The following is a 230,686-nucleotide window of genomic DNA, read 5'->3' as shown; positions in this document are numbered from 1 at the left end:
CGGCAATTATTGTATTATCTCCTATATATGTATCCATTAATATCAATGATGATGATCCAATAAAGACATTATCCCCGATTTCTATCTTACCAAAAATAGACTTTTTTCCATAAATATTATCAATATCTTCACCTGTTTTTATAAAAGGGACTTGGATCCCACCATCATGGTTTATAAATCTAACTCCATCGGTAATTAAACATTGATTACCAATTTTGATAAGATAAGGTTCTGAGCCAAAATCTTGTATTCCAATAAATTTAGAATTCTTTCCAACATTCATTCCATTAATTAAAGCTAATCTTAATTTATTTTTTCTATATAGAAAAAAAATAGTTTTGAATATAAAATTCAATATCTTATGTAGAAATACCATATTGTTCTCCATATAATTAAGGTTGGGTGGCTATTTTTTGAATTTTGACGTATAGGCTATTAATTTTTTCGCATCTATTATAATAATTGGAATGAAATGCGTATAATTCTCTAGTTTTCAGGGGACATATCTTAGAAATAGCACTTTTAGTATTAACACGATATTCACTCGACTTTGTTGTTTTAACAAACTCTTCGATATATTACGTTACAGACTTTATTCCGAGAGTCGACCTTTTATAAAATAATATTTTCTAAGCATTCTATAATGTATTTTTCTTGATTATAAGTGACAATGTATACAGAAAATAATGGATCATTCATTTTTAAAAGTTTTTAAGATTATTTTATTAATCATAAGGCAAGTGCCACCCAGTAATATGAGCAAAATAAACCAAATAACGCGACTATCAGGGATAACTGCTTCTATATTTTTCTGGAAAAAAATGAATAATAAAGGGAATAACATAAATGGCATAATATCGAGGAACAACCACTTAATATGTGAATTTGGTAGAAATCGTTTATGGACAATACCAGCCCAAATTATTAGGTAAATTAGATTTTGAAAAAACCAAGTTTTAGCGACTCCAGTTGCGCCATAATTTATTCCGGTGAAATAGATTGTTGGAATAAATGTAATAAGAAATATAATATTTCCTATCACATGTAGTCGAATATTTCCATGCGCGTATTGTAAGTAGTAGGGGAATGCAGATATTGCCAAAATACCATTACCTAATGCATACCAACATAGTATTGGCGTGACTTCTTTGGCTACTTGATGGCTTCCCGTCCATATATAAATTGCATGGTAAGCATATCCACTTAATAATATGCTTACAGGTAATATTATTAATGCCATTATACGGCTTGAGTTTCTATAAACAAAAATAAGCTCTTTATTTTTTTGCTCAACGTGTAGAGAAGTTAATCTGGGGAGAATGGCTTGTGCTATAGGTTGACTTAGTATCATTAGTCCAGATGCAGCAATTACACCCATTGAATAAAATCCAAATTCATTTAGTGGAAGTAGATAGCTTAATAATAATTTATCTGTTTGAGTAATTAATACCCATACACCTGATGTAAATGCAATGCTTAATGCAAATTTTAATATTGGGATCGACTCACGAATAAATTTTTTATCTATTCTTGGTGATTTATCTTTATAAGGGGTGTGATATATAGCTGAAAGATAGAAGATAATTAATTCTATAAATGCTATAATAATTTGATATATGAAATAAGAATATAGTGAATTATGGGTTAATATTAATATAATAACAGAAACAGGAAACCTTAATGTGGCGATAATTATATTTATAATATTAAGTTGAATTTGTTTCTCTAATCCAATTAGTGTACTTCTCCAAGGACCGCAAAGCCATCGAAAAGCTATTGTAACAAACATTGATGAAACTGAGAAAGTGACAAGACTAACTGATAGAGATGTAGTCAGCCAATTTTTAGTGATCCATTCTGCACTCATTATTCCTGATAGGAATATCATCATGGCTATGAGGAGAAAAAAATATGTTATGGCTTTTTGTAATCCCTTAAAAAATATGGCTTTTTGTTGATTATTCTTAGCTATTGTTGCTTCTCGTGCTATTGTTGTTGATATGCCCATATCTAACAATTGCATCCATCCTTGGAGCATTGTAAAAAAGCCTATCAATCCGTAGCCTTCTGAACCTAATTTTTCAAGATAGAAGGGGATTACCACCAATCCAATAATAGCCAGATAGAACTGACCAATATAATTAGCAATTATATTTCTTTTGATCATGATGATTGTATTAATTTCTTATATATTAATAAACTTTCTTTAGATAATAGGTCGAGATTAGTATTTTCATTTTCATTTTCATTTTCATTTTCATTTTCAGGTCTTAAAATATTAAGAGTAATATTGTTTTTTAAATTTTTAAGGACTTCATTTAAAGATGCTACCTGTTGTGAAAAAACAATGTGCCTTAATTTATCTTTACATTCATTTTTGAGGTAATATCTGAGTTCAATAATTTTCTTACCAGTATCCATTCCTTCATCAATAAAATGGACTGTACTGCCAATAAATTTTTTCTGATTTCTTATCGCCTTTTCGAATCCATTCATTCCAGGAAAATCAGGTAATAGTGCAGGATGAAAATTAATTAGTTTATTATTATAATTATTTAAGATATTACCTTGAAGTAGACGGGAGAAGAAAACTACAACATAATCTATATCATTTGAAATAAGTATTTCTAGTAATTTGTCCGAAAATTTAATATTAGATTTTTCATCTATTCTTACATGGGGGATTGAAAATTCATCTGAAAGATTTTCAGCTGGACATTTTCTGTCTGTAATAATTAAATCGAGGTTAATATCAGGGTTATTTCTGAGCAAAGTTTTTACAACAGAGCCTCCGGTAGAGCTTAATAGTGCAATTCTACTATTCAAGAGTTCCTCCTGATAACATTTTTCTTATAGTGTTTTTATCACAATTCATTAAAATATCTATAATTGATAATCCTGGAATAAAAATATTATTATTTTGTGAATAAAATGGTAAATCAGGATTTAAAAATTTAATTTTTATATTTTTTTTACTAAAAAGTTCTTTATCATAAAGCGCTTTGCCACCAATAGCATTTATATATGTATTAGCTTGCAGTAAATGGCAAATATCAATAATGCGTTTAACTCCCTTTTTGTCTTTTGGTATATTAAAATCTGAAGCTTTACTGAATTTCTTTTCTATTTCCAAATACTTGAATACACTTTCTATTGAAGATTTGTTGATTATTGATACATTTTTATCACTTGATGAAACGACAAACTCTATTATTGGAAATATTTCTTTAAAGAACGGAGATGAGCTATAGGATGAGTTAATCTGATTAAGAAACGGTTGAAAATTTCCAGTATAAAAATGTTCGTTTATTTTTCTATTTTGACTGATTTTTTCCACGGGAACTGTAAATAAAGAAGCTTTATTGTTATTTAGTATATTATTTCTGTTTATAAAGCCCTTTTTTATGAAATTTACATTATCAAAGAAAATGAAATTATCTACACTACTTACTAATTGATAATACCCTAAATATGGAAAAAAATAAGGTTGCATGATAGCAATTTTCATTAGATATCCTTAATTAAGGATATAATGATATCCTGCTGACTTTTTTCTAAAGATGTAAATATTGGTAAGCATAAAACTTTCTCTGAGGCTTCTTTTGCATTGCTGAGATTGGATGATGATGAATGTAAACCACGATACATTGGCATATCACTAATTAGAGGGTAGAAGTATCTTCTTGATAAAATATTATTATCTTTTAATTTTTGATATAGTTCATCACGAGTTAATGGATAATCTTTTTCAACTAGAATAGGAAAATATGAATGATTACTAGTTGCAGAATCAGATAGCTTAGGAATAGTGATTCCTTGTATGTTTTGTAGTTTTTCTCTATAACGTAAATCGATATTGCTTCTTTGAGAAATTGAATTATCTATATGTTTTAATTGTAATAAACCAAATGCAGCATTGACTTCACTCATTTTTCCATTAATACCAGGTGCGGTGACGGTGATTTCATCTGCAAAACCAAAATTTTTCAAGTAATCGATTCTTTGTTTGGTTTTTGCATCAGGACAAATAATCGCACCACCCTCAAATGTATTAAATACTTTTGTGGCATGAAAACTTAATATGGATAAATCACCATATTTCAATAGGCTTTGATCTTTGTATTGAACACCAAATGCGTGAGCTGCATCATAAATAACACGTAAACCGTATGTATCAGCAATTTTTTGAATTGCTTCAACATCGCATGGATTAGAGTAACAATGAACGGGCATTATTGCTGTTGTACGAGGTGTAATTGCTTCTTCGATTTTTTTTGGATCAAGATTAAAAGTTTTTTGATCTATATCTACAAAAACAGGTGTGAGATTATTCCAGAGGATTGAGTGTGCTGTAGCAACAAACGAATAAGGTGTTGTAATAACTTCCCCGCTAATTCGTAATGCCTGTAATGCTGTCACTAGTGCAATAGTTGCGTTAGTAAATAAAGAAATATGCTCAACGTTAAGATATTTGCAAAGTTCTTTTTCTAACTCTTGATGAAATGGACCATTATTAGTTAACCATTTGTTGTTCCAAATCTTTTGTAAGTATGGTATGAATTCTTCTAGAGGGGGTAAATATGGTTGTGTTACAGGTATACTTTTGTTATCCATAATAACTTCTTTAGTTGAGAATTATTGCTGTTCCACCTATTTAGGATCTATTAGAGATAATAGATGGAGTCGTAATTATTATTGAACGAATAAAATTGAAATTAAGTCTTTTACAAATCTATTAAAATTGTGATTGTCATAATTATTACAATAAAGAGTATAAATATTTTCCATAATTATTTTTTGAAATTAATTTGGCTTTCTCTTTGACCTCTTCTTTTGTTAGCCAGTTATTTTTGTATGCAATCTCTTCTAAGCAAGCAATTTTAAACCCTTGGCGTTTTTCAATAGTTTCAACAAAGGTGGCGGCTTCTAGTAAGCTCTCATGGGTGCCGGTATCCAGCCATGCAAAACCACGGCCAAGAAGTTCTACATTTAGAGAATCATCATCAAGATACATCTGGTTAATTGATGTGATTTCTAATTCACCACGATCTGATGGCGTGACTTTCTTTGCGAAATCAACGATTCGATTGTCATAGAAGTAAAGACCGGTGACAGCATAATCAGATTTGGGTTTTTTAGGTTTTTCTTCAATAGAAATTGCTTTCATCTGATCATCGAATTCAACAATTCCAAAACGTTCAGGGTCTTTTACTTGATAACCGAAGATGGTAGCTCCAGTCTTTTGGGAAGATGCTTTTTGTAGTTTTGGTGAGAAAGCTTGCCCCCAGAAGATGTTATCTCCTAGAACTAAACAAACTGAATCATCACCAATGAAATCTTCACCGATAATGAATGCTTGGGCCAGTCCTTCAGGTTTATCCTGAGTTGCGTAACTAATCTTTATTCCTAAGCTATTTCCGTGGTTCAAAAGGCGTTTGAAGCTTATTTGATCTTCAGGAGTCGTAATAATAAGAATGTCTTTGATCCCTGCTAGCATCAGTACTGATAATGGATAATAGATCATTGGCTTATCATATACTGGAAGGAGCTGTTTAGATATACCCATTGTTATAGGGTATAATCTGGTGCCGGAGCCACCGGCTAAGATAATGCCTTTCATATTAATTTTAATTTGACCAAATAATTCATATTGTTTCTGAATCTAAATTAATTTTACGATAATCATTAAATGAATTTATTTAATGATTTTTTCTTAAAATATAGGGAATTTGTATATATGGAAAATCTGAACTAATGCTTAAATACCATTAAACAAAGCTACCGCACTAGGTTATTGGCTCCCAGAACGCCTGCAAAATTCGGTAATCTTACCTACTGTATTGATTTTCCAATACTTTTGTCTGCTTTAACAAAAAGTAATGGGGGATAAGATTTTGTAACTCATTGGGGGGAGACTAAACTGTAAATTCTGTCTGGTCAAGCTTAACAAACCACTTGTTTAACTAATTGGTAGAATACGGTTAGCTGAAATCTGTATTATCGCCCATGAAGTGGTAGCTAGATTCGTTAATAACATACTATGATGTCTTACTTTTCAAAGAGTTTTATTCTATTCCATTCGTTTAGTAGGGAGTATTTCAGCTTTACATTTGTTTTTTTAGATTGGTAACTTTTTTCTTGTATCCATCCGATAACAAAGGATTGATATTGATTAGAAAAATAAATATTTCTAATTCTACAATCCATCATCTTTGGAGGTATCGGTAAATCTGTCAGTGATTGTTATCTAAATGTTAGAAAATGGGAGCGGGATTGGGGTAGGTTATGTTATTGATAGACAGTAAGTTTAGTGGTTTTCTTTAGTTGTAGTATTAAAATGTACTTAAACTGTTGCAATATAGAGTCGCATTCATTTAAGTGTCAAAATTAATTTTTTGATGTTAAGTGGATTTACAGTAGTTAGGAATGAGCCGGTAGAAACTCCTATACATAGGAGTAATAGCTTGATAGAGATGGATTCATCTACCAGTAAACAAGCGAAGATGACAGCCCAGATAGCATAAGTGATATTTAAACTCATAGCACGGATAGGCTGAAGCATGCTGATTGCTTTGTAGTAGAAGAGGTACGATAGTGTGGCGATCAGGGAAGTGAAGAATAATAAGGAGTATAATTCTATGTTTGAGAAAATATGTACGACACCAGGAAAAGAATGAACGAATAATATGATAATGATTAAATAGCCCACAGAGGATGATAGTTGCCTTATGAAATAAGCAATGTCAGCCGGTATATCTTTATTCATCCCGTAAGAGCTGATAACAACTTCGGAACTCCAGCCTAGTGCACATATAAAAGCGAAAAGAAAGCCTGTCCAACCAGATATTGTCTGAGTTGATGCTGAGTAACCGAGTATCATAGTGCATACAACGGCTAATATTAGTCCTAATATTCCAATAAGGTGAATGCGATCTTTAAGTAGGAAAAAAGAAGTTAAGGCCCCAATAGCAGGATAAGTGGCTGAAATAGTTGCTGTGTAGCTAATGCCAATGTATTGAATAGCTAAAATATAGCAAGACATGCCTATTGGGCCACCAAATATAGCCGCTAGTACAATTATTCTATTTTTCTTGTTCTTGGGGATAAGGCGTATTGCTTGGTATTTTCCTTTGACTATAAGATATATAAACATATATCCACATGAGATCGTGTCATTCAGAAAAGCAAGTACAATGGGAATAAGAAGGTAGGAGGAGAGAACGGTATCTTCTAATAATAATGCTAAAAGTACGCCGCTTAGCCCCCAGAAGATACCAGAGGACAGTCCATAGGCATTGGCTGTTATTTTACGATCGATGAATATAGCCATTATTGGTACTGTTCCGTTGATTTGTTGGTTTGTGCTAAGAGGTTAAATACAATAATTTATACCCGTTATCTTTCAAGTTGCCTCTTTGTTGGCTGCACTCACTCACCCCGGTCATATGCTCCCGGGGATTTGCTCCCTGGCCGTCGCGATGCATCTTGAAATCCATAGGGTATATATATTTCACCATTTTTTATTTTCTTTCTTTTCTAAAGAATAATATTTTCTTTAATATATTCCGAGTTACGTTGCTTCAAAAATAAATTTTTTATGAAAACTACCATCTATTCTTCTGAAATCAATAGGGAGCCGTTTAAGGCGTAGTGGTAGGATTACTTATTTGGAAAATTTAGATGTTATTTTAAAAGGTCGTAAATGTAGTCTTTAGGATGAAAATCAATAGGAGCATTAATAAGGATCTTCCTAATATTCTCAAAATCATAATTTTCACACGATGCTTTTAGGTTATTTAATAACGGATTTAATTTATCCCAAGTCAGAAAGACTTCATTGGCGGTCATGATTCTCGGATGACTTGTGCCAGAAACGTTATCACCAATTAATAATTCTTCATAAAGCTTTTCACCGGGCCTTAATCCGGTAATTTTGATTTCGATATCACCGTGAGGGTTGATTTCATCTTTAACTGTCAGTCCGGAAAGGTTGATCATTTTCCGGGCAAGATCGTATATTTTTACTGATTCTCCCATATCGAGAACAAAAACATCGCCATTATTGCCGAGTGCACCTGCTTGGATAACTAACTGGGCAGCTTCTGGGATCGTCATGAAGTAACGGGTAATATCTTTGTGAGTTAGGGTTATTGGCCCGCCATTTTCTATTTGTTTTTCGAATAGGGGTACCACGGAACCGGATGAACCCAGAACGTTGCCAAAACGAACCATTGAGAATTTTGTATCGCTGTTTTCTTTAGCAAAAGCTTGTAGTATCAGTTCAGCAAATCTTTTTGTCGCTCCCATGGTATTGGTTGGGCGGACAGCTTTATCGGTAGAAATTAATACGAATTTATCAACTTTTTGATTAATTGCTGCTTTGGCAAGTGAAAGTGTGCCAAAGATATTATTATTCACCCCCTCTATGGTATTCATTTCTACCAGAGGGACGTGTTTATATGCGGCAGCATGGTATATTGTATTAATGTTGAATTTATTTATTATTTTGTTTATCTTATCTAAATCTTTTATATCACCTAAAATTGGAATAATAGTGATATTCAAATCGTTTTCTGAATTTATCTTTTGTAACTCTTTTTCTATTGCATAAAGGCAGTACTCGGTTAATTCAAATAATATCAGCTGCGTGGGAGACTGAGTGATGATTTGCCTACATAACTCTGATCCAATTGAACCACCGGCACCTGTAACGAGGATGTTTTTATTCTTAATATTTTTACTGAGTAAATTTTGTAATGGGTTAACTTGTTCTCTGCCGAGTAGATCGTTAATAGAAACGCGTTTGAGTGAGCTTATTTGGGCTTTTCCTTCAACCAGATCATTGAAGCTTGGGATAGTGAGTATTTCACAATGCTCTTTTTGTAATCGATCAAGTATTTTTTTTCTATTGGATATTGATACGCTAGGTATTGCTAATAATATTTTCTTGATGTTGTATTTCTCTACTAAAAGTGTTATTTTTTCTGGAGAATAGACATAAACCCCATGAATAGATAAATCGTGTAATTTCGTATTATCATCAACAAAAGCAATAGGATTGAATTCTCGATGCTCTCTTAATATGGGTAAAAGTTGCCGACCGGATTCTCCTGCTCCGTATATAATAACGGGAGCTCCTTTATATCTTAATAGATTACGTAGTGTTCTATATAAAAATCGGGTACCGCAGAGTGATATCACCAGAAAAGAGAAATAAATAATTGGTACGGTTCTTGGCAGAAATGCCTGTTGATATAAGGAGATTGCGGTCAATAGTAGAGTAGATAGAAATGAGCCAATAATGGCCCATTTCAATATACTCATGTTAACGTATTTTAATATAGATCTATAAAAGCCGATTCTTAAGAAAATAAATAGGGTGAGAGGTATGGTTAATATAATCGTTAACCAATGTTGTAAGCTATAGATGGGTACTTCTCTATCAAGGCGTAGCCACATGCTTAGCCAGTATGAAATACTGATGATAAATATATCTACGATGAGGAGAACGATGGTCTTGATTAATCTATCTTGATTGAAAAACATTCTCTTGTTCATAATGGTTAATTACCTAAAAACTACTTTGTAAATTGTTTTGAAAATAATCTTCAGGTCATAGAAAAATGACTTTTTATCTATATATTCTAGGTAATACTTGGCTTTTATCGGCATAATAATGTCGATATAAGCTTGATGAGGATCTTGATATTGGCTTAATATTTGGTTTTCATCGATCATTTCTATGGAAGCTAAATCGGTTATGCCGGGTTTTACTGATAATATTTTGTTTCTAACGTTATCTGGGTATTTGTCCATAAATTGTGGCACTTCAGGTCTTGGCCCGACTAAACTCATTTTTCCCTGTATAACATCAATGAGTTGAGCTAATTCATCAATTTTATATTTGCGTATAAATTTTCCAGAGTTGGTAATACGCAGATCATGACCGATAGTGAGTTGTCCTTTTTGCTCTGATCCGGTAGTCATGCTCCTAAATTTATGAATATAGAAATTTTGATTATATCGTCCTACGCGTTTTTGTCGGAAAAAAATAGGTCCTTTTGAGTCTATTTTTATCCAAGTAGCGATTACAATTAAAAGAGGTGAAAGGATGATTAACCCAATCGAAGATGAGATTAGATCAAAAATTCTTTTTATAATTGAATAAGTTGTTTTCATTTATTCAAGAATCTCTTTAATTGTGTTAATGACATAAATCTGATCATCTTTTGTCATCTTTGTATATAAAGGAATGGATACAATTCTTTTAAAGTTTTCTTCTGCTATAGGAAAATTGTTTTTGTCCAGAGAATAGGTATCTTTCCATATTGGCTGTTTATGTAGTGGGATAAAATGGACAGAACAGCCGATATTTTTCTCTGCCATTTTTATTATAAAGTCATCTCTTGATATTTTGACTCCGTCATTGAGTCTAATGGTGTATAAATGCCAGGCGTGCTGACTATTAGGTTCTTTAGGTTTAGTGGGTAAGGTAATTGGTAGATCTTTTAATTCATTATCGTAAAATTTGGCCATGGCTTCTCTTTTCTTCTGAAAAGCGTCTATTTTCTGTAATTGATGAATACCAATGGCGGCACAAATATCTGGCATATTATATTTATAACCCGGTTCAATGACTTCATAATACCAGGCCGGTGTTTTAGATTGGTATCGATCAAAAGCATCTTTACTGATACCGTGAAGGCGCATGATTTTGGCTCTTTTTATAATGTCTGGATTTCTGGATACGAGTATTCCCCCTTCCGCTGTCGTCATGGTCTTGTTGGCGTAGAAGCTGAATACCGTTGCATCGGTGTCAAGTGTGCCAATTTTCTTTCCCTTATATAGGGTTGGGAATGAATGGGCGGCATCTTCAATGATTCGTAAATTAAATTTCTTGGCGATAGCAATGATTGCATCCATATCGCAGGATAAACCAGCAAAATGTACCGGCATAATCGCTTTAGTTTTGGCGGTTATTGCTTTTTCTATTGCTGTTGGATCAATATTTAGGCTGTCAGGTAAAGAATCAACAAAAATAGGATGCGCGCCTAGATAACGGACAACTTCGGCGGTTGCCGTGAAGGTATAAGTAGGCACAATAACTTCATCACCCGGTTGAATACCAATAGCTTCCAGCGCTAAATGTAATCCAGCTGTGGCTGAGTTTACCGCAATGGCTTCAACATCAGAACCCAAGTATTGCGCAAAATCGTGTTCAAATTTTCTGGCTTTAGGGCCGGTCGTTATCCAGCCGGTTTTAAGTGAGTCAATGACTTCGTCAATTTCAGATTGTCCAATTTCAGGTAATGCAAAAGGAAGGAATTTATTATTCATGATTTATTATTGCCTTTATGAAATTGTCTGCTAATACGGAATAAGCGTGATTTTCTAAAGCGTAAATTTTACCTCTTTGCCCTATTTGGCTTAATTCGTTAGTTGATAATTCACAGAGTTTTAATAGGCTCTGTGCAATATCTTCGGGCTTGCCTGATTTAATTGTAATGCCGCAATTAGCGTCAGAAACCGGATCATTACCTGCATCAATCGCACATAAAATAGGTTTACCCGCCATCATATAATCAATCAGTTTATTGGGGCTGATGCCAAATCTGAATAATGATTGCTTTTGTAAGCCTATATAGGCAATGTCAATTTTATTGAGTAGTGTTGGAATTTGGAATTTTGGAATGGGATCAAAGAATATAATGTTATTTATGCCCAGTGATTCAGATTCTTTAATTAAATTGTCCTTTTCAAAGCCAGTGCCAACCAATAAAAAAGTAATGGGTTTATTATGAAGCAGTGAAGCTGTTTTGAGTAGTTTTTCTAACGCATTTGGTCGTCCGTGAGCGCCGCAATAACATACAATTTTGTGCCCTTTATTTTTTTCAGCTGTGATTAACGTTTCCAGTAAGCTGTTTAATGGCGTGCGTTGATTCATCCAATCATCTACAACCACTCCATTAGGAATAATATGTAATTTATTAAGCTCTAATCCATGAGCTTGCATATGCTCTTTTACGTTAGGGAGCATGGAAATAACGATATCGGCATGTTTGTAAGCCATGTTTTCAGCAAGTTGACATAATTGGATAAATGGATGTCTAGGTGACATTCCACCTAATTCTATGGGGGAAAGAGGCCATAAATCATGCAGTTCAAAGACCAGTTTGGCATTAGCTTTTTGAGCAATACGTTTTGCTACCCATATATCCATAGGATATGTGCTTGATGCAATGACCACGTCAGGCTGATATTTTTTGACCAGGTTATTACTGTCGAGCCAAATTTGTCGTAAAAAAGAGAAGATATTTTTGACTCTGGCTAATCCATTTCCGTTGTAGCTTGGGGTTGGGTACCAGATAAATTCTAACCCGTTAATATTTTCGGTGGTTTTTTTATTGTCTGTCAGTTTAGGTTGTTTTGTCCGGACATGAGAATAAGAGGCTGCGAGTAGGGTAATTTTGTGTCCAGATTTAATCCATTCTTGGCCTAAATGATATGGACGAAACTCCATACCAAGATCCGGTGAACCCGCATAATGGTTTATATAGACTATATTCATAGTAATTTTTCTAATTCGTCAGCAATTCTTGTCGCAGCGATACCGCCGCCGTACATAGATTGAACTTCGCCTATGTTGATATTCATCATGTTGTGAACTGATTGGATTATTTTTTTACTTTCAGCGGCTGAAAGTCTGTTCACGCCGGCTTCGATTAATTCTACCCATTCAGTTTGATCCCTGACGGTTACACAAGGTTTTCTGAAGAAGAAAGCCTCTTTTTGTAGACCGCCGCTGTCTGTAATAATCAGGGAGGTGTTTTTGAGGAGCCAGATCATTTCTAAATATCCCACTGGCTCAATTAAATGAACATCTAAATGCAAGTTGTATTGTTCTAACATTTTTTTAGTTCTTGGGTGAATCGGTATTAAAACAGTAGCAATCCTTTTATGAATGTCATTCAATGCATTGACTATTTCAGCTAAACGCTGAGGATTATCGGTATTTTCAGCACGATGGAGGGTTGTTAATATAAAATGTTGGATAGAATCTAGACCATCAGGTTTTTTTGCCATTTGGCTAAAATATAAAGCTGCATCTTCCATTACATCGCCGACTTTTTTTATAGTAACTGGCTTTGAACCAAATCCTTCTCTTTGTAGATTATTGATGGCGGTGTCTGTTGGACAGAAAAGAACTGAACTCACATTATCTGTTAATATTCTGTTTATTTCTTCTGGCATTTTGATATTAAAACTACGTAAACCGGCTTCAATATGGATAACTGGAATATGTAATTTAGATGCGGCTAATGCACCCGCTAATGTTGAGTTAGTATCTCCATATACCATGACTGCATCGGGTTTTTCTGTGATAAGGACTTTTTCAACCTCGATTAGCATTTTACCGGTCATTTCACCGTGCGAGCCACCATGAATATTGAGTGTGTAATCCGGTTTGGGAATGGCTAATTCATTAAAAAATATATCAGACATATTCGTATCAAAATGTTGGCCGGTATGAATGATAATCTCTTTAAATTTATGGTGATTTTTTAAAGCGTGAGATACTGGACTTGCTTTAATGAATTGTGGTCTGGCACCTAATACAGTAATGATTTTTTTCATATCGATTAACGTCCAATTTGTTGGTAAAATTCGTTAAGTTTATTTTGTTCAATATCCCAATTGTATTTTTCATTTACTGCCAGAAGCCCATTGTTACCCATTTCTTCTGCTATATCAGTGTTATTTGATAAGTAATCTATCGCATTCGCTATTTCCTTAGGGTTTAATGGATCGATACAAATGCCACAATGGTTTTTTACAACAATATCTTTCCATAATGTGAAATTTGAAGCGATGACAGGAATACCTGCACTCATATATTCGAATATTTTATTGGGTTGGGCATCGATATGATTGGGTAGTGGATGATATAGAACGATACCCGCAATAGATTTAGATAAAAGTTCTTTGGTTTCTCCTCGATTTAAAAATCCCAGTTCATCTATTTTGTGCCAATTTTTCATGTTTTTTATTTTATTCTCTAAATCTTTGTCAGAAAAATTACCCGCTAATTTCATTTTTGTATTTGTTGTGAGGTGAGAGATGGATTTAACCATCTCGGCTATACCTCTGATATCAGAAATACCGCCGACATAGCAGACTTGTTTTTCTTTTTCATGCCAGTTGGCGTTCTTATTATATAATTCACCCAATATGGGGTAATTATTGATATCTATGGTGTTTTTATTGAATTTTAAGAATTTATTTCTTATTGATGGGGTAGCCGTAATAATTCCGTCAAATTTAGCAGCAGCATATTTTTCGTAGAGGGCGAATAATTTAGAGATAATAATTTTGTTAAATTTATTTAAATAAGGTTTGCTAAAAATTTGTTTAGGGACATCTTCATGGGCATCAAAAATAACTATTTTACCTTTCTTTTTGAGTTTTAATCCGATAGGTATGAGTTCCGGATCATGGAAATGATATAAGTCAGCATCTAATTCTAATGCTTTTTTATAAACTTTATTGGTTGTTTTAAATATTCTATTTAGTCGGCCTGTTAATATACCGACATCAATGATAGCAATGTTATTCTTTATTTCATTACCTTTACCATCTGCAACAATAAGGGAGACTTCATGTTTTTTTTGTAAGGCAGAACATTCTTTCAGGAAAATACGGATGTCGAAGCGTGAATGTACCGAAGTCATATGTGTGATTTTCATAAGGGTATTTTGTTAGTTTTTGTAGGAAATAAAAATAATAATATGCTTAATGCTAGCAGCCCATATGTCAGTAGCAGCGCTGTAATCGCTGAATTTGATATCGTATATACGAAGGGTAGATATAATGTGGTTGAAAACTCAAATGGAACTTTTTTTGAACTCAGGTTCATTGCGAAGATTAATATGTTAAATATGAAAAAGTTTATTAATAAACCAAATGTGCCATATCGGGCGATACCGTCTCCGATAAAGCCTGTATTGGCCGATCCTGATGTGCCATAATATATTTGAGAAATTATTTGAGGAGCTTCTTTTGTAAATTCACTATTGTTGTTGTAGATATAATCATAGAAGTAATAGGTATTTAATGTGGGTGTGAAGAATACTCTACGTAGCCAATGTATAAGTGGATCATAAAAATCAAAAATAAAATATAATATCCCGGCGGTAAGGAATAAATAGAGAATGATGTTTATCACTGAATTACTTATCGATCTTGTTCCTTTTATATAGAAGAATAGAATGATAACGGCAAGGTTCATGAATGCTATGCTTTTTAATCCAGAAGAGCTATAGATTAAATAGGAAATCGCAATGCTTATCGTAATGAGGATATATTTAATAGAACCTCTTACATAAAGTGAAGCCAGTAATAGCAATGGTGAGATAACATATCCCCCATTTGTGATGATGTACATGGTGAGTAGCGGGGTATTTTCTTTAAAGTGTTCTCTTACAGCATAAACTCTAAATATATTTGGTGGTATTAGACTGAATCCAGGATTGCTAATAACGAATAACAGCACAATAATACCACATCCTATTATAATTATTTTATATAAATCCCATGGAATTTTCAGTTTCGGCATCGTTATTCTATCTATTATGCGGAAAAACAATATAGATAAGAAAAATAATATGTTTATTGTGAGTATGAAAATTGTTGAATTGAGGGAGGCTGAATTAATTAATGGGAATATAATTGATACTGGTATGATGTAAGTTATATATATTAACCATAGAAAAACCATAACTGGATTTTTTTTGTTATTAAGTAAAATGAGAGGTAGGAATGATATCCAACAGAGAAAAATACTTAAGTAACCTTGTGGAGTAATATTATAGCCTCTTACCTCATGGAATGTGTCTAATATAAGCACCGAATTCAGGTAAATAATAACCTGATATAGAAATATTTTCAGGGTTATTTTAATTTTATTTTGCATTTTTTCTGATAAAGAAATAAATGGATGATAATAATAAGATAGATAGGAAGTACATTGTAATAAATTGATAGTATGCCCAACTAATAGGGCCATGTTTTATGTAATAATAGCCAATATTAGAGATGGATTTATTCCAACTATTATATAAATCCATTATTTCTTTATTTTTAAAATTTTGATTTCTCTCTATCAGATCTTTTAGGAGTAGAGTATGTATTCTATGATATTTGATATTACTTGGATTTCCAATTAAATCATAGCTGGACCATTCATTTCTTATGTCGAACTTAAATATATTATGACTGATTGATTGATATAAACTTTCGGACACCCTTTTGCTTTCATCTATATTTAGATAGTTTTCAAAGGATTCAATGCCATAAGTAGAGTAGATCATGCCGTTTAATACAAAAGCCAATTTATCTGAATTAGCTTGGGGATCAACATATTCTTCAATCCAGGGCAGATCATCTAATGTTGTTAAACTGCCGCCTTTATGGATAGGTGTTAGTGATGATTGGTATAGTAGCTTCGAGGTTGACAGATATTTATCATCACCAAAATGGTCATAAGCCCTTAATAGGAGAATAATGGCATAGGCATCTGTTAGTCCAGACCACCAAGGGGCAGAGAGTTTATTGTTTTTATATCCTTTATATGACCAGTCAAAATCATATAAGTAATGGTTTTCACCATGAAATAATTTTGTATTACTTGATAACCAATCAGCAGAAAATTTAAAATTAGAAAGCAATTGGTCTTTATTGAATTTAGGCGGTGGTACGTTCCACCCGGATAAGGATGAATCCGTCCGCCATAATATATTGGTATTATCTTTATTTAAGGCTAAAGAAGAGTATATCATTCCATAGTGTACAACATAAAATGGGGATAAGAATGGCTCGGGAATATGAGGTGAATGTGATAGGGGAAAACCATTATTATTAAATTCGCGTTGAGCAAATTTTCCTTTCATGACTAAGCTTCTTACATTACCATTGAATTCATCTAATTCATAAGCGTATTTATTGAATGTATAACTTACAATCATCACGATAATAATGTAGGGGATTATTTTTATTATATTTTTGGTTCTCTTCATTTTAACCTTCTTTGCGCATGAAAGATAATTTTAAAATATAAGCCGTACTCATTAGATAAAGAATAAAGCTTGTGAGTGAAAATAATAAAAGGGTCAGGTAAATATCTCCTAGCATATATCCGGTGAAGAGGGATATAAATCTTAATGTAATAGATGTTGTTTGAATAAATAAATTGCTTTTCTGGTGTTCATAAATGGATAGATATATTGATAAAGATGAATATATTATTTGTCCGCAGAAATGAGGTATTAAACATAATAGATATTTACCTGATTCACGCCATTCTTCACCGAAAATAAAGGTTATTATGGGTATACCCGTTAAATATGTCACTATAGCAAATAAAATAGCAATCAGCGTTAGGCAATAAAATGTTTTTTTGATCTTTAAGAAAGGTGATGTAGTCGGGTCTTTTAAGTATCCTTGTAATATAGACGAAACGGTTTGGCTTAATAGTGTAATTGGGGAGCCTGATATTCTAGATGCAATCAAATAAAATCCTGCTGATTTTAGCCCATATGTGGACATGATAAATAGTTGAGGTAGTTCATTACTAAATGTATTAATTGAAGCTGCCGGGAAATCATAAACTGGGAATTTATAATATTTTTTAGCCAGTAGTTTTATTTTTTTGAATTCATTTTTGCTTGTAATAAAGCGATATTGAGATTTTTTACCTAAAAATAGAACACCTAATGATTGACCTAATATCTGGCCTAATATAAGGCTGCTTGCTCCTAAACTAGCGATACCACCAATGATTTGAATGCTAATCATAGCAATTGTCTGAGCTATTTTGGTGATAGAGAATTCACGGTATTGTTTTTCTCTTATACTATTGAAACTGACAGCTCGGTAAAATCCATAAGTTATAATACCCAGCGGGATATAGTATATATAGTTTCCTATGGCTATTTTTTCTGATGGATTATATATTGCAAAGATAGCGATAATTATCAAACTAATGGTTATTGGAATGATGCAAGATAATGTGACTAATGAATTAATCTCACGATTCTTTTCTGATGAACTTATTGAAAATTCATAACGAAGACAGGCGCCTACGGCAAAAACACTTAATAGTGATGAAAATGAAGCGTAAGTACCCAATTCTTCAGGTGAAAATAATCGTGTTAATACCGGCGTTGATAGTAATAATAATATCTGGCTGACTAATGATGAGAGTAATAAGCCAGATATATTCCGCAATAATTTATAATTCATAGATTTTAAATGGAGCTGGTAATTTTATTAATTAAATCTATGGATAAATATGGATGCATCGGTAAACTAATTACTTCCTGAGCGATTTCGTCTCCTACAGGTAGAGCAATATTGCTGGCTACCGCAGGTTGTTTATTCAAGGGAATGGGGTAATGCACGGCGGTGGGAATGCCTTGTGCTTTTAATTTGTGTTGCAATTTATCACGATTTTTAACCCGGATAGTATATTGCGCATAAGCAGAGAGATTGTGTGGCTCGATATAGGGCGTGGTCAGGATGCCAATGTCATTCAACGCCTGATTGTAGTTTGTGGCAACTGTCTGACGTAATGCCATTTCTTCATCAAATATGTCCAGTTTAGGTAGTAAAATGGCGGCTTGCAGGGTATCTAAACGGCTATTCACTCCGACTCTGACATGGTGGTATCGTCTGTCTTGTCCATGACGGGCAATTTGACGAATAATTTTCGCCAGTTCTTCATCATGGGTAAAAATAGCCCCGCCATCACCGTAACAACCCAACGGTTTACTGGGGAAGAAACTGGTACAGGAAATGGTGGTCAGGTTGCAGGAGCGTTTCCCTTTATAGGTGGCGCCAAAACTTTGGGCTGCGTCTTCTATTACGGGAATGTTGTGTTTTGCGGCGATAGCGTTAATTTCGTCAAAATCAGCACATTGACCAAATAAGGAGACCGGAATGATCGCTTTGGTTTTCGGCGTAATGGCGGCTTCAAGTCGTGCAGGGTCTAGATTATATGTCGTGGGTTTGACATCAATATAAACCGGGATACCGCCCAGCAATGCGACGGTTTCAGCGGTGGCAATGTAGGTAAATCCGGGGATAATGACTTCATCGCCGGGTTTGATGCCAATTGCCATCAAGGCAATTTGTAACGCATCGGTGCCATTGGCGCAGGTAATACAGTATGGCGCCCCGGTGTATGCAATCAGCTTTTCTTCTAATTCGGCCACTTCCGGCCCTAAAATATATTTGCCGTGGGTGAGGACTTTTTGGATATTTGCGTCAATTTTATCTTTAATTCTGTGTTGTTGTGCTGCTAAGTCGGTAAATTTCATGCCTTTATCCTTGCTTATTGAATTCGCACGACGGTATGGTCATTGAGTTGATAAATATGGTGAGTGTGTGGACAAATGGTGGTGGCTTGTCCGTGCAGGGGTAAATCTAATTGTTCACCAAATTCACTCATCCAGCCAATCTGTTTGGCCGGCACGCCCACCATCAGGGCATAATCAGGAACATCTTTATTGACCACCGCGCCGGCACCAATAAAAGCGTAAGTGCCAATGGTGGTGCCACAAACAATGGTACAGTTGGCGCCTAAGGTCGCTCCTTTCTTGACGAGCGTATTCTGATATTCACTTTTTCTTTCAATCAATGAGCGGGGATTATAAACATTGGTGAAAACCATGCTGGGGCCACAAAATACGCCGTCTTCTAGATGAACATTGTCATAAACAGAGACGTTGTTTTGTATTTTGCAGTGATTACCGATGGTGACTTTATTGCCGATAAAGACATTTTGTCCTAAAGAACAGCCTTCACCAATTTGAGCGCCAGAACAGATATGGGTGAAATGCCAGATACGGCTGTTTTTCCCGATTTGTGCTCCTTCATCAACAATGGCACTGGGATGTATCATTAATTGTTCTGCTGACATGAGACCAGTTCCATGGGTTTAATAGGTTAAAGGCAAGGAGATGGTTTTATTATCTCTGGCTGACAGGTAGGCGGCGATAAGCAGCTCTAAGGATTTTAAGCCTTCCCGGCCATCAGTGATGGGTTGGGCTTTGCCTTTCATGACATCAATGACATTTTTATAATAGAGGGGATGACCAAATCCATAAACGGAGGTGGTTTCATAGCTCGCGGTTTTGACGTGTTGGTCATACTCTTGTTCGTCAGCGAAATGCCATTCCTGGATTTCATTGACGGCCATGCCCCCCACCCGAACTGTGCCTTTTTCCCCGAGAATGGTGATGGAGCCTTCAAGGTTTTTCGGATAGGTACACATGGTGACAGCCATCGAGCCTAAGGTGCCATCCCGCCAGCGGATATTGAGTACCCCGGTATCTTCCGTTTCGATATCCAAGTGGGTAGACGTCATGGCTTGAACATCTTTGACCGGACCGATTAACCATTCAATTAAATCAACATAGTGGCTGGCCTGATTCATGAAGGCACCCCCATCAAATTCCCAGGTGCCCCGCCAAGCGGCCTGGTCATAATAGGCTTGAGGTCGGGTCCAGAAAACATTGAGGTGAACCATATGGATTTTGCCAAAACGTTTTTCACTGACGGCCCGTTTCAGTAATTGTAAGGTGGCATTTAAGCGATTTTGTTTGACAACAAAGAGGTGTTTGCCGGCTTTATCGGCGGCTTTAACCATATTTTCACCATCAGCCAGCCGGGTGGCCATCGGTTTCTCGGTGACGACATGAAAGCCTTTATCAAAGCAGGTCATCGCCTGCTCTGGATGGAGGCCGGAGGGCGTGGTCAGGATAATGATATCGGCGGTGATATTATCCAGCATCGCGTTTAAGTCGCTGAAACCCGGAACGCCGGTTTTTTCTACCGCTGCGTTTAATGCATTTTGCTCGTTATCACAGACGGCAACTAATTCGACCTCTGCTTGATGGACTTCCAGTGCATGGAAGTGATTTTTTGCGATCCGCCCACATCCCACTAAAGCAAATCTTATCTTTCTGTCTTTAATGATGTTCAGCATGTCTTATCCTAAGTTAAGCTTTTATGATGTTTTTATGATTGGGAGAATACTTGCCACGGGTATCGACGACTAATTTGGCGTTATTGATGATCAGCTCATAATCAAATTTATCGTGATCGGTAGCTAAAATAACGCAGTCGAAAGTGTTGAGGTTATTTTCAGTGATAGGTTGGCTGGTTAAATTAAAATGATGTTCCCGCATTTTAGGAAAAGCTGAGACGTGTGGATCTGAATATTCGATATTAGCACCGAGCTCTCGGAGTTTTTCCATAATATGTACCGAGGGGCTTTCTCGCATATCATCCACATTCTTTTTATAGGCGATGCCGAGTATTAAGATGTGGCTGCCATTAATGGATTTATTCGCCTTGTTGAGGGCTAATACCGTTTTGGTGACCACGTAATCTGGCATGGAGGAATTAACTTCACCGGAGAGTTCAATAAAGCGGGTATTAATACCGTATTCTCGGGCTTTCCAGGTTAAATAGAAGGGATCAATCGGAATACAGTGACCGCCTAATCCGGGACCGGGGTAATAAGGGACAAAGCCGAAGGGTTTGGTTGCCGCAGCCCGAATGACTTCATGGATATCAATCCCCATTTTATCGGCAACGAGTTTCATCTCGTTGACTAAGCCAATATTGACCGCCCGGTGTATATTCTCAAGCAGTTTTGTCATTTCAGCGGCTTTGGTTGAACTCACCGGGACAACCTGGTCAATGGCCGGCTGATAAACAGCGATACCGGCTTTTAAACAGTTTTCCGTGTGGCCGCCAATGACTTTAGGGATGGTGCGGGTTTCGAAATCAGGGTTACCGGGGTCTTCCCGTTCGGGGGAATAGACCAGGAAAATATCTTCACCGACGGTTAACCCACTTTCTTCAACCCGGGGTAATAACTCTTCTTCCGTGGTGCCTGGATAAGTGGTGCTTTCTAAGGAGAGGACTTGCCCGGTTCTTAAATACGGTTTTACCCGGTCGGTGGTGTTAATGACAAAGCTGATATCGGGTTCACGGTATTTGTTTAACGGTGTGGGAACGCAAAGAATAATGGCATCGCATTCAGTGATTTTGGTGAAATCCGTTGTGGCTTCAAAACCGGTATTGATGGCTTTAGTGATGTTGGATGAGGGAATATGTTCGATATAACTTTGACCTCGATTTAATTTATCTGTTTTTTCTTTGTCAATATCAAAACCAATAACTTTGAAACCGACATCGTTATATCGGAGCATTAAAGGTAAACCCACATAACCAAGACCCACAATGGCAATGATGGCGGTTTTATTATCAAATTTCTCGGTAAGAATGCTGAGTGAGGACATATTTCGCCTTTTAAGATGATGACTTAAAAATGAAATTGTGAAAATAAATTACATTTGGTTTTTAATAGAATGCTATCTATTTTTACAAGTTTTATTTGGCAAGTGAAACTTTAACAATCTATTTTAAATAGGTTGTTTAAGATATATTATTGGAATAATAAATAATGTAATAACAAAGCTACCGCACTAGGTTATTGGCTCCCAGAATTCCGTGGAATTTTATGATTTTACCTATTGTTTTGATTTTCCAATGTTTTTGTCGGCTGTAATTAAAAAGCAAAAAATATAAGTGTTTTTAATGAATAACAGGGGAGGTTAAACCGTCAGACTCTCCGGGTCAAGCATAATAAAAATTTATCTGTTTAATTAATTTGTAGAATAAGGTTGGAAGGAATCTGTATTACCGACCATGAAGTGGTAGCCAAATAACCAAGCGTAAGCCGCCTAGTGGGCTGTCTTCAGCACGTACCCAGCCACGATGCTGACTAACTGCGGTTTCAACGATGGCTAAGCCAAGGCCAGTGCCGCCAGATTCTCGGTCACGGGCTTCGTCTGTACGGTAGAAGGGGCGGAATATATGTTCGCGGTCTTCCGGGTTGACGCCAGGCCCGTCATCGTCAACGGTGATGGTAATCCCTTGATTATCGGCGTGGAAACCCACCGCAATGTGGTGGTGAGAGTAGCGTAAGGCATTGCGTACAATATTTTCAAAAGCACTGCCAAGTGCTGATGGGTTGCAGTAAATGGTCCAGGGACCCGGTGGTGAGGTTGTCTCGAGGGTTTTATCCATTTGTTCAGCTTCAAAGCTGGCGTTATCGAGAATATCGTTCCATAAATCTGTCATTTTAATATTTTCTCTCAGCAACTCATTTTTATGCTGGCTGCGGGAGAGTACTAACAGATCGTTAATCATGCTGTCTAGCCGTTGGGCTTCTGTCTCAATTCTTTCCAATTCTTTACTTTCACCATGACGGCGGCGAAGTAATGCTGTTGCAAGTTGTAGGCGGGTGAGGGGCGTGCGTAGTTCATGGGAGATGTCGGAGATGAGTCGTTGCTGTGCGGTGACCATTCGCTCCAATACACTGATCATCTGATTGAAGCTGTTACCTGCGGCCAGAAATTCTTGTGGGCCAGCTTCTAACTCTGGATGTTGGCGTAGATTGCCTTTAGCAACATCGTCTGCGGCATTTTTTAATTTACGGGCGGGTTTAGCCAAACTCCAGGCTAGCCATAATAGGAGCGGCGCACTGATTAACATAGTGGCAATTAATAGCAATAGTGGTCGGTCGAACATGAGGTTAATAAAGTCCGACTGAGGGCTATTTGCTGGACGAACTAAGTAAAGTTGGTAATGATCTTCTCCATCCTGAATAGAAAATGGCCCTAGCATTTCAGAACGGCCATATTTTTTCTTCTTAGGGTGGTCGGCATTATCTGATTGTCCGATAAAGTTGCGAACAACTTGCATTTCATTTCTCTGGGCGCCAATAATCCGTCCTTCACTGGTCACCAATATGAGGCGTTGTCCTGGTGGAGCCCATTTTTCAATCGCACGAAATAAACGGCGCCACCAAAGTAAATCATTTGCAGGGTCTTGCGCTAATTCTGCTTCAATATGTTGTTCTAGCATAACGCCCTGCCGATATTCGTTTTCTAGCAGAGAGGTTAATTGCCTGGAATCCAGTTTCGGTACCATCAATACCAGCATCAGGACTAATGCCAGAGTGAACCAGAAAATGGCGAAGATGCGGGCCGTTAAGCTGTTTATCATGTTGCGGAAACCATTAAGTAGCCGCGACCGCGTAAAGTTTTAAACCAGGGCTGGCCATCTTCTCGTTCAGGTAATTTACGGCGTAGGTTAGAGATATGCATATCAATTGCCCGATCAAATGGGGTCAGTCGTTTGCCTAAGACTTCCTGGCTTAGATGTTCGCGGGAGACAACTTGCCCCAAATGTTGAGCTAATAAATAGAGCAATGTGAATTCAGTTCCTGTTAAATCTAATATTTGATTAGCGAAGCTGGCTTCCTGGCGGCCAGGGTTTAATTGTAGATTATCGACCTGAAGTGTGGCAGGACTGTTGTCCGTTTGTTGCTGTTCACTCCAATTTGAGCGGCGCAGAATAGCACGGATACGGGCCACGAGTTCACGATCATTAAATGGTTTGGCAAGATAGTCATCGGCACCTAATTCCAGCCCCAGAACACGATCCAAATCACTTCCACGTGCTGTCAGCATAATTACTGGCGTTTGATGATGTAGCCGTAGTTCTTTTAATGTTGCAATGCCATTCTTACGCGGCATCATAATGTCAAGTAATAGTAAGTCAATCGATTCGTCAAGGAGTTTTAATGCTTGCTCTCCGTCATGAGCGATAACAACGTTAAGTCCTTCCATTTCAAGTAATTCTTTTAATAGTGATGTCAGCTCGCGGTCATCATCAACTAATAGGATTTTATGCATTGATTATTTCCTCCAGGAACAAAAATACGATAACAAACTTTGCCATTCCACGACTTTACGTTCTTTTACAAGCTCTGACGCTAGTTTGCAGCCGCGTAGGTATAGTTGTCTACATTGAATCGAATATCGTTTGGGGACGAGGAGTTGTTTAATGCGTAACATAGCAGCGTTGGTTTTTGCGTCAATGTTTGTTGTTGGTTCGACAACATCTTTAGCTGAAACAACAAATACAACTCATGCTGCTACAACCCCCGGTATTTGTGCATCGTGTGGTTATAAGAGCTCCGAAGGTCATCATTATCATAATAATGAAGCTGGTGATAATGATCATTTGTTTAATGGCATTACTTTAACCGAGCGCCAGCGCCAGCAAATGCGTGATTTGATGGCGCAGAAACATCAGCAGCGTTCATCAATGTTGATGAATCGTGCAGAACGAGAAGAAATGCGTAAGCTGGTGACCGCGAAAGATTTTGATGAAGCGGCAGTCAAAGCTCAGGCTGAAAAGATGGCTAAATATGATATTGAGCGTCAGGTAGAAATGGCTCGTATTCATCACCAAATGTATCAACTGTTGACTCCTGAGCAGCAAGTGCAATTGGAGCAGCAGCATCGGCAATACATGTCTCAGTTGTCGAACTGATTTTGTTGTATTCATAGCAGTAAATTAGTAGTAAACGAAAATTTTTCCTTGCCATAGACACCATCCCTGTCTTTTCCCCCGCCGATTTGGCGGGTTTTTTTTCAGTCACTTACAATACATTTCTTTATAAAACAACAATATAAAAAAGTATTAAAGGGTTAGAAAGTATACGAAAGTTTTTGAGTGTGGACGCTCGCCACACTCTCTAGCTTTATTCTACGTCTATCCCACCCTTAAGAGGGTTTAATGTAATAGCATGTTGCAGATAGTCCGGGGCAAGGTGTGCATAGACCATTGTTTGGATTATGCTGGCGTGCCCTAATATCTGTTGTAATGCAATTATATTCCCTCCATTTCATCATGAAGTGGCTGGCAAAAGTGTGTCTGAGGACATGAGTTGCTTGTCCTTTAGGTAAGTCGGGCTTTACTACATGTAAGATCTTACAGAAATTTATGTAGTCAACATTGAACAGCTTGCCCATTTTCTTTTTACCACGGATTTCTTTCTCTAATTTGTCAGAAATGGGAACGATGCGTTGATCTCCATTTTTGGTATTTAGAAAAATTACACGGCCTTTTAATACCTGTTGAGCTGCCAGACTTTCCGCTTCCCCCCAGAGAGCGCCAGTGCTAAGGCAAAGTAAAGCCAGCTTTTTTTCCTCTTTATTTAGAGAATTAAGCAGTAGTTCTATCTCTGGTGTTGTGAGATAGGTCATAGCAACATTTTTCTCGCTTAATGGTTCTAATCCTTGTAGAGGATTTGTGTCAGTAAATTCCTCAATTTTTATTAAAGTCGAGAACATACCGGATAGTCTGTACATATCTCGATTTACAGTTTTCGCGCTTATTCCATCAGCCAGCCGTTTTCCCCTATGTTCCATGATGACTCTCTTTGTGAGGTGACCTATTATGGGGTTGTTAAGCTGCCTCATTGTTTTGGTGAGATGTCGCTTCTCTATTGCTCCATTGTCTGTGTTTTGTCCGTAATATAGCCACCAAATATTGATGAAATCACTAAATTGTGTCTTATCATTCGTGGTGGATGGTTCACTATTGCTAGCCTGTGTGAGCGTGTAACGTTCAAAGGCAACTGCTTCACTTTTTCTTATTAAATTTCCTACGGAGTCTTGTTCCTGTGCTGCCGTAGGGTCTTACATCCACTTCGTAGCGTCCATCATTGAGCTTCTTAATTGCCATAAGTAAGCCCTTCGATGAAACTGACAGATTGTGACCACAACTCGTCAGCATACGCATAACAAATATCTAGCCAATTTTCTGGCTTGAGTGGAATGAGGTTTCGTTCTCTGGCCCATTGTGCGAGATAGCCGGCGAGACTTGACCAGCTTCCGGTGCTGTAGTGTCAGTCATTAGCCACAGAGTATATTTTTTGAACTTAGGGTGTTGAGTTAATTTAGAAAGTGTGTTCCAGCCGGGTTCGTTATGTCCTCCCTCTAATTTTTTTAATGTGCTAAGGGGGAGCTGCATGATTTCACAGAATTGTGATTGACTCAGGTTCTCTGCATTACGCATGGCCTTTATTTTTTCTCCTATGTTCATTGACTTAGTTCCGAGTATTGATCTAGTATTCGCTTGGTGGTGTAAAAGTCGGAACCATCAAGCACGAGCAAAACACCTTGTAAACAGTGTTAGAACGGGTTTAAAGGTGTTTGATCTAACGAGGTTAACAAATGAGTGAAGAAGCGTACAAGGTTGAATATCCAGTTGATGCAGTACCGTATCCAAAATTTGCGGCGTTGATCGGTAAAAAAGAAGCAGCTGTTCAAGAAATGGTAAAGCAGAACAAGTTGCCACTTATTGAATGGCGTGATCCGAGTAAACCAAAAGCTAGGGTAGGGGAGAAGTGGATTTATGTTCCTGAGTTTAATCGTGCTATGCGCGAGGCATTCTACAACCGGCCAAAAGAATAGTGTGATGCGTGGCTATTGTGGATTGGGCTATAAGGTGCGTGTTATGACTCAGATCCTAACACCAGAGGAATACAAAAAGGGGCGGGTAAAATTTGGAAAATTACTTATTCGGCCTTTACGCAAGAACGTCGTAGTTCACATTACCCAATATCAGGTCAGTGATGGTGAATACTCAATATGATGTGTATTTAATTCTGACGATGTAAAATATAAATCACAGATATGGCACGCATCGGTATTTTTGTTTCTAAACCGGCATTGTTTTAATGGCCTGTGCCGTTATAACTCAAGAGGTGAATTCAATGTACCTTTTGGGAACTATAAAAAAACTTACTTTCCTGCAACGAAAATATTGGAGTTTGCTAAGAAATCCAAGATTACCTCTATCCATTGTGCCGATTGGCGCGAAATACTGAAAATAGTTGATTTTGGGGATGTGGTTTATTGCGATCCTCCCTATTTCACCAAAGGCGTTAATTTCACGCAGTATTGCAAAAATGGCTTTTCTCATAATGACCATCAGGAGCTTGCTACTTCTCTGAAACAGCTCAATGAATTATTGTGTGTTCCTGTCACCGTTTCCAATTCCATTGAAGCTAAAGAACTTTATGCTGATCTGGGGTTCACTATCCATAAAATAGAAGCACCGAGCACCATTGCCGTTAATGGTGACCGTCAGCCAGCAATAGAGATTATTGCGATGTTAGAGGCGAGTGCATGAGTGAATTAATCGATTTGTTGCAGGAACACAACAGCGATTACCAGAAGTCAAAACGCCTGCAATATGAGATGTTCAAACCCGGTTTGCCCCGCGAATCAACGTTAGCTGAACAGATTATGTGGCAGGTGAATCCTGACGATCATGGCTGGCGCCATAATATTGTCGGCAATCTGCCCGATTTTTTGGCGCTCTATTTTGCTACTCGGTACAAAAAAATATTTACCCAGTCAGGGTGTAATGGTCGCCGCTGTGCTAATACGTTTTTGCGTCAGTTTGGCGAGAATGTATTACCACGGCTAAATAAAGTCACTGAACGTTATCAGTTCAAGAATCGGGTATCCGGCGTTACTCCGTTCCCCTTTATTGAGCAATTAGAGCGATTGGTTACGCTGGAGCGTAAGGATATCAGACAGCTTGCCTGGGGAATTTCCCATTTTATAGCCGAGAACTACGAAAATGCATCGGCTCAGTATGTCAATCAACAACCTGCGAGCGAACAAGATGCCAGAGAACGTTTGATCCGTATCTATAGTTATTAGCAAAACTGACTCAACAAGTCGGCACTACAGCCCCTTACTGGCAGCAGTTCACCAAAGGCAGGGAAGGCGCCACAGTCGATCAGTTGTGTGCCGGTCTCCTGCGCATGATGTCGGATAAATGGTGGTATGCCCGTTTGAAAAGAATGCGTGACATTCGCGCCGAGCATATGGCTATTGCGGTAGGTCAAGTACAGAAATCAGCCTCTCCCTATGTTTCCCGTAGTACGCTGCGTGAGTGGTTAGAACAGAAGCGCCGTAATTGGGATTTTATCAAACAGTTTGATGTTGAGAATGAACAGGGCGACAGGGTGCCGCTGGAAGATATGGTACTCGGTAGTGTGGTTAATCCCGCTGTCCGCCGTAGTGAATTGATGGTAAGAATACGCGGTTTTGAAAATCTGGCTGATGAGCTTGGTTATGTCGGTGAATTTTATACTATTACGGCTCCATCAAAATATCATGCTGTCCATAGTGTCGGTGGCTTTGTTTCAAATTGGAACGGGGCCAGTCCCCGCGATACGCAAAAATATTTGTGCAACGTCTGGGCGAAAATCAGGGCGGCTTATTCCCGTGCAGGGATCAGCGCCTTTGGTTTTCGTGTAGTTGAACCTCACCATGATGGCACGCCGCATTGGCACATGTTGCTGTTTATGCGTCCTGAACATGTCGATGAAATGCGTGACATCATATGTTATTACGCCCGGTTGGAAGATTCAGAAGAGTTACAAGGGCAAAAGGCACTTAAAGCACGATTCCATGTGAAGCCTATCGATAAGACAAAAGGCTCGGCCACGGGCTATATCGCCAAGTACATCTCTAAGAATATCGACGGTTATGCACTGGACGGTGAAAAGGATGGGGAAACAGGTCAACTTCTTAAGGATATGTCACGGTCTGTTTCTGCCTGGGCGAGTCGCTGGCGTATCCGGTAGTTTCAGCAGATCGGCGGTGCGCCGGTTTCCGTCTGGCGAGAATTGCGTCGTTTGAGTGGTGATGAGCAAATCTTGTCTGATGCAGATATGGATAATGTCCGATTTGCTGCGGATGTGGGAGATTGGTTCGCTTACACCGAATTTCAGGGTGGGCCATTGGTGGCACGGAAAGATTTAACCGTGCGGTTGTCCTATGAAATCACTGAACAGGGCAATGACTACGGTGAGGATGTACAACGTATTTCAGGTGTCTACTCACCCCGTATCGGGGAATCTTCTTCTTATCTTACTCGTGAGGTCAAATGGCAAATTGTGCCGAAAGTTAACGCTGATGTTAAAGGGAGGGGGTTGGGGGTTTCTGCCCCTTGGAGTTCTGTCAATAACTGTACGGGGAGTTACGGTACGGTCAGCGGGGGTGAGCGGTTAGTCGAAAAAATTATCGATTATGCGGATTCAATCGGGATGGATTTTTGCCGGGCTATGGCGAAATCATTAATCATTGGGGGAAAAATTAACATTGGTGAACAGTCGTTCAGGTTACGGGCGGATGGCAGCTTTATTCCGATAGAGACGGAACGGCAGAAGGAGGAACGCTGCGATGTGTTGCGGCGGCGGATTAAGAATATTGGTGAAATGAGGAAAAACCTATCGTGAATATGCGTTTCGGCTCGGTTTGTTCCGGTATTGAAGCTGTCAGTGTGGCATGGGAACCGCTGGGTATGTCTCCGGCATGGTTCAGTGAAACCGAAAAATTCCCCAGCGCGGTACTGCAATATCACTGGCCTTATGTCCGAAATCTGGGGGATATGGCAGAAATCCCCGCCATGATTACCGAAAATCTAGCCGATGCGCTGGATATTCTGGTTGGTGGTACACCCTGTCAGGCGTTTAGCATTGCAGGTTTGCGTAATGGGTTGGACGATGAACGGGGAAAACTAACATTATCATTCGTGGAGTTGGCAAATGTCATTGATTCAGTCAGAGCAGCAAACGGCGAACAGCCTTCAATTATCGTCTGGGAAAATGTCCCCGGAGTTCTATCCAGTAAAGATAATGCCTTTGGTTGTTTTCTTGCGGGACTTGCCGGAGAAGATGAACCATTGCAGCCGTCAGGGAAAAAATGGACGAACTCAGGTTATGTGTCTGGACCATAAAGAGTTGTTGCATGGCGAGTGCTGGACGCTCAATATTTTGGAGTGGCCCAACGACGTCGCCGTGTGTTTGTTGTCGCAAGTGCTAGAACAGACATCTGTCCCGCAAAAATACTTTTTGAGCCGGACAGCGTGCGCCGGCATTTTGAACCGCGCGAAACGGCGGAGAAAGCAATTACCGGAAATGCTGGAAACCGTGTTGTTATCGGCAGCCACTGGGAGTCAGGACTAAACCCGCATCCGACATTAAACCAGAGCCACGACGTTAGCGATATTGGAATGAGCAATCAGGAGCTGTTTTCTCAGCGTGGCAGTGGGCTGATATCAACATACCGTCTGCTCTCGTTTGGTGAGTACCGAACGGATGATATTTCTTCAACCCTGAGAGCTAGGGACGATAAAAGCGCCACTGACCTGATCGCAACGCGGGGTGTCGTGCGCCGTTTAACGACTATTGAGTGCGAGTGGTTGCAGGGTTTTCCCGATAATCACACCCAAATTCCGTGGAATGGCAAGGCTTCGGCTGATTGTCCTGATGGTCACCGTTACCGGGCAATCGGAAATTCAATGGCTGTGCCTGTAATAGCATGGATTGGGAAACGAATTTTAATGCAAGCGAGGAATAAATAATGATGCGCTACAACGGAGTATCACTCTAGGAAATGACGAATTATCTCGTTAAATCGAAATTGTTCACTGAAACGACCGGGGCACGATCCCTATGAGGTGGTTGAATATCTGGCGTTGCTGATCCGCATCCGGTGACGGAATGCTGCTTCTTTGGCGAGGTTAGAGATTATTAGCGCAAGGGCTAAGTTAGCCCTTGCGCTAATTTGGCTAAAAGACTATTATTTAGGCATGAATAGGGGATTGCCGAATGTTTGAAATTAAGTTTCATGATGCTTTTAAGGAAGAATTAAAATCACTGCCTGACTCGCTGGAATTGCGCATGGTCGCGTTAATTAAGCGTTTGAGGGAAAACCCAACCAGCCTGAGAGAGCCGCATTCAAAACCGATAGAGGGATATAAAGGGCTGTTTGAGCTGAGAGCAAAAGCCAAAGACGGAATAGCCAGAAGTTTTTTTTGTTATGCCACAGGGAAGAAAATCTATCTGTTACGATGCTTTGTGAAAAAAACTAATGCTACTCCCCTGAATGAACTCAGGATAGCGATTGCGCGGAAAAATGAACTGACAGAACCATCAAGAGATTAAGAGGAAATATGATGCGTGATGACTTAGACCTCTACATTGAGGAAAGAACCAAAGAAAACCCCCGATTTAAAGCCACGTTAGCGGAAGAGGAGAAAGAGCTTGAGTTAGCGATTGAGATGCAGAATATGCTGACTGAATGGCGGAAACATGCTGGGCTGACCAGCGCTCAGGTTGCTGAAAAAATGGGTATCAAACCACCGACTGTATCAAAAATAGAAAGAAATATCGTTAAGGCATCCATTGATACACTCAGTCGCTATGCGCGTGCCTGTGGTGTTAACGATATCAAAATATCCTTATCATTAACAAAGTGATCGTTTTTTATTCTTTTGTTGCGGGTGCGCAAAGGGTGCACAATCCCCCCATTCCCCGCACCAATCCGCAAGATCAAACAAGGATCTCATGCTCCGCCAAGCACCAGTACTGCTGCGCTTTTAACGATTCCTTACAGGTGCATAAAAAGCACTATATTTAGTAGGCAGGCGCGGCGGGGTCACGACTGTGCGCGGTGGCGTCTGGTAGCTGTGCTGGTCTCAAATTTCATAATGTAATAATTATTTATTGAAACTATATTTCTTCCAGACAAAAAAAGACTGCTCAGTAGGCGGCCTCACAATCAATAACGCGGGCTATTCGTCTTCATCCAGATCCAACGAATACCGTTCAAACCGGATCACGTCTTCCCCTATCCAATCATTTAATTGTTTCATCTTACTTTGCAATGGCATTAGTTCATTACGCACGAACACCTTGGCCGCCTTCTCAACATAGCCAAAGCCACCGGTATTCTGTGGAATAATCCCCATCATCTGCGGTGGTACGCGGTGCGCGGCCAGTATGTCGTCGCGGCTGGCATTCTTGATATTTAAAAATTCATCCTTAGCTGCTGCTTCAGACAGTGGAATAGTTTGGATACCGTCTTTTTTGCCACAGGGGGCATACAGAAACAGATTACGGAAATTACCTGGCCCTTTGGAATTTTTCAGCGCATCGCGGATATTGTCGATATCGGACAGGTTTTGCGACGCGTCGCTGATATACAGGATATAACCTGCATGGGAACCGTTCAGGTAATACTTGCGGCGAAAAAGCGTAGCCGATTCATTCAGTAATGCCGACGGCAGTGCGGCTAGATATTCCGGCAGGCCGTAGAGTTCCTGATTAATATCGGGTTCAATCAAATGAAAAACCTGCCCCGTTGGGAACGGGTATGGCTGGCTGTTGTAGCCATATTTCACAAACCAGTAGGTTTCCAAATCTTCACCGCGTCGGGTGAACTTGGCCGGGCAGTGATTCAGCTTTAAAGGCTGGCCGAGGCGATTCTTGCGCTGTTCAAGGTAGGCATTTCCAAACAGCATAAAGTCCAGCGCCCATGAGTCGAACGCCTGCCGACTCAGTAAGCTATGCGGGATAAACGTGCTGGTTAAAATATTGCGTTTCACATACACCGCGCTACTGTGGTGCGGTGCAGAGCGAAACAACAGCGCCAGCCCGTTAAAACTAATCGGGGGTTCATACCAACTATCGACCAGCACACATTCCAGATAATCAAACACCTCGCGCCGGTCAAGGACGGGGATCGGGTCACCAAAAGTAAATGCTAAATGCTTCAATGGATGTGGACGAACTGGCGGTGGCTGTGGTTTTCACCGCCGGATTGCGTTTTCTGGTTTTACGGCTCATCAGTAAACCTCAACAATATTTCTATGGTGGGGGGTGTCACCGGTAATCGGTTCATTAAACAGGGCGTGCATGGTGGCCCATGCCAGATCTGCGTGACTGGCTTCCTCACTGCGGCTGGCTTCATAGGTCGGGCGGTTGCCGCTGGCGGTAGTAGAGCGGCGGATAGCCATAAAACTTTGTGCAATGTCAGTCTGGCCGGCGTCAAACTCCAGCCGGCGATGGTTGATAATGTCCCATGCCTTAAGTACCAGGGCGTTTTTCACCGATGGGTTATAGACAAATTCCCGCACGGATGGGAAAAATTCTTTGACGTTTTGGTAAACTCCATGCCCGACGCCAGTCGAGTCAATGCCGATATATTCGACGTTGTACTGTTCCGTTAGTCGTTTGATTGCGTCAGACTGGGCGCGAAAGTTCATTCCACGCCACTGGTGACGTTCAAGGATGCGGAACTTGCCGCCTGGTACCAGCGGAGGCGCGACCACGACACAGCCGGCACTGTCGCCATTCTTGCCCCCTTTGGCGGGGTCATAGCCGATCCAGACGGGGTTATAACCATAGGGGCGCAGCATTAGGGGTTGCACATCGTTCCAGATTTCCCAGCTATCGACCATGCAACCCTGCATCAGTTGCAGTGAGAAAATGGATTCGATATCGTCCATAAACTCACACATCAGCAGGTTCTGGTACTCGTCCGGGCTGTATTCCAGCCGTAACTGATCAATATCAAACAGGTTACAGCCGCCCCTGACTGCATCTTCAACCGTGACAATCTGCCGCCACTGACCATCGGCACATAGTAGGCCGCTGGCTAATGCTTGATGGCTAATATCAATGTCAATACGATTGGCCTTGGCGCGGCCACGGTTAAACAGTTTGCCTGACCAGTACGGGTAAGCGCTGTGGGTTAGGCTGGACGGGGTAGAGAAATAGGTCTGGCGCCATTTTTTATGCATCGCCATACCAGACGCTACTTTGCGCAGTTCTTGAAATTTAGGTATCCAGAAATATTCATCTAGATAAAGATTACCGTGATAGCTTTGTGCTGTACGGGCATTGGTACCGAGAAAATACAGCGTGGCGCCATTGCTTAAGGTGATTGGATCGCCTTTTAGTTCGACGTTTACTTCCCGTGCCATTTCCAGAATGTACTGCTTAAAAACGTGGGCCTGAGCCTTACTGGCAGAGAGAAAAATCTGATTGCGTCCGGTAGTCAACGCATCGATCAGGGCTTCACGGGCAAAAAAGAATGTCGCGCCAATTTGACGGGATTTTAGGATATTGCGGATACGATGTGTTAATCCGGCGTGATACCAGTCATGTTGATAATCGAACAGGGTCGATCGGAAAATGTCTTCCAGCTTTTTGACTTGTTCTTCACTGAACACGTTCTTTTCTGGTGGCCAGCGCTCGCCCTTATTGCGGTTGGCAATTTTGGGGTTCAGATCGGTTTCATTGCCGCCGCTGCTGTACTTCTTGATCCGTGCCTGTCGTTCTAACTGACGGTGCAGCAGGTCAATTTCCTTAAAGTCTTTACCTTCTTTTTGTTCCTTAGCGATGAGCTGACATAACCGGGCTTCAAGGGACAACTCGACTCGTTCAAACGGGGTCACCTCATTCCATTTGTCACGGCGTTTCCAGCTATGGATAGTGGCCGCTTTTTCGTTGAGCATTTCCGCAATCCGTGCAATCCGGTACCCATTAAAATACAGGTACATTGAGTGCTTACGGGGATCAAAATCAGGTGTTGTTTTCATGCTGCCAGACTACAGACCCGCCCGTCATTTCTCTGTGTCTGCCCTATGTGCCAGACCAGACACAACCGCATTTTATTGTTTCCTCGACCTGACGATACAAACTAGTAGGTCATGACTGACCCATAGATAACCGGGGCTTACAATGCCGAAAAAATCCAAACCCTTTCGAATTTGTGTGGAAGGCGCCACCACAGACGGGCGCAAGGTCCAGCGCGAATGGCTGACGCAGATTGCCGCCAACTATGACCCGCAGACCTACGGCGCACGTATCAACATGGAACATTACAATTTTTCATGGAGTCCGCGCTTTGGTGACGTGGAATCAGTTTTTACCGAAGAAATCAAGGAAGGTGTGTTGGCGGGTAAGTTGGGGCTGTATGGGGTTCTTTCACCTACTGATGATCTGGTGGAAATGAACCGCCAGCGCCAAAAAGTTTACACTTCCGCCGAAATCAACCTGGATTTTGCTGATTTCGGCGGCGCGTATCTGGTGGGATTGGCCGTTACAGACAGTCCAGCCAGTCTTGGCACGGAAATGTTGCAGTTCAGCGCCAACGCGGCTAATAACCCATTGAACTCACGCAAGCAGCACCCAAACAATGTTTTTACCGTTGCGGAAGAAACTCAGTTCGAATTTCTTAATTCGCCAGAGGAAACCGAAAAAATATCTCTCTTTTCCCGTGTACAGACGTTCTTCCAGAAAAAGCAGCAGAACGATGATACACGTTTTACCGACATCCATCAGGCCGTTGAACTGTGCGCACAAGAGCAGCAAAACACGGCTGAACAGGTGACGAAATTGTCTCAACAGATCGGTGAAATCGCGTCATTGAAACAACAACAGGTTGCACTGGAAACCCAACTTAACAACTTGAAAATCCAGTTAAGCCAGCAAGACAGTCAGACAACACAGCGCCCAGTTTCATTGGGAACACAGACTCACGACACCGCAACCGGCGAATACCTGACTAACTGTTAACGGAGCAAAATCCGATGAAGAACGAAACCCGCCTGAAATTTAACGCCTATCTGACCCGACTAGGCGAAATTCACGGTGTAGAAGCCAGCGCCTTTAGTGGCAAAGTGCAAGTTGAACCCTCAGTAGCACAGACACTGGAAGATGAAATCCAGCAAAGTGCAGAATTCTTGCAAAAAATCAACATGGTTCCCGTTAGTGAACAGTCGGGTGAGGCGATTGGGTTGGGTGTGGGTTCGACTATTGCCGGTACCACCGACACCGATGATAAAGAGCGAGAAACTACCGATCCCAGTCGTATGACCGTTATAGAGTACAAGTGCGAACAGACGAACTTTGATACAAGCCTAACTTATAAAAAACTGGACTTGTGGGCGAAGTTCAAGAATTTCCAGCTACGTATCCGTAACGCCATTATCCGACGTCAGGCACTGGATCGAATTATGATCGGCTGGAACGGGGTGAAGCGCGCCAAGACCTCAAACAGGGTACAGTATCCGATGTTGGAAGATGTGAATATCGGCTGGTTGCAAAAAGTCCGGCAGGATGCCCCCGATCATGTGATGAGCAGTATCACCGACGATAACGGCAAAGTGATTGCCAAAATTATCCGTGTCGGCGATGGCGGCGATTTCAATAATCTTGATGCATTGGTCATGGATGCGGTCAACAATGCCATTGATCCGGAATATCAGGACGACACCGAACTGGTGGTTATCTGTGGTCGTGAATTGCTGGCTGACAAATATTTCCCGCTGGTCAATCAGGTACAGCCTAACACCGAGAGAATGGCGGCGGACGTGATTATCAGCCAGAAACGCATTGGTAACTTGCCTGCGGTGCGGGTGCCGTACTTCCCGCCTAAAGCGCTGTTTATCTCCCGACTGGATAATTTGTCCATTTACTATCAGGAAGGCACTCGCCGACGTTCGATGTTGGATAACCCCAAACGTGATCGCATCGAAAACTACGAATCGGTGAATGAAGCATATGTCGTTGAGGATTATCGCGGCGTGGCCCTGATTGAAAATATCGAAATGCTGGCGGCGAAAAGCCAGACTGGACAGCCGCAATCTATCAATATTGTGACCAAGCAAAACACAGTTTCTGATAATGAGAGCCAGAATGGCTAGCCCGTGGCAACGTCACCGGATGCACTTGCAGGCGAAAGAAGCGGCTCAACTGAATGGCCCCGGCTTGCAGAATAACGGTGGTTATAACCAGATGCTGCTGATGTTGGAGCAAGACCGCCGACAGCTTAAGCGTATTCAGTCGATGGAACGCAAGGCCGAACTGAAACGGCAGTTTCTGCCCCGTTATGCGCCGTGGGTAGCGGGCGTTTTACAGGGTGGCCGTGGTGGGCAGGATGATGTACTGATGTATATCTTGCTGTGGCGTATTGATGCCGGTGATTACGATGGGGCGCTGGACATTGCAGAGTATGCCTTGCGGTATCGGCTCTCCATGCCAGAAACGCATTCACGTACAACAGGTTGTGCTATTGCCGAGGAAATTGCCGATGCAGCCAAGCGTTGCTATACCGCCAAGTCACAGATGCCCCTTGCCACGCTGGAGCGGGCGATATACCTGACTCACGATCAGGATATGCCCGACAAGGTACTCGCCGAGTTGTACAAATGGCTCGGTTACAGTCAGCGGGATAATGACCTGCCACAACCAGCCTATTGTTCACTGAGTCGGGCCTTAGAATTGAACAATCATGTTGGTGTGAAGAAAGATTTGGAGCAACTCGCCAGAGCACTTCGCAATCAAGAGCACGCCAACAGTTAACGGGACGTGCCAACGCGCTGGGGCGGCACGGAGTGGCGATTCATTCAAAACTTCGTCCACCGCCCACCTATTCAGGGGAACTGTATGGATTTTATTTCAACCGAACCCGTAACGGATGCCGACACCACTATGGCCGGCGATGACTTTTTCCCCGCGATCAAGATCAGCCGCTACCGTGACGAGATGCGCACCGATGGCACTGTAACACTAGAGCGCTTAAAGCAGGCCATCACCAACGCTATTGTCGAGGTCAATCGCGAGCTGAATCGTTGGCGATTGCTCAATATTGCTAAGGGATACCACACATTAAACGCCATTCCCTCAGCCTGCATTAATGAAGAAAGCGAGCTGGTTTATCTGTATTACCGCGCCATCTTTAGCCTGACCAAAGTCAATTTGACTGAGCATTACCGCGATATCGACACCACCCAGACTGGCAGTAAAAAGGCTGAGGCGATGGAAACCACTATTGACGACTTGTGGCGAAATGCGCAATGGGCGATGCGCCGGATACAGGGACAGAATCATGTGATTGTGGAGTTGATCTAATGTGGGTAAGGGCACAACAGTATGACACCGTGGATTCATTATGCTGGCGCTACTATGGACGAACACAGGGAGTCACTGAACTGGTATTAGAAGCCATCCCGGTTTGGCCGATTTTGGGGCCATCCTGCCGCATGGTACCGAGGTTGAATTGCCTGAAATCACTCCTTCCCCTGTCATGCCCATCATTCAATTATGGGATTAGAAAATGGACAAACAACCGGATTTATGGGCCGATTTATTGAATGGCCTGAGAAATTTATGGCCGCAAATATCCGGCTCCTTGTTGGCTGTATTGATCTGTTATGGCCGTCTGATTTATGACGGCGTAGAGCGGAGAAAACGCTGGGTTGAACCGTTGCTATGTGGCGCGTTGTCGTGGGGTGTTTCCAGCGGGCTGGAACTGTTTGGCATTCCTAGCAGTGTTTCACCGGCTTTGGGGGGCGCCATTGGTTTTATTGGTGTTGAAAAACTACGTGAATTTGCCCTTCGTGCAATCAATAAACGTTTGGGAGACAAATCACATGACTAGAGGTGTTCGCAACCATAATCCGGGCAATATCCGCCACGGCGATAAATGGCTGGGATTGCACGACATACAAACAGACCCGTCATTTTGTCAATTTGTATCACCAGAATACGGCATACGGGCCATTATCAAGATTATCCGCAATTATGAACGAAAATACGGATTGAACAGTATCCGGCAGATAATTTCTCGTTGGGCGCCCCCGAATGAAAATGATACCGAAAGTTACATTGCATATATGAGCCGGTCGGTTGGTATTCTCTGTAACGTGGTAATTGATGTTGATAACCAGGTGATCATGACCCGATTAGTTTGCGCCATCATTCAAATAGAGAACGGACAGCAACCATATTCCGATACGATCATTAAACGGGCGTTTGAGCTGTTATGAGGTTCAATCTGCACATACTCACCTTGAGTATGCTTATGCTGGCGGCAGTGTCTGGCCTGCTCTGGTTCTATTACGGTGAGTATCAGCAGAAAAGCGATGAATATCAAAAACTGAGCCAGCGGTATGAACAACAGCAAACCATTACCGATAACGCATTCCAAACCATCAGGATAATCAATGATATCACACGGGTTAATAACGAAAATCGCAAGCGATCAGCGGTGGATTCCGCACAAATTCAGGCGGCTATCAAAACTGTTGTTGTCGGTAATGATTGCGCTAGTCGTGCTGTTCCTGATAGGGCTGTTGTCCGGTTGCAGCAGCACGCGAACCGAATACGTTCAGGTACCGTTGATGCCGATTCCGACGCATCTGCTCGCTGACTGTCTGCCCCCGGTCATATCCGACACAATGACATGGGGTGATAGTTTGTTGCTGAATGCACAGTTACTGGCGGTTATTGAACAGTGCAATCTGGATAAACAGGCCATTCGACAAATAGAACAGACTAGAGAAGTGACACATGAATAAGCCTAACGCCTTGCGAAAAGTTCTGACAGAAAAGATCTCCTACTTGCGTGACAACCCTGAATACCTGCACTTATTTGTTGAAGATGGCACCGTGCTGGCGACATTGGCACTCTCCTTGTCTTACGAATATGAATACACGCTAAACCTGATTATTGAAGCCTATCCCGATGATCAGGATGTGCTCATGGCGGTTATCGTGTACTGGATACGTGAGCACCAGCCAGATATTTTCGCTAATCCTGACAATCGCCGCAGCGGCTTTACCTTTGACGTGAATATTCTCAATGATGACACCGCTGATATCAGTATTGATCTGAAACTGACCGAGTGTGTACTGGTCACCCAGCAAGGGCAGGTCAGCACAGTGAGCGCCATTCCTGAGCCTGAAAACCCATTTGACAGGTGGTGAGATGAACAGTGACGCATTGCAGCCTTTGGATACCGCACTAACCGCCTTGTTGAATCAACTTTCTCCCATCAGTCGAAAGCAACTGGCCCGTGATATTGCGCGAGACTTGCGACAGAACCAAATGCAGCGTATCCGATCCCAGCGTAATCCTGACGGTAGCCGCTTTACCCAACGTAAGGCACAAGCCCTCACTATACAGCATGGTATGAAGTTCATCTGGCGCGGTGAACCTCGCACCCTGAAAGGTTGGCAAATCCGCAAGGGCAAGAAGGGTGAAACGATTACCGGCTATGATGCCGAGCGTAAAGGTCAGCGTACTTTTTACAAATGCGATATCCAGCGTTTCCTGGACGTCAAAACCGATCGGATCAGTACCCGGAAATCCAATAAAAAGGCCCGAATGTTTAAGAAACTGGCTACTGCGCGTTACTTACGCTTGTCTGCTAATGACCGGGAAGCCGTGATCTTTTTTGCTCCAAAGGTAGCTGCTATCGCCCGTGTGCATCAGTTTGGGTTAAAGGAACGCATGAAAGGGAAAAACATTGAAGTCAAATATCCATCGCGGCGACTTTTGGGACTGACACAGAGCGATATTCAACATATTGAAGATCAGATACTTTTTCACCTCACCCGTGGATGTGTGCTAGCTAGCACACAAACCCGATGACGTGCAGGTAGGGGTATTGGGTGACATTGTTGTCTGCATGAACACACAATTAACTGAACTGTTGCGCCGACTGCGCAACCTGATCCGAATCGGCGTCATCACCCAAGTAGATACTACACGGGGCATGTGCCGGGTTATGACCGGCAATCTTGAAACCGATTGGTTGCACTGGTTGACATCCAGAGCGGGAAACTCCCGCACATGGTGGGCGCCCAGTGTTGATGAGCAGGTTTTATTGCTATCTCTTGGTGGTGACTTGACCACAGCCTTTATACTGCCTGCGATTTTTTCTGATGAGTTTCCAGCCCCTTCGGCATCGCCGGAAGCGGTGTGTATCGCTTTTCCTGATGGTGCTGTGATGGAATATGAACCACAGACCAGCGCCTTAACTGTCACAGGCATTAAGACCGCCATGATTACCGCGTTGGCTTCCGTGCATGTTACTGCTCCAGAAATCACTTGTATGGCTGGCAATCAGATTACATTAGATACATCGACCCTCATTTGTACCAACCATCTGATTACGGGCAGTCTGGAAGTGAAAAAAGGCGGTACTATGCGCGGTAATATCACCCATATAAACGGTGAATTCAGTTCTAACGGGGTTGTGGTGGATTCGCACCGACACAATGGTGTACGCTCCGGTGACAGTACATCGGGAGTCCCCATATCATGATGTACCTTGGTATGAATCAACAAACGGGTGAGGCTATCAGCGATATCGCCCATGTTCGCCAGTCAGTCAGCGATATCTTGCTAACGCCGATGGGTAGCCGTATTACTCGCCGCCAATATGGTTCGTTGTTATCCGAACTGATTGATGCGCCCCAAAATCCTGCTTTACGTTTGCAAATTATGGCTGCGTGCTATACCGCCATCCAGCGATGGGAACCCCGCATTACCCTGACCGCTATCACTATCAATCAGGGTGAAGCCGGACACATGACTGTTGATATCAGCGGCCAATATCAGCTATCCAATGTCCCGGTTGCTTTTTCTGTGCCTTTGGGGTGACCATGCCGCCTATCGACCTTAGTCAGTTACCGCCGCCGGAGGTTGTCGAACTACTGGATTTCGAAACCCTACTGGCTGAGCGAAAAGAAAAACTGATTTCACTGTATCCGCCAGAGTATCGCGATGCTATCACCCGCACGTTGGCGCTGGAATCCGAACCTATCACCAAGCTATTGCAGGAAAACGCCTATCGGGAATTGCTCTTGCGTCAGCGCGTCAATGAGGCAGCGCGGGCGGCAATGGTGGCGTATGCCACAGGCCGCGACTTAGACCAACTGGGGATGAATAACAATGTGCGGCGTTTAGTATTGCAGCCCGCTAACAATCTCGCCATACCGCCTATCTCTGCGGTGTTGGAATCTGACGCTGATTTTCGGGTACGCATTCCGCAAGCGTTCGAGGGGTTAAGCGTCGCCGGCCCTGTGGCGTCCTATGAATACCATGCGCGCAGTGCTGACGGACGGGTTGCCGATGCGTCGGTGATAAGTCCATCGCCTGCCTGTGTTACAGTCAGTATTTTGTCACGTGAGGGGAACGGTGCGGCCAGTGATGAATTGATTGCGGTCGTGAATACTGCTCTGAATGATGAGGATGTTCGCCCCGTAGCGGATCGCCTGACCGTACAGTCTGCGGAGATTGTTGATTATCAAATTGATGCCGTGCTGTACCTGTACCCAACCCCAGAATATGAGCCGATATTGCAGGCTGTGCGTGAACGGCTGGCGCGTTACACTGCCGAGCAACACCGGATTGGCCGCGATATCGTGCGCAGTGCCATTTTTGCTGTTTTACATATGCCTGGTGTTCAGCGTGTTCACCTGAAAGCTCCGGCGCGGGATGTGATTCTGGGTAAAACTCAGGCGAGTTTTTGCTCGCATGCGCAGGTAGTGGTTGGGGGATCAGATGAATAACAGCTTGTTGCCTGTCGGATCATCACTGTTGGAAGTGGCCGCCGCTGAAGCCCTCGCCAGTCTGTCAGATGTGCCGGTTCCCCTTCGTGAACTGTGGAGTCCTGAGCGGTGTCCAGTGAAATTGCTCCCCTATCTGGCGTGGGCGTGGTCAGTTGATCGCTGGGATATGGACTGGCCGGAGAGTACTAAACGCGTGTCAATTAAGATGTCGATGTTTGTTCATAAGCACAAGGGAACAATAGGCGCTATCCGCCGTGTGGTGGAGCCATTCGGTTATCTCATCCGTGTTATCAATGGTGGCAAACCAATGATGTCCCCGGCACTTTCCGGTTGGATATTGGCGTCATGGAAACGGGTATCACCGAGACCACCTATCAAGAACTAGAGCGATTGATTTTTGATGCCAAACCCGCTTCACGGCATTTGGTCGGAATATCTATTCAGTTGAAGACCGGCGGCGAAAATTATTGCGCGGTCGCCAGTTACAGCGGTGATGTATTAACCGTTTACCCCTATATCCCGGAATCAATCACCGTCACCGTCACTGGCTCTGGTGTAGTAGGGGCTGGAGTGCATATTATTGATGATGTGAGGATTGAGTCATGAGGACCAAATATTTTGCCCTGTTAACCCGATTGGGCGCGGATAAGCTGGCAAATGCTGCCGCGTTGGGTACCAAGATTGAAATCACCCATATGGCTGTTGGTGATGGTGGCGGAAACTTGCCGACACCCGATACTACACAGACTAAACTGGTTAACGAACGCCGCTGTGCGGCGATGAATGAACTAAATGTTGATCCCAAGAACACTAACCAAATTATTGTTGAGCAAGTAATCCCCCGAAAATGAGGGCGGTTGGTGGATTCGGGAAATTGGTTTGTTTGATAAAGACGGCGTACTGATTGCAGTCGGGAATTGCGCGGAGACTTACAAACCGCAGTTACAGGAAGGTTCTGGGCGTACACAGACTATTCGCATGGTATTGATTGTCAGCAGCACCGACATAGTAACATTGAAAGTTGATCCCTCGGTGGTGTTGGCAATACGGGAATATGTGGACGAGTTGATTCAAACTCATGTGAATAACCGTAACCATCCTGACGCTACGCTAAAAGATAAGGGTTTCGTTATCTTGAGCAGTGCGGTAGACAGCAGCAGTGAAACCTACGCGGCAACCTCGAAGGCGGTTAAGGCGGCATATGACTTGGCAAATGTCGCGGATAATAACGCTAATAGCCGTGTGCCTGCTAATCGTAAGGTGAACGGGAAGGCGCTTTCCTCTGATATTTCACTGAATGCGGGGGATATTGGAGCGTATACCAAAGGGGAAATCGATTCTCGTGTGAATGAAGTTAAAATATTGGCAAGCACGGCAAACCAGAATGCGACTGATGATAATGACAATGCTAATAGTCGATTGTCCAGGAAGGAGAACGGCGCTGACATTTCTGACAAAAATGCTTTTGTGAAAAACCTCAATTTGTTGGAGACGGTGGTGTTGGCTAAAGGGGCAGTACCGAGCAACCGGAAAATCAACGGTAAGGCGTTGACTGGGGATCTTAGTTTGGGTGCTGGAGATGTAGGGGCGTATATGCGAGCAGAGAGTGATAATACTTTCTTGCGTATTTTTAGCGATAAAAGCGCCACTGTTGGTAGTTTACTGATTGATAGCAAAACGCCCTTTCCTGAATTGCGTTTCAAATCGAAAGATGGGTATGTGATAGGAATTAACGGCTCAGAAGGAAAATTGTTGCATATTTATTCTAACGATCAGAGCAATCGGCGGCGTTACAATATATTAATGCCTGAGCGAAGCGGTATCCTTGCGCTACAAAATGCAGCGATAAAATCTGAAAATGGTTGGTGGCAATGCGGGGATACGGGAATAATGATTCAATGGGTTAAAGTTGCATCCAGTCAACAATCATGGGTAAAAGTCAATTATCCAATTTCTTTTAAAAATAAGTTCTTTGGCTATATCGCAAGTATGTCGAGTGTCAATACATCAACAGGTCACACATTAGTACGTAATGCAACACTATCGACATTTGAATATCAAGCTGGCACTCCTAACAGTAATGAGAATCCAGACAGAGTTGTATATATATTATTTTGGGGGGTATAAATGGTTTATTTCTCCAGAAAAGAATGCGCTTTTTATAATGAAGCTTATAAAGAATGCGTTGAAATAACAGCAGAAAAACACAATGAATTACTCGCCGGGCAATCGCGCGGTTTATCAATTGTCAGTAATAAAGAAGGTTATCCAGTACTCATTGAACGTGCTCCGTCCGTTTATCATAAATATGATGGTGAAAAGTGGATAATATCAGAAAGTGATAAAATAAAGCTTAGACGGGAACAGCAACAACAAGCAGAACATAAGAAACAGCAACTTATGCTCACTGTAAGTAAACAGATTGCTCCGTTACAAGATGCGGTAGATTTGGAGATGGCGAGTGATGAGGAAAAATCGCTGTTAGCCGCTTTGAAAAAATATCGGGTATTACTGAACCGCGTTGATGTTAATTTAGTGCCAGATATTCATTGGCCCGAAAAACCCAGAGTAATAGAATAAGGGTTGCAATAAACTGGCTCCAATAGTTAGACAGTCTAGGCAGCTAACATGGCCTAGGTTCGATATTATACCGAACTTAGACCATTTAGTTGAGAATTAGTCACTTTGAGGAATTATTTCGGATAACTCGTTCAATAGGTTGTCCATTCTCATCAAAATATCGGCTTGGCCAAATTTCTGAGGGGTGTACTCCGAGATTGTTAGCAATAATCCATTCTCCTTTAGGCCAAGGTCGTGATAGAGCATTAGCTAATGTAGATGAACTAAGTCCCTCCTTACGTGATACCGCTGCTAAGGTAGTGCCGAGCTTACGTAAGGCAGCGATAATGTCGGCGGTATGCCAATCTTTTTTATTCATTTTCTTTATATCTCCATATAACAAACGCAATGAATTATCCTGTTTTGGGATATTAATCAAGGTTAAAGAAATGGCATCGATTTATTCATATGAATATCAACTGGTTATAAAAGCTCTTCGTAAAGCTAGGATAGAAAAAGGTATTACTCAAAAGAGCTTGGCTCAAGCCTTAGATCGACCTCAATCATTTATTGCTAAAATTGAAAATGGTGAAAGAAGGTTGGATGTGGTTGAATTTGTGCATATAGCACATTTGCTATCTGTCGATCATGGACTAATTTTAGGAAAAATACTGTTCAAAAAACTACCTAACAAGCTAATACGATCAGAGCTTATAAAATAAAAAATCCCATTTTGGTATAAATCAACAATCGGTTGATATTTAATCCTAAATGTTTAGTAGGATTGAATATATGGTTTCAATTTACTCTGATGAATATCAAGTAGTTATCAAAGCACTCCGTGAGGCTCGTATAGCAAAGGGAGTCACACAAGAGAATTTAGCTCAAGCGCTAGATCGCCCTCAATCGTTTATTGCGAAGGTTGAGAATGGTGAAAGAAGATTGGATATTGTGGAATTTGTTCATATAGCACATTTGTTATCATTAGAGCCAAGTGTTCTCATAAAAAGAATCCCAAGAAGATATTCCTCAATATGCTGATACCTTTCTATCTATACCAGTTTCATCAGATAGCATAGCTAAAGAGGGATTCACACAGTTAACCATGTGGTAGAACAATTAGGGTTTTAATATCCCTGAAATTGTTTTTTTATACCCCGCGTTGTGCAGTGTCTATACACGTTTTACTTGGCTAACACTACAATTGGGACTATCTGTGCTCCTTTTGCGCAGATAAACGTTCCGATCTAGGTTGGAGCGGGTGCTGGTTTATGAGGTCGGCCTTTTCAGCTATATGGATCAAGCGGATTTTGCGTAAGGAACTACGGGAACGAGGTATTGAACCGAAAGGTTGAATCTTGTGAAATGCCAAGAAGCACCCATTCTAGGTGCCTCTTGTTTTGAATTGCTCTAACACCTTTATATGTGGGTCTTAGCCTACCGTAACTTGAACAGGTTTTCCTATACGAGTTAACATATTAACTAATGCGTCAATGGTGAATTTATTTACTTTTTTATTCACAACGTCAGATACTCTTGGACGAGAAATGTGCAATACCGTTGCTACTTCAGTTTGTTTCATTTTTTTATCTGCAATCCATAAAGTAATTTCTTCCATTAACTGCTCTTTGATTTGCAATGTGTTTTCTATTTCTCGTAAAGAGGTTGCATGAAGTTGCTGAGCCTCTTGCTCAGTAAAACCTAACTCAGAAAATATATTATGTCCGGCTGGAGTTACCCTACGAATTTCAGTGTCAATTTTAGTGGTCATTTGATATTTCTCCGCTGCTGGATAACTGCGTTATATCGTACTTTAGCGATATCCTTATCATGTTTATTCGTTTGTTGAGTTTTTTTCTGAAAACTATGCAATACATAAATAGCTTCATCGAATTTAGCAACATACATAATACGATAAATACCTGTACAGTCTCTTAGTCGTATTTCTTTTACGCCAGAACCGATGTCAGAAAAGGGTTTCCAATCTTCAGGATCTATTCCATGCTGTATTCTATGAAGCTGATAGCCTGCGTCTTTACGTGCATCTGTAGGAAAGGCTAACAAATCTTCATAAGAAGAGCCAATCCAGGCAATTTCTTTCTCTGTACCGCTCCTGATTTTCGTCATAGTTTCCCTTCCTTACCTGATTGTATAAAATTTTATACAATTCTGAGTAAAGTTACAAGAATTGTCGCTTCATTTATCGTGCTCGGCATGAGTCTTTTGATTACCTAAGGATGGACATCTCTAATACTCCTTTTATATCCTCCACTTTGTGCCATTCCTGATACTTACCCAATCAACTGAATTTTATTGTCACAGCGCTCACCATAGCGAAATCACCATCACTGGAGTCTTTCGCTATGGCACAAGATTATCATCATGGCGTCCGCGTGCAGGAAATCAACGAGGGCACGCGCACTATTACCACTGTCAGCACCGCTATTGTCGGGCTAGTCTGCACAGCGGATGATGTTGACACCAAAGCTTTTCCCTTAAACACACCAGTCTTGTTAACCGACGTTCTGACTGCCAGTAGTAAGGCAGGCAAAACGGGCACATTGTTTCATGCTCTGCGAGCGATTGCTGACCAGTCCAAACCCGTGACTGTTGTTGTGCGTGTGGCTCGGGGGGAAACTGAAGTAGAAACCATGTCGAATATCATTGGTGGCGTTACCGACGAGGGCAAAAAAACGGGAATGCAGGCGCTACTTGCGGCACAAGGGCAGCTCGGTGTTAAACCACGCATTCTAGGTATACCCGGTCACGATACCCAACCCGTCGCAACAGCCCTTGCCGACATTGCTCAAAAGCTGCGGACAATGGCTTATGTTAATGCCTATGGCTGCAAGACCATTGCCGATGCTATCAAATATCGCAACAACTTTAGCCAGCGTGAACTGATGTTGATTTGGCCGGACTTCCTCAGTTGGGATACGGTCAAAAATAGCGAGTCTATCGCATACGCAACTGCACGTGCGCTGGGCCTGCGTGCCAAAATCGACGAAGAAACCGGCTGGCACAAAACCCTGTCCAACGTTGGTGTCAATGGTGTGACAGGGATTTCTGCCGATGTCTTTTGGGATTTGCAGGATGTTGTCACTGATGCCAACCTGCTTAACCAGAACGCCGTTACAACCTTGATCCGCAAGAATGGTTTTCGTTTTTGGGGTTCTCGCACCTGTTCGGATGATCCGTTGTTTCAGTTCGAGAGTTACACACGCACGGCGCAGGTACTGGCTGACACGATGGCTGATGCGCATATGTGGGCAATTGACAAGCCGCTGACGCCTTCATTGGTACGCGACATTATCGAGGGCATCAATGCCAGGCTGCGCGAACTAAAAGCCAATGGTTACCTGATAGACGGCCAGTGTTGGTATGACGAAAGCGCTAACACCAAGGACACCCTGAAAGCAGGCAAGCTGTTCATCGATTATAACTACACGCCGATCCCGCCATTGGAAAACCTGCTGTTGCGCCAGCGCATCACTGACCAGTACCTGATGAATTTCGTCAACAGCATTAACAGCTAAGGGGCTACTCATGGCATTACCTCGTCAACTCAAATACCTGAATTTATTTAATGATGGCAATAATTACATCGGCGTTGTGGAAGAAATGACGCTTCCTAAACTGAGCCGTAAGCTTGAAGCTTATCGAGGCGGTGGCATGAATGGCACTGCTTCGGTGGACTTGGGGCTGGATGATGGCGCTCTAGATACCGAATTTTCTCTCGGTGGTGTCGAGTCCCAACTTTACCGCCAGTGGGGCATTGAGAAGGTGGACGGCGTTTCTCTGCGCTTTAATGGCTCCTTTCAGCGTGATGATACCGGGGAAGTGATTGAGGTCGAAGTCGTAATGCGTGGCCGCTTTTCGGAATTTGACCACGGCAGCTATAAACAGGGCGACAACAGCCAGACCAAAGTCAGCGCCAAAAACACTTACTTCAAATTGACGTGGGACGGAGAAGTCCTGGTCGAAATCGACACCGTTAATATGGTGGAAATTGTTGGTGGTGTTGACCGTCTGGAAGCCCACCGACGCGCCATCGGTTTGTAACAATTGAACGCTTATCATCTTCACTATAGGAACATTCACCATGACTGAACAAACCCCCATCGTCCAGCCGGAACACGCTACAGTGACACTTCAAACTATATTCAATTTTCGGGAGCGTGCTTGTAATTCACTAAAATCTGATGGATAGACAAAACAATATCAGCAAGATCATCATTTACAGTATAAAAATAGCACTCAGGGACGTTTAATACTTTGGAAAATGCACACATTATTTCGAAGGTCGGTTGATGAGTTCCATTTTCGTACTGCGATACTCTCGCTCGTGCTGATTTTTCATCTATGCCAGCCGCAATCCCGAGTTTTTCTTGTGTGATATTTGCACGTAAACGAGCGGCTTTTAAACGTTTGTTAATCATAAAGTTAACCATCAGTTATTAGAAATGTAGCTGACGATATATTTAACATCTCTTAGTGCTTTTTTTGTCAAAATTTACTTAACAAAAATCATATATACCCAATAAATTTCGAGCCGCAGCGCGGCGGCAAGTGAACGAATCCCCAGGAGCATAGATAACGATGTGACTGGGGTGAGTGAAAGCAGCCAACAAAGCAGCAACTTGAAGGATGAAGGGTATAGTGTTAACGACACTAACAGTAATCATTTAGCTATTAAAGAGTATTATAATGTTTAGTAACTTTGCTAAAGAATTTGCTAGGAAGTACCACATTACGCATATTTAAGGGACATCTCAGGATTCGGAAAATAAAGTACGTTAATCCGGCAACAGTGGTCGTAGTAGTCTATGCTGTTGCGCCAGAGGTAATTCCCAGCTAGGTTGATATACTCTTACCTCAGCGATAACAGATACTGCAATAGTGACTTATCGAAGATACTTTCCTGTTCGGCCTTGATAAATGAAAAAGCCTACAGTATGTGGGATTGATAGATCTGTTAATGTGATTATTAAATTTTAATTAATTATTTCTTATGAGAGTAATTTGTGGTGAAAGCCCCGTTTAAGGGGCTTTGTCGTCAATGTGGACATTGGGTGGACGATGATAGAAAAAGTATATTTATTTTCAATATGTTATGTGTTGTATGTAGACACCATCCCTGTCTTTTCCCCCGCCGATTTGGCGGTTTTTTTTTATCCGGTTAAGATTAATTCATTTTAAAATTAATCAGATAAATGTTTTGTAAACAACTGTAAGTAACGCGGAAATTTTTAAGTGTGGACACTTTTGAGTGTTACGGTTGCTTGTTACTGCTAAATTTCTATGCCGCTATTTAGTGGATTTAACGTGATTGCAAATAGTCGGGTGCTAGATGAGTATACGCCATAGTGTGTTGTTATAGGCTATTGTGCTAATATGACAACACAAATGACAACATGTCTTGAGGCAATAGTGAACTAAGGAGGATGAATGGAGACGATTCATTTTCGTATTGATGAAGAAACCAAGCGCTTAGCCATGCAAACTGCCAAACGCCATCAGACAGACTTAACAAAGTTAATGAGACAAAAAGCCGAAGAGTTGGCGAACGAAGAACGTGAGTATCAAAAAAATATCCATGCTCACTGGTTAGAAGCGGAAATTGAGAAAGCAATTGACCGATGTGAAAACGGCTTGGCTCATTTTATTGATGATTCTGAAAGTCATCGCCGAATGGCCCTACTGCGTAATAAGCTGAGCAGGGGATAAAGTGATACGTATTTCATGGGAAGAAACCGCCCAAACTGACCGGGAGCAAATTTATCTCTACTTCTTTGAACAGGCTGGGCTGTTATTGGCTGATAAAATTGATACAAAATTTTCGGAAATGGCTGAACTCTTGAAAGTTACCCCGTATCCAGGCATAGGTATAAAGGCTCGTGACAGCCCAGATGAGCGTTATAGAAAACTAGTTGTCCCTCATTTTCCTTTCATCATGCTTTACCGTTACGATGAGGATATAGAAAGTATAAAAATTCTTAGAATATTGCATACCTCTAGAAAAATAACCGGGCTTTTTTAAGTAAAAAACTTTGAAGTGAATCTAAAAAATATTCCAGCCAGATAAAAGTTTTATAAGCAACTTTGTCCATGATGTAACCACCATAAATTGAGTGGATCGCTTAAATTTTGTCTATCTGATTTTTTACCCAATTTGCGTAAGAACGGCGGGAACGAGATATTGAACCGAAAGGTTGAGTCTTTTGAAATACCAAGAGGCCCCCGTTCTAAGTGTCTCTTGAATAACTTTATGTGTAGGTCTTAACCCACTGTAATCTGAACAGGTTTCCCTATACGGGTTAACATATTAACTAATGCGTCAATGGTGAATTTACTTACCTTTTTATTCACAATTCATAAAGTAATTTCTTCCATTAGGTGTTCTTTGATTTGCAGTGTGTTTTTTATTTCTCGTAAAGAGATTGCATGAAGTTGCTGAGCCTCTTGCTCAGTAAAACCTAACTCAGAAAGATATATTATGTCCGGTTGGAGTCACCCTACGAATTTCAGTGTCAATGGCCCTATTGCAAGGAGTTTTCCACCTGGTTCATATATCGTATTCCACAATACAATGGCGGCCGTAAACAATCGTACGTTTTACTAGATTTTTTATGTCTTGTGTATCTTCATTATAAGCAGGGGTGATAACCTCATTTTTGATGGTTTCTGATTAATGAGTTCAAAATAATTATTTTATTATAAATTTCATATACTTATGGTTGGTTGGGTGTTGTGAGGGTAGAAACCCAGAAAAAAATCGGGGCTTATGTCGATGTGGTCAAGGTGTGGGTGCTTATTTAAATAAATCTTTTATTACATTGTGTTGCGTTAATAAAGTGAATTCCATCCCTGTCTTTTTCCCTGCTGATTTGATGGTTTTTTTGTTGTTGTTATTCTGACCAATCCTGTTTATCTTATTTCATTTAACTTAAGTAGATTTAATTATTCATGGTTCTCAGGAAGGGAAATACTTATGTCTGGTAATGAGATAAAAGATCGACGTCCAATTAAAACGCGCGATGCAATATGGGCTGGAAAAGCGGCTAAATGGCTGCAATATCATGGGGTGACACCAAATGGCATATCTGTTGCTAGCGTTGTTTTTGCGGCATTAGCCGGATTGTGTTTCGCAATCTGTTTTTGGAGCCGCTCTTCTTGGCTAACTTCAGGGTTATTGATTATTGGAGCTTTACTTATTCAAGCCAGATTAGTGTGTAATTTACTGGATGGAATGGTTGCTATTGAGGGAGGACTGAGGACATCTGTTGGCGCTGTTTTTAATGATCTTCCAGATCGTATCGCTGATTCTTTTATTTTAATTGGTTTAGGTTGTGGTTTAACTCTTTTTCCATTTGCGATTTCTCTTGGCTGTATTGCTGCGTTATTGGCTGTTTTGACGGCTTATATTCGGTTATTAGGTGGTACTTGCGGTTTACCTCAGCGTTTCCTTGGCCCGATGGCGAAACAGCATCGGATAGCATTGATTACTGTTGGTTCAATTGTCGCGGCTTTTTTACCTCCGTTATGGGGCCAGTATCTTTTACTAATGGTATTAATCGTGATCACATTGGGTTGTCTCTGGACATGTATTCGACGAACCAGAGTCATGTTGAATGAATTGCAAGAGAAGGATGCTTGTAATGAATAAATCCCAAGAAGTGACATTGGTCAGTAAGGGTATGGGGTCTTTTTTGTCTGGGCTTTGCCGCTTATTAACAGGTGTGAGAATTCGCTGGATTGGATGTAAGCCATCAGTGGCTTCCCGGATTTATTATGCCAATCATACTAGCCACTTGGATGGATTAGTTATCTGGGCTGGGTTTCCTCGAGTATTACGTTATCGGGTGCATCCGGTCGCTGCCCGTGATTATTGGAGTAAAACCCGTTTGCGTAGGTATTTTATAAATAAAGTTTTTCGGGCTGTTCTGATTGATCGTAAAGGAGAGGATGGTTTAAAAGAAAGTACTCTTACACCAATGGAGGAAGTGTTAAAACGGGGAGAGTCTTTAATCTTATTTCCTGAAGGGACACGAGGAAGTGGGGAACAAATCAATAAATTTAAAGGTGGTCTGTATTATTTAGCGAAGAAATATCCAGATGTTGAGCTAATTCCTGTTTATCTGGAAAATTTAAACAGAGTTTTACCAAAAGGATCGGCACTTGTTGTTCCTGTTATTTGTTCGGCAACATTTGGCCAGCCTTTGGAAAAATTGAGGGAAAAAGAGGAAAAAGCCGATTTTCTCCAGAGAGCTCGTCTGGCATTGGAGGCGTTAATATTATGACTGTGCTTAATAATAAATTACTCCTGTTACTGGGTGGCATGTTCGTGCCGTTAATTGTTGCCAGTATTGTTGGCGCAGTATTGTCCTCGAAATATTCAAAGGATAACAGTAATGCGACAATCGATAATCTGAATGCCCGCATCCGAGGTTGGTGGGGGATGTGTGTTATTTGTTTGTTATCAGTAGTTATTGGGCCAATCGGTTCGGTTTTATTATTTGCAAGTATGTCATTTTTCGCTTTACGGGAATTTTTTACTCTGACTCCAACACGACGAAGTGACCATGAGGCCATGTTCTGGTGTTTCTTTATTTTTATGCCATTGCAATATATTGCTGTTGGTATTCAGTGGTATGGTGTGTTTTCTATTTTTATTCCTGTTTATGTTGTCCTGTTTTTACCCGCCCGTATTGCGTTGGCTGGTGATACGACTAATTTTCTTGAGCGGACGGCTAAGATACAGTGGGGAATGTTAGTTGCTGTATTTTGTATCAGTCATGCACCTGCTTTATTGATGTTGAATATTCCTGGCTATGAAGGGGAAAACGTCGAATTACTCCTGTTTTTGATGATTGTGGTGCAGATGTCGGATGTTTTGCAGTACGTGTTCGGTAAATTATTTGGCAAACATCCTATTGTGCCTAAGTTGAGTCCTAATAAGACAGTTGAAGGTTTTGTCGGCGGCATTTTGGCTTCAGTTTTATTAGGAATGTCGCTTTATTGGGTAACGCCATTTTCTCCGTGGGAAGCAGGTTTGATGTCGTTAGCGATTACGTTGATGGGTTTTATTGGTGGCTTGTGTATGTCAGCGATAAAACGCGATAGTGGTATTAAAGATTTTGGTGAAATGATTGAAGGTCACGGAGGTATGTTAGACCGAATCGATTCTTTATGTTTTTCTGCCCCAGTATTTTTCCATTTGACACGTTATTTTTATACGTAATGGAAAAATATTAGCGTAATGAATGAGGGTTATAAATGTTAGCACTGTGGTGGTGTTTACCACAGTGCTGGTTTTCGCTTTGTGGATGGGGAGATTAAGGATAGGATTTCTTGGCGGTTGACCGATGAGCAGTAAGAGCAGGGAGCATAATTAAATTACTTTTTATCAAATAGATCTCAAAAAGGACTCATTGTTAATGCAGACTTGGTTTTTTACCGTATTATATGGAGGGTTGAATCAATTCAGCATGATTGTTTCAGTACGACGGTAGTAACAGGTTAAAAGTAATAACAGATATAAGAAGGCAGATTTCTGTTTTAAGCGAAGTGATAGCATACGAAGTCGGCCATCCAGCGGGTTTGCAAATATTACATCTACAAGTCAGAGGTCATCATGGTTAATGAGATCAAAAGAATCGGTGTCTTAACGAGTGGCGGTGATGCGCCAGGTATGAATGCTGCTATTCGTGGTGTGGTTCGTGCAGGATTAACCGAAGGGTTAGAGGTTTTCGGGGTTTATGACGGTTATCTTGGTTTGTATGAAAACCGCATGAAGAAACTCGATCGTTTCAGCGTATCCGATATGATTAACCGTGGTGGTACTTTTCTAGGCTCAGCTCGTTTTCCTGAGTTTAGAGATGAGAAGGTGCGGACCATTGCTATTGAGAATATGAGAAAGAATGGTCTTGATGCGCTGGTTGTCATTGGTGGTGATGGTTCTTATCTTGGGGCTAAGAAGCTGACAGAAGCGGGTTTCCCCTGTATCGGCCTGCCGGGTACTATTGATAATGATGTGGCGGGTACAGACTATACTATCGGCTATTTCACTGCGCTGGAAACGGTTGTCGAGGCTATCGACCGTTTGCGTGATACTTCGACTTCTCACAAACGTATTTCCATTGTTGAAGTGATGGGGCGTTATTGTGGTGATTTGACTTTGTCAGCCGCGATTGCGGGGGGATGTGAGTTTATCGTGTTGCCCGAAGTCTCATTTAGCCGTGATGAACTAGTTGCTGAAATTAAAGCAGGTATCGATAAAGGTAAACGCCATGCTATCGTTGCGATTACTGAACACGTTTGTGATGTATATGAGCTTGCGAGGCATATTGAAACAGAGACTCACCATGAAACTCGCGCAACAGTCTTAGGACATGTTCAACGTGGTGGTTCCCCAGTTGCTTATGACCGTATTCTAGCTTCTCGCATGGGAGCATATTCTATTCAATTGCTGTTGGAAGGTTATGGTGGTCGTTGTGTTGGTATCCAGAACGAGAAACTTGTTCACCATGACATCATTGATGCGGTGCAGAATATGAAACGTGTGTTTAAACAGGATTGGCTGGAAACTGCGAAAAAACTGTATTAATCACTTCCTGTTATCCATAAATGCAGGAAAATTTGCATCTGCTACAGCCTCTTTGGAGGCTGTAATTTTTCCTTAGTATATTCCTCTTGTGTATAAGTAAATGTTTTTAATTATTTCTGAGAGATAACGCTTTCTGTCAGCCTTGAATTTCATAACAGTTAAAACAGCTTGGGAGAAATCCAGATGAAAGTCAGATGGCATGTGGGGTTGGCGTTACTGTTTATTACTAGTAGCAGCCTGTGGGCAAAGGATCTTCAGCTTCTTAATGTTTCCTATGATCCAACCAGAGAATTATATCAACAATATAATCAGGAATTTAGTCATTACTGGCAGCAAAAGACTGGGGATAAGGTAATCATCCGGCAATCTCATGGCGGTTCTGGTAAGCAGGCAACTTCTATCATCAACGGTCTTGATGCGGATGTTGTGACGCTGGCTCTGGCCTATGATGTGGATGCGATTGCACAGCACGGTCGGATAGATAAAGAGTGGATTAAGCGTTTGCCAGATAACTCAGCACCTTATACTTCAACTATTGTTTTTCTGGTGCGCAAAGGTAATCCAAAACAGATTAAGGACTGGCCAGATTTAATTCGTACAGGTGTATCTGTTGTAACACCAAATCCAAAAACATCAGGTGGAGCGCGCTGGAATTATCTGGCTGCGTGGGGTTATGGATTGGCTCATAACAATCAGGACCAGAATAAAACGAAAGCATTTGTGAAAGCGCTTTACCAAAATGTTGAAGTGTTGGATTCAGGCGCAAGGGGGGCGACTAATACTTTTGTCGAACGTGGTATTGGTGATGTATTAATTGCTTGGGAGAATGAGGCGTTATTGGCTATCAATGAGCTTGATAAAGACAGATTCGAAATTGTGACACCAAGCTCTTCAATTCTTGCTGAACCAACAGTTTCTATCGTTGATAAAGTGGTTGATAAACGTGGTAGCCGTGAATTGGCAATGGAATATCTGCAATACCTTTATTCTCCGGCTGGGCAAGAGATAGCTGCTAAAAACTATTATCGTCCACGTGATAAAGTGATTGCCGATAAATACCGGTCTGTTTTTCCTAAATTGGAATTATTTACTGTCGACGAAGTATTCGGTGGTTGGGGAAAAGCTCAGAAGGTACATTTTGCGACCGGCGGCGTGTTTGACGAGATTATTCAGCGCCAGAAATAAATAGCCACCGTAGCTATACGGCGGCCAATGACTACTCTATGGTCATATTGATAAGACCATGAATTATACTTTTTTCGCTGTTGCCGCGGCTTTTACGATAACAGCGAAAGCGTCGGCTTTCAGGGAAGCACCACCAACCAGAGCACCATCAATGTCTGGCTGAGCGAATAGTTCAGCCGCGTTATTTGCATTCACAGAACCGCCGTACTGGATAATGACTTGTTCGGCGATTGCCGCGTCTTTCTCCGCAATATGATCACGAATAAATTTGTGCACAGTTTGAGCTTGTGCTGGTGTTGCTGATTTACCGGTACCGATTGCCCAGACAGGTTCGTAAGCGATTACTGCATCTTGAAATGCTTCCACTCCCAGTAAGTTCAGCACAGCATCAATTTGCCTTGCACATACAACTTCAGTCAGACCGGCTTCGTTTTCCTGTTCCGTTTCACCGATGCACAGTACTGGGATCAGACCTTGTTGTTTAAGAACAGCAAATTTTTTCGCAATGAATTCGTCACTTTCTTTGTGGTAAGTACGGCGCTCGGAGTGGCCGATGATAATGTATTCTGCGCCAATGTCTTTCAGCATTTCGGCAGAAGTTTCACCAGTAAATGCGCCAGACAAGTTTACGTCGACGTCTTGTGCGCCCAGAGCGATGTGACTGCCTACTTGTGCTTGTTTAGCCTGAGAAAGATAAAGTGCTGGTGGTGCAATAGCGACTTCACAGCCAGCGACATTGTACAATTCTTTACGCAGGTCAGTGATGAGTTTGTTAACCATGTGGGTACTGCCGTTTAATTTCCAGTTGCCCATAACTAGTGGATGCCGCATGTTTTTTCCTCCAACCAGAGAATTTTTAAGTAGTGAATTGAATGAAATTCATTCTTGGAATAGATTCGGTAGTCAGGGTCCACAGTATAGTGATCATTACAAACAATAGCTTTGTTTTTTATCACTAATCCTGATTAGTCGTCCGGCTCAGATAGTGACAGCTTAATCGGTTCAATCGCGAAAGTAAGTACCTTTTCGCTACTATTTATCATAATATAGCGAATTGCCCCGATATTTTGGCTGTAAAATGGTGATTTTTTGCCGTTTTTCAATAAATTATCAATATTTTCTTTACCTTGCTCTGGTGAGAGGGTCGGGTTAAAGTGGCGCATCAGAGCTATCATATATTGCTCTATCAAAATTTGATTTTTTTTGGTTTCTATTTCATCTTCTGATGGTAACAACGTGAGTTGTAGGCTTTTTATTTTTTCATTTCCCCGTTCCAGAACGGCGGAAGAGTAAAGTTTCTCATTGATTTTACTGGCTGCCCGTGTCAGTGGCAGAGGAATATCTTTACCGGTGATTACACGATACTCATGTAGTGGCAATGCTGGATTGCGGCGATTATATTTTTCACGAAACAGTGGGATGGTTTCATCAAAGGATGATGCATTCGGTAGGAGATAAATCGCCTGAGTTATTGTTGATTTATCAGCATTGGCTACCAATGGCAGGTTGGTGCTGATTGCTATTAATATCATGACCAAAAATTTATTGACGCTGATTTTCATGTTGCCGCTCGCTTAGGTTAAACTGCGCTGAAAAACAGAATATACGATTGGAAAAGAATAGATGACATTACAACAATGGGTTTTTTCATTCAAAGGGCGAATTGGACGACGTGAATTCTGGATTGGCATCGGTGTTTGTCTGGCTCTGATGTTGGTTATTTTTACTATTCAGGGAATGGGTTATTTTCCCATGCATTATGCGGTTTTTGCTGTTGGTTTGGTAATGTATCCAGCAGCAGCAATAATGGCTAAGCGTTTGCATGACCGAAACAAGCGGGGAGGTTGGTCGCTGCTTTTATTGCTGGCATGGTTGCTGATTGCTGTTGATTGGGGTGGCATGGAACCATTCTGGCAATGGGGGATTGGACGTTTTATCCCCACATTGATAATCGTTATGATGGTGCTTGATTGTGGTGTATTTCGTGGCACCGATGGGCCAAACCGATTTGGCAACGTGGCAGAAAAAGTCAATTTTGTTTCTGTCAAAGCTGACTAAAATCACCAATATTGCTCGCTGGTGATATGTCCAGGTTTGCGGCGCAGGTGTTTTGTCATTCCACGCTGTTCTTTCAGCAGGTTTTGGGTGTCTTTCACCATTTGAGGATTACCGCATAACATAATATGGCTGTTGTCGCTGTTCATAGGAAGCCCGACAGCAGCCTCAAGTTCGCCATTTTCGATCAATGCGGGGATACGGCCAGTCAATGAAGTGGGGTTTTGCTCGCGACTGACGATAGTCTCAATCCGTAACTTGCCATTGAAACGCTGGACCAGTTGCTGCATAAGGGGCAGATAGCTCAAATCTTGTGTGAGTCTAACCGCATGTACCAATACGATGTTCTCGAATCTATCCAGAGAGTCCCCTTGCTGGAGGATAGACAGATAAGGGCCAATCGCAGTCCCGGTTGAAAGCATCCATAATGTTTTGCAATTAGGTATTTCATCAAGAATAAAAAATCCTGCGGCTTGCTCTGTGACCAATAGATCATCACCGGGTTGCAATGCAGCTAGCCGTGGGCTGAGTTTACCTTCAGGAACTGTTACTAAATAGAATTCAAGGTTGTTATCTGCCGGGGCATTAACATAAGAATAGGCGCGTTGAAGCCGTTCATTGTCTATTTCCAGCGCCAGTTTCGCAAATTGACCAGCAGTGAACTCTTCAACAGGTGCATGCACCTTGATACTGAACAAAGTATCTGTCCAGTGAATAACTTGTGTAACTTTTCCTGTAACCCAGTTGGCCATTAGAACTCATCTCCTATCCTGAAATCCCGGAACAGTTTATTTTTACGCCGCTATTCTAATCTATGGATACCAATACCATTATCGATTCTGTGTCATAGGTAAATTGACTGGTTTTTTCCTTGAGTATGGTTTTGTATGTACAAAATTATTGCCATTTGTGGCGTAATTGTCTGTCATTTTTTCCGAAAATAAAATTGTGTACCATCTCGAAAAAAATCTAAAATTTGTTAAGTTAGTCACATTGGTAGAGTAAGTGATTACAGTCTGTTTTCTAATCGCCAGACGATCTTATTGTTACTTTTATTTAATTATATGAACTTGTTGTGAATTCGATGAGAAAATTAGATAACTTTCATTTGTTGCTGATATTGATTGCACTGGTTGCTGTGGGGCAGATGACACAGACAATCTATGTGCCTGTGATTGCAGATATTGCTAAAGACTTTAATATGCCAACCGGTTCTGTACAACGTGTGATGGCGGCCTATCTGTTTTCTTACGGGCTTTCACAGCTTTTTTATGGTCCTCTTTCAGATCAGATTGGCCGTCGTCCAGTGATTCTGGCTGGCATGATGATTTTCCTGTTTTCTACTGTTTGTGCTTTATTTTCTCCCAATCTGGATGTGTTAGTTGTTGCCAGTGCGTTACAGGGGCTAGGGACGGGGGTTGCTGGCGTCATGTCCAGAACGATGCCGAGGGATTTGTATATGGGTACTGCGCTGCGTTACGCCAATAGTTTGCTAAATATGGGGATTTTAGTGAGCCCGTTATTAGCGCCGATGATTGGTGGTGTTATTGCGCATTTTTTTGGTTGGCGTTCTTGTTATCTGTTTTTGCTGATTCTGTGCGCGGGCGTCGTTTATTATGTGTTTCGTAAGCTACCAGAAACTCGGCCACAGCAAATTGAAAAACGAAAAATGTTCACTTCTTTTTGTCATCTTTTATCGAATGGTCCATTCATTTCCTATTTGATTATGTTAATTGGTGGTTTGTCAGGTATTGCGGTCTTTGAAGCCAGTAGTGGTGTGCTGATGGGCGGAGTGCTTGGACTGAACAGTATCGCTGTCAGTATCTTATTTATTCTGCCAATTCCAGCGGCTTTTTTTGGTGCGTGGCGTGCAGGACGGGAAGGAAAATCTTTTTATAACCTGATGTGGCATTCTGTGATTTGTTGTTTACTGGCTGGTGTGCTGATGTGGTTGCCGGGATGGTTCGGTGTCATGAATATCTGGACATTATTGGTTCCCGCAGCACTCTTTTTCTTCGGTGCCGGAATGTTATTTCCACTGGCAACAACGGGAGCAATGGAACCATTTCCTTATCTGGCCGGCGCAGCAGGGGCATTAGTTGGCGGTTTACAGAATGTTGGTTCTGGCGTAGCAACCTGGTTATCAGCAATGTTGCCACAAAACGGCCAATTCAGTGTCGGTATGCTGATGTTCTTGATGTCAGTTTTGATTCTGCTTTGTTGGTTACCTTTGGCGCATAGGATGCAGCGTCAAGAACATGCAGTTTAATGATGGGTTCATTTCATAAGACAAGGGTGGAAAATTCCACCCTTTTATAAGGAAACTTAACTTTTGTCTTCCCAATCTTGCGCACGGGCAACAGCCTTTTTCCAGCCATTATATTTGTAATTACGTTCTGTGGTTTCAATGCCTGGACGAAATTCTTTTTCAATGGTGGCTTTGCTTTTCACTTCATCCAGATCTTTCCAGTAGCCAACTGCCAATCCTGCGAGGAAGGCAGCTCCCAATGCAGTACTTTCACGTACAACAGGACGTTCCACACGGGTTCCAAGAATATCTGATTGAAATTGCATCAAGAAATTGTTGGCAACTGCACCACCATCTACACGTAGTGCTTGCAATCTGGTCCCTGCATCAGCCTGCATTGCATCCAGGACATCGCGGGTTTGATAGGCAATGGATTCCAGTGTTGCACGAATGATGTGATTACTGTTGGTACCACGGGTCAGGCCGAAGATTGCACCGCGGGCGTAGGGGTCCCAATAGGGGGCACCAAGGCCGGTAAAAGCGGGAACTACATACACGCCGTTACTATTTTTAACTTTAGTAGCAAAGTATTCGGAATCAGCAGCATCTGCAATGAGTTTTAGCTCATCACGTAACCACTGAATAGAGGCTCCACCAACAAAAACGGCACCTTCAAGTGCATAGTTTACTTCGCCGCGGGGGCCGCAAGCGATGGTGGTTAATAATCCATGGTTGGAACGCACGGCATCTTTGCCTGTGTTCATTAGCAGGAAACAGCCTGTCCCATAGGTGTTTTTCGCCATACCGGGCTGAACACAAAGCTGACCATACAATGCAGCCTGTTGGTCACCTGCGATCCCTGCGATAGGAATACGGGTGCCGCCTTTACCGCCAATGTTGGTTTGACCATAAATTTCAGAAGATGAACAAACCGTTGGCAGTAGGGCGCGTGGGATTTGTAATTCATCAAGAATATGCTGATCCCAATCTAGATTGTGAATATTGAATAACATTGTACGAGATGCATTCGTGAAATCCGTAACGTGGACACGGCCTTGAGTCATTTTCCATACTAACCAAGTGTCCACAGTGCCGAATAGTAACTCGCCTTTTTCAGCCCGTTCACGTGCGCCTTCGACATGATCCAAAATCCATTTCACTTTGGTACCAGAGAAGTAAGGGTCCACAACTAGCCCTGTATTCTGGCGAATATATTCTTCCAGCCCCTCTTTCTGCTTCAGTTTAGTGCAGACATCCGCAGTACGGCGACATTGCCACACAATGGCATTATAGATAGGTTTTCCAGTTTCTTTTTCCCAGATAATGGTTGTTTCACGCTGGTTAGTAATACCGATGCCTGCAATCTGATCAGAGCTAATATCCGCTTTCGCTAATACTTCTACCAGCGTTGAGCTTTGGGTTGCCCAGATTTCCATCGGATCATGTTCGACCCAACCGGGTTTCGGATAAATCTGGGTAAATTCTCTTTGTGAAATGGAGATAATATTAGCGTTGTGATCAAGAATGACGGCTCGTGAGCTAGTTGTTCCTTGATCAAGGGCAACGATATATTTTTCCTCAATCGTATTCTGTGTTGTCATGATAATAACCTGTTTGGAGATCCTCTACTTTAAGCTTTCTTTTTATTCTGGTTTTCAGTTTTACCAATACTAGTTGGCAGATTGCGACCAATAAGTTTACGGTAGCCAAATGCTCCGATAATGCCGCCAATAATTGGAGCTGTCAGAGTAACCAGATAGTAAGGGATTTCACGTCCACCAGTTAGGGCAATATCTCCCCAGCCAGCCAGATAAGCAACTAATTTAGGGCTAAAGTCACGGGCTGGATTCAGAGCGAAGCCTGTTAGTGGACCAAATGCACCACCGATAACGGCAATCAGGATACCAATCAGTAATGGAGCCAAAGGACCGCGAGGAATACCGTTACCATCGTCAGTCAGCGCCATAATCAGGCACAGCAAGGTTGCGGCAATGATGGTTTCTATCATAAATGCCTGAGGAATAGAAAGTGATGCCATTGGATAAGTGGAGAATACACCTGCGGTAAAAAGACTCTCAGGAGTACCACGAACGATATTATGTACCTGTTCGTAATCGAGGAATATATTGTAATACATCGTATAGACGATAGCCGCAGCAACAAAACCACCAATCATCTGTGCAATGATAAAAGGAATGACTTTTTTGCCGCTAAAGTGTGCAAACAGCCATAAGGCAATGGTCACGGCTGGGTTAAGGTGACCTCCGGAAACACCAGCGGTAAGATAAACAGCTAAAGCAACGCCGAGACCCCAAATAATACTAATTTCCCACAAGCCTAGTTGTGCGCCGGCAATACGGGCAGCGGCAACACAACCCAAGCCAAAGAAGACCAGTAGTGCGGTACCAAGAAACTCAGCGATACATTGTCCGGTTAATGTTGTGTTAGTAGTTTGGCTCATATGTTCTATCCTACTAAGAAGATTTTAGAGTGATCATTGTTATTTTCGCCTTTCAGGCATTGAAAGGTGGATTATGTAAATTTATCGTTAATGTTCGTAAACGAGAAATAGCGCAATTGAAATGTGTGTGTTGTGTCAACAAAATGAGCGAATTCGCATCTTTCTATTGTTTTGCCAAAAATCAAAGTGTGAGCTGCTTTGTGCTTTTATTTAAATAGTTATTTTACTTGTACTGGGGATGTTGCTAGACAGGGGCGCTTTGGCTACATACAATCAGACGATTGCTTATAAGGGGGAACCGAGAATGTCATTTGAAGTTTTTGAAAAGCTGGAAGCTAAGGTTCAGCAGGCGGTTGATACTATTACCCTGCTACAAATGGAAATTGAAGAATTAAAAGAAAAAAACAGATCTTTATCTCAGGAAATTCAGAATGCAACCAGCAGCAATGAGTCTTTGGCTCATGAAAATGAGCAATTAAGACAAGAGCAGCAGGGGTGGCAAGAGCGCCTTCGTGCTTTGTTAGGCAAAATGGAAGATGTCCAGTAATTACAATTTCCGGCAGACAAAAAAGGGCGATTTAAGAATCGCCCTTAATTTTATGCATTGTTGTTAGATTATCTCGTCTTCTTCACTATCATCAAGCCCCAGCGGCTCTTCAGATAGGATGATTCCGGTATTATCAGCATACAAATAATCACCGGAGAAGAAAGTTACACCGCCGAAATTTACCCGGATATCGCTAGCACCGGTACCTTCATCACGACAGCCGGCAGGAATGGCCGCTATAGCTTGAATACCAAGATCTAGCTCTGCCAGTTGATCAACTTGACGTACAGCACCGTAAACGACAATGCCTTCCCATTCATTTTGCATCGCGAGTTGTGCAAGTTCAGCATCAATCAATGCTTGGCGTACAGAACCACCACCATCTACTAGCAAAATGCGGCCATGACCATTTTCTTCGAGCAGGTCATAAAGTAACCCGTTATCTTCAAAACACTTAACTGTTATGATTTGACCACCAAATGAAGTACGTCCACCAAAATTGGAGAACATAGGCTCTACCACATTTACTTCTTCCTGATAGATATCACAAAGCTCGGAAGTATCATATTTCATAGGATTTACGTCTGGTTAAGGTATGGGACAATAAGTATATCCCTTCCTGGCTGATGTTAGCAAAATCATCAATTGATAAAATGGTACAAAAGATCGAATTCTGTCTGACTAATTAAGAATAAGACCGACAGAAAAAAGAATGTTAGTCAGTAATGCTATTTTAACCATGTGTTCCAACATTGGACGCATTCCTTCTGGTGTGGGTTCATTAAGTACATACCACATGTGCTTAAATAATAAAGGCAGAGCGAGCAGGAATAGCCAACCGGACCAGCCAGGCAAATTTCGTATGGTAAATAATACCAGGCAGAATATTGCTCCGATTATCAGACTGACATGATAATAACGGGCTTTTTTAGGGCCGAGACGGACAGCCAGGGTATTTTTGCCATTTCGTTTGTCATCTTCAATATCGCGCAAGTTATTAATATTCAAAACAGCGGTAGACAAAAAACCGCAGGCCGTTGCCGGCAGTACGACGATTGAGTCAAAAAAACCAGCTTGCAGGTAATAAGTCCCGGCAACACTTAACCAGCCAAAGAAAATCAGTACTGAAATATCACCGAGTCCCATATAGCCATAAGGTTTTGTACCGACTGTATAAGTAATTGCGGCAATAATTGCCAGTAAACCTAGTACCAAGAAACCTAATATGTCTCTGGGCTCTTCACAGGCAATAGCAATCAGGATAGCGCCAGATAGGCAAGCCAGCAACACCATAATCTTCAGTGCCTTTTTCATCTGTGAGGCGGTAATCATCCCTTTTTGCATGCCGCGCAGCGGTCCGATACGTTTTTCGCTATCACTTCCTTTAACAACATCTCCATAGTCATTGGCGAGATTGGATAGAATTTGCAGTATGGCTGCTGTTAATAATGCGAGCAAGGCAACAGGGAGCTTGAAATGCCCGCTCCAGGCAGCAAGGGCTGATCCGGTAATGATGGCTGCAAGTGCTAGCGGAAGCGTTTTCGGGCGCAAACTTTCCAGCCATGCTTGGGTTTGACTAATGGAAGTTGATGAGTTCATTTCTGCGTTAACTCGCTCCTTTTAGTGTTATAAAAAAGCGATGGGAGGCAAGCCTCCCATCATTAATTATAGCGAATCAAGGAATCACATACCCCGATTATAGAATAAATCGGCTCAGATCTTCATCTGCAACCAGTTCATCCAAATGTTCTTTAACGTAGTCAGCATTGATATCAACTGACTGACCGTGACGTTCGCTGGCTTCAAAAGAGATATCTTCCATTAGGCGCTCAAGCACAGTATGTAAGCGGCGAGCCCCGATATTTTCGGTTGATTCATTTACCTGCCATGCTGCTTCAGCGATTCTGCGGATTCCGTCAGCTGTGAAGCTGATGTTCATTCCTTCTGTTGCCATCAGTGCTTTGTATTGTTCGGTCAGGGATGCACTAGGTTCAGTCAGAATACGCTCAAAATCTTCTGTGGTTAATGCTTGCAGTTCCACGCGGATTGGTAAACGCCCTTGTAATTCAGGGATCAGATCAGAAGGACTGGAAACCTGGAATGCACCGGATGCGATAAATAAGATATGGTCTGTTTTCACCATGCCATGTTTAGTGGATACAGTACAGCCTTCCACTAGTGGTAGTAGGTCACGCTGAACGCCTTCACGGGAAACATCAGGGCCTGAAGTCTGACCGCGTTTACAGATCTTGTCGATTTCATCAATGAAGACAATGCCGTGTTGTTCAACTGAATCAATTGCCTGCTGTTTCAACTCTTCCGGGTTAACCAGTTTAGAAGCTTCTTCTTCTACCAGCAGTTTGAAGGCATCTTTGATTTTCAGCTTACGTGATTTGTGTTTCTGACCGGCAAGGTTTTGGAACATGGATTGTAACTGATTGGTCATCTCTTCCATGCCAGGAGGAGCCATGATTTCTACACCCACGGGTGCGGTAGCAAGGTCGATCTCGATTTCTTTATCATCAAGCTGACCTTCGCGTAATTTCTTACGGAATGCCTGGCGTGCTGCTGATGGCTCAGACTGAATTTCTGCTTGCCCCCAGTTATTTTTTGCTGGTGGAATCAACACATCCAAAATACGCTCTTCTGCCAGCTCTTCAGCTCGGTAACGGTTTTTTTCAATAGATTGTAGGCGAACCATTTTAACCGCAGCGTCTGTTAGATCACGGATAATAGAATCGACTTCTTTACCAACATAGCCAACTTCAGTAAATTTTGTTGCTTCAACTTTGATGAATGGTGCATTGGCCAATTTTGCCAGGCGACGTGCGATTTCGGTTTTACCGACACCAGTCGGGCCAATCATCAGAATATTTTTAGGCGTTACTTCGTAACGCAGCGTTTCATTTAGCTGCATACGACGCCAGCGGTTACGGAGTGCGATAGCTACAGCGCGTTTCGCTTTGTCCTGACCAATAATATAGTTGTCAAGTTCGCTGACAATTTCGCGTGGAGTCATTTCAGACATACTATCTATCCTTACGCTTTTGAAGGAAGTTCTTCGAAGTTGTGATTATGGTTAGTGTAAATACAGATATCACCGGCAATTGTCAGCGCTTTCTCTGCAATTTCTCTGGCACTGAGATTGGTGTTTTCCAGCATTGCCCGAGCGGCAGCCTGCGCGTATGGACCACCAGAACCAATGGCAATTAGGTCATTTTCGGGCTGAATAACATCGCCGTTACCTGTAATAATTAGGGAGCTGTTTTCATCCGCGACTGCTAGTAATGCTTCCAGTTTGCGTAGCATACGGTCAGTACGCCAATCTTTGGCAAGTTCAACAGCTGCCTTGGTCAGATGCCCTTGATGCATTTCCAGTTTACGTTCAAACAGTTCAAACAGAGTAAAAGCGTCTGCTGTACCGCCGGCAAAACCCGCGATTACTTTGTCATTATAGAGGCGGCGAACTTTGCGGACATTGCCTTTCATGACGGTATTACCCATCGTTGCCTGTCCATCACCACCGATTACGACCTGGCCATTACGGCGAACACTTACGATTGTAGTCACGAGTAAGCCCTTGGTTACAAAAATAGATAAATGTGACGCACGGTATTTTCGACAGTGTATATGGCTATCGAAAATACCGTGTGCACGGTGCTAGCAGTTATAAATGGGGGAGAATTATAATTTTTCAACCCCCTGTTACACGGAGAATACAACCAGATACTCCGGCACCTTTCAGACGTTCCTGCATTTTTTCTGCGGTGCTTTTACTGTAAGGACCAAGAACGACACGATGCCAACCACCTCCTGTTGTGATTTGGCTTTCAATACCGGTAAATGCCAGACTGGCGCGTACTGATTCAGCCTGATCCATATTGCGGAATGACCCACACTGTAAAATCATGCGTTGTGCGGTTTCTGCTGGTTTAGATTTACTGGTTTCAGCTGGTGGTATTTGCGGCTGAGCTGTTTGAACTTGTTGCTGTGGCTTTGTTTCCAGCGGCTGTTGCTGCGTCTCTGCTGGTGGCTTGATGATAACTTGTGAACGTGGCACTTGAACGCCATTGTATGGAACTTCTGGCAATGAAGTTGCTGGCTGTTGCATATCTGCCTGCATTTGTTCGAGTAGTTGCCGTTGTTCTGCGGTCAATTGGGTCTGTGAATTTATTTGCCCACTAGATGATGGATCACGTGGAGTCTCTATGCCAACAGGACGATTTTCCAACTCTTTGATGTAGCGCCAGCGTTCTTCCGGTTTTGGCGGCAAGCCATGATTTTGTTGAGGATGTTTTGGTCGTGCGTCTGGAACGTTTTCCTGCTTATTGTGGGTAATAAAGTAAAGGCCACCAATAAAAATAACCACCAATGCTATTGCTACTGCCAATGTTGTTTTTGGCAGACCTTGGGTTTGGTATTTTTTCTTATCGGTATTTTTACGGCGGGTGTTTGAACGCCCGCGACTCACATAATCTCGTTGTGCCACTGTCTAATTCGCTGAGTTATTTAAGTAAAAGAAAATAAACGATATGTTACTTAACCTGCGGTTATTTGCCTAGCTTTTAGGCGAACAGGTGCTTTGCCGAATAATTAATTCCGATTCCAGCAATTGAGAACCGCCAGATGTTGCGTGGCCTTGGATTTGATCGAGTAACAGTAACATTGCCTTGTAGCCAATTTGATAACGGGGCTGTCCAACTGTGGTCAGTGGTGGATCGCTGTACATGGCTAAATCTAAGTTGTCGAATCCAATAACTGATAAATCTTCTGGTATTCTTAAACCCATTCTTTTAGCTTGCCACATAACACCGATCGCCATTACATCGCTGTGGCAAAAAATGGCGGTAGGAGGCTCCGCTAAAGAGACCAACTGTTTGGTCAGTTCAGCACCGCTTTCATAGGTAAAATTACCGTGGACAATATAATCTTCACGAATTGTCCCGCCAGAACGGCGCAATGCTTGTATATATCCCTGAAGGCGATAACGGCAAAGTAGTATATCTTCTGGTCCGGAAATGCAGGCAATGCGTTTATGCCCCAGTGTTTGCAAGTAATGGGTGGCGTTGAATGCTGCGGTCAGATTATCAATATGAATAGTCGGCAGTTCTAAATCTGGTGCAAATTCATTTGCCATTACCATTGGTGGCAAGTTTTTTTGTTCTTCTTTACTGGCATCAAATGGGATGTTAGAACCGAGCAGTAGTATACCATCGATCTGTTTAGTGATAATCAGATTGAGAAACGCGTGTTCCTGTTTTTGCTGATGTTGGCAATCACCAATTAACACTAAATAGCCATGTTGTGAGGCTGTTTCTTCGATACCACAAATGACATCTGTGAAAAAAGGGTCACTGATATTTGGCACTATCACCAAAATAGTTTTTGACTCACTGCGTTTAAGATTGCGTGATAAGTTATTAGGATAATAGCCCACAGCCAGTACAGCTTGTTCCACTTTTTGACGTGTCTGGGAAGAAACCTTTTCCGGATTCATGAGTGTTCTTGATACTGTTGCGGTAGAAACGCCAGCCACCTCTGCGACATCTTTCATTGTTGCGGAGGTGCCATTCTTTTTCTGCTCCAAAACTCACTCCTCATTTCCTGACTGATTAGTTAAACGATTGTCATTTTCTGGTTGCCGGGAGTCCATCAGTCATTTCAAGGAAAATAACGACCTTGGGTTTAGGATTATGACAATGTTGTTAAGGGATCATTCTAAACAGTTTGGCAAATTCGTTTGCTCCTTAGTTTGCAAAAAAAGGTGATATGAATCATTTATTCGATGTGGCTCGCAAATTAGTAAATAATTTTTCATTGATTGCTTATTATCAAGTGTGATTTTTCCAAGTAGTTATAGGAGTATGTTTTATTTGATAAACTTATGCGCTTAAAAATAAAGGTTATGAATCACTAACTATCAGTTGGGTCTACATCAATACTCCATTTCACTTTTCGAGTTTGTGGCAATGAAGTTATTTGTGGATAGACCATGGCCATTATTTTCTGTAAAGAAATTCTAGATGGATGTTGAATCAGGAGCTGCCAGCGATAACGACCGCTTCTTTTCGCCTGTAATGCCGGAACCGGCCCCATGATCCATAAGTTATCGTCACGCAGAGGGTGATTTTCAAAAAGCAGACGCAATTGTTGTAAAAAAGCGGGCGATTGCTGATTATCGTGATCTTCTGACCGTAAGATAATATGGCTGGTAAATGGCGGCAAAAATACGCTTTGTCGTTCATCCATAGTTTGAGTAGCGAAGGCGTCGTAACCTTTATTTAATAGAATTTGCAGTAATGGATGGTCAGGGTGATGGGTCTGGAGAACAACTTCTCCTTGTTTACCTGCCCGGCCTGCCCGGCCAGATACTTGCGTATAAAGCTGCGCAAAGTGTTCTGCTGCCCGGAAGTCCGCAGAAAATAGGGCACCGTCAACATCCAGCAAGGAGACTAGTGTGACGTTAGGGAAATGATGGCCTTTTGCTAGCATTTGTGTGCCAATCAATATGCGGGCACCTCCGGTATGAATATCCGTCAGTCGCTGTTCCAGTGCTCCTTTGCGGTTAGTGGTATCCCGGTCAATGCGGGTAATAGGCACACCAGGGAACAGGGCTGAAAGACCACTTTCAAGCTGTTCTGTGCCGAGGCCAGCAGGTTGAAGATGAGTGGAGCCGCACTGTGGACACTGGCGAGGAACTGGGCGTTGGCGATCACAATGATGGCAACGTAACTGACGATGATGCTGATGCAGGGTGTAATAATGGTCACAGCGTTGGCATTCTGCAATCCAACCACACTCATGACAAAGTAAAGCGGGTGAATAACCACGGCGGTTGAGGAACAGCATTATTTGGTTGTCTGCTTTCAGATGTTCTTTAATACGATTTATAAGTGGCTGAGATAACCCGACTTTTAGGGGTAAACCTTTTAAATCCAATAAATATTGAGTGGCTGGCTGAGCATTCCCAGCTCGTTTGGATAGGGTTAGCTGGCGATATTTGCCTTGTTGTACGTTATAAAGTGTTTCTAGTGCTGGCGTGGCAGAACCCATGATAACTGGGATATTCTCTTTTTTTGCTCTGAACACGGCTAAATCCCGGGCATGGTAACGCCAGCCTTCCTGTTGCTTATAAGAACTATCGTGTTCTTCATCGATAATGATGACACCCAAACAGGCAAATGGTGTAAATAGGGCTGAGCGTGTACCGATGATAATTGCATTCTCACCGCGTTGCGCCCGTAGCCATACAGCAAGGCGTTCACTGTCATTTAGGGCTGAATGAAGAACGTCAACTGGTACATTGAAGCGTTCATTGAAACGGCGGATTGTCTGTGGTGTCAGGCCAATTTCCGGTACAAGTATCAGTGCCTGTTTACCTTGTGCCAAAATATTCTCCAGTACACTGAGATAAATTTCTGTTTTACCTGAGCCAGTGATTCCAGCCAGTAACCAGGGAGAAAATTGTTGATCTTCTGCACGGATAGTACCAACTGCTGTGGCCTGTTCTGTATTCAATTGCAGGCGTTCACCGGTGACCTGAAAATGGTTCCTCCAGTCTTCAAACTCAGGTTGTACAGGGTGCAAATCGATAAGTGTTTTCTTTTTAAGTGACTGAAGAGCGCTTTCGCTCAATTCCAGTTCTGCAATTTGATGGCGATATATCGCTTTCTGGCGCAATGTTGCCAGAGCCTGTTGTTGTTTTGGTGATCGTTTCAATTGTGCCAACGGTATTTCGGCACCTGTCGGAGTCACTTGCCATTGCCAGAGCGGGGTTGATTCAGCCGGTTTTCCCTGACGAAGTAATACCGGCAAGGCATGAAACAGGACTTCTCCTATGGGATAATGGTAATAGTTGGAGGCCCAACGTAATAATTGCCAAAGATCTTCTGAAAATAAGGAACGAGTATCGAGAATAGATTCTATCGGTTTCAGTTGTTCTGCCGGAATATCACTACTATCGGTTGTTCCAGTGACGATACCAATTGCTTTGCGTTTGCCGAAAGGTACTGTTACCCGCATCCCTACAACGGGTAATTGGCTGTTTGCGGGCAACAGATAGTCAAAAGAGCGAGTAAGAGGGACAGGTAGAGCAACCTGAACAACAGCCATAAAATTATTCCACAAAATCAATGGGTAAGTTAAAATATAATCAAAAATTGATTATAGAGTACCATAGATGTTGAGTGGATTTCATTGCGAGAGAGGCAGATATTCTGTATGATCCGCCGCCTTTGGTACGGAAGATACCAAACTTATTTTATCAACGTGACGTGTGGTGTCTGGCGGCAACAGGGCTGGATAGCGACACGGCCTTAAACAGAGGTTATCCCATGAAGAAAGGTATTCATCCTAAGTATGAAGAAGTTACTGCAACTTGCTCTTGCGGTAATGTAATACAAATTAGATCTACCGTTGGTCACTCCCTGAATTTGGACGTATGCGGTCAATGTCACCCATTCTATACTGGTAAACAACGTGATGTTGCTACCGGTGGTCGTGTTGATCGCTTCAAGAAACGTTTCAACGTTCCAGGTGTCAGCAAGTAATTGCAGAATTGCGCCCGCCAATAAGGTAGGCCAACTGGTACAAACGCCCGGTGTTTTGCATCGGGCGTTTTGCATTTTAAATGAACATGACAAAAGACCTTAATTTTTCAGTAGGTTTTGTTGTGCCACTATCAATATTCCCAGGTGTCGGGATCAATGCCCAATTCACGCATGATCTCTTTTGCAGCCTCTGGGATTTCATCATTACGCTCTTTGCGTAAGTCATCATCATTAGGAAGTGGTTGCCCGGTAAATGCATGCAGGAATGCTTCACATAGCAATTCACTGTTAGTTGCATGACGCAGGTTATTTACCTGGCGACGGGTACGCTCATCAGTGAGAATTCTCAACACTTTCAAAGGAATTGAAACTGTGATTTTCTTCACTTGTTCGCTTTTTTTGCCATGTTCAGCATAAGGGCTGACATATTCACCATTCCATTCAGCCATGGGGTACCTTAAATAGTCGTATAGTCATAAAATTAAGCCAGATAACAGAGGCAGCTTTCGTTGTGAAATATTGCCATTTTATCGTGATTTCCTTATCAATTATACAGTTATAGTATATTCGATAAACTAATCGCTACTAATAAAAGTATCATAATTATGATGGATAATTATCCCACTGCTTAATCTAACCGTAAAGAGGTTTAGATGTCTAGATGTGTTGACGTCTATTATGGTAGAGGATATTCTTCCTTGATTCAATTTATGGCAGACAGTGGTAACTGATATGACACGCAAGCAGGCAACAATAGCAGTTCGCAGTGGGCTGAATCATGATGAACAATATGGCTGCGTTGTTCCACCTATTTATCTTTCCAGTACTTATAATTTTACTGATTTCAATCAGCCGAGGACACATGATTATTCCCGCAGGAGTAATCCTGGTCGTGATATGGTGCAGCGAGCACTGACTGAATTGGAAGGAGGGGTAGGTGCTGTCATGACTAGCAGTGGCATGTCAGCGATTCACCTACTATGCACCGTTTTTCTAAAGCCTGGCGATTTGTTGGTTGCTCCTCATGATTGTTATGGTGGCAGTTACCGATTGTTTGACAGTCAGAGTAAACGTGGTGCGTATGAAGTTGCTTTTGTTGATCAGGGGGATGAACAGGCGTTAAAGCGGGTGTTGTCCAGAAAACCAAAGTTGGTATTGATTGAGACACCAAGTAATCCTTTATTACGTATTGTAGATATTGCCCGTATATGCCAGCTTTCCCATGCAGTGGGGGCGACAGTCATTGCTGATAATACTTTTCTGAGCCCTGTATTACAGAAACCGCTGGAATTAGGAGCGGATCTGGTTGTTCATTCCTGTACTAAATACCTTAACGGGCATTCTGATGTTATTGCCGGAGCGATTATTGCAAAGGATGAAGATATAGCAACGGAGCTTGCTTGGTGGGCAAATAATATTGGTGTAACTGGTGCGGCGTTTGATAGTTATTTGCTGCTGCGTGGAATACGTACTTTATCGCCACGGGTACTTTTACAGCAAAATAATGCGCTGGAGATTGTGAATTATCTTCAACAGCAACCGTTAGTGAAAAAGCTTTTTTACCCTTCTTTGAAAGATCATCCAGGACATGAAATTGCTTGTAAGCAGCAATCTGGTTTTGGCGCAATGATAAGTTTTGAGTTAGATGGTAGTGAACAGGCGATACGTTGTTTTCTGTCTGAGTTAAAATTATTCACTTTAGCGGAATCATTAGGTGGTGTGGAAACTTTAATTTCCCATACGGCAACGATGACTCATGCTGGGATGTCAGCACAGGCAAGGGCAGAAGCGGGTATTACGGATTCACTATTACGTGTTTCTGTGGGTATCGAAGATAGTCAGGATTTAATCGCTGATTTGGAAAATGCATTTCAGGCAGTAGTAAAGGAGTGACCATGAGTGCACTGGCAGTAGCAGGGGCGGAAAATGGCCGCCAATTACATAAGTTTGGGGGAAGCAGTCTCGCGGATGTGAAATGTTATCAACGGGTAGCCAAGATTATGGCTAATTATAGCCAACCCGGTGATTTGATGGTGGTATCCGCGGCAGGCAGCACCACTAACCAGTTAATTAACTGGCTTAAGCTCAGTCAGAGTGATCGTATTTCTGCCCATCAGGTACAGCAGGTTCTGCGCCGTTATCAGCAGGATCTGATCAAGGGATTGCTACCTGAAACTGTTGCTGAAGAATTGATGAAGTGCTTTATTGCTGATCTGGAAAGGTTGGGGGCATTACTGGATAAGCCGATCGGTGATGTGACTTATGCTGAAGTTGTTGGTCACGGAGAGATCTGGTCTGCACGTTTGATGTCAGCAGTGCTAGAAACTCAAGGGGTGCCTAGTGCTTGGGTGGATGCTCGTCAGTTCTTACGTGCAGAACGGGCAGCTCAGCCACAAATTGATGTTGAACTTTCTCAGCCGTTGTTGAGTCAGTTGTTAACTCAAAATCCAAGTAAACGACTGGTTGTGACGGGTTTTATCTCCAGCAATCATGAGGGAGAAACAGTTCTGTTGGGACGCAATGGCAGTGACTATTCTGCAACTCAGGTTGGCGTTTTGGCTGGGGCTAAACGAGTGACTATCTGGAGTGATGTTGCTGGCGTTTACAGTGCTGATCCCAGAAGAGTAAAAGACGCTTGCTTGTTACCTTTATTGCGTTTGGATGAAGCCAGTGAATTGGCTCGTCTTGCTGCGCCTGTGTTGCATACTCGTACCTTGCAGCCTGTTTCTGTCAGTGATATTGATCTGTTGCTGCGTTGCAGCTATCAACCAGAGCAGGGTTCTACTCGTATTGAAAGAGTGCTGGCAACTGGGACTGGAGCGAAAATTGTTACTAGTCATGATGATGTTTGCCTGATTGAGTTGCATGTGGCTGCGCATCATGATTTTAAACAGATCTATAAAGATATTGATTTGTTGTTAAAACAGGGGCAGATTCGTCCGTTGGCAACAGGTATTCATCCTGACTGTAATCTGATTCAGCTTTGTTACACTTCCGAAGTGGTGAGTAGCGCTTTGAACGTGCTGGAAGATGCTGCGTTGCCGGGGAAACTCTCCCTGAGAGAAGGTCTGGCGCTGGTGGCTCTGGTTGGAGCAGGTGTGTGTAAGAATCCATTGCATTGTCATCGTTTTTATCAGCAACTTAAAGATCAGCCAGTAGAATTTATCTGGCATGCAGAGGATGGTATTAGCCTTGTTGCTGTGCTGCGAACTAATCAGACTGAACATGTCATTCAGGGGTTGCACCAGAGTTTATTCCGTGCTGAAAAGCGGATTGGCCTGATCTTATTCGGTAAAGGCAATATTGGTTCCCGTTGGTTGGAGTTATTCACCCGTGAGCAGAAAAATATTTCTGCTCGTAGTGATTTTGAATTTATTTTGGCAGGGGTGGTGGATAGCCGCCGAAGTTTGCTCGATTATCAGGGAATTGATGCCAGCCGAGCATTAGCTTTCTTTGATAATGAGGCGACAGAGCATGATGTCGATGAGTTATTCTTGTGGATGAGAGCGCATCCTTATGATGATTTGGTCATTTTGGATGTGACTGCCAGTGAAGAATTGGCCCGATGTTATACCGATTTCGCCAGCTACGGTTTCCATGTTATCAGTGCTAATAAGATTGCTGGTTCTTCCAGTAGTAACGATTATCGTCTTATCCGTGATGCATTCGCTAAAACAGGTCGTCACTGGTTTTATAATGCGACAGTGGGTGCTGGCTTACCAATCAACCATACCGTGAGAGATTTACGAGAGAGTGGTGATACCATTCTGTCGATCAGTGGTATCTTCTCCGGTACATTATCCTGGCTGTTTCTACAATTTGATGGTTCCGTACCATTCAGTGACTTAGTCGAGCAAGCTTGGCAACAGGGATTGACAGAGCCTGATCCACGTATTGATCTCTCAGGGCAGGATGTGATGCGTAAATTGATTATCCTCGCTCGTGAAGCGGGGTATGAGATTGAACCAGAGCAAGTACGTGTTGAGTCACTCGTCCCGAAAGACGCAGAATTAGGTTCTGTTGAGCAATTTTTTGATAACAGCAGCGCTATCAATGAGCAAATGGTGCAGCGATTTGCTGCCGCACAGGAGATGGGTATGGTATTGCGCTATGTTGCTCGTTTTAATGCGAATGGTAAGGCAAAAGTAGGTGTTGAGGCAGTATGTCCTGATCACCCGCTGGCTTCTTTGTTGCCGTGCGACAATGTATTTGCGATTGAGAGTCGCTGGTATCGTGATAATCCGCTGGTGATCCGCGGACCGGGTGCTGGTCGCGATGTGACAGCAGGGGCAATTCAATCTGATCTTAACCGTTTGTCGCAGCTGCTTTGAGTTACAAAATTTTTACTTTATCTAATGTGATTTCCTTCGCTTAATTTTCGATGAAACGTGAGGAAGGCTGTGCTGAGAAGAACGCTTTTCCTCATTGTTGTCTTGGACATTTTGATCTGCCAAGTTGATGTAAACGTAACCCAGTATCTATTGATGAATTTTTTTCCGATTCAGGATGAATATTACTCACTCGTTTAACCCAAATTTGTTGTTGACTAAGAAATGCCGATCCTTCATCTTATTTAGACGTCTAAACGTATAGGTGTTTAGATGTTTAAATAAGAATGGCTGGCAAATTATAAAATAAGAAATTATTCCGCTTGTTAACGAGGTACAGGGTATGAGTTTTTTTCACGCTAATCAGCGAGAGGCGCTGAATCAGAATCTGGCTGAACTGGAAGGGCAGATCCGTGTTTCATTTGAATTCTTTCCACCGCGTACAGCAGAGATGGAAAAAACCCTGTGGAAATCGATTGGTCGATTGAGCACCCTCAAGCCTAAATTTGTTTCCGTTACTTATGGTGCTAACTCTGGTGAACGTGATCGAACTCATAGCATTATCAAGGGAATAAAAGAGAAAACCGGTCTTGAAGCTGCCCCACACCTTACTTGCATTGATGCCAGCCGTGATGAATTGTGCAAAATAGCCCGTGATTACTGGAATAATGGTATCCGTCATATCGTGGCTTTACGTGGTGATTTACCGGATAACGGCGAAAAACCAAAAATGTACGGGGTTGATCTGGTTGAATTACTGAAGAAAGAAGCCGATTTTGATATTTCAGTTGCTGCATACCCTGAAGTTCATCCTGAGGCGAAAAGTTCTCAAGCTGATTTGATTAGCTTAAAACGGAAAATTGATGCTGGTGCAAGCCGTGCTATTACCCAATTTTTCTTTGATGTGGAAAGTTATCTGCGTTTTCGTGACCGTTGTGTTGCTGCTGGGATTGATGTGGAAATTGTTCCGGGAATTCTGCCGGTATCCAACTTCCGTCAGCTTCAGCGTTTTGCTGCAATGACTAATGTTCGTATTCCGAGCTGGATGACCAGAATGTTTGATGGGTTAGACGATGATCCTGAAAGTTCTAATTTGGTTGGTGCTTCTATTGCAATGGATATGGTAAAGATTTTAAGCCGTGAAGGTGTGAAAGATTTTCACTTTTATACCTTGAACCGTGCGGAACTGAGTTATGCAATTTGCCATACTTTGGGTGTTCGTCCTTAATCGTTGGCTCTTACTAAGAATTTCTTAGTAAGAGCATGTTTTTTTGCTGCTTTATTTCGATCAAGAGTAAGTTTTTTTTCGTCTTATAGGATAAATAAGGTAAATATATTTAGAGTTAACATATTTATATTTTTGGTGTTTAATTCAATGAATGATGGGGATTTAAACGGTAATAAATAATTTCAATGGTTATCGTGCGTTTCATAATATCTTTTGCATTATTGTCACTCTCTATTTTCCGAATATTATCTGATTGATAGTCGTATAGATGTGAATAGCGATTCAGTCAATTACTAGAAAATAAAGTAACTCACAAAGATAATATAATTGCAGTGACTGATTCTTATCGTCTTTTTTATAGGTAAGAAAGACATACCATTTAACCTGAATTCTGCTGGCTATAACCAACTATACCCTATGGATTTCAAGATGCTTCGCGACGGCAAGTGAGCGAATCCCCGGGAGCATAGATAACTATGTGACCGGGGTGAGTGAGTGCAGCCAACAAAGAGGCAACTTGAAAGATAACGGGTATATATGAAGAGCATATTAATGTTGATGAGCAACGGGCACGGGTACTACGTTCAGAATCTGCTGTTGAGTTTCAAAGCGTGCAGATTTCCCGCATGGTTAGTGCGGGGGTTGATATGGCACCTAATATTTTTGGTCTGGTTGATGGTGGTATACATTATGGTGCTATTACTGATGATATTGAATTGAGTGCCTCTGTTAAGATGGTTAATACGGAAAAAGTTGGGCAGTTGGAAGTGTATCGCCGTTAGGAATAATAAGAAATTCAGCGTGACAATACACACGCGGAGATTAATCAGTTAAATGCACAACTGGAGTCACTGTCATTTCGTGAAGTGGCTAAAATGCAAAAAACTATCTGAAAACTCAATAAGCTCAAGTGCAGGCACAATTGACCTTTGCGGGGGAACTTGACGGCAGCGATTTATGAGGAACTCACAAGAGGTAATCTTTTAAATTCAATTGTGGTTTTTCTGTATTATTTAAATTAATTGAATATAACTTCTTAATTACGATGAGAATTAGCGTAATAGGTCAATTACTTTGATACCTGTGTGTAGAAATGAACAAGGGTGGTTTCCCAGCCCTTGTAGATTAAGTAGATTTCAGCAGGTTAAAGAATGTTAATCTGCACAGACATGGTATTCCAAGGAGAATTCGTGGACGTGTTCTGGTACCTGAAGGTGCCATTCTGGTTACCGTCGAGATTATATTCATGAAGGTAGCCAACCACAGTTTGGCCCGCAGTGCACGGCCAAGTGTAGTACCCGTTCGTAATACAAACTGTTTTAGAAGAGTACATCGCTGAGTTAGGCAGTAGACCGCCGTTCATCCAAGCAAAGGAGCTGTACCCGTAGCCAATTTCCAGAACGGCGGCACGGAGCTGCTGTCCTCCGTGATCGCAGGTTGTTGCAAATAAGTTGGAAGTGTATTCCCATCCGCAATTCGTTGAGCCAACAGCATAAACCCACATATTGGTTAGCCCAGGTGCAGGAGCGTGAACAGACCCATCCTCGATTTTGAGATCCCGCTCTTCGGCTCGGATGGGACTCTTAACGTTAGGCAGTAGCTGGGATTGCTCTATCAGGACTTTTTGAGCAGCAGGAACTTTCGGTAGTTGCTCTGTTTGGGCATAGGCATTAACGCCAAACAAGGAAGCAAGCGATAACAAAATGGCGAGTTTACTTTTCTTCATAATTGAGTCCTCTGAGAAATAGAAAAACACAATTCTAGGGAAGTGAGCAAAAATCGCATTATTAAATTTTATTTATGTAATGATCGGGATTTTGGTGTTTGTGATTGCGTATTTTCGTATCTCATTGTGTAGTAAGGAACGGATTAATGATAAGTAATTTTTCTTAAATTAGACTTCACTTGGTGAGAAATAGCTTCTTTTTCGTTGTGTATTGAGCACATTTTGTACGGGGTTGTCTGGAGAAAAAAGATACCAGTACTGTGCTCAATAATGTTACTACCGTTGCGCGGAGATTGTCTCCTGCGTACAGCAACTAACCTGTATTTCGCATTCCGGCTGCTATACCGGCAATGGTTACCATCAATGCTTGTTCAACTTGTGGATCAGGATATTGTTGTTGACGAGAGCGTAGCAGTAGTTCTGCCTGTAAGACGTTTAATGGATCAGTGTAAACATTACGTAGGGCAATAGATTCTGCAATCCACGGTAAATCTGCCATCAGGTGCTCATCTTTGGAAATGGCTAATACCGTCTTGATATCCGCAGAAAGTTGTTTACGCAATTTTTGGCCTAATGGCCACAGGCTCTTATCTACCAGACGATGATCGTAATATTTTGCCAACCATAAATCAGCTTTAGCGAAGACCATTTCTAGCATACCTATACGAGTTGTAAAGAAAGGCCAATTACGGCACATTTCAGCCAGTACATCCTGTTTACCATCATTCACCACTTTTTGTAGCGCAGCGCCTGCTCCTAGCCAGGCTGGTAACATCAAGCGGTTCTGTGTCCAGGCGAAAATCCACGGGATAGCGCGTAGACTTTCTACCCCTCCTGTCGGGCGGCGTTTGGCAGGGCGAGAGCCCAAAGGTAGTTTAGCTAATTCCTGTTCAGGTGTTGCAGCACGGAAATAAGGCACAAAATCGGGTTGTTCACGCACATAATCACGATACATTTTGCAGGAAACATCAGACAGGGTATCCATCACCTGATGCCATTCCGGTTTTGGTTCCGGAGGTGGCAGTAAGTTTGCTTCCAGAATGGCACTGGCATACAACGCTAAGCTACTGATAGTGACTTGTGGTAGACCGAATTTAAAACGGATCATTTCACCTTGTTCGGTTACACGTAGGCCACCTTTCAGGCTTCCCGGTGGTTGGGAAAGCAGCGCTGCATGTGCTGGTGCGCCGCCGCGGCCAATGGTACCGCCACGACCGTGGAATAAAGTCAGTGCGACGCCTTCTGTTTCACAGACTTTGATCAAGGCATCTTGTGCCCGGTATTGCGCCCATGCGGCAGCCATGACTCCGGCATCTTTTGCTGAGTCAGAATAGCCAATCATCACCATCTGCTTATCCTGAATCAGGGCGCGATACCACTTAATATTCATCAATTGCTGAATGACATTGTCGGCATTATTCAGGTCATCTAGGGTTTCGAACAGTGGGGCAACGGGTAAGGTGAATGGGCAACTGGCTTCTTTCAGTAGCAAGTGAACGGCTAATACATCAGAAGGTGCCTTGGCCATTGAAATAACGTAAGCCGCAATAGCATCTTGTGGTGATTCTGCAATCACTTTACAGGTTGCGAAAACTTCTTGCGTTTCAGCGCTTGGTTGCCAGTTATGTGGGATCAGCGGACGTTTGGAATGCAGTTCATACAGCAGGAAAGCCTGTTTCTTTTCTTCTGACCAACTTGCGTAGTCACCTAATTCCAGGTATTGGGTTAGTTCGGAAATGGCCGTTGTATGGCGGGTGCTTTCCTGACGTACATCAATCCGTACTAGTGATAGGCCGAAACAGCGGATGCGACGCAGGATATCTAATAATTGACCATTGGCGATGATTTCCATCCCGCAGATTTTCAGTGATTGGTAACAGGCGTAAAGCGGTTGCCAGAGCTGTTCATTATCTAACAGCAAGTCAGTTGGAGGTAGAACTTGTTCGCCTTTCAGTCGTTTCTCTAAATATGCCAGTGTATTGTTAAGTTGTACTCGCAGTTTTTTGGCAATTTCCCGGTAAGGTTCCAGAATTTCATCTCCACCCGCCAGTTTGCGAACTTCGGGTGTACACTCAGACATAGATAACTCGGAAACCAGAACCTGAATATCCTTAAGGAACAGATCGGCTGCTTTCCAGCGGCTAAGTAGTAACACATGGCGAGTCACTTCAGCCGTTACATTTGGATTACCGTCGCGGTCGCCACCCATCCAGGAAGTAAAACGGATAGGTACTGCTTCGACCGGCAGGCTGTAATCAATTGATTCTTCCAGTTGTTCGTTGAATTCGCGTAGGAATGCTGGCACACCGTCCCATAAGCTGTTTTCCACCATTGCGAAGCCCCATTTAGCTTCATCAATTGGAGTAGGACGAATTTTACGGATTTCATCAGTATGCCATGACTGGGCAACTAACTGACGTAGACGACGCATAATGTTGTTATGTTCGTAATCCGCCAGATCATCGTGGTCTAATTGCGACAGACAGGTGTTAACTGCGACTAGTTTGTGGATTAATGTACGACGCGCGATTTCAGTTGGGTGAGCGGTGAGAACCAGTTCAATAGATAGTTCATTTACCGCTTTTTTTAGGTCGTTGTTACTGAAATTTTTTTCTTTTAAGTGGGTGAATAATTTCGCTAACGCAACGGGGTTGCTGGCAGCTTCACCATGTGGGGAGATGCTGTGATACTGTTCTGCGACGTTTGTTAGGTTGAGAAATTGATTGAAAGCGCGGGCAACTGGCAACAGTTCATCATTAGATAGGTTTTGTAATGTGGATAGTAGTTGCTGGCGGTGTGCTTCATTGCCTGCGCGGGATGATTTGGATAATTTGCGGATAGTCTCGACTTTATCGAGAATTTCTTCCCCTAACGCTTCTTTGATGGTGTCTCCAAGCAGCTTACCTAGCATGCTGACATTACTACGCATTGCGGAATATTGTTGGTTCATGTGACTCCTGGCCTTTATTGCTGGCAGAATGTTGATTCTGTTCCTGTAGGAAAATTTTATCTAAGGGGCGAAAAGTTATTTTTTTGTAGCACCATAGTGTTGCATTCACCCTAATCCCTCATATTCATATCAGAAAATGATCAGTTTGGGAGAAATTTCTAAAATTTAATGGTTGGTTATATTTTATAAGTATTACTTATGTGCCAGAGCACTTGGGAAAGGCGCTTTTATTGTTTGTTTTGATGTTTAAGTCCCTCTGATTTTTAGAGGGACATGTTGAAACAATTAATTATTGTTTAGACAAAAATGATTGATTAATTGAGCAATTATCTTTCTGGTAGGTTCAATAAATGACATATCAATAAATTCATTTGGTTGATGTGCCTGCTCAATAGAACCTGGGCCAAGGACCAACGTTGGACATAATTCCTGAATGAATGGCGCTTCGGTACAGTAATTCACTACTTCAGCTTTACGGCCTAGCAATTTTTCTATTACATCAACCATCTTATGGTCTGTTGGGCATTCATAACCAGGAATTGGGGGATGTAATTCATTGATAGTCAGACGACTAGGCCAACGTTGTTTCACGGGTTCCAGGGCTTCATTTAATAGTCCGTTCAGATCTTGTAATGTCAGCCCCGGCAATGGGCGAATATCCATATGCAATTCACAATGTGCGCAAATACGGTTTACCGCATCACCTCCATGAATATAGCCGAAGTTCATTGTGGGATATGGAATAGCAAACGCTGGGTTGTTGTAACGTTCTTTGAGTGTATTGCGTAATTCAATCAGATGACCAATAGATTCATGCATCAAATCAATGGCGTTTATCCCACGGCCTGGATCACTGGAGTGTCCTGATTGGCCGATAATGCGGATAGCGTTCGATAAATGCCCTTTGTGTGCACAGATAGGCTGCAATGATGTTGGCTCGCCGATAATAGCGAAATCTGGCCGGATAGTTGCGCTTGCGGCAAAATAACGAGCACCAGCCATTGTCGTTTCTTCATCTGCGGTAGCCAGAATGTATAGTGGACGGGTCATCTTACTGACATCAATATCCCGCAAGGCATCAATGATAAAAGCGAAGAAGCTTTTCATATCTGCCGTACCCAAACCGTATAGTTTGTCATCACGTTCTGTCAGGGTGAAAGGATCTTTAGTCCAGAGTCCCTCGTCAAAAGGTACGGTATCAGTGTGCCCACACAGCAATAATCCACCTGGGCCACTCCCCAGAGTCGCTAGTAAATTATATTTTCCGCGCGCTTCGGGTACGGGTTGTATCTCAATCTCGAAACCAATTTCCTTTAACCAACTTGCCAGGAGATTGATTAAAGACTCATTACTCTGATCAATGCTTTCATCGCTAGCACTGATAGATGGAGTAGCGATTATTTGCCGAAATAGCTCAATAAATGGAGGTAATTTCATATTCACTGTTGACAGCCTTTATCCATGATAGTATCAATATTAATGCATTTTTTTTGAATAAAAATCCATTATGACATTTAAATACTGAGCACAAGGTGAAGATATCCTATGTTGAATACGCTGGTTGTTGGTGCAAGTGGTTATACCGGAGCAGAGCTGGCAGCATATCTGCATCGTCACCCGTATACAAATCTGATTGGACTGATGGTTTCTGCTCAAAGTGTTGATGCAGGTAAATTCTTCTCAGATTTACATCCACAATATAAAGGCATCATTGATCTGCTATTGCAACCGCTGACTGACATTACTGATGTTGCTAAAGGGGTTGATGTGGTTTTCCTTGCCACTGCCCATGAAGTCAGTCATGACATTGCGCCAGCATTTTTGGCAGCTGGTTGCATAGTGTTCGATCTCTCTGGTGCTTATCGCGTACAAAATGCTCAGATTTATCAACAATACTACGGATTTAAACATAAGCATACTGAATGGTTAGAACAAGCTGTATATGGACTTGCTGAATGGCAGGCTGAAAAAGTCAAACAGGCGCAGTTGATTGCTGTTCCGGGGTGCTATCCAACGGTTTCTCAACTCTCCTTGAAGCCACTGCTGGAAAATAGCTTGCTAGATACTAGTCACTGGCCAGTAATTAATGCTACGAGTGGCGTAAGTGGAGCAGGCCGGAAAGCTACCATGACTAATAGTTTCTGTGAGGTCAGTTTACAACCTTATGGGATATTTACTCATCGTCATCAACCGGAGATTGAGGAGCATTTGGGCATCAGAGTGATTTTTACTCCACATCTTGGGAATTTCGTGCGGGGTATTCTTGCCACAATTACCTGTAAATTAAAGCCAGGTGTTACTGAAGGACAGATTAATGAAGTTTATCAGAAAGCATATAAAGATAAGCCATTGGTGCGGCTCTACAGCAAAGGGATTCCAGTGCTGAAATCGGTTGTTGGATTGCCGTTCTGTGATATCGGTTTTGTTGTACAGGGTGATCACCTGATTATTGTGGGTACAGAGGATAATCTCTTAAAAGGTGCAGCAGCTCAGGCGGTTCAGTGTATGAATATACGTTTTGGGTTTGAAGAAACTCAGGCATTACTTTAATTCTTGACGTGAAGGAGTAAAGCAGATGGAACCGTTAGTCATAAAGTTAGGTGGCGTGTTACTGGATAATGAAGAAGCACTGGAGCGTGTGTTTACGGCATTACAGGAGTATCGGAAAACACACAAACGTCAGTTGGTTATTGTTCATGGCGGTGGTTATTTGGTAGATGAACTGATGCAGAAGTTGCAACTACCAGTAGTGAAGGATCAAGGATTACGGGTGACACCGGTTGATCAGATTGGAATTATCACTGGCGCGCTGGCAGGTACAGCCAATAAAACTTTGCTGTCGTGGGCGACTAAGTATCAGTTGGCATCAGTTGGATTATATCTAGGCGATGGTAATGTTGCGACAGTTTCCCGGCTGAGTGAAGAGCTGGGGCACGTGGGGAAAGCGATGCCAGGTGATGCTAACTTGCTGAAAATTCTGTTGGATGCTGGTTACATACCGATTATCAGTTCGATTGGAGTGACGAATGAAGGGGAACTGATGAATGTGAATGCAGATCAAGCGGCAACGGCGATAGCTCAGACGCTGGGGGCTGATCTGGTATTGCTATCTGATGTTAGCGGTATTTTGGATGGTAAGGGGCAGAAAATCCCTGACATGAATGCTCAGAAAGCTGAACAACTTATCATACAGGGCATCATTACTGACGGCATGATTGTGAAGGTGAATGCCGCTCTGGATGCAGCCAGAACATTAGGCCGCCCAGTAGATATCGCCAGTTGGCGTCATGCGGACCAGTTGACTGCTTTATTTAATGGTATTCCCGTCGGTACTCGTATTCTGGCTTAAATCAGTTTGATTAATTTTTAGTAAGGCTTTGTTGATAAACAACAAAGGAATTTTAAAGGGTAACTTCATGCATACTAAAGATATTAAAAAAATAGTTCTCGCATACTCTGGCGGCCTAGATACTTCTGCCATTATTCCTTGGCTGAAAGAGCATTATGACAACTGCGAAGTTGTCGCTTTTGTCGCAGATGTGGGCCAAAGCCGTGAAGATTTGGAGGGGGTGGAGCAGAAAGCTCTGCTCTCTGGAGCATCGGCATGCCATGTTGTAGATCTACGAGAGGAGTTCATCAAAGATTATGTTTATCCGGTACTGAAAACCGGTGCGTTGTATGAAGGTAGCTATTTACTGGGAACTTCAATGGCAAGACCAATTATTGCTAAAGCACAAGTTGAGCTGGCGTTGAAAGTGGGAGCAGATGCACTTGCTCATGGTGCAACAGGTAAGGGTAACGATCAGGTTCGGTTTGAAAGCACTTATACTGCATTAGCCCCCCAATTGAAAGTGGTAGCACCGTGGAGAGAGTGGGATTTACGTTCCCGCGAAGCGCTGTTGGATTACCTGAAAGAGCGAGATATTCCAACTACAGCAACACTTGAGAAGATCTACAGCCGTGATGAGAACGCATGGCATATTTCTACAGAAGGTGGAGTACTGGAAAGTACTTGGAATGCATCTAATAAAGATTGCTGGGTATGGACCGCAGAGCTAGAAGAAGCGCCAAATGAAGCTGAACTGGTAAACGTGACTATTGAGAAAGGCGAAGTTGTTAAGGTTAATGGTAAAGCGTTGTCTCCATATCAATGTCTTGAACAGCTGAATATTTTAGGTGCAAAGCATGGTATCGGTCGGATCGATATCGTGGAAAACCGTTTGGTAGGTATGAAATCTCGTGGTTGTTATGAAACTCCAGGAGGAACCATCATGATGGCTGCATTACGTGGTGTCGAACAACTGGTTCTAGACCGCGATAGCTTTAAATGGCGTCAGCAACTTGGATTGGAAATGTCTTATGTCGTTTATGACGGACGTTGGTTTGCACCGTTGCGTCAGTCTATTCAAGCGGCCGCTGAGGTTTTGGCAGCAGATGTTAGTGGTGAAGTGGTCCTGAAACTTTATAAAGGTCAGGTGACGGCGATCCAGAAGAAATCAGCAAACAGCCTTTATTCTGAGGAATTTGCAACGTTTGGTGAAGATGAGGTCTATGATCACGGCCATGCTGAAGGGTTTATTCGCCTATATGCTCTCCCTTCACGTATTCGGGCATTAAATAGTAAGAAATAATTTCATCGTCCGGGGTAATGGGGACAAGGCCAGATCATGAATCTATCCTTGGATTGACTTTTCTGGCCTATTATTTCCACACTGTGAATGAAATTGTGGTTTATAGAAAGTCAATAATCGCTCAGACATCAGATAATCAGGAACGAAAATATGGCACTTTGGGGTGGACGTTTCAGTCGGGAAGCAGATCAACAGTTCAAACAGTTTAATGATTCATTACGCTTTGATTACCGACTAGCTGAACAGGATATTACGGGATCAGTTGCATGGTCAAAAGCGTTGGTGACAGTTGATGTACTGACTGCTGAGGAACAACAAAAACTGGAACTGGCATTAAATGAACTACTGAACGAAGTTCAAGCTAATCCACGAGCCATCCTGCAAAGTGATGCAGAAGATATTCATAGTTGGGTGGAAGGGCAGTTGATCAGCAAAGTCGGTGATTTGGCTAAAAAGCTCCATACTGGCCGTAGCCGTAATGATCAGGTGGCGACAGATCTTAAACTTTGGTGTAAAAAGCAAATTACACTTATTCATCAAGCAATTGTGGAATTACAGCAGGCATTGGTGATTACCGCAGAGAATAATCAAGATGTGGTGATGCCGGGTTATACCCATCTGCAAAGAGCGCAGCCTGTCACATTTGCTCACTGGTGCTTGGCTTATACAGAAATGTTAGCCCGTGATGAAAGCCGGTTACAGGATGCATTAAAGCGACTGGATATTAGCCCGCTTGGATGCGGTGCATTGGCAGGAACTGCGTATGATATTGACCGTGAACAACTGGCATTATGGTTAGGTTTTGCTGCTGCGACCCGTAATAGTCTGGATAGCGTTTCAGATCGTGACTATGTATTGGAATTGTTATCTGATGCTAGTATTAGCATGATCCATCTTTCTCGTTTTGCTGAGGACCTGATTTTCTTTAACAGTGGTGAAGCAGGGTTTATTGAGCTGTCCGATCGGGTAACTTCCGGTTCTTCTCTGATGCCACAGAAGAAAAACCCAGACGCATTGGAGTTAATTCGCGGGAAATGTGGTCGGGTTCAAGGTGCATTGACTGGGATGATGATGACTCTGAAAGGTCTACCACTTGCCTATAATAAAGATATGCAGGAGGATAAAGAGGGATTGTTCGATGCACTGGACACTTGGTTGGATTGTTTGCATATGACAGCGCTGGTGTTGGATGGAATTCAGGTAAAGCATTCACGTTGTGAAGACGCGGCTAAACAAGGCTATGCCAACGCAACTGAGCTGGCTGATTATCTGGTTGTAAAGGGTGTTCCATTCCGTGAAGCTCACCATATTGTCGGGGAAATCGTGGTTGTGGCACTTGCTCAGGGTAAGGCACTGGAAGAGCTGCCATTAGCAGAATTGCAGAAATTTAGCAGTACGATTACTGAAGATGTATACGATATTTTGTCTCTACAATCTTGTCTGGATAAGCGCCTTGCTAAAGGTGGTGTATCACAAAAGCAGGTCATGAGAGCAATTGCGGATGCTAAGCAGAGACTGAAACTAGGCTAATGATAATAGCAGGAGGTATGAATATATCTCCTGTAAAATAAATAAGATCTTTATATAAATTTCTAAGGATTATCTGATAGTTATTCCCTCACATTGATATAATTATCTATTGGTAGTTTCTATCATTTATATTGAATATGTTGAGGTGTGAATGAATATCCGCGATCTGGAATATCTTGTGGCTCTTGCGGAGCACCGGCACTTTCGCCATGCTGCTGATTCTTGCCACGTTAGCCAACCTACTTTAAGCGGTCAAATTCGTAAACTTGAGGATGAGCTGGGTGTAATGCTATTGGAACGTACCAGCCGTAAGGTTTTGTTCACTCAGCAAGGGATGTTATTAGTGGAACAGGCCAGAACGGTTCTCCGTGAGGTCAGGATTTTACAGGAGATGGCGTCACTTCAAGGGGAAAATATGGCTGGGCCTCTGCATATCGGCTTGATCCCAACAGTTGGCCCATATCTATTACCTCATATTATTCCCGAGCTTCATGGTTTGTTCCCTAAGCTGGAAATGTATCTGCATGAAGCCCAGACGCAAAGTCTGTTAGCTCAGTTAGATAGTGGTAAATTGGATTGTGCGATTCTGGCGATGGTTAAGGAGACGGGAGCTTTCATTGAAGTACCGTTGTTTGAAGAGCCGATGAAACTGGCAATCTTTGATAACCATCCTTGGGCGGGCCGAGAAAAAGTTGCCATGCATGAATTGGCTGGTGAGAAATTGTTAATGCTGGAAGATGGCCATTGCTTGCGTGAGCAGGCAATGGGTTTCTGTTTTCAGGCTGGAGCGAAAGAAGATACACATTTTCGTGCAACCAGCTTGGAAACTCTACGTAATATGGTTGCTGCCGGTAGTGGAATAACGTTATTGCCTGACTTAGCTGTTCCACAGGAGAGAAAACGTGATGGCGTCTGTTATCTGGAATGCAGCAGCCCTGAACCTAAACGGTCTGTCATTTTGATTTATCGTCCTGGTTCACCTCTGCGTAGTCGCTATGAGCGATTGGCAGAGGCGATTAGAGCAAAAATGAGTGCTTATTATGGGCAATCAAAATAGTCGGTTCAGGCCATTTAGGGCCGCTACGCGATAAGCTTCAGCCATGGTTGGATAATTGAAAGTAGTATTGACGAAATATTCGATAGTATTACTTTCACCTTTCTGTTCCATAATAGCCTGACCAATGTGAATGATTTCAGCAGCGCGTTCCCCAAAGCAGTGAATTCCAAGAATCTCTTTTGTTTCTCTGTGAAACAAGATTTTCAAACTTCCTACATTCATTCCTGCAATTTGGGCGCGCGCGAGATGCTTAAATTGTGCGCGTCCAACTTCATAAGGTATTTTCATTGCAGTTAATTGTTGTTCTGTTTTTCCCACAGAGCTGATTTCAGGAATGGTATAGATACCTGTTGGAATATCTTCAATTAGATGAGCTTCAGCGCTTCCTTTGGTCATCGCTTGAGCGGCAATTCGGCCCTGATCATAAGCCGCGGATGCCAAGCTTGGGTAACCGATAACATCTCCTACGGCATAGATATTTTCGTTGTTGGTTTGATAGATCTTATTGACCTTTAATAAACCGCGGTTATCTGGTTCCAGACCAACATTTTTCAGCCCTAAAGTATCGGTATTGCCTGTTCGACCGTTGGCATAAAGTAGACAGTCAGCTTTGACTTTTTTACCGGATTTGAGGTGAACAATAACACCATCATCAACACCTTCAATTTTGGAATATTCTTCATTGTGACGGATCACAATACCGCTATTCCAGAAATGGTAGGAAAGTGCATCTGACATCTCCTGATCAAGAAAAGCCAGTAAGTGGTCACGAGTATTGATCAAATCAACTTTCACACCTAATCCTCGGAAAATTGAGGCGTATTCACAACCAATCACCCCGGCACCGTAAATGATGACATGCCGTGGTTCGTGATCCAGTTTCAAAATTGAATCGCTGTTATAAATACGTGAATGTGTGAAATCAACATCTGGTGGGCAGTAGGGGCGGGAACCGGTTGCGATAATAATCTTGTCTGCACTTAAGATATCGTAGTTACCATCGGCATAGCACACACTTACCCGGTGTTCATCAATAAAAGTGGCTTCCCCGGAAAACATACGACACCCATTGCGTTCGTAAAATCCTTGGCGCATTTTAGTTTGCTGATTAATGACAATTTCAGCACGGCGTAAGATTTCAGCAAATGAAGAACGCAGAATACGGGAGTTATCACTGTATAGAGGGTTTTGGTTAAATTCTATAATACGGCTGACGGCATGGCGAAGGGCTTTAGATGGGATAGTACCCCAGTGAGTACAACCACCACCGACATTATTGTAACGTTCGATAACAGCAACGTTTTTACCCTGTTTCACCAGTCCCATTGCCGCTCCTTCTCCACCAGGGCCGGAGCCAATAACAATGGCGTCAAAATGAATATGTTGCATAGAGGAAAGACCTGTTTTTACACAAAATTACAACGCTATATTAACATTGGTTGACTTAATAACCCAAACGCCATAAGGATTTTGTGTCACAGTTTAATGATGAAACAGATCAGTATCAGTGACATGATAAGAGCATCATCATAAAATTTAGTTATATTCAGATAGAGAATTCAGGATTCGTGTGAGTAACATTACTGGCGTCAGAGCGAAACAGAAAGAAAAAACCCGTCGTTCACTGATTGAGGCTGCATTTAGCCAACTGAGTGCTGAAAGGAGTTTTACTAGCCTTAGCTTGCGTGAGGTTGCCCGTGAAGCAGGTATTGCTCCAACTTCATTTTATCGTCATTTCCGTGATGTTGATGAATTAGGACTTACTATGGTTGATGAAAGTGGCTTGATGCTACGTCAGTTAATGAGGCAAGCCCGACAACGTATTGCTAAAGGCGGCAGTGTCATCCGTACATCTGTTTCAACTTTTATGGAATTTATTGGTAATAATCCAAATGCATTCCGATTACTATTACGTGAACGCTCAGGTACCTCTGCTGAATTCCGTGCTGCTGTAGCACGAGAAATCCAACATTTTATTGCTGAACTGGCAGACTATTTAGAGCAAGAAAGTCATATGCCGAGACATTTTACTGAAGTGCAGGCAGAGGCAATGGTAACAATAGTATTCAGTGCAGGTGCAGAAGCACTGGATATTGATTTGGAGAAAAGACAGCGTTTGGAAGAACGTTTAGTCTTGCAACTACGGATGATTGCTAAAGGTGCATATTATTGGTATCGCAGAGAAATGAACTCACCGAACCCTAAACTTAAATAACTATGAAGAAGGAGAACGAAATGATGGAACAATACCGCCAGGACAAAAGTACATTGTTACTTGCTTTTATTGTCGGATTAGCAACTAATGGAACGTTTTCAGCAGTTTTTAGCTCAGTTGTTTCTTTTTCAGTTTTCCCACTGATAACTCTGGTTTTATCTATTTACTGTCTCCATCAGCGCTATTTGAATTACTCAATGTCAGATGGAATGCCTAAGCTGGTTGTCGCCTGCTTCCTGTTAGGATTATTTAGTTATAGTGCGATTATTAGGGTTGAATATCCTGAAATTGGTTCTAATTTTTTACCTGCGGTAATTGGTACCGTATTGGTGTTCTGGATTTATAGAAAAATAAGAATCCGTAAAAATCAGACAATTGTAGAAGGTTGCGATTAGTTGGTCAAAAACGCTGCAAAGGTAAATATTTGCGGCGTTTTTGTTTTATATAGTAGCCGAATATTAACTTAATTTTTCCAGCAGTACGCCACATTCCATATGATGTGTGTAAGGGAACTGGTCAAATAGAGCCAATCGACTGATTTTATGCGTTTGGGTTAATGTTTCTAGATTGTGGCAAAGAGTTTCCGGGTTACAGGAAATATAAAGAATTCGCGGATATGCTTGGACCATTTTAACCGTTTTTTCATCAAGGCCGCTACGTGGTGGATCGACAAAAATGGTTTCACATTGATAGCTTTTCAAATCGATGTTCTGAAGGCGATTAAATTCACGCTCTCCATTCATTGCCTGAGTAAACTCTTCAGCTGACATTCGGATAATTTGCACATTATCAATGTTGTTAGCGGTGATATTATATTGAGCGGCAGCAACAGATGGCTTGGCAATTTCTGTTGCCAGTACCTTTTCAAAATTCTGAGCTAATGCCAGAGAGAAATTTCCATTACCGCAGTAAAGCTCAAGTAAATCGCCTTTTGAACCTTTGGTAATATCAATCGCCCATTCGAGCATATGAATATTGACGCTGGCATTTGGCTGAGTGAAACTGTTTTCCACTTGGCGATAGATCATTTCTCGGCCTGCAACAGATAAAACTTCATCAATGTAATCATGATCTAACATGATTTTAGTTTTAGCTGCTCTGCCAATGAGTTCAACATCAAACCCTTTATTTCTTAATTCATTACGCAGTTTTAATGCTTGTTGTGTCCATTCATCCCCCAATTTTTTGTGATACAGTAGAGAAACGAGGATTTTATTACTGCAAGTGGATAGATAATCAATCTGAAATAGCTTATGGCGTAGGGTTTGTTCAGATCTAATGGAGTCAATTAATCCTTCCATCATTTTGTTGATTAAGTTACTAGCAACAGGAAATTGATTAATACGAACACGCTGTTTTGTTTGTTGATCAAACATAATATGGTACAAATCATCCTGCTCATGCCAAATACGAAATTCTGCACGCATTCTGTAATGAGATACTGGTGAACGGAAAACCTCTGGCTCCGGGGTTTGGAAAGATGCCATCATGCTTTTTAAGCGGCTTACTTTCTCTGTAAGTTGTTGTTCATAACTTTCCGTTGGCAGGGGATTTTGCATTATGTTTGTTCTCTTATATTGGTAGTAAGAAAAATTTTCGTGCGAAATTGTAGGGAAAGAACAAAGGATGTCCAGTTTTCTTATGACTCATGCATAATCTTGTCTATGCTTACTACTATTGAATAGCTCAATATACTTTGTCGTAGCGTGTCTTTATGACAATAGATTGTGGGATGTATTCTCTCATGATAAATAGAAACCGATTTTTATTATCTGTTGTTTCAATCGTGGTGCTCTTGGGTTGGAACCATTCCTCTGTTGCAGAGGAGCCGCAGGATTCATTGGTTGTTACGGCAAGCCGTTTTAAACAGCCTGTATCCAGTATATTGGCTCCTTATACAGTTGTAACACGAGATGAAATTATTCGCTGGCAATCAAATAGTGTAGCCGATATTTTACGTCGTCTACCAGGTGTTGATATTGCGCGACATGGTGGTATGGGACAGTTAAGCTCTCTGTTTATTCGTGGCACTCAATCTAGTCATGTATTGGTACTAATGGATGGAATACGTTTGAATCAGGCTGGCATCAGTGGTTCCTCTGATTTAAGCCAAATACCTGTATCGTTGGTTCAGAAAATTGAATATATTCGTGGTCCACGTTCTGCTGTTTATGGCTCTGATGCGATTGGTGGTGTTATTAATATCATCACTAATAGGGAGAAATCAGGAATTAACCTTAACGTAGGTATCGGCTCACATGGTTATCAGACTTATGATGGTGCAATTCAGCAAGAGTTAGCTGAAAACACAGTGATGACAGCAGCAGCTAATTATACCTATACCGAAGGATACGATGTTGTTGCTGATGGTAATACCGGTGGTTTTAGACAGCCTGATCGTGACGGCTTTATGAGTAAAATGCTCTGGCTGGGAGTCGACCAAAAATTTAATGATCAATTCAGCGGATTTGCCCGTGCTTATGGTTATGATAATAAAACATCTTATGATGCGGATATTAATTGGGTTTATCGATATGCCAGACCAGATACTCGTGAACTTTATAGCCGTCATTATGATGCAGGGATTCGATTTAACCAAGGGATCTACTCATCCCAATTAATCGCAAGTTATAGTCATATAAAAGACTATAACTTTGATCCTAAATATGGGCGCTATGACAAATCTGCTAGTTTTGGTAATTCTGAACAATATAATCTGCAATGGGGGAATGCTTTTCAGCTATACCAAGGAATGGTAAGTACGGGTGTTGATTTCCAAAAACAGTCTATAGACGCGGGAACAAGTTATATTCCGACGGGGGAAACAGTACGTAATACAGGAATATATCTGACAGCACAGCAGCAATTAAATGATTTTATTCTGGAAGGTGCAATTCGTTCGGATAAACATTCAGAGGCTGGTTGGAATACAACGTGGCAAGCCAGTGCAGGCTGGGAGTTTATTGAAGGTTATCGTTTGATTGCTTCATATGGTACGGCATTTAAAGCGCCGACGCTGAGCCAGATGTATGGTTATGGTGGTAATCATGATTTAAAACCTGAAGAAAGTAAACAGTGGGAAGGTGGTATTGAAGGCATAACTGGTCTGCTGAACTGGCGTTTTGCTGCATATCGTAATGACATTGAACAATTGATCGATTATACAAATAGTCGCTACTACAATATTGGCAAAGCAGAAATTAAAGGTATTGAATGGACTGGTTCAGTGGATATTGGCATATTCCAACATCAATTGACATTGCAATATATTGAGCCACGTAATGGTGAAACTAATGAGATTTTAGTTCGCCGTGCGAAGCAGCAAGTGAAATATCAGCTTGACTGGCAGCTATATGATTTTGATTGGGGGTTAACTTATCAATATTTGGGGCAACGTCATGATAATGATTTCAGTACATCCCCGGCTAAACGTGTGAAATTAGGTGGAGTTAGTCTCTGGGATTTAACTGTTTCATATCCGGTCACTTCTTCTCTGACAATTCGTGGTAGAATAGCTAACCTGCTTGATAAAGATTATGAGACAGTTTATGGCTATCGCATTCCAGGACGTGAATACTACCTTACTGGGAGCTATAACTTCTGAGTTGATGAATAAAACTGTCCGCCCGACAGTTTTAGTGTTTGATTCTGGTGTAGGCGGCTTATCTGTTTACCAGGAGATCCGACAGCTATTGCCGGATCTTCATTATATATACGTTTTTGATAATGAAGCATTCCCTTATGGTGAAAAATCGGAAGAATTTATCATTGAACGAGTCGTTGAAATTGTTAGTGCTGTTCAGCAAAAACACCCTCTGGCAATAGTCGTTATTGCATGTAACACAGCAAGTACCGTCAGTTTGCCAGCTTTGCGCGAACGATTTCATTTCTCGGTAGTTGGTGTGGTTCCAGCAATAAAACCCGCAGCGAAGTTAACTTGTAATGGCATAGTTGGACTGTTGGCGACGAGAGCAACAGTTAACCGATCCTATACAAAAGAACTTATCGAAAGATTCGCGGCAGATTGTAGAATTGAATCTATAGGTTCCGCTGAGTTGGTAGAATTAGCTGAAGCTAAACTGCATGGTAATAAGGTATCTTCCGAAGCTTTAAAACAGATATTGAAACCTTGGCTCAAAATGAAAGAACCACCTGATACAGTGGTGTTGGGCTGTACTCATTTTCCACTATTGGCGGAAGAATTAATTCAGGTATTACCTGATGGCACACGTTTAATTGATTCCGGCGCTGCTATTGCCCGGAGAACAGCATGGTTGGTTAAGCATCAAGAAAACTTGGTTTGTACTTCAATAGATAGCCTTGCCTATTGTATGAAAATGAACGTTGATACTGATGCATTAATCCCCGTTTTGCAGGCATATGGATTCTCAAAACTGGAGCAATTGACGACTTAAGTTAAATTTGCCGAAATAATCGGCTGTCGTTAGCTTTTTTCAAAATAATTGTTGCCAGCGCCGAAGAACGCCCTATAATGCGCCACCACTGACCGACACAACGCTGAGAAACAGGGTGAGGTCAGGCAGGGAAAAGCAATAAGGGCTTGACTCTGCGGGCGGAAAGCGTAATATACGCAGCCCGGCTGACCGAGAATATTAATTTTTGATTTGGCCTGCTCTTTAACAATTAATCAGACAATCTGTGTGGGCACTCACAAGACGGTATCACAAAAAAATATGTTTTAAGTCTTGAAGAGTGAACAACAGTTAATTCATTACGAACTAACAGGACGATTCTTTGAGCATCAAACTTTAAATTGAAGAGTTTGATCATGGCTCAGATTGAACGCTGGCGGCAGGCCTAACACATGCAAGTCGAGCGGTAACAGGAAAGTGCTTGCACTTTTGCTGACGAGCGGCGGACGGGTGAGTAATGTCTGGGGATCTGCCCGAGGGCGGGGGATAACCACTGGAAACGGTGGCTAATACCGCATGATGTCGCGAGACCAAAGTGGGGGACCTGAAAGGGCCTCACGCCCTCGGATGAACCCAGATGGGATTAGCTAGTAGGTAGGGTAATGGCCTACCTAGGCGACGATCCCTAGCTGGTCTGAGAGGATGACCAGCCACACTGGGACTGAGACACGGCCCAGACTCCTACGGGAGGCAGCAGTGGGGAATATTGCACAATGGGCGCAAGCCTGATGCAGCCATGCCGCGTGTATGAAGCAGGCCTTCGGGTTGTAAAGTACTTTCAGCGGGGAGGAAGGGTTTGGCCTGAAGAGGGTTAAATTTTGACGTTACCCGCAGAAGAAGCACCGGCTAACTCCGTGCCAGCAGCCGCGGTAATACGGAGGGTGCAAGCGTTAATCGGAATGACTGGGCGTAAAGCGCACGCAGGCGGTCAATTAAGTTAGATGTGAAATCCCCGGGCTCAACCTGGGAATGGCATCTAAGACTGGTTGGCTAGAGTCTCGTAGAGGGGGGTAGAATTCCATGTGTAGCGGTGAAATGCGTAGAGATGTGGAGGAATACCGGTGGCGAAGGCGGCCCCCTGGACGAAGACTGACGCTCAGGTGCGAAAGCGTGGGGAGCAAACAGGATTAGATACCCTGGTAGTCCACGCTGTAAACGATGTCGATTTGGAGGTTGTGGCCTAGAGCTGTGGCTTCCGGAGCTAACGCGTTAAATCGACCGCCTGGGGAGTACGGCCGCAAGGTTAAAACTCAAATGAATTGACGGGGGCCCGCACAAGCGGTGGAGCATGTGGTTTAATTCGATGCAACGCGAAGAACCTTACCTACTCTTGACATCCAGAGAAGACCTCAGAGATGAGGTTGTGCCTTCGGGAGCTCTGAGACAGGTGCTGCATGGCTGTCGTCAGCTCGTGTTGTGAAATGTTGGGTTAAGTCCCGCAACGAGCGCAACCCTTATCCTTTGTTGCCAGCACGTTGAGGTGGGAACTCAAAGGAGACTGCCGGTGATAAACCGGAGGAAGGTGGGGATGACGTCAAGTCATCATGGCCCTGACGAGTAGGGCTACACACGTGCTACAATGGCGGATACAAAGTGAAGCGACCTCGCGAGAGCAAGCGGAACACACAAAGTCTGTCGTAGTCCGGATTGGAGTCTGCAACTCGACTCCATGAAGTCGGAATCGCTAGTAATCGTAGATCAGCATGCTACGGTGAATACGTTCCCGGGCCTTGTACACACCGCCCGTCACACCATGGGAGTGGGTGGCAAAAGAAGTCGGTAGCCTAACCGCGAGGGGGGCGCTGACCACTTTGTGATTCATGACTGGGGTGAAGTCGTAACAAGGTAACCGTAGGGGAACCTGCGGTTGGATCACCTCCTTACCTGAGATGCGTTGAGTGCAGTGCTCACACAGATTGTCTGATGAAAGAAGAGAATGACGTTATCGCGATAGGCTTGTAGCTCAGGTGGTTAGAGCGCACCCCTGATAAGGGTGAGGTCGGTGGTTCAAGTCCACTCAGGCCTACCAACTCTACTTATCCTAGGGTCTTCCAAACGCTGCGTGACTCATGTGCTCGCGCACACTGCGTTACTCGCGTTGAAATACCCGGCGGCTAAGCGAGTTGGTCAGATAGACGGTAATGGCATTTTTCTGTATGGGGCTATAGCTCAGCTGGGAGAGCGCCTGCCTTGCACGCAGGAGGTCAGCGGTTCGATCCCGCTTAGCTCCACCATATGAAACTAGTTCAGAGTATATTGGTGACAGTATGCTGCGAATTATTTTGCTCTTTAACAATCTGGAACAAGCTGAAAAATTGAAACTGTTGATAATATCACCGAGGTATTATTGACGAGTCTCTCAAGCTGCACAATCCGAGACAGTTTCGGGTTGTGAGGTTAAGCGAATAAGCGTACACGGTGGATGCCTAGGCAGTCAGAGGCGATGAAGGACGTGCTAATCTGCGAAAAGCGTCGGTGAGCTGATATGAAGCGTGATAAGCCGGCGATGTCCGAATGGGGAAACCCAGTGCACTGCGGTGCACTATCATTAACTGAATCCATAGGTTAATGAGGCGAACCGGGGGAACTGAAACATCTCAGTACCCCGAGGAAAAGAAATCAACCGAGATTCCCCCAGTAGCGGCGAGCGAACGGGGAGGAGCCCAGAACCAGCATCAGCCACCGTCTCAGAGGAACGGTCTGGAAAGGCCGGCGATAGCGGGTGATAGCCCCGTACTTGAAGTGGGGGTGGCTGTGAGTTCGACGAGTAAGGCGGGACACGAGAAAGCCTGTCTGAATATGGGGGGACCATCCTCCAAGGCTAAATACTCCTGACTGACCGATAGTGAACCAGTACCGTGAGGGAAAGGCGAAAAGAACCCCGGTGAGGGGAGTGAAAGAGACCCTGAAACCGTGTACGTACAAGCAGTGGGAGCCCCACCACCAAAGCGTTTCGCTTTGTGTGGTGCACAAAATGCGTAACGGCATCACTGATGCGCGGTTGGCGGAGCGGTAGCGACGCCCAACACAACAATCAAGCAGTGGAGCGTTTTGGGGTGGGGTGACTGCGTACCTTTTGTATAATGGGTCAGCGACTTATATTCTGTAGCAAGGTTAACCGGATAGGGGAGCCGCAGGGAAACCGAGTCTTAACTGGGCGAAATGAGTTGCAGGGTATAGACCCGAAACCCGGTGAGCTAGCCATGGGCAGGTTGAAGGTTGGGTAACACTAACTGGAGGACCGAACCGACTAATGTTGAAAAATTAGCGGATGACTTGTGGCTGGGGGTGAAAGGCCAATCAAACCGGGAGATAGCTGGTTCTCCCCGAAAGCTATTTAGGTAGCGCCTCGTGAGTTCATCTTCGGGGGTAGAGCACTGTTTCGGCTAGGGGGCCATCCCGGCTTACCAACCCGATGCAAACTGCGAATACCGAAGAATGGTATCACGGGAGACACACGGCGGGTGCTAACGTCCGTCGTGAAGAGGGAAACAACCCAGACCGCCAGCTAAGGTCCCAAAGTCATGGTTAAGTGGGAAACGATGTGGGAAGGCCCAGACAGCCAGGATGTTGGCTTAGAAGCAGCCATCATTGAAAGAAAGCGTAATAGCTCACTGGTCGAGTCGGCCTGCGCGGAAGATGTAACGGGGCTAAACCATGCACCGAAGCTGCGGCAGCGACACGTAAGTGTCGCTGGGTAGGGGAGCGTTCTGTAAGCCGTGGAAGGTGGCGCCGTGAGGCCTGCTGGAGGTATCAGAAGTGCGAATGCTGACATAAGTAACGATAAAGCGGGTGAAAAACCCGCTCGCCGGAAGACCAAGGGTTCCTGTCCAACGTTAATCGGGGCAGGGTGAGTCGACCCCTAAGGTGAGGCTGAAAAGCGTAGCTGATGGGAAACAGGTTAATATTCCTGTACTGAATGTGACTGCGAAGGGGGGACGGAGAAGGCTAGGCCATCCGGGCGACGGTTGTCCCGGTTTAAGCGGGTAGGTGGGAGGAGCAGGCAAATCCGCTCTTCTGTGAACACTGAGGCGTGATGACGAGCCGCTACGGCGGTGAAGTGGTTGATGCCCGGCTTCCAGGAAAAGCCTCTAAGCATCAGGTCATATTGAATCGTACCCCAAACCGACACAGGTGGTCAGGTAGAGAATACTCAGGCGCTTGAGAGAACTCGGGTGAAGGAACTAGGCAAAATGGTGCCGTAACTTCGGGAGAAGGCACGCTGGCATTAGGTGAAGGAGTTGACCTCTGGAGCTGAAGCCAGTCGCAGAGACCAGCTGGCTGCAACTGTTTATTAAAAACACAGCACTGTGCAAACACGAAAGTGGACGTATACGGTGTGACGCCTGCCCGGTGCTGGAAGGTTAATTGATGGGGTTAGCCGCAAGGCGACGCTCTTGATCGAAGCCCCAGTAAACGGCGGCCGTAACTATAACGGTCCTAAGGTAGCGAAATTCCTTGTCGGGTAAGTTCCGACCTGCACGAATGGCGTAATGATGGCCAGGCTGTCTCCACCCGAGACTCAGTGAAATTGAACTCGCTGTGAAGATGCAGTGTTCCCGCGGCAAGACGGAAAGACCCCGTGAACCTTTACTATAGCTTGACACTGAACATGGAGCCTTGATGTGTAGGATAGGTGGGAGGCTAGGAAGTGTGGACGCCAGTCTGCATGGAGCCGACCTTGAAATACCACCCTTGAATGTTCGATGTTCTCACTTGGGCCCGTGAACCGGGCTGAGGACAGTGTCTGGTGGGTAGTTTGACTGGGGCGGTCTCCTCCCAAAGAGTAACGGAGGAGCACGAAGGTTGGCTAATCACGGTCGGACATCGTGAGGTTAGTGCAAAGGCATAAGCTGGCTTGACTGCGAGAGTGACGGCTCGAGCAGGTACGAAAGTAGGTCTTAGTGATCCGGTGGTTCTGAATGGAAGGGCCATCGCTCAACGGATAAAAGGTACTCCGGGGATAACAGGCTGATACCGCCCAAGAGTTCATATCGACGGCGGTGTTTGGCACCTCGATGTCGGCTCATCACATCCTGGGGCTGAAGTGGGTCCCAAGGGTATGGCTGTTCGCCATTTAAAGTGGTACGCGAGCTGGGTTTAGAACGTCGTGAGACAGTTCGGTCCCTATCTGCCGTGGGCGTAGGAAGATTGAAAGGGGCTGCTCCTAGTACGAGAGGACCGGAGTGGACGCACCGCTGGTGTACGGGTTGTCATGCCAATGGCATAGCCCGGTAGCTAAGTGCGGGAGAGATAACCGCTGAAAGCATCTAAGCGGGAAACTTGCCTTGAGATGAGTCTTCCCTTGACTTGAGTCACGGAAGGAACGTTTAAGACGAAGACGTGGATAGGCTGGGTGTGTAAGTGCAGCGATGCATTGAGCTGACCAGTACTAATGAACCGAGCGGCTTAACCTTACAACGCCGAAGGTGTTTTGGTGTCAGAAGACAGTGGACAGCTGTCAGAAGAGAGATGAATTTCAGCTTGTTCAGAGATTGGTTCCGGTGGTTGCGGGAGAGAGCGTCGCAACGGTCGGAGTAAAACAGAATACGCCTGGCGGCGATAGCGCGGTGGTCCCACCTGACCCCATGCCGAACTCAGCAGTGAAACGCCGTAGCGCCGATGGTAGTGTGGGGTCTCCCCATGCGAGAGTAGGACACTGCCAGGCTTGAATAAAGCGTTATGCCGTGTGTGATGATGAGACAGGGTGTAAAAGTAGAGAGTAGGACAACCCCGTTAGGAACAGGGTTGGATATCGCAAGCGCGATGTTCCGAAGGGCGAACACAAGTTGTTCGTGAACTGCCAGCTATATTTCAGGGTCTTACATCGATAGTGACCGTGAAACACTCTTGCTGATATGGCTCAGTTGGTAGAGCACACCCTTGGTAAGGGTGAGGTCCCCAGTTCGAATCTGGGTATCAGCACCATTATGAAATGTATAAAGAATTCGTCTGGCGGCGATAGCGCGGTGGTCCCACCTGACCCCATGCCGAACTCAGCAGTGAAACGCCGTAGCGCCGATGGTAGTGTGGGGCCTCCCCATGCGAGAGTAGGGAACTGCCAGACTTTATTTGAAGATGAAAAGGCCATCCTGTTGGATGGCCTTTTTGCATTTAGCGAAAAAACTAACTTAACTTTCCAACTGTTTTCTACGCCTATAGGCTGATAAACTACTTATTAAATTTTTGTTGAGTATTAAGTAAATGCTTTCCCTTAAAAAGTTTAATGCTTTTGGGTTATCAGCCCACGCTAAACATTTAGATATAGCTGAATCTACCGAATCTTTATTGGCTTTATGGCAAGAAGCTAAAAAACAAAAACAACCTGTATTGTTGCTTGGTGGAGGTAGTAATGTCTTATTTACTGAGGATTTTGAAGGAACTGTGATCCTGAATAGAATCATGGGGATTCAATGTCAGGAAACTGATAATTCATGGCGTTTACATGTAGGAGCAGGAGAAAATTGGCACGATTTAGTTTGCTATTCTCTTGAAAATCGGATTTATGGGTTAGAAAATTTGGCCTTAATTCCAGGTTGTGCTGGTGCGGCACCAATTCAAAATATTGGGGCGTATGGTATTGAATTTAGAGATGTATGTGAATACGTAGATATTCTTAATCTGGAAAATGGAGAAAGAATGCGCCTTAGTGCTGATGAATGCCAGTTTGGATATCGGGATAGTGTTTTCAAGCATAAATATAGAGAGAACTATTCTGTTACCTCTGTGGGGCTATTGTTAAAAAAGAATTGGCAACCGATATTGAACTATGGAGATTTAACTAAGTTATCGAAAGGTAGTGTAACTCCTCATCAGATCTTCAGTTTAGTGTGTGCAATGCGTACTAGTAAACTACCTAATCCTGCAATAGCGGGAAATGCAGGTAGTTTTTTTAAGAATCCAATCGTTAGTGCAGAAATTGCAGCCACAATTAAAGAAAACTATCCTGATAGCCCTCAATATTCTCATATTGATGGAACGTTTAAATTAGCAGCAGGTTGGCTTATTGAACAGTGTAATTTGAAAGGCTATCGTATTGGTGGGGCAGCTGTGCACTTTAAGCAAGCTTTGGTATTAATAAATCAAGAAAATGCTACAGGTAAAGATGTAATCGCATTGGCTACCTATATTCGACAACAAGTGATAAGAAAGTTTGGTGTATTACTTGAACCTGAAGTTCGCTTTATTGGAACTAAAGGCGAAATTGATGCTGTGGAATGTATTTCATGAAAGATATAACTGTACCATTGCAATTGATTAAAATTTTGTCTGATGGCGAAGTTCATTCAGGGCAGCAACTGGGGCAAAACTTAGGGATGAGCCGGGCTGGAATTAATAAGCATATACAGGCTATTCGTGAATGGGGAATTAAGCTGGAAACAGTACCTGGTAAAGGTTATAGTTTTCTAGCTCCTGTGCAGTTACTTGATGAATATACTATTTTACAATATTTACCTGAGGGCCGTATCGCAGTTTTGCCAGTTATTGATTCGACTAATCAGTACCTACTTGAGCGTTTATCTGAACTGAAATCAGGAGATGCTTGTGTTGCTGAATATCAATATGCTGGTAGAGGTCGACGTGGTCGAAAATGGGTTTCGCCTTTTGGAAAGAATCTTTACTTATCTATGTACTGGCGTCTTGAGCAAGGGCCTGCTGCTGCAATCGGATTGAGTCTAGTTGTTGGTATTATTATTGCTGAAGTATTACACCGATTAGGTGCTGATAGAATTAAAGTAAAATGGCCAAATGATTTATATCTTGATGATAAGAAATTAGCAGGGATCTTAGTCGAATTGATGGGAAAAACCGGTGATGCTGCCCAGGTTGTGATTGGTGCTGGTATAAATATTGCTATGGATCATAAGGATAAAGAATCTATTAATCAACAATGGATTAACTTGCAGCAGGCAGGGATTGAAGTTGATCGTAATAAGCTGGTAGTGGAGATAGTCCTTGAGTTAAGAAAGGCTTTGATTCAGTTTGAAAATGAAGGTCTGTCTTCATTTGTTTCTCGGTGGTTCGAGTTAGATAATTTTATGGATAGACCGGTGAAATTGATTATTGGCAATCAGGAAGTGTATGGTATAGCTAAAGGTATTAACCAGCAAGGAGCTTTGTTACTTGATCAAGATGGTGCTATCACTCCATATATTGGCGGTGAGATTTCTTTGAGAGGTTGTTAGTAATAACCGGAAGAGAGATATCTTCCGGCTTTAAAATCACCTATTATTTACGCAGTCTTACGCTTTCAATAGTGTGATTAGTGCCTTTCGTCATGATTAGACTTGCTCGTTCTCGGGTTGGTAAAATGTTTTGTTGTAAGTTTAATCCATTAATTTCTTGCCAGATGTCAGATGCGGTATTTATAGCTTCTTCCTCTGATAACTTAGAGTAACTGTGGAAATAAGAATCTGGATCTGAAAAAGCACCCTGACGGAATTTCAGGAACCGACTGATATACCAGCTCTTAAGTAATTTTTCTGGTGCATCGACATAGATGGAAAAGTCGACAAAGTCGGAGACAAATACATGATGTGGATCATGAGGGTAATCCATACCACTTTGTAATACATTCAAACCTTCTAAAATCAAAATATCTGGTTGTTCAATGGTTTTTTTTTCATTTGGTACGATGTCATAGATAAGATGAGAATAAACGGGTGCAGATATCTGTTTAGAACCTGATTTAATATCAGACACAAATTTCACTAGGCTGTGCATATCATATGATTGCGGGAACCCTTTCTTTTTCATCAATCCACGTTCATTCAGTACGTTGTTAGAATGCAGGAAACCATCTGTAGTGATTAGTTCTACGCTTCTGTGTTCAGGCCAACGACTTAGCAGCGCTTGCAATAGGCGTGCAGTAGTGCTTTTACCAACGGCAACACTGCCAGCAATACCTATGATATAAGGGACTTTTTGTCCATCAGTACCCAAAAATTGTTCAAGTACGGCTTGGCGTCGTAAATTTGAACTGATATAAAAATTGAGTAAACGAGATAAAGGAAGATAAATTTCAATAACTTCTTCTAAAGAAATTTCTTCATTAATCCCTTTTAAATCAATTAATTCTTCTTTCGTTAATGTTAGTGGAACTGAATCACGCAAGGTAGCCCATTGTTTACGATTGAATTGCAAATATGGAGTAGCCAAAAAAGGTTCTTTTTTATTCATAAACTAACATCTGCCTGTTCGGACAGGTTGTAATAAGCAATCTGTACCCGACAAAAAATAAATTGCATCATATCGATTGAAGGGCAACAGGCGTAGACTTTTTTATATTTTTAGCGGTTTTTTTTGATAAGAAATGCAGAATCGTAAAAAAATTAAGTTGTTTTACTGAATGTTAGCTTGGATTTTTCTTTCATAATGATGGAAATTTAACTGAAGAGAATGAAGTGATTTATCAAGTTCTATAGAATATTGTGATCAAGTCATATAGTTATATACCCGTGCTCATTGAAACTGCTTGATTTTCGCCCAAATGAGGTTCAGGGTATCCGTCATGAAAATATTCATTACCGATGAACAAAAAGCCGAACTTGAACACCTCCATCACATCTGCCATGATAAGAGGGAGTATGATCGCATCAAAGCGGTTCTTCTGGCCTCTGAGGGCTGGAGTTCTGTCATGATCGCTCAGGCCCTGCGCCTGCATGAAACGACCGTTAATCGTCATATCAGCGATTACCTTAATCACCGCAAACTGAAGCCCGAAAATGGCGGCTCTCAGAGCCACCTCAGCGAAACACAGACGCAGGAACTTATCGCTTATCTGACCGCAAATCTTCTGCCCACCACACAGGCGGTTATCCGCCTTGTCAAAGAAGCGTGGGATATCCGTTACACCGTTCCCGGCATGAATAAATGGCTGCATCACAAGGGATTCAGTTATAAAAAGCCGACCGGCGTGCCACACAAGTTCAACGCGGAACAGCAGCGGGCCTTTATAGAAACCTACGGGAAACTCAAGCAGGAAGCCGGAGACCATGAGCCCATCCTGTTCATTGATGGCGTCCATCCCACGCAGGGGACGAAACTGGCTTATGGCTGGATGCGTAAAGGCCAGAAAACCGCGGTGAAAACCACGGGAAGCCGTCCCCGTCTGAACCTGATGGGGGCCCTTAATCTGGCCGATATCAGTAAAACGGTAGTACGCGAGTATGACTGTATCGACAGTTATCACATCGCCGAATTTTTCATTGCCCTGCGTGAAACCTATCCGGTCAGTCAGAAAGTTCATATTATCCTTGACGGAGCCGGTTATCACCAGAGTGAGTTGGTGAAAGACTGGGCTTATGTGATGAATATCGAGCTTCATTACTTACCGCCCTACAGCCCGAATCTGAACCCGATAGAAAGGCTGTGGAAAGTGATGAATGAACAAGTCAGAAATAATCGTTACTTCGCCTCGGCGGCTTTGTTCAGGCAGGCGATACATCACTTTTTTACGGAAATATTACCGGAACTTGCCGGGAACCTGTCGTGCCGTATTAATGACAACTTCCAGGTTCTGAATCCTGCATCTTCAAGTTAAGCGGGTATAGATAATTTTTCGTTGATTATTTGAGCTGAAATTATTGAAAAAATCAGCAAGCCAGGCAAGGGCGGACGTTTTATAATCGAATGATCAGCAAAAGCAATTTTTTTGTTGCATAGAGCGCTCACACTGCCTAGAATGCGCAGCACTTGATGCCGGCATAGCTCAGTTGGTAGAGCAACTGACTTGTAATCAGTAGGTCCCGAGTTCGACTCTTGGTGCCGGCACCATTAAAAATTTGGATAAGGTGGGGTTCCCGAGCGGCCAAAGGGAGCAGACTGTAAATCTGCCGTCACAGACTTCGAAGGTTCGAATCCTTCCCCCACCACCAAACAATCGGATTTAATCTTGAGTGTTATGCTCGATTTGATTGCTCAAAGCAAAGCACATTGAGATACAATGTACAGCTGATTGAAGTCAGGTAGCCGAGTTCAATGCGGGCATCGTATAATGGCTATTACCTCAGCCTTCCAAGCTGATGATGCGGGTTCGATTCCCGCTGCCCGCTCCAAGATGTGCTGATATAGCTCAGTTGGTAGAGCACACCCTTGGTAAGGGTGAGGTCGGCAGTTCGAATCTGCCTATCAGCACCACCTCTTTAATGTCCTTGCCTCCTGGTTTTCTTCCTGTAAGCGATTCAACAAGCAATTGCTGGTTGATGTGGTGAAACCGCCGATTCCGTGTCTTAGAGGGACAATCTAATGTCTAAAGAAAAGTTTGAACGTACAAAACCGCACGTTAACGTTGGTACTATCGGCCACGTTGACCATGGTAAAACTACCCTGACTGCTGCAATTACTACTGTATTGGCAAAAAAATACGGTGGTAACGCTCGTGCATTCGACCAGATCGATAACGCACCAGAAGAAAAAGCGCGTGGTATCACCATTTCTACTTCTCACGTAGAATACGATACCCCAAGCCGTCACTATGCACACGTTGACTGCCCAGGCCACGCTGACTATGTAAAAAATATGATCACCGGTGCGGCTCAGATGGACGGCGCGATCCTGGTAGTTGCGGCGACTGATGGTCCAATGCCACAGACTCGTGAGCACATCCTGTTAGGTCGTCAGGTAGGCGTTCCTTACATCATCGTATTCCTGAACAAATGTGACATGGTAGACGACGAAGAGCTGCTGGAACTGGTTGAGATGGAAGTGCGTGAGCTGCTGTCTCAGTACGATTTCCCAGGCGATGATACCCCAGTTATCCGTGGTTCTGCGCTGAAAGCACTGGAAGGTGAGGCAGAGTGGGAAGATAAAATCCTTGAGCTGGCCGAAGCGCTGGACAGCTACATCCCAGAACCAGAGCGTGCAGTTGACCAGCCATTCCTGCTGCCAATCGAAGACGTATTCTCTATCTCAGGCCGTGGTACCGTGGTGACCGGTCGTGTGGAGCGCGGTATCGTTAAAGTGGGTGAAGAAGTTGAGATCGTGGGTATCAAAGATACGGCGAAGACCACTTGTACGGGTGTAGAAATGTTCCGCAAACTGCTGGACGAAGGTCGTGCAGGTGAGAACGTTGGTGTTCTGCTGCGAGGTACAAAACGTGACGAAATCGAACGTGGCCAGGTACTGGCAAAACCCGGTTCAATCAAGCCACACACCACATTTGAATCAGAAGTTTATATTCTGAGCAAAGATGAAGGTGGCCGTCATACGCCATTCTTCAAAGGCTACCGTCCACAGTTCTACTTCCGTACAACTGACGTGACAGGAACCATTGAACTGCCAGAAGGCGTAGAAATGGTAATGCCAGGTGATAACATTCAGATGAAAGTGACCCTGATTGCGCCAATCGCAATGGATCAAGGTCTGCGTTTCGCTATCCGTGAAGGTGGCCGTACAGTGGGTGCTGGTGTTGTTGCTAAAGTTGTTGCTTAATTGCTAATAATTATGATTCTAGAGTAGGTTCATATACTGGCTTGGCTTGTTCTAGAGCTATCGAAGATAGACACCTGATATACTATATCAGGTGTTTGATATTTAAGGCTTTATATAATTTTTCCTTGGTTGTAGATTTCTACATTGCCCTCTAAACTATCTTTTGGTGTAGTCAAATGCCTTCTTGTGCTGGCAGCAGCTATCTTATTCATCCGTTCTGTTAGTTCCATTTATAGTAGATACATCATCTGTCATCGAGCACACGCCAGAGATAGTATACAGTTTTCTCGCATGGGTCAGACTCAGGTAAGTTGCGCTCTTTCTTTTAAATTAAATGCAAGTAAGTGATATTTGATGTCTATATCTGTTTGTTTTTATTATAAAATTCTGATATAGGAATGAGGTGCAATCGAAGAAATTGGAACGAATAATTAAATACAAACGATTATTGAAATAATACTCATTATTATTTACTATGGACTATAATATGTACCAAAGAGTGCTATTTATGTATGTATGTCTATGTAATGCGGTGAGTGATAAAACAATACGTAATGCGGTGCGTCAGCATCACATTCACTCTATCAGAGAGCTAAAATGTATTGTCCCTTTAGGCCGTGATTGTGGGAAATGCATACGTCGAGTCAGAGAGCTAATTAATGAGGAAATCGCCCAATTGCCTAAGATAGATAAAGTTGCTTGATAAAAAATAAGACAAGTTTACTACTACTCTGCTGAAGAAGTACTACACTTTAAGTACTGGAAGCGGAGAGGTATACTATGAAAGGTGATAAAAAAATCATTGCTTATTTAAATAAACTTCTTGGAAACGAGCTTGTCGCAATTAATCAGTATTTCCTGCATGCTCGGATGTTCAAAAATTGGGGGCTAACCCGCCTGAATGAGAAGGAATATCATGAATCTATCGATGAGATGAAGCACGCCGATAGGTACATTGAACGTATTCTTTTTCTTGAAGGAGTTCCTAATTTGCAAGATCTGGGGAAACTTAACATCGGAGAAGATATTGAAGAAATGCTCACATCTGATTTGCATCTCGAATTGCAAGGAGCTCACGATTTGAGAGAAGCGATTGCTTATGCTGATTCAATTCATGACTATGTCAGCCGTGATTTGATGATAGATATCTTAGATGCAGAAGAAGGGCACATTGATTGGTTAGAAACCCAACTTGAATTAATTGAACGAATGGGAATTCAAAATTATACCCAAGCACAAATTCTTGAAGGAGAATAGTCGCGATTAATGCCCTATTTATGCAGTTGGGGCATTTTTTGTTTGTCTGCATTTTAATTTCCTTATCAACCTGAGTTCTGGTTAAGCCGTCACTAATATGTCCATTTCTGAGTGGGAGATATTCAGTGACGGCTTGTTCTCTTTGAAACAATAAGCGATTAGCCCTCCTAACACATTCAACATGAATCCCTGTAGACTACGGTGTCGTGAGTGCTCTATCTGAGAAATATTCTTTAACTGATCATGGATGGTTTCTATGATGAAACGCTTTGATAACATCACCTTATCCCACACTGAGAGCGCTTTGGCCTTCATGTTACTGCGCGTATCCGTTATCAATGTCACCCCTGTCGCGTTTAAATCATCAAACAGAGTCTGACTGATATATCCCTTGTCGCCGTAAAGCGTTCCTGTTAATCCCGTTGCTAACTCACGGACAGGCTCCCGATCATCGACATTACCCGGAGTGAGTTTGGCTGACACAATTTCTCCTTGATGATTGACTATCAGATGCAGCTTAAAACCGAAAAACCATCCCATTGACCCTTTTCCTCGTTTCGCTATGCCGTCAAACACCTTATGGCGAGGGATACGAATGTTATGACAAACACGAATACTTGTGGAATCGACAAAAGCGAGCCCCGTGGGTTTCCCTTTCACCTGCGTCAAATAGCTACAAAGCGGTCCTAAAACTGAGGAAACGACGCCTAAGAACCGGGTATAGCTGAGCAGGGTGGGAAAGTCTTGTTGATGGTATCGTCGGACTAATCCAAAGTAAAAATTTTTGAAATCGCGATAATGTGACATATGAAAAGCAATCACAATGGTCATAATCTCGCTGGCACTCATACGGCCATGACGTTTGCGCTGACGATGACCTTCCTCAATATACTGTTGTTCCCAGAGTGGAATGAATACACGGCAAAAATCATCGACATCGCAGAAGAGTTCAACTAATTTATCCATGCCTGTTCCTGATAAGATCACTTTTTTCTTGGTCGGAAATTTTGATCTTGGAACAGGCACTTAGTTCCATTTTTTTATCCAGAGTTCAGGTTTATCAGCACAAATTCTCATCTGTATCTTGCTTTGCTAATTGATTTGCGTATAATACATAGACCTATTTATTCTGTAGGTCTGGTTTGTCAATCAGTGAATGTGTAGTGGCTTCGTTTACTACCATTTAAAATACTCCCGATATGGGGGTTATACATTGAACGATTACACTCTCCCATCAATCGAAATGGGGATGAGGAGTAATTATTTACGTTTATAAAATAGTTGGAGCTCTGGTCTCATGCAGAACCAAAGAATCCGTATCCGCCTGAAAGCATTTGATCATCGTTTGATCGATCAATCAACTGCGGAAATTGTCGAGACCGCTAAGCGTACTGGTGCGCAGGTTCGTGGTCCGATCCCGCTGCCGACTCGTAAAGAGCGTTTTACCGTTCTGATTTCTCCGCATGTTAATAAAGATGCGCGTGATCAGTACGAAATTCGCACTCATAAGCGTCTGGTTGACATCGTTGAGCCAACTGAGAAAACCGTTGATGCTCTGATGCGTCTGGATCTGGCTGCCGGTGTAGACGTGCAGATCAGCCTGGGTTAATCAGGTCATTGAACGATTGAGAGGTTGAAACAATGATTGGTTTAGTCGGTAAAAAAGTGGGTATGACTCGCATCTTCACTGAAGATGGCGTTTCAATCCCTGTAACTGTTATCGAAATTGAAAATAACCGCGTTACTCAGGTTAAGGACTTGAATAATGATGGTTATCGCGCAATTCAGGTTACTACTGGTAGTAAAAAAGCTAGCCGTGTAAACAAACCTGAAGCGGGACATTTTGCTAAAGCTGGTGTTGAAGCTGGCCGTATCCTACGTGAATTCCGTCTATCTGAAGGCGAAGAATATGCTGTAGGTCAAAGCATTAGCGTTGAGATTTTTGCTGACGTTAAGAAAGTCGACGTTACTGGTACATCTAAAGGTAAAGGTTTTGCTGGCACTGTTAAGCGCTGGAACTTCCGTACCCAAGATGCTAGCCACGGTAACTCTTTGTCTCACCGTGTCCCTGGTTCTATTGGTCAGAACCAAACGCCGGGCAAGGTATTTAAAGGCAAGAAAATGGCAGGCCAACTGGGTAATGAACGTGTAACCGTTCAAAGTCTGGATGTAGTACGTGTTGACGCTGAGCGCAACCTGCTGCTGGTCAAAGGTGCTGTTCCAGGTGCAACTGGTAGCAACCTGATTGTAAAACCGGCTGTCAAGGCGTAACGTCGAGGAGATAGGAATGGAATTGGTAATGAAAGACGCGCAAGGCGCGCTGACTGTTTCCGAAACTACCTTCGGGCGTGATTTTAATGAAGCGCTTGTGCATCAAGTAGTTGTTGCTTATGCAGCTGGTGCACGTCAAGGTACTCGTGCTCAGAAAACCCGTGCTGAAGTTTCTGGTTCAGGTAAAAAGCCATGGCGTCAGAAAGGCACTGGTCGTGCACGCTCTGGTTCTATTAAGAGCCCAATTTGGCGCTCTGGTGGTGTAACTTTTGCAGCTAAGCCACAGGACCACAGTCAAAAAGTTAATAAAAAAATGTACCGTGGTGCTCTGAAAAGCATCCTGTCTGAGCTGGTACGTCAAGATCGTTTAATCGTTGTCGAGAAGTTCTCTGTAGAAGCTCCTAAGACTAAGCTTCTGGTTCAGAAACTGAAAGAAATGTCTCTGGAAGATGTGCTGATTATCACTGGTGAAGTTGATGAGAATTTATTCTTGGCAGCTCGCAATCTGTACAAGGTTGATGTCCGTGATGTGGCTGGTATCGATCCAGTTAGTTTGATCGCCTTCGATAAAGTGGTTATGACTGCTGATGCTGTGAAGCAAGTTGAGGAGATGCTGGCATGATCCGTGAAGAACGTCTGCTGAAAGTACTGCGCGCGCCGCACGTATCTGAAAAAGCTTCTACAGCGATGGAAAAAAGCAATACCATCGTTCTCAAAGTTGCGAAAGACGCGACTAAAGCAGAAATCAAAGTTGCTGTTCAGAAATTATTTGAAGTTGAAGTTGAAGGTGTTAACACTTTGCTGGTTAAAGGCAAAACTAAACGCCACGGTCAGCGTATTGGTCGTCGTAGCGACTGGAAAAAAGCTTACGTCACTTTAAAGGAAGGCCAGAATATGGACTTCATTGGTGGCGCAGAGTAAGTCGGAGGAGTAAAGACAATGGCAATTGTTAAATGTAAACCTACGTCTCCGGGCCGTCGCCACGTTGTTAAGGTGGTTAACCCTGAGCTGCATAAGGGCAAACCTTATGCTCCATTGCTGGAAAAAAACAGCAAAACCGGTGGTCGTAATAACAATGGTCGTATTACCACTCGTCACATTGGTGGTGGCCACAAACAACATTATCGTTTGATTGATTTCAAACGTAATAAAGATGGTATTCCTGCTGTAGTTGAGCGTTTGGAATATGATCCAAACCGTTCAGCAAACATCGCTCTGGTTCTGTATAAAGACGGTGAGCGTCGTTATATTCTCGCTCCTAAAGGTTTGAAAGCTGGTGATCAAATCCAATCTGGTGCTGACGCGGCTATCAAAGCTGGTAACGCATTGCCAATGCGCAATATCCCAGTTGGTTCTACTGTACATAACGTAGAAATGAAACCGGGTAAAGGTGGTCAGTTGGCTCGTTCAGCTGGTGCATATGTTCAGATCGTTGCTCGTGATGGTTCTTATGTGACCCTGCGTCTGCGTTCTGGTGAAATGCGTAAAGTTCTGTCTGACTGTCGTGCTACTTTAGGTGAAGTTGGTAATGCAGAACACATGTTACGCGTTCTGGGTAAAGCTGGTGCAAGTCGCTGGCGTGGTATTCGTCCTACCGTTCGTGGTACGGCGATGAACCCAGTAGATCACCCACATGGTGGTGGTGAAGGTCGTAACTTTGGTAAACATCCTGTAACTCCTTGGGGTGTTCAGACTAAAGGTAAGAAGACCCGTAGTAATAAACGTACTGATCAGTTCATCGTACGTCGCCGTACTAAAAAATAATTAGAGGATAAGCCATGCCACGTTCTCTCAAGAAAGGTCCATTTATTGACCTGCACTTGCTGAAGAAGGTAGAGAAAGCGGTGGAAAGCGGAGACAAAAAGCCTATTAAGACTTGGTCCCGTCGTTCAACGATCTTTCCTAACATGATCGGTTTGACCATCGCTGTCCATAATGGTCGTCAGCATGTACCAGTTTTTGTTTCCGACGAAATGGTTGGTCATAAACTAGGTGAATTCGCACCGACCCGTACTTATCGCGGCCATGCGGCCGATAAAAAGGCTAAAAAGCGTTAAGGTAGGAGGAAGAGATGGAAACTATCGCTAAACATCGCCACGCTCGTTCTTCTGCTCAGAAGGTTCGCCTTGTGGCTGACCTGATTCGCGGTAAGAAAGTGTCGCAAGCTCTGGAAACTCTGACCTATACCAATAAGAAAGCTGCTGGTTTAGTGAAGAAAGTACTTGAGTCTGCTATTGCTAATGCAGAACACAACGATGGGGCTGACATTGATGATCTGAAAGTCACGAAGATTTTCGTAGACGAAGGCCCGACCATGAAGCGTATTATGCCTCGTGCAAAAGGTCGTGCAGATCGCATCCTGAAGCGCAGCAGCCACATTACTGTGGTTGTGTCCGATCGCTGAGACTCTGGAGACTAGCAATGGGTCAGAAAGTACATCCTAATGGTATTCGCCTGGGTATTGTCAAACCTTGGAACTCTACCTGGTATGCGAATACCAAAGAATTCGCTGATAACCTGGACAGCGATTTTAAAGTGCGCCAATACTTGAATAAAGAATTGGCAAAAGCGTCTATTTCACGCATTGTTATTGAACGTCCTGCTAAAAGCATTCGTGTAACTATTCACACTGCTCGCCCAGGTATCGTAATCGGTAAGAAAGGTGAAGACGTAGAAAAATTGCGTAAAACAGTAGCGGAAATCGCTGGTGTTCCTGCGCAAATTAATATCTCTGAAGTTCGTAAGCCTGAATTGGACGCAAAACTGGTTGCTGATAGTATCACTTCACAGTTGGAACGTCGTGTTATGTTCCGTCGTGCTATGAAGCGTGCAGTCCAGAACGCAATGCGTTTAGGTGCTAAAGGCATTAAAGTGGAAGTAAGTGGCCGCTTGGGTGGTGCCGAAATCGCGCGTACTGAATGGTATCGTGAAGGTCGTGTACCGTTGCACACATTGCGAGCAGACATCGATTATAACACTTCAGAAGCACACACCACTTATGGGGTGCTCGGCGTTAAGGTATGGATCTTCAAAGGTGAGATCTTGGGTGGTATGGCTGCTGTTGAACAGGCGGAAAAACCGGCTGCTCAACCTAAAAAGCAGCAGCGTAAAGGCCGCAAGTAAGGAGAGTCGCTGATGTTACAACCAAAGCGTACGAAATTCCGTAAAGTGCACAAAGGCCGTAACCGTGGTCTGGCAGCAGGTGCGGATGTTAGCTTCGGCACTTTCGGTCTGAAAGCTGTGGGCCGTGGTCGTCTGACGGCTCGTCAGATTGAAGCGGCACGTCGTGCTATGACTCGTGCAATTAAACGTCAAGGTAAAATCTGGATTCGTGTGTTTCCAGATAAACCAATCACTGAAAAGCCACTCGAAGTACGTATGGGTAAAGGTAAAGGTAACGTAGAATATTGGGTTGCCTTGATCCAGCCTGGTAAAGTCCTTTATGAAATGGACGGTGTGCCTGAAGAGCTGGCTCGTGAAGCATTCAAGCTGGCAGCAGCGAAACTGCCTATCAAAACCACCTTTGTAACTAAGACGGTGATGTAATGAAAGCACAAGAGCTGCGCGAAAAAAGCGTTGAAGAGCTGAACACTGAGCTGCTGAACCTGCTGCGTGAACAATTTAACCTGCGTATGCAGGCAGCGAGTGGCCAGCTACAACAGTCTCACCTGTTGAAACAAGTGCGTCGTGATATCGCACGCGTTAAGACTTTACTGACTGAGAAGGCGGGTGCGTAATGACCGATAAAATCCGTACTCTGCAAGGTCGTGTTGTTAGTGACAAAATGGAGAAATCTATTGTTGTTGCTATTGAGCGTAAGGTGAAGCATCCTCTATATGGTAAATTCATTAAACGTACGACTAAACTGCACGTACATGACGAGAGCAATGAATGTGGAATAGGTGATGTGGTGGAAATCCGCGAAACCCGTCCATTGTCCAAAACTAAATCTTGGACCTTAGTTCGCGTTGTAGAGAAAGCGATTCTGTAAGCTGACTCGAATAGAGTAAACGGCTCAGGCAATGAGCCGTTTATTTTTTCTATCCATATCTGATATGTGGTGTTATAATGCCGCGCCCTTATGATATGGGGTATCTGAATGGCCTCTTTAATAGTGAAGTAGGCTCAGTAGTAGTTGACATTTAGCGGAGCACTAAAATGATCCAAGAACAGACTATGCTGAACGTGGCCGACAACTCCGGTGCACGTCGCGTAATGTGTATCAAGGTTCTGGGTGGCTCGCACCGTCGCTACGCACACGTCGGCGACATCATTAAAATCACCATCAAGGAAGCAATTCCTCGTGGTAAAGTGAAAAAAGGTGATGTCCTGAAAGCGGTAGTGGTGCGCACCAAGAAGGGTGTTCGTCGCCCTGACGGTTCTGTCATTCGCTTCGATGGCAATGCTTGCGTGTTGTTAAACAACACGAGTGAGCAAGTTATCGGTACGCGTATTTTTGGGCCGGTAACTCGTGAACTTCGTAATGAGAAGTTCATGAAAATTATCTCCCTGGCACCAGAAGTACTCTAAGGAGCGGACAATGGCAGCGAAAATCCGTCGTGATGACGAAGTTATCGTGCTGACTGGCAAAGATAAAGGTAAGCGCGGTAAAGTAAAACAGGTTCTTTCTACTGGAAAGGTCATTGTTGAAGGTATTAACTTGGTTAAAAAACATCAGAAGCCTGTTCCGGCTCTGAATCAGCCGGGTGGCATCGTTGAAAAAGAAGCTGCAATTCAAGTTTCAAACGTTGCAATCTTCAATGCGATAACCGGTAAGGCTGACCGTGTAGGTTTTAGATTTGAAGACGGTAAAAAAGTTCGTTTCTTCAAATCTAATAGTGAAACTATCAAGTAATTTGGAGTAATGCGATGGCGAAACTGCATGATTACTACAAAGACGAGGTAGTCCAAAAACTGATGACTCAGTTTGACTACAATTCTGTCATGCAAGTCCCTAGGGTCGAGAAGATCACCCTGAACATGGGTGTTGGTGAAGCGATTGCTGATAAAAAACTGCTGGACAATGCAGCAGCAGATTTGGCTGCAATCTCTGGTCAAAAACCATTTATCACCAAAGCACGCAAGTCAGTTGCAGGCTTCAAAATCCGTCAGGGCTATCCGATCGGCTGTAAAGTTACCCTGCGTGGTGAACGTATGTGGGAGTTTCTTGAGCGCCTGATTTCTATTGCTGTACCTCGTATTCGTGACTTCCGTGGTTTATCTGCTAAGTCATTTGATGGTCGTGGTAATTACAGCATGGGTGTCCGTGAGCAAATCATCTTCCCTGAAATCGATTACGATAAAGTGGATCGTGTGCGTGGTTTAGATATTACTATCACCACAACTGCGAAATCTGATGATGAAGGCCGCGCACTGTTGGCTGCTTTTAACTTCCCGTTCCGCAAGTAAGGCAGGGTATTCATGGCTAAGCAATCAATGAAAGCACGTGATGTAAAACGTGTGAAATTGGCTGAGAAATTCTTTACTAAGCGTGTAGAATTGAAGGCTATTATTTCTGATGTGAATGCATCTGATGAAGAGCGTTGGAATGCTGTTCTTAAGCTGCAAACGCTGCCACGTGATTCCAGCCCTTCTCGTCAGCGTAACCGCTGTCGCCAAACTGGGCGTCCGCATGCATTTTTGCGGAAGTTTGGGTTGAGCCGTATTAAAGTCCGTGAAGCCGCTATGCGCGGTGAAATTCCGGGCCTTAAAAAGGCTAGCTGGTAATTGTCACCAATTGAATCACGGGAGTAAAGACAGATGAGCATGCAAGATCCCATCGCGGATATGCTGACCCGTATCCGTAACGGTCAGGCCGCGAATAAAGTTGCGGTCACCATGCCTTCCTCTAAGCTGAAAGTGGCAATTGCCAAAGTGCTGAAGGAAGAAGGCTATATTGAAGATTACAAAATCGAAGGCGACACCAAGCCGGAATTGGAATTAGTATTGAAGTACTTCCAAGGTAAAGCTGTTGTAGAAAGTATTCAGCGCGTAAGCCGCCCAAGTCTGCGCATCTATAAGAAAAAAGATGAGCTGCCACAAGTTATGGCGGGTTTAGGTATTGCTGTTATTTCTACCTCTAAAGGTGTAATGACTGATCGTGCAGCTCGCCAAGCTGGTCTTGGTGGCGAGATTCTCTGCTACGTAGCTTAATTCGGGAGGAAAGAATGTCTCGTGTTGCAAAAGCACCCGTCGTCATTCCTGCCGGCGTAGAGGTAAAACTCAGTGGTCAGGTTATTTCGATTAAGGGTAAAAACGGCGAGTTGAGTCGTACAATCCACAATGCAGTTGAAGTTAAGCATGCAGATAACCAACTGACCTTCGCTCCACGCGATGGTTATGTAGATGGTTGGGCACAGGCGGGTACTACTCGTTCTTTGCTGAATGCTATGGTTATTGGTGTTACCGAAGGCTTCACTAAGAAGCTTCAACTGGTAGGTGTTGGTTATCGTGCAGCAGTCAAGGGCAATGTTGTTAATTTGTCTCTGGGCTTCTCACATCCAGTTGACCACGAACTGCCAGCAGGCATTACTGCAGAATGTCCGTCACAAACTGAAATCGTACTGAAAGGTGCTGATAAGCAGGTAATCGGTCAGGTTGCGGCAGAACTGCGTGCCTATCGTCGTCCTGAGCCTTATAAAGGTAAGGGTGTTCGTTACGCCGACGAAGTCGTGCGTATCAAAGAGGCTAAGAAGAAGTAAGGTAACACTATGGATAAGAAAGCAGCTCGTATCCGTCGTGCGACCCGCGCACGCCGCAAACTCCAGGAACTGGGTGCGACTCGCCTGGTGGTACATCGTACCCCTCGCCATATTTATGCGCAGGTTATCGCACCAAACGGTTCTGAAACTTTGGTGGCAGCTTCTACTACAGAAAAAGCTATCAATGAGCAATTGAAATACACTGGAAATAAAGAAGCAGCAGCAGCAGTTGGTAAAGCAATTGCTGAACGTGCACTGGAAAAAGGTATCAAAGATGTATCCTTTGACCGTTCTGGTTTCCAATATCATGGTCGAGTCCAGGCACTGGCAGATGCTGCCCGTGAAGCTGGCCTTCAGTTCTAAGGTAGAGGTGTAAGATGGCTCACATCGAGAAACAAGCTGGCGAACTGCAGGAAAAGCTGATCGCGGTAAACCGCGTATCTAAAACCGTAAAAGGTGGCCGGATTTTCAGCTTTACCGCACTGACTGTTGTAGGTGATGGTAATGGTCGCGTTGGTTTTGGCTATGGCAAAGCACGCGAAGTTCCGGCAGCAATCCAGAAAGCGATGGAAAAAGCCCGTCGCAATATGAAAACCGTCGCACTGAACAGCGGCACTTTGCATCATCCAGTGAAAGGTGCACACACCGGTTCCCGCGTGTTCATGCAGCCTGCTCATGAAGGTACTGGTATCATTGCCGGTGGTGCTATGCGTGCTGTTTTGGAAGTAGCTGGTGTTCGTAACGTACTGGCTAAAACCTATGGTTCCACTAACCCAATCAATGTGGTTCGTGCAACCCTGGATGCTTTAGACAGCATGAAGTCTCCAGAAATGGTCGCAGCTAAGCGTGGTAAATCCGTCGAAGAAATTCTGGGGTAATGGCCATGGCTAAGACTATTAAAGTAACACAAATTCGCAGTTCAATCGGCCGTCTGCCTAAACATAAGGCAACTCTGGTTGGTTTAGGTCTGCGTCGTATCGGTCATACAGTAGAGCGTGAAGATACTCCGGCTATACGTGGTATGATTAACTTGGTTTCCTATATGGTTAAAGTTGAGGAGTAACAGATGCGTTTAAATACTCTGTCTCCGGCTGAAGGTGCCAAGCATGCGCCTAAACGTGTAGGTCGTGGTATTGGTTCTGGCCTGGGTAAAACTGGTGGCCGTGGTCACAAAGGTCAGAAATCTCGTTCTGGCGGTGGCGTACGTCGCGGTTTTGAAGGTGGTCAGATGCCTTTATATCGTCGTTTGCCAAAATTTGGCTTCACTTCACGTAAGGCAATGGTTACAGCAGAAGTTCGTTTGTCTGATTTTTCTGCCGTTGAAGGCGATATTATCGATCTGAACGCACTGAAAGCCGCAAACATCGTAGGCATTCAAATTGAATTTGCGAAAGTTATACTTTCTGGCGAAATCAATCGCGCAGTAACTGTGCGTGGCCTGCGTGTTACTAAGGGCGCCCGTGCTGCAATTGAAGCTGCTGGCGGTAAAATTGAGGAATAAGTAACAGATGGCTAAACAACCAGGATTAGATTTTCAAAGTGCTAAAGGTGGACTGGGCGAGCTGAAACGCAGACTGTTGTTTGTTATTGGAGCGCTGATTGTTTTCCGTATTGGCTCTTTTATTCCTATTCCTGGTATTGATGCCACTGTGCTTGCCAAATTGCTCGAGCAGCAAAGAGGCACCATCATTGAAATGTTTAACATGTTCTCTGGTGGTGCTTTAAGTCGTGCTTCTATCTTTGCGCTGGGAATAATGCCGTATATTTCTGCGTCTATTATTATCCAGCTGCTGACAGTGGTTCATCCAACGTTAGCTGAGATTAAGAAGGAAGGAGAATCTGGTCGTCGTAAGATTAGTCAGTATACCCGTTATGGCACTTTAGTGCTGGCTATATTCCAGTCGATCGGTATTGCTACCGGTTTGCCGAATATGCCAGGTATGCAAGGGCTGGTAATTAACCCAGGATTTGCTTTCTACTTCACGGCTGTTGTGAGCTTGGTTACTGGAACGATGTTCCTGATGTGGCTGGGTGAGCAGATTACTGAGCGAGGTATTGGAAACGGTATTTCTATCATAATCTTTGCTGGTATTGTTGCGGGTTTACCGCCGGCTATTGGCCATACCATCGAGCAAGCTAGGCAAGGCGATCTGCACTTCCTCCTGTTGCTGTTGGTTGCAGTGTTAGTGTTTGCAGTAACTTTCTTCGTTGTTTTCATGGAGCGTGGCCAACGACGTATCGTTGTTAACTATGCGAAACGTCAACAGGGTCGCCGAGTTTACGCAGCACAGAGTACACATTTACCGTTGAAAGTGAATATGGCTGGGGTTATCCCCGCAATTTTTGCTTCCAGCATCATTCTTTTCCCTGGTACCATAGCTTCTTGGTTCGGGGGGGGAACCGGTTGGAACTGGCTGACTACTATTTCAATGTACTTGCAGCCTGGGCAACCGCTTTATGTGTTACTCTACGCGTCTGCAATCATCTTCTTCTGTTTCTTTTATACCGCGTTGGTTTTCAACCCGAGAGAGACAGCAGATAACCTGAAGAAGTCCGGTGCATTTGTACCAGGAATTCGTCCGGGAGAGCAAACGGCCAAGTACATTGATAAGGTAATGACACGACTGACTTTGGTTGGTGCGATGTATATTACTTTTATCTGCCTAATCCCGGAGTTCATGCGTGATGCTATGAAAGTACCATTTTATTTTGGCGGTACTTCACTACTTATCGTAGTTGTGGTCATCATGGACTTTATGGCTCAAGTGCAAACTCTAATGATGTCAAGTCAATACGAGTCTGCATTGAAGAAGGCAAACCTTAAAGGTTATAACCGCTAATTGGTTTGCTCGAGAAGTTACGGAGAGTAAAAATGAAAGTTCGTGCTTCCGTCAAGAAATTATGCCGCAACTGCAAAATCGTTAAGCGTAACGGTGTCGTTCGTGTGATTTGCAGCGCAGAGCCTAAGCATAAACAGCGCCAAGGCTAATAAAATAGCATATTTTTCTTGCAAAGTCGGTTTGAGCTGGCTAAATTAGCCAGCCAATCTTTTTTATATCACAGCAACATTGTTTGAGTATCCTGAAAACGGGCTTTTCAGAATAGTGTTGCCGTAAATAATTCTAGGAGTGCATAGTGGCCCGTATAGCAGGCATTAACATTCCTGATCAGAAGCATACCGTAATCGCTTTAACATCGATCTACGGAATTGGTAAAACTCGCTCTCAAGCCATTTGTGCTGCAGCGGGTATTGCTGAACATGTTAAGATCAGTGAGCTGTCTGAAGAGCAAATTGACAAGCTGCGTGACGAAGTTGCCAAATACGTTGTAGAAGGTGATTTGCGTCGTGAAGTAACCCTGAGCATCAAACGTCTGATGGATCTTGGTACTTATCGTGGTTTACGTCACCGTCGTGGTCTACCAGTTCGCGGTCAGCGTACTAAGACCAATGCACGTACCCGTAAGGGTCCACGTAAGCCGATCAAGAAATAATCGGGGTATTGTATAATGGCAAAAGCACCTATTCGTGCACGTAAGCGTGTAAGAAAGCAAGTCTCTGACGGTGTGGCTCATATCCATGCTTCTTTCAACAACACCATCGTGACTATTACTGACCGTCAGGGCAATGCCCTGGGTTGGGCAACTGCTGGTGGTTCCGGTTTCCGTGGTTCTCGTAAATCTACTCCGTTTGCAGCCCAGGTTGCGGCAGAGCGCTGCGCTGAAGCAGTGAAAGAATACGGGATTAAGAACCTGGAAGTTATGGTTAAAGGACCAGGCCCAGGCCGCGAGTCAACTATCCGTGCGTTAAATGCGGCAGGTTTTCGCATCACTAACATTACTGATGTGACTCCGATCCCTCATAACGGTTGTCGTCCACCTAAAAAACGTCGCGTTTAATAGCGTTTACTTTTTAGGTTTGTTGGAGAAAGAAAATGGCAAGATATTTGGGTCCTAAGCTCAAGCTGAGCCGTCGCGAGGGTACAGATCTATTTCTGAAATCTGGCGTTCGCGCGATTGACACCAAGTGTAAATTGGAACAACCACCTGGGCAGCATGGCGCACGTAAACCGCGCTTATCTGACTATGGTGTACAGTTACGTGAAAAACAAAAAGTTCGTCGTATTTACGGTGTTCTAGAGCGTCAATTCCGTAACTATTATAAAGAAGCAACTCGTCTGAAAGGCAACACAGGTGAAAATTTGCTGAGTTTGCTGGAAGGTCGCTTGGACAATGTTGTTTACCGTATGGGTTTCGGTGCAACTCGTGCTGAATCACGCCAAATGGTGAGCCACAAGGCTATCATGGTAAATGGTCGTGTTGTTAATATTGCTTCTTATCAGGTATCCCCGAATGACGTAGTCAGCGTTCGTGAAAAATCGAAAAAGCAGTCTCGTATTAAGGCGGCTTTAGAGCTGGCTGAGCAGCGTGAGAAACCAACTTGGTTGGAAGTTGATGCTGTGAAGATGGAAGGTGTGTTCAAACGTATTCCAGAACGTGCCGATCTGTCCGCTGATATCAACGAACACCTGATCGTCGAGCTTTACTCTAAGTAAAGCTTAGCACCAAAGAGAGGACACAATGCAGGGTTCTGTGACAGAGTTTCTAAAACCGCGCCTGGTAGATATCGAGCAAGTCAGTTCGACGCACGCCAAGGTGACCCTTGAGCCATTAGAGCGTGGCTTTGGCCATACTCTAGGCAACGCACTGCGCCGTATTCTGCTTTCGTCTATGCCGGGTTGTGCGGTGACTGAGGTTGAGATTGATGGTGTACTGCATGAGTACAGCACCAAAGAAGGTGTACAGGAAGATATCCTGGAGATTCTCCTCAACCTGAAAGGGCTGGCGGTAAGAGTTCAGGGCAAAGATGAAGTTATTCTTACCTTGAATAAGTCTGGCATTGGCCCTGTGACTGCAGCCGACATTATCCACGACGGTGATGTCGAAATCGTCAAGCCGCAACATGTAATCTGCCACCTGACAGACGAAACTGCTTCTATTAGCATGCGTATTAAAGTTCAGCGTGGTCGGGGTTATGTGCCGGCTTCTGCCCGGATTCATTCGGAAGAAGATGAGCGCCCTATTGGTCGTTTGTTAGTAGACGCTTGTTATAGCCCAGTAGAGCGTATTGCCTACAATGTTGAAGCAGCGCGTGTAGAACAACGTACCGATTTGGACAAGTTGGTTATCGAGATGGAGACTAACGGCACAATCGATCCTGAAGAAGCGATTCGCCGTGCAGCTACCATTTTGGCTGAACAGCTGGAAGCTTTTGTTGATTTACGTGATGTACGTCAGCCAGAAGTAAAAGAAGAGAAGCCAGAGTTTGATCCGATCCTGCTGCGCCCTGTTGACGATCTGGAATTGACTGTCCGCTCTGCTAACTGTCTTAAGGCAGAAGCTATCCACTACATCGGTGATTTGGTACAGCGTACCGAGGTTGAGTTACTTAAGACGCCTAACCTGGGTAAAAAATCTCTTACAGAGATCAAAGACGTACTGGCTTCACGTGGCTTATCTCTGGGCATGCGCTTAGAAAACTGGCCACCAGCAAGTATTGCTGATGAATAACTAGATCACAGGTTAAGGTTTTACTGAGAAGGATAAGGTCATGCGCCATCGTAAGAGTGGTCGTCAATTGAACCGCAACAGCAGCCATCGCCAAGCTATGTTCCGCAATATGGCAAGTTCTTTGGTTCGTCATGAAATCATCAAGACGACTCTGCCTAAAGCGAAAGAACTGCGTCGCGTCGTTGAGCCGCTGATTACTCTTGCCAAGATCGACAGCGTAGCTAATCGTCGTCTGGCATTCGCCCGTATTCGTGATAACGAAATCGTGGCAAAACTGTTTAATGAGCTGGGCCCGCGTTTTGCGAGCCGTGCAGGTGGTTACACTCGTATTCTGAAGTGTGGCTTCCGTGCTGGTGATAATGCTCCGATGGCATACATCGAGCTTGTTGACCGTGCTGCTGAGCCTCAAACAGAAGTTGCGACTGCGGAGTAATCTGTAGAGCATGTAAAAGAACCGGGTTTATCCCGGTTTTTTTACATCTGTATGTTCGAATATCTCACTTATTTCTTTCAATCCTGTTATGCTGATATTTCAAACAATATTATCTATTGTAGGAGGTATAAAGATGTATCGTATTGGACAACTAGCTAGATTAGCGAATGTGACACCTGATACAGTACGTTTCTATGAAAAACAGGGAATGATGGAACATCAGAACCGTACTGAGGGGGGATATAGGCTTTATACTGAGCAAGATCTACAGCGTCTTCGATTTATACGTTATGCTAAGCAGTTAGGATTTACATTGGAAGCTATTACTGAATTATTGTCTATTCGTGTAGATCCTGATCATCATACTTGTGAAGAATCGAAGCAAATTGTAGATTCTAGATTGGTGGAAGTGGAGGAGAAACTTCTTGAAATGCGAAAGATGCGTGATTCACTTAAGAGGTTAAGTGATGCTTGTTGTGGTAGTTCTCATATAAGCACATATTGTTCCATTCTTGAAACATTAGAGCAAGGCGCTTTAAATAAGGAATAAATAATTTCCTTGTATTATTGGAAATTTAACAAATAGAATTTCTATTTTTTAGACAAGTGAAGATGACAAAGGAATATTATGACTGTATATCACCATAAAAAAGGTGTAATAAAAGATAATGCTATTGAAGCTCTATTGCGTGATCCACTATTCAAACAACGAGTTGAGAAAAATAAAAAAGGGAAAGGAAGCTATACAACATTATTACGTTACGTCATCGAAATAAATTTCTAATTTTGATGATGCCAAATTCCAGTTCTGGATGGGTATTTAATTTTTTGTACGTTTGAAATCCAGATGAAATAGTATCAATAAACTATTTTAATTAGTGAGGATCATCACTCTATTTGTCTCCGTCAGTTTCTTAAGCTGATGATATACCTGTGCTCATTGAAACTGCTTGATTTTCGCCCAAATGAGGTTCAGGGTATCCGTCATGAAAATATTCATTACCGATGAACAAAAAGCCGAACTTGAGCACCTCCATCACACCTGCCATGATAAGAGGGAGAGTGATCGCATCAAAGCGGTCCTTCTGGCCTCTGAGGGCTGGAGTTCTGTCATGATCGCTCAGGCCCTGCGCCTGCATGAAACGACCGTTAATCGTCATATCAGCGATTACCTTAATCACCGCAAACTGAAGCCCGAAAATGGCGGCTCTCAGAGCCACCTCAGCGAAACACAGACGCAGGAACTTATCGCTTATCTGACCGCAAATCTTCTGCCCACCACACAGGCGGTTATCCGCCTTGAAAAACCGGTCGGCTTCAGAGAGCCATTTTTTATATCAGGTTCATCAGCAGGCCGATATGCCGTTCATGTCATCAATTATCTGTCGTCGCAAAACCAGATGGTAACTGCTTAACTTACTGAGCTAATGCCGTTTTTCGTTGGCTCTTTTATTTAATGAACACCGTCTGATGTGCCGTAACGGCCCAGGCTATTCGGGCCAGTTTGTTCGCCAGCGCGCACGCCACAACGTTCGAGTGATGGCGGGCAAGCTGCCTGTTCACCCACTCTGCCAGACGCCCTGGATTATGCTCCAGCCGCTGCATAAAGGCCCTGGCACACTGCACCAGCAGCCGTCTCAGATTTTTATCACCCCGCTTGCTGATGCCTATCAGTGTCGTTTTTCCACCCGTGCTGTACTGGCGGGGAATCAGCCCTGTTGAAGCCGCAAAGTCACGGCTGCAGGCAGAGTTTTTACCGTCCCCCAGCCGCATGGCTAACAGACTCGCCAACGCCAGGAATGGTCAGCAGGCGTTGCGCGGTTTCATCTTCCGCCAGATGCGTTTTCAGTTCCTTATCGACTTCCTCAATTTTTCCGCTGAGGTAAACATAATGACTGTGGAGTCTGCTCAGAACCCTTGCCAGATAAGGCGGAAAGTCATTTTCTTCCAGCATAGCGGCCAGACGTCGTATCACGGCAATACCGCGCGGCAGACTGACGCCGAACTCCAGCAAAAAAGCGTGCATCTGATTGGTGGTTTTAACGCGTTGCCGTATCAATGCGTCTCTGACGCGATGGAGGGCGGCCATCGCCTGTTGGTCCTCTGTGCGGGGGGGCACAAAGCGCATGGAGGGCCGGGAAGCTGCCTCGCAGATAGCTTCAGCATCGACAAAATCGTTCTTGTTACTCTTAACAAAAGGACGGACGAACTGCGGAGAAATCAGCGTTGCCTCATGGCCTAAATCAGCGATCCGGCGAGCCATAAAGTGCGCCCCACCGCAGGACTCCATCACTACGGTTGCAGCCTTGCAGGAACCGAGAAAATTAATAAGCTGAGTGCGGGAAAACTTCTTACGCAGCAGGGTGTTACCCTGCCTGTCCTGACAGTGGACATGGAAGGAATGTTTACCGAGATCGATACCAATAAGCGTAACGTTTTGCATGATGGTTCCCTCTAAAATAAAATACCCTGCTAGCGTACCTCTCACAGGATGGGGGTGATCATCTCATTAACCGAGCTGACTGCGGTGCCTTGAATGCTCTATTTGAGAAATATTTTTGAGCTGATCCACGACCGTTTCTATCAGAAATCGCCTTCTTAACATCAGCTTATCCCAGAGAGATAACGCTTTTGCTTTCATGTTACTACGGACATGAGTGATTAACGTTATTCCTTCTGCTTCCAGTTCATCGCACAGGGCCTGTGACAAATACCCTTTATCGCCAAACCCCCTGTTAACCCTTGTACCAACGCTTTGACGGGATGACGATCATCTTGATTTCCTGAGGTCAACTTAACCGCTAAAAGTTCACCACAATCGTTGATAACCCGATGAAGTTTAAAACCCTAAAACCAGCCTGTACTCGTTTTCCTTCGCTGGGCAACGCCCTCAAATACGCGATGACGGGGAATACGGCGGTTGTGACAAACGGCAATTTTGGTTGAATCAATAAAAGCGTGCCCCAGGGTTTTAGCCTTGCGTGACGAAAGAAAAGCACAGAGAGGAATGAGCGACCTTTGCTTCAAGGTTAACATACGGGTGTAGCTGACCAATCCGGGAAAATCGGCCTGAAGATAGTGTTTAACATGCTGAATATAAAACGTTTTAAAATCACGATAATGGCTCATGTGGAATAAAATGAGTGTCGTCATCACTTCACTGAGAGAAAAGGAAGCGTCGCGGCGACGTTTGAGCAAGCCATTTTCAATTAACTGTTGATGCCAGAGAGGAATAAATTGTTGGCAAAAGTCATCGACGCCGCAGTAAAGTTCTTCTAAATTAGACATGCCTGAGGATCTCCACGATTCTGTTTTATTTAGCAAAAACTTTGATCGTGTCTCAGGCACTTAGTTCTCTTCTTAAGCAAACCTCAGGTTAACTAACCCGAATTCCGTTTAAACCGTCACTGGAACATCTTCTTCTGAGTAGAAAATTTTCAGTGATGGTTTCTTCCATTTTAGGCAGTAGGCAATCACACCGCCTAAAACAGTCAACATAAATCCTGTTATACTTCGGTGGCGAGAATGCTCTATTTGAGAAATTTCTTTTAATTGACCATTAATGGTTTCAATGATAAAATGCTTTAATAACATTATCCTATCCCACTCTGCCTGTGCCTTTGCTTTCATGTTATGGCGTTTTTTCGTGATGAAAGTGACACCCGTTTGCGCTAAATCGTCCGCCAGTTCCTGGCTAAGATAGCCTTTGTCACCATAAAGAGAACCCGTTAATTCTTTTACTAAATCGCGGACAGGTTCTCGATCATCCACATGACCGGAGGTGACTTTGAGTGCCAAAATTTTGCCCTGATGGTTAACAATCAAGTGTAATTTGAAACCGTAAAACCAGCCCATTGAGGTTTTTCCTCGCTGTGCTACCCCCCTCAAACACCTTATGCTGGGGAATACGGATGTGATGACACACGCGTAAACTCGTGGAATCAATAAAAGCAATTCCCGTGGGTTTTCCTTTTAATTGAGTCAGATAACTGCACAGTGGAACCAAAACGGAAGGCGCGACACTGACAAAACGGGTATAACTGAGCAAGGTTGGAAAATCGTGATGATGATATTTCCAAATATGATCCAGATAAAAATGTTTAAAATTACGGTAATGCGACAGGTGAAAGAGGATCAAAATAGTCATAATTTCACTGTGATACATATGACCTTGCCTGCGCCGCAGACGATAGCCGTTGTCGAGACAAAATTGCGCCCATTGAGGAATGAAAAAACGACAAAAGTCATCGACATCGCAGAAAATTTCAACTAATTTGTTCATTGCCTGTTCCTCCCCAGAGCGGTTTTTGGTGTGCACCAAAACTTTGCTCTTGGAACAGGCACTTCGTCAATTCCTTATTCAGAATTCAGGTTAACTAGATAAAATAAGGGCGTAATAGTGGTATGTAAAGCTATTTAGTAGTAATACAATGCTGTACAGAAGTTACGTCAAAAATTACGTTGCCAATTAAATTAGTAAAATCACCTTTCATGACAAATTTATAAGCCGCCTTAAAAAAATCATATATTCTTTTGACTATTTGACTGACAGATAATTGTTTTTTAAACGCTTAAAGAAAAAAAGGGCTTGGCTGGAATAGTTTCTCTACTTCAGGAACAAATTTCTTATCTGTAATAAACATAACGACATGATCTCCTTGTTCGATGACGCTGTAGTCATTAGCAATAATCACTTCATCACCGCGAGCTATTGCTCCAATTGTGGTACCTGGTGGTAATTTTATATCACCTACAGCTCGACCAACAACTTTTGAGGTTTTTTCATCTCCATGAGCAATCGCTTCAATAGCTTCAGCTACTCCTCGACGTAATGAAGAAACACTGACAATATCTGCTTTACGAACATGACCTAGCAGAGCTGAAATAGTTGCTTGTTGCGGGGAGATTGCAATATCAATGACACCGCCTTGTACCAAGTCGACATATGCACTACGTTGAATGAGAACCATAGCCTTTTTAGCTCCCATGCGTTTGGCAAGCATTGCAGACATGATGTTTGCCTCGTCATCGTTGGTTAGAGCAATAAATACATCTACCTGCTCTATATGTTCTTCGGCCAGTAACTCTTGATCCGATGCATCCCCATAAAAAACAATGGTGTCATGTAATAATTCGGCTAGTTCTGTAGCTCTTTGCTGATTTCGTTCAATTAATTTAACTCTGTAATCTTTTTCAAGACGTAATGCGAGTCCGGCACCTACATTACCACCACCAACTATCATAATACGTTTGTAGGGTTTCTCTAAGCGTTGTAGTTCACTCATTACAGCACGAATGTGTTGTGATGCAGCAACAAAGAAAACTTCGTCACCAGCTTCAATAATTGTAGAGCCTTGCGGTCTTATCGGGCGATCTTGACGAAATATTGCAGCAACTCTGGTATCAATGTGTGGCATGTGTTCACGGAGTGAAGAAAGTGCATTTCCTACAAGTGAACCACCGTAATAAGCTTTTACTGCAACAATACTTACCCGCCCTTCGGCAAAGTTAACAACTTGTAAAGCTCCGGGATATTGAATTAGTTTGTAAATATAATCTATGACAAGTTGTTCTGGCGAGATAAGGTAATCAATAGGAATATCATCAGGGAGAAAAAGTTTCTCTGCTTCCCGGATATATTCTGCTGCACGTATTCTTGCAACTTTATTCGGTGTATTAAATAAAGAATATGCAATTTGGCATGCAATCATGTTAGTTTCGTCAGAATTAGTTACAGCAACTAACATATCAGCATCTTCAGCACCAGCTTCTCTTAATACTCTGGGATGAGAACCATGACCATTGACTACTCTGAGATCGAATTTATCCTGTAGTTGGTGCAGGCGGTTGGGGTCAGTATCGACGATAGTGATATCGTTATTTTCGCCTACCAAATTTTCAGCTAATGTACCACCAACTTGCCCAGCACCAAGAATAATTATTTTCATAGAGTTTTCTAATTTATTAGAAACGGATAATTATCTCTATAAGTATAGAGGTATATCACCGTTTAATTAATCGAGCGTAAAAAAAACCATCACCGCCAGTTAACTCAGGTATTATTTGCTTTCCTGGAGCTTCTCTTGTGTCTGGTCCTGATAATTCTGCATCTGGATGGCGTTTTAGAAACGCATTGATCTGTTGGCTATTTTCATCCGGTAAAATAGAACAGGTTGCATATACCAGTGTTCCACCTTTCTTTAGATATGGCCAGATTGCATCAATAATCTCAGATTGTAATTGAACTAACTGAGCGATATCTTCTTCGCGACGCAGCCATTTGATATCAGGGTGGCGGCGGATTACTCCTGTTGCTGAACAAGGAGCGTCTAGAAGAATGCGATCGAATTGCTGATTTTCAGCCCAATACTCAGGATAGCGTCCATCACCGATTTTTACTGTGGCGTGGCAATTAAGGCGTCGGAGGTTTTCTTCTACTCGTTTGAGCCTTTGCCCATCAATATCTACAGCTAATACTTGAGATTCTGGTGCTATTTCGAGGAGATGTGTTGTTTTTCCTCCTGGTGCCGCACAAAGATCGAGAATTTTTTCCCCATTAATCGGTTGCAATAACTCGGCGCACCCTTGTGCAGACACATCTTGAACAGTGACCCAACCTTTGTCAAATCCAGGTAATATTGCTACAGGACAAGGGGAAATTACACGGATAGCAAAAGGTAATTCGATAGCTGGTTCCGCATCAATTCCTGCTTTATGAAGAAGGGTAAGATATTCATCCCGGCTGTGATATATACGATTAACACGTAACCACATAGGTGGTTTTTGATTATTAACATTAATAAGTTGTTGCCATTCTTGTGGGTAGGCTTTTTGGATTCGAGTTGATAACCATTCAGGGTGTAAATGGTAGCTAGAGTGACTTTGTGAATGTTCTATTAACTGTAATTGCTGTCTCTGAAATTGGCGAAGGACACCATTAATCAACCCTTTTAACTGAGGATACTTTAGAGTTACGACTCCATTTACTGTTTCAGCAAGTGCTGCATGAGCAGGAATACGGGTATACGCAAGTTGGTATATTCCGACCATAAGAAGGTAGTGAATAGTACGTTGTTTACCTTTTAATGGTTTTGCCATTAATTGGATTATTATCCATTCTAACTGAGGTAATACACGCAATACCCCGAAAGAGAATTCCTGTAATAAGGATTTATCTTTATCAGTTATATTCTGTTGTAGTTTAGGTAAGACAGTACTGAGAGACTGTCCTTGATCTAGAACTTGAGTGATTGCTTTCGCAGCGATACTTCGCAAATTATATGTGTTTTTCATAGTTAAAAAGGCTGATAAAAGACAGCATTAATAGAAAGTTATTCAGCTAATTTGATACCTGGTGTAAACCATTCACGTTTGGAGTTGAGTAGATTTTCTGCTGACATTGCCTTTTTACCGGCTGGTTGTAATTGTGTGATATTCAGAATTCCATTAGCAGTAGCAATATGAATGCCTTTCTTATCTGCTTGTAGCACAGTTCCTGGTTCTGCTGAAGTTTGTTTTTCAATGACATCTGCTTTCCAAATTTTAACAGGCTGTCCTTCTATCTCGAAAAAGCTCATGGGCCAGGGGTTAAATGCACGAATACAGCGTTCAAGATGGGCCGCGGATAATTTCCAATTTATTCGGGCTTCTTCTTTGCTTAGTTTTTCAGCATAGGTAACTAATTTTTCGTTTTGAGTTTCAGGTTGGCTTTTACCTGATGCTATTAATGATAATGTCTTAAGCAGCGCATTTGGCCCAATATTGGCCAATTTCTCGTATAAACTGGCGCTAGTATCTTCAGGTGCAATAGGACAACTTGCTTTATATAACATGTCGCCGGTATCAAGACCTATATCCATTTGCATAATAGTCACTCCCGTTTCCGCGTCACCGGCCCAAAGTGAACGTTGAATTGGTGCTGCACCACGCCAACGTGGTAATAGGGAACCATGTACATTTAGGCAACCTAATCTTGGGATGTCCAAAACAGCCTTAGGGAGGATTAATCCATATGCTACAACTATGATAACATCAGGTTGTTGTTTGAGAATCCATTGCTGATTTTCTTCTGAACGTAAAGTGGCTGGCTGAAAAACAGTAATATTATGTTCTTCTGCCAATACTTTTACGGTACTGGGTGTTAGTTTTTTACCTCTCCCGGCCGGCCTATCTGGTTGGGTGAGAACACCAACCACCTCATGTTGAGACGTTAATAAAGTCTCTAAATGGCGTGCCGCAAAGTCAGGTGTTCCGGCAAAAACAATACGTAAAGAATCAGGCACGTTTATTTCCTGTATTAATATAGTTTATTGGGTTCGGGTTCTTTGTTTATATAATTTTTCTACTTTCTGGCGTATACGCTGGCGTTTCAGCGGAGATAAGTAATCTACAAAAAGTTTACCAATTAAATGATCCATCTCGTGCTGAATACAAATAGCTAGCAAGCCATCAGCTTGTAATTCAAATGATTGACCATTGTAATCTAAGGCCCTGATTTTAACTTTTTCAGCTCGTGACACTAGTGCTCTCTGCTCAGGAATGGACAAGCAACCTTCTTCAATCCCTGTTTTACCATTTTTTTCCAGTAACTCTGGATTTATCAGTACAAGGCGTTCATTACGAGTATCTGATACGTCAATAACGATAATACGCTGATGAATATCAACTTGTGTTGCTGCTAGGCCAATTCCGTCTTCTGCATACATAGTTTCGAACATATCATCAACGATACTCTGAATCTTTGCATCAACTTTTTCAACGGGTGTTGCAATAGTGCGAAGCCGCTCATCTGGGTAATGTAATATTTGTAATATTGGCATATATGTTTAGATTTGTATCCAAAATGTGAATGGTATTCTATGCCTATTCTAGACATTTCCCGTCTGGATTGACAGTATCGATTGCTAATTAAACAGTTTGGTTTTGTCCGTCAATCTCAGTCAGGATGACATATGGAAGCTATGGAAGTATGGTTGCGAATGAAGATGATCTCTCATTTGGCAACAGAAAAAGCAGTAAATATTGTAGAAAGGTTATTGCATGCCGGGAATCGTTATTCCACTGTACTGAAAGATAGTGGGTTATCACCAGTACAATGTTTGCAATTTACTAAAGCAAATAAAACTGTACTAACTTCGTGTTTAAAGTGGCTTGAACAGTCAGAACATCATTTATTGACATATTCTCACCCTTCGTATCCACTTCTATTAAAGCAGATACATGCTCCACCTCTTGCGCTTTTTGTATCAGGAAAATTAGAACTCCTTCTAAAGAAACAGATAGCAATGGTTGGGAGTCGGACAGCAAGCTATTATGGAGAAAAATGGGGAAAAATTTTTGCGGGCGAATTGGTTGGACATGAGTTAGTTATAACTAGTGGTTTAGCTATCGGTATTGATGGTATTTGTCACCGTTCTGCACTGGATAGTGGAGGTGAAACAATTGCAATACTAGGTAGTGGGCTTGGGCATATTTATCCACATAGACATGTGTCGTTAGCAAAACAGATAGAAGAAAATGGCGCTCTTGTTTCTGAATTTTTTCCGGACACTCCTCCGCGCGCAAAAAATTTTCCTAGAAGGAATCGGATTATCAGTGGGTTAAGTTCGGCAGTTATCGTTGTAGAAGCGAGTAAAAATAGTGGGTCGTTAATTACAGCACGTTGTGCACTTGAACAAGGAAGAGATGTATTTGCATTACCCGGTCTTTTGGGTAATTCAGTGAGTGAAGGGAATCATTGGTTAATAAAGCAAGGTGCATATCTGGCTACAAGCGCAATGGATATTGTAGAACATGTTTATGGTTCACTGCAGTGGTTGCATATGGAAGGAACAAAACAAGAAGTAAAGCCACAATTTGAGCAAACTGAGTTGCCATTTGCTGATGTACTAGTTAACGTAAGTGACGAGATAACTTCTGTTGATATCATTGCTCAGCGTTCTTTATTACCTATAAATGAGGTAATGGCAAAGCTCCTTGAACTGGAATTACTGGGTAAAGTGGCTGTAGTTGCTGGTGGTTATGTCCGTGTAAATTAATTAACTAAGTGGCCTGAGTTTTGCTCAATGTCATGTAAAAATAAATTTCAAGTGAAAAAATGGTATGGCAAAAATAGTTCCTTTTACCGCTAATGAAGCTGAATGTTGCCCTGAATGTGGTTCTATATTAGCCATCCGTAATGGCATTCATGGCCCATTTCTTGGATGTTCTGATTATCCATCATGTCAATATATTCGTTCATTAAAAGGACAAAGTGACGGCCATGTGGTAAAAGAACTTGAAGGGCAGACATGTCCTGCATGTGGAGCTAGTTTAGCTTTACGTCAAGGGCGCTATGGAATGTTCATTAGTTGTAGTCGTTATCCTGAATGCGACCATGTAGAATTGATTGATAAACCGGATGAAACGTTGATAGCTTGCCCTCAATGCAAACAAGGGCAACTATTGCAAAGAAAATCACGTTTCGGAAAAATTTTTCACGCGTGTAACGGTTACCCTAATTGCCAGTTTGCATTAAATAGTAAACCAGTTTCGGGTGAATGTGTGTTTTGTCGCTATCCGTTGCTGATGGAAAAACGTACATCACAAGGTACAAAGTTATTCTGTGCTAGTAAGATGTGTGGAAAACAGCAAATAAAATGAAACAGAGTTACAAAATGAGTAATGAAGCATCACCTGCATTTGAAAATGTATTAACAGCATTAAAAGCAGAAAAAGTGATTGCCTATCCGACAGAAGCGGTTTTTGGACTGGGATGTGATCCTGATAGTGTAAAAGCAATAAATGAACTGCTTATATTAAAGAAGCGTCCGTGGCAAAAAGGGTTGATTCTTATTGCAGATAATTATGAACAATTACAGCCATATCTTGATGATAAGCTTCTAACGGCAAAACAAAAAGAAGCTATGTTTACTTGTTGGCCTGGGCCTATGACTTGGGTAATACCTGCCAAATCTAGTACATCTAAATGGTTGACAGGGCAATTTTCTACCCTGGCTGTTAGAGTTAGTGATCATCCTTTGGTAAAGCAGTTATGTACTTTTTATGGAAAGCCATTGGTATCAACCAGTGCAAATTTGAATGGCCTAGAACCATGTAGAACAGCGGAAGAAGTTAGGCAACAGTTTGGAGATAAACTTCCTATATTAAATGGTGATGTTGGAGGGCGTGAAAATCCTTCAGAAATTCGGGATGCTTTAACTGGTGAACTTTATCGTCAAGGGTAAATAAATATGAATCGATTTGCCGTCTTTGGTAATCCTGTTACGCATAGTAAATCTCCTCGTATCCATCAGTTGTTTTCTGAGCAAACAGGTATTGAGTATCGTTATGGGAAGATTTTGGCTCCTATAAATAAGTTTGAAGAGACATTGGACATGTTTCTTAAACAGGGCGGGATAGGAGCTAATATTACTGTACCATTCAAAGAGCAGGCATTTATCCGGGCAAATGAGCTAACTGAACGGGCAAAATTCAGTGGTGCAGTCAATACGTTGAAATTGCTGGATAATAATCAATTGCTTGGTGATAATACGGATGGCATAGGGTTATTAACAGATTTGATGCAACTCGGATTTATTACGCAGGGGCAACATATTTTAATTATTGGAGCTGGTGGTGCAGTTAGAGGTGTTTTATCTTCACTATTAGGATTTGGCTGTGAAATTACAATTACAAACCGGACGTTTAATCGTGCAGCCCAGGTTGCTTATGATTTCTCGTCAATAGGTAGCATTAAGCCTGTTGAAATGAAAACATTAAATAGACCTGAATTTGATCTTATTATTAATGCGACTGCGTCTGGCATTAATGGTGAGATCCCAGAGATATCTCCGTCAATATTTAATGAAAATTGTGTTTGTTATGACATGTTTTATCAGGCTAACTTGACGCCTTTTACTTCCTTTGCCAAAAAACATGGTGTTTCTAGTTATGCTGATGGGTTAGGGATGTTAGTGAGGCAGGCTGCTCATTCATTTAAATTATGGCATGGTGTACTGCCAGAAGTTGCTCCTGTATTGCTAACATTAAAACAGGAGTTACATTCATGAATCAATCTGTCCAATTTCCTGATAGAGAGGAGTGGAACGAACAAGAGCAGATAGTCATTTTTCCTGCACTAGTAAATGGATTATTGGTTCAATGTGTTATAAGTGCCAAGGATCTTTTATACCGTTATGGGGAAGATCATCATCCACTAAGTCTTTTTCGACAAAATCGTTGGGATCTAGAGGAAGAATTCGAATTAGTAATTAATAATGGGGATGATGATCGTTTCGGACGTTACATGTTACCTTCCTGCAAATAGTTGTTTTTCAAACTAACGTAGTGACTTGCTGAATAACGTAATGTATCTAATTCTTCAGATTTTAGTTTTCTTACTGGACGGGCAGGGCTGCCAATATAAAGGTATCCACTTTCTAATATTTTTCCTGGGGCTACTAAGCTGCCAGCTCCAATAATAACGTCTTCTTCAATAACTGAGCCATCAAGTAGAATGGAGCCCATACCGATGAGGACTCGATTACCAATAGTGCAGCCGTGAAGTATAACTTTATGCCCGATGGTGACATCATTCCCGACAATTAAAGGAAAACCACCAGGATTATCAGCGGATTTGTGTGTCACATGTAATACAGAACCATCTTGGATATTAGTACGTGTGCCAATAGATACATAATTAACGTCTCCACGGATGACAACTAAAGGCCATATACTGACATCATCAGCAAGCTTGACGTCACCAATGATTACACTAGATGGATCTAACATAACTTTTTGGCCAATTTTAGGTTGAGTACCAAGGTAACTACGTAACACTCCAGACATATATACCTCTAATGAAGGGCTCTAATGAAAGAAATGGGGATCTGCTATTCTTAAGGATCTTAGTGAGGAAAATACTAATATGCAATATTATAAAGAAGCTTATTGGGCTTAGTTAAAATCGATTGAATTTAACTCATTAAGTATGAAAAAACACCTACTGGTAATAAATCTAAAAAAAAGGGTTGTGTAAAAATTTAAGATCCCTATAATGCGCCACCACTGACCGACACAACGCTGATAAACGTTGTCAGGCCAGGCAGAGAAAAGCCAATAAGGGCTTGACTCTGCGGGCGGAAAGCGTAATATACGCAGCCCGGCTGACCGAGAATATTAATTTTTGATTTGGCCTGCTCTTTAACAATTAATCAGACAATCTGTGTGGGCACTCACAAGACGGTATCACAAAAAAATATGTTTTAAGTCTTGAAGAGTGAACAACAGTTAATTCATTACGAACTAACAGGACGATTCTTTGAGCATCAAACTTTAAATTGAAGAGTTTGATCATGGCTCAGATTGAACGCTGGCGGCAGGCCTAACACATGCAAGTCGAGCGGTAACAGGAAAGTGCTTGCACTTTTGCTGACGAGCGGCGGACGGGTGAGTAATGTCTGGGGATCTGCCCGAGGGCGGGGGATAACCACTGGAAACGGTGGCTAATACCGCATGATGTCGCGAGACCAAAGTGGGGGACCTGAAAGGGCCTCACGCCCTCGGATGAACCCAGATGGGATTAGCTAGTAGGTAGGGTAATGGCCTACCTAGGCGACGATCCCTAGCTGGTCTGAGAGGATGACCAGCCACACTGGGACTGAGACACGGCCCAGACTCCTACGGGAGGCAGCAGTGGGGAATATTGCACAATGGGCGCAAGCCTGATGCAGCCATGCCGCGTGTATGAAGCAGGCCTTCGGGTTGTAAAGTACTTTCAGCGGGGAGGAAGGGTTTGGCCTGAAGAGGGTTAAATTTTGACGTTACCCGCAGAAGAAGCACCGGCTAACTCCGTGCCAGCAGCCGCGGTAATACGGAGGGTGCAAGCGTTAATCGGAATGACTGGGCGTAAAGCGCACGCAGGCGGTCAATTAAGTTAGATGTGAAATCCCCGGGCTCAACCTGGGAATGGCATCTAAGACTGGTTGGCTAGAGTCTCGTAGAGGGGGGTAGAATTCCATGTGTAGCGGTGAAATGCGTAGAGATGTGGAGGAATACCGGTGGCGAAGGCGGCCCCCTGGACGAAGACTGACGCTCAGGTGCGAAAGCGTGGGGAGCAAACAGGATTAGATACCCTGGTAGTCCACGCTGTAAACGATGTCGATTTGGAGGTTGTGGCCTAGAGCTGTGGCTTCCGGAGCTAACGCGTTAAATCGACCGCCTGGGGAGTACGGCCGCAAGGTTAAAACTCAAATGAATTGACGGGGGCCCGCACAAGCGGTGGAGCATGTGGTTTAATTCGATGCAACGCGAAGAACCTTACCTACTCTTGACATCCAGAGAAGACCTCAGAGATGAGGTTGTGCCTTCGGGAGCTCTGAGACAGGTGCTGCATGGCTGTCGTCAGCTCGTGTTGTGAAATGTTGGGTTAAGTCCCGCAACGAGCGCAACCCTTATCCTTTGTTGCCAGCACGTTGAGGTGGGAACTCAAAGGAGACTGCCGGTGATAAACCGGAGGAAGGTGGGGATGACGTCAAGTCATCATGGCCCTGACGAGTAGGGCTACACACGTGCTACAATGGCGGATACAAAGTGAAGCGACCTCGCGAGAGCAAGCGGAACACACAAAGTCTGTCGTAGTCCGGATTGGAGTCTGCAACTCGACTCCATGAAGTCGGAATCGCTAGTAATCGTAGATCAGCATGCTACGGTGAATACGTTCCCGGGCCTTGTACACACCGCCCGTCACACCATGGGAGTGGGTGGCAAAAGAAGTCGGTAGCCTAACCGCGAGGGGGGCGCTGACCACTTTGTGATTCATGACTGGGGTGAAGTCGTAACAAGGTAACCGTAGGGGAACCTGCGGTTGGATCACCTCCTTACCTGAGATGCGTTGAGTGCAGTGCTCACACAGATTGTCTGATGAAAGTAGAGCACGGGTGCGTCTGCGAAGCTGACTATCGGGTCCCCTTCGTCTAGAGGCCTAGGACACCGCCCTTTCACGGCGGTAACAGGGGTTCGAATCCCCTAGGGGACGCCACCTTGCGGGACGACGGGTGAAAGGCGTGGTCGTTGATGTATCTTTAAGCGGATTTTAAGAATCGGTTTAGCGATATAAGCTCTTTAACAATCTGGAACAAGCTGAAAAATTGAAACTGTTGATAATATCACCGAGGTATTATTGACGAGTCTCTCAAGCTGCACAATCCGAGACAGTTTCGGGTTGTGAGGTTAAGCGAATAAGCGTACACGGTGGATGCCTAGGCAGTCAGAGGCGATGAAGGACGTGCTAATCTGCGAAAAGCGTCGGTGAGCTGATATGAAGCGTGATAAGCCGGCGATGTCCGAATGGGGAAACCCAGTGCACTGCGGTGCACTATCATTAACTGAATCCATAGGTTAATGAGGCGAACCGGGGGAACTGAAACATCTCAGTACCCCGAGGAAAAGAAATCAACCGAGATTCCCCCAGTAGCGGCGAGCGAACGGGGAGGAGCCCAGAACCAGCATCAGCCTGCACATCAGAGGAACGGCCTGGAAAGGCCGGCGAGAGAGGGTGATAGCCCCGTACTCGAAGGTGTGTGGGGTGTGAGTTCGATGAGTAAGGCGGGACACGAGAAAGCCTGTCTGAATATGGGGGGACCATCCTCCAAGGCTAAATACTCCTGACTGACCGATAGTGAACCAGTACCGTGAGGGAAAGGCGAAAAGAACCCCGGTGAGGGGAGTGAAAGAGACCCTGAAACCGTGTACGTACAAGCAGTGGGAGCCCCACCACCAAAGCGTTTCGCTTTGTGTGGTGCACAAAATGCGTAACGGCATCACTGATGCGCGGTTGGCGGAGCGGTAGCGACGCCCAACACAACAATCAAGCAGTGGAGCGTTTTGGGGTGGGGTGACTGCGTACCTTTTGTATAATGGGTCAGCGACTTATATTCTGTAGCAAGGTTAACCGGATAGGGGAGCCGCAGGGAAACCGAGTCTTAACTGGGCGAAATGAGTTGCAGGGTATAGACCCGAAACCCGGTGAGCTAGCCATGGGCAGGTTGAAGGTTGGGTAACACTAACTGGAGGACCGAACCGACTAATGTTGAAAAATTAGCGGATGACTTGTGGCTGGGGGTGAAAGGCCAATCAAACCGGGAGATAGCTGGTTCTCCCCGAAAGCTATTTAGGTAGCGCCTCGTGTATTCATCTTCGGGGGTAGAGCACTGTTTCGGCTAGGGGGCCATCCCGGCTTACCAACCCGATGCAAACTGCGAATACCGAAGAATGGTATCACGGGAGACACACGGCGGGTGCTAACGTCCGTCGTGAAGAGGGAAACAACCCAGACCGCCAGCTAAGGTCCCAAAGTCATGGTTAAGTGGGAAACGATGTGGGAAGGCCCAGACAGCCAGGATGTTGGCTTAGAAGCAGCCATCATTGAAAGAAAGCGTAATAGCTCACTGGTCGAGTCGGCCTGCGCGGAAGATGTAACGGGGCTAAACCATGCACCGAAGCTGCGGCAGCGACACGTAAGTGTCGCTGGGTAGGGGAGCGTTCTGTAAGCCGTGGAAGGTGGCGCCGTGAGGCCTGCTGGAGGTATCAGAAGTGCGAATGCTGACATAAGTAACGATAAAGCGGGTGAAAAACCCGCTCGCCGGAAGACCAAGGGTTCCTGTCCAACGTTAATCGGGGCAGGGTGAGTCGACCCCTAAGGTGAGGCTGAAAAGCGTAGCTGATGGGAAACAGGTTAATATTCCTGTACTGAATGTGACTGCGAAGGGGGGACGGAGAAGGCTAGGCCATCCGGGCGACGGTTGTCCCGGTTTAAGCGGGTAGGTGGGAGGAGCAGGCAAATCCGCTCTTCTGTGAACACTGAGGCGTGATGACGAGCCGCTACGGCGGTGAAGTGGTTGATGCCCGGCTTCCAGGAAAAGCCTCTAAGCATCAGGTCATATTGAATCGTACCCCAAACCGACACAGGTGGTCAGGTAGAGAATACTCAGGCGCTTGAGAGAACTCGGGTGAAGGAACTAGGCAAAATGGTGCCGTAACTTCGGGAGAAGGCACGCTGGCATTAGGTGAAGGAGTTGACCTCTGGAGCTGAAGCCAGTCGCAGAGACCAGCTGGCTGCAACTGTTTATTAAAAACACAGCACTGTGCAAACACGAAAGTGGACGTATACGGTGTGACGCCTGCCCGGTGCTGGAAGGTTAATTGATGGGGTTAGCCGCAAGGCGACGCTCTTGATCGAAGCCCCAGTAAACGGCGGCCGTAACTATAACGGTCCTAAGGTAGCGAAATTCCTTGTCGGGTAAGTTCCGACCTGCACGAATGGCGTAATGATGGCCAGGCTGTCTCCACCCGAGACTCAGTGAAATTGAACTCGCTGTGAAGATGCAGTGTTCCCGCGGCAAGACGGAAAGACCCCGTGAACCTTTACTATAGCTTGACACTGAACATGGAGCCTTGATGTGTAGGATAGGTGGGAGGCTAGGAAGTGTGGACGCCAGTCTGCATGGAGCCGACCTTGAAATACCACCCTTGAATGTTCGATGTTCTCACTTGGGCCCGTGAACCGGGCTGAGGACAGTGTCTGGTGGGTAGTTTGACTGGGGCGGTCTCCTCCCAAAGAGTAACGGAGGAGCACGAAGGTTGGCTAATCACGGTCGGACATCGTGAGGTTAGTGCAAAGGCATAAGCTGGCTTGACTGCGAGAGTGACGGCTCGAGCAGGTACGAAAGTAGGTCTTAGTGATCCGGTGGTTCTGAATGGAAGGGCCATCGCTCAACGGATAAAAGGTACTCCGGGGATAACAGGCTGATACCGCCCAAGAGTTCATATCGACGGCGGTGTTTGGCACCTCGATGTCGGCTCATCACATCCTGGGGCTGAAGTGGGTCCCAAGGGTATGGCTGTTCGCCATTTAAAGTGGTACGCGAGCTGGGTTTAGAACGTCGTGAGACAGTTCGGTCCCTATCTGCCGTGGGCGTAGGAAGATTGAAAGGGGCTGCTCCTAGTACGAGAGGACCGGAGTGGACGCACCGCTGGTGTACGGGTTGTCATGCCAATGGCATAGCCCGGTAGCTAAGTGCGGGAGAGATAACCGCTGAAAGCATCTAAGCGGGAAACTTGCCTTGAGATGAGTCTTCCCTTGACTTGAGTCACGGAAGGAACGTTTAAGACGAAGACGTGGATAGGCTGGGTGTGTAAGTGCAGCGATGCATTGAGCTGACCAGTACTAATGAACCGAGCGGCTTAACCTTACAACGCCGAAGGTGTTTTGGTGTCAGAAGACAGTGGACAGCTGTCAGAAGAGAGATGAATTTCAGCTTGTTCAGAGATTGGTTCCGGTGGTTGCGGGAGAGAGCGTCGCAACGGTCGGAGTAAAACAGAATACGCCTGGCGGCGATAGCGCGGTGGTCCCACCTGACCCCATGCCGAACTCAGCAGTGAAACGCCGTAGCGCCGATGGTAGTGTGGGGTCTCCCCATGCGAGAGTAGGACACTGCCAGGCTTGAAATTAGCGTTTTGTGTTGTGGTAGCAACATAGGACACAAGGAATTCGGTGGTGCGGTAGTTCAGTTGGTTAGAATACCGGCCTGTCACGCCGGGGGTCGCGGGTTCGAGCCCCGTCCGCACCGCCACCTTATCTAGGGGCGTAGTTCAATTGGTAGAGCACCGGTCTCCAAAACCGGGTGTTGGGAGTTCGAGTCTCTCCGCCCCTGCCAATTACAAATTAAAGTAATAATTAAAGTAGTTCCTGATATTGATAACCCAGCTATATTTAGCTGGGTTTTTTCTTATGTATGCTCTAGAGACGACGTATATGGTCTTGATGAGGCTATCATTTATATAGATTAATAACGTAAATTATCAGGATTATATCCTACTGTTATTGAAAATTGTGATGTATAGCTAATCCCATAGCTTTATGTTGAATGAGTTGCGGAGAAAGTTCATCAGCGATTGAATTAATTAACCCGAATTCTGTTTAAGACATCACTGGCAAATCGTCTTCTGAGTAGAAAACTTTCAGTGATGGTTTTTTTAATTTAAGGCAGTAAGCAATCACACCACCTAAAACGGTCAACAGAAATCCTGTTATACTTCGGTGGAGCGAATGCTCTATTTGAGAAAGGGTTTTTAATTGCCCATTAATCGTTTCGATGATAAAACGCCTTGATAACATGATTTTATCCCACTCTGCCAGCATACGCGCTTTCATGTTACGACGTTTCTGCGTGATGAAAGTGACACCCGTTTTGGCCAAATCGTCTGCCAGTTCCTGGCTGAGATAACCTTTATCTCCATAGAGAGAACCCGTTAATTCTTTTGTTAATTCGCGAACCGGTTCCCGATCATCCACATTACCCGCAGTCACTTTCAGCGCCAGAATTTCACCCAGAGGGTTAACAACCAGGTGTAACTTGAAGCCGTAAAACCATCCCATTGAGGTTTTTCCTCGTTTTGTGCTCCCTTCAAAAAACCTAATGACGGGCAATGCGGATGTTATGGCAAATACGCAAACTTGTGGAATCAATAAAAGCAATGCCAGTTGGTTTCCCTTTTAATTTAATTGAGTCAGATAACTGCACAATGGCGCTAAAACGGAAGGCGCGACACGAATAAAACAGGTATAGCAGAGCAAGGCGGGAAAATCCTTGTGGTGATATTTCCAAAGATGCTCCAGATAAAAATGTTTAAAATCCCGGTAATGTGACAGATGAAAGAGGATCAGGATAGCCATGATTTCACTGGGATACATGCGACCTTGTCGGCGGCGTAGACGGTATCCGTTATCAAGACAAAACTGCGTCCACAGAGGGATGAAAAAACGGCAAAAATCGTCGACATCGCAGAAAATTTCCACTAACTTATCCATAGCCTGTTCCTCCCCGGAGCTGTTTTCGGCGTTCACCAAAACTTTGCTCCCGGAACAGGCTTCTCGTCAATTTTTTATCCAGAACTCAGGTTAATTATGATATTCAAATTAGTGGCTTCATCAGTATTGAGTTTTAGATAGCATTGGATCTGTGTGTTTATGCTTATTAGTTGCATAAGAGTCAGTTCTCTAATTCTATTGGGTGCAGAGATGATATTTATTCGGCTCATTTGCAGGGTAACTATAAGGGGCTTAGTGGTAACATACTGACCCGAACTGATATTGCTCTTGTGTCATGTGGGCACGGATTTGTTTCTTTCGAGCTAACCATGCGACAAATTTGTGTTTGAGCTCTGGGGGTATAATAGTTGTCTTGTCATAGTGACTTTGTTTTCGTTGATTGATTTGAAAACAAGGTGGACAAATACATATTTGCTCATTAAATGAAAATAGATTTATTTTGCATAAAATGTTCCTTAGCCATTTATTGAGGTGTTTATGACAGGTATTTTTAATAGCTGCTGGATGAGTGTTTGCTGATCATTCTTTTGTAACCATATGGCGTATAATGGGCGTTCAATCAGTTCAGTATTTAGGTAAGAAACAAGTTCTGAATATTCATTTTGCCAGTGTATTGGTAAAAAGGCGGTTCCTCTTACACTATTAAGTAGTTGACGGGTTACATGTGCTGAAGTGGTTGTGATGATGGGTAATTGCTCACTTTTCAAAATTCGTTGTTCCTGATGATGGAAATCAGCTCCCCATTCTAGTTTGATGTAATTTTTAACTTGGTATTTCAGATTTTCTTCTGTCGTTAATAATTTCAGGTAGATATTCCCTAACAGTAGGCTCTGGAACTCATCCATTTTAGGTAGTTCTGTGGTTATTAGTAGATCTAACTCACGTGAATGAAGTTGTTTTATAAGAGATTGCCGTGTAGAAACCCGGGATTCCAATCTTAATTCCTGATGTTTTTTATAGAAATCCTGTAGCCAAGGTGTTAGATAAGCTTCCCATAGTGATGCGGTAGCGCCAATTGTTAATTCAGTATGCTGAGAGGCATGTGTTATCTCTTTTTTAGCCAACTGCCAGGTATTCATCAGTGATTCAGCATAGGGAACAAGGCGTTCACCAGCTGCTGTGAGACGGATGTTATTGCGATGACGAGTGAAAAGATTAACACCTAATTGATTTTCTAATTGGCGTATGCGAAAGCTGACTGCTGATTGTGTTAAGTACAGTGATTCGGCTGCTCGACCAAAGTGACGAGTTTTACTGACTTCCAGAAAGGTTTTCAGTAATTCAGTATCCACATATATCTCCAATAATTTTTATCGTTAAGATTTAAATTTTTTGTTTTACAGAACGTCGGGCCTATCTAATACTCCGCGCCATAATTGGCATGATAGTAACAGTACTAGAATTAGGAGTGTGTCAGATGGCTGAAAGCTTCATCACGACTAATCGTTTTTTTGATAACAAACATTATCCTCGCGGGTTTTCCCGTCATGGCGATTTCACCATTAAAGAGGCGCAATTACTAGAGCGCCATGGCTATGCGTTTAATGAGTTAGATCTCGGTAAACGTGAGCCTCAAACAGAAATAGAAAAACTGTTTGTTGCTGTTTGCCGGGGTGAGCGTCAGCCTGTAACAATGGAAGAAAAAGTCTGGACTAAGTATCTTGCAAGGATTAGTCGTCCAAAGCGTTTTCATACTCTTTCCGGTGGCAAGCCTCAGGTTGATTCTTCTGATGACTATACCGACACTGATGATTAATATCATCACAAGTTATGAGTACAAGGGGCTTTGCCCCTTTTATTTTTAACCTGATTGCTTTTGTAGCTGTATTAATAATCTGTCCATACTACGGTAGCTTAAGGCTTCCATGATATGTGGCTTTTCTATCTCTTTTTTTTCTTCTAAGTCGGCTAGTGTCCGGGATGTTTTTAGAATTCGGTGCCATGCTCGGATTGAAAGCCCTAGCTTTACAATTGTTTCCTCCAGAAATACTGCATCGTTGGGTTTAAGTTTGCAAAATGATTCTGTTTCTTTACTGTTCAGATGAGCATTAATTTTTCCACAGCGTTTCAATTGTATTTCTCGTGCTGTCATAACTCTTAATTTTATATCTTTGCTACTTTCGCCCGATCTAATTGGGCTACTTAATGTGCCAATAGGTAACAAGGGGACCTCAATTGAGAGATCAAAACGATCTAAAAAAGGTCCGGATAGTTTTGCCAAGTATCGAAGGATTTGTTGAGGATTACTTCGATTATGAATTCCTTGATGGTAGCCTGTAGGACTGGGATTCATTGCTGCTATCAATTGAACTTGTGCAGGAAAGCAAACTTTTGCTCTGGCCCGGGATATGATGATTTCCCCTGATTCCAATGGTTCCCGGAGGGCATCAAGGACTCTGCGTTCAAATTCAGGCAGTTCATCCAGAAACAGCACTCCATTGTGAGCAAGCGAGATTTCACCTGGTTTAGGAAGTCCGCCTCCGCCAACTAGTGCTGCCATTGAAGAGCTGTGATGAGGCGCTCTGAATGGACGTGTATGCCATTGTTCAGGTGGAAGGTAGGTGTCCATTAGGCTATTGATAGCAGCAACCTCGAGGGCTTCTTTGTTTGTTAATGGCGGCAATAAGCTACATAGGCGGCTTGCCAACATTGTTTTTCCTGTCCCAGGTGGGCCTAGTAGTAAAAGATTATGTCCACCTGCTGCTGCGATTTCTAGTGCACGTTTTGCTTGTTCTTGACCAATAATATCCTGTAGATCCGGTTGTGATTGTTCTGTTGAAAATTCATGTCTGACCGGTGCTGTTAGTAGTTGTTTTTCTCCATGAAGAAAGTGGCAGATATGTAAGAGGTGTTCTGCCATTAAGGTTTCATTCTGAGATAATATTGCCAGCTCAGTCTCGTTTTCTATCGATAGAATAAGTTGTCTTCCTGCCTCTTTTGAGCTGAGCGCTGCTGGAATTGCGCCAGTTACTTTCCGTAAGCTTCCTGATAGAGCGAGTTCACCAAGAAATTCGTAATGATTCAGTTTATCGGTAGGTATCTGTTCTGAAGCTGCCAGAATAGCGATAGCAATTGGCAAATCATAACGACCACCTTCTTTAGGCAGATCTGCTGGGGCAAGATTGATTGTGATTCTTTTAGGTGGATAAGTAAATCCGCTGTTGATCAACGCGCTTCTAACACGATCTCTGGCTTCTTTGACAGCTGTTTCAGGCAAGCCGACCAGAGTTAATCCAGGTAAACCATTACTAATATGAGCTTCAACAGTAACAATGGGTGCCTGAATACCAATAGTCGCTCTGGTATAAATAACAGCGAGGGCCATCCTGTTCTCCTTAATTATAAAACGCATATGATGGCTTGAAATTAGATAATAAATAGTGCCTTGTTATTTTTTTGCGAGACGGCTCTGAGAAATATTTTTCGAAGTGGTTATAAAGTTATTTTGTAAAAAATAATTCACAAGTGATTTTTAATTAACTTATTGATTTTATTTGTTTTGTTTTGTTGGCTTATGATGTTGATGATTATATCTATTATTTTTGTGAGATTTGTTTATTCTTTAAATAATGTTAATGAATTGATTTTTTAGTGAATTTGCATATTTAAACTTTTAGCTAATATATTATTAATACGGTAATTAAAGTTGGTATTTTATATAATTATGCTTTATTAATAATTAGAGATTTTTGTCACGCAGGTGATTAATAATAAGATATTTATCCGATAATAGTTGAATGATTTGATTTTCTTATTTATTTCTTATGGATTATTTTGTTCTTATCTAAAATTAGTTGGTTTTTCTCACTTAAGGATGACTATTTTATGGGTAAATAATTTGGGGTTTGGTTATTTTATTGAAAATAAAAGATATTTCTTAATGTGAAGTAAAAAAATAAAATAAATGTTGTTTAGTTATGAAGAACATGGTAACTCTTAAATATACGTAAAACAAACGAGTTAAACGACCAGAATTATGAACGCATTCATCCAAGTGATTAGCCTAGTTATCGTCAGCGTGGTGGTGATTATTATCCCACCGTGCGGGGCTGCACTTGGACGAAGACAGGCTTAGATAAACAGCCAGATCTCTCGAAGACCCCCGCACCGAAAGGCGCGGGGGTTTTTTTTCGGCAGGTGAAAATCAAGCAGAGGCAAAAACATACATATAGAACAAAATTTTGTCTCACAGGGTAAACACAGGGGATATGAAAAATGAATGGGGCGCAGTGGGTTGTAAAAGCATTACGAACGCAGGGAGTTGATAAGGTTTTCGGTTATCCTGGTGGTGCGATCATGCCGGTTTATGATGCTTTATACGATGGAGGTGTGGAACATTTGCTGTGCCGACATGAACAGGGGGCTGTTATGGCCGCTATCGGCTATGCGAGAGCCAGTGGTAAACCGGGAGTTTGTATCGCTACATCGGGACCGGGAGCAACAAATTTAATCACTGGATTAGCTGATGCATTGTTAGATTCTGTTCCTATTGTGGCTATCACCGGTCAGGTGAGTTCTGAATTTATTGGAACTGATGCCTTTCAGGAAGTTGATGTTTTAGGTCTTTCCCTTGCTTGCACCAAACATAGTTTCTTAGTGGATTCCTTGGAAAATTTGCCTCAAATTATGGCGAAAGCTTTTGCTATTGCGACCAATGGTCGACCTGGTCCGGTTTTGATTGATATTCCTAAAAATATTCAACTGAAAGAGGGGAGTTTGACTCCATATTTAGTTCCTGTTGAGCAAGAGATACTCTGTCCGGAAAGTGAGTTAGAACAGGCCCGGAAGATGATTGCCGCTGCAGTAAAACCAGTGTTGTATGTTGGTGGCGGTGTCGGTATGTCTCAGGCAGTCTCTGTTCTGCGTGATTTTGTTGCAGAAACGGGTATGCCAGTTGTTTCCACGTTGAAAGGTTTAGGTGCCGCTGATGCAGGACATCCATATTATCTGGGAATGCTTGGGATGCATGGCACGAAGTCTGCAAATTTGGCGGTTCAGTCATGTGATTTATTGATTGCCGCAGGTGCTCGTTTTGATGATCGCGTGACTGGCAAACTCAACACTTTTGCGCCAAATGCAAAGGTTATTCATCTGGACATCGACCCGGCAGAGTTAGGTAAATTACGCCAGACTCATGTGTCGTTACTCGGAGATTTGAAGGCATTATTACCTCGTTTACAGCAGCCATTATCAATTATGTCTTGGCAACAAGAAGTTCAGCGTATGAAAGTTGAATATTCTTGGTGTTATGACCATCAGGGCGAGAGCATCTATGCGCCTTTGTTACTAAAACAGGTTTCAGATCGTAAAGTGTTAAACACGATTGTTACCACTGATGTTGGGCAGCATCAGATGTGGACTGCTCAGCATATGACCTTTGACAGACCTGAAAATTTCATTACATCCAGTGGGTTAGGAGCAATGGGACTTGGTATCCCTGCTGCAATTGGCGCTCAGATTGCCCGACCGGAAGACATGGTGATCTGTGTATCTGGGGATGGTTCTTTCATGATGAATGTTCAGGAATTGGGGACAATTAAACGCAAACAACTACCAGTAAAAATTTTACTGCTGGATAACCAGCGATTGGGGATGGTGCGGCAGTGGCAGGAGCTGTTTTTTGATAAACGATATAGCGAAACAATACTAACAGATAATCCTGATTTTGTCGCATTAGCGAAAGCTTTTGATATTCCTGGGCAACATATCACTGAAAAATCACAGGTTGATGAAGCCCTGGATACATTTTTCAACAGTAAAGGACCATATTTACTACAGGTATCCATCGAAGAATTAGAGAACGTTTGGCCGTTGGTTCCTCCCGGTGCAAGCAATGAAACTATGTTGGAGAAATCGTTATGATGCAGCATCAACTTGCAATCCAGGCTCGTTTCTGCCCTGAAATATTAGAGCGTATCTTACGAGTAACGCGCCATCGTGGATTTCAGATATGTTCAATGAATATGGATCAAACAATGGATGGCGATAATGTTAATATCGAATTAATTGTTGCCAGCCAAAGACCTGTTAATTTGTTGTCTTCGCAATTGACTAAATTAGTGGATGTCGCTGGTGTCAAGATCCTGCAACAAAAATCACAACTAATACGTGCATAATTGTAGAAGAAATAAGGAATAAGAGAATGACGAAGCAATCCGATTATATTTGGTTCAATGGTGAGATGGTTCCTTGGGCAGATGCTAAAGTTCACGTCATGTCCCATGCTTTACATTACGGTACGTCTGTTTTTGAGGGAATTCGCTGTTATGACTCTCATAAAGGACCTGTCGTTTTTCGCCATCGTGAGCATATGCAGCGTTTACATGATTCTGCAAAGATTTATCGTATGCCTCTGAGTCATAGTGTCGATGAGTTGATGGAAGCTTGCCGGGCAACTCTTCGTAAAAATAATTTAGTCAGTGCTTATATACGTCCACTGGTCTTTATTGGTGATGTTGGCATGGGTGTTAATCCACCCGCTGGTTATAAAACTGATGTCATGATTGCGGCTTTTCCGTGGGGGGCTTATCTCGGAGAAGGAGCACTGGATCAAGGAATTGATGCTATGGTTTCTTCATGGCACCGTGCAGCACCAAATACAACGCCAACTGCGGCTAAAGCAGGTGGTAACTATTTATCTTCTCTTTTGGTTGGTAGTGAAGCTCGCCGTCATGGGTATCAGGAAGGTATTGCATTGGATGTTCATGGTTATATCTCTGAAGGTGCCGGTGAAAATCTATTTGAAGTAAAAGATGGCATACTGTTCACTCCGCCATTTACTTCATCTGCACTGCCAGGGATTACTCGTGATGCCATTATTAAACTAGCGAAAGACTTAGGGCTGGAAGTACGTGAACAGGTGCTGTCGCGTGAATCTTTGTATCTGGCTGATGAAGTGTTTATGTCTGGTACTGCGGCTGAAATCACACCAGTTCGTAGTGTTGATGGTATTCAGGTTGGCATTGGTAAATGTGGGCCTGTCACTAAGAAAATCCAGAAAGCGTTCTTTGGCTTGTTTAATGGCGAGACAGAAGATAAATGGGGTTGGTTAGATCCAATAAACTCTTAATAGAACTATAAATAATTTACAGGCGGTTCGTTCCCCGCCTGTTTGTTTTGATAACACGGGAGTGAAAAATAATGCCTAAGTACCGTTCTGCCACCACGACCCACGGCCGTAATATGGCCGGGGCCCGCGCGTTATGGCGTGCGACAGGGATGACCGATGCAGATTTCGGTAAGCCGATTATTGCAGTAGTTAACTCATTTACTCAGTTTGTCCCAGGACATGTTCATTTACGGGATTTGGGTAAATTAGTTGCTGAGCAGATTGAAGCATCAGGTGGTGTTGCAAAAGAATTTAATACAATAGCGGTAGATGACGGTATCGCAATGGGGCATGGTGGTATGCTCTATTCTCTGCCATCACGTGAATTGATCGCCGATTCCGTCGAATATATGGTGAATGCTCACTGTGCTGATGCCATGGTGTGTATTTCCAATTGTGACAAAATCACGCCGGGAATGCTGATGGCGGCAATGCGCTTGAATATTCCGGTGATTTTTGTTTCCGGTGGCCCCATGGAAGCGGGTAAAACTAAATTGTCGGATCAGATTATCAAACTTGATCTGATCGATGCGATGATCCAAGGCGCAAACCCTAATGTCAGTGATGAAGATAGTCATCAGATTGAACGATCAGCTTGCCCAACCTGTGGCTCCTGTTCAGGAATGTTTACTGCTAATTCCATGAATTGTCTGACAGAAGTGCTGGGTTTGTCTCAGCCGGGGAACGGCTCGTTGCTGGCGACTCATGCAGATCGCAAGGAGCTATTTCTAAACGCGGGCAAACGTATTGTTGAGCTGACTAAGCGCTACTATGAGCAAGATGATGACAGTGCTTTGCCGCGTCATATTGCAACGAAAGCCGCATTTGAAAATGCGATGATGTTGGATATTGCAATGGGAGGTTCAACTAATACTGTGCTTCATTTACTGGCTGCAGCGCAGGAAGGGGGAGTTGATTTCACTATGGCGGATATTGACCGTTTGTCTCGTCAGATTCCTCATCTATGTAAGGTTGCACCAAGTACACAAAAATACCATATGGAAGATGTCCATCGTGCTGGTGGTGTGGTTGGTATTTTAGGTGAGTTGAATAGAGCGGGTCTGTTGAATTGTCAGGTTAAAAATGTTTTGGGTTTGGATTTGCTACAAACGCTTAATCAATATGATGTGATGCAGACGGCAGATGAATCGGTGAAGAAAATGTATTCAGCAGGTCCGGCGGGTATCCGTACTACTCAGGCTTTTTCACAGGATTGTCGCTGGCCTTCTTTGGATACAGACCGTGCAGAAGGTTGTATTCGTAACATTGAACATGCATATAGCCAAGATGGTGGCCTGGCGGTTTTGTTTGGTAATTTGGCTGTGGATGGTTGTATTGTAAAAACCGCGGGGGTTGATGAGGGTAGCTTGGCGTTCCGTGGGCCAGCCAAAGTTTATGAAAGCCAGGAAGATGCAGTTGATGCGATTCTTGGGGGAAAAGTTGTTGCTGGTGATGTAGTCGTCATTTGCTATGAAGGGCCAAAAGGTGGACCAGGAATGCAGGAGATGCTGTATCCGACGACTTATCTAAAATCTATGGGGTTGGGTAAAAGTTGTGCATTGATCACTGATGGTCGTTTCTCTGGTGGTACATCTGGTTTGTCTATCGGCCATGTTTCTCCAGAAGCGGCTAATGGTGGCCTAATCGGTTTGGTTCAAGATGGCGATATTATTGATATTGATATTCCACAGCGGAAAATTTGGCTTGATGTAGATGAGAGTACCCTTGTTGCCCGTAAAGAGTTGGAACTCGCTTGCGGTGATAAAGCGTGGACTCCAAAATCCCGTAAACGTCAGGTATCTTTTGCTTTGCGAGCTTATGCTTCATTAGCGACTAGTGCGGATAAAGGGGCTGTTCGTGATAAATCTAAGTTAGGGGGATAGAGCATGGCTGCATTTCTTCCCTTAACTTCTGCGCCAAGCGGTGCGGAATATCTAAAAGCTGCATTAAGCGCTCCTGTCTATGAAGTTGCTCAGGTGACTCCCTTACAGGAAATGAATAAAGTTTCTGCCCGTTTAGGAAATACTATTTTGGTAAAACGGGAAGACCGGCAGCCTGTTCACAGTTTCAAACTCCGGGGGGCTTACAGCATGATTGCGGGTTTGACTGAAGAACAAAAAAAACGGGGTGTGATTACTGCATCCGCTGGTAATCATGCTCAAGGTGTTGCACTGTCTGCTAATCGTCTGGGAATTAAGTCCCTGATTGTGATGCCGGTTGCCACTGCGGATATCAAAGTTGATGCGGTCCGTAGTCTCGGTGGTGAAGTTCTGTTATACGGTGTCAATTTTGATGAAGCTAAAGCCAAAGCAATAAAAATGGCACAGCAGGAAGGCTATACCTTTGTTCCTCCGTTTGATCATCCAGATGTCATTGCAGGTCAGGCGACCCTGGCAATGGAACTTTTGCAACAGGATGTGCATTTGGATCGAATTTTTGTGCCTGTAGGTGGTGGGGGATTGATTGCTGGAGTTGCTGTGTTGATTAAGCAACTGATGCCAGAAATCAAAATTATTGGTGTGGAAGCAGAAGATTCCGCTTGCTTGAAAGGAGCAATGGCAGCAGGGCATCCGGTAGATTTACCAAGAGTGGGTCTGTTTGCCGAAGGTGTTGCTGTTAAACGTATCGGTGATGAAACTTTTCGTTTGTGTCAGCAATATGTAGATGATGTTATTACGGTAGATAGTGATGCCATTTGTGCAGCAGTAAAGGATCTGTTTGAAGATGTGCGTGCTATTGCAGAACCATCTGGTGCATTGGCACTGGCTGGGCTAAAAAAGTATGTCCAGCAGCATCAGATCGAAGGTGAGAGGTTGGCGCATATTCTTTCTGGTGCTAACGTAAACTTCCACGGATTACGTTATGTCTCTGAACGTTGTGAACTGGGTGAACAACGAGAAGCATTGTTGGCAGTGACTATTCCTGAGAAAAAAGGTAGTTTCCTGCGCTTTTGTCAGAAATTGGGTGATCGAGCGGTAACCGAGTTCAATTACCGTTATACGGATGCTGATCCTGAGCAAGCTTGTCTTTTCGTTGGTGTTCGTCTGAGCCGTGGTGAGGTGGAGCGACAAGAGATCATTGAAGAATTACGAGCTGAAGGATATCTGGTTGCAGACCTTTCAGATGATGAGATGGCGAAATTACATGTCCGCTATATGATTGGGGGGCGTCCATCTAAGCCATTGAAAGAACGTTTGTTTAGTTTTGAATTCCCTGAATCGCCGGGTGCTTTGCTGAAATTCCTACAAACTTTGGGAACTTATTGGAATATTACGTTATTCCATTATCGTAATCACGGGACAGATTATGGCCGAGTATTAGCAGCATTCGAGTTGTCAGGAACAGAAGTGCGTTTTAAGCGTCATCTTGATGCGTTGGGTTATGAGTATCACGATGAGACGGATACCCCTGCATTTAAATTCTTCTTAATGGGTCAGGTATCAGGTTAATCAGTAGTTTTGATGATGGAAAAACATGTTCTATAAAACAATAAAATAGCACCTTTCAGGGTGCTATTTTAATAAGGTTTAGTATTCGCCGAGATTTCCACCTGAGATTAGATAGCCCTAAGCTGGTTCTGCAATTATTGCTATTAATGTTCATGGGCTTGTTAACAAGTGTATTTTGTTTTATTTGTTATTGTCTTATTTCTTCTCTCCAATTGTGGGGTTTGCCAACCAAATAAGGAACAGTAAGATTAGAAAAATAAAGCCAAATAGCCAGTAAAGCTCGTTAGCGGCAATAATCAATCCTTGATTAGTGACTTCGCGCGCTAGGGAGCTGCTAGCTTGAGCCTGTGACATCCCTAACAGCTCCATTTTCTGATAGGCTTGCTGAGCAATGGGATTATGCGGGGTTATCGATTCAGTTAACTGAACATGGTGGACAGCTTCACGGCGGGACCACATAGTAGTGGTAATTGAGGTGCCCACAGATGTTGCCAGAGTGCGTAGGAAGTTGAACAAGCTACCCGCGGAGGCGACCTTAGCGGGTTCGACATCGGATAATATAATGGCTGCTAGTGGCATTATTAAACAGGCAATAGCGAAGCCTTGAATAAATTGTGGCCAGGCAGCAGTAGCAAAGTCCATTGATAGTTCGAAGGTATAAGCCCGCCAAAAAAAACACAGTGCAAAAACGATAAAGCTGAACATAACCAAATAACGCATATCGATTTTTGAACTAAAACGGCCAATGAGTGGAGCAAGTATTATCGGTACTATCCCTAATGGGGCCATTACCAGCCCTGCCCAAGTGGCAGTATAGCCAAAGACCATCTGTAATAGCTGAGGTTGTAGAACCAGAGTGCCGATGTGAAGTAAGAAGGCCAGGCTGATACATAAAGTACCGATAGTAAAATTACGTGATTTAAATAGTGATAAATCAATGATCGGATCATCATCGGTCAGTTCCCAGATGATCAGGAAAGTAATGGCAATAATCGCGATAATCGCTAATACAATAATTTCTGTTGAGTTAAACCAGTCAAGTTCCTTTCCTCTATCAAGCAGTAACTGAAAACAACCGACCCCGGTAATTAATAAAATCAGCCCTACGCCATCAATTGGTCTGATCTTTGTTTCAGTTTCCCGATTTTTTAATAGCGCCCAGGTAATAGCGATGACGATACAGCCGACCGGGACATTGATGAGGAAGATCCACCCCCAATGATAGTTGTCACTGATCCAACCACCGAGTATGGGACCACAAACTGGAGCGACAACGATGGTCATTGACCACATTGCCAGCGCCATATTTCGTTTTAGTGGAGGGTAGTTGTTTAGTAATAAGCTTTGTGAAAGGGGCATAATTGGCCCGGCTGAGACACCTTGCAAAATGCGGGAAATGATCAACATTTCCAAACTATTAGCAATACCGCACAACCAGGAAGTTATCACAAACAAGATCATTGAAATTAAGAAAACCCGAACTTCGCCAAACTGTTTAGCTAACCAGCCAGTTAATGGGATAGAAATCGCGTTAGCAACAGCAAATGAAGTAATAACCCAGGTACCCTGCGATACCGATGAACCCAAGTCTCCGGCAATTGTCGATATTGCGACGTTAGCAATGGTCAGATCTAATATTTGTAAAAAAGCGGCTAATGCTAAAGCCAGGGTTAGCCAGCCAAGTTTGGCTCCTGATAGTGGCTCTTTTAGCATGTTAACCTCACTCATTTTGACTGGTATTAACTTGAATGATTTCGTTAATTAGTCGATCAATTTCTCCGGTGTTGTAAGACAAGACGTTGGTTTCATAAACAATGCCATTGCGAGGCATATCGGCAAGCACCAGGCCATCTCGATTTCTGGTATCGACAGTGGCGTGCATGGATAAACCGATGCGTAAAGGATGATCAATAAGTTGCTGTGCATCCAGTACAACACGGACAGGCAAACGTTGGACCACTTTGATCCAGTTACCGGTGGCGTTTTGTGCGGGTAGTAAAGAAAATGCGCTGCCAGTACCCATATCAAGACCTACGATTCGGCCTTGATAAGTGACATCACTACCATAGAAATCACTAATCAGGGTTACTGGTTGACCAATACGCACATCAGCAAGTTGAACCTCTTTGAAGTTAGCTTCAACCCAAAGTTGATTAGTAGGCACGATAACCATCAGCGGGGAGCCGCTTTTTATTTGCGATCCTACCTGAACACTACGGCGTGAAACGTAGCCTGTTACGGGGGCTACAATTTGAGTACGCTGTAAAGTTAACCATGCATCCCGGAGCTGGGAAGCTGCAAGTTTAATGGCTGGCTGTTGGTCTAATGGGGTATCTATAATTAATGCTTTGTTAGCATAATATTGTTGTCGGGCAACATTCAGCTCAGACTTTGCCATTCGAACGCTATTACGGGCATGAATGAGATTTTCTTTAGCGATAGCGCCTGTTATTCCCAAATGTTCACGTCGTGTTAAATCATCCTGAGCTTGCTGTAATACAGTTTGTTTTAACTCAATATTAGCCAGCAATTTTTCATTATCAATTATGGTCTGGTGGGTTTGTCTGACATGATTAGCTAGGGTGTTTTTTGCCCGTTCAAAGGCATGCTCTGCATCAATACCATCTAAACGTAGCAGAATGTCTCCCTGCTGGACGAAATCGGTATTATCGGCATAGATAGTGGTTACGCTTCCTGTGATTTGTGCCATGACTTGCACTTGATTACCGACAACATAAGCATCATCAGTAGTTTGATAATGACGTACTACAACAAACCAATAGGCAACGTAACTTAATCCGGCAAAAATAAATAAGAGAGTTGCGAGGATCAGCGCTAACTTACGTTTTGACTTTTTCTCATTAAGTGGAGGTGATTGTATTTCTTCGGCCATATTCCCTCTCCCATAACAGCGATCAAAAATAAATTATTCTTGTTAATGTATTTGTGTTTGATTAAACACCTTGGAGTCGACTTCAAGGTCAAGCTTTATTGGCATTGATAAATTTAAAATTTATGATATTTAGCACTTAATGCTAATTATATTATTATCACTGAAATTATTTATCATCGTTATTAACATTTATCTGAGATGCCAGTTGTCTATCAGATGGTGTGATTTATGACTAATGGCATTGGATGTCAGTACCCAGAATATTTTTCTGGGTACAAATAACCGTTGGATTATGGATACAGTAACCACTGATGCCAATTGCTTAAACTGATTAGGCAGTCATTCCCCCATCAATAACGAATGTTTGCCCAGTGATATAACATCCTCCGGGGCTGAGCAAGAAATTGATTGTCAGAGCAATATCTTCTACTGCGCCTAAACGACCCAGTGGAATATTGGATAATAGTTTTTTCTTATGTGGTGATGGGATGTGATCTAGCATCTCAGTATCAATCAAGCCTGGAGCGATGGTATTAACGCGAATGTTAAATCGGCCAACTTCAACGGCTAATGAGCGGGTAATGCCGATCATTGCGGCTTTGGTTGCAGCGTAGTTAACTTGTCCTGAGTTAGCTTTGAACGCGGTGACTGAGCTCATGTGGATAATACAGCCATCTCCAGCAGTGAGCATTTCAGGTAGAAATGCGTGATTGACTAAATAAACAGAGGAAAGATTGGTGGAAATCACGTTGTGCCACTCTTCTTCTGTCATATTTATCAGTAATGCATCCTGTGTAATTCCAGCGTTATTGATAATTGCATAGGGAGGGCCATATTGTGAGATAAGCTTTGCCGATAGTACCGAGACTTCTTCAGCATTCGATACGTTACATTGATGGCCTTCACAACTATAACCTTGTTGCTTAATTTCCTGACAAAGTATTTGAGCTTCGCTTGTGCTTGATTTGTAGGTAAAAACCACATGATAATTTTGAGTGGCTAGCATTTTTACTATGCCTTTACCAATACCACGTGATCCTCCTGAAACAAAAACCCAGGGTATGCTGATATTCATTAATTTATTCCTCTAAATTTATGCCATCCGTCTGCCAATACAGAATTCATCAACCTTAGTTAGTAATCGGTTTTCTTTTTGTTGTTCCCATCAGGCTCATCTCAACAACTAAAGCGATTGCTCCATTTAGCCAGATCGGAATTTCCAACGTACCGTATAATGAGCCATCAACATCAAAGGTATCCTTAGGCAGGATTGAATATTCGATGCTTGGCATTTCATCAGGGATTTCGCGATTGAGTAGAGCTGGAGAGAAACTCACTGTATGCATAACGTGTAAGACGATGAGATCTTTGAGGCATGTTTCATCATGTTTTCCTTGTTTGCCAAAATAGTTTTTAAATTCTGTTGCCAGTGCAGTTTTTGCACTTTGTTGCATAAAGAGATAAAAAATCAGGGCATCCAGAAAGATCCAGAACTCGTTAACTTCAGGGAAGGTATTCTTGAATTCAATGGCTTTTCTTATCGTTTCTTGTAGGGGAACCTGACACTGTGGTTTTTCCGGAAAGCTGGTTTTTTTCGAAAAATCGAAGTGACTATAATGACCAACTAAAGGCTTTAGGTTCGTTGTTTCATCTTGCAGATTGAAAGTCGTTTTCCCATTCAAATTAGTGTGCTTAGTTTTGACACAATAGCAAGCATCCAAAGGCACGGGATTTCGTAAATTAGCGTGCCATTGCCTGCCAAGGCTCTCGGCTGGTTGCGATGGATAGTTATATCCACTTTTGAGGGGGATCATTGCCAGCATGCCGTGTACTGCAATGCCACCCAATCCAACTTCTCTTGCGATTTTTTCATCAAAATGGATGGGGTTGTAGTCTCCAGAGAATTCAGCCCACTGTCTGAGATCTTCTTTGCTAAATTGAACGTTCATCTGCCGGCTTTCCTGAAAATAAGTGCGCAGTTTGTACCGCCAAATCCATAGTTAACATTTAAAGCAGTATCAATAACTTGGTGAGTGCGGTGGGTGTTAGGTACATAATCGAGATCGCATAGTGGATCAGGATGGTTTAAGTGCATAGTGGCGGGAATAGTGGCCGTTTCTATCGCTTTGATACAGAAAATAGATTCAATTGCTCCAGCCCCGGCAATAAGGTGGCCTGTATAGGATTTTGTACTGGAAATAGGAATATGGTAAGCGTGATCCCCTAAGCTCATTTTTAGAACATCCGTTTCGTTAATGTCGTTTAACGGGGTTGATGTTCCATGAGCATTGATATAATGAATATCTGACGCGGAGAGTTGGGCCTGTTCCAGTGCCGCTTGAATCGCCATTACTCGTCCTTTGCAATCTGGTGCTGGCGCTGTCATATCAGATGCATCTGAGCAGTTACCATAGCCGATGACTTCTGCCAGTATTTTGGCCCCTCTGGCAACTGCACTGTCATAATCTTCAAGGCATAATACTGCTGCGCCTTCTGACATAACAAAACCACTACGGTCTTTGCTAAATGGACAGCAGGCTTTTTCGACAGATTCCTGTTCTTTGCTCAGTGCGCCAAGAATGTCTATGCTCCAGACGATGAAAGGATCTCTGATACTTTCACCGCCACCTGCCAGCATCATTTTAGTGCGTCCGCTTCGGATAAGTTCAAAAGCATCACCGATTGCCATACTGCCTGTTGCACACGCTGCAACTGGGGTATTCTGATATCCCCGTAAATTCCAATTCATTGAAATAGCTGCCGTACCTACGCTGTGCATAGACATAATATTCGTCATGGGTGAGGCAATACCTTGGGTAGCATAGGAATGGTTGTTTTCAACGGTTGCATCCTCTCCGCCCCACCCAGTACCAAAAATGACACCTCGTTCAAAAGGTGAATAACTTTCGTCAAGGGCTGTTTTATCGTTACCAAATGCCATTTTGATTGCATCATCCGCAGCAATCAGCCCGAGTTTGCTAAATCTGGGAAGGTTCTTTAGCAACTTTTTGGAAAATCGTGATACATCAGGAGAGAAAGATATGTTGCCGAAAAATTTTGCAACAACAGAAGCGTCTGGGTGGGTTTCCTTTTTGTAACCTACACGATAGTTTAGGATCGCATCCCAAATTTCTTGAGTATTTTGTCCAAGAGAACAGATAGCACCATAGCCTGTAATGGCAACGCGGCGGTAGTTAGTTTGAAAACTCATGAAACATTATCTCCAAAAGTAAGTTCCTGGTGACATGCTTTATTTTTTTAATACAACCAAATAATGGAGTTGGTAGATAAAAGCATCACAAAAATAAATGTTAGCTGTGTTGTGATATGCCATAGACAGCTAACATCCAAGTGTATTGATAGTAATTATTTTATTGCTTCACTAACGTAATTGACGAAATCGCCGATTGTCGTCGTATTATTCCGCTGGAATTTATCGAAATTTAGTTGAATACCCATTTCTCTTTTTAAAGCAACTTGAATGGATACAAAATCTAGACTCACCAGATGAATATCGTCGAGTAAGGTGTCAAGAGTAATGTCTTCTGGTTCAAGATCAGTCAATTCAGTAATTTGAGATTGCAGTAGTTCAAATAGTTTCATATTAATATCCTCTTAAAAGCTAAAAAAACATTAGTGGAGCTTTGGCTCAGGAATATAGGTATTAATGGATATAAATTAGCTATTCCTGATATGCCATCTTTTAAATGTTATTTTGCTGTTATTCTTAAGCGTTTAAAGATTGCCCCGAAATTTTCAGCAAGTTATAAGTTTCTTGTTTGATAGCGTTAGCCAGCATTTCAATATCATTTTGGCTTGTTGTATATCCAAAGCTGATACGTACCGCGCTATCAATACGATCATCAGGTAGCCCCATAGCAACCAGAACATGAGAACGTTGCGTTGATTTGTTATTGCTACAGGCTGATCCTAAAGATAAAGAAACTCCGTGACATAAATCCAGCCTACTAGCCAATGATTCGGCTCGGACCCCAGGGAAACTTAAATTTAGTGTCCAGGGTGCTTGAAACTCTGGGTTTGTGCTGCCATTAACTAGGTAGTTAACATGATGCTGTTTCAATAGAGATAGCAAGATTTCTCTGAGTATTTTGTAAGTATCGAAACGTTCTTTCAATCCGTTCAGAGATTCTTTAGCCGCCGCCGCCAGTCCTGCAAGGCCCAAAGTGTTCTCAGTACCACTACGTATTCCCTGCTCTTGTCCCCCTCCGTGTAACAAAGGGGTTAATTGAGTGCCTGGTGCATGATAGAGACCACCAATACCTTTAGGTCCATTGAATTTATGGCCAGAGAAAGAAACGGTTGTTATGCCAGTAAATTTGTCACAGTTAAAAGGAAGTTTACCAATAGCTTGTACTGCATCTATATGCAGATAAACATTGGCTTCTTTTGCCAATGAAGCGACGGCTTCATAGGGCTGTATCACACCGGTTTCGTTGTTAATTGCCATTAATGTGATCAGTCGTGTTTCAGGTCGCAAGTTTTTCTCGATGCTTTGTACGCTTATCCGTCCTTGATTATCAGGATCGATCAGCGTCAGCTGAAGTCCGCGTTGTTGATACCAGAGTAATGGCGCTAGAACAGACGGATGTTCAATGGAAGAGCTAATGACATGATATGCAGACAGATCCGAACCGGGGAGTGTAGCTAGCAGGCTGGACAACGCCTGGTTATTACTTTCGGTTCCTCCTGATGTAAATAGGATTTGTTCTGGTACCGTGCCCATTAATGACGCCATAGATCTTCTGGCGTCGGTGAGCAAGTTTTTAGCCATGTCGCTTAAGCTGTAGTGGCTGGACGGATTAGCAAAAATAGACAAAGCGTCTTTAATCGCCAACTGCGCTTTTATACTTAGCGGTGTTGTGGCGTTGTAGTCGAAGTATAGGCTTGTCATATTTTTCCCTTTAGCTGCTCGAATAGCTTATGCAGCATATCAAGGCAGTGTTGCTGGGCTGGTTCTAACTCTCCTAATAACGCATCAATGCCATCAGGTGATAATGTGTTTAATTCTTCGAGAGTTTTGCCTTTAGCGTGACGACAAAATTGGTTAGACATTGCCAGGGATGCGGTGCATCCCCATGCACGAAAACAGGCATTATCTATCCGTCCCTGGCTATCCAATATCAGGTCAATATCAACCTTGTCACCACATACAGGGTTGCCTAACGCCAGTTTAATTGTGGGTTCGGATAACTCCCCTTGGCAGTCAGGATTACAAAAATTGTCAATAATGATGCTGTTAAACATAATTCCACCTTGCTATTTATACAGCGGGGGTAGCTGAGGAATCTTCGTCGTTTGACATTTTTTTCTCAAGATTGACCGCACAACAACCAAACTCTTTAGCAGCAGCAGTGCGCATAACAAACTGAACTCGCTGAGAATTACGCCAAGATTTGTTAGCGTCAGTGCGTAAGTAGACCAAATCTTCTGTCAGTAACATACCTGGGGTAGAAACAGAAAGCGGGTCCAGAATGACTAATTGTCCTGTTTCACCATCAGGTAATTCGCGTGATAAATCATTAGGATCACGGACGGAGAAATGAATATAAGGAGGAACATGCTTATGGTTATATTCATCTTCTATGGCAAGAACGTTTGCTTCAACCAGACCGTACATATCACGTGTCCGGGATGCTGGAATTCCCATCCACTCTTCAATATCTGCATTCAGTTCGCCGCGGGAGATCATATCTCCGGTAAAACGTTTCCAACCGCCCATTGTGATTACCATGCTATCGCGATCTAAAGTGAGCTTGGTATTATTTTCTTTTAGGAACGTGATAAAACGATGGATCATGAATGGAGGACCAATTAAATGCCGGGTGAACTTGCCTTTCCACTCGATTAATTGATTCAGTGCATCTTCTGGTGAAAAACGATCTTGATTGATCATATAGCGTCGAGTATCTAATAAGCCTGTAAAGAAATTAAAGATTTTGACCAACGCCATTTCTGGAATATCTTCTGTTGAAGGGCATAAGCATAAGACAGCCCCGCCAGATACTTTGAACATGCTGCGATAATTAGAGTAAACAGCTAATACTGTGTGATCCATAGTATCGTGGCAACGACGATAAACACTAGGAATTCCACTGGTACCGGTTGAGCGCATTTCATGTTCGATTTCGGATAAAGGTTTGCTTAATAAACGATGACTTTCGGCTGATTTATACGTTGCAACAGGTATCAGTGGAATGCGAACTAAATCATTATAACTCTGGATATCTTCTGGTTTAATATTTTGTTTTTCACAGATATCTTTATAGTAAGGGTTATTATGGTAATGGAAATGAAAAGCATCCTTAAGTAAACAGGTTTTTAATTCTTGTTGCTCTTCTTTAGACAATTTATAGAGAAAGTCGACATCTGCTATTAACCATTTTAGCGGATTTCCTCCTCGAGATTTTATACCATCATATATATTTTTGATATTTTCCATTTTTGCATCTCCGGTAGAGTAGATGAACTCATCTTTGTTTATTATATGTTATAGCAATAATGCATAAATTACGTAGGCAAAAAGGATAGTTATTTATTGGATCATTTTATTGAATAAATCGGCTGTATTATTATTGCTGATAACTATATGAATTTGTCAATACTGATAAATTCATGATAAGAACAGCTGATTTATTCAAAATATCCACTTTAATACGAATGTGACCAGTTAATTCAAGTAAATTATTTAATTATCTTTTATATTTTCGTGAAGTTCATTGTGTTTTAATCTATTGAATAGTTTTTATAAAATTTTTTATTGTCCTAAGATTGGGATAATGATAAAAATGAAATACAGATAAATTACGAATTAAAAACGAGTACGCATGATGAAAATGGACTGTTTAATTGTGGGCGCCGGTCAAGCTGGGCTAAGTTTAGCTGCTATCCTCGCGGCTAAGAATATTAATGTCTGCATATTAGAGCGAGATGAGCGTATTGGTGATGTATGGCGTAGGCGCCCTGATAATATGTTATTATTTACTTCACGTGGTATGACCCAGCTTCATGGCTTCCCATTTCCTGGAATCGAAGATGGATATCCGGATAAAAATGAAGTTGCCGATTATCTCGAACGCTATGCTATACATCATAGCCTTAATATACATACTCAAACCGAAGTGGTTGAAGTGAAGCATTATAAAAACGGCTATCGTGTTAAAACAAAAGATGGAAAAGTATTTAATGCACCTTGTCTGGTTAATGCAACGGGCGCAAATCAGTTAGTTGATGTTCCTGCATTTGCTAAGCAACTTTCAGCTGAGATACAGCAATTGGCGGCAGATAAATATCAGGAACCCAGGCAAATTAAAGAAGGTAGTCTAGTTGCCGTCATTGGTGATGGTGCTAGTGGGCGCCAAATTGCTAAAGATTTAGCGGCTACTACGAATGTGACGTTATTTTGCAGTTCTTCCCGTCCTCTCTTGCCGAATAGAATAATGGGTAAAGATATCTTTTGGTGGTTGAGTAAAAGTGGTCTGTTGTTTGCTAATTATTATAGTCTAGTGGGAAAAATCATGCGGCGGCGTAATCCCATTCCTTGTGGGGATCTGAAAAATCATCGGTTAGCTGCTTTTGGTGTAAAAATAGCAAATAGGCTGGTTGATATACAAGATAATAAATTATGCGATTTGTCTGGTCATCAATATGAGGCAGATACTGTTATTTGGTGCTTAGGTTATAAAGATAATACAGCATGGTTGACTCTTCCAGGCGCTGCGGATGCTAACGGATTTGTTTGTAAAAGTGGTTATGCAGAAGGTGGGAAAACACCTTACCCAGGGTTATTTATCGTTGGGCGAAAGTGGCTGAGTAGCCGTGGTTCTGAACTAGTGTTAGGTGCTTATAAAGATGCAAACCGGGTAGCTAAATGGGTTGAGAATTATCTGAAAGAGCACGTATCATTAAAATGAATGATTAGTGCAGGATAGTAATATTTTACTCTGTATGTTTTATTTGTAGTGGATTCGTAATTTGTTGGTTGATATTGTTATGAATTTATTCTTAATTCTGTATCATTGCTAAAAGTTCATATTATAAATATGTTATTGGCGTAGAATGATACAGAATCTTTAACATGCCGATATTGATAATAATAATTATAAATAGAATTTCTTTATTTTAGGTAATTTATCAAAAATACTATTTATTCATGGCACAGATATTTTGCTTTGGAAAATTCAGTCCTGCTAATGTTGATGAAAAATTGAGTTGTTTTTGTTGTGGTTTGTTCATACAAGCATTTTTTAATTCAGATGGTCTTAATCCATATAGCATCATACAGGTACGGCTAAAATGTGCGCTATCGGAAAAACCACTATTACTGGCTAATAAAGTAAGAGAATCGGACAAATGTATCTCATCAATGGCATGATGTAGGCGTTTCCATAATAGATAGCTGCGGAAATTTGTTCCCATTTTTTCTCGAAATAGATGTAAGAATCGACTTTCAGATAAATAGAGTTGGTTTGATATTTCTCGGGAAGAGATACATTTGACTGGCAGTTCAGTAATAAGAGAGGCCGCTTTCATGATCCTTTTATCCTGGTAACAATGACAATTTTCTATTTCACCTAAGAGGTTATTTAAGATAAAAATATCCGGAGAGGTTTCTGCTTGTAAGCAATTAATGAAATAATTTGCTATCAAATTGGATGACTCTTGATTTAAATATATTATATCTGAGTCTCCCATCTGATGTGATAACAAATGACATAGAGGATTGGCTGGATCTATTAGTAAATTAAAACAGAGTTGTCCTTCTGTGTGTAATCTATGTTTAATATTAGAAGAAATAATAAATCCATGTACTTGTCTAGATTCGTGGTCAGTATCAATCCTCATAGGTGAATTATTTGGTGTTACACTGAATTGTATACAGGGATGGCGATGCCATTCTGTTTTCATATTATAAGAGAAAACTAAATCTTGCAGATGGAACTTATAGAATTTAATAAAATACGGTATTTTATGTAACATAATCTTATCCTTTATTAAATTATTGTGTGTGTTTTAGTTAATTGTTTCCTGTAATTATAATAAATCCATGATATTAATTTTTTAATTGAATGCTATTAACTTGTTAAATAATTATTATTAGAAACTATATTACATTGATATTACTAAATGATTATTATGAAATTGAAATTGTTTCCTCTGATATCTTTTAAGAAATGATTTCACTATGGGCAAATATCGTTTTGACATGGCATAGAAAATTTTTCACAGCTATGTTTTTAGCTGATGAAATATCCAAAGTGATTTGCTTTTGCTAATCAATCTTAACAATATCTGAATTTTTCAGTGATCAATATCACTATCCACTTGATTTAACTATAGATATTTCCTCTAGTAACATAATTAGTGACCAAAAATTTAATGATGAGTCAATATTTCATATAATTATTATTGATTAGCTATAACTTATATTAAACATATTATCGTGAAAACTGTATGGTTATTTTTTTATATTCTTTGTGAATTATGTCACACCAATCATAAGCATATGAGCATAATGCGAGAAGTGGGTTATATTGGGTTTGTAATGAATAAAAATTCATTATAGCAATCCCCAAAATGCTTCAATCAAGGGTTCATTTAGTCGTTTTCTCTGTACGCACATCCCCAACTCGAACGGTTCCACCAGAGAAATATTGTCCAGTAAAGATATGCGATTGCGTACTGGCTCAGGGCTATTTTCTACAACTACATTGGGAATTAATGCGATTCCACAACCTAGTGCAACCATAGAAACAATGGCTTCGTGGCCGGATACGGTAGCGTAAATCGATGGATTGTTGATTTGATGGTGGCGGAACCAGTACTCAATGCGTTTACGTGAAGGACCATGTTCCGGCAAAATAAAGGGGATAGTATTCCAGTCAGGGTTTTCTTGTGTGACGAGCGTTCGCACAGTACAGGGAAGGGAAGGCGCAATCAATACTAGTGGAACTTCACCGATTTTGGTGAAGCTGACATTATCTGGTAGCTTTTCTGGCTTACCAGCGATTCCCAGATCGGCATCATTAGATTGCACTTTATTGACTGCATCTGCGGCGTCACCAGTAGTCAGTTTGATTTCAACTAGGGGATGTTCTGCACGGAAACGATCAAGAATCTGTGGTAAGTGACTGTAGGCTGCAGTCACTGAACAAAACAGGCGTAACTCGCCACTTAGTGATGGGCTTTGTTGATTTAGTGAGTGTTGTAGTTGCTGATATTGTAACAGCGTTTGTTGGGCGAATTGTTTAAGTTGCTCTCCAGCGAATGTTAGCTTTACCGAGCGATTATCCCGTAAAAACAATGGTTGCCCCAGAGTATCTTCAATGCGCTGGATTTGGCGAGATAATGTAGATGGACTGACATACATTGATTTCGCTGTGCGGCCAAAATGGCAGCTTTCGGCCAGATGTAAAAAAAGTTTGAGATCACGTATATCCATAACCCATTTACCTTTTCTTATCTCATAATCAGCATTGCATAAAATGCAATATAGTCTTGTTAATATATCAATTTAAGCAATGGATTTCATGTCATATATTGAAAGTATGCAGACACCTCACAGGCTGAGGTAAATATTAAAAATAGTCGCAGCACTTTTATTGCTGAACACAACATGACAACGGAGTTACTAATGGCTAATTATTTTAATACGCTGAACTTGCGTCAGCAGTTGGCGCAGTTAGGTAAATGTCGTTTTATGGTACGGGAAGAATTTGTTGATGAGGCAGGATATTTAAAAGGCAAAAAAGTAGTTATCGTCGGTTGCGGTGCGCAGGGACTGAATCAAGGTCTGAATATGCGTGACTCTGGTTTGGATATCGCTTATGCCCTGCGTAAAGAGGCCATTGACGAAAAACGAGCTTCATGGCGTAAAGCAACAGAAAATGGTTTTCAAGTTGGCACTTACGAAGAGTTGGTACCGCAGGCTGATTTGGTGATTAACCTGACGCCAGATAAGCAACACTCTTCTGTTGTCCGAGCTGTTCAACCGTTGATGAAAGAAGGTGCTGCATTGGGTTATTCTCATGGTTTAAATATTGTTGAAGTAGGTGAACAAATCCGTAAAGACATCACTGTTGTGATGGTAGCGCCTAAGTGTCCTGGTACTGAAGTGCGTGAAGAATATAAACGGGGTTTTGGTGTTCCTACTTTGATCGCTGTTCACCCAGAAAACGATCCGAAAGGTGAAGGTATGGCGATCGCTAAGGCATGGGCAGCGGCAACGGGTGGGCATCGCGCCGGTGTGCTGGAATCTTCTTTCGTTGCTGAAGTGAAGTCTGATCTGATGGGTGAACAAACCATTCTGTGTGGTATGTTACAAGCGGGTTCACTACTGTGTTATGACAGGTTGATAGAGGATGGTGCTGAACCAGGTTATGCAGGAAAGTTGATCCAATTTGGTTGGGAAACCATCACTGAAGCACTGAAACAAGGTGGTATTACCTTGATGATGGACCGCTTGCCTAACCCGGCAAAATTGCGTGCATATGCGTTATCTGAGCAGTTGAAAGATATCATGACGCCACTGTTCCAAAAACATATGGATGATATTATTTCTGGTGAATTCTCTTCCGGTATGATGGCGGATTGGGCTAATGATGATAAAAAGTTATTAGGATGGCGTGAGGAAACCGGTAACACTCAGTTTGAAAATTCACCGCAATATGATGGCAAAATCAGTGAGCAAGAATACTTTGACCACGGTGTTTTGATGGTAGCTATGGTGAAAGCTGGGGTTGAACTGGCATTCGAAGTTATGGTTGATACCGGCATTATTGCAGAATCTGCATACTATGAATCTCTGCATGAATTGCCGTTAATTGCTAATACTATCTCTCGTAAGCGTCTGTATGAAATGAACGTGGTTATTTCTGATACAGCGGAGTATGGTAACTATTTGTTCTCTCATGTTGCAGTTCCACTGCTGAAAGAGAAGTTTATGGGTTCACTACAGGCAGGTGATTTAGGTAAGCCTATTGTAGAAAGTGGTATTGATAATGCCCAGTTACGTGATGTTAATGAAGCTATCCGTAACCATCCAATTGAGGTTGTTGGCCGTGTGTTACGTGGCTACATGACAGATATGAAACGCATTTCTGTTGGTGGTTAATATCAAATTTGTGTTAAAGATATAGGGAGGTTAATCCTCCCTTTTAAATTCAACAAAAATGATTTCTGAGATTAATGTTGCCAAGGTGTTGAGTAACAAACCATCGTTATCGAGACGGGTGGCTTGTTGCTTTAAAGAAAACGGCGTCTCCTTTCCCCCTTTCTGCTACAATTCCATTCCTTGAAGTTCTGTCCTGATATAACTCATTAAATACCATGCGATTAAATCCCAGCCAACAACAAGCAGTTGAATTTGTTACCGGTCCCTGTCTGGTCTTGGCAGGGGCTGGTTCCGGCAAAACCAGAGTGATCACGAATAAGATCGCGCACCTTATCCGTATTTGTGGCTATCAACCTCGTCATATTGCTGCTGTGACTTTTACTAATAAAGCAGCACGGGAAATGAAAGAACGTGTAGCCCAGACTCTGGGACGTCAAGAAGCTAAAGGGCTGATGATTTCTACTTTCCATACCTTGGGGCTGGAAATCATTAAGCGCGAGTACAAGGCTCTGGGAATGAAAAGCAATTTCTCGCTATTTGATGAGCAGGACCAGATGGCTTTGTTGAAAGATCTGACCGCAGATTTGTTGGAAGAAGATAAGGAACTGCTACAAAAATTGATTGCTTCCATCTCAAACTGGAAAAATGATCTACTTTCTCCACAACAAGCAGCGGAATTAGCCAGTTCTGCTCAGGAGCATCAGTTTGCTGAATGTTATCGCCGCTATGATTTACATCTGGCGAGTTGTAATGTGTTGGATTTTGACGATCTGATTACTAAACCTACCTTGCTGATGCAGCGTGATGAAGAAGTCAGGGAACGCTGGCAAAACCGTATCCGTTATCTGTTGGTAGATGAATATCAGGACACCAATACCAGCCAGTATCAATTGGTTAAATTGCTGGTGGGGCAAAGGGCTCGTTTTACAGTAGTCGGTGATGATGATCAGTCGATTTACTCATGGCGTGGTGCAAAACCACAAAATTTGGTGTTATTGAAACAAGATTTTCCGAAGCTTAATGTGGTTAAGTTGGAGCAAAACTACCGATCCTCTGGTCGTATTCTGAAAGCGGCTAATATTTTGATTGCTAATAATCCCCATGTGTTTGAAAAAAGGCTTTTTTCTGAACTGGGATATGGTGATATGCTGAAAGTCATCACTGCTAATAATGAAGAGCATGAGGCGGAAAGGGTTGTCGGGGAGTTGATTGCACATCATTTTATTAATAAAACCCAATATAAAGATTACGCTATTCTTTATCGGGGAAATCATCAATCTCGGGTGTTTGAAAAAATGTTGATGCAAAGCCGTATCCCTTACCGGATTTCTGGAGGTACTTCTTTCTTTGCTCGCCCTGAAATTAAGGATCTGCTGGCTTATCTGCGAGTGCTGACTAATCCTGAAGATGACAGCGCATTCCTGAGAATTGTTAATACACCAAGACGCGAAATTGGTGCGACTACAGTTCAAAAATTGGGCGAGTGGGCGAATCAACGCAATAAAAGTCTTTATCAAGCCAGTTTTGATCTTGGTTTGGAACAAAGTTTGACTGGGCGTGGGTTGGCAGCATTACAGCGCTTTACTCACTGGATGGATGAGATCGCTCGTCAAATTGAACGGGAACCTTTGCTTGCTGTGCGTGATCTGTTACATGGTATGGATTATGAAAGTTGGTTGTATGAAACTTCACCGAGTCCGAAAGCGGCTGAAATGCGGATGAAAAATATTAATCAGCTATTCATTTGGATGAGTGAAATGCTGGAAGGTGATGAACTGAACGAACCAATGACTTTATCTCAAGTAGTCGCGCGTTTCACATTGCGAGATATGTTAGAGCGTGGTGAAGATGGTGAGGAGTTTGATCAGGTGCAATTGATGACTTTGCATGCCTCCAAAGGGTTGGAGTTTCCGTATGTATTTCTGGTCGGCATGGAAGAAGGGCTGTTGCCTCATCAGAGCAGTATTGATGAAGAAAATATTGATGAAGAGAGACGATTGGCTTATGTGGGAATTACCCGCGCTCAACGGGAGCTATTCTTCACTTTATGTAAAGAACGTCGTCAATACGGTGAATTAATCTGTCCAGAACCAAGTCGTTTTTTACATGAGTTGCCACAAGATGATTTGCATTGGCCGCAAGATAAAAAAATAGTGACTGCTGAAGAGAGAATGCAAAAAGGGAAATCACATATTGCAGATATTAAGTCACGTTTAGGTCTTGGGCAAAAAAGTAAGCAATAAAAGATATATACCCAATAGATTTCGAGTTGCAGCGCGGCGGCAAGTGAACGAATCCCCAGGAGCATAGATAACTATGTGACTGGGGTGAGTGAAAGCAGCCAACAAAGCAGCAACTTGAAGGATGAAGGGTATATAGGAGTTCCCTATATCGCAAAGACATAGGGAAGTATGGTTTAATTTAGGTTTGAACTATCCAATTCTTGCAGCACAAGAGGCCATTGAACATGGTTTTGCCACAGAATTTCTTGCTGTAAAGATTCTGCCCGTAGAGGATATTGCGTTAGCCAGCCATGAGGTAAAGTGATCATCAATTCTTCACCGCTCACTTTTAAATGCAGAGCAGAAAAGGTGTCATCTCGGTGATGACTGGCTAATATGATAGCCAACCGCAATAGGCGGCATAAACGCTGGGCTTGTATCAGAGGTAAAGCATTTTGTTGACTGAAGGAAACCAAATCAATAGTGGCACTTTGGTTTCTCAATAATATAGCTAATAGCTTTTTCTGTGCGGGGGTATAGCCGGGGAGATCGAGGTAACTGATAAGATAGGCTGCATGTGATGGAGCTTGGCGGTAGTCAACACTCAGACCAATTTCATGTATCAGACAAGCACTAAGTAATAATTCATAACACCGACTATCAAGCGCCCAAGGTTTAGCGACCTGTTGTAAGAAATGCTCGGCCAACTGTTTGACTCGTTGAGATTGCTCAACTTCCAACTGAAAGCGACGTTGTATATTACGTAAGGTTCTGGTGCGAATATCTTGTTCTATCGGTAAATCTAGCATGCCGTAAACAAGACCTTCTCGTAAAGCGCCGCCAGCAAGGATCATACTTTCAATGTCTAACGCCTGAAAAATAGCTATCAGGATAGCAAGACCGCTTGGGAAGACGAGTGCCCGTTCCAGTGTTAATCCTTCAATTTCCAGTTCTTCCAACTTACCGCACTCAATCGCTTTATGTTTGAGTTCCTGGAGTTTTGGCAAAGTAATCAGCTCATCCATACCTTGAGCAATCATAATTTCTTGTAGTGCCTGAACTGTACCGGAAGCTCCGACGCAAATCTGCCAGCCTTGTTCTATAAGCTTTGAAACAGCAGGTTTCATAGTTTCATGTGCGGCAGATTCGGCTTTGGCAAAATTTTCTTCTGTCAGACTACGGTCATTAAAGTAACATTCAAGCCAAGTAACACAACCCATACTTAGGCTAGATAACTGATTAGCTTTTGCCCCATTTCCTGTGACCAGTTCTGTACTTGCGCCGCCAATATCGACAACCAGCCGTTTTTCGGGGCCGCCGGTTGTGTGAGCGACACCTTGATAAATAAGTCGAGCCTCGTCTTCTCCACTGATTACCGTAACTGGGCAACTAAGTATTTCTGCCGCTTTTTTCACAAATTCACTAGAATTTCCGGCGATACGCAAAGTTGCTGTAGCAACAACGCGGATTTGTGATGGTGGTATACCTTGTAAGCGTTCAGAAAAAATCCTGAGGCATTGCCAGCCTCTCTCCATTGCCTGCTGAGATAAATAGTTATTTTTATCCAGTCCGGCGGCTAATCTGACTTTACGTTTGATTCGTGCCAGGATCTGCATACTGCCGGATATTTCACGTACGACCAGCATATGAAAACTGTTTGAACCCAGGTCGATAGCCGCATAGAGAGAAGAGGTGCTCAACATCATTTAATTTAGCCTGAACGTTTACGGTTATTACGCGGTGTATTATTACGATGCGACAAATTATTACGGCGCTGATGGTTTCCAGAACGCGAGCGATGGCGGCGTTTAGGAACCGGTAAATCTTTCAATAATGCATTACTGTTATATTTACTGACAGGGATCTGGTGCTGAATATAATCCTCTATTGCTGGCAGGTTCAGAGCATATTCTTCACAGGCCAGGCTGATAGAGTGACCACTTTCCCCGGCACGTCCAGTACGACCAATGCGATGAACATAATCTTCGCAATCATCGGGTAAATCATAGTTAAAAACATGAGTTACGGATGGAATGTGCAATCCACGGGCTGCCACATCAGTTGCAACCAGAATATCAATATTGCCATTACTAAATTCTTCCAGAATGCGTAACCGTTTTTTCTGTGCAACATCACCAGTTAGTAAACCAACGCGATGTCCGTCAGCAGCAAGATGAGCCCAGATATCTTCACAACGATGTTTGGTATTGGCGAAAATAATGCAGCGATCCGGCCATTCTTCTTCTAATAACGTCTGAAGCAGACGCATCTTCTCTTCATTAGAAGGATAAAACAGCTCTTCGCGGATACGGTGCCCCGTTTTCTGTAACGGTTCCACTTCTACATATTCTGCATGGTTCATTTGCTCAAATGCTAGTTCTCGGACTCGGTAAGACAGAGTAGCAGAAAACAGCAGGTTCATGCGTTCATTGGCAGATGGCATTCGACGAAATAGCCAGCGGATATCTTTGATAAAACCCAGATCGTACATACGATCGGCTTCATCAAGAACCACGACCTGAACGGCATTCAGGTTAATATGCCCTTGCTTGGTATAGTCGATCAGACGCCCGGTTGTGCCGATGAGAATGTCAACACCGGATTCCAGCACTTTCAGCTGTTTGTCATAACCATCGCCGCCGTAAGCAAGACCCATCTTTAATCCCGTTGTTTGTGCCAGATCTTCTGCATCAGAGTAAATCTGTACAGCTAGCTCACGGGTAGGAGCCATAATCAGCGCTCTTGGCTGATTGGTTTGACGCCCCTTTGCTATGGGATGAGTCAGTAAATAATGAAAAGCAGACGCTAAGAATGCTAGCGTCTTCCCGGTACCAGTTTGCGCTTGCCCCGCGACATCGCGACCTTCGACAGTGAAAGGTAGTGTCAGTGCCTGTATAGGCGTACAATTAGAAAACCCCTTGTTATCAAGAGCTTCTATGACTTTGGGGTGCAAGGCGAAGTCGGAGAACTTCTTTTCTGTCAAGTGTGTTTTACTCATAGTGTGGTAGAATATCAGTTAACCGTTGTTTTACGGAAGTGTATCCTCTGAAATAAAGGCAACCTTATATCAGTAATGTTACACTAGCATGGTAAAAATTATTCTTTGGAGTAAAAAATGAGCGATAAAATTATTCATTTGAGTGATGATAGCTTTGATGCTGATGTTCTGAAAGCAGCGGGTCCAGTTCTTGTCGATTTTTGGGCTGCATGGTGTGGTCCATGTAAGATGATTGCACCTATTTTAGATGAAATTGCACCAGAATATTCAGGTAAACTGACTATTGCTAAACTGAACATTGATGATAACCCGGCAACTGCTCCTAAGTATGGTATCCGCGGCATTCCTACGCTACTACTGTTTAAAGACGGTCAGGTAGCTGCCACCAAAGTGGGGGCATTGTCAAAAACTCAGTTGAAAGAATTTTTGGATGCTAATCTCTGATTGAAGTGAGATCACACTAATACCGGACGTTTAGCGTATATCACTATTTATTTCATTGACCGCTAGACGTCCGTAAAGAAGCGTGATAAGTTAGCGCCACTGCTTGTATCACATACCTCATGTTAGAAGTATGTTGCATACTGAATAATCTGTAGTGTCTGATAAGTCTGTTATCTCTGGATAGTCTAAAATATCCAATGGGTTGTACGGGAATAACTTGGTGTATAACTCATTATGTTGAGATAGTTTTTTTATAGAAATCAGTAGTGTTTCGGCATTATCTCAACAGCGTTTTTGACAGCCTGTCAGTCTTATTTGAGCTCAATCTTGGTACTTCAAATTATTACCTTTTTATATAAATAATGTATAAAAGGTTTTATTTGTTTTTTGTACAAAATAAACAGGCATCGATGACGCTGCCATACTATTCACGTTCATAGTTCGAGATATACCCCGAGTTAAAGAACCCACCATTATGAATCTTACCGAATTAAAGAATACGCCGGTATCTGAATTGATTACACTCGGCGAAAATATGGGGCTGGAAAATCTGGCCCGTATGCGTAAACAAGATATTATCTTCTCTATCCTTAAGCAGCATGCGAAAAGTGGAGAAGACATCTTCGGGGACGGTGTGCTGGAGATATTGCAGGATGGATTTGGATTCCTCCGTTCAGCAGACAGCTCCTACCTTGCCGGTCCCGATGATATCTACGTCTCTCCCAGCCAAATCCGCCGTTTTAACCTCCGTACCGGTGATACAATTTCAGGTAAAATCCGTCCACCTAAAGAAGGTGAACGCTATTTTGCACTGTTGAAAGTTAACGAAGTTAACTTTGATAAACCAGAAAATGCCCGCAGTAAAATTCTTTTTGAAAACTTAACTCCTTTGCATGCTAATAACCGCCTGCGTATGGAACGGGGTAATGGTTCCACTGAGGATCTGACGGCTCGTGTTCTGGATCTGGCTGCACCGATTGGCCGCGGGCAACGTGGTCTTATTGTTGCTCCACCAAAAGCGGGTAAGACTATGTTGCTGCAAAATATTGCGGCTAACATCGCTCACAATCATCCAGATTGTGTATTGATGGTACTTCTAATTGACGAGCGTCCAGAAGAAGTCACTGAAATGCAACGTCTGGTGAAGGGTGAGGTTATTGCTTCTACTTTTGATGAGCCGGCTTCCCGTCACGTTCAGGTGGCAGAGATGGTCATTGAGAAAGCAAAGCGTCTGGTTGAACATAAAAAAGATGTGATTATCCTGCTTGATTCTATTACCCGTTTGGCACGTGCCTATAACACGGTTGTTCCGGCATCCGGTAAGGTACTGACTGGTGGTGTAGATGCTAACGCGTTGCATCGTCCAAAACGTTTCTTCGGGGCTGCACGTAATGTAGAAGAGGGTGGAAGCTTGACCATTATTGCTACTGCATTGGTGGATACAGGCTCGAAGATGGATGAAGTGATTTACGAAGAGTTTAAAGGCACTGGTAATATGGAGTTGCACCTCTCACGTAAAATTGCTGAAAAACGCGTCTTCCCTGCTATTGATTACAACCGTTCCGGTACACGTAAAGAAGAGTTACTTACCACATCTGAAGAACTACAAAAGATGTGGATTCTTCGCAAAATTATTCACCCAATGGGAGAAATAGATGCGATGGAGTTCCTTATCAATAAACTGGCTATGAGTAAAACAAACGACGATTTCTTTGACATGATGAAACGTTCGTAGTTTTTAACTTAGTTCATGATGATTTTCAACGCCACAGCTCTGTGGCGTTTTTTGCATCCGTTGCTATAGCACCATCCATATATAGATATGGTATGTATTTTGCATGAAACCCATTTTCCAATAAGCGTCGTAGATTATGATGTAAAGGTTATTAATTTTTCTACAGTAAAGAAAAGTATCCTCACGAAACGGAGAATTTATGGGGTTGGTTCCTGGCCAGAAAAACCATGTGGCTGTGGATAATAAATAACCAGGTTATATTTGTTTTTCACGGAGAGTTTTTATCGTGAATATTTCCAGCATGAGTATTGAAATTTTTTGCATTTTTCTGTTTTCGTTTGCGTTTCTGTTTATGGCGCGTATCGCAGGAAGGAAAATCGGCCTCGTTGATAAACCCAATTATCGTAAACATCATCAGGGGTTAGTGCCTCTGGTTGGTGGGATAACTGTATTTGCTGGGATCTGTTTTGCTTTTGTTATAACAAACGAGTTTATACCTCATAAATGGTCGTACTTAATTTGTGCCACTGTACTGGTATTTGTTGGTGCATTGGATGATCGTTTTGATATCAGCGTTAAGGTCCGAGCAACTATTCAGGCTCTGGTTGGTATTGCGATGATGTATTTTGCCGGCTTGAAATTAAATAGCCTTGGCTATGCTTTTGGCCCTTGGGATATGAATCTTGGGCCATTCAGTTATGTTGTGACGCTGTTTGCTGTTTGGGCTGCTATTAATGCATTCAATATGGTTGATGGGATAGATGGACTGTTAGGTGGGTTATCCTGTGTCTCTTTCGGTGCTTTGGGGATCTTGCTATATCGAAGTGGTAACACGGCACTGGCATTATGGTGTTTTGCATTTATTGCGGCTATTGTTCCTTATATTCTTCTCAATCTTGGTTTCTTGAGCCAACGTTTTAAAGTATTCATGGGTGATGCAGGCAGTACACTGATTGGTTTTACCATTATCTGGTTGCTTATTGAGTCTACTCAGGGAAATGAACCCCCTGTGAGTCCAGTTACTGCATTGTGGATTATTGCCATTCCTTTAATGGACATGGTTGCCATCATGTACCGTCGCTTGCGTAAAGGAATGAGCCCATTTTCTCCAGATAGACAACATATTCACCATCTGATTATGCGGTCTGGATTTTCATCACGTCAGGCATTTGTTGTGATCACTGTTGCCGCAGCTTTATTAGCGGCTGTTGGAATGATCGGCGAATGGCTGGAATTTGTTCCTGAGTGGGTAATGTTGGCATTGTTCTTGCTTGCATTTATGTTGTATGGCTATTGCATCAAACGTGCATGGCGGGTAGCTCGTTTCATTAAACGGCAAAAACGTCGTATACGCTATTCTGCTAACCATTAAACATCTATCAACAGAGGTTTTGTGCAGTGATAAAATCAGAAACGAAATCTATTCAAGATGAACAGACTCTGGAGCATGAGCTGGATATCGGAGCCTTGTGCAGTGCTTTATGGCGTGGAAAGATATGGATTGTCGTACTAGCAATAATCTTCGCTGCTATAGCTCTGGGGGCATCTTATTTGATGCAACAAAAATGGAGTGCAACGGCAACCACTGACTTGCCTACGACTAATCATTTAGGTAGTTATTACTCTCAGCAGCAATTCTTGCGCAATTTGGATACTCACATTAACGTTTCACAGGAAACTCAGTTACCGTCTATTCCAGAAGAAGCTTATAAAGAATTCATCACTCAGCTAGCGGCATATGATACCCGCCGTGAATTTTGGTTAAAATCTGATTACTACAAACAACATCAAGAAGGTGATGCCAGAGCAGATGCTGCTTTACTGGACGAGTTAATCAATAATATTCAGTTCATTCCTCATGATGATAAGAAAGTGCTGAATGACAGTATCAAACTGACAGCAGAGTCTTCTGTACAAGCAAATCAACTCTTACGCCAATACATTGCTTTTGCCAACAGTCGCGCCAGTACTCATTTGAATGATGAAGTAAGAGGCGCATGGGATACCCGTACTCAATCTATGAATGCATTGGTTAAGCGACAAGAAATGGTTGCTAAAGCGGTTTATAACCGCGAAATGAATGTGTTGCAACAATCCTTGAAAATTGCGGAAAAGCAAGGAATCCGGCGCAATCAAACTGATACACCAATTGATCAGTTGCCTGATTCAAAAATGTTTATGTTAGGTGCACCGTTGTTACAGGCTCAGCTTGAAACTCTGCAAGCAACAGGCCCTGATTATGATGTGGACTATGACCAGAATATTGCGATGTTAGCGACATTGAATGTTCATCCGACATTGCAGGATCAATTCCAGACTTATCGTTATCTGAGAACTCCTGAGGAACCTGTTACCAGAGACAGTCCACGTAGAATGTTCATTGTCATCATGTGGGGCACTGTTGGTACTTTAGTTGGTGCTGGAATGGCACTGGTGCGGCGTCCGCGTAAGTAACCAAATGGTTATAATAAATTACTGCTTTTGAAAGATATTTTTCACAAAACCAGAAGCGGAAATAAATAGTATTAAAGAGTGTTTTTGCAGGGAGATCTGCAAGTTACTGACTAATAAGAGAGTCACTGTGAAAGTGTTGACTGTGTTTGGTACCCGGCCGGAAGCCATCAAAATGGCTCCGTTGGTACATGCGCTGGCAAAGGATGAAGCCTTCGAAGCGAAAGTATGTGTTACTGCCCAACACCGGGAAATGTTGGATCAGGTGTTGCACCTTTTTGAGATCACTCCCGATTTTGATCTCAATATTATGAAATCAGGGCAAGATTTAACGGATATCACGTGTCGTATTCTGGAGGGATTGAAGCCTGTTTTGGCTGAATTTAAGCCTGATGTTGTGTTGGTTCATGGAGATACTACAACAACTATGGCAACCAGTTTGGCTGCGTTCTACCAGCGTGTCCCTGTCGGACATATTGAAGCTGGACTAAGAACTGGCGATCTCTATTCCCCTTGGCCGGAAGAGGCAAACCGTAAGATTGCTGGGCATTTGGCCATGTATCATTTCGCTCCGACGGAAAACTCTCGTAAGAATTTACAGAAAGAATCAATAGCGGATAATCAGGTTTTTGTCACGGGCAATACCGTGATTGATGCGTTGTTGTGGGTACGCGATCGGATAATGAATGACGAGACTATGCGAAGTAAGTTGGCGGAACATTACCCGTTTATTGATACTAATAAAAAAATGATTCTGGTAACGGGTCATCGTCGTGAAAGTTTTGGTGGTGGGTTTGAGCGAATTTGTGAAGCTTTGGCGCAGATAGCCCGCTCTCATCCAGAGGTACAAGTAGTTTATCCAGTTCATCTGAACCCAAATGTCTGTGAGCCGGTAAAACGCATTTTGCATAATATTGATAATATCATTCTCATAAAACCACAGGATTATTTGCCATTTGTCTATCTGATGAACCATTCCTATATGATTCTGACGGATTCTGGCGGCATTCAGGAAGAAGCGCCTTCTTTGGGAAAACCAGTTTTGGTGATGCGTAATACTACCGAACGGCCAGAAGCAGTTGATGCCGGAACGGTACGTTTGGTAGGAACAGATACAAGAACTATCGTAGAAGAGGTGACTCGATTGTTGACAGACGATGCCGCCTATCAGCAAATGAGTCGAGCTCATAATCCTTACGGGGATGGTGATGCTTGTCAACGAATTCTCGACGCTTTGAAAAAAATCAGGTGACATTATGAGTTTTGAAACTATTTCTGTTATCGGTCTTGGGTATATCGGTTTACCCACTGCGGCGGCGTTTGCATCCCGTAATAAGAAAGTCATCGGGGTCGATGTTAATCAGCTTGCGGTGGAAACGATTAATCGCGGTGAAATTCATATTGTAGAACCGGATCTGGATAAAGTGGTGAAAACGGCGGTGGAGGAGGGTTACTTGGAAGCAGTAACTTCTCCATTACCAGCAGATGCTTTTTTGATAGCTGTCCCTACGCCTTTTAAAGGTGAGCATGAACCGGATATGAAGTATGTGTGTTCCGCCGCTGAATCAGTGGCACCAATTCTGAAAAAAGGCGATCTGGTGATTCTAGAATCTACTTCACCAGTAGGTGCGACGGAGCAGATGGCAGAATGGTTGGCAGCCGCGCGTCCTGATTTAACTTTTCCTCAGCAGGTAGGTGAGGAATCTGATATTGATATCGCTTACTGTCCTGAGCGCGTGTTACCAGGCCAGGTGATGGTCGAGTTGATTAAGAATGACCGTGTTGTTGGTGGTATGACGCAAAAATCTTCAGCCAGAGCCAGCGAGCTGTATAAAATTTTCCTTGAAGGTGAATGTGTTATCACTAATTCAAAGACAGCAGAAATGTGTAAGCTGACGGAAAATAGCTTTCGAGATGTAAACATTGCATTTGCTAATGAGCTTTCCCTTATTTGTGCTGATCAAGGTATCGACGTGTGGGAGCTTATCCGTTTAGCAAACCGTCATCCCCGCGTAAATATTCTTCAGCCTGGCCCTGGTGTAGGAGGGCACTGTATTGCTGTTGACCCGTGGTTCATCGTTTCCCAAAACCCTAAACAATCACGTCTTATACATACAGCGCGTTTAGTTAACGATGGAAAGCCGTTATGGGTAATCGATCAAGTAAAAGCTGCTGTTGCGGATTGTCTGGCTGAAAGTGGAAAACGCGCTGGAGAAGTGAAGATTGCCTGTTTTGGTTTGGCATTTAAACCAAATATTGATGACTTGCGTGAAAGTCCAGCGGTGCATATCACCCGTATGGTTGCGCAATGGCATGCAGGTGAGACGCTGGCTGTAGAACCTAATGTTCATGAATTACCAACTTCTTTGAAGGAAATAGTTCGATTGGTTAACTTGGAGAAAGCGTTGGAAGAAGCGGATATTCTGTTGATGCTGGTGGATCATAATCAGTTTAAAGCGGTAAATGGTTATGACATTAAACAGAAATGGATTGTGGATACAAAAGGAGTCTGGCGTTGAGACGTATTCTAATCACAGGTGGAGCGGGTTTTATTGGTTCTGCTGTTGTGCGACATATTATTGATAATACACAAGACAGTGTAGTTGTGGTTGATAGCTTGACTTATGCTGGCAATCTAGAGTCCCTTGCCTCAGTTGCAGATAGCTCACGTTATGCTTTTGAACGGGTTGATATTTGCCAGCGTGAAGCGTTGGATCGGGTGTTTGAGCAGTATCAACCGGATTGTGTAATGCATCTGGCGGCAGAAAGCCATGTGGATCGCTCTATTGATGGTCCTGCGGCATTTGTCGAAACTAACATTGTTGGTACTTATGTTCTGCTAGAAGCTGCTCGTGCTTTCTGGCAAAAATTGAGTAAGGAGAAACAAGTCACTTTCCGTTTTCATCATATTTCAACAGATGAAGTGTATGGTGATTTACATGGTGAGGATGGTTTCTTTACTGAAGAGACTCCTTATGCACCAAGTAGCCCATATTCAGCATCCAAGGCGTCTAGTGACCATCTAGTAAGAGCATGGCATCGAACTTATGGTTTACCGACAATTATTACTAATTGTTCAAATAATTACGGTCCTTATCACTTCCCGGAAAAATTGATACCGTTAATGATTTTGAATGCATTAGCAGGCAAATCCTTGCCAGTATATGGTGAGGGAAAACAAATTCGTGATTGGCTGTATGTGGAGGATCATGCCAGAGCGCTCTATCTGGTTGTCACAAAAGCAGAACCAGGTAGAACCTACAATATTGGCGGTCATAATGAGCGAAAAAATATTGATGTGGTTTGTGCAATTTGTGAATTGCTGGAAGAGTTTTGTCCAGAGAAACCAGCAAATATTGCTTATTATCGTGATTTGATTGCTCATGTCACAGATCGTCCTGGCCATGACATGCGTTATGCTATTGATGCAGCAAAAATTGAGCATGAGTTGGGTTGGAAACCCCAGGAAACTTTTGAATCAGGTATTCGTAAAACAGTTCAGTGGTATCTGGAAAATGAAAACTGGTGGCGCAGAGTTCAGGATGGTTCTTATGCCGGTGAGCGCCTCGGATTAGGTAGAGACTGAGCTACGTTGGAGGTAACATGAAAGGCATTATTCTGGCAGGAGGATCGGGTTCCCGGTTACATCCGATAACACTAGGTGTTTCCAAGCAATTACTGCCGATTTATGATAAACCAATGATTTATTATCCTTTGTCAGTATTAATGCTGGCAGGGATACGCGATGTTTTAATTATCTCCACACCAGAAGATTTACCTTCTTTCCACCGATTGCTTGGCAATGGTGACAAATTTGGTATTCGTTTAAGTTATGAAAAACAACCATCCCCGGATGGTTTAGCTCAGGCATTTCTGATTGGTGAAAAGTTTATCAGCGGCGAATCCTGTTGCTTGGTATTGGGAGATAATGTCTACTTTGGGCAAGCATTCAGTCCGAAACTGAAGAAAGTGGTTTCCCGCGGAAAAGGGGCGACTATTTTTGGTTATCAGGTAATGGACCCTGAGCGCTTTGGTGTGGTGGAATTTGATGATGAATTTCATGTTCTTTCTATTGAGGAAAAACCAGAAAAACCAAAATCTAACTGGGCGGTAACAGGTCTTTATTTCTATGATAATCAGGTTGTGGATTTTGCCAAACAGGTGAAGCCCTCTGCACGGGGTGAATTGGAAATTACCAGTATTAACCAGATGTATCTGGAACGTGGTGAACTGAATGTTGAACTGTTAGGGCGTGGTTTTGCTTGGCTAGATACCGGCACTCACGATAGCCTGATTGAGGCCAGCACTTTCGTACAGACTGTTGAGAAGCGTCAGGGTTTTAAAATCGCCTGCCTTGAAGAAATTGCCTGGCGTAATGGTTGGTTGGGTGATGAACAATTAGCAGCAGCAGCAAAATCTTTGTCAAAAACTGGTTACGGCCAATATCTGTTGGATCTACTTCATGTTCGTTCACGCCAATATTGAGTCATTAGAGTGGGATAGCCATTATTTTGGATTTTCCACGGCTCGTCTTGATTTTACACCTGATTCCAAGTTATTAACTGTACCTCAATTAGAACGGTATTCTTTAGTGCAGGCTAAAGTGCCTGTACAGCGGCCAGACATTATTGATGGATTATCGGCATTGGGTTTTTCGTTGGTAGAAGGGGAAATAGACCTTTCCTTAATGATTGGCACAAAAGATGCTTATATTACTACGAAGAATGATAGTGATAATTCTGAGGGTGAGATGATATCGGCAACACAGCAAGATATTCCAATGTTGAAAGAAATGGCGTCTAAAGTATTTTCTTTAAGTCGTTTCCGCACTCCTTGGTATCAGCCGCAGGATAGTGGTCGTTTCTATTCTACCTGGATTGAGAAAGCTGTGTTGGGTACATTTGATCATCAATGTTTACTGGTGAATGGGGATAACGGGCAACCAGCAGGGTTTGTTACTTTGCGGGAGTTAGGGGAAGGTCAGGCTCGTATGGGGTTGCTGGCAGCATTTCCAGAAAAGACGGGTTGTGGGATTGGTTCAAAGTTAATGGCGGCGGCACAGCAGTGGTGCCAAAGCCATCAAATACGGCAATTAAGGATTGCGACACAAACCAGCAACATTGCTGCTTTGCGTCTTTATACACGCAATGGTGCATTCGTTGAAAGCATCGCTTATTGGTTATACCGGGGACAAAATGATTCCATTTAATAGACCACCAGTAGTCGGCACTGAATTAGATTACATGAAGCAGGCAATAGAGAGCGGTAAGCTTTGTGGGGACGGCGGTTTTACCAAACGTTGTGAAGAGTGGATGGAACAACATTTCAATTGCCCGAAAGTTCTATTGACGCCATCCTGTACAGCTTCGCTAGAAATGGCGGCTATTTTGCTAAATATCCAGCCCGGTGATGAAGTTATCATGCCGAGTTTCACTTTCGTTTCTACTTCTAACGCATTTGTACTGCGTGGAGCAACGATTGTTTTTGTGGATATCCGTCCAGATACCATGAATATTGATGAAACTAAGATAGAAGCTGCAATTACAGATAGAACACGTGTGATTGTTCCTGTTCATTACGCGGGTGTGGCTTGTGAAATGGATGAAATCATGGCCCTGGCAGAGAAATATAATCTGTTTGTAGTGGAAGATGCAGCCCAGGGGGTAATGTCTGCTTATAAAGGTCGCGCATTGGGAACTATTGGGCATATCGGTTGCTATAGTTTTCATGAAACTAAAAACTACTCTTCTGGTGGTGAAGGAGGTGCTGCACTTATCAATGACGAATCATTGATCCCCCGAGCGGAAATCATCCGAGAAAAAGGGACCAACCGTAGCCAGTTTTTCCGTGGTCAGGTCGATAAATATACCTGGCGCGATATCGGCTCTAGTTATCTTATGTCAGATCTTCAGGCTGCTTATTTGTGGGCTCAACTCGAAGAAGCTATAAAAATCAATGAACGTCGTCTCGCCTTGTGGAATACCTATTATCAGGCATTAAAACCGTTGGCTGATGCTGGTCGCCTGACATTGCCTGTAATACCGGAAGGATTGAAGCATAATGCCCATATGTTCTATATCAAGCTGAAAGATGTTGAAGAACGCTCTGCATTCAATAACTATATGAAAGATGCAGGAGTACTAACGGTATTCCATTATGTTTCTCTGCACACCAGCCCGGGTGGTGAAAAATTTGGCCGCTTGCACGGAGAAGACCATTTTACCACTAGTGAAAGTGATCGTCTGGTACGTCTGCCAATGTTTTACAACATGACAGACGCTGAACAGCAGATTGTCATTAAACATATTCGAGAATACTTCGCCTGATATGTCATTGGCTAAAGCATCGGTATGGACTGCTGGCTCTACACTGATAAAAATTGGTGTAGGGTTTTTGGTCGTTAAATTACTGGCGGTTGCTTTTGGCCCTAGCGGTGTTGGACAGGCGGGTAATTTCCGTCAACTTATTACCGTTTTGGGGGTATTGGCTGGCGCTGGTATTTTTAATGGTGTGACGAAATATGTTGCTGAATATCAGCAGCAGCCAGAAAGGTTGCGTACGGTATTAGGAACTTCTTCTGCCATTGTCATTGGGTTTTCTACACTGTTGGCAGTGATTTTTTTGCTATGTAGTGGGCCGATCAGTATAGGGTTATTTGGCCATCGGGATTATGAGCCAGTTGTGAGGGCGCTTGCATTTATTCAAATGGGTATTGCCTGTGCCAACTATTTTTTGGCTGTATTGAAAGGATACCGGGATGCTCAGGGGAATGCGCTGGCAATTATTCTTGGCAGTTTGATCGGAGTGATTGCCTATTATCTCTGTTTCATCCTTGGAGGGTATGAAGGTGCTTTGGCTGGCTTGGCCTTAGCGCCTGCGCTGATAATATTTCCTGCGGGGCTGATACTTTTGTGCCGCAAAGAGGTTTCGTTATCTGATCTTAAACCTATGTGGGATAATGTACTGGCTAGTCAGCTCGGCAAATTTACCCTTATGGCCTTATTGACTTCTATCACTTTACCGATTGCTTACATTATGATGCGAAACCTGCTGGCGGCGCATTATAGTTGGGATGATGTGGGAATTTGGCAAGGTGTAAGTAGTATTTCCGATGCTTATCTGCAATTTATCACAGCTTCTTTCAGTGTTTATCTATTGCCAACACTTTCACGATTGCAGGGTAAAGGTGAAATATCAGATGAAATAATTAAGGCGCTGAAGTTTGTTTTGCCTGCTGTGGTTATTGTGAGTTTCATCGTATGGTTGTTGCGTGATGTTGCCATCTCATTGTTGTTTTCTGACAAGTTTACTGCCATGCGTGATTTGTTTGCCTGGCAGTTGATTGGTGATGTCTTGAAAGTGGGTGCCTATGTTTTTGGTTATCTGGTGATTGCTAAAGCTACGTTGCGTTTTTATGTGCTGACTGAGGTTAGCCAGTTTTTGCTGCTTACTGGTTTTTCCTATTGGTTTATTCCTGTCAATGGAGCGTTAGGTGCAACGCAAGCTTATATGACAACTTATATTGTTTATTTCACCCTTTGTTGTGGTGTATTTCTTGTTTACCGCAGGCGAGCATGACAACCCTAATTCACGTTTTGGGATCTGATATCCTACATCACAATCGAACGATATTGCGTTTTTTTAATGACGTTTTAATGCAAGAAATTGGTTTTTCAGACAAACCCAAGTTTATGGTGGTGGCTAGGAATCGAGTTTCTCTGGATGATTATCCGGAGTTGGATATGACATTTTTTGGTAGTAAAAAATCTCTGGCGCGGGCTGTTACGGCTAAAGCGCGGTCAGACAGAGCTTGCCGGTTTTTTTTTCATGGCCAATTTAATACGGGTTTGTGGTTGGCATTGTTGTTAGGAAAAATTAAACGTAATCAATTTTGGTGGCATGCTTGGGGAGCTGATCTGTATGAAGACTCTAATCAGTTAAAATTCCGTCTATTCTATTTCCTGCGTCGTCTGGCGCAACGTCGGGTAGGGCATGTATTTGCAGTTCGTGGAGATCTTTATTTTTATTCTCAACATCATCCGAACGTACCAACATCGTTACTCTATTTTCCAACCAGAATGGACCCTACTTTAACGATGACAGAAAAAACATCTGTTGAAGATGGCAAGATGACAATTTTGTTGGGGAACTCTGGTGATCGATCAAACCGTCATATTACAGCATTGAAAACTATTCATGAGCGATTTGGTGATAAGGTCCGAATCATTATCCCAATGGGTTATCCTGAAAATAATCAGGCTTATATTGCTCAGGTTGAGCAAACGGCTTTATCACTGTTTTGCCCAGAAAATTTGACTATTCTTAAGCAAAATATGGCGTTTGATGATTATCTGGCATTACTGCGTCGTTGCGATTTAGGGTATTTCATGTTTGACCGCCAACAAGGGATTGGAACAATTTGCCTATTGATACAATTTGGTGTCCCGGTTGTACTTAGTCGTCGAAATCTTTTCTGGCAGGATCTGGCAGAACAGCAGGTACCGATATTTTTCTTCGGTGATCATCTGGATAGACAATTGATTGCGGAAGCACAACGGCAGATGCTTTCCTTAGACAGAAATGCAATAGCTTTCTTTAGCCCGAACTTTGTTGATGGTTGGCGGCAGGCGTTGGCAAAAGCCGCAGGAGAGCAGTAATGACTTTAACGGAGTTTGGCGGATTATTTGTTGTTTACCTGATATCACTGGCTTTTATTCTGACGTTAACTTATCAGGAATTCCGGCGTGTACGTTTTAATTTTAATGTGTTTTTCTCATTACTTTATTTACTGACATTCTATTTTGGTTTCCCACTGACGTGCTTGCTGGTTTTTCAGTTTGATGTTGAGGTGGTACCAGTAGACTCTTTGTTACATGCTCTGTTGGCTTCAACTTGTTTTTATGCCATTTATTACGTCAGTTATAAAACACGGCTGAAAAAACCTTCTGGGCAATCTAAAGCACCGGTATTCACCATGAACCGGGTAGAAACTAATTTGACATGGTTACTGCTGACATTAGTTGCGGTGGTGACAGTTGGGCTATTCTTCCTGCAGAATGGTTTTCTACTGTTTAAATTACAATCGTACAGTCAAATTTTTTCCAGCCAGGTTTCCGGTGTGGCCCTAAAACGGTTCTTTTACTTTTTTATTCCCGCCATGCTAGTAGTTTATTTCTTGAAGCCGACACAGTTACGTTGGCTGTTTTTCCTGATAAGTACAGTTGCTTTTGGGATTATGACTTATGTCATTGTTGGGGGAACACGGGCTAATATTATTATTGCATTTGCGTTGTTTCTGTTTATCGGCATTGTTCGTGGTTGGATAACCTTGTGGATGCTGATAACTGCGGGAGCAGTGGGAATTGTTGGCATGTTTTGGTTGGCACTTAAACGCTATAGTTTGGATGTCAGTGGTGCAGAAGCGTTTTATACTTTCCTCTACCTTACAAGGGATACTTTCTCTCCGTGGGAAAATCTTGCATTATTGCTGAATAATTACGACAAAATTGATTTTCAGGGATTGGCACCTATTATCCGTGATTTTTATGTCTTTATTCCAAGTTGGCTTTGGTCTGGACGCCCTGATGTCGTGTTGAATTCTGCGAATTATTTTACCTGGGAAGTACTGGATAACCACTCTGGTCTGGCAATTTCCCCAACTATGATAGGCTCTCTGGTTGTGATGGGGGGCGTACTGTTTATTCCGGTTGGTGCGATTGTTGTTGGGTTAATAATTAAGTGGTTTGACTGGATTTATGAATTAGGGAAACAGGAGACTAATCGTTATAAGGCTGCTATTTTGCAGGCATTTTGCTTTGGTGCGATCTTCAACATGATTGTATTAGCCCGTGAAGGTGTGGATTCATTTGTTTCCCGTGTGGTGTTTTTCTGTATTGTTTTTGGCTTATGTTTGGTAATTGCTAAGTTGTTGTATTGGCTATTTGAGAGCGCAGGGCTGATTAAAAAGTATCTGACTTGCAACATGGTTGTATCACAAAAACATCCGCGGCAATGTAAGGAAAGAAAATGGAGCTAAACAATATTCCTAAATATAATATTCGTGGCCTAAATATTTGGGGCTTCCGCGATATGGCACATTTTCTTGGCCATATTTTCCAACGCGGGCAGGTAAGGGCGGGTACTTTAGTTGCGATTAATGCAGAAAAAGTTCTGACGGCAGAGGAGAATACAGCTTTAAGGACCCTGCTGAGTGAAACAGAATATTTGTATGCTGATGGTATTAGCATTGTACGTGCTATCCGTCGTAAATACCCTGATGCTGAAGTTTCCCGTGTAGCGGGTGCAGATCTGTGGGAAGCTATCATGGAACGTGCTGGTAAGGAAGGCACACCTGTCTTTCTAGTTGGAGGAAAACCAGAGATATTGGAACAGACGGAAAACAAGCTACGGGCTCAGTGGAATGTTAATATTGTTGGCAGCCAGAATGGTTATTTCACGCCAGAAGAGCGTAATATTGTTTTTGAACGGATTCGTGCTAGCGGAGCAGCGATTGTGACAGTTGCAATGGGGTCGCCTAAGCAGGAGATTTTCATGCGCGACTGTCGTAAAATTCATTTCGATGCTCTCTATATGGGGGTTGGTGGTACTTATGACGTATTTACCGGTCATGTAAAACGTGCACCGAAAGTATGGCAGAACCTCGGGCTTGAGTGGCTTTATCGTTTGTTATCACAACCAAGCCGTATCCGTCGTCAGTTTAAGCTACTGAAGTTTCTGGGATATTACTACAGAAATCGTTTGTAAATGTATTGTCTGCCTGTCGTATCGCAATTTGCGGCAGGTTGTTAAAAAATTCATTTCACAGCGTCTATATAACCGTTTGATCCTACCGGGCTTTTGTCATCTGTACTAATTATTAGGTAATTTTTTGTTCCACTGAGTGGAAAAACATGTTTTGATCCCTGCCATTTTTATGGCTGGTCAAAACCAGTCTTGTATATTTTGACTATCACACATTACAACACATAACAATGGACAGGGAATTTATGGCAGATCAACAACAGGGCCTGCAACGAGGTTTAGAAGCCCGTCATATTGAGCTAATCGCATTAGGCGGAACTATTGGTGTCGGTCTGTTTATGGGCTCAGCCAGCACGCTGAAATGGGCAGGGCCTTCTGTTTTGCTGGCTTACATTATTGCCGGAATTTTTGTTTTTTTTATTATGCGATCCATGGGTGAAATGCTGTTTCTTGAACCTGTCACGGGTTCTTTCGCTTCTTTTGGTCATAAATATCTCAGCCCATATTGGGGATGCCTGACCGCTTGGGGTTATTGGTTTATGTGGGTGGCTGTAGGGATATCAGAAATAACAGCTATTGGCGTTTATGCCGAGTTCTGGTTCCCTGAACTTCCCCAATGGGTGTCAGCATTAATTGCAGTGGCATTGGTTGCTTTGGCAAACTTGGCGGCGGTACGTCTTTATGGTGAGCTAGAATTTTGGTTTGCCATGATTAAGGTAACCACAATTATCGTGATGATCCTGATTGGTTTGGGGTTGATATTTTTCGGTATCGGTAATCAATGGCAACCTATTGGATTGGATAATTTGACAGCTCATGGCGGTTTTTTTGCTGGCGGCTGGCAAGGATTCCTATTTGCGCTCTGTATTGTGGTTGCATCTTATCAGGGGGTGGAGCTGGTAGGCATCACTGCGGGGGAAGCTAAAAAACCACAGGTGACGTTAAAAAAGGCGATTAACAATATCCTCTGGCGTATCTTGATTTTCTACGTCGGTGCAATTTTCATTGTGGTTACATTGTTTCCATGGACAGAAGTTGGTTCACAGGGTAGTCCGTTTGTGATGACATTTACCAAAGTAGGGATCACTTCAGCGGCAGCCGTAATTAACTTTGTTGTATTGACTGCAGCGCTTTCCGGTTGTAACAGCGGTATGTACAGTGGTGGACGTATGCTCTATGCGTTGGCACAAAACCGTCAGTTACCTTCATCACTAACTAAAGTGTCAAAGAATGGTGTCCCGGTAATTTGTATTGCCATTACGATCTTATGTCTGATGGTGGGTTCCAGTTTGAATTATTTGATCCCAAATCCACAGGCGGTTTTTGTTTATGTCTACAGTGCTAGTGTCCTGCCGGGAATGGTTCCGTGGTTTGTGATTCTGATGAGCCAGCTGCGTTTTCGTCGGTATCATCAAGCGGCACTGAAACAACATAGTTTCAAATCTATTTTATTCCCATATGTAAATTATCTGACACTGGCATTTTTATGTTGTGTGCTGGTAGGCATGGCAATTAACCCTGATACCCGTTTTTCACTGTTGGTAGGCGGGGGATTTTTGCTAATAGTGTCGCTGATCTATTGGTTGGTGAAGTTTTTTAGTGGCAGAAAGCCAATGGTCCGATAGATTGATTTGCTGTCATAGCTGGGGTGGTAGGAAAATTAAGAGCTGGCTTTATCGACGAAATGAACAAGGTGTAATCAAACGCATCATTTCTTTAAAAAAGCACTGGACAGTATATCATTAAATCCGTACTATCCCCATCCGCAACGGCGTTAAGCGCCCGTAGCTCAGCTGGATAGAGCGCTGCCCTCCGGAGGCAGAGGTCTCAGGTTCGAATCCTGTCGGGCGCGCCATTATTTGCGTGCAAGAGCTGCGGTGATGCATTCTGCTGTTGTAAGCAGTGAATTAGTAGTATAAATAGTTGTTATGGTGGCTATAGCTCAGTTGGTAGAGCCCTGGATTGTGATTCCAGTTGTCGTGGGTTCGAGTCCCATTAGCCACCCCATCTTTTTTTATGACATGCGAGGGTGGCGGAATTGGTAGACGCGCTAGCTTCAGGTGTTAGTGTCCTTACGGACGTGGGGGTTCAAGTCCCCCCCTTCGCACCATGAAAAAAGGAAAAACTTCGGCGAGTAGCGCAGCTTGGTAGCGCAACTGGTTTGGGACCAGTGGGTCGGAGGTTCGAATCCTCTCTCGCCGACCAGATTCTGAAAGACCCTGCTGAAGCAGGGTTTTTTGCATTTGTGCCTTTCATTCCTTCAATTTTTCTGCTCCCCCCTTAATTTCTTATTTCGATGTATGTTTTGTTGAGAGAGGTTTAGTGAATTTTCTTTTTCCTGACTCTAACCGCCCGTTTTATATAGTAATTTATCATTTTGTTATGTTCTGACGACAACTAATATATTGACTGTCTCAAATAAGAGACTTTTAATGTTTTGAATTATAATAAAAAATTTAAAATTCGTGAGGTGTTGTCTCAAATAAGAGACAGTGAGTGAAGTGGGTTTTGTGATAGCTTGCTTTCTTGTTGTAATACATGGAGAAATAGCTGATGAAGCGAGGCAGTCTTTATCTAAATAAAAGTTGGCATGTTAAATGCATTATTCAAAGACGTAGATGCTCATCCTATTTCTTATGACAGTATAGGCTTCATAAACCCAGGGATGATGCAGAGCCGATTATCGGTGCCTATTGTCCATGTCACAGATGAATAAGATGTAGTTATCTTTTCATCACCGATCGGACTCAACGTTGAGTGAGGCACTATCCGTCTGTAGACCTGATTGTATTTATACACCTATCTTTCTAAGGTAGGTGTTTTTTTTGCCCATTTTTAGGGATGTCTTATAGGTTTATACCCTATGGATTTAGATGCATCGCGACGGCAAGTGAGCGAATCCCCGGGAGCATAGATAACGATGTGACCGGGGTGAGTGAGTGCAGCCAACAAAGAGGCAACTTGAAAGATAACGGGTATATAAACGGCTCAGGCATTAATATCTAATATAATTAAAGTTTAAAATATGATTGCGGGTTTCGCTATAAAACAGATCTGGTTACTTTTAACACAGTTAAGAGGAATATATAAATGTTAAAAATGATCAGATGCTTTGGCTGCGGAAAAATGTTGTATGAATCTGCGCGGTCGTGCCCACATTGTGGTGCGGTGATAAAGGCATATTCTTCTGGCAGTAAAAACAGAATTGTGGCTGCATTACTGGCATTTTTTCTTGGTGGTTTTGGTGCCATAAGTTTTATCTGGGCAAGAGAGGTATGGGAATTTTATATCTGGTATTTTGCTGGACGTTCATTCCTTCACTTATCTCATTCATTGAATTTATTATTTATCTCTGTATTTCCGATGAAGATTTTGCCAGAAAATATGGCTAGAAAAGTGCCCTCATATATAGAGGGCATTTTTAATGAATAGTGTGAAAAATGCCAAAGGAATAACGGTAACTGGATTGTGAAGATACCGTATTATCTGAGCTATTGGCTATGAACTACATTACTCTCGCGCTTTAATGTTAGCATTAATCCCTCACGACGAACCTGTGCTGCTTCTTCCGGTTTACGTAATTTATCCAATGCATCTGCTAACCAGGCATAATCGTGGGCATCGGGCCGCTGAGCTAATGCTGCTTTGAAATCTTTTGTTGCTTGTTCCCATTGTCCATGGCGCAAGGCAATTTGTCCAAGGGTACTGTTTAACAGAGGGGTTGCGTCGTGCTGCTTTAGCTGATGGTCTAATGCTTTTTGTATTGGCGTCGGATCTTCACTTTTTAACCGTGGGATCAATAGCAGTAAACGTTCATCGTACTGACGTTTTAAACTTTCCAGAATGATCTTTTGTGCAGTTTCATGATCATCACATTCAATCAAATGCTCAGATATTGCAACTTGCAAAGCCACATCGTGACGAATTTTGCGGTTTTGGTCATGCCACCAACGCTTTAAACCTTCGCTGCCTTGTTCTGCCATATACTGATTCATCAAACCGATATAGGCTTGTTGACGCAGCCTGTGAATTTGTAACTCGTCATGCAGGCGGATTTTTTCCATGGTTGGCAATATATCAATCAGTGATTGGTGAGCATTTGATCTTGTATAAGCCTGTTCTGCCAGGCGCAAGACTTCTGGGTGGCGTGGAGCTTGATTTAGAAGTTTGTCCACACCATGACGGGCGGCATGAATTTCACCTTGCGCCAATTGAATGCGTACACGGGTAATATCAACAGGTAATTGATTGTTGTCTGCGACTTCTGCTGCGCGCTCCAGATATTGGTTGGTACGGAACTCATCTCCCCGTTGCTGGGCTGCTTCAGCGGCCAGTAAGTAGTTGATTACAGGTTGTTCTGCATGATCAGCATTACGAGTCAATAATTGCTCTACCTGTTTAAAATCACCTTCGGCCAGTTTTATCAGTGCTTCTTTTGTTTGGGCACGGGCACGGCTGCGTTTGCGCCCAAGGAACCAGCCTCGAGTGCGTGAGCTTGTGCGCATAACTCTACGGTAGCACCAGCCAAGAAAGCAAAGTACTAACTGTAAGAGAATAAATATGATAAATAGACCGGTAACACTCGTTTCAATGTTGTAGTTGTCAGTTTGAATGAGAACATACCCCTGATGACCCGCAACTATTGGACCAAGCACGATACCAACAATCAGCACAACAAACAGTAACAGGACTTTCAGCATAACTTAGCCCTCCTGACTGATTTCAGAAGATTGGGACAGCAAGCTGCGGACTCGGGTTTGCATCAGCTTTTCCAGTAAAGGCTGACTTGAAAGATGATCCGGTACAGTTATGGAAATAGGTTGCTGACTCAGTGAATCAATTTCTTCCAGGAATGCTTTAGTATTTGGATCGTTAATATTAAAGTAAGCTCTGACCCAGGTTGAAACTGTTTCCAGTGATTGTTTAAATACTTCTCCTTGATGGCGCGGTATTGCCTGAGCTGCAATCAATAAGCGGGCTCGGATGTTTTCCCGTAGATAGATATCTTGATTTGGTGCTAATAATGGCTCAGCAGCAGAATCACGGCGACGGATGGTAATGAAATTATCCATAAAGCTGTTCCAGCTTTTGCTTAGGTTCTGGCGCCATTCAGATAACGTACTGGTTAATTCATCATTGTCTTCGTCCATGGGTGAGCTATCGGTGGTATTGTCAGCCAGCCGCAGGTTGTCTACCTGGTTAGAGAGCTGATTAACCCGCAGGATAATGCCATCAAAATCAACTTGGTTGATGGCAGACAATTCGCTGATGTCCTGGGTAATTGCACGGCGGATTTCAATCAGGCTTGGATCATTCATCTCAGCAAGACTGGCGTCTGCATTTTTTAGCAGAGCAGCGGCAGTGATTACATCCTGATCATTCCATAATTTCCGGCCAGCCATTTTGACTAGAAAATCAGCTTGTGCTAGCAGCCAGCTTTTTACATCAGAACTGGATAAAGCAGATATTTTTGCCTGTAATTCTTGCAGGCGATTATCCAATTGCTCATTTTGTGCGGTTTGTGCAGCAACTTGACTAAAAGCTTGCTTCTGTCCTTTGAACAGCGCTTCAATACGTTGCTGATCTTGTGATTGTTGATGTTTTAGCGATTCCAGTTGTTGGCGCAGCTCTTGGTTCTCAGCGCTCAATAAATGGCTTTGCTGTTGTCCGTAGTAATAAAGGCCACCGCTGATTGCCAGAATAATTGCAATAGCAATAATGTTTTTCAGAACGCTAGGAATTTCTTGTTTCTGAGGTTCTCCGGGCTGTTGCGGGGGTTCAACCGTTTCTATTGCTTTTTCAACTGTCTCGGAGGACTGTTTTTGTTCCGTCATAGTGGGCATCCCATGTCAGTTTATTCTAGTGCCTGAATTAAGGCATCGTTATCTGCACTTTTAGCAACTTTGACATCTTGCCAACCCAGATTCCGGGCGGTGTATGCAAGACGTTCACTTACCACAATAAGATGGCAATTCAATAGCCACCTGTTTCGATCACTTTTGGGTACTAAGTTATATAACAGTTGCAGTATTTCGCCGCTGGTTACAACTAAAGTCTGTACTCCATATCTCTGCCAGCGGGCGCTGAATTCTGCTGCCGAGTAATCTACTCGCTGGCGAAAATAACATTCACAATAATTAACTGTGGCACCCCTTTCTGTCAAAGTTTGGGCAATAAGTTCACGCCCACCATTTCCTCTGAGTAGCAAAGCTTGTTTATTTTTAACCTGATGTAAGGAGGGGAGTTCTAGTAGAGTTTCGCTGGTTTCGCCCTCTGATGACCAGGTAATATTTATACCAGTCAGTTGATGAAAAGCCAGAGCAGTTGATCTACCAATAGCATAATAAATCAGCTTGTTCGGCCATGATAGATTAATCTTTTTTAACTGTGAGTTTGCGTAATAAACTGCATTTTTTGACAACAGGAATACCATATCACCGGTATTCAAGCAGCAAAGTTTTTCGGCCAGTTGTGATAGTTCTGAACCTGGGCGAATATCGATTAAAGGCGCGCTGAAAGCAGTTTTGCCCGCGGTCTGTAACCTTCTGACTAATTCTTCTCCGGCAGGAGAAGGGCGTGTCACCAGAATACTCATGTGGGGGGATTACCTCGATAAACTTCCGCCAGAATTTCTCTTGCTCCCCGTTCCAGTAATTCTTCTGCCAATTCAAGGCCTGCTTGACATGCATCTTTGGGTAAGACCGTTCGCTCACCACGAATAATAACGCTACCATCTGGAGCTCCAACCAATGCCCGCAGCCAGATTTTTCCATCCTGCCAGATGGCATAGCTACCTATTGGTACCTGACAGCCTCCTTCCAAACGGGTGTTCATTGTTCGTTCGGCAAGAACACAGATTTCTGTATCATAGTGATTTAATGGTGCCAGTAGAGCACGTGTTTGCTGGTCGTCAAGACGGCATTCAATCCCCACGGCTCCCTGACCAACGGCAGGTAATAACTGTTTTGCAGATAATGGTGTACGGATACGGTCATGCAATTCTAACCTTTTCAATCCTGCAACAGCGAGAATGATGGCATCGTAATGACCATTATCCAGCTTACTCAGACGGGTTCCAACATTGCCCCGAAGGTCACGGATAGTCAGATCCGGGCGTAATTCACGGAGTTGACATTGACGACGTAAACTTGATGTACCAACAATGCTACCTGTTGGTAGTTCATCGAGAGAGTGATATTTGGCAGAAACAAAAGCATCACGTGGATCATCACGTTCGCAAATAGTGACTAATCCTAGCCCTTCAGGAAAAGAAATGGGGACATCTTTCATCGAATGAACAGCGATATCAGCCCGTCCTTCAAGCAGAGCTAGTTCAAGTTCTTTGACAAATAGTCCCTTACCACCCACCTTTGCCAGGGGGGTGTCCAGAATGATGTCTCCCTGGGTTACCATGGGAACCAGTTGCACTTCTAGATCTGGGTAAAATTGTTGCAATTTTTGCTGAACATATAATGCTTGCCACATAGCCAGAGGGCTTTGGCGGGTCGCGATACGGATAGTTTTAGTTGACATATATGCTTGTATTTTTCAGGCTTTGCAGCTGTCATATAAATGAAAAACATGATACCTGTTTTAACACTTCGACAGTTTTTTTTCCAGCTAAGACCTGGGAAGATAATATACAGATTATATTAAAATATAAAATAAATTTTAATTTTTAAATTATTTTTATGTCAATGCCAATGGATTGATTTAAATGTGAATTAAATTTTCCAGTAAATTATTTCTGTAATTGGAGAATTCTGAATAGAAAGAGTTGCTAATTGAAATATAACCAATAAGGTGATTTCTATAAGGTCGTTGATAACAAAGAATTACATATAATACCTGAAAAATGGGCAGGGGAAATTTCCTTATATAAAAGAAAGTATAAAAAGTGTGGGTTTTGTTGTTATTTTTATATATAACAATGTGTTACTTGGTTTCTTATTGGGAGGGACATTGCAATTCAATTGCTTTACTGACTTTACGGTTTATCTACAAGGTGTTAAATTGATCACGTTTCCGGTAATAAATTGGTAAGAATCATTATAAATAATTCCATTGAGCTATATCAGCCGGAAGCGGGGGATTTATCTGGGCACTGGAACTCAATTGGGCGAGACGTCTTGTACCTTTATATCGAAACGCTGAAGCAGAGACTGGACGCGATAAACCAACTCAGGTTAGAGCGCGCCTCTACCGCCATGAGTGCGGAATTCAAACAGGTATACAGTTTACTGCCAGTATTATTGCATTATCATCATCCGATGATGCCAGGTTACATCAATGGTAATGTTCCCTATGGCGTATGTTTTTTTGAGCATGATGAAGTACAAAAATCTTATCTTATTGATTTAGAGAATAAATTAAATTACGTCATAGAACCGCCTGTTAATGGTGAGCTTCCTATCACGGGTATTTATTCAATGGGGAGCACTTCGTCAATCGGGCAAAGCTGTTGTTCCGATCTGGATATTTGGGTATGTCATCAGTCATGGCTTGATAATGATGAGCGTCTTTTACTGCAACGTAAATGTACTCTTATTGAACAGTGGTCTGCGGCGCTTGGCATCGAAGTTAATTTTTTTCTTATTGATGAAAACCGCTTTCGCCATAATACCAGTGGTAGTCTTGGTGGTGAGGATTGTGGTTCTACTCAGCATATTTTGTTACTTGATGAATTTTATCGTACCGCTGTACGTATGGCCGGTAAGCGTTTGCTATGGGAGATGGTGCCGGTAGAAGAAGAGAGCCACTATGATGAATATGTTTTGTCGCTTTATGCACAAGGTGTTCTGACTCCAAATGAGTGGCTTGATCTCGGAGGGTTGGGTGAGTTATCCGCTGAAGAATACTTTGGTGCCAGTTTATGGCAGCTGTACAAAAGTATCGACTCTCCTTATAAAGCTGTATTGAAAAGCCTGTTATTAGAAGCATATTCTTGGGAATATCCCAATGGTAAGTTATTGGCAATGGAGATGAAGCAGCGTTTGCACGCGGGTGAAATCGTCTCCTTTGGTCTTGATGCATATAGCATGATGCTTGAGCGTGTTACCCGTTATCTGACAGAAATTAATGATACGACTCGCTTGGATCTAATACGTCGATGCTTCTATTTAAAAGTTTGTGAAAAGCTCTCTCTTGATCAAGATGATAAAGGTTGTACTGGTTGGCGGCGCCAGGTTCTAGCTCAATTGGTATATGAGTGGAAGTGGGATACAGAGCGGCTGGAAATCTTGGATAACCGTAACTCATGGAAAATCGAACAGGTTCGTGACGCTCATAATGAACTGCTTGATACCATGATGCAGAGTTATCGTAACCTTATCCGCTTCGCTCGCCGCAATAATCTGAGTGTCAGTGCCAGCCCACAGGATATTGGTGTACTGACCCGTAAACTATACGCTGCATTTGAAGCGTTGCCAGGGAAGGTGACATTAGTTAATCCACAGATTTCGCCAGACTTGTCAGAAAAAAATTTAACATTTATTTATGTTCCTCAAGGACGTGCAAATCGTAGCGGCTGGTATCTCTACAATCAGTCACCAACTATTGAAGCAATTATTGGTCATCAGCCTCTGGAATATAACCGTTATCTGAATAAACTGGTGTCGTGGACTTATTTTAATGGCTTGTTGACAGAAAAATCCTGTATTCATATTCATAATGGTGAAGCTCAGTGTGATGAGCTGAAATTGCATGAATTAATTAACGATATTTCTGTTCATTTCCCTATCCGTCTGCCAGCTCCGACGCCAAAGGCTCTCTATAGCCCGTGTGAGATTCGCCATCTGGCAATTATTGTCAATCTGGAGAAAGATCCGACTGCTGAGTTCGCCAATCAAGTCATACATTTTGATTTCCGTAAGCTTGATGTATTCAGCTTTGGTGAATCGCAACAGTGTTTGGTTGGCAGTATTGACTTACTTTACCGCAACTCATGGAATGAAGTGAGAACTTTACATTTTAATGGTGAACAATCTGTGCTGGAAGCATTGAAAACCATTTTGGGAAAAATGCATCAGGATGCTGCGCCACCAGCCGCGGTTGAAGTGTTCTGTTACAGCCAACATTTACGTGGGCTTATCCGTACCCGAATCCAGCAACTCGTATCTGAATGTATTGAGTTGCGTTTATCCAGCAATCGTCAGGACCCGGGCCGTTTTAAGGCATTGCGCATTGCAGGCCAGACCTGGGGGCTTTTCTTTGAACGTCTTAACGTATCTGTGCAGAAGTTAGAGAATGCCGTGGAATTTTATGGGGCAATTTCTAACAATAAATTGCATGGGTTGCCAGTGAAAATCAATACCAAAGAGACGCACTTACCCGCTGTGGTTGATGGTTTTGCTAGCGAAGGGATTATTCAATTTTTCTTCGAAAATACGGAAGATGATAAGGGCTTTAATATTTATATTCTGGATGAAGCCAATCGGGTAGAAATTTACTCTCATTGTGAGGGGAGTAAGGAAGAACTGGTGCGTGATGTCAGTCGGTTTTATTCTTCATCTCATGATCGGTTTACTTACGGATCAAGTTTTATTAATTTTAACTTGCCGCAGTTTTATCAAATTGTCCAAATGGGAGGCCAGGTTCAGGTTATTCCATTCAGTGGATCATCTTTCTCACATTTGAGAGTAACGGATGATGGGGAAAACAGTGCAGAGGAACCGCCAGAACTTTATCGTTCTGTATCACATTACTGATTTACCCCGCTGCGCGGGGTATAGATTAATCATTCAAAACTAAATTGTTCGCCACTTTGTTCTGTGATGGACAGCGCCAGTATAGTGAGGAAATCTCCACCGCTACGGTCGCAAATCCACTGACTATCTTTATAGTCAAAATGATAACCTCCGTTTTTTGTTGCCAGCCAGATTTGATGGAAAGGTTCCTGGCGGTTGATAATAATTTTGCTGTCGTTATCAAAGCTCAGGGTCATGACACCGCCATTGGTTTCACAGTCAATATCAGCATTGCCATCATAGTTATCCAATTGCTCTTCAATATAAAGCATCAGTTGGTCAGCTAACTGATGAAATTCACTGTCGTTCATCTTCATTTCCTATTTGCTTTTCGAGGTCTAACTGCGATTATAGAGAATATTGACGTATGAATTACAGGCATTAATGCAATGAAGAAAAAATTACGCGAGTTTCTGGTTATCATAACCTTATTTACACTTTCCGGCTGTGGACTAAAAGGCCCTCTCTATTTTCCACCAGAACAACCACCGGCAGAAAAAACGACAACTGCGGCTCAGATACATGAAGATAGCGCGCAGCAAGAACAGAAAGTGGGCAGTATCTCTCAGAAATAAGCGAGATAAGCCGGGTAGTTACCGCGGTTTACGGTGGAGCATTATATGCAGTTCTCCAAAATGCATGGTCTTGGTAATGACTTTATGGTCGTTGATGCTGTGACCCAAAATGTTTATTTCTCACCAGAACTGATCTGCCGTCTGGCAGACAGGAATACGGGTATTGGCTTCGATCAATTATTAGTTGTTGAAGCGCCTTATGATCCGGATCTGGACTTCCATTATCGCATTTTTAATTCCGATGGTAGCGAGGTAGCACAATGTGGCAATGGTGCCCGTTGTTTTGCTCGTTTTGTTCGTCTTAAGGGATTAATTAATAAGCGTGAGATTAAAGTGAGTACTCAATCAGGACGTATGGTACTGAGTATCACTAATGATGATCAGGTTTGCGTTAATATGGGGGAACCTGAATTTGAGCCCCATAATATACCATTCCGCGCGTTAAGAGCAGAAAAAACCTATATTTTAAGAGTGATAGAAAAAACGGTTCTTTGTAGTGTTGTTTCTATGGGGAATCCTCATTGTGTGATTCAGGTAGCAGATGTGGAGACTGCTGAAGTGGAAATCCTGGGGCCAGCACTGGAAAGCCACGAAAGATTTCCTGAACGGGCTAATATTGGTTTCATGCAAATTTTAAACCGAGGTCACATCCGTTTGCGGGTTTATGAACGTGGTGTTGGAGAAACGCAAGCTTGTGGTAGCGGAGCTTGTGCTGCGGTGGCAGTTGGTATTCAGCAGCAATTACTCGATAGTAATGTCCGGGTAGATTTGCCGGGAGGTTCGTTGTTTATTTGCTGGGCAGGGCCGGGAAACCCCCTCTATATGACGGGACCGGCGACACATGTTTATGATGGCACAATTCATCTGTAATCGATTCTGTTTTGAACCGCGGGGCATCGGAAGATGGAGAAAAAAGAAGAGCAGTTAAGCATCAATGGCATACCTGATGATCAGACTGTTGTGGATTATTTGTTAGAAAACCCCAATTTTTTTATCCGCAATGCACGTGCCGTTGAACAGATACGGGTTCCTCATCCGGTAAGAGAAACAGTTTCTTTGGTTGAATGGTATATGAGCCGTCAGAGGGCTCGTATTGCTTGTCTGGAAGAAGATATAACTCTGCTAATGGAACGGGCCAGAGTGAATGAACAATTGTTTGAACAGTTGTTTAAATTACTTGTTGATTTGTTTGCAGCAGAAAGTTTACAGGATATGCTTGGTCGGTTGAACTCATGGGCTAAAAATTTGGGGTTAAATGGCGCAGCTATCCGTCTTTTCAGTGATAAATGGCATATTGGAGCACCGTTTAATGCACCTGATTTAGCACTTTCTCGTAATGCTTTCGAACCAATTCGTATTCGGCGTTTTGGTAATAATAACCATTATCTTGGTATGTTGAATGGACCGGAAAGTTTATTGTTGTTGCCACAGATTCGTCATGTAGGTTCAGTTGCGGTATCTCTACTGGGGGCTAGGGGAGAGTTGGGTATGGTGATGTTTAACAGCCGGAATCATCAGCATTATCAGGAAGGCATGGGAACAGACATGCTTGATCATTTGGCTAAGTTATTGCCGGATATGCTATCCCGTTGGATTAAACGGATATGACGCAGGAAATCGATCTATTACTGGAGCCGATTGAGGCATTTCTGCGGTATCTCAGGGTAGAGCGTCGGCTAAGCCCGGTGACTATCATTAATTACCGTCGTCATCTTTCTGCACTGGCTGAGATGGTTTTAGCAATAGATGTTAGACAATGGGAAGATCTTGATCCTGCCAAAGTGAGAATGTTGGTAATACGTAGTCGCCGCGCTGGTTTGCAGTCAGCTAACCTGTCTTTACGCTTATCTTCTTTGCGCAGTTTTCTTGATTGGCAGGTGACTCAGGGCGTGATGGCCGTTAATCCTGGTAAAGCCGTCAGTACACCGGGAACTAAGCGCCATTTGCCGAAAAATATTGATGTGGATGAAGTAAACCAATTGCTAAATATCAATTTCAATGAGCCATTATCAGTGCGTGACCGGACTATGCTGGAAGTGATGTATGGTGCTGGATTGCGTTTATCGGAACTGGTTGGTCTTGATTGTCGACATTTGGATCTTGAAAGTGGAGAGGTATGGGTTTCAGGTAAAGGGAGTAAAGAGCGGAAGGTCCCTTTGGGACAGACTGCTGTTGAATGGCTTAATCGCTGGCTGGAGATGCGAGAATTGTTTAAACCGGGGGATAATGCTGTTTTTATCTCAAACAGGGGGCGGAGGATATCAACACGGAATGTACAGCAGCGATTTGCGCAGTGGGGTATACGTCAGGGGATAAACAGCCATATCCATCCGCATAAATTGCGTCACTCTTTTGCTACTCATATTCTAGAATCCAGTGGTGATTTGCGTGCGGTTCAGGAGCTGCTTGGTCATGCCAGCTTGTCTACCACTCAAGTCTATACTCATCTGGATTTCCAGCATTTGACAAAAGTGTATGATGTCGCTCATCCCAGAGCCAAACGGGGGAAATCGTGATGCATTTTTACCGGCCTCTTGCGCCTGTCTCAGCAATGACATTTGATCTGGATGATACCCTTTACGACAATCGTCCGGTGTTAGATAAGGCAGAAGAAAAGGTACTGAATTTTGTGCGGCAATACTCACCTAAGTTTAGTCACCTTGATTATCAAGATCTGTATGTTTTCCGCGAAGCGATACTGGAGCAACATCCTGATATTTATCATGACATGACTTTATTGCGTTGGCAGTCTGTGGAGCTAATGTTTTGTCATTATGGTTTTAGCCGTGAAGATGCTTGTCGTGGGGCAGATGAGATTATGGCTTATTTTGCACACTGGCGCAGTCAGATTAATGTGCCTGAAGCAACACACCAAACCCTAGCTGTCCTTGCTGAACGGATACCATTGGTAGCCATTACGAATGGTAATGCCGAACCTGCGGCTTGTGGTCTTGCTCGTTATTTTAAATTTGTGTTGAAAGCGGGCCCAGATGGGCGCTCAAAACCTTACAGTGATATGTACTGTTTAGCCGCAGATCGTCTGAGTTTACCGCTTGGGCGAATTTTGCATGTCGGTGATGATCTGAATACCGATGTGGAAGGGGCACTTCGTAGTGGTATGCAGGCTTGTTGGATGAATACAGAAAATAAAAAACTATTGCAAGTAGCTGAAAGTCGCTTGCTGCCACACATTGAGATTTCCGATTTGGCTTCTTTGACAGCATTGATATAATCAAGAAATTATTCTGTATAAAAACATAGCAGCCTTTGGTCGCTGGCTAATCAATTGATGGTAACTATGGACGTCTCCTATCTGCTCGAAAGTCTGAATGATAAACAACGGGAAGCTGTAGCGGCCCCGCGGACAAATATGTTGGTGCTAGCTGGAGCTGGGAGTGGTAAAACCCGGGTTCTGGTACACCGGATTGCCTGGTTATTATCAGTGGAGAATGCTTCACCATTTTCCATTATGGCAGTGACTTTTACCAATAAAGCTGCCGCAGAAATGCGTCACCGGATTGAAAACTTGATCGGTACCAGTCAAGGAGGAATGTGGATTGGTACATTCCATGGTTTGGCTCATCGTTTGTTACGGGCACATCATCTGGATGCTAATCTGCCACAGGATTTTCAGATTCTTGACAGCGAAGATCAGCATCGTTTGCTCAAACGTATTATCAAGGCGATGAATTTGGATGATAAACAATGGCCGGCACGTCAGGCGATGTGGTACATCAATGGTAAAAAGGATGAAGGGTTGCGGCCACAGCATATTGAAAGTTATGGCAACCCTGTTGAGATGACATGGCATAAAGTTTATCTGGCTTACCAGGAGGCTTGTGATCGTGCCGGACTGGTGGATTTTGCAGAACTTCTACTACGAGCCCATGAATTATGGCTGAATAAACCGCAGATCTTGCAACACTATCGTGGTCGATTTACTAATATTTTGGTAGATGAGTTTCAAGACACTAACAGTATTCAATATGCCTGGATTCATTTGCTGGCGGGGGAAACGGGCAACGTGATGATTGTCGGGGATGATGATCAATCTATTTATGGCTGGCGTGGGGCTCAGGTTGAGAATATTCAGCGTTTTCTGAAAGATTTTTCTGGCGCTGAAACTATCCGTTTGGAGCAGAACTACCGTTCTACCAGTAATATTCTGAAGGTTGCAAATACACTGATTGCTAATAACAGTGATCGTCTGGGTAAAAATCTGTGGACTGATGGTGTAGAGGGTGAACCCATTTCCCTTTATTCTGCATTCAATGAGTTGGATGAAGCCCGTTATGTGGTCAGCCGGATTAAAAACTGGCTTGAAAACGGGGGGGCGCTGAAAAACTGTGCCATACTTTACCGCAACAATGCTCAGTCCCGTGTACTGGAAGAAGCACTGTTACAGGCATCGATGCCATACCGTATTTATGGTGGTCAGCGGTTCTTTGAACGTCAGGAAATTAAAGATGCACTGGCTTACTTACGCTTAATTGCTAATCGCAATGATGATGCAGCGTTTGAACGTGTGGTGAATACGCCAGCGCGTGGTATTGGCGACAGAACGTTGGATATTGTGCGCCAGGCTGCCCGTGAACGGCAGAAAACGTTGTGGGATTGCTGTCAAATATTGCTTCAGGAGAAAGCGCTGGCCGGTCGTGCCGCTTCTTCCTTGCAGCGTTTTCTTGAATTGATAGAGGCGTTATCGACAGAAACTGAAGATATGCCATTGCATATTCAAACTGACAGGGTTATTCGTGATTCTGGCCTGCGGACGATGTATCAGCAGGAAAAAGGTGAAAAAGCACAGGCGCGTATTGAAAACCTTGAGGAACTTGTCACTGCAACTCGTCAATTCAGTTATCAAGACGAGGACGAAGATTTGATGCCATTGCAGGCATTTCTTTCTCATGCAGCATTGGAATCAGGAGAAGGTCAGGCAGATGACAGTCAGGATTCGGTGCAACTGATGACATTACATTCGGCTAAGGGGTTAGAATTCCCACAGGTATTTATTGTCGGAATGGAAGAAGGTATGTTCCCAAGCCAGATGTCGATTGAAGAGGGTGGACGTTTGGAAGAAGAACGTCGTCTGGCTTATGTGGGCCTGACACGCGCAATGGAAAAGTTGACAATTACTTATGCAGAAAGCCGCCGTTTGTATGGCAAAGAGGTTTATCATCGGCCATCCCGTTTTATTGGGGAACTGCCGGCAGAATGTATTGAAGAAGTTCGGTTACGTGCGACAGTATCTCGTCCCGTTAGTCATCGTCGGTTAGGTACGCCAATAAGTTCCAATGATAGTGGTTATGCTCTCGGACAACGTGTTCGTCACTCTAAATTTGGTGAAGGAACCATTGTGAATATTGAGGGGAATGGTGAACATAGCCGGTTGCAAATTGCGTTTCAGGGAGAAGGGATTAAGTGGCTGGTAGCTGCTTATGCCCGGCTTGAAACGGTCTGAAAATAATATCCAGGTTGAATGTTGACACGCTTTTTCTTCTAAGCGTAACATTCGCGCCTTACGATCACGTAGGGAGTCAAGGAGACTTATGATACATGCTGAGCGCATTTAAGTTAGAGAATAATCGCCTGCTCCGTCTTGAATTAGAAGAGGGAGAAAAGTTATCCGATTCTTTGTGGGTAGATTTGGTCGAGCCGGAAGAACGAGATAGGCTTCATGTCCAAAATGAACTAGGCCAAATTTTGGCAACCCGACCGGAATTGGATGACATTGAGGCATCCGCGCGTTTTTTTGAAGATGAAGATGGGATACACGTCCACTCATTTTTTTACTTTGAAGACGCAGAAGACCATGCTGGCAACGCAACCGTTGCATTTACTATTCGTGATGGTCGTCTCTATACATTGCGAGAGCGTGAACTCCCCGCATTCCGATTGTACCGTATGCGTGCTCGTAATCAGATATTAGTCGATGGTAATGCCTATGAAGTGCTGATGGATTTGTTTGAAACAAAAATCGAACAGTTGGCTGATGTTATCGAAAATATTTACAGCGTGCTGGAATCCTTGAGCCGAGTCATTATGGAAGGAAAGCAGGGGGATGAGTTTGATATTGCCTTGTCCAGCCTTGCTGAGCAGGAAGATATCGGTTGGAAGGTTCGTTTGTGCCTGATGGATACTCAGCGCGCGCTTAATTTTTTGGTGCGACGTGCCCGTTTACCGGCTGATCAGCTTGAACAAGCCCGTGAAATATTGCGGGATATTGAATCCTTGTTGCCACACAATGAATCCCTGTTTCAGAAAGTTAACTTCCTGATGCAGGCAGCAATGGGTTTTATCAATATCGAACAAAGCCGGATTATCAAAATCTTCTCAGTTGTCTCTGTGGTATTTCTGCCACCAACGTTGGTGGCTTCTAGTTACGGTATGAACTTTGAGTTTATGCCGGAGTTGCACTGGCCATTTGGTTATCCGGGCGCAATTGGTTTAATGATTGCGGCTGGCCTTGCGCCGTATCTTTATTTTAAGCGTAAGAATTGGCTTTAGTTTATTACCGCTTACTGACAAAGTGCTGGTTTTTGAGCCGGCATTTTGTCTTAATCAAGTTCTGTTCACCAGATAATGAAGTTTTATTATAATCTAGGCAACTATTAATACCACTTGTGTTGTATATACCCTATGGATTTCAAGATGCTGCTTTGTTGGCTGCTTTCTCTCACCCCAGTCACATAGTTATCTATGCTCCTGGGGATTCGTTCACTTGCCGCCGCGCTGCAACTCGAAATTTATTGGGTATATAACTTATTTCATTGTGTGTACTTAATCATACAAATTGCCGTCCCCAATTGAGTATATTCTTCCCCCAAACGTTCAAAGCCAAGAGCAATATAAAACCCTTCAACTTGAGGATTAGACAGTACCCGCAATGATGTTTTTCCTTTTGTATGAAGATTATTCAATACTGTTTGTACCAATTGTTTGCCAATACCTTGATACCAAGTGGTTGGTTCAACAAATAATCCGTCCAGTTCTGCATTCCCATCAGATAGCGGCAATACAACACTGAACGCTAGAATCACGCCAGCTTGTTCCGCAATATAAACATACCCTTCATCCTTCAAGTTGCTGCTTTGTTGGCTGCTTTCACTCACCCCAGTCACATAGTTATCTATGCTTCTGGGGATTCGTTCACTTGCCGTAGCGCTGCAACTCGAAATCTATTGGGTATATACCCTGCTTCAATATATTCTGTAGGGAGTTCTATCGCGTGAGGATTTGCTAATAATAACTCGCGATCATCTTCCCACATCAAAGAGGCACGTAACTGAAGTGCTTCAAGGGCAATGTATTCTGTTGTTTTGGCTAATCTGATGGTTATTTTCATTACTTTTGCTATTTCTGCGATTTACGCTGTGTATACACGGCATCCAATGTAAACAGCACTAATGCAGCCCAGATAAAGCCAAAAGTAATCAGCCGGTCGGTACCTATTTGTTCATCGTAAACCAAGGTTGCTAGCAGGAACATCAGTGTTGGGCCGACATACTGGAAGAATCCGAGCGTAGATAGGCGCAAATGAGCAGCAGCTTCTGTAAATAACAGTAATGGCACAGTAGTAATAATGCCCGCGGCAATCAGCAATAAATTAAGTGTCGCTGGGTTAGAACTTAAATCACTGGTTGGGGTGTCGGCAAAACCAAATAAATAAGTGGCTGCAACTGGCAGTAACCATAATGTTTCAATTGCCATACCTGTTTGTGCATCAACATTCATCTTCTTACGAAGCAGGGCATACAAGGCAAAAGTGACCGCTAAACTTAAACCAATGACAGGTATAGAGCCAAATTGCCATAGCTGGATTAACACGCCGGTAAAGGCCAGAGCAACAGCAGTCCATTGCATTCGACGGAAACGTTCACTCAAAAACAGCATACCAAATAAAACGTTAACCAGTGGGCTAATAAAATAACCCAGGCTGGCCTCCAACATATGACCGTGGTTTACTGCCCAGATGTAGATCAGCCAGTTACAGGCAACGACGGTAGCAGTCACGGCCAGCAACAACACTTTTTTAGGTTGATGAAAAACCTTGACTACCTGTGGCCAGTGGCGAGTTAATGTTATCAGCAGCAACATAAAGAAAAATGACCATATAACACGATGGGTCAGAATTTCATCAGCAGGTACTTGCTGAATATGTTTAAAATAAACCGGAGCAATCCCCCAGATAAAGCAGGCTCCGAAGGCGTATAGAACTCCTTTGGTCGTTTGTGGTTTGTTCATATTGTCCTGATGCAAATAATAAGGTGGAAAAAATGTAATGAGTTGTTAGCCCGTTAACGTGGAAATAATATGTCACCGGGCTGAATATTACGCAATGGATTAAATAGTTAAAATTATATGATTAGCCTACCAGATAAGCCGCCGTTACGCTGGCAATATGGGCTCTCTGCTCATTATGGAGTTCTGCTCTGGCAACAGAAACTTTATTTCCACTACGGATAATACTACTGGTAGCAGTAAATAATTTACCTCTGCCTGGGCGTAGATAATCCACCCGCAAATCGATAGTTCCCATTGTTGATAATCGCTTTTCTAATTCTTCTCGTGAAATGGGGGTTAGACGGCTTAACGTATTACCGATGCAGACTAATCCAGCACATACATCCAAGACTGAGGCAATCACACCACCATGTAAAATTTGCTGCGCGGTATTACCTACCAGTTTACTCTGATTATGGAACTGTATTTCTGCATAATCCTGCTCAAATCGAAGTAATTCAAGCCCTAATAATTGGTTAAAGGGCATATGGTGAACAAAAGCATCCCCAATCAGTTGGCGGGCTTCCTCTAGGGCTATTTCAGTTGTAGGCATTTAATTTAATCCCAAATAAGGTATGTGTTATTAACATTACTTTATACCCGTTATCTTTCAGGTTGCTGCTTTGTTGGCTGCGCTCACTTGCCGCCGCGCCGCAACTTGAAATCTATTGGGTATGGTTAATGAATTGTTAATATTATGCTTTTGTTGCTAACCTTGCCAGTTTGCCAAGAATATAGAGTAATAACCTGAAAAAAATCAAATTACTAAATAATATGATTGGATGTAACCATGATAAATTGAAACAGATAGAACCACGATGTTGGGCTTAACTGACTGAAAATAGACTGTTTCACATTTAAAAGTATGGGAGTCAACTGATTAAGTTCGGGGAAAGGGAAATAGTCAAAGATTTGTCCCAGACGGCGTTGGTATCCAACTGATTGTTCAATGACATGCTGTAATTATTCCAAGAGTGAGATAGCATAATGCCAAGGCGTTTGAATAATGTCTGTGATTTTTTAATGGTTGAGGAAAAGCGTGTCTACCGCAGAAGTCATCAATACGATATCACTGACAGAGCAGGTATTGCGGGAAACCTTTGGTTATCAGCAATTTCGGCCTGGTCAGCAACAAGTTATCAATACCATTCTTGAAGGGCGTGATTGTCTGGTTATTATGCCGACGGGGGGTGGTAAATCATTGTGTTACCAAATTCCGGCACTGATACAGGAAGGCGTCACGTTGGTTGTTTCCCCATTGATCTCTTTGATGAAAGATCAGGTGGATCAATTGCAGGCGAATGGTGTTGCTGCTGATTGTTTGAATTCAACTCAGGCTCGCGAACAGCAGATTGATGTGATCCGACGTTGTCGTCAGGGGATGGTCAAATTGCTGTATATCGCTCCTGAACGCTTGATGATGGATAACTTCCTTGAGCAACTTCTGGAATGGCAACCAGCTATACTGGCGGTGGATGAAGCACATTGTATTTCACAATGGGGCCATGATTTTCGGCCTGAATATCGGGCGTTGGGTCAGCTCAGGCAACGGTTTCCAACATTGCCTGTCATTGCGTTGACCGCGACCGCTGATGAAACCACCCGTAATGATATCGTCCGACTACTGAACCTTAATAATCCGCTTATCCATATCAGCAGCTTTGATCGCCCTAATATTCGTTATACCTTGATAGAGAAATACAAGCCATTAGATCAATTATGGCTATTTATCCGTGCTCAGAAAGGTAAAAGTGGCATCATTTACTGCAACAGTCGTAGTAAAGTTGAAGAAACGTCAGAGCGCTTACAAAAACGTGGCTTAAGTGTTGCACCATATCATGCTGGTCTAGATAACAACCAACGTGCTCGGGTACAGGATGCATTTCAACGTGATGATTTGCAGGTAGTTGTGGCAACAGTCGCGTTTGGTATGGGAATTAATAAACCCAATGTTCGGTTTGTGGTTCATTTTAATATTCCACGTAACATTGAATCCTATTATCAGGAGACAGGGCGTGCCGGACGTGATGGCCTACCTGCGGAAGCGGTGTTGTTCTATGATCCCGCTGATATGGTATGGCTTCGCCGTTGTTTGGAAGAAAAACCTGTTGGCACACAACAGGATATTGAACGGCATAAACTTAATGCAATGGGCGCTTTTGCTGAAGCACAAACTTGCCGCCGCTTGGTATTGCTGAATTATTTTGGTGAAAATAAGCAAAACCTTTGCGGCAACTGTGATATTTGCCTTGATCCACCTAAAAATTATGATGGTCTGGTGGATGCGCAAAAAGCGCTTTCTTGTGTTTACCGGGTTGGTCAGCGTTTTGGTATCGGTTATATCGTTGAAGTGCTCAGAGGCTCGAATAATCAACGTATCCGTGATATGGGGCATGACCGTTTGCCAGTTTATGGTATTGGTAAAGAGCAAAGTCAGGAGTATTGGATCAGTGTATTGCGGCAACTGATTCACTTAGGCTTTATCAGTCAAAACATCACCAATTATTCAGCATTACAATTAACAGAAGCAGCACGACCAGTATTGCGTGGTGAGGTTCTGCTGAAACTGGCTGTTCCACGAATACAGAGTCTGAAAGGACGCAGTCAGCAAAGTAAATCTTATAGTGGTAATTACGATCGCAAGCTGTTTGCTAAGCTGCGTAAATTACGAAAATCGATTGCTGACGAAAATAATATCCCTCCTTTTGTTGTATTTAACGATGTCACTTTGATTGAAATGTCAGAGCAATGCCCGGTCACTGCTGATGAAATGTTATTAATTAACGGAGTAGGGCAACGGAAACTTGAACGTTTTGGTGGTGTTTTTATGGCGTTGATCCATGAACATCTGGAGGAATTCAAATAGCTTGAGGACAATTTATGACGCCCGAAAGGTTGAAAGAAAGCTGGCTCAATCGTGAGATACAGTTCTCTGCTTTTGCTAACGGGCCTTTGTTGGATTTCTGGCAATCCAGAGAAGAACGTGAGTTTGTCGGTGTCGATAATGTGCTGATACGCTATGCCCGTTTTTGTACAACAACAAAGAATCATAGGGCGGTCGTTATCTTACCTGGCCGCAGTGAAAGTTATGTCAAATACCCGGAAGTCGCATTTGATTTTTATCACCTTGGCTACGACGTTTTTATTATTGATCATCGTGGGCAGGGGCGATCCAGCAGGATACTTGAAGATCCACAAAAAGGGCATGTAGAACAATTTAATGACTATATTGATGATATTGAAACGTTTATAGAAAAAGACATTCTCCCTCGTCATTATTCTCACTGTTATGCGCTGGCCCATTCCATGGGGGCGGCAATATTAGGGGGATTATTATTACGTCACAGCCAGGTTTTTGATGCAGCAGCGCTGTGTGCACCTATGTTTGGTATTAACTTGCCAATGCCACGTTGGTTAGCAACCTTTCTGGTAAACCGGGCAGAAAAATACCCGGACAGACGCAACAATTATGCGGTATTGACAGGGAAATGGCGTCCGTTGCCTTATTTGATAAACCCTCTAACACATAGTTATGAGCGTTATTGTCGCTACCTTCGTTATTACACAGATTACCCAGAATTACGTATAGGCGGTCCAACATACCATTGGATAAGGGAAAGTATGCGGGTTGGCGACATGCTGATAGAAAAGGCAGGAAAAATTGAGACGCCACTGATGGTTTTAAAAGCCAGTGAAGATCAGGTCATTAATAATCAAAAATTACAGGCTTTTTGTAAATCACGCCAGAAAGAAGAGGTTTTCATTAAAGAGTCGCTGCCTTTGATTATACAGGGGGCACATCATGAAATCCTGTTTGAAAAAGATAAATTACGTAGTCAGGCACTCAACGCCATTTGTGATTTTTTTGATCAAAATTGATTTAATTTAGGAACTATAACTATGTATCACATTGTTGCTTCAGATTTAGATGGCACTTTGCTGTCTCCTGATCACAAATTAACTTCTTACACCAAGGAAACACTTAATTTACTGACAAACAAAGGCATTCATTTTATTTTTGCGACTGGCCGTCATCATGTGGATGTTGCACAAATCCGTGACAGTCTTGGTATTGATGCCTATATGATCACCTCCAATGGTGCCCGGGTACACGATACCGCGGGTGAACTGGTTTTCAGTCACAATGTTGCTCCTGATATTGTGCATGATTTGTGTCTAATGGAGTTTGATAATCCCAATATTCTGACGAATTATTACTGTAATGACGACTGGTATATGAATCGTGAAAGCCCTGAGCAGGAAGTTTTTTTCCAAGAGTCAGTATTTCATTATCAGCTTTTTGAGCGTGATAATTTTGAGACTGATGGTGTGTGCAAAGTTTACTTTACTTGTGAAGATCATGATTTACTAATTACTCTGGAAGAAGCAATTAATGCGCGTTGGGGTGACAGAGTAAATGTGAGTTTCTCATTGCGTAATTGTCTGGAGGTTATGGCTGGTGGTGTTTCCAAAGGTCATGCACTTGAGCAGGTTGCTAAATCTATGGGTTATAAACTAAGTGATTGCATAGCTTTTGGTGATGGAATGAATGATCTGGAAATGCTAATGGCGGTAGGTAAGGGCTGTATTATGCGGGATGCTCACCAACGTTTGAAAGATATCCTGCCAGATATGGATGTGATTGGCTCAAATGCGGATGATGCTGTTTCCCGTTATTTATGCAAAATGTACCAAGTTTAATTGGCACTTAATGAGTAACTGTCTTTTCAAATCAAGCCGTGTGGATGGAGACATCCCGCGGTTTTTTGTTTTTACTATTACCCTGAGACAAAATCAGTGTGGTTTTAAAATATGGAAGAAGGGTAACCATATTACGAAGAAACAGGTAAAGCTTTATACCCTTCATCTTTCAAGTCGCTGCTTTCACTCACCCCAGTCACATCGTTATCTATGCTCCTGGGGATTTGTTCACTTGCCGCCGCGCTGCAACTCGAAATCTATTAGATATACCTGTTATCTTTCAAGTTGCCTCTTTGTTGGCTACATTCACTCACCCCGGTCACATAGTTATCTATGCTCCCGGGGATTCGCTCCCTTGCCGTCGCGATGCATCTTGAAATCTATTGGGTATATGATCATTAAAGGTAAAATAGAAATGATTAAAGTTTTTTTAAGCGAGTAAAAAATGCGATTTTACACTGACATTGGAAAAGAAAACTCAGGAAAAGCGGATTTTAAATTTATTAAAAAACGACGCGTTAACTAAAAAAAGAAAATATCGATTGAAAATTTCTTTTATCGGTGATTAACTCAGTTATCTTATTTACCAAAGGTTAAAAATAGATTATCGATTAATGCCCAGTTTTTAAATAGGTATAAAGTGACTAAAAAAGTCTGTTTAATTAATTTACCAATGATTCCATAATCTATTCATTTTACGTTTACCTAACCAGCCATGATCATTTAAAAGAGTAAATACAGAGATATTAAAAGTTTTATATTAAGGATGGATTTAACTAGATATATGTAAATTTTCAGAAAGATAGTTAATCACATTTAATCGAAGTCATTAACCATTAATAAAGAGTTGAAAAGAAATCAGCATGTAAAAGAATATTGTCTGAAAAGATGGGTATTTAAGCGCTATTTTATGAAGAAAACCTTAAAAAATAATGCAATAGAAAAATGGATAAAATGGTTAATTTTTCAGGGTTTAAGCTCTAAAAAAACACCTCTCATTTTTTTATTGTTTAAGCTTATCGCTGGTTTTGTCAGATGAAAAACCTGGATGGACAACATGAAATTATCACCAAAAATTCCCACTCAGTAATTTTCCTCATGAGATTGGATCGGAGTGACAGAAATATCATTAGCTCAACACTTACGTACTTATATTTGTACAAGTACAGTTATGGGGACAACATTGGGAGGTAATGACTATGAATACGATGAGCTATTCAGCGCGCGTTTCGGGCTAACTTAGCCAGGACTTTGGATAAAGTGAATGATGACCACAAACCCGTTATGATCACTCGCCAGAACGGTAAACCAACGGTCGTTATTAGTTTAGGGTATTTTATGAAAGTACAGGATTATCCAGATTTTTTCAGGAAAGCCCAATAATACCAGTCAATTACGTTGTTATAGGGTTTTTTTAATATCTGGTGGTGCCGCCAGAAGCTCTTTTTCCCAGCGAGCCAGCCGTTTGGCTGGCAATGGATGGGTAGAGGGAAACTATTTTTTAAATAAATCTTTTAATCGTTGTTTCATAGTATGCGCTCTCCGTCAAAACTGCCCTTAATGGTATTTTCCGCTGTCAGTGTTTCTCCCCAAAAATAACGAAGAGGGGCGATGACATTTTCTGATTGTTCATAGTACCAGTACAGTTCGCTACCACGAGGAAAAACTCCTTTCGTTTCGGTGAATACCACTTCCAGAGTTGCGGTATCACCATTCAAGGTCAATTTGGCTTGTTCCAGAGCTTCCTTGAATTCAGCAGCCGCTGGCGCAAGAAGTGGTAATGGCATATCAATTTCTCCTTTTCAATAAATTATCCATAACTCGCAAATAATCATGGTATTTTTCTCGGCTCTCCGTTTTACCGGATGAATGTATTAGCCCGGTAAAATGGAGAAGACAAGTGCAGCGCGTCAGTGTTGCCCTAAATAAGCCAAAATGATTGTCGTCTCATTAAGCGAGCAAATCTTTCTGGCTGGCAATCAGTTTTGCACCACATGCCGTATGCATACCTTCTAATGCAATAGGTTTTCCCTGATGCTTTAAGTCATCACTGCCTTCCACAATAGGGAAAACCCCTTTGCATTTAGGACAACTTACTAAATCACCTTTAGCAGCAACAGGCATGCCTTGATAAACCCAATCATCAATGGCGGTAATGACTTTACCACCATGATCGGTTAGGTCGTTTAAACGGATCACGGCTCTGTCTGTCATATTTATAACTCTGTCATCAATGGTAATATTTGTAGATCCCGCAAGCAGATTTCAATATCATTGGCTTTATTGATATGTTCCTGATTTTCGATGTCAAAAATATCTTTTGTCGTAATAATCAATGAACCTTTTTTGTCATTTTTATCAGAAACAGGTATTATTTCTTCTGCCATTGGGACTAAAGCTGGGTCTATTTCAATTGGTAAATAGAGCATCCAACCGGCATAAACTCTATCTGGAAAAACTTGTTTTTGTTTTAGCGAGTAGCCTCTTGTATCTACTAAAATAAATGGAGATTTACAATTAGATATTAAATTTTTAATGAATATTATAAATTTCTCAAAGTTAACGTCTTCTTTTTTAAGATTAATGTTAATTGATATGTTGGTTTTCCCTAATCGGATAGGGTTATTATGAATTTCATCTTCGCTTGTATATAAAATACTATTATTGTCTTCATCATTTCCATCTGATAAAGATTTAACAATAAGTTTAAATTTTTCATCAAAAGTTGCTTCAAAGTGTTTTAATGCGTACTCAGTAGGTCCATTTTCATCAAATGCTCGGTACAATAATCTCTCTTCCAAAGAATTCTCAGGTAAATGCCAACCACTTTGCTTATTTGATAATTTATTTACTTGTTGCACCACCGGATATAAATCATTCAATGCCACCTTGGGGGTTATGCTCTCGTTTAGATCGTGAAATAGTTCTATTCTTGGGTATATTGTTGTCATATCTTTACCTTTTTACGCAAAAAAATTAATATAATTAAACAACTATCAAATCACAGTATTAAACACTTTAATGTTATTAAATTTAGTAAATGCTCTAGAGAAGTATGTATAAGATACAGGTTGCAAAAAATGCCAATGTGATTTCGGCACACTGTTTAAGGTTATACATACTAAATTTTGTTTTTTAGCCTGATAAATCATACTGTCATGTCCAGACATATCTCCTTTTAATTTTACATCTTTATAGAAGTTTTTAGGCTCCCCATTTTTAAAAAACTGGTCATACAGAGCCTTAGCTTCAAGAAATAAGCATTGTGCAGGTTTCCAGCCATCAAAATTTGTACCCATGCATAACCAGGTTTCAATGATGTTTAATTCAGGGTTATATATCGTCCCGGCGATTTTTGTTTGGTAGGCAATGGTTATGTCTGAATACGATGTGGTCTTTTCCCAAACCATAGTAACGTTCCCAATAGCCGGACATTTTTCACATTCGGTACGGGACGAAGTCATTGTTTGTGTGTCCGCTTTTGCTTTGTCTTGTTCACCTTCTCTGTCTTTGGTGCTTTCCATCACACCAACGGCGGCTAATCCCGCGGCACAGGCAGCCAGTGTCCATTCAGCAGCCGCTAAAAGAGCAGGAGTCGCTGGCGCAAGAAGTGGTAATGGCATGTCAATTTCTCCTCTTCAATAAATTATCCATGACCTGTAAATAATCACGGTGTTTTTCTCGGCTCTCCGCTTTACCGGATAAATGTATTAGCCCGGTAAAATGGAGAAGACAAGTGCAGCGCGTCAGTGTTGTTCTAAATAGGTCAAAGCGATTGTCGTCTAAATTAAGCGAGCAAATCTTTCTGGCTGGCAATCAGTTTTGCACCACATGCCGTATGCATACCTTCTAATGCGACAGGTTTTCCCTGATGCTTTAAGTCATCACAGCCTTCCACAATAGGGAAAACTCCTTTGCATTTAGGACAGCTTACTAAATCGCCTTTAGTGGCAACAGGCACGCCTTGATACATGTAATTATCAGTGGCGGTAATGACTTGACCACCATGATTGGTCATGTCGTTTAAACGGATCACAGCTCTGTCTGTCATATTTATAACTCTGTCATCAATGGTAATATTTGTAGATCCCGCAAGCAGATTTCAATATCATTGGCTTTATTGATATGTTCCTGGTTTTCGATGTCAAAAATATCTTTTGTCGTAATAATCAATGAACCTTTTTTGTCATTTTTATCAGAAATAGGTATTATTTCTTCTGCCATTGGGACTAAAGCTGGGTCTATTTCAATTGGTAAATAGAGCATCCAACCGGCATAAACTCTATCTGGAAAAACTTGTTTTTGTTTTAGCGAGTAGCCTCTTGTATCTACTAAAATAAATGGAGAGTTTCGAACCGATATTGAATTTTTTAAAAATTCAATAATATCTTGAAAATTAAACTTATCTTTGTCTAAATTGATGCTTATAGATATATTAGTTTTACCTAATCTAACAGGATTAATATGGGTTTTATCTTCTCCCATATATAGAATACTATTGTTGTTCTCGTCGATTCCATCAGATAATGATTTCACAATAAATTTGGAGTTTTCATTATAAGTTTCTTTAAAATCCTCTATGGCGTATTTAGTAGGTCCATTTTTATCAAATGCATTATTTTTTAATCTTTCTTCTTGAGTATAACCAGGCAAACACCAACCACTTTTTCTAGTTGTTAACTTATTTATCTTGCGTGTAATTTGATATAAATCAAGTAATGCGTTTTCAGGAGTTAAAACCTCATTTGAATCATGAAATAATTTTATTCTTGAAAAGATAATTGACATTTTTAACTCTCCTTTTTGTGAGAATAATTAAAGTTCAGTGTTAAATACCGTAATGTTAGAAAATATAGAAAATGCCGTAAGAAAGTGTTCATAAGATATTGGTTCTAGGAAGTGCCAATGGGATTTTGGAATATTATTTAATGTCTCGCATACTAAATTCTGCCTTCTAGCCTGATTAATCATACTGTCATATCCAGACATTTTTCCCTTTAACTTTATATTCTTATAAAAGTCATTAGGTTCTCCATCTGTGAAAAACTGGTCATACTTAGCCTTAGCTTCAAGAAATAAGCATTGTGCAGGTTTCCAGCCATCAAAATTTGTACCCATGCATAACCAGGTTTCAATAATGTTTAATTCAGGGTTATATATCGTCCCGGCGATTTTTGTTTGGTAGGCAATGGTTATGTCTGAATACGATGTGGTCTTTTCCCAAACCATAGTAACGTTCCCAATAGCCGGACATTTTTCACATTCGGTACGGGACGAAGTCATTGTTTGTGTGTTCGCTTTTGCTTTGTCTTGTTCACCTTCTCTGTCTTTGGTGCTTTCCATCACACCAACGGCAGCTAATCCCGCGGCACAGGCAGCCAGTGTCCATTCAGCAGCCGCTAAAAGAGCGGGAGTCGCTGGCGCAAGAAGTGGTAATGGCATATCAATTTCTCCTTTTCAATAAATTATCCATAACCTGCAAATAATCATGGTATTTTTCTCGGCTCTCCGTTTTACCGGATGAATGTATTAGCCCGGTAAAATGGAGAAGACAAGTGCAGCGCGTCAGTGTTGTTCTAAATAGGCCAAAGCGATTGTCGTCTAAATTAAGCGAGCAAATCTTTCTGGCTGGCAATCAGTTTTGCGCCACAGGCTGTTTGCATACCTTCCAATGCAATAGGTTTTCCCTGATGCTTTAAGTCATCACTGCCTTCCACAATAGGGAAAACCCCTTTGCATTTAGGACAACTTACTAAATCACCTTTAGCAGCAACAGGCATGCCTTGATAAACCCAATCATCAATGGCGGTAATGACTTTACCACCATGATCGGTTAGGTCGTTTAAACGGATCACGGCTCTGTCTGTCATATTTATAACTCTGTCATCAATGGTAATATTTGTAGATCCCGCAAGCAGATTTCAATATCATTGGCTTTATTGATATGTTCCTGATTTTCGATGTCAAAAATATCTTTTGTCGTAATAATCAATGAACCTTTTTTGTCATTTTTATCAGAAACAGGTATTATTTCTTCTGCCATTGGGACTAAAGCTGGGTCTATTTCAATTGGTAAATAGAGCATCCAACCGGCATAAACTCTATCTGGAAAAACTTGTTTTTGTTTTAGAGAATATCCTCTGACATCCACCATGATTATTGGAGAGTAATGGTTGCTAACTAAAGAATCTACGAAATCAATATACTTAGAATGATTAAAATTTTCTCTTTCAAAACTAAGATCAATGCTTACATCCGTTTTTCCTAGCCTATTACCATAGTCACGACTTGAATACATAATTCTATTTTTTAACTTTACATCACCTGGAACATCAAATAATGTTTTTATGATGGATTTAAAATATTCATCATAACTTTCTTTGAATTGATTTATGGCATATTCAGTAATGCCGTTTTCATCAAAAACATTATTTTCTTTTATTTCGTCTAGATCATATCCTGGCAGATGCCATCTACTTGAACTATTAGATACCTTATTTATTTGTTGCATAATGCAGTATGTGTCATGCAATGCTAATTCTGATGTTATCTTTTCTCTTAAATCATAAAACATTTCTATTCTAGCGTGTATTATGTTCATCTTTTTAATCCTAATTTAAAAATAAATATCCATATTTAAAGTGTATTAAATGTTTTAATGTTAATAAATTTAGCAAAAGCCTTGATAAAATATCCGAAAGATACTGGTTGCATAAAATGCCAATGTGATTTAGGAATATTTTCTAATGAAGCACATACATTATTTTGCCTTTCTGCTTGCCACATCATGCTTTCAAGCCCGGTCTTATCTGTCGGTTTTTTCTTAAATTCCGCATAAAACCATTTGGGTAACCCATCTTCAAAAAACTGATCATACAGAGCCTTAGCTTCAAGAAATAAGCATTGTGCAGGTTTCCAGCCATCAAAATTTGTACCCATGCATAACCAGGTTTCAATAATGTTTAATTCAGGGTTATATATCGTCCCGGCGATTTTTGTTTGGTAGGCAATGGTTATGTCTGAATACGATGTGGTCTTTTCCCAAACCATAGTAACGTTCCCAATAGCCGGACATTTTTCACATTCGGTACGGGACGAAGTCATTGTTTGTGTGTCCGCTTTTGCTTTGTCTTGTTCACCTTCTCTGTCTTTGGTGCTTTCCATCACACCAACGGCGGCTAATCCTGCAGTACAGGCAGCCAGTGTCCATTCAGCAGCCGCTAAAAGAGCAGGAGTCGCTGGCGCAAGAAGTGGTAATGGCATATCAATTTTTCCTTTTTAATAAATTATCCATAACACGTAAATAATCACGGTATTGTTGTTCTGGGCTATCGCCCGTGTTCAACATGTTCTGGATTTCTGACGAGCCGTGAAAATCATGATTAAACGCAACGAAGTATAAATAAGAGCGGATCAATGCTTCATTTTTAAACCCCATCGCAATTAAATCCAGATAAGCCTTCTTTAACCGTTTGTGCAGGTTGTGTTCATTTTCGACTAATTCACTATGCTCAACTAGAATACGTTGTCGGATCTGGGTCACATAAGCCTCATCTTCCGCATTAATAAATTTAGCGACTTGTTCCTTACTGAGTGTCAACATAATTGTGTTGCCTTAACAAAATAATCATTATTATCAAAAGAATATACCCACTCATGAATACCGTCAGTGAATGCCGACAATTGCTCTGGACTGAAAATATTCCGGATTTGATGCAGAATTCGGGGATCGTAAAAACGCAGTAATGCTGTTTCCCCTGTTTCCAACTCAACATTCAGGTAGTTTTCAAGGTGACGAGTCAGTTTGTCCAAAGACAGTGTGGTGTGTAGCCAGGACACCGAAGGAGCAACCTTTTCCAGCGTAAATAGCTTTTCTTCCCATGATTCCGCATAAGCCATATCAAACAACCATGGCCCCGCGAACGCAATTTTGGCGTCTGGGTATTGCCGGAACAGGGGATTATTCGTACCGTCGATATACTTAATCTCCTCAGTAAAATGACGTTCATACTGTAGGCCATTGACTAAGGCATACCATTTCATTTCGTGATGCATTTCTCTGTATTCACTCCATTTTTTCTGTAATTCCGGTGTCATGACTGCCCCCTGATAACCATTGCCGTACCATTCAGTTCCGCTTTCATCAGGCAGGTCAGACAGATTTCCTCCAATGGAGTGGTTAAGAGTTTCTCTGCCTGCGCCACACTCGCTTGTTTCAGCCCATCTAGCATATCCGGCAGTTTACCGCCCCAGCCTGAACCATTACCCGGTGAGCCGCTGCCAAAGTTAATGCTCGCGCTGCTGGTAATACCGCTTGCATCGATTTTGAGGAAGTGTCCGGCAGCCTGTAGGGTCAGTTCACTGCCGGCATCAATTACGACTTTAGTGCCAGAACTCAGGTGAATTTCATTGCCGCTTTGGGTTAACAGCGCATCGTCTGCTTTGATATGGAGCTTTTGGCCCGTAGACAGAGAAATGTCATTGCCTGCCTGTACGCGGTATTCATTGTCAATGCGTAAATGAGCATCATGTTTGATATGATGTGTCCGGTTGTGCCCGATATTACGGGTTTCATCATTCAGAACCCGTGTATTCATATCTCGTTGAGCGTGAATAAACACCTCTTCGCTTCCTTTCTCATCTTCAAAACGCAATTCGTTAAAACCATTACCTTTATGGGTTTTGGTTCTGAATATAGTGCGGGTCTTTTCCGCAGGTAAATTCAGCGGTGGACGGTTAAGGCCGTTGTACGTGCATCCGGTAATAATCGGGCGGTCAATATCGCCGTTGAGATAGGAGATGATCACTTCCTGACCGACTCGTGGGGTTGCCAGAAAGCCAAATCCGTTGCCATTCCATCCTTGTGCAACCCGAACCCAGCAGGAAGCCTGATCGTCAGGCGCGTCATAACGGTTCCAGTGGAAGTGAACGCGAACCGCACCATCTTTATTGACATAGATTTCTTCAGTGTCTGGCCCGACAACTGTTGCGATTTCATCGCCATCAGCCAGTGGTTTATAGCGGTAGGGTGGACGCCAATCGTTGCGGCCTGGAATAAATTGGGTCTGTGAATTTAGCGTTGTACCAGTGCCGCCATCACCTAAAACAGCAGGAACATGCCCTTGATGTTGGGAAGAGACGACTTGCCAGCGGTCATTCATGGCGTCAATAGGGTGGTTAGTTAGTGTGAAGATCCTGCCCGGCATGAGTCGAATGCAATTACTGTCCGCTTGTCCTGATTTGCTGTCAGCCCGTAAAGCTTCCAGCCGGTATTGGGTAAATGGAATGCCCTCTTTATCCTTCTGAAACCGTCCGTAACTTTCGAAAATACGAAAGGGTGTACTGTTCTCTGCCGCAAAATCCGTTGCGTTATGCTGTAAAGCATAATTAGGGTTGTGGTAATTTCTGTCTTTCTGGTCGATAGATTCAGGGCGCATGTGGGAGCCAAGAGACCATGTGTAGATAACATTTTCTGCTATTGCGCTGGTGACATCTGGGTTGTACATCAGCGTATCGGGTGCTCTCATGTTTAAGTGGCTATCACTCACATAGAGTCCGTCATCCGCAAACCAGAAGAAAATCCCCTCTTCAGCCGCAAGGCGGGTAAAGAAATCATAGGAGGATTCCCTTTTCATGGTGACGTATTCCCGTATTGTATGCGGGTTATTCAAATGCATATTGGCCCTGAGTTTCTTCTGTTTCAGGATGTTTTGTAAAATGTCGGGAACGCTGAGCTGGTGATAGATTCGGCTGTCCTGATCGAGGGTCAGAAGCCACATTTCTGGTCTGACGGTCAGGTGATACAGTGTTTGATGCCGGTTTGTGGCACCAATAACCGCACTTGCAACCAATCCTTTCACTTCACGTTGCAGAATATCGTCACGAGTGACGGTGAGCAGTGCGGTTTGGAGCAGCAGGGTATCGGTATCAATATCGGAACGGTGTGCCGCCAGTGTCAGAGACAGGGTAAATAACGATGAAAGTGCTTCGTCTAACGTAAAGTCAACTACCGCAAAAGTCTTGGGTTCCAGGTTGCCGATAGTGCAGGAAAAGCAGAGTCCGGTTTTCATGATTTCTCCTCGTTACGTTACATGATCTTCTGATGTCCGGGCATGTTGTAAAATTCCCAATACTCGCCTGTGGTGTCATTGATGACAGTTAATTTGTGAAGGCTGGTTTCTGCCAGGCAGAGAGAGAAAACGGTATGTAATGTCTTGGCAAAGGCATACATTTCCCCTTCGTGTTGGTAATTCTCTGGTGTCATACGAAGTGTGATTTTTTGGGCTCTCACAGGAATACTTTTACTCATATGATAAAATGGATCAGTGTAGATTTTGCTGAGGCCATCGGCCATGCGCTGAATACGCCGACTACGCGGGGCGTCCAGATGCGTGAAGGTATCAAGTTGTTTGACCAGAGATCTTACGGTATCGATATGGCTGAGAAAAAAGGGTCCAATCGATAACAAAGATAGTATCGGCCAATGCTGATGACTGTTTATGACGGCAGGAAAATCTTTTGATGCCGGTACAATATTTCTGGCCTGAATGTGGCTGAGTATCTGCTCGCTGGGTGTGCAAATTTGCCCGATGCCCAGTGTACGCGCTTGTGTATTAATTTTCTGATATTGGCAGTAAAAATCGCGGTAATGGTGTTCTGTTACAGGTTTTGCCTGATGATCATAAAACATGAGATTAATTTGACTGCCACCAAATGGAGATTCTTCTCGTATATGGTCATAAAGCAGTATTTTGTCACCGGGTTCGGCAAAATAGCAGGCTGCTAGTTGCGCGCTATTGATAAGAGGAATGTCGTGATCAGAACCGCCAGAGATTTCCTCTGGTTCAGATTGGAGTTTAACGTTGTTAATACCAAAGATTTCGTCTGCCGCTAAGACATAACGCGATTTGCCGTTTTCAAATGCTATCGGTTTTGTTTTGGCCGAAACCAGGTTGATAGCCGGTACGCAGTGGGGAATAAATGCGGGTGTAATATCCTCTATGGGAATATGACGGTCAAACTCTAAAATAATGGTAAATTGTTTATCCTCTCCCAAAGGAAGTTCAGAGATCTCCTCCGATAAATCAAATGACATAAAGTCATTAACATGGGGTAGATAAAGGTATTCGTATAGCACCTGCAACGGCCAGAAATAGTCATGTGGCCTCGGCAGGACAAGATTTTCTTTCAGACGTGGAGCGATCTCGATAGACAGGCACATCCTCTTTTCTTCGAGGGATGTTTTCAGATAAGTGTTATTCAGTGATTGATCTGTGTATTTCGTCAGTAAAGACGCCAGTTTTTGATCTGCTCCCAGAAAAAGCATGACTTTTCCTGTCTTCCAATTGCTGGTTTGTCCGTGATATTGAAAGGTCAGTGATATCAGGCTTTTGTCTTCGCCGTGCGCCAGGGTCTTATGGATTAGAGTGACTGGCTCAATGCTGATATCTTGGGTAGTTTTGAACGTAATGGCTTGGTTATGTTGTATGGCGGAAATTTCACTGCCTTTGGCAATATGTGTGGCTTCAGTCATGCTGCCCGGTTGAATATCTAACTGGATAACACTGGTTGAAGGGATCGGATGTAGCGGTATCGGCCATACCTCTCGTAAAAGAGGATTGATAACTTCAGGGAAACCATCATTAATTTTTTGCTGAATTCCGGCGGTCAGAAGCGCAAAACCCTCCAGTAATCGGAGAATATCAGGGTCACCTGATTCGGCGGTAAATGAAGCAAGGTGTGGGTGTTCTTGCGCCGCGTTGCCGCATATCCTGCTTTATTTGTGAAAGCGATTCCCTATAGAAGTCTTCAAAATTTTTCATACTTACGCTTGTCTCTTTTATATTCAACTATTAATGTAAATTTATATTTTGAGCTGATGAATATCAAGGTTGATTGTTTGAATGTATGAAAATTGTGTTTTAAAACATTTGGTGATGTAAATTTTATAGGTGTTCAAGTAACTTGATTATATCGTTTATTTTCATGAATTTTATTTGGGGAAATTTGCCTTAATTAAGTTATGCCACCGTGAGCGTCAGATGTCGGCAGCGGAAATTAATATTCCATGAATAGTTAAGAGAGGGAAATATGTTACGTTCTGTTATTGTGGTTGGGGATTCAACTTCGCATGGTGGCAAGGTGTTAACAGGTGATGAAAACTGTGATGTGTTAGGGAAGAAAGCGGCTCGGGTTGGGGATGCTGTATCCTGTCCAAAATGTGGCGGCAATCAAACTATCGTGGAGGGGACGCCAGGAATAGTCGGCTCTAATGGGCAAACATATGCTCTGGAGGGAATGAAAACCTCTTGTGGGGCGACATTGATTGCTTCGCAAAGTCTATTTCAGGCATAGGATGGCAGTAAAAGGTAATACTTTGCCTGAAATAGAACGGGATGATTTAAGTACGTATGTTCAGTTCTTCATCATTTTTTTACAAACTACCCGGTTGACGTGGTGGATTTCGGCCTGACATATTGGTTGTAGTACTGCGTATATTTTGACCAATTATATCAATGCTAGCCTGAAATGGTGGAAATGGCAGAGTAATGCCATGTTTGTGAAACTCTTGCAGAATAAGCTGGTGGACTTCATGACGGACAGGCATTCTGTGCCCCATTTCAGCAGCATAGATCCGGAGTTCAAATATCTGAATGCCATGCTGGAGGTCGACCAGGTAGACTTCAGGCGCTGGGTTATCAAGGATCAGCGTGCAACGCTTAGCCGCAGTTAACAGGATTTGGGTGACTTGTTCGCTGTCGTTCTCTGCGGGAGCAGGGATTGTCAGTACGACACGGGTGATCGTGTCAGACAATGACCAGTTAATAAACTGCTCGGTGATAAATGCTTTGTTAGGAACAATAATTTCTTTTCTGTCCCAATCTGAAAGTGTTGTTGCCCGGGTGTTGATCTTGGTGATGCTCCCGGTCAAGTTACGGATGGTGACGGTATCACCAATACGGATAGGTTTTTCAAACAGGATCATCAGACCGGAAATGATGTTGGCGAAGATCTCTTGTAAACCAAAACCAAGCCCAACCCCAAGCGCCGCAACAAGCCATTGCAGTTTTGACCATTCAATACCGATCAATGAGAAGCCTACTAAGCCACCAATCAGGGTAATGGTGTATTTGGTCAGTGTGGTAATGGCAAAGCCAGTACCTGGAGTGAGTTCTAAATGCTGCAATAAGGCCAGTTCAAGTAATGCGGGCAGGTTACGTACCAGTTGGGTGGTAATAATAATCACCAGTATGGCGATTAATATGGAACCCATGGTGATGGGCTGAATAGTTTCTACGTTGTTTACGGTTGTGGTGACGTCCCACAAGCGAATATTTTCCAGGAATGAGAAAGCTGAATGGAGTTCTGACCAGAGTAAAATCAATGAAACTAGTGCAAACATGGTGAGAATTGAGCGTACCAACCCCAATGACTGAGCACTGATTGCATCCAGATCAATAATGGGCTCCTCAACTTCAATAGCACCTTCGATGCTGCTTGAACCCGTTGTATCATCTTCTCCTTTGGCACGTTGGGCCAGAATTTCTGCTCGCCGCTGTTTTGCCCGCTCGAAGGCGATCTTGCGTCGCTGAATTAACATCCAGCGACGGATAATATGGTAAATAACTAGCAGGAAGAACCAGATAGCAACAGAGGTCTCCAAACGCCCCAACAATGCTTGTGATGTACTGAAATATCCCAGGATAGAAGCCAGAGCCGCGACTATTGGAGCGGAAAGCAAAATCCACCAGAGCGCTGTATTGATAACGTTTTCACCAGAACCGTTTTTATCCAGATAAAGTGGGACTTTTGCCCGTTTCAGGCTATTGGTAATCAGGCTTAATGATACGCACAATACCAGGAAGCAGAGCCTGCCAAGTGTGGAGGAGAATTCTCGATCACTGTAATGTTCGAAAGTTATCAATGCCATCACCAATGGCACAATAACAAAGATAGATAGCTGGTAGAATCGTAATGCCCGTTTGACCCGCTCTTCTGGCCAACGGAAATGAGCAATGAATAATCCGTTTGGATGTGCAAAAGTAGCACTCAATATAAAGATCCATAAGACGGGAGTTGTAGCACTGACACCATAACCAATGGCGGTTGCCATAGGATATTGCCAGGCGCTTTGTAACCCGTAGCCAACCGCAGACCAGAGCATTGGCAAGGGTAACGCGACAATAACC

220 protein-coding genes, 14 tRNA genes, 7 rRNA genes and 15 pseudogenes (2 of these 256 only partly in view) are annotated in these 230,686 nt (G+C 42.7%); 157 read left to right on the top strand and 99 right to left on the bottom strand.

All coding sequences use genetic code 11. The features are described 5' to 3' along the window. From BDD30_RS12010 to cpxR, 22 genes are all read right to left on the bottom strand, one after another. Positions 1-376 carry the 5' portion of an acyltransferase gene (locus BDD30_RS12010; protein WP_015836397.1) on the bottom strand. The gene continues 176 nt to the left of window position 1, outside the view, so only the first 376 of its 552 coding nucleotides appear in the window; the start codon lies at positions 374-376; its stop codon lies beyond the left edge, outside the window. A gap of 315 nt (positions 377-691) precedes the next feature. Then, positions 692-2,167, bottom strand: a complete 1,476-nt coding sequence (locus tag BDD30_RS12005) for a lipopolysaccharide biosynthesis protein (RefSeq protein ID WP_015836396.1) — start codon at positions 2,165-2,167, stop codon at positions 692-694. After that, positions 2,164-2,826: a formyltransferase family protein gene (locus tag BDD30_RS12000; protein ID WP_015836395.1), complete on the bottom strand. Its 663-nt coding sequence runs from the start codon at positions 2,824-2,826 to the stop codon at positions 2,164-2,166. Before BDD30_RS12000 ends, BDD30_RS12005 begins: the two co-directional genes overlap by 4 nt. Next, positions 2,819-3,508, bottom strand: coding sequence for a WbqC family protein (locus BDD30_RS11995; RefSeq protein ID WP_015836394.1), 690 nt, complete (start codon positions 3,506-3,508; stop codon positions 2,819-2,821). Before BDD30_RS11995 ends, BDD30_RS12000 begins: the two co-directional genes overlap by 8 nt. After that, on the bottom strand, positions 3,508-4,614 hold the full coding sequence (gene vioA, locus BDD30_RS11990; RefSeq protein ID WP_015836393.1) for a dTDP-4-amino-4,6-dideoxy-D-glucose aminotransferase VioA: 1,107 nt from the start codon (positions 4,612-4,614) through the stop codon (positions 3,508-3,510). The genes BDD30_RS11995 and vioA overlap by 1 nt, the downstream gene beginning before the upstream one ends. A gap of 145 nt (positions 4,615-4,759) precedes the next feature. Then, positions 4,760-5,620, bottom strand: a complete 861-nt coding sequence (gene rfbA / locus BDD30_RS11985) for a glucose-1-phosphate thymidylyltransferase RfbA (protein WP_015836392.1) — start codon at positions 5,618-5,620, stop codon at positions 4,760-4,762. A gap of 750 nt (positions 5,621-6,370) precedes the next feature. Next, the gene (locus tag BDD30_RS11980) at positions 6,371-7,330 is read right to left on the bottom strand and encodes a DMT family transporter (RefSeq protein ID WP_015836391.1); all 960 of its coding nucleotides are present in this window, start codon (positions 7,328-7,330) and stop codon (positions 6,371-6,373) included. A gap of 353 nt (positions 7,331-7,683) precedes the next feature. Continuing rightward, on the bottom strand, positions 7,684-9,558 hold the full coding sequence (locus tag BDD30_RS11975; protein WP_015836389.1) for a polysaccharide biosynthesis protein: 1,875 nt from the start codon (positions 9,556-9,558) through the stop codon (positions 7,684-7,686). A gap of 9 nt (positions 9,559-9,567) precedes the next feature. Beyond that, the gene (locus BDD30_RS11970; RefSeq protein WP_015836388.1) at positions 9,568-10,179 is read right to left on the bottom strand and encodes a sugar transferase; all 612 of its coding nucleotides are present in this window, start codon (positions 10,177-10,179) and stop codon (positions 9,568-9,570) included. Further along, entirely contained in the window at positions 10,180-11,337 is a 1,158-nt protein-coding gene (locus BDD30_RS11965) for a DegT/DnrJ/EryC1/StrS family aminotransferase (RefSeq protein WP_015836387.1), read from the bottom strand. Then, positions 11,330-12,568, bottom strand: a complete 1,239-nt coding sequence (locus BDD30_RS11960) for a glycosyltransferase family 4 protein (RefSeq protein ID WP_015836386.1) — start codon at positions 12,566-12,568, stop codon at positions 11,330-11,332. The genes BDD30_RS11965 and BDD30_RS11960 overlap by 8 nt, the downstream gene beginning before the upstream one ends. After that, positions 12,565-13,635, bottom strand: a complete 1,071-nt coding sequence (gene wecB, locus BDD30_RS11955; protein WP_015836385.1) for a non-hydrolyzing UDP-N-acetylglucosamine 2-epimerase — start codon at positions 13,633-13,635, stop codon at positions 12,565-12,567. The genes BDD30_RS11960 and wecB (BDD30_RS11955) overlap by 4 nt, the downstream gene beginning before the upstream one ends. 5 nt (positions 13,636-13,640) lie before the next feature. Continuing rightward, the gene (locus BDD30_RS11950; protein WP_231849158.1) at positions 13,641-14,729 is read right to left on the bottom strand and encodes a glycosyltransferase; all 1,089 of its coding nucleotides are present in this window, start codon (positions 14,727-14,729) and stop codon (positions 13,641-13,643) included. An 11-nt stretch (positions 14,730-14,740) separates the two neighbouring features. Then, positions 14,741-15,613, bottom strand: a complete 873-nt coding sequence (locus BDD30_RS11945) for a hypothetical protein (RefSeq protein ID WP_231849157.1) — start codon at positions 15,611-15,613, stop codon at positions 14,741-14,743. A gap of 346 nt (positions 15,614-15,959) precedes the next feature. Further along, on the bottom strand, positions 15,960-17,072 hold the full coding sequence (locus tag BDD30_RS11940; RefSeq protein ID WP_015836382.1) for a D-glucuronyl C5-epimerase family protein: 1,113 nt from the start codon (positions 17,070-17,072) through the stop codon (positions 15,960-15,962). Between the two features lies 1 nt (position 17,073). Beyond that, on the bottom strand, positions 17,074-18,297 hold the full coding sequence (locus BDD30_RS11935) for a lipopolysaccharide biosynthesis protein (protein WP_015836381.1): 1,224 nt from the start codon (positions 18,295-18,297) through the stop codon (positions 17,074-17,076). A gap of 5 nt (positions 18,298-18,302) precedes the next feature. Next, positions 18,303-19,373 (bottom strand): DegT/DnrJ/EryC1/StrS family aminotransferase, encoded by a 1,071-nt coding sequence (locus BDD30_RS11930; protein WP_015836380.1) that lies wholly within the window; start codon positions 19,371-19,373, stop codon positions 18,303-18,305. A gap of 14 nt (positions 19,374-19,387) precedes the next feature. Continuing rightward, a complete protein-coding gene (locus tag BDD30_RS11925; RefSeq protein WP_015836379.1) occupies positions 19,388-19,975 on the bottom strand; it encodes an acyltransferase in 588 nt (195 codons plus the stop codon). Positions 19,976-19,993: 18 nt separating this feature from the next. Continuing rightward, positions 19,994-21,043 carry a Gfo/Idh/MocA family protein gene (locus BDD30_RS11920; RefSeq protein ID WP_015836378.1) on the bottom strand — a complete coding sequence of 350 codons (1,050 nt, stop codon included), beginning with the start codon at positions 21,041-21,043 and terminating at the stop codon, positions 19,994-19,996. 13 nt (positions 21,044-21,056) lie between these two features. Continuing rightward, on the bottom strand, positions 21,057-22,367 hold the full coding sequence (locus tag BDD30_RS11915) for a nucleotide sugar dehydrogenase (RefSeq protein ID WP_015836377.1): 1,311 nt from the start codon (positions 22,365-22,367) through the stop codon (positions 21,057-21,059). A gap of 400 nt (positions 22,368-22,767) precedes the next feature. After that, the gene (cpxA, locus tag BDD30_RS11910; protein ID WP_015836376.1) at positions 22,768-24,138 is read right to left on the bottom strand and encodes an envelope stress sensor histidine kinase CpxA; all 1,371 of its coding nucleotides are present in this window, start codon (positions 24,136-24,138) and stop codon (positions 22,768-22,770) included. Beyond that, positions 24,135-24,830 (bottom strand): envelope stress response regulator transcription factor CpxR, encoded by a 696-nt coding sequence (cpxR, locus tag BDD30_RS11905; protein ID WP_015836375.1) that lies wholly within the window; start codon positions 24,828-24,830, stop codon positions 24,135-24,137. The genes cpxA and cpxR overlap by 4 nt, the downstream gene beginning before the upstream one ends. A 151-nt stretch (positions 24,831-24,981) precedes the next feature. Between cpxR and cpxP the strand changes: the two genes are divergently transcribed. Beyond that, positions 24,982-25,473 (top strand): cell-envelope stress modulator CpxP, encoded by a 492-nt coding sequence (cpxP, locus tag BDD30_RS11900; protein WP_041382610.1) that lies wholly within the window; start codon positions 24,982-24,984, stop codon positions 25,471-25,473. 211 nt (positions 25,474-25,684) lie between these two features. Here the strand turns inward: cpxP and BDD30_RS11895 are convergent. Both BDD30_RS11895 and BDD30_RS11890 read right to left on the bottom strand, forming a co-directional pair. Next, positions 25,685-26,670, bottom strand: a pseudogene (locus BDD30_RS11895) (phage integrase). Between the two features lie 66 nt (positions 26,671-26,736). Beyond that, entirely contained in the window at positions 26,737-27,030 is a 294-nt protein-coding gene (locus tag BDD30_RS11890) for a helix-turn-helix domain-containing protein (protein WP_015836372.1), read from the bottom strand. 131 nt (positions 27,031-27,161) lie between these two features. On the opposite strand from BDD30_RS11890, the gene BDD30_RS11885 reads away from it, so the two are divergent. From BDD30_RS11885 to BDD30_RS11860, 7 genes and pseudogenes are all read left to right on the top strand, one after another. Beyond that, the gene (locus BDD30_RS11885) at positions 27,162-27,401 is read left to right on the top strand and encodes a Cox family DNA-binding protein (RefSeq protein ID WP_015836371.1); all 240 of its coding nucleotides are present in this window, start codon (positions 27,162-27,164) and stop codon (positions 27,399-27,401) included. A 43-nt stretch (positions 27,402-27,444) separates the two neighbouring features. Beyond that, entirely contained in the window at positions 27,445-27,582 is a 138-nt protein-coding gene (locus tag BDD30_RS23575) for a hypothetical protein (RefSeq protein WP_158307085.1), read from the top strand. A gap of 18 nt (positions 27,583-27,600) precedes the next feature. Beyond that, positions 27,601-28,122 (top strand): annotated as a pseudogene (locus tag BDD30_RS11880) (DNA adenine methylase); the annotation flags it as partial. 68 nt (positions 28,123-28,190) lie between these two features. Next, positions 28,191-30,247 (top strand): annotated as a pseudogene (locus BDD30_RS11875) (replication endonuclease). Between the two features lie 2 nt (positions 30,248-30,249). Continuing rightward, positions 30,250-31,350: pseudogene (locus BDD30_RS11870) on the top strand (DNA cytosine methyltransferase); the annotation flags it as partial. A 271-nt stretch (positions 31,351-31,621) separates the two neighbouring features. Further along, positions 31,622-31,957 carry a type II toxin-antitoxin system RelE/ParE family toxin gene (locus BDD30_RS11865; RefSeq protein ID WP_015836364.1) on the top strand — a complete coding sequence of 112 codons (336 nt, stop codon included), beginning with the start codon at positions 31,622-31,624 and terminating at the stop codon, positions 31,955-31,957. An 8-nt stretch (positions 31,958-31,965) separates the two neighbouring features. Beyond that, positions 31,966-32,271 (top strand): helix-turn-helix domain-containing protein, encoded by a 306-nt coding sequence (locus BDD30_RS11860; RefSeq protein ID WP_015836363.1) that lies wholly within the window; start codon positions 31,966-31,968, stop codon positions 32,269-32,271. A 315-nt stretch (positions 32,272-32,586) separates the two neighbouring features. Here BDD30_RS11860 and BDD30_RS11855 read toward each other — a convergent pair whose 3' ends face one another. Together BDD30_RS11855 and BDD30_RS11850 are read right to left on the bottom strand one after the other, a co-directional pair. Then, positions 32,587-33,513, bottom strand: a complete 927-nt coding sequence (locus BDD30_RS11855) for a phage portal protein (RefSeq protein WP_422615913.1) — start codon at positions 33,511-33,513, stop codon at positions 32,587-32,589. A 126-nt stretch (positions 33,514-33,639) separates the two neighbouring features. After that, complete coding sequence (locus BDD30_RS11850) at positions 33,640-35,397, bottom strand: terminase ATPase subunit family protein (RefSeq protein WP_015836361.1); 1,758 nt, start codon at positions 35,395-35,397, stop codon at positions 33,640-33,642. Positions 35,398-35,539: 142 nt separating this feature from the next. Between BDD30_RS11850 and BDD30_RS11845 the strand changes: the two genes are divergently transcribed. The 18 genes and pseudogenes from BDD30_RS11845 (at position 35,540) to BDD30_RS11765 (ending at position 45,742) form a co-directional block, all read left to right on the top strand. Continuing rightward, positions 35,540-36,376 carry a GPO family capsid scaffolding protein gene (locus tag BDD30_RS11845; protein WP_015836360.1) on the top strand — a complete coding sequence of 279 codons (837 nt, stop codon included), beginning with the start codon at positions 35,540-35,542 and terminating at the stop codon, positions 36,374-36,376. Positions 36,377-36,390: 14 nt separating this feature from the next. After that, complete coding sequence (locus tag BDD30_RS11840; RefSeq protein ID WP_015836359.1) at positions 36,391-37,506, top strand: phage major capsid protein, P2 family; 1,116 nt, start codon at positions 36,391-36,393, stop codon at positions 37,504-37,506. After that, positions 37,499-38,164: a phage terminase small subunit gene (gene gpM / locus BDD30_RS11835; RefSeq protein WP_015836358.1), complete on the top strand. Its 666-nt coding sequence runs from the start codon at positions 37,499-37,501 to the stop codon at positions 38,162-38,164. Before BDD30_RS11840 ends, gpM begins: the two co-directional genes overlap by 8 nt. An 84-nt stretch (positions 38,165-38,248) precedes the next feature. Beyond that, positions 38,249-38,713 carry a head completion/stabilization protein gene (locus BDD30_RS11830; RefSeq protein WP_015836357.1) on the top strand — a complete coding sequence of 155 codons (465 nt, stop codon included), beginning with the start codon at positions 38,249-38,251 and terminating at the stop codon, positions 38,711-38,713. After that, positions 38,713-38,915: pseudogene (locus BDD30_RS11825) on the top strand (tail protein X). Before BDD30_RS11830 ends, BDD30_RS11825 begins: the two are co-directional and overlap by 1 nt. 3 nt (positions 38,916-38,918) lie before the next feature. After that, positions 38,919-39,242, top strand: a complete 324-nt coding sequence (locus tag BDD30_RS11820; RefSeq protein WP_015836355.1) for a phage holin, lambda family — start codon at positions 38,919-38,921, stop codon at positions 39,240-39,242. After that, positions 39,235-39,630: a hypothetical protein gene (locus tag BDD30_RS11815; protein ID WP_015836354.1), complete on the top strand. Its 396-nt coding sequence runs from the start codon at positions 39,235-39,237 to the stop codon at positions 39,628-39,630. The genes BDD30_RS11820 and BDD30_RS11815 overlap by 8 nt, the downstream gene beginning before the upstream one ends. Next, positions 39,627-40,013 carry a DUF2570 family protein gene (locus BDD30_RS24215; protein ID WP_015836353.1) on the top strand — a complete coding sequence of 129 codons (387 nt, stop codon included), beginning with the start codon at positions 39,627-39,629 and terminating at the stop codon, positions 40,011-40,013. Before BDD30_RS11815 ends, BDD30_RS24215 begins: the two co-directional genes overlap by 4 nt. Further along, on the top strand, positions 39,985-40,161 hold the full coding sequence (gene lysC / locus BDD30_RS11805; protein ID WP_331430136.1) for an Rz1-like lysis system protein LysC: 177 nt from the start codon (positions 39,985-39,987) through the stop codon (positions 40,159-40,161). Before BDD30_RS24215 ends, lysC begins: the two co-directional genes overlap by 29 nt. Beyond that, positions 40,154-40,570, top strand: coding sequence for a phage tail protein (locus BDD30_RS11800; RefSeq protein WP_015836352.1), 417 nt, complete (start codon positions 40,154-40,156; stop codon positions 40,568-40,570). The genes lysC and BDD30_RS11800 overlap by 8 nt, the downstream gene beginning before the upstream one ends. 1 nt (position 40,571) lies before the next feature. Further along, positions 40,572-41,237, top strand: a complete 666-nt coding sequence (locus BDD30_RS11795) for a phage virion morphogenesis protein (RefSeq protein WP_015836351.1) — start codon at positions 40,572-40,574, stop codon at positions 41,235-41,237. A 37-nt stretch (positions 41,238-41,274) separates the two neighbouring features. Beyond that, complete coding sequence (locus BDD30_RS11790; RefSeq protein ID WP_041383041.1) at positions 41,275-41,913, top strand: phage baseplate assembly protein V; 639 nt, start codon at positions 41,275-41,277, stop codon at positions 41,911-41,913. After that, positions 41,910-42,251, top strand: a complete 342-nt coding sequence (locus BDD30_RS11785) for a GPW/gp25 family protein (protein ID WP_015836349.1) — start codon at positions 41,910-41,912, stop codon at positions 42,249-42,251. The genes BDD30_RS11790 and BDD30_RS11785 overlap by 4 nt, the downstream gene beginning before the upstream one ends. 2 nt (positions 42,252-42,253) lie before the next feature. Then, positions 42,254-43,162, top strand: coding sequence for a baseplate assembly protein (locus BDD30_RS11780; protein ID WP_041382609.1), 909 nt, complete (start codon positions 42,254-42,256; stop codon positions 43,160-43,162). Then, positions 43,155-43,768, top strand: a pseudogene (locus BDD30_RS11775) (phage tail protein I). Before BDD30_RS11780 ends, BDD30_RS11775 begins: the two are co-directional and overlap by 8 nt. Continuing rightward, positions 43,765-44,662: pseudogene (locus BDD30_RS24210) on the top strand (phage tail protein); the annotation flags it as partial. The pseudogenes BDD30_RS11775 and BDD30_RS24210, both read left to right, overlap by 4 nt. A 93-nt stretch (positions 44,663-44,755) precedes the next feature. Beyond that, entirely contained in the window at positions 44,756-45,289 is a 534-nt protein-coding gene (locus BDD30_RS25040; protein ID WP_422615645.1) for a gp53-like domain-containing protein, read from the top strand. Next, positions 45,290-45,742 (top strand): tail fiber assembly protein, encoded by a 453-nt coding sequence (locus BDD30_RS11765; protein ID WP_015836343.1) that lies wholly within the window; start codon positions 45,290-45,292, stop codon positions 45,740-45,742. It begins immediately after the preceding gene. A 100-nt stretch (positions 45,743-45,842) separates the two neighbouring features. Here BDD30_RS11765 and BDD30_RS11760 read toward each other — a convergent pair whose 3' ends face one another. Continuing rightward, positions 45,843-46,100 (bottom strand): helix-turn-helix domain-containing protein, encoded by a 258-nt coding sequence (locus BDD30_RS11760; protein WP_041382608.1) that lies wholly within the window; start codon positions 46,098-46,100, stop codon positions 45,843-45,845. A gap of 70 nt (positions 46,101-46,170) precedes the next feature. Between BDD30_RS11760 and BDD30_RS11755 the strand changes: the two genes are divergently transcribed. Both BDD30_RS11755 and BDD30_RS11750 read left to right on the top strand, forming a co-directional pair. After that, positions 46,171-46,443: a helix-turn-helix domain-containing protein gene (locus BDD30_RS11755; RefSeq protein WP_041382606.1), complete on the top strand. Its 273-nt coding sequence runs from the start codon at positions 46,171-46,173 to the stop codon at positions 46,441-46,443. A 70-nt stretch (positions 46,444-46,513) separates the two neighbouring features. Next, positions 46,514-46,762, top strand: coding sequence for a helix-turn-helix domain-containing protein (locus tag BDD30_RS11750; protein WP_015836341.1), 249 nt, complete (start codon positions 46,514-46,516; stop codon positions 46,760-46,762). A gap of 391 nt (positions 46,763-47,153) precedes the next feature. On the opposite strand, the gene BDD30_RS11745 is transcribed toward BDD30_RS11750, so the two are convergent. Then, positions 47,154-47,492, bottom strand: coding sequence for a helix-turn-helix domain-containing protein (locus tag BDD30_RS11745; RefSeq protein WP_015836340.1), 339 nt, complete (start codon positions 47,490-47,492; stop codon positions 47,154-47,156). Further along, positions 47,489-47,848 carry a type II toxin-antitoxin system RelE/ParE family toxin gene (locus tag BDD30_RS11740; RefSeq protein ID WP_015836339.1) on the bottom strand — a complete coding sequence of 120 codons (360 nt, stop codon included), beginning with the start codon at positions 47,846-47,848 and terminating at the stop codon, positions 47,489-47,491. Before BDD30_RS11740 ends, BDD30_RS11745 begins: the two co-directional genes overlap by 4 nt. A 236-nt stretch (positions 47,849-48,084) precedes the next feature. On the opposite strand from BDD30_RS11740, the gene BDD30_RS11735 reads away from it, so the two are divergent. Together BDD30_RS11735 and BDD30_RS11730 are read left to right on the top strand one after the other, a co-directional pair. Next, positions 48,085-49,257, top strand: a complete 1,173-nt coding sequence (locus tag BDD30_RS11735; protein WP_015836338.1) for a phage tail sheath protein — start codon at positions 48,085-48,087, stop codon at positions 49,255-49,257. 10 nt (positions 49,258-49,267) lie between these two features. Beyond that, a complete protein-coding gene (locus BDD30_RS11730; RefSeq protein WP_015836337.1) occupies positions 49,268-49,783 on the top strand; it encodes a phage major tail tube protein in 516 nt (171 codons plus the stop codon). Between the two features lie 101 nt (positions 49,784-49,884). Here BDD30_RS11730 and BDD30_RS11725 read toward each other — a convergent pair whose 3' ends face one another. Further along, a complete protein-coding gene (locus tag BDD30_RS11725; RefSeq protein WP_041382604.1) occupies positions 49,885-50,160 on the bottom strand; it encodes a helix-turn-helix domain-containing protein in 276 nt (91 codons plus the stop codon). 1,009 nt (positions 50,161-51,169) lie between these two features. Between BDD30_RS11725 and BDD30_RS11720 the strand changes: the two genes are divergently transcribed. Together BDD30_RS11720 and BDD30_RS11715 are read left to right on the top strand one after the other, a co-directional pair. Then, positions 51,170-51,448, top strand: coding sequence for a hypothetical protein (locus BDD30_RS11720; protein WP_015836335.1), 279 nt, complete (start codon positions 51,170-51,172; stop codon positions 51,446-51,448). A 1-nt stretch (position 51,449) separates the two neighbouring features. Continuing rightward, complete coding sequence (locus BDD30_RS11715; protein WP_015836334.1) at positions 51,450-51,761, top strand: type II toxin-antitoxin system RelE/ParE family toxin; 312 nt, start codon at positions 51,450-51,452, stop codon at positions 51,759-51,761. Between the two features lie 239 nt (positions 51,762-52,000). On the opposite strand, the pseudogene BDD30_RS24205 reads toward BDD30_RS11715, so the two are convergent. Further along, positions 52,001-52,256 (bottom strand): annotated as a pseudogene (locus BDD30_RS24205) (helix-turn-helix domain-containing protein). A gap of 456 nt (positions 52,257-52,712) precedes the next feature. On the opposite strand from BDD30_RS24205, the gene BDD30_RS11705 reads away from it, so the two are divergent. From BDD30_RS11705 to BDD30_RS11685, 5 genes are all read left to right on the top strand, one after another. Next, positions 52,713-53,387 (top strand): CDP-alcohol phosphatidyltransferase family protein, encoded by a 675-nt coding sequence (locus BDD30_RS11705; protein ID WP_015836333.1) that lies wholly within the window; start codon positions 52,713-52,715, stop codon positions 53,385-53,387. Then, entirely contained in the window at positions 53,380-54,021 is a 642-nt protein-coding gene (locus tag BDD30_RS11700) for a lysophospholipid acyltransferase family protein (RefSeq protein WP_015836332.1), read from the top strand. Before BDD30_RS11705 ends, BDD30_RS11700 begins: the two co-directional genes overlap by 8 nt. Beyond that, positions 54,018-54,962, top strand: a complete 945-nt coding sequence (locus BDD30_RS11695) for a phosphatidate cytidylyltransferase (RefSeq protein ID WP_197535144.1) — start codon at positions 54,018-54,020, stop codon at positions 54,960-54,962. The genes BDD30_RS11700 and BDD30_RS11695 overlap by 4 nt, the downstream gene beginning before the upstream one ends. Before the next feature lie 393 nt (positions 54,963-55,355). Beyond that, positions 55,356-56,327, top strand: a complete 972-nt coding sequence (gene pfkA, locus BDD30_RS11690; protein ID WP_015836330.1) for a 6-phosphofructokinase — start codon at positions 55,356-55,358, stop codon at positions 56,325-56,327. Positions 56,328-56,510: 183 nt separating this feature from the next. Then, positions 56,511-57,512 carry a sulfate ABC transporter substrate-binding protein gene (locus tag BDD30_RS11685; RefSeq protein ID WP_041382601.1) on the top strand — a complete coding sequence of 334 codons (1,002 nt, stop codon included), beginning with the start codon at positions 56,511-56,513 and terminating at the stop codon, positions 57,510-57,512. A 63-nt stretch (positions 57,513-57,575) separates the two neighbouring features. Here the strand turns inward: BDD30_RS11685 and tpiA are convergent, their stop codons facing one another. Together tpiA and BDD30_RS11675 are read right to left on the bottom strand one after the other, a co-directional pair. Then, complete coding sequence (tpiA, locus tag BDD30_RS11680; protein WP_015836328.1) at positions 57,576-58,343, bottom strand: triose-phosphate isomerase; 768 nt, start codon at positions 58,341-58,343, stop codon at positions 57,576-57,578. 134 nt (positions 58,344-58,477) lie between these two features. Then, a complete protein-coding gene (locus tag BDD30_RS11675) occupies positions 58,478-59,074 on the bottom strand; it encodes a DUF1454 family protein (protein ID WP_041382599.1) in 597 nt (198 codons plus the stop codon). A gap of 61 nt (positions 59,075-59,135) precedes the next feature. Between BDD30_RS11675 and BDD30_RS11670 the strand changes: the two genes are divergently transcribed. Continuing rightward, positions 59,136-59,570 carry a DUF805 domain-containing protein gene (locus BDD30_RS11670; RefSeq protein ID WP_015836326.1) on the top strand — a complete coding sequence of 145 codons (435 nt, stop codon included), beginning with the start codon at positions 59,136-59,138 and terminating at the stop codon, positions 59,568-59,570. Positions 59,571-59,572: 2 nt separating this feature from the next. Here BDD30_RS11670 and fpr read toward each other — a convergent pair whose 3' ends face one another. After that, positions 59,573-60,319, bottom strand: coding sequence for a ferredoxin--NADP(+) reductase (gene fpr / locus BDD30_RS11665; protein WP_015836325.1), 747 nt, complete (start codon positions 60,317-60,319; stop codon positions 59,573-59,575). 332 nt (positions 60,320-60,651) lie between these two features. On the opposite strand from fpr, the gene emrD reads away from it, so the two are divergent. Continuing rightward, positions 60,652-61,836 carry a multidrug efflux MFS transporter EmrD gene (emrD, locus tag BDD30_RS11660; protein WP_041382597.1) on the top strand — a complete coding sequence of 395 codons (1,185 nt, stop codon included), beginning with the start codon at positions 60,652-60,654 and terminating at the stop codon, positions 61,834-61,836. Between the two features lie 56 nt (positions 61,837-61,892). On the opposite strand, the gene glpK is transcribed toward emrD, so the two are convergent. Both glpK and BDD30_RS11650 read right to left on the bottom strand, forming a co-directional pair. Further along, positions 61,893-63,416, bottom strand: a complete 1,524-nt coding sequence (glpK, locus tag BDD30_RS11655) for a glycerol kinase GlpK (RefSeq protein WP_015836323.1) — start codon at positions 63,414-63,416, stop codon at positions 61,893-61,895. Between the two features lie 29 nt (positions 63,417-63,445). Further along, entirely contained in the window at positions 63,446-64,276 is an 831-nt protein-coding gene (locus BDD30_RS11650; protein ID WP_015836322.1) for an MIP/aquaporin family protein, read from the bottom strand. A 304-nt stretch (positions 64,277-64,580) separates the two neighbouring features. Here BDD30_RS11650 and zapB point away from each other — a divergent pair, with 304 nt between their 5' ends. Further along, the gene (gene zapB, locus BDD30_RS11640; protein WP_041382595.1) at positions 64,581-64,823 is read left to right on the top strand and encodes a cell division protein ZapB; all 243 of its coding nucleotides are present in this window, start codon (positions 64,581-64,583) and stop codon (positions 64,821-64,823) included. Positions 64,824-64,886: 63 nt separating this feature from the next. Here zapB and rraA read toward each other — a convergent pair whose 3' ends face one another. The 7 genes from rraA to priA form a co-directional block, all read right to left on the bottom strand. Then, positions 64,887-65,396 carry a ribonuclease E activity regulator RraA gene (rraA, locus tag BDD30_RS11635; protein WP_015836319.1) on the bottom strand — a complete coding sequence of 170 codons (510 nt, stop codon included), beginning with the start codon at positions 65,394-65,396 and terminating at the stop codon, positions 64,887-64,889. Between the two features lie 108 nt (positions 65,397-65,504). After that, the gene (locus tag BDD30_RS11630; RefSeq protein WP_015836318.1) at positions 65,505-66,422 is read right to left on the bottom strand and encodes a 1,4-dihydroxy-2-naphthoate polyprenyltransferase; all 918 of its coding nucleotides are present in this window, start codon (positions 66,420-66,422) and stop codon (positions 65,505-65,507) included. A gap of 97 nt (positions 66,423-66,519) precedes the next feature. Continuing rightward, positions 66,520-67,851 (bottom strand): ATP-dependent protease ATPase subunit HslU, encoded by a 1,332-nt coding sequence (gene hslU, locus BDD30_RS11625; RefSeq protein WP_015836317.1) that lies wholly within the window; start codon positions 67,849-67,851, stop codon positions 66,520-66,522. Positions 67,852-67,862: 11 nt separating this feature from the next. Beyond that, positions 67,863-68,393, bottom strand: coding sequence for an ATP-dependent protease subunit HslV (gene hslV, locus BDD30_RS11620; protein WP_015836316.1), 531 nt, complete (start codon positions 68,391-68,393; stop codon positions 67,863-67,865). Positions 68,394-68,517: 124 nt separating this feature from the next. Next, positions 68,518-69,312, bottom strand: coding sequence for a cell division protein FtsN (gene ftsN, locus BDD30_RS11615; protein WP_015836315.1), 795 nt, complete (start codon positions 69,310-69,312; stop codon positions 68,518-68,520). A gap of 69 nt (positions 69,313-69,381) precedes the next feature. After that, positions 69,382-70,410, bottom strand: a complete 1,029-nt coding sequence (gene cytR, locus BDD30_RS11610) for a DNA-binding transcriptional regulator CytR (protein ID WP_015836314.1) — start codon at positions 70,408-70,410, stop codon at positions 69,382-69,384. Positions 70,411-70,736: 326 nt separating this feature from the next. Beyond that, positions 70,737-72,935: a primosomal protein N' gene (gene priA, locus BDD30_RS11605; RefSeq protein ID WP_041382592.1), complete on the bottom strand. Its 2,199-nt coding sequence runs from the start codon at positions 72,933-72,935 to the stop codon at positions 70,737-70,739. Positions 72,936-73,156: 221 nt separating this feature from the next. On the opposite strand from priA, the gene rpmE reads away from it, so the two are divergent. Next, positions 73,157-73,372 (top strand): 50S ribosomal protein L31, encoded by a 216-nt coding sequence (rpmE, locus tag BDD30_RS11600; protein WP_036771993.1) that lies wholly within the window; start codon positions 73,157-73,159, stop codon positions 73,370-73,372. Between the two features lie 131 nt (positions 73,373-73,503). On the opposite strand, the gene metJ is transcribed toward rpmE, so the two are convergent. Further along, positions 73,504-73,821 (bottom strand): met regulon transcriptional regulator MetJ, encoded by a 318-nt coding sequence (gene metJ, locus BDD30_RS11595; protein ID WP_015836311.1) that lies wholly within the window; start codon positions 73,819-73,821, stop codon positions 73,504-73,506. 283 nt (positions 73,822-74,104) lie between these two features. Between metJ and metB the strand changes: the two genes are divergently transcribed. The 4 genes from metB (at position 74,105) to BDD30_RS24675 (ending at position 79,710) form a co-directional block, all read left to right on the top strand. Further along, on the top strand, positions 74,105-75,265 hold the full coding sequence (metB, locus tag BDD30_RS11590) for a cystathionine gamma-synthase (RefSeq protein WP_041382590.1): 1,161 nt from the start codon (positions 74,105-74,107) through the stop codon (positions 75,263-75,265). A 2-nt stretch (positions 75,266-75,267) separates the two neighbouring features. Beyond that, positions 75,268-77,703 (top strand): bifunctional aspartate kinase/homoserine dehydrogenase II, encoded by a 2,436-nt coding sequence (locus tag BDD30_RS11585; protein WP_015836309.1) that lies wholly within the window; start codon positions 75,268-75,270, stop codon positions 77,701-77,703. A 340-nt stretch (positions 77,704-78,043) separates the two neighbouring features. Next, the gene (gene metF, locus BDD30_RS11580; protein ID WP_015836308.1) at positions 78,044-78,928 is read left to right on the top strand and encodes a methylenetetrahydrofolate reductase; all 885 of its coding nucleotides are present in this window, start codon (positions 78,044-78,046) and stop codon (positions 78,926-78,928) included. 647 nt (positions 78,929-79,575) lie between these two features. Beyond that, a complete protein-coding gene (locus tag BDD30_RS24675) occupies positions 79,576-79,710 on the top strand; it encodes a hypothetical protein (protein WP_269450438.1) in 135 nt (44 codons plus the stop codon). 362 nt (positions 79,711-80,072) lie between these two features. Here BDD30_RS24675 and BDD30_RS11575 read toward each other — a convergent pair whose 3' ends face one another. From BDD30_RS11575 to argE, 3 genes are all read right to left on the bottom strand, one after another. Continuing rightward, a complete protein-coding gene (locus tag BDD30_RS11575) occupies positions 80,073-80,654 on the bottom strand; it encodes a YolA family protein (RefSeq protein WP_049795232.1) in 582 nt (193 codons plus the stop codon). Positions 80,655-80,967: 313 nt separating this feature from the next. Continuing rightward, positions 80,968-83,604 carry a phosphoenolpyruvate carboxylase gene (ppc, locus tag BDD30_RS11570; protein ID WP_015836305.1) on the bottom strand — a complete coding sequence of 879 codons (2,637 nt, stop codon included), beginning with the start codon at positions 83,602-83,604 and terminating at the stop codon, positions 80,968-80,970. A 285-nt stretch (positions 83,605-83,889) separates the two neighbouring features. Then, positions 83,890-85,047 (bottom strand): acetylornithine deacetylase, encoded by a 1,158-nt coding sequence (gene argE / locus BDD30_RS11565; RefSeq protein WP_015836304.1) that lies wholly within the window; start codon positions 85,045-85,047, stop codon positions 83,890-83,892. Between the two features lie 102 nt (positions 85,048-85,149). Here argE and argC point away from each other — a divergent pair, with 102 nt between their 5' ends. From argC to oxyR, 5 genes are all read left to right on the top strand, one after another. Then, the gene (argC, locus tag BDD30_RS11560; protein WP_015836303.1) at positions 85,150-86,154 is read left to right on the top strand and encodes an N-acetyl-gamma-glutamyl-phosphate reductase; all 1,005 of its coding nucleotides are present in this window, start codon (positions 85,150-85,152) and stop codon (positions 86,152-86,154) included. Between the two features lie 25 nt (positions 86,155-86,179). Further along, complete coding sequence (gene argB, locus BDD30_RS11555; RefSeq protein WP_015836302.1) at positions 86,180-86,953, top strand: acetylglutamate kinase; 774 nt, start codon at positions 86,180-86,182, stop codon at positions 86,951-86,953. A 67-nt stretch (positions 86,954-87,020) separates the two neighbouring features. Next, positions 87,021-88,235: an argininosuccinate synthase gene (locus tag BDD30_RS11550; protein WP_041382588.1), complete on the top strand. Its 1,215-nt coding sequence runs from the start codon at positions 87,021-87,023 to the stop codon at positions 88,233-88,235. 150 nt (positions 88,236-88,385) lie between these two features. After that, a complete protein-coding gene (gene argH, locus BDD30_RS11545; RefSeq protein ID WP_015836300.1) occupies positions 88,386-89,765 on the top strand; it encodes an argininosuccinate lyase in 1,380 nt (459 codons plus the stop codon). A gap of 151 nt (positions 89,766-89,916) precedes the next feature. Then, on the top strand, positions 89,917-90,822 hold the full coding sequence (gene oxyR, locus BDD30_RS11540) for a DNA-binding transcriptional regulator OxyR (protein WP_015836299.1): 906 nt from the start codon (positions 89,917-89,919) through the stop codon (positions 90,820-90,822). Here the strand turns inward: oxyR and sthA are convergent. Beyond that, positions 90,814-92,211, bottom strand: coding sequence for a Si-specific NAD(P)(+) transhydrogenase (gene sthA, locus BDD30_RS11535; protein ID WP_015836298.1), 1,398 nt, complete (start codon positions 92,209-92,211; stop codon positions 90,814-90,816). The genes oxyR and sthA overlap by 9 nt on opposite strands. A 190-nt stretch (positions 92,212-92,401) precedes the next feature. On the opposite strand from sthA, the gene fabR reads away from it, so the two are divergent. Together fabR and BDD30_RS11525 are read left to right on the top strand one after the other, a co-directional pair. Continuing rightward, positions 92,402-93,037, top strand: a complete 636-nt coding sequence (gene fabR, locus BDD30_RS11530) for an HTH-type transcriptional repressor FabR (protein ID WP_167319326.1) — start codon at positions 92,402-92,404, stop codon at positions 93,035-93,037. A 23-nt stretch (positions 93,038-93,060) separates the two neighbouring features. Then, positions 93,061-93,432 (top strand): YijD family membrane protein, encoded by a 372-nt coding sequence (locus BDD30_RS11525; RefSeq protein WP_015836296.1) that lies wholly within the window; start codon positions 93,061-93,063, stop codon positions 93,430-93,432. A 63-nt stretch (positions 93,433-93,495) separates the two neighbouring features. Here BDD30_RS11525 and trmA read toward each other — a convergent pair whose 3' ends face one another. Continuing rightward, on the bottom strand, positions 93,496-94,596 hold the full coding sequence (gene trmA / locus BDD30_RS11520; protein WP_015836295.1) for a tRNA (uridine(54)-C5)-methyltransferase TrmA: 1,101 nt from the start codon (positions 94,594-94,596) through the stop codon (positions 93,496-93,498). A gap of 185 nt (positions 94,597-94,781) precedes the next feature. On the opposite strand from trmA, the gene btuB reads away from it, so the two are divergent. From btuB to birA, 11 genes are all read left to right on the top strand, one after another. Further along, positions 94,782-96,641 (top strand): TonB-dependent vitamin B12 receptor BtuB, encoded by a 1,860-nt coding sequence (btuB, locus tag BDD30_RS11515; protein WP_015836294.1) that lies wholly within the window; start codon positions 94,782-94,784, stop codon positions 96,639-96,641. Next, a complete protein-coding gene (gene murI / locus BDD30_RS11510; protein WP_041382585.1) occupies positions 96,586-97,452 on the top strand; it encodes a glutamate racemase in 867 nt (288 codons plus the stop codon). The genes btuB and murI overlap by 56 nt, the downstream gene beginning before the upstream one ends. A 356-nt stretch (positions 97,453-97,808) precedes the next feature. After that, a 16S ribosomal RNA gene (locus BDD30_RS11505) occupies positions 97,809-99,353 on the top strand. A 69-nt stretch (positions 99,354-99,422) separates the two neighbouring features. Then, positions 99,423-99,499 (top strand) — tRNA-Ile (locus BDD30_RS11500). Between the two features lie 129 nt (positions 99,500-99,628). Beyond that, positions 99,629-99,704 (top strand) — tRNA-Ala (locus BDD30_RS11495). Positions 99,705-99,865: 161 nt separating this feature from the next. Beyond that, positions 99,866-102,887, top strand: a 23S ribosomal RNA gene (locus BDD30_RS11490). Positions 102,888-103,022: 135 nt separating this feature from the next. Beyond that, positions 103,023-103,138, top strand: a 5S ribosomal RNA gene (gene rrf, locus BDD30_RS11485). A 184-nt stretch (positions 103,139-103,322) separates the two neighbouring features. Continuing rightward, positions 103,323-103,398, top strand: a tRNA-Thr gene (locus BDD30_RS11480). A 23-nt stretch (positions 103,399-103,421) separates the two neighbouring features. Continuing rightward, positions 103,422-103,537, top strand: a 5S ribosomal RNA gene (gene rrf, locus BDD30_RS11475). The 16S, 23S and 5S rRNA genes sit together here with 3 tRNA genes alongside, the layout of an rRNA operon. A gap of 137 nt (positions 103,538-103,674) precedes the next feature. Next, positions 103,675-104,700 carry a UDP-N-acetylmuramate dehydrogenase gene (gene murB, locus BDD30_RS11470; RefSeq protein ID WP_015836292.1) on the top strand — a complete coding sequence of 342 codons (1,026 nt, stop codon included), beginning with the start codon at positions 103,675-103,677 and terminating at the stop codon, positions 104,698-104,700. Beyond that, entirely contained in the window at positions 104,697-105,656 is a 960-nt protein-coding gene (gene birA / locus BDD30_RS11465) for a bifunctional biotin--[acetyl-CoA-carboxylase] ligase/biotin operon repressor BirA (RefSeq protein ID WP_015836291.1), read from the top strand. Before murB ends, birA begins: the two co-directional genes overlap by 4 nt. A 43-nt stretch (positions 105,657-105,699) precedes the next feature. On the opposite strand, the gene coaA is transcribed toward birA, so the two are convergent. Next, positions 105,700-106,650 carry a type I pantothenate kinase gene (gene coaA / locus BDD30_RS11460; RefSeq protein ID WP_015836290.1) on the bottom strand — a complete coding sequence of 317 codons (951 nt, stop codon included), beginning with the start codon at positions 106,648-106,650 and terminating at the stop codon, positions 105,700-105,702. A 331-nt stretch (positions 106,651-106,981) separates the two neighbouring features. Between coaA and BDD30_RS11455 the strand changes: the two genes are divergently transcribed. From BDD30_RS11455 to bfr, 8 genes are all read left to right on the top strand, one after another. Continuing rightward, entirely contained in the window at positions 106,982-108,013 is a 1,032-nt protein-coding gene (locus BDD30_RS11455) for an IS630 family transposase (protein WP_041382583.1), read from the top strand. Positions 108,014-108,170: 157 nt separating this feature from the next. After that, positions 108,171-108,246, top strand: a tRNA-Thr gene (locus BDD30_RS11450). 16 nt (positions 108,247-108,262) lie between these two features. Beyond that, positions 108,263-108,347: transfer RNA gene (locus BDD30_RS11445), tRNA-Tyr, on the top strand. A 105-nt stretch (positions 108,348-108,452) separates the two neighbouring features. Next, positions 108,453-108,527: transfer RNA gene (locus tag BDD30_RS11440), tRNA-Gly, on the top strand. Positions 108,528-108,533: 6 nt separating this feature from the next. Continuing rightward, positions 108,534-108,609 (top strand) — tRNA-Thr (locus BDD30_RS11435). A gap of 108 nt (positions 108,610-108,717) precedes the next feature. Beyond that, positions 108,718-109,902, top strand: a complete 1,185-nt coding sequence (tuf, locus tag BDD30_RS11430) for an elongation factor Tu (RefSeq protein WP_015836288.1) — start codon at positions 108,718-108,720, stop codon at positions 109,900-109,902. A gap of 508 nt (positions 109,903-110,410) precedes the next feature. Then, positions 110,411-110,605 (top strand): bacterioferritin-associated ferredoxin, encoded by a 195-nt coding sequence (gene bfd / locus BDD30_RS11425; RefSeq protein ID WP_071823803.1) that lies wholly within the window; start codon positions 110,411-110,413, stop codon positions 110,603-110,605. Positions 110,606-110,682: 77 nt separating this feature from the next. Beyond that, positions 110,683-111,159, top strand: a complete 477-nt coding sequence (gene bfr / locus BDD30_RS11420) for a bacterioferritin (RefSeq protein WP_015836285.1) — start codon at positions 110,683-110,685, stop codon at positions 111,157-111,159. 81 nt (positions 111,160-111,240) lie between these two features. Here bfr and BDD30_RS11415 read toward each other — a convergent pair whose 3' ends face one another. Next, positions 111,241-112,125: an IS982 family transposase gene (locus BDD30_RS11415; protein ID WP_041382581.1), complete on the bottom strand. Its 885-nt coding sequence runs from the start codon at positions 112,123-112,125 to the stop codon at positions 111,241-111,243. Between the two features lie 331 nt (positions 112,126-112,456). On the opposite strand from BDD30_RS11415, the gene rpsJ reads away from it, so the two are divergent. The 31 genes and pseudogenes from rpsJ to BDD30_RS11260 all read left to right on the top strand — a co-directional run. After that, on the top strand, positions 112,457-112,768 hold the full coding sequence (gene rpsJ / locus BDD30_RS11410; protein WP_001181005.1) for a 30S ribosomal protein S10: 312 nt from the start codon (positions 112,457-112,459) through the stop codon (positions 112,766-112,768). Between the two features lie 32 nt (positions 112,769-112,800). Continuing rightward, positions 112,801-113,430, top strand: a complete 630-nt coding sequence (gene rplC, locus BDD30_RS11405; RefSeq protein WP_015836283.1) for a 50S ribosomal protein L3 — start codon at positions 112,801-112,803, stop codon at positions 113,428-113,430. Between the two features lie 16 nt (positions 113,431-113,446). Continuing rightward, complete coding sequence (gene rplD / locus BDD30_RS11400) at positions 113,447-114,052, top strand: 50S ribosomal protein L4 (RefSeq protein WP_015836282.1); 606 nt, start codon at positions 113,447-113,449, stop codon at positions 114,050-114,052. Then, positions 114,049-114,351 carry a 50S ribosomal protein L23 gene (gene rplW, locus BDD30_RS11395; protein ID WP_015836281.1) on the top strand — a complete coding sequence of 101 codons (303 nt, stop codon included), beginning with the start codon at positions 114,049-114,051 and terminating at the stop codon, positions 114,349-114,351. The genes rplD and rplW overlap by 4 nt, the downstream gene beginning before the upstream one ends. 18 nt (positions 114,352-114,369) lie before the next feature. Then, complete coding sequence (gene rplB, locus BDD30_RS11390; RefSeq protein WP_015836280.1) at positions 114,370-115,194, top strand: 50S ribosomal protein L2; 825 nt, start codon at positions 114,370-114,372, stop codon at positions 115,192-115,194. A 14-nt stretch (positions 115,195-115,208) separates the two neighbouring features. Beyond that, positions 115,209-115,487 (top strand): 30S ribosomal protein S19, encoded by a 279-nt coding sequence (rpsS, locus tag BDD30_RS11385; protein WP_011148791.1) that lies wholly within the window; start codon positions 115,209-115,211, stop codon positions 115,485-115,487. 14 nt (positions 115,488-115,501) lie between these two features. After that, complete coding sequence (gene rplV, locus BDD30_RS11380; protein ID WP_011148790.1) at positions 115,502-115,834, top strand: 50S ribosomal protein L22; 333 nt, start codon at positions 115,502-115,504, stop codon at positions 115,832-115,834. A 17-nt stretch (positions 115,835-115,851) separates the two neighbouring features. Beyond that, complete coding sequence (gene rpsC, locus BDD30_RS11375; RefSeq protein WP_015836279.1) at positions 115,852-116,553, top strand: 30S ribosomal protein S3; 702 nt, start codon at positions 115,852-115,854, stop codon at positions 116,551-116,553. Positions 116,554-116,565: 12 nt separating this feature from the next. After that, positions 116,566-116,976, top strand: a complete 411-nt coding sequence (gene rplP / locus BDD30_RS11370; RefSeq protein WP_012990491.1) for a 50S ribosomal protein L16 — start codon at positions 116,566-116,568, stop codon at positions 116,974-116,976. Beyond that, positions 116,976-117,167 carry a 50S ribosomal protein L29 gene (rpmC, locus tag BDD30_RS11365; protein ID WP_021322794.1) on the top strand — a complete coding sequence of 64 codons (192 nt, stop codon included), beginning with the start codon at positions 116,976-116,978 and terminating at the stop codon, positions 117,165-117,167. The genes rplP and rpmC overlap by 1 nt, the downstream gene beginning before the upstream one ends. After that, positions 117,167-117,421 (top strand): 30S ribosomal protein S17, encoded by a 255-nt coding sequence (rpsQ, locus tag BDD30_RS11360; protein ID WP_015836278.1) that lies wholly within the window; start codon positions 117,167-117,169, stop codon positions 117,419-117,421. Before rpmC ends, rpsQ begins: the two co-directional genes overlap by 1 nt. A 167-nt stretch (positions 117,422-117,588) precedes the next feature. Continuing rightward, positions 117,589-117,960, top strand: a complete 372-nt coding sequence (rplN, locus tag BDD30_RS11355; protein ID WP_015836277.1) for a 50S ribosomal protein L14 — start codon at positions 117,589-117,591, stop codon at positions 117,958-117,960. Positions 117,961-117,970: 10 nt separating this feature from the next. Then, positions 117,971-118,285 carry a 50S ribosomal protein L24 gene (rplX, locus tag BDD30_RS11350; protein WP_015836276.1) on the top strand — a complete coding sequence of 105 codons (315 nt, stop codon included), beginning with the start codon at positions 117,971-117,973 and terminating at the stop codon, positions 118,283-118,285. A gap of 14 nt (positions 118,286-118,299) precedes the next feature. Then, a complete protein-coding gene (rplE, locus tag BDD30_RS11345; protein WP_015836275.1) occupies positions 118,300-118,839 on the top strand; it encodes a 50S ribosomal protein L5 in 540 nt (179 codons plus the stop codon). Between the two features lie 12 nt (positions 118,840-118,851). After that, positions 118,852-119,157, top strand: a complete 306-nt coding sequence (gene rpsN, locus BDD30_RS11340; RefSeq protein WP_015836274.1) for a 30S ribosomal protein S14 — start codon at positions 118,852-118,854, stop codon at positions 119,155-119,157. Positions 119,158-119,190: 33 nt separating this feature from the next. Then, positions 119,191-119,583 carry a 30S ribosomal protein S8 gene (rpsH, locus tag BDD30_RS11335; protein WP_041382572.1) on the top strand — a complete coding sequence of 131 codons (393 nt, stop codon included), beginning with the start codon at positions 119,191-119,193 and terminating at the stop codon, positions 119,581-119,583. Between the two features lie 14 nt (positions 119,584-119,597). Next, complete coding sequence (gene rplF, locus BDD30_RS11330) at positions 119,598-120,131, top strand: 50S ribosomal protein L6 (RefSeq protein WP_015836272.1); 534 nt, start codon at positions 119,598-119,600, stop codon at positions 120,129-120,131. A 9-nt stretch (positions 120,132-120,140) separates the two neighbouring features. Beyond that, complete coding sequence (gene rplR / locus BDD30_RS11325; protein WP_011148779.1) at positions 120,141-120,494, top strand: 50S ribosomal protein L18; 354 nt, start codon at positions 120,141-120,143, stop codon at positions 120,492-120,494. A gap of 14 nt (positions 120,495-120,508) precedes the next feature. Beyond that, positions 120,509-121,009: a 30S ribosomal protein S5 gene (rpsE, locus tag BDD30_RS11320; protein WP_015836271.1), complete on the top strand. Its 501-nt coding sequence runs from the start codon at positions 120,509-120,511 to the stop codon at positions 121,007-121,009. Positions 121,010-121,014: 5 nt separating this feature from the next. After that, a complete protein-coding gene (gene rpmD / locus BDD30_RS11315) occupies positions 121,015-121,194 on the top strand; it encodes a 50S ribosomal protein L30 (RefSeq protein ID WP_011148777.1) in 180 nt (59 codons plus the stop codon). Positions 121,195-121,197: 3 nt separating this feature from the next. Continuing rightward, complete coding sequence (gene rplO, locus BDD30_RS11310; protein ID WP_015836269.1) at positions 121,198-121,632, top strand: 50S ribosomal protein L15; 435 nt, start codon at positions 121,198-121,200, stop codon at positions 121,630-121,632. Between the two features lie 7 nt (positions 121,633-121,639). Continuing rightward, positions 121,640-122,971 carry a preprotein translocase subunit SecY gene (gene secY / locus BDD30_RS11305; protein WP_015836268.1) on the top strand — a complete coding sequence of 444 codons (1,332 nt, stop codon included), beginning with the start codon at positions 121,640-121,642 and terminating at the stop codon, positions 122,969-122,971. A gap of 32 nt (positions 122,972-123,003) precedes the next feature. Further along, positions 123,004-123,120 (top strand): 50S ribosomal protein L36, encoded by a 117-nt coding sequence (gene rpmJ, locus BDD30_RS11300; RefSeq protein WP_002227352.1) that lies wholly within the window; start codon positions 123,004-123,006, stop codon positions 123,118-123,120. Between the two features lie 146 nt (positions 123,121-123,266). Next, complete coding sequence (rpsM, locus tag BDD30_RS11295; RefSeq protein WP_011148774.1) at positions 123,267-123,623, top strand: 30S ribosomal protein S13; 357 nt, start codon at positions 123,267-123,269, stop codon at positions 123,621-123,623. Positions 123,624-123,638: 15 nt separating this feature from the next. Further along, entirely contained in the window at positions 123,639-124,028 is a 390-nt protein-coding gene (gene rpsK / locus BDD30_RS11290) for a 30S ribosomal protein S11 (protein ID WP_002919257.1), read from the top strand. A gap of 35 nt (positions 124,029-124,063) precedes the next feature. Continuing rightward, on the top strand, positions 124,064-124,684 hold the full coding sequence (gene rpsD, locus BDD30_RS11285; protein ID WP_015836266.1) for a 30S ribosomal protein S4: 621 nt from the start codon (positions 124,064-124,066) through the stop codon (positions 124,682-124,684). A 25-nt stretch (positions 124,685-124,709) separates the two neighbouring features. Further along, positions 124,710-125,699 (top strand): DNA-directed RNA polymerase subunit alpha, encoded by a 990-nt coding sequence (locus tag BDD30_RS11280; protein ID WP_011148772.1) that lies wholly within the window; start codon positions 124,710-124,712, stop codon positions 125,697-125,699. Between the two features lie 40 nt (positions 125,700-125,739). Further along, positions 125,740-126,132, top strand: coding sequence for a 50S ribosomal protein L17 (gene rplQ, locus BDD30_RS11275; RefSeq protein WP_015836265.1), 393 nt, complete (start codon positions 125,740-125,742; stop codon positions 126,130-126,132). Between the two features lie 133 nt (positions 126,133-126,265). Then, positions 126,266-126,682, top strand: coding sequence for a Zn(2+)-responsive transcriptional regulator (gene zntR / locus BDD30_RS11270; RefSeq protein WP_041382568.1), 417 nt, complete (start codon positions 126,266-126,268; stop codon positions 126,680-126,682). Between the two features lie 78 nt (positions 126,683-126,760). Next, positions 126,761-126,877: pseudogene (locus BDD30_RS11265) on the top strand (alternative ribosome-rescue factor A); the annotation flags it as partial. Positions 126,878-127,118: 241 nt separating this feature from the next. Beyond that, positions 127,119-127,427: pseudogene (locus BDD30_RS11260) on the top strand (helix-turn-helix domain-containing protein); the annotation flags it as partial. A 154-nt stretch (positions 127,428-127,581) separates the two neighbouring features. On the opposite strand, the pseudogene BDD30_RS11255 reads toward BDD30_RS11260, so the two are convergent. The 7 genes and pseudogenes from BDD30_RS11255 to def form a co-directional block, all read right to left on the bottom strand. Next, positions 127,582-128,575, bottom strand: a pseudogene (locus BDD30_RS11255) (IS110 family RNA-guided transposase). Between the two features lie 69 nt (positions 128,576-128,644). Further along, a pseudogene (locus BDD30_RS11250) lies at positions 128,645-129,420 on the bottom strand (IS982 family transposase); the annotation flags it as partial. Positions 129,421-129,528: 108 nt separating this feature from the next. Further along, positions 129,529-130,414, bottom strand: a pseudogene (locus tag BDD30_RS11245) (IS982 family transposase). Positions 130,415-130,703: 289 nt separating this feature from the next. Beyond that, positions 130,704-132,080, bottom strand: a complete 1,377-nt coding sequence (gene trkA / locus BDD30_RS11240) for a Trk system potassium transporter TrkA (RefSeq protein WP_015836255.1) — start codon at positions 132,078-132,080, stop codon at positions 130,704-130,706. Between the two features lie 55 nt (positions 132,081-132,135). After that, positions 132,136-133,425: a 16S rRNA (cytosine(967)-C(5))-methyltransferase RsmB gene (rsmB, locus tag BDD30_RS11235; protein ID WP_015836254.1), complete on the bottom strand. Its 1,290-nt coding sequence runs from the start codon at positions 133,423-133,425 to the stop codon at positions 132,136-132,138. 38 nt (positions 133,426-133,463) lie between these two features. After that, positions 133,464-134,414, bottom strand: a complete 951-nt coding sequence (gene fmt, locus BDD30_RS11230) for a methionyl-tRNA formyltransferase (RefSeq protein ID WP_015836253.1) — start codon at positions 134,412-134,414, stop codon at positions 133,464-133,466. 24 nt (positions 134,415-134,438) lie between these two features. Then, positions 134,439-134,951 (bottom strand): peptide deformylase, encoded by a 513-nt coding sequence (def, locus tag BDD30_RS11225; protein ID WP_015836252.1) that lies wholly within the window; start codon positions 134,949-134,951, stop codon positions 134,439-134,441. A gap of 132 nt (positions 134,952-135,083) precedes the next feature. On the opposite strand from def, the gene dprA reads away from it, so the two are divergent. From dprA to BDD30_RS11200, 5 genes are all read left to right on the top strand, one after another. Further along, on the top strand, positions 135,084-136,169 hold the full coding sequence (dprA, locus tag BDD30_RS11220) for a DNA-protecting protein DprA (protein WP_015836251.1): 1,086 nt from the start codon (positions 135,084-135,086) through the stop codon (positions 136,167-136,169). Positions 136,170-136,233: 64 nt separating this feature from the next. After that, complete coding sequence (locus BDD30_RS11215; protein ID WP_015836250.1) at positions 136,234-136,773, top strand: topoisomerase DNA-binding C4 zinc finger domain-containing protein; 540 nt, start codon at positions 136,234-136,236, stop codon at positions 136,771-136,773. A 14-nt stretch (positions 136,774-136,787) separates the two neighbouring features. Continuing rightward, on the top strand, positions 136,788-137,357 hold the full coding sequence (tsaC, locus tag BDD30_RS11210) for an L-threonylcarbamoyladenylate synthase type 1 TsaC (RefSeq protein WP_015836249.1): 570 nt from the start codon (positions 136,788-136,790) through the stop codon (positions 137,355-137,357). Between the two features lie 6 nt (positions 137,358-137,363). Then, a complete protein-coding gene (gene aroE, locus BDD30_RS11205) occupies positions 137,364-138,182 on the top strand; it encodes a shikimate dehydrogenase (RefSeq protein WP_015836248.1) in 819 nt (272 codons plus the stop codon). Continuing rightward, positions 138,179-138,439, top strand: a complete 261-nt coding sequence (locus tag BDD30_RS11200; protein WP_041382565.1) for a DUF1488 family protein — start codon at positions 138,179-138,181, stop codon at positions 138,437-138,439. Before aroE ends, BDD30_RS11200 begins: the two co-directional genes overlap by 4 nt. Here BDD30_RS11200 and BDD30_RS11195 read toward each other — a convergent pair. Beyond that, on the bottom strand, positions 138,415-138,960 hold the full coding sequence (locus tag BDD30_RS11195) for a gamma carbonic anhydrase family protein (protein WP_015836247.1): 546 nt from the start codon (positions 138,958-138,960) through the stop codon (positions 138,415-138,417). The two genes, BDD30_RS11200 and BDD30_RS11195, sit on opposite strands and share 25 nt — an antisense overlap. 488 nt (positions 138,961-139,448) lie before the next feature. Between BDD30_RS11195 and BDD30_RS11190 the strand changes: the two genes are divergently transcribed. The 6 genes from BDD30_RS11190 to BDD30_RS11165 all read left to right on the top strand — a co-directional run bounded on the left by BDD30_RS11190 (position 139,449) and on the right by BDD30_RS11165 (position 144,827). Beyond that, positions 139,449-140,993: ribosomal RNA gene (locus BDD30_RS11190) — 16S ribosomal RNA — on the top strand. 82 nt (positions 140,994-141,075) lie between these two features. Next, a tRNA-Glu gene (locus BDD30_RS11185) sits at positions 141,076-141,151 on the top strand. A 189-nt stretch (positions 141,152-141,340) separates the two neighbouring features. Continuing rightward, a 23S ribosomal RNA gene (locus BDD30_RS11180) occupies positions 141,341-144,362 on the top strand. A 135-nt stretch (positions 144,363-144,497) separates the two neighbouring features. After that, positions 144,498-144,613: ribosomal RNA gene (rrf, locus tag BDD30_RS11175) — 5S ribosomal RNA — on the top strand. A 53-nt stretch (positions 144,614-144,666) separates the two neighbouring features. Next, positions 144,667-144,743: transfer RNA gene (locus tag BDD30_RS11170), tRNA-Asp, on the top strand. 8 nt (positions 144,744-144,751) lie between these two features. Beyond that, positions 144,752-144,827, top strand: a tRNA-Trp gene (locus BDD30_RS11165). Between the two features lie 263 nt (positions 144,828-145,090). Here BDD30_RS11165 and BDD30_RS11160 read toward each other — a convergent pair. Together BDD30_RS11160 and hdfR are read right to left on the bottom strand one after the other, a co-directional pair. Then, positions 145,091-145,981, bottom strand: a pseudogene (locus BDD30_RS11160) (IS982 family transposase). A gap of 476 nt (positions 145,982-146,457) precedes the next feature. Further along, on the bottom strand, positions 146,458-147,294 hold the full coding sequence (gene hdfR, locus BDD30_RS11155; protein ID WP_041382562.1) for an HTH-type transcriptional regulator HdfR: 837 nt from the start codon (positions 147,292-147,294) through the stop codon (positions 146,458-146,460). Between the two features lie 125 nt (positions 147,295-147,419). On the opposite strand from hdfR, the gene BDD30_RS11150 reads away from it, so the two are divergent. Continuing rightward, positions 147,420-147,758, top strand: coding sequence for a MaoP family protein (locus tag BDD30_RS11150; RefSeq protein ID WP_015836242.1), 339 nt, complete (start codon positions 147,420-147,422; stop codon positions 147,756-147,758). A gap of 45 nt (positions 147,759-147,803) precedes the next feature. Here the strand turns inward: BDD30_RS11150 and BDD30_RS11145 are convergent, their stop codons facing one another. After that, positions 147,804-149,327, bottom strand: coding sequence for a YifB family Mg chelatase-like AAA ATPase (locus BDD30_RS11145; RefSeq protein ID WP_041382560.1), 1,524 nt, complete (start codon positions 149,325-149,327; stop codon positions 147,804-147,806). Positions 149,328-149,978: 651 nt separating this feature from the next. Between BDD30_RS11145 and ilvL the strand changes: the two genes are divergently transcribed. From ilvL to ilvA, 6 genes are all read left to right on the top strand, one after another. Next, entirely contained in the window at positions 149,979-150,077 is a 99-nt protein-coding gene (gene ilvL, locus BDD30_RS11140) for an ilv operon leader peptide (protein WP_071823768.1), read from the top strand. 140 nt (positions 150,078-150,217) lie between these two features. Next, positions 150,218-151,864, top strand: a complete 1,647-nt coding sequence (gene ilvG / locus BDD30_RS11135; protein WP_015836240.1) for an acetolactate synthase 2 catalytic subunit — start codon at positions 150,218-150,220, stop codon at positions 151,862-151,864. Continuing rightward, entirely contained in the window at positions 151,861-152,118 is a 258-nt protein-coding gene (gene ilvM / locus BDD30_RS11130) for an acetolactate synthase 2 small subunit (RefSeq protein ID WP_015836239.1), read from the top strand. The genes ilvG and ilvM overlap by 4 nt, the downstream gene beginning before the upstream one ends. A 26-nt stretch (positions 152,119-152,144) precedes the next feature. Next, positions 152,145-153,071 carry a branched-chain amino acid transaminase gene (locus BDD30_RS11125; RefSeq protein WP_015836238.1) on the top strand — a complete coding sequence of 309 codons (927 nt, stop codon included), beginning with the start codon at positions 152,145-152,147 and terminating at the stop codon, positions 153,069-153,071. Between the two features lie 71 nt (positions 153,072-153,142). Further along, positions 153,143-154,993, top strand: a complete 1,851-nt coding sequence (gene ilvD / locus BDD30_RS11120) for a dihydroxy-acid dehydratase (protein WP_015836237.1) — start codon at positions 153,143-153,145, stop codon at positions 154,991-154,993. A 3-nt stretch (positions 154,994-154,996) separates the two neighbouring features. After that, positions 154,997-156,559: a threonine ammonia-lyase, biosynthetic gene (gene ilvA, locus BDD30_RS11115; protein WP_015836236.1), complete on the top strand. Its 1,563-nt coding sequence runs from the start codon at positions 154,997-154,999 to the stop codon at positions 156,557-156,559. A 195-nt stretch (positions 156,560-156,754) separates the two neighbouring features. On the opposite strand, the gene BDD30_RS11110 is transcribed toward ilvA, so the two are convergent. The 9 genes from BDD30_RS11110 to BDD30_RS11070 form a co-directional block, all read right to left on the bottom strand. Next, positions 156,755-158,272 carry a DHA2 family efflux MFS transporter permease subunit gene (locus BDD30_RS11110; protein ID WP_041382558.1) on the bottom strand — a complete coding sequence of 506 codons (1,518 nt, stop codon included), beginning with the start codon at positions 158,270-158,272 and terminating at the stop codon, positions 156,755-156,757. Positions 158,273-158,279: 7 nt separating this feature from the next. Further along, positions 158,280-159,452 carry a multidrug efflux MFS transporter periplasmic adaptor subunit EmrA gene (emrA, locus tag BDD30_RS11105; RefSeq protein ID WP_015836234.1) on the bottom strand — a complete coding sequence of 391 codons (1,173 nt, stop codon included), beginning with the start codon at positions 159,450-159,452 and terminating at the stop codon, positions 158,280-158,282. Between the two features lie 331 nt (positions 159,453-159,783). After that, positions 159,784-160,527 carry a 3-oxoacyl-ACP reductase FabG gene (gene fabG, locus BDD30_RS11100; protein ID WP_015836233.1) on the bottom strand — a complete coding sequence of 248 codons (744 nt, stop codon included), beginning with the start codon at positions 160,525-160,527 and terminating at the stop codon, positions 159,784-159,786. A gap of 55 nt (positions 160,528-160,582) precedes the next feature. Then, positions 160,583-161,401 (bottom strand): MaoC/PaaZ C-terminal domain-containing protein, encoded by an 819-nt coding sequence (locus tag BDD30_RS11095; protein ID WP_015836232.1) that lies wholly within the window; start codon positions 161,399-161,401, stop codon positions 160,583-160,585. Continuing rightward, on the bottom strand, positions 161,398-162,663 hold the full coding sequence (locus tag BDD30_RS11090) for a beta-ketoacyl-[acyl-carrier-protein] synthase family protein (protein ID WP_015836231.1): 1,266 nt from the start codon (positions 162,661-162,663) through the stop codon (positions 161,398-161,400). The genes BDD30_RS11095 and BDD30_RS11090 overlap by 4 nt, the downstream gene beginning before the upstream one ends. Before the next feature lie 155 nt (positions 162,664-162,818). Beyond that, positions 162,819-163,055 carry an acyl carrier protein gene (locus BDD30_RS11085; RefSeq protein ID WP_015836230.1) on the bottom strand — a complete coding sequence of 79 codons (237 nt, stop codon included), beginning with the start codon at positions 163,053-163,055 and terminating at the stop codon, positions 162,819-162,821. 124 nt (positions 163,056-163,179) lie between these two features. Then, positions 163,180-164,364, bottom strand: a complete 1,185-nt coding sequence (locus BDD30_RS11080; protein ID WP_015836229.1) for a cysteine desulfurase family protein — start codon at positions 164,362-164,364, stop codon at positions 163,180-163,182. Continuing rightward, positions 164,361-164,717 (bottom strand): iron-sulfur cluster assembly scaffold protein, encoded by a 357-nt coding sequence (locus BDD30_RS11075; RefSeq protein ID WP_015836228.1) that lies wholly within the window; start codon positions 164,715-164,717, stop codon positions 164,361-164,363. The genes BDD30_RS11080 and BDD30_RS11075 overlap by 4 nt, the downstream gene beginning before the upstream one ends. A gap of 16 nt (positions 164,718-164,733) precedes the next feature. Continuing rightward, positions 164,734-165,912 (bottom strand): LuxE/PaaK family acyltransferase, encoded by a 1,179-nt coding sequence (locus tag BDD30_RS11070; protein WP_015836227.1) that lies wholly within the window; start codon positions 165,910-165,912, stop codon positions 164,734-164,736. A gap of 394 nt (positions 165,913-166,306) precedes the next feature. Between BDD30_RS11070 and BDD30_RS11065 the strand changes: the two genes are divergently transcribed. Continuing rightward, positions 166,307-167,383 carry a flavin-containing monooxygenase gene (locus BDD30_RS11065; protein ID WP_249039928.1) on the top strand — a complete coding sequence of 359 codons (1,077 nt, stop codon included), beginning with the start codon at positions 166,307-166,309 and terminating at the stop codon, positions 167,381-167,383. Between the two features lie 229 nt (positions 167,384-167,612). On the opposite strand, the gene BDD30_RS11060 is transcribed toward BDD30_RS11065, so the two are convergent. Both BDD30_RS11060 and ilvY read right to left on the bottom strand, forming a co-directional pair. Then, on the bottom strand, positions 167,613-168,449 hold the full coding sequence (locus BDD30_RS11060; protein WP_015836225.1) for an AraC family transcriptional regulator: 837 nt from the start codon (positions 168,447-168,449) through the stop codon (positions 167,613-167,615). A gap of 580 nt (positions 168,450-169,029) precedes the next feature. Next, the gene (ilvY, locus tag BDD30_RS11055; protein ID WP_015836224.1) at positions 169,030-169,911 is read right to left on the bottom strand and encodes an HTH-type transcriptional activator IlvY; all 882 of its coding nucleotides are present in this window, start codon (positions 169,909-169,911) and stop codon (positions 169,030-169,032) included. A 192-nt stretch (positions 169,912-170,103) separates the two neighbouring features. Here ilvY and ilvC point away from each other — a divergent pair, with 192 nt between their 5' ends. Further along, positions 170,104-171,582 (top strand): ketol-acid reductoisomerase, encoded by a 1,479-nt coding sequence (gene ilvC / locus BDD30_RS11050; protein WP_015836223.1) that lies wholly within the window; start codon positions 170,104-170,106, stop codon positions 171,580-171,582. A gap of 215 nt (positions 171,583-171,797) precedes the next feature. Continuing rightward, positions 171,798-173,825, top strand: a complete 2,028-nt coding sequence (gene rep / locus BDD30_RS11045; protein ID WP_015836222.1) for a DNA helicase Rep — start codon at positions 171,798-171,800, stop codon at positions 173,823-173,825. 173 nt (positions 173,826-173,998) lie between these two features. On the opposite strand, the gene gppA is transcribed toward rep, so the two are convergent. Both gppA and rhlB read right to left on the bottom strand, forming a co-directional pair. Further along, positions 173,999-175,507, bottom strand: coding sequence for a guanosine-5'-triphosphate,3'-diphosphate diphosphatase (gene gppA, locus BDD30_RS11040; RefSeq protein ID WP_041383035.1), 1,509 nt, complete (start codon positions 175,505-175,507; stop codon positions 173,999-174,001). 8 nt (positions 175,508-175,515) lie between these two features. Further along, positions 175,516-176,802, bottom strand: a complete 1,287-nt coding sequence (rhlB, locus tag BDD30_RS11035) for an ATP-dependent RNA helicase RhlB (protein WP_015836220.1) — start codon at positions 176,800-176,802, stop codon at positions 175,516-175,518. 117 nt (positions 176,803-176,919) lie between these two features. On the opposite strand from rhlB, the gene trxA reads away from it, so the two are divergent. The 21 genes and pseudogenes from trxA to BDD30_RS10935 all read left to right on the top strand — a co-directional run bounded on the left by trxA (position 176,920) and on the right by BDD30_RS10935 (position 195,585). Next, complete coding sequence (gene trxA / locus BDD30_RS11030) at positions 176,920-177,246, top strand: thioredoxin TrxA (RefSeq protein ID WP_015836219.1); 327 nt, start codon at positions 176,920-176,922, stop codon at positions 177,244-177,246. Between the two features lie 475 nt (positions 177,247-177,721). Further along, positions 177,722-178,981 carry a transcription termination factor Rho gene (gene rho / locus BDD30_RS11025; RefSeq protein WP_015836218.1) on the top strand — a complete coding sequence of 420 codons (1,260 nt, stop codon included), beginning with the start codon at positions 177,722-177,724 and terminating at the stop codon, positions 178,979-178,981. 286 nt (positions 178,982-179,267) lie between these two features. Beyond that, positions 179,268-180,353, top strand: a complete 1,086-nt coding sequence (gene wecA / locus BDD30_RS11020; RefSeq protein ID WP_015836217.1) for a UDP-N-acetylglucosamine--undecaprenyl-phosphate N-acetylglucosaminephosphotransferase — start codon at positions 179,268-179,270, stop codon at positions 180,351-180,353. 26 nt (positions 180,354-180,379) lie between these two features. Then, a complete protein-coding gene (gene wzzE, locus BDD30_RS11015) occupies positions 180,380-181,435 on the top strand; it encodes an ECA polysaccharide chain length modulation protein (RefSeq protein ID WP_015836216.1) in 1,056 nt (351 codons plus the stop codon). Between the two features lie 127 nt (positions 181,436-181,562). Further along, positions 181,563-182,684 carry a non-hydrolyzing UDP-N-acetylglucosamine 2-epimerase gene (gene wecB / locus BDD30_RS11010; protein WP_015836215.1) on the top strand — a complete coding sequence of 374 codons (1,122 nt, stop codon included), beginning with the start codon at positions 181,563-181,565 and terminating at the stop codon, positions 182,682-182,684. Between the two features lie 4 nt (positions 182,685-182,688). Continuing rightward, complete coding sequence (wecC, locus tag BDD30_RS11005; protein WP_015836214.1) at positions 182,689-183,951, top strand: UDP-N-acetyl-D-mannosamine dehydrogenase; 1,263 nt, start codon at positions 182,689-182,691, stop codon at positions 183,949-183,951. Beyond that, entirely contained in the window at positions 183,948-185,018 is a 1,071-nt protein-coding gene (rffG, locus tag BDD30_RS11000) for a dTDP-glucose 4,6-dehydratase (RefSeq protein WP_015836213.1), read from the top strand. The genes wecC and rffG overlap by 4 nt, the downstream gene beginning before the upstream one ends. A 17-nt stretch (positions 185,019-185,035) precedes the next feature. After that, positions 185,036-185,917 (top strand): glucose-1-phosphate thymidylyltransferase RfbA, encoded by an 882-nt coding sequence (gene rfbA / locus BDD30_RS10995; protein ID WP_015836212.1) that lies wholly within the window; start codon positions 185,036-185,038, stop codon positions 185,915-185,917. After that, a complete protein-coding gene (gene rffC / locus BDD30_RS10990; protein ID WP_015836211.1) occupies positions 185,895-186,641 on the top strand; it encodes a dTDP-4-amino-4,6-dideoxy-D-galactose acyltransferase in 747 nt (248 codons plus the stop codon). Before rfbA (BDD30_RS10995) ends, rffC begins: the two co-directional genes overlap by 23 nt. Beyond that, the gene (rffA, locus tag BDD30_RS10985) at positions 186,628-187,758 is read left to right on the top strand and encodes a dTDP-4-amino-4,6-dideoxygalactose transaminase (protein WP_015836210.1); all 1,131 of its coding nucleotides are present in this window, start codon (positions 186,628-186,630) and stop codon (positions 187,756-187,758) included. The genes rffC and rffA overlap by 14 nt, the downstream gene beginning before the upstream one ends. A 1-nt stretch (position 187,759) precedes the next feature. Next, positions 187,760-189,010, top strand: a complete 1,251-nt coding sequence (gene wzxE, locus BDD30_RS10980) for a lipid III flippase WzxE (protein ID WP_015836209.1) — start codon at positions 187,760-187,762, stop codon at positions 189,008-189,010. Next, positions 189,007-190,089, top strand: coding sequence for a TDP-N-acetylfucosamine:lipid II N-acetylfucosaminyltransferase (locus BDD30_RS10975; RefSeq protein ID WP_015836208.1), 1,083 nt, complete (start codon positions 189,007-189,009; stop codon positions 190,087-190,089). Before wzxE ends, BDD30_RS10975 begins: the two co-directional genes overlap by 4 nt. Beyond that, a complete protein-coding gene (gene wzyE, locus BDD30_RS10970; RefSeq protein WP_015836207.1) occupies positions 190,089-191,468 on the top strand; it encodes an ECA oligosaccharide polymerase in 1,380 nt (459 codons plus the stop codon). The genes BDD30_RS10975 and wzyE overlap by 1 nt, the downstream gene beginning before the upstream one ends. Beyond that, positions 191,459-192,196 (top strand): lipopolysaccharide N-acetylmannosaminouronosyltransferase, encoded by a 738-nt coding sequence (wecG, locus tag BDD30_RS10965; protein WP_015836206.1) that lies wholly within the window; start codon positions 191,459-191,461, stop codon positions 192,194-192,196. The genes wzyE and wecG overlap by 10 nt, the downstream gene beginning before the upstream one ends. A 242-nt stretch (positions 192,197-192,438) precedes the next feature. After that, complete coding sequence (gene thrP, locus BDD30_RS10960) at positions 192,439-193,818, top strand: bifunctional threonine/serine APC transporter ThrP (protein ID WP_041382553.1); 1,380 nt, start codon at positions 192,439-192,441, stop codon at positions 193,816-193,818. A 153-nt stretch (positions 193,819-193,971) separates the two neighbouring features. Beyond that, positions 193,972-194,048, top strand: a tRNA-Arg gene (locus tag BDD30_RS10955). A gap of 76 nt (positions 194,049-194,124) precedes the next feature. After that, positions 194,125-194,200 (top strand) — tRNA-His (locus tag BDD30_RS10950). A 16-nt stretch (positions 194,201-194,216) separates the two neighbouring features. After that, positions 194,217-194,303: transfer RNA gene (locus BDD30_RS10945), tRNA-Leu, on the top strand. 18 nt (positions 194,304-194,321) lie between these two features. Then, positions 194,322-194,398: transfer RNA gene (locus BDD30_RS10940), tRNA-Pro, on the top strand. A 636-nt stretch (positions 194,399-195,034) separates the two neighbouring features. Next, a complete protein-coding gene (locus BDD30_RS23570; protein WP_170152959.1) occupies positions 195,035-195,199 on the top strand; it encodes a hypothetical protein in 165 nt (54 codons plus the stop codon). Positions 195,200-195,283: 84 nt separating this feature from the next. Continuing rightward, positions 195,284-195,585 (top strand): annotated as a pseudogene (locus tag BDD30_RS10935) (TM2 domain-containing protein). Between the two features lie 99 nt (positions 195,586-195,684). Here the strand turns inward: BDD30_RS10935 and hemY are convergent. Genes hemY through hemC form a run of 4 tightly spaced genes read right to left on the bottom strand, consistent with a single transcriptional unit; the run spans position 195,685 to position 199,726 of the window. Then, positions 195,685-196,893, bottom strand: coding sequence for a protoheme IX biogenesis protein HemY (gene hemY / locus BDD30_RS10930; RefSeq protein ID WP_015836203.1), 1,209 nt, complete (start codon positions 196,891-196,893; stop codon positions 195,685-195,687). Positions 196,894-196,896: 3 nt separating this feature from the next. Then, positions 196,897-198,027 carry a uroporphyrinogen-III C-methyltransferase gene (gene hemX / locus BDD30_RS10925; protein WP_041382550.1) on the bottom strand — a complete coding sequence of 377 codons (1,131 nt, stop codon included), beginning with the start codon at positions 198,025-198,027 and terminating at the stop codon, positions 196,897-196,899. A 20-nt stretch (positions 198,028-198,047) separates the two neighbouring features. After that, complete coding sequence (hemD, locus tag BDD30_RS10920; RefSeq protein ID WP_015836201.1) at positions 198,048-198,788, bottom strand: uroporphyrinogen-III synthase; 741 nt, start codon at positions 198,786-198,788, stop codon at positions 198,048-198,050. Beyond that, complete coding sequence (hemC, locus tag BDD30_RS10915) at positions 198,785-199,726, bottom strand: hydroxymethylbilane synthase (protein ID WP_015836200.1); 942 nt, start codon at positions 199,724-199,726, stop codon at positions 198,785-198,787. The genes hemD and hemC overlap by 4 nt, the downstream gene beginning before the upstream one ends. A 596-nt stretch (positions 199,727-200,322) precedes the next feature. Between hemC and BDD30_RS10910 the strand changes: the two genes are divergently transcribed. Then, on the top strand, positions 200,323-202,899 hold the full coding sequence (locus BDD30_RS10910) for a class I adenylate cyclase (protein WP_015836199.1): 2,577 nt from the start codon (positions 200,323-200,325) through the stop codon (positions 202,897-202,899). 29 nt (positions 202,900-202,928) lie between these two features. Here BDD30_RS10910 and cyaY read toward each other — a convergent pair whose 3' ends face one another. Then, the gene (cyaY, locus tag BDD30_RS10905; RefSeq protein ID WP_041382548.1) at positions 202,929-203,249 is read right to left on the bottom strand and encodes an iron donor protein CyaY; all 321 of its coding nucleotides are present in this window, start codon (positions 203,247-203,249) and stop codon (positions 202,929-202,931) included. A gap of 78 nt (positions 203,250-203,327) precedes the next feature. Here cyaY and lptM point away from each other — a divergent pair, with 78 nt between their 5' ends. From lptM to corA, 7 genes are all read left to right on the top strand, one after another. Next, on the top strand, positions 203,328-203,513 hold the full coding sequence (lptM, locus tag BDD30_RS10900) for an LPS translocon maturation chaperone LptM (RefSeq protein ID WP_015836197.1): 186 nt from the start codon (positions 203,328-203,330) through the stop codon (positions 203,511-203,513). Between the two features lie 45 nt (positions 203,514-203,558). Continuing rightward, the gene (gene dapF, locus BDD30_RS10895) at positions 203,559-204,383 is read left to right on the top strand and encodes a diaminopimelate epimerase (RefSeq protein ID WP_041382545.1); all 825 of its coding nucleotides are present in this window, start codon (positions 203,559-203,561) and stop codon (positions 204,381-204,383) included. A 33-nt stretch (positions 204,384-204,416) separates the two neighbouring features. Continuing rightward, the gene (locus BDD30_RS10890) at positions 204,417-205,121 is read left to right on the top strand and encodes a DUF484 domain-containing protein (RefSeq protein WP_015836195.1); all 705 of its coding nucleotides are present in this window, start codon (positions 204,417-204,419) and stop codon (positions 205,119-205,121) included. Further along, positions 205,118-206,029 (top strand): tyrosine recombinase XerC, encoded by a 912-nt coding sequence (xerC, locus tag BDD30_RS10885; protein ID WP_015836194.1) that lies wholly within the window; start codon positions 205,118-205,120, stop codon positions 206,027-206,029. Before BDD30_RS10890 ends, xerC begins: the two co-directional genes overlap by 4 nt. Beyond that, positions 206,029-206,745 carry a 5-amino-6-(5-phospho-D-ribitylamino)uracil phosphatase YigB gene (yigB, locus tag BDD30_RS10880; RefSeq protein WP_015836193.1) on the top strand — a complete coding sequence of 239 codons (717 nt, stop codon included), beginning with the start codon at positions 206,029-206,031 and terminating at the stop codon, positions 206,743-206,745. The genes xerC and yigB overlap by 1 nt, the downstream gene beginning before the upstream one ends. Before the next feature lie 66 nt (positions 206,746-206,811). Further along, positions 206,812-208,974, top strand: a complete 2,163-nt coding sequence (gene uvrD / locus BDD30_RS10875) for a DNA helicase II (RefSeq protein ID WP_041382543.1) — start codon at positions 206,812-206,814, stop codon at positions 208,972-208,974. Between the two features lie 95 nt (positions 208,975-209,069). Continuing rightward, positions 209,070-210,020 (top strand): magnesium/cobalt transporter CorA, encoded by a 951-nt coding sequence (gene corA, locus BDD30_RS10870; RefSeq protein WP_015836191.1) that lies wholly within the window; start codon positions 209,070-209,072, stop codon positions 210,018-210,020. Between the two features lie 260 nt (positions 210,021-210,280). On the opposite strand, the gene BDD30_RS10865 is transcribed toward corA, so the two are convergent. The 4 genes from BDD30_RS10865 to BDD30_RS10850 all read right to left on the bottom strand — a co-directional run bounded on the left by BDD30_RS10865 (position 210,281) and on the right by BDD30_RS10850 (position 212,349). After that, on the bottom strand, positions 210,281-210,634 hold the full coding sequence (locus BDD30_RS10865) for a GNAT family N-acetyltransferase (protein ID WP_049795229.1): 354 nt from the start codon (positions 210,632-210,634) through the stop codon (positions 210,281-210,283). 8 nt (positions 210,635-210,642) lie between these two features. Then, positions 210,643-210,858, bottom strand: a complete 216-nt coding sequence (locus BDD30_RS10860) for a hypothetical protein (RefSeq protein WP_015836189.1) — start codon at positions 210,856-210,858, stop codon at positions 210,643-210,645. Between the two features lie 8 nt (positions 210,859-210,866). Next, positions 210,867-211,757, bottom strand: a complete 891-nt coding sequence (gene rarD / locus BDD30_RS10855) for an EamA family transporter RarD (RefSeq protein WP_015836188.1) — start codon at positions 211,755-211,757, stop codon at positions 210,867-210,869. A gap of 121 nt (positions 211,758-211,878) precedes the next feature. Further along, the gene (locus tag BDD30_RS10850; protein ID WP_015836187.1) at positions 211,879-212,349 is read right to left on the bottom strand and encodes a thioesterase family protein; all 471 of its coding nucleotides are present in this window, start codon (positions 212,347-212,349) and stop codon (positions 211,879-211,881) included. Between the two features lie 486 nt (positions 212,350-212,835). On the opposite strand from BDD30_RS10850, the gene recQ reads away from it, so the two are divergent. The 4 genes from recQ to BDD30_RS25035 all read left to right on the top strand — a co-directional run bounded on the left by recQ (position 212,836) and on the right by BDD30_RS25035 (position 217,880). Continuing rightward, the gene (gene recQ, locus BDD30_RS10845) at positions 212,836-214,662 is read left to right on the top strand and encodes an ATP-dependent DNA helicase RecQ (protein WP_015836186.1); all 1,827 of its coding nucleotides are present in this window, start codon (positions 212,836-212,838) and stop codon (positions 214,660-214,662) included. Between the two features lie 14 nt (positions 214,663-214,676). After that, positions 214,677-215,675, top strand: a complete 999-nt coding sequence (gene pldB, locus BDD30_RS10840) for a lysophospholipase L2 (RefSeq protein WP_015836185.1) — start codon at positions 214,677-214,679, stop codon at positions 215,673-215,675. 21 nt (positions 215,676-215,696) lie between these two features. Beyond that, the gene (gene yigL, locus BDD30_RS10835; protein ID WP_015836184.1) at positions 215,697-216,497 is read left to right on the top strand and encodes a sugar/pyridoxal phosphate phosphatase YigL; all 801 of its coding nucleotides are present in this window, start codon (positions 215,697-215,699) and stop codon (positions 216,495-216,497) included. Positions 216,498-217,712: 1,215 nt separating this feature from the next. After that, positions 217,713-217,880: a type II toxin-antitoxin system Phd/YefM family antitoxin gene (locus BDD30_RS25035; protein ID WP_081461620.1), complete on the top strand. Its 168-nt coding sequence runs from the start codon at positions 217,713-217,715 to the stop codon at positions 217,878-217,880. A gap of 143 nt (positions 217,881-218,023) precedes the next feature. Here BDD30_RS25035 and BDD30_RS10825 read toward each other — a convergent pair whose 3' ends face one another. From BDD30_RS10825 to BDD30_RS10760, 14 genes are all read right to left on the bottom strand, one after another. Beyond that, on the bottom strand, positions 218,024-218,284 hold the full coding sequence (locus BDD30_RS10825; protein ID WP_015836181.1) for a hypothetical protein: 261 nt from the start codon (positions 218,282-218,284) through the stop codon (positions 218,024-218,026). Positions 218,285-218,447: 163 nt separating this feature from the next. Continuing rightward, positions 218,448-218,711 (bottom strand): PAAR domain-containing protein, encoded by a 264-nt coding sequence (locus BDD30_RS10820; RefSeq protein ID WP_015836180.1) that lies wholly within the window; start codon positions 218,709-218,711, stop codon positions 218,448-218,450. Between the two features lie 2 nt (positions 218,712-218,713). Continuing rightward, entirely contained in the window at positions 218,714-219,448 is a 735-nt protein-coding gene (locus tag BDD30_RS10815) for an immunity 52 family protein (RefSeq protein WP_015836179.1), read from the bottom strand. Between the two features lie 45 nt (positions 219,449-219,493). Beyond that, a complete protein-coding gene (locus tag BDD30_RS10810) occupies positions 219,494-220,120 on the bottom strand; it encodes a restriction endonuclease fold toxin 5 domain-containing protein (RefSeq protein ID WP_015836178.1) in 627 nt (208 codons plus the stop codon). A 164-nt stretch (positions 220,121-220,284) separates the two neighbouring features. Beyond that, a complete protein-coding gene (locus BDD30_RS10805; protein WP_015836177.1) occupies positions 220,285-220,548 on the bottom strand; it encodes a PAAR domain-containing protein in 264 nt (87 codons plus the stop codon). Positions 220,549-220,550: 2 nt separating this feature from the next. Continuing rightward, on the bottom strand, positions 220,551-221,285 hold the full coding sequence (locus tag BDD30_RS10800; RefSeq protein WP_015836176.1) for an immunity 52 family protein: 735 nt from the start codon (positions 221,283-221,285) through the stop codon (positions 220,551-220,553). Positions 221,286-221,312: 27 nt separating this feature from the next. Then, positions 221,313-221,939, bottom strand: a complete 627-nt coding sequence (locus BDD30_RS10795; protein WP_015836175.1) for a restriction endonuclease fold toxin 5 domain-containing protein — start codon at positions 221,937-221,939, stop codon at positions 221,313-221,315. A gap of 164 nt (positions 221,940-222,103) precedes the next feature. Beyond that, positions 222,104-222,367, bottom strand: a complete 264-nt coding sequence (locus BDD30_RS10790; protein ID WP_015836174.1) for a PAAR domain-containing protein — start codon at positions 222,365-222,367, stop codon at positions 222,104-222,106. A gap of 2 nt (positions 222,368-222,369) precedes the next feature. Next, complete coding sequence (locus BDD30_RS10785; RefSeq protein ID WP_015836173.1) at positions 222,370-223,098, bottom strand: immunity 52 family protein; 729 nt, start codon at positions 223,096-223,098, stop codon at positions 222,370-222,372. Between the two features lie 35 nt (positions 223,099-223,133). Then, positions 223,134-223,760, bottom strand: a complete 627-nt coding sequence (locus BDD30_RS10780; RefSeq protein WP_015836172.1) for a restriction endonuclease fold toxin 5 domain-containing protein — start codon at positions 223,758-223,760, stop codon at positions 223,134-223,136. Between the two features lies 1 nt (position 223,761). Further along, entirely contained in the window at positions 223,762-224,100 is a 339-nt protein-coding gene (locus BDD30_RS10775) for a hypothetical protein (protein WP_015836171.1), read from the bottom strand. Further along, positions 224,094-224,594: a DUF4123 domain-containing protein gene (locus BDD30_RS10770; protein ID WP_015836170.1), complete on the bottom strand. Its 501-nt coding sequence runs from the start codon at positions 224,592-224,594 to the stop codon at positions 224,094-224,096. Before BDD30_RS10770 ends, BDD30_RS10775 begins: the two co-directional genes overlap by 7 nt. Then, a complete protein-coding gene (locus BDD30_RS10765; RefSeq protein ID WP_015836169.1) occupies positions 224,591-226,567 on the bottom strand; it encodes a type VI secretion system Vgr family protein in 1,977 nt (658 codons plus the stop codon). The genes BDD30_RS10770 and BDD30_RS10765 overlap by 4 nt, the downstream gene beginning before the upstream one ends. Before the next feature lie 17 nt (positions 226,568-226,584). Continuing rightward, entirely contained in the window at positions 226,585-228,198 is a 1,614-nt protein-coding gene (locus BDD30_RS10760) for a type VI secretion system baseplate subunit TssF (RefSeq protein ID WP_231849250.1), read from the bottom strand. A 389-nt stretch (positions 228,199-228,587) separates the two neighbouring features. Between BDD30_RS10760 and BDD30_RS10755 the strand changes: the two genes are divergently transcribed. Then, positions 228,588-228,851, top strand: coding sequence for a PAAR domain-containing protein (locus BDD30_RS10755; protein WP_015836167.1), 264 nt, complete (start codon positions 228,588-228,590; stop codon positions 228,849-228,851). Between the two features lie 79 nt (positions 228,852-228,930). On the opposite strand, the gene mscM is transcribed toward BDD30_RS10755, so the two are convergent. Next, a protein-coding gene (gene mscM / locus BDD30_RS10750) for a miniconductance mechanosensitive channel MscM (protein WP_015836166.1) crosses the window boundary here: on the bottom strand, positions 228,931-230,686 show its 3' portion. It continues 1,580 nt past the right edge of the window; only the last 1,756 of its 3,336 coding nucleotides appear in the window; the start codon falls outside the window, past its right edge; it ends in the stop codon at positions 228,931-228,933.

Origin of the sequence: Photorhabdus asymbiotica, from assembly GCF_003634575.1 — a bacterium.
Taxonomy (GTDB): Bacteria; Pseudomonadota; Gammaproteobacteria; order Enterobacterales; family Enterobacteriaceae; genus Photorhabdus; species Photorhabdus asymbiotica.
Note: the sequence above shows the minus strand (reverse complement) of the source record. Positions and strands in the feature narration are given on the sequence as shown.

Excerpts from the sequence above, each read along its gene's own strand:
- BDD30_RS12005 (WP_015836396.1), bottom strand. The coding sequence starts at position 2,167 with ATGATCAAAAGAAATATAATTGCTAATTATATTGGTCAGTTCTATCTG.
- BDD30_RS11995 (WP_015836394.1), bottom strand. The coding sequence starts at position 3,508 with ATGAAAATTGCTATCATGCAACCTTATTTTTTTCCATATTTAGGGTAT.
- vioA (WP_015836393.1), bottom strand. The coding sequence starts at position 4,614 with ATGGATAACAAAAGTATACCTGTAACACAACCATATTTACCCCCTCTA.
- rfbA (WP_015836392.1), bottom strand. The coding sequence starts at position 5,620 with ATGAAAGGCATTATCTTAGCCGGTGGCTCCGGCACCAGATTATACCCT.
- BDD30_RS11980 (WP_015836391.1), bottom strand. The coding sequence starts at position 7,330 with ATGGCTATATTCATCGATCGTAAAATAACAGCCAATGCCTATGGACTG.
- BDD30_RS11975 (WP_015836389.1), bottom strand. The coding sequence starts at position 9,558 with ATGAACAAGAGAATGTTTTTCAATCAAGATAGATTAATCAAGACCATC.
- BDD30_RS11970 (WP_015836388.1), bottom strand. The coding sequence starts at position 10,179 with ATGAAAACAACTTATTCAATTATAAAAAGAATTTTTGATCTAATCTCA.
- BDD30_RS11965 (WP_015836387.1), bottom strand. The coding sequence starts at position 11,337 with ATGAATAATAAATTCCTTCCTTTTGCATTACCTGAAATTGGACAATCT.
- BDD30_RS11960 (WP_015836386.1), bottom strand. The coding sequence starts at position 12,568 with ATGAATATAGTCTATATAAACCATTATGCGGGTTCACCGGATCTTGGT.
- wecB (WP_015836385.1), bottom strand. The coding sequence starts at position 13,635 with ATGAAAAAAATCATTACTGTATTAGGTGCCAGACCACAATTCATTAAA.
- BDD30_RS11950 (WP_231849158.1), bottom strand. The coding sequence starts at position 14,729 with ATGACTTCGGTACATTCACGCTTCGACATCCGTATTTTCCTGAAAGAA.
- BDD30_RS11945 (WP_231849157.1), bottom strand. The coding sequence starts at position 15,613 with ATGCCGAAACTGAAAATTCCATGGGATTTATATAAAATAATTATAATA.
- BDD30_RS11940 (WP_015836382.1), bottom strand. The coding sequence starts at position 17,072 with ATGAAGAGAACCAAAAATATAATAAAAATAATCCCCTACATTATTATC.
- BDD30_RS11935 (WP_015836381.1), bottom strand. The coding sequence starts at position 18,297 with ATGAATTATAAATTATTGCGGAATATATCTGGCTTATTACTCTCATCA.
- BDD30_RS11930 (WP_015836380.1), bottom strand. The coding sequence starts at position 19,373 with ATGAAATTTACCGACTTAGCAGCACAACAACACAGAATTAAAGATAAA.
- BDD30_RS11925 (WP_015836379.1), bottom strand. The coding sequence starts at position 19,975 with ATGTCAGCAGAACAATTAATGATACATCCCAGTGCCATTGTTGATGAA.
- BDD30_RS11920 (WP_015836378.1), bottom strand. The coding sequence starts at position 21,043 with ATGCTGAACATCATTAAAGACAGAAAGATAAGATTTGCTTTAGTGGGA.
- BDD30_RS11915 (WP_015836377.1), bottom strand. The coding sequence starts at position 22,367 with ATGTCCTCACTCAGCATTCTTACCGAGAAATTTGATAATAAAACCGCC.
- cpxA (WP_015836376.1), bottom strand. The coding sequence starts at position 24,138 with ATGATAAACAGCTTAACGGCCCGCATCTTCGCCATTTTCTGGTTCACT.
- cpxR (WP_015836375.1), bottom strand. The coding sequence starts at position 24,830 with ATGCATAAAATCCTATTAGTTGATGATGACCGCGAGCTGACATCACTA.
- cpxP (WP_041382610.1), top strand. The coding sequence starts at position 24,982 with ATGCGTAACATAGCAGCGTTGGTTTTTGCGTCAATGTTTGTTGTTGGT.
- BDD30_RS11890 (WP_015836372.1), bottom strand. The coding sequence starts at position 27,030 with ATGAACATAGGAGAAAAAATAAAGGCCATGCGTAATGCAGAGAACCTG.
- BDD30_RS11885 (WP_015836371.1), top strand. The coding sequence starts at position 27,162 with ATGAGTGAAGAAGCGTACAAGGTTGAATATCCAGTTGATGCAGTACCG.
- BDD30_RS23575 (WP_158307085.1), top strand. The coding sequence starts at position 27,445 with ATGACTCAGATCCTAACACCAGAGGAATACAAAAAGGGGCGGGTAAAA.
- BDD30_RS11865 (WP_015836364.1), top strand. The coding sequence starts at position 31,622 with ATGTTTGAAATTAAGTTTCATGATGCTTTTAAGGAAGAATTAAAATCA.
- BDD30_RS11860 (WP_015836363.1), top strand. The coding sequence starts at position 31,966 with ATGATGCGTGATGACTTAGACCTCTACATTGAGGAAAGAACCAAAGAA.
- BDD30_RS11850 (WP_015836361.1), bottom strand. The coding sequence starts at position 35,397 with ATGAAAACAACACCTGATTTTGATCCCCGTAAGCACTCAATGTACCTG.
- BDD30_RS11845 (WP_015836360.1), top strand. The coding sequence starts at position 35,540 with ATGCCGAAAAAATCCAAACCCTTTCGAATTTGTGTGGAAGGCGCCACC.
- BDD30_RS11840 (WP_015836359.1), top strand. The coding sequence starts at position 36,391 with ATGAAGAACGAAACCCGCCTGAAATTTAACGCCTATCTGACCCGACTA.
- gpM (WP_015836358.1), top strand. The coding sequence starts at position 37,499 with ATGGCTAGCCCGTGGCAACGTCACCGGATGCACTTGCAGGCGAAAGAA.
- BDD30_RS11830 (WP_015836357.1), top strand. The coding sequence starts at position 38,249 with ATGGATTTTATTTCAACCGAACCCGTAACGGATGCCGACACCACTATG.
- BDD30_RS11820 (WP_015836355.1), top strand. The coding sequence starts at position 38,919 with ATGGACAAACAACCGGATTTATGGGCCGATTTATTGAATGGCCTGAGA.
- BDD30_RS11815 (WP_015836354.1), top strand. The coding sequence starts at position 39,235 with ATGACTAGAGGTGTTCGCAACCATAATCCGGGCAATATCCGCCACGGC.
- BDD30_RS24215 (WP_015836353.1), top strand. The coding sequence starts at position 39,627 with ATGAGGTTCAATCTGCACATACTCACCTTGAGTATGCTTATGCTGGCG.
- lysC (WP_331430136.1), top strand. The coding sequence starts at position 39,985 with ATGCCGATTCCGACGCATCTGCTCGCTGACTGTCTGCCCCCGGTCATA.
- BDD30_RS11800 (WP_015836352.1), top strand. The coding sequence starts at position 40,154 with ATGAATAAGCCTAACGCCTTGCGAAAAGTTCTGACAGAAAAGATCTCC.
- BDD30_RS11795 (WP_015836351.1), top strand. The coding sequence starts at position 40,572 with ATGAACAGTGACGCATTGCAGCCTTTGGATACCGCACTAACCGCCTTG.
- BDD30_RS11790 (WP_041383041.1), top strand. The coding sequence starts at position 41,275 with ATGAACACACAATTAACTGAACTGTTGCGCCGACTGCGCAACCTGATC.
- BDD30_RS11785 (WP_015836349.1), top strand. The coding sequence starts at position 41,910 with ATGATGTACCTTGGTATGAATCAACAAACGGGTGAGGCTATCAGCGAT.
- BDD30_RS11780 (WP_041382609.1), top strand. The coding sequence starts at position 42,254 with ATGCCGCCTATCGACCTTAGTCAGTTACCGCCGCCGGAGGTTGTCGAA.
- BDD30_RS25040 (WP_422615645.1), top strand. The coding sequence starts at position 44,756 with ATGCGAGCAGAGAGTGATAATACTTTCTTGCGTATTTTTAGCGATAAA.
- BDD30_RS11765 (WP_015836343.1), top strand. The coding sequence starts at position 45,290 with ATGGTTTATTTCTCCAGAAAAGAATGCGCTTTTTATAATGAAGCTTAT.
- BDD30_RS11760 (WP_041382608.1), bottom strand. The coding sequence starts at position 46,100 with ATGAATAAAAAAGATTGGCATACCGCCGACATTATCGCTGCCTTACGT.
- BDD30_RS11755 (WP_041382606.1), top strand. The coding sequence starts at position 46,171 with ATGGCATCGATTTATTCATATGAATATCAACTGGTTATAAAAGCTCTT.
- BDD30_RS11750 (WP_015836341.1), top strand. The coding sequence starts at position 46,514 with ATGGTTTCAATTTACTCTGATGAATATCAAGTAGTTATCAAAGCACTC.
- BDD30_RS11745 (WP_015836340.1), bottom strand. The coding sequence starts at position 47,492 with ATGACCACTAAAATTGACACTGAAATTCGTAGGGTAACTCCAGCCGGA.
- BDD30_RS11740 (WP_015836339.1), bottom strand. The coding sequence starts at position 47,848 with ATGACGAAAATCAGGAGCGGTACAGAGAAAGAAATTGCCTGGATTGGC.
- BDD30_RS11735 (WP_015836338.1), top strand. The coding sequence starts at position 48,085 with ATGGCACAAGATTATCATCATGGCGTCCGCGTGCAGGAAATCAACGAG.
- BDD30_RS11730 (WP_015836337.1), top strand. The coding sequence starts at position 49,268 with ATGGCATTACCTCGTCAACTCAAATACCTGAATTTATTTAATGATGGC.
- BDD30_RS11725 (WP_041382604.1), bottom strand. The coding sequence starts at position 50,160 with ATGATTAACAAACGTTTAAAAGCCGCTCGTTTACGTGCAAATATCACA.
- BDD30_RS11720 (WP_015836335.1), top strand. The coding sequence starts at position 51,170 with ATGGAGACGATTCATTTTCGTATTGATGAAGAAACCAAGCGCTTAGCC.
- BDD30_RS11705 (WP_015836333.1), top strand. The coding sequence starts at position 52,713 with ATGTCTGGTAATGAGATAAAAGATCGACGTCCAATTAAAACGCGCGAT.
- BDD30_RS11700 (WP_015836332.1), top strand. The coding sequence starts at position 53,380 with ATGAATAAATCCCAAGAAGTGACATTGGTCAGTAAGGGTATGGGGTCT.
- BDD30_RS11695 (WP_197535144.1), top strand. The coding sequence starts at position 54,018 with ATGACTGTGCTTAATAATAAATTACTCCTGTTACTGGGTGGCATGTTC.
- pfkA (WP_015836330.1), top strand. The coding sequence starts at position 55,356 with ATGGTTAATGAGATCAAAAGAATCGGTGTCTTAACGAGTGGCGGTGAT.
- BDD30_RS11685 (WP_041382601.1), top strand. The coding sequence starts at position 56,511 with ATGAAAGTCAGATGGCATGTGGGGTTGGCGTTACTGTTTATTACTAGT.
- tpiA (WP_015836328.1), bottom strand. The coding sequence starts at position 58,343 with ATGCGGCATCCACTAGTTATGGGCAACTGGAAATTAAACGGCAGTACC.
- BDD30_RS11675 (WP_041382599.1), bottom strand. The coding sequence starts at position 59,074 with ATGAAAATCAGCGTCAATAAATTTTTGGTCATGATATTAATAGCAATC.
- BDD30_RS11670 (WP_015836326.1), top strand. The coding sequence starts at position 59,136 with ATGACATTACAACAATGGGTTTTTTCATTCAAAGGGCGAATTGGACGA.
- fpr (WP_015836325.1), bottom strand. The coding sequence starts at position 60,319 with ATGGCCAACTGGGTTACAGGAAAAGTTACACAAGTTATTCACTGGACA.
- emrD (WP_041382597.1), top strand. The coding sequence starts at position 60,652 with ATGAGAAAATTAGATAACTTTCATTTGTTGCTGATATTGATTGCACTG.
- glpK (WP_015836323.1), bottom strand. The coding sequence starts at position 63,416 with ATGACAACACAGAATACGATTGAGGAAAAATATATCGTTGCCCTTGAT.
- BDD30_RS11650 (WP_015836322.1), bottom strand. The coding sequence starts at position 64,276 with ATGAGCCAAACTACTAACACAACATTAACCGGACAATGTATCGCTGAG.
- zapB (WP_041382595.1), top strand. The coding sequence starts at position 64,581 with ATGTCATTTGAAGTTTTTGAAAAGCTGGAAGCTAAGGTTCAGCAGGCG.
- rraA (WP_015836319.1), bottom strand. The coding sequence starts at position 65,396 with ATGAAATATGATACTTCCGAGCTTTGTGATATCTATCAGGAAGAAGTA.
- BDD30_RS11630 (WP_015836318.1), bottom strand. The coding sequence starts at position 66,422 with ATGAACTCATCAACTTCCATTAGTCAAACCCAAGCATGGCTGGAAAGT.
- hslU (WP_015836317.1), bottom strand. The coding sequence starts at position 67,851 with ATGTCTGAAATGACTCCACGCGAAATTGTCAGCGAACTTGACAACTAT.
- priA (WP_041382592.1), bottom strand. The coding sequence starts at position 72,935 with ATGGCTGTTGTTCAGGTTGCTCTACCTGTCCCTCTTACTCGCTCTTTT.
- rpmE (WP_036771993.1), top strand. The coding sequence starts at position 73,157 with ATGAAGAAAGGTATTCATCCTAAGTATGAAGAAGTTACTGCAACTTGC.
- metJ (WP_015836311.1), bottom strand. The coding sequence starts at position 73,821 with ATGGCTGAATGGAATGGTGAATATGTCAGCCCTTATGCTGAACATGGC.
- metB (WP_041382590.1), top strand. The coding sequence starts at position 74,105 with ATGACACGCAAGCAGGCAACAATAGCAGTTCGCAGTGGGCTGAATCAT.
- BDD30_RS11585 (WP_015836309.1), top strand. The coding sequence starts at position 75,268 with ATGAGTGCACTGGCAGTAGCAGGGGCGGAAAATGGCCGCCAATTACAT.
- metF (WP_015836308.1), top strand. The coding sequence starts at position 78,044 with ATGAGTTTTTTTCACGCTAATCAGCGAGAGGCGCTGAATCAGAATCTG.
- BDD30_RS24675 (WP_269450438.1), top strand. The coding sequence starts at position 79,576 with ATGGCACCTAATATTTTTGGTCTGGTTGATGGTGGTATACATTATGGT.
- BDD30_RS11575 (WP_049795232.1), bottom strand. The coding sequence starts at position 80,654 with ATGAAGAAAAGTAAACTCGCCATTTTGTTATCGCTTGCTTCCTTGTTT.
- ppc (WP_015836305.1), bottom strand. The coding sequence starts at position 83,604 with ATGAACCAACAATATTCCGCAATGCGTAGTAATGTCAGCATGCTAGGT.
- argC (WP_015836303.1), top strand. The coding sequence starts at position 85,150 with ATGTTGAATACGCTGGTTGTTGGTGCAAGTGGTTATACCGGAGCAGAG.
- argB (WP_015836302.1), top strand. The coding sequence starts at position 86,180 with ATGGAACCGTTAGTCATAAAGTTAGGTGGCGTGTTACTGGATAATGAA.
- BDD30_RS11550 (WP_041382588.1), top strand. The coding sequence starts at position 87,021 with ATGCATACTAAAGATATTAAAAAAATAGTTCTCGCATACTCTGGCGGC.
- argH (WP_015836300.1), top strand. The coding sequence starts at position 88,386 with ATGGCACTTTGGGGTGGACGTTTCAGTCGGGAAGCAGATCAACAGTTC.
- oxyR (WP_015836299.1), top strand. The coding sequence starts at position 89,917 with ATGAATATCCGCGATCTGGAATATCTTGTGGCTCTTGCGGAGCACCGG.
- sthA (WP_015836298.1), bottom strand. The coding sequence starts at position 92,211 with ATGCAACATATTCATTTTGACGCCATTGTTATTGGCTCCGGCCCTGGT.
- BDD30_RS11525 (WP_015836296.1), top strand. The coding sequence starts at position 93,061 with ATGGAACAATACCGCCAGGACAAAAGTACATTGTTACTTGCTTTTATT.
- trmA (WP_015836295.1), bottom strand. The coding sequence starts at position 94,596 with ATGCAAAATCCCCTGCCAACGGAAAGTTATGAACAACAACTTACAGAG.
- btuB (WP_015836294.1), top strand. The coding sequence starts at position 94,782 with ATGATAAATAGAAACCGATTTTTATTATCTGTTGTTTCAATCGTGGTG.
- murI (WP_041382585.1), top strand. The coding sequence starts at position 96,586 with ATGGCTATCGCATTCCAGGACGTGAATACTACCTTACTGGGAGCTATA.
- murB (WP_015836292.1), top strand. The coding sequence starts at position 103,675 with ATGCTTTCCCTTAAAAAGTTTAATGCTTTTGGGTTATCAGCCCACGCT.
- birA (WP_015836291.1), top strand. The coding sequence starts at position 104,697 with ATGAAAGATATAACTGTACCATTGCAATTGATTAAAATTTTGTCTGAT.
- coaA (WP_015836290.1), bottom strand. The coding sequence starts at position 106,650 with ATGAATAAAAAAGAACCTTTTTTGGCTACTCCATATTTGCAATTCAAT.
- BDD30_RS11455 (WP_041382583.1), top strand. The coding sequence starts at position 106,982 with ATGAAAATATTCATTACCGATGAACAAAAAGCCGAACTTGAACACCTC.
- tuf (WP_015836288.1), top strand. The coding sequence starts at position 108,718 with ATGTCTAAAGAAAAGTTTGAACGTACAAAACCGCACGTTAACGTTGGT.
- bfd (WP_071823803.1), top strand. The coding sequence starts at position 110,411 with ATGTATGTATGTCTATGTAATGCGGTGAGTGATAAAACAATACGTAAT.
- bfr (WP_015836285.1), top strand. The coding sequence starts at position 110,683 with ATGAAAGGTGATAAAAAAATCATTGCTTATTTAAATAAACTTCTTGGA.
- BDD30_RS11415 (WP_041382581.1), bottom strand. The coding sequence starts at position 112,125 with ATGGATAAATTAGTTGAACTCTTCTGCGATGTCGATGATTTTTGCCGT.
- rpsJ (WP_001181005.1), top strand. The coding sequence starts at position 112,457 with ATGCAGAACCAAAGAATCCGTATCCGCCTGAAAGCATTTGATCATCGT.
- rplC (WP_015836283.1), top strand. The coding sequence starts at position 112,801 with ATGATTGGTTTAGTCGGTAAAAAAGTGGGTATGACTCGCATCTTCACT.
- rplD (WP_015836282.1), top strand. The coding sequence starts at position 113,447 with ATGGAATTGGTAATGAAAGACGCGCAAGGCGCGCTGACTGTTTCCGAA.
- rplW (WP_015836281.1), top strand. The coding sequence starts at position 114,049 with ATGATCCGTGAAGAACGTCTGCTGAAAGTACTGCGCGCGCCGCACGTA.
- rplB (WP_015836280.1), top strand. The coding sequence starts at position 114,370 with ATGGCAATTGTTAAATGTAAACCTACGTCTCCGGGCCGTCGCCACGTT.
- rpsS (WP_011148791.1), top strand. The coding sequence starts at position 115,209 with ATGCCACGTTCTCTCAAGAAAGGTCCATTTATTGACCTGCACTTGCTG.
- rplV (WP_011148790.1), top strand. The coding sequence starts at position 115,502 with ATGGAAACTATCGCTAAACATCGCCACGCTCGTTCTTCTGCTCAGAAG.
- rpsC (WP_015836279.1), top strand. The coding sequence starts at position 115,852 with ATGGGTCAGAAAGTACATCCTAATGGTATTCGCCTGGGTATTGTCAAA.
- rplP (WP_012990491.1), top strand. The coding sequence starts at position 116,566 with ATGTTACAACCAAAGCGTACGAAATTCCGTAAAGTGCACAAAGGCCGT.
- rpmC (WP_021322794.1), top strand. The coding sequence starts at position 116,976 with ATGAAAGCACAAGAGCTGCGCGAAAAAAGCGTTGAAGAGCTGAACACT.
- rpsQ (WP_015836278.1), top strand. The coding sequence starts at position 117,167 with ATGACCGATAAAATCCGTACTCTGCAAGGTCGTGTTGTTAGTGACAAA.
- rplN (WP_015836277.1), top strand. The coding sequence starts at position 117,589 with ATGATCCAAGAACAGACTATGCTGAACGTGGCCGACAACTCCGGTGCA.
- rplX (WP_015836276.1), top strand. The coding sequence starts at position 117,971 with ATGGCAGCGAAAATCCGTCGTGATGACGAAGTTATCGTGCTGACTGGC.
- rplE (WP_015836275.1), top strand. The coding sequence starts at position 118,300 with ATGGCGAAACTGCATGATTACTACAAAGACGAGGTAGTCCAAAAACTG.
- rpsN (WP_015836274.1), top strand. The coding sequence starts at position 118,852 with ATGGCTAAGCAATCAATGAAAGCACGTGATGTAAAACGTGTGAAATTG.
- rpsH (WP_041382572.1), top strand. The coding sequence starts at position 119,191 with ATGAGCATGCAAGATCCCATCGCGGATATGCTGACCCGTATCCGTAAC.
- rplF (WP_015836272.1), top strand. The coding sequence starts at position 119,598 with ATGTCTCGTGTTGCAAAAGCACCCGTCGTCATTCCTGCCGGCGTAGAG.
- rplR (WP_011148779.1), top strand. The coding sequence starts at position 120,141 with ATGGATAAGAAAGCAGCTCGTATCCGTCGTGCGACCCGCGCACGCCGC.
- rpsE (WP_015836271.1), top strand. The coding sequence starts at position 120,509 with ATGGCTCACATCGAGAAACAAGCTGGCGAACTGCAGGAAAAGCTGATC.
- rpmD (WP_011148777.1), top strand. The coding sequence starts at position 121,015 with ATGGCTAAGACTATTAAAGTAACACAAATTCGCAGTTCAATCGGCCGT.
- rplO (WP_015836269.1), top strand. The coding sequence starts at position 121,198 with ATGCGTTTAAATACTCTGTCTCCGGCTGAAGGTGCCAAGCATGCGCCT.
- secY (WP_015836268.1), top strand. The coding sequence starts at position 121,640 with ATGGCTAAACAACCAGGATTAGATTTTCAAAGTGCTAAAGGTGGACTG.
- rpmJ (WP_002227352.1), top strand. The coding sequence starts at position 123,004 with ATGAAAGTTCGTGCTTCCGTCAAGAAATTATGCCGCAACTGCAAAATC.
- rpsK (WP_002919257.1), top strand. The coding sequence starts at position 123,639 with ATGGCAAAAGCACCTATTCGTGCACGTAAGCGTGTAAGAAAGCAAGTC.
- rpsD (WP_015836266.1), top strand. The coding sequence starts at position 124,064 with ATGGCAAGATATTTGGGTCCTAAGCTCAAGCTGAGCCGTCGCGAGGGT.
- BDD30_RS11280 (WP_011148772.1), top strand. The coding sequence starts at position 124,710 with ATGCAGGGTTCTGTGACAGAGTTTCTAAAACCGCGCCTGGTAGATATC.
- rplQ (WP_015836265.1), top strand. The coding sequence starts at position 125,740 with ATGCGCCATCGTAAGAGTGGTCGTCAATTGAACCGCAACAGCAGCCAT.
- zntR (WP_041382568.1), top strand. The coding sequence starts at position 126,266 with ATGTATCGTATTGGACAACTAGCTAGATTAGCGAATGTGACACCTGAT.
- trkA (WP_015836255.1), bottom strand. The coding sequence starts at position 132,080 with ATGAAAATAATTATTCTTGGTGCTGGGCAAGTTGGTGGTACATTAGCT.
- rsmB (WP_015836254.1), bottom strand. The coding sequence starts at position 133,425 with ATGAAAAACACATATAATTTGCGAAGTATCGCTGCGAAAGCAATCACT.
- def (WP_015836252.1), bottom strand. The coding sequence starts at position 134,951 with ATGCCAATATTACAAATATTACATTACCCAGATGAGCGGCTTCGCACT.
- dprA (WP_015836251.1), top strand. The coding sequence starts at position 135,084 with ATGGAAGCTATGGAAGTATGGTTGCGAATGAAGATGATCTCTCATTTG.
- BDD30_RS11215 (WP_015836250.1), top strand. The coding sequence starts at position 136,234 with ATGGCAAAAATAGTTCCTTTTACCGCTAATGAAGCTGAATGTTGCCCT.
- tsaC (WP_015836249.1), top strand. The coding sequence starts at position 136,788 with ATGAGTAATGAAGCATCACCTGCATTTGAAAATGTATTAACAGCATTA.
- aroE (WP_015836248.1), top strand. The coding sequence starts at position 137,364 with ATGAATCGATTTGCCGTCTTTGGTAATCCTGTTACGCATAGTAAATCT.
- BDD30_RS11200 (WP_041382565.1), top strand. The coding sequence starts at position 138,179 with ATGAATCAATCTGTCCAATTTCCTGATAGAGAGGAGTGGAACGAACAA.
- BDD30_RS11195 (WP_015836247.1), bottom strand. The coding sequence starts at position 138,960 with ATGTCTGGAGTGTTACGTAGTTACCTTGGTACTCAACCTAAAATTGGC.
- BDD30_RS11150 (WP_015836242.1), top strand. The coding sequence starts at position 147,420 with ATGGCTGAAAGCTTCATCACGACTAATCGTTTTTTTGATAACAAACAT.
- BDD30_RS11145 (WP_041382560.1), bottom strand. The coding sequence starts at position 149,327 with ATGGCCCTCGCTGTTATTTATACCAGAGCGACTATTGGTATTCAGGCA.
- ilvL (WP_071823768.1), top strand. The coding sequence starts at position 149,979 with ATGAACGCATTCATCCAAGTGATTAGCCTAGTTATCGTCAGCGTGGTG.
- ilvG (WP_015836240.1), top strand. The coding sequence starts at position 150,218 with ATGAATGGGGCGCAGTGGGTTGTAAAAGCATTACGAACGCAGGGAGTT.
- ilvM (WP_015836239.1), top strand. The coding sequence starts at position 151,861 with ATGATGCAGCATCAACTTGCAATCCAGGCTCGTTTCTGCCCTGAAATA.
- BDD30_RS11125 (WP_015836238.1), top strand. The coding sequence starts at position 152,145 with ATGACGAAGCAATCCGATTATATTTGGTTCAATGGTGAGATGGTTCCT.
- ilvD (WP_015836237.1), top strand. The coding sequence starts at position 153,143 with ATGCCTAAGTACCGTTCTGCCACCACGACCCACGGCCGTAATATGGCC.
- ilvA (WP_015836236.1), top strand. The coding sequence starts at position 154,997 with ATGGCTGCATTTCTTCCCTTAACTTCTGCGCCAAGCGGTGCGGAATAT.
- BDD30_RS11110 (WP_041382558.1), bottom strand. The coding sequence starts at position 158,272 with ATGCTAAAAGAGCCACTATCAGGAGCCAAACTTGGCTGGCTAACCCTG.
- emrA (WP_015836234.1), bottom strand. The coding sequence starts at position 159,452 with ATGGCCGAAGAAATACAATCACCTCCACTTAATGAGAAAAAGTCAAAA.
- fabG (WP_015836233.1), bottom strand. The coding sequence starts at position 160,527 with ATGAATATCAGCATACCCTGGGTTTTTGTTTCAGGAGGATCACGTGGT.
- BDD30_RS11095 (WP_015836232.1), bottom strand. The coding sequence starts at position 161,401 with ATGAACGTTCAATTTAGCAAAGAAGATCTCAGACAGTGGGCTGAATTC.
- BDD30_RS11090 (WP_015836231.1), bottom strand. The coding sequence starts at position 162,663 with ATGAGTTTTCAAACTAACTACCGCCGCGTTGCCATTACAGGCTATGGT.
- BDD30_RS11085 (WP_015836230.1), bottom strand. The coding sequence starts at position 163,055 with ATGAAACTATTTGAACTACTGCAATCTCAAATTACTGAATTGACTGAT.
- BDD30_RS11080 (WP_015836229.1), bottom strand. The coding sequence starts at position 164,364 with ATGACAAGCCTATACTTCGACTACAACGCCACAACACCGCTAAGTATA.
- BDD30_RS11075 (WP_015836228.1), bottom strand. The coding sequence starts at position 164,717 with ATGTTTAACAGCATCATTATTGACAATTTTTGTAATCCTGACTGCCAA.
- BDD30_RS11070 (WP_015836227.1), bottom strand. The coding sequence starts at position 165,912 with ATGGAAAATATCAAAAATATATATGATGGTATAAAATCTCGAGGAGGA.
- BDD30_RS11065 (WP_249039928.1), top strand. The coding sequence starts at position 166,307 with ATGGACTGTTTAATTGTGGGCGCCGGTCAAGCTGGGCTAAGTTTAGCT.
- BDD30_RS11060 (WP_015836225.1), bottom strand. The coding sequence starts at position 168,449 with ATGTTACATAAAATACCGTATTTTATTAAATTCTATAAGTTCCATCTG.
- ilvY (WP_015836224.1), bottom strand. The coding sequence starts at position 169,911 with ATGGATATACGTGATCTCAAACTTTTTTTACATCTGGCCGAAAGCTGC.
- ilvC (WP_015836223.1), top strand. The coding sequence starts at position 170,104 with ATGGCTAATTATTTTAATACGCTGAACTTGCGTCAGCAGTTGGCGCAG.
- rep (WP_015836222.1), top strand. The coding sequence starts at position 171,798 with ATGCGATTAAATCCCAGCCAACAACAAGCAGTTGAATTTGTTACCGGT.
- gppA (WP_041383035.1), bottom strand. The coding sequence starts at position 175,507 with ATGTTGAGCACCTCTTCTCTCTATGCGGCTATCGACCTGGGTTCAAAC.
- rhlB (WP_015836220.1), bottom strand. The coding sequence starts at position 176,802 with ATGAGTAAAACACACTTGACAGAAAAGAAGTTCTCCGACTTCGCCTTG.
- trxA (WP_015836219.1), top strand. The coding sequence starts at position 176,920 with ATGAGCGATAAAATTATTCATTTGAGTGATGATAGCTTTGATGCTGAT.
- rho (WP_015836218.1), top strand. The coding sequence starts at position 177,722 with ATGAATCTTACCGAATTAAAGAATACGCCGGTATCTGAATTGATTACA.
- wecC (WP_015836214.1), top strand. The coding sequence starts at position 182,689 with ATGAGTTTTGAAACTATTTCTGTTATCGGTCTTGGGTATATCGGTTTA.
- rfbA (WP_015836212.1), top strand. The coding sequence starts at position 185,036 with ATGAAAGGCATTATTCTGGCAGGAGGATCGGGTTCCCGGTTACATCCG.
- rffC (WP_015836211.1), top strand. The coding sequence starts at position 185,895 with ATGTTCGTTCACGCCAATATTGAGTCATTAGAGTGGGATAGCCATTAT.
- rffA (WP_015836210.1), top strand. The coding sequence starts at position 186,628 with ATGATTCCATTTAATAGACCACCAGTAGTCGGCACTGAATTAGATTAC.
- wzxE (WP_015836209.1), top strand. The coding sequence starts at position 187,760 with ATGTCATTGGCTAAAGCATCGGTATGGACTGCTGGCTCTACACTGATA.
- BDD30_RS10975 (WP_015836208.1), top strand. The coding sequence starts at position 189,007 with ATGACAACCCTAATTCACGTTTTGGGATCTGATATCCTACATCACAAT.
- wzyE (WP_015836207.1), top strand. The coding sequence starts at position 190,089 with ATGACTTTAACGGAGTTTGGCGGATTATTTGTTGTTTACCTGATATCA.
- wecG (WP_015836206.1), top strand. The coding sequence starts at position 191,459 with ATGGAGCTAAACAATATTCCTAAATATAATATTCGTGGCCTAAATATT.
- thrP (WP_041382553.1), top strand. The coding sequence starts at position 192,439 with ATGGCAGATCAACAACAGGGCCTGCAACGAGGTTTAGAAGCCCGTCAT.
- BDD30_RS23570 (WP_170152959.1), top strand. The coding sequence starts at position 195,035 with ATGTCTTATAGGTTTATACCCTATGGATTTAGATGCATCGCGACGGCA.
- hemY (WP_015836203.1), bottom strand. The coding sequence starts at position 196,893 with ATGCTGAAAGTCCTGTTACTGTTTGTTGTGCTGATTGTTGGTATCGTG.
- hemX (WP_041382550.1), bottom strand. The coding sequence starts at position 198,027 with ATGACGGAACAAAAACAGTCCTCCGAGACAGTTGAAAAAGCAATAGAA.
- hemD (WP_015836201.1), bottom strand. The coding sequence starts at position 198,788 with ATGAGTATTCTGGTGACACGCCCTTCTCCTGCCGGAGAAGAATTAGTC.
- hemC (WP_015836200.1), bottom strand. The coding sequence starts at position 199,726 with ATGTCAACTAAAACTATCCGTATCGCGACCCGCCAAAGCCCTCTGGCT.
- cyaY (WP_041382548.1), bottom strand. The coding sequence starts at position 203,249 with ATGAACGACAGTGAATTTCATCAGTTAGCTGACCAACTGATGCTTTAT.
- lptM (WP_015836197.1), top strand. The coding sequence starts at position 203,328 with ATGAAGAAAAAATTACGCGAGTTTCTGGTTATCATAACCTTATTTACA.
- dapF (WP_041382545.1), top strand. The coding sequence starts at position 203,559 with ATGCAGTTCTCCAAAATGCATGGTCTTGGTAATGACTTTATGGTCGTT.
- BDD30_RS10890 (WP_015836195.1), top strand. The coding sequence starts at position 204,417 with ATGGAGAAAAAAGAAGAGCAGTTAAGCATCAATGGCATACCTGATGAT.
- xerC (WP_015836194.1), top strand. The coding sequence starts at position 205,118 with ATGACGCAGGAAATCGATCTATTACTGGAGCCGATTGAGGCATTTCTG.
- yigB (WP_015836193.1), top strand. The coding sequence starts at position 206,029 with ATGCATTTTTACCGGCCTCTTGCGCCTGTCTCAGCAATGACATTTGAT.
- uvrD (WP_041382543.1), top strand. The coding sequence starts at position 206,812 with ATGGACGTCTCCTATCTGCTCGAAAGTCTGAATGATAAACAACGGGAA.
- corA (WP_015836191.1), top strand. The coding sequence starts at position 209,070 with ATGCTGAGCGCATTTAAGTTAGAGAATAATCGCCTGCTCCGTCTTGAA.
- BDD30_RS10860 (WP_015836189.1), bottom strand. The coding sequence starts at position 210,858 with ATGAAAATAACCATCAGATTAGCCAAAACAACAGAATACATTGCCCTT.
- rarD (WP_015836188.1), bottom strand. The coding sequence starts at position 211,757 with ATGAACAAACCACAAACGACCAAAGGAGTTCTATACGCCTTCGGAGCC.
- BDD30_RS10850 (WP_015836187.1), bottom strand. The coding sequence starts at position 212,349 with ATGCCTACAACTGAAATAGCCCTAGAGGAAGCCCGCCAACTGATTGGG.
- pldB (WP_015836185.1), top strand. The coding sequence starts at position 214,677 with ATGACGCCCGAAAGGTTGAAAGAAAGCTGGCTCAATCGTGAGATACAG.
- yigL (WP_015836184.1), top strand. The coding sequence starts at position 215,697 with ATGTATCACATTGTTGCTTCAGATTTAGATGGCACTTTGCTGTCTCCT.
- BDD30_RS10825 (WP_015836181.1), bottom strand. The coding sequence starts at position 218,284 with ATGCCATTACCACTTCTTGCGCCAGCGGCTGCTGAATTCAAGGAAGCT.
- BDD30_RS10820 (WP_015836180.1), bottom strand. The coding sequence starts at position 218,711 with ATGACAGACAGAGCCGTGATCCGTTTAAACGACCTAACCGATCATGGT.
- BDD30_RS10815 (WP_015836179.1), bottom strand. The coding sequence starts at position 219,448 with ATGACAACAATATACCCAAGAATAGAACTATTTCACGATCTAAACGAG.
- BDD30_RS10810 (WP_015836178.1), bottom strand. The coding sequence starts at position 220,120 with ATGCCATTACCACTTCTTGCGCCAGCGACTCCTGCTCTTTTAGCGGCT.
- BDD30_RS10805 (WP_015836177.1), bottom strand. The coding sequence starts at position 220,548 with ATGACAGACAGAGCTGTGATCCGTTTAAACGACATGACCAATCATGGT.
- BDD30_RS10800 (WP_015836176.1), bottom strand. The coding sequence starts at position 221,285 with ATGTCAATTATCTTTTCAAGAATAAAATTATTTCATGATTCAAATGAG.
- BDD30_RS10795 (WP_015836175.1), bottom strand. The coding sequence starts at position 221,939 with ATGCCATTACCACTTCTTGCGCCAGCGACTCCCGCTCTTTTAGCGGCT.
- BDD30_RS10790 (WP_015836174.1), bottom strand. The coding sequence starts at position 222,367 with ATGACAGACAGAGCCGTGATCCGTTTAAACGACCTAACCGATCATGGT.
- BDD30_RS10785 (WP_015836173.1), bottom strand. The coding sequence starts at position 223,098 with ATGAACATAATACACGCTAGAATAGAAATGTTTTATGATTTAAGAGAA.
- BDD30_RS10780 (WP_015836172.1), bottom strand. The coding sequence starts at position 223,760 with ATGCCATTACCACTTCTTGCGCCAGCGACTCCTGCTCTTTTAGCGGCT.
- BDD30_RS10775 (WP_015836171.1), bottom strand. The coding sequence starts at position 224,100 with ATGTTGACACTCAGTAAGGAACAAGTCGCTAAATTTATTAATGCGGAA.
- BDD30_RS10770 (WP_015836170.1), bottom strand. The coding sequence starts at position 224,594 with ATGACACCGGAATTACAGAAAAAATGGAGTGAATACAGAGAAATGCAT.
- BDD30_RS10765 (WP_015836169.1), bottom strand. The coding sequence starts at position 226,567 with ATGAAAACCGGACTCTGCTTTTCCTGCACTATCGGCAACCTGGAACCC.
- BDD30_RS10755 (WP_015836167.1), top strand. The coding sequence starts at position 228,588 with ATGTTACGTTCTGTTATTGTGGTTGGGGATTCAACTTCGCATGGTGGC.